General features: G+C 67.2%; 205 protein-coding genes, 1 tRNA gene and 3 pseudogenes (2 of these 209 only partly in view). 94 read left to right on the top strand and 115 right to left on the bottom strand.

What is annotated here, in order from left to right; all coding sequences use genetic code 11:
• Both SB771_RS16900 and SB771_RS16895 read left to right on the top strand, forming a co-directional pair.
• Positions 1-207, top strand: partial view of a lysozyme inhibitor LprI family protein gene (locus tag SB771_RS16900; protein WP_105830375.1) — the 3' portion only. It extends 183 nt beyond the left edge of the window; only the last 207 of its 390 coding nucleotides appear in the window; its start codon lies off the left edge, out of view; its stop codon occupies positions 205-207.
• 78 nt (positions 208-285) lie between these two features.
• A complete protein-coding gene (locus tag SB771_RS16895; RefSeq protein WP_175658916.1) occupies positions 286-810 on the top strand; it encodes a GNAT family N-acetyltransferase in 525 nt (174 codons plus the stop codon).
• 341 nt (positions 811-1,151) lie between these two features.
• Here SB771_RS16895 and SB771_RS16890 read toward each other — a convergent pair whose 3' ends face one another.
• The 3 genes from SB771_RS16890 to SB771_RS16880 form a co-directional block, all read right to left on the bottom strand.
• Positions 1,152-2,498 (bottom strand): glutamine synthetase family protein, encoded by a 1,347-nt coding sequence (locus tag SB771_RS16890; protein ID WP_175705320.1) that lies wholly within the window; start codon positions 2,496-2,498, stop codon positions 1,152-1,154.
• Positions 2,499-2,645: 147 nt separating this feature from the next.
• Positions 2,646-3,203 carry a helix-turn-helix domain-containing protein gene (locus SB771_RS16885; protein WP_175658914.1) on the bottom strand — a complete coding sequence of 186 codons (558 nt, stop codon included), beginning with the start codon at positions 3,201-3,203 and terminating at the stop codon, positions 2,646-2,648.
• A 26-nt stretch (positions 3,204-3,229) separates the two neighbouring features.
• Positions 3,230-4,519: an NAD(P)/FAD-dependent oxidoreductase gene (locus SB771_RS16880; RefSeq protein WP_175658913.1), complete on the bottom strand. Its 1,290-nt coding sequence runs from the start codon at positions 4,517-4,519 to the stop codon at positions 3,230-3,232.
• A gap of 433 nt (positions 4,520-4,952) precedes the next feature.
• On the opposite strand from SB771_RS16880, the gene SB771_RS16875 reads away from it, so the two are divergent.
• The 5 genes from SB771_RS16875 to SB771_RS16855 all read left to right on the top strand — a co-directional run bounded on the left by SB771_RS16875 (position 4,953) and on the right by SB771_RS16855 (position 8,771).
• Entirely contained in the window at positions 4,953-6,026 is a 1,074-nt protein-coding gene (locus tag SB771_RS16875; protein ID WP_011659319.1) for a TIGR03118 family protein, read from the top strand.
• 75 nt (positions 6,027-6,101) lie between these two features.
• Entirely contained in the window at positions 6,102-6,518 is a 417-nt protein-coding gene (locus SB771_RS16870) for a hypothetical protein (protein WP_175658912.1), read from the top strand.
• 494 nt (positions 6,519-7,012) lie between these two features.
• Complete coding sequence (locus SB771_RS16865) at positions 7,013-7,240, top strand: DUF2945 domain-containing protein (RefSeq protein ID WP_175658911.1); 228 nt, start codon at positions 7,013-7,015, stop codon at positions 7,238-7,240.
• The gene (locus SB771_RS16860) at positions 7,237-7,815 is read left to right on the top strand and encodes a DUF488 family protein (protein ID WP_175658910.1); all 579 of its coding nucleotides are present in this window, start codon (positions 7,237-7,239) and stop codon (positions 7,813-7,815) included. Before SB771_RS16865 ends, SB771_RS16860 begins: the two co-directional genes overlap by 4 nt.
• Before the next feature lie 218 nt (positions 7,816-8,033).
• The gene (locus SB771_RS16855) at positions 8,034-8,771 is read left to right on the top strand and encodes a sulfite exporter TauE/SafE family protein (RefSeq protein ID WP_105830341.1); all 738 of its coding nucleotides are present in this window, start codon (positions 8,034-8,036) and stop codon (positions 8,769-8,771) included.
• A gap of 126 nt (positions 8,772-8,897) precedes the next feature.
• Here the strand turns inward: SB771_RS16855 and SB771_RS16850 are convergent, their stop codons facing one another.
• The 5 genes from SB771_RS16850 to SB771_RS16830 form a co-directional block, all read right to left on the bottom strand.
• Positions 8,898-9,476 carry an NnrU family protein gene (locus SB771_RS16850; RefSeq protein WP_105830340.1) on the bottom strand — a complete coding sequence of 193 codons (579 nt, stop codon included), beginning with the start codon at positions 9,474-9,476 and terminating at the stop codon, positions 8,898-8,900.
• 238 nt (positions 9,477-9,714) lie between these two features.
• A complete protein-coding gene (locus SB771_RS16845; RefSeq protein WP_175658909.1) occupies positions 9,715-10,140 on the bottom strand; it encodes a TfoX/Sxy family protein in 426 nt (141 codons plus the stop codon).
• Complete coding sequence (locus tag SB771_RS16840) at positions 10,137-11,246, bottom strand: malate/lactate/ureidoglycolate dehydrogenase (protein ID WP_175658908.1); 1,110 nt, start codon at positions 11,244-11,246, stop codon at positions 10,137-10,139. The genes SB771_RS16845 and SB771_RS16840 overlap by 4 nt, the downstream gene beginning before the upstream one ends.
• Before the next feature lie 75 nt (positions 11,247-11,321).
• Positions 11,322-12,776: a M20 family metallopeptidase gene (locus SB771_RS16835; protein WP_011659327.1), complete on the bottom strand. Its 1,455-nt coding sequence runs from the start codon at positions 12,774-12,776 to the stop codon at positions 11,322-11,324.
• A 162-nt stretch (positions 12,777-12,938) separates the two neighbouring features.
• Positions 12,939-14,009, bottom strand: a complete 1,071-nt coding sequence (locus SB771_RS16830; protein WP_175658907.1) for an NAD(P)H-dependent flavin oxidoreductase — start codon at positions 14,007-14,009, stop codon at positions 12,939-12,941.
• A gap of 439 nt (positions 14,010-14,448) precedes the next feature.
• Between SB771_RS16830 and adiC the strand changes: the two genes are divergently transcribed.
• Both adiC and SB771_RS16820 read left to right on the top strand, forming a co-directional pair.
• Entirely contained in the window at positions 14,449-15,975 is a 1,527-nt protein-coding gene (gene adiC, locus SB771_RS16825; protein ID WP_175658906.1) for an arginine/agmatine antiporter, read from the top strand.
• A gap of 2 nt (positions 15,976-15,977) precedes the next feature.
• Entirely contained in the window at positions 15,978-18,317 is a 2,340-nt protein-coding gene (locus tag SB771_RS16820) for an Orn/Lys/Arg decarboxylase N-terminal domain-containing protein (RefSeq protein ID WP_175658905.1), read from the top strand.
• A 69-nt stretch (positions 18,318-18,386) separates the two neighbouring features.
• Here SB771_RS16820 and SB771_RS16815 read toward each other — a convergent pair whose 3' ends face one another.
• Both SB771_RS16815 and ftrA read right to left on the bottom strand, forming a co-directional pair.
• A complete protein-coding gene (locus tag SB771_RS16815; RefSeq protein WP_175658904.1) occupies positions 18,387-19,115 on the bottom strand; it encodes a hypothetical protein in 729 nt (242 codons plus the stop codon).
• Positions 19,116-19,281: 166 nt separating this feature from the next.
• The gene (ftrA, locus tag SB771_RS16810) at positions 19,282-20,256 is read right to left on the bottom strand and encodes a transcriptional regulator FtrA (RefSeq protein ID WP_175658903.1); all 975 of its coding nucleotides are present in this window, start codon (positions 20,254-20,256) and stop codon (positions 19,282-19,284) included.
• A gap of 111 nt (positions 20,257-20,367) precedes the next feature.
• On the opposite strand from ftrA, the gene SB771_RS16805 reads away from it, so the two are divergent.
• The gene (locus SB771_RS16805) at positions 20,368-20,787 is read left to right on the top strand and encodes a rhodanese-like domain-containing protein (protein WP_175658902.1); all 420 of its coding nucleotides are present in this window, start codon (positions 20,368-20,370) and stop codon (positions 20,785-20,787) included.
• 90 nt (positions 20,788-20,877) lie between these two features.
• Positions 20,878-21,204 (top strand): superinfection immunity protein, encoded by a 327-nt coding sequence (locus SB771_RS16800; RefSeq protein ID WP_011659335.1) that lies wholly within the window; start codon positions 20,878-20,880, stop codon positions 21,202-21,204.
• Between the two features lie 15 nt (positions 21,205-21,219).
• Here the strand turns inward: SB771_RS16800 and SB771_RS16795 are convergent, their stop codons facing one another.
• The 6 genes and pseudogenes from SB771_RS16795 to SB771_RS16770 all read right to left on the bottom strand — a co-directional run bounded on the left by SB771_RS16795 (position 21,220) and on the right by SB771_RS16770 (position 25,630).
• The gene (locus SB771_RS16795; RefSeq protein WP_175658901.1) at positions 21,220-22,401 is read right to left on the bottom strand and encodes a cytochrome P450; all 1,182 of its coding nucleotides are present in this window, start codon (positions 22,399-22,401) and stop codon (positions 21,220-21,222) included.
• A gap of 166 nt (positions 22,402-22,567) precedes the next feature.
• Positions 22,568-22,831, bottom strand: a complete 264-nt coding sequence (locus SB771_RS16790; protein WP_011659337.1) for a YodC family protein — start codon at positions 22,829-22,831, stop codon at positions 22,568-22,570.
• 332 nt (positions 22,832-23,163) lie between these two features.
• On the bottom strand, positions 23,164-24,024 hold the full coding sequence (locus SB771_RS16785; protein WP_175658900.1) for an oxaloacetate decarboxylase: 861 nt from the start codon (positions 24,022-24,024) through the stop codon (positions 23,164-23,166).
• A 239-nt stretch (positions 24,025-24,263) separates the two neighbouring features.
• A pseudogene (locus SB771_RS16780) lies at positions 24,264-24,353 on the bottom strand (GNAT family N-acetyltransferase); the annotation flags it as partial.
• Positions 24,354-24,360: 7 nt separating this feature from the next.
• Complete coding sequence (locus tag SB771_RS16775; protein WP_175658899.1) at positions 24,361-25,221, bottom strand: MurR/RpiR family transcriptional regulator; 861 nt, start codon at positions 25,219-25,221, stop codon at positions 24,361-24,363.
• Positions 25,222-25,276: 55 nt separating this feature from the next.
• Positions 25,277-25,630 (bottom strand): YgiW/YdeI family stress tolerance OB fold protein, encoded by a 354-nt coding sequence (locus tag SB771_RS16770; protein ID WP_165753534.1) that lies wholly within the window; start codon positions 25,628-25,630, stop codon positions 25,277-25,279.
• Positions 25,631-25,855: 225 nt separating this feature from the next.
• On the opposite strand from SB771_RS16770, the gene SB771_RS16765 reads away from it, so the two are divergent.
• From SB771_RS16765 to SB771_RS16750, 4 genes are all read left to right on the top strand, one after another.
• Positions 25,856-26,518, top strand: a complete 663-nt coding sequence (locus SB771_RS16765; RefSeq protein WP_175658898.1) for a response regulator — start codon at positions 25,856-25,858, stop codon at positions 26,516-26,518.
• Entirely contained in the window at positions 26,515-27,891 is a 1,377-nt protein-coding gene (locus SB771_RS16760) for an ATP-binding protein (RefSeq protein WP_175658897.1), read from the top strand. The genes SB771_RS16765 and SB771_RS16760 overlap by 4 nt, the downstream gene beginning before the upstream one ends.
• 211 nt (positions 27,892-28,102) lie before the next feature.
• Positions 28,103-28,549, top strand: coding sequence for a MarR family winged helix-turn-helix transcriptional regulator (locus SB771_RS16755; protein ID WP_126225852.1), 447 nt, complete (start codon positions 28,103-28,105; stop codon positions 28,547-28,549).
• A gap of 38 nt (positions 28,550-28,587) precedes the next feature.
• The gene (locus SB771_RS16750) at positions 28,588-28,956 is read left to right on the top strand and encodes an antibiotic biosynthesis monooxygenase family protein (RefSeq protein WP_175658896.1); all 369 of its coding nucleotides are present in this window, start codon (positions 28,588-28,590) and stop codon (positions 28,954-28,956) included.
• A 757-nt stretch (positions 28,957-29,713) separates the two neighbouring features.
• Here SB771_RS16750 and blaPEN-bcc read toward each other — a convergent pair.
• Positions 29,714-30,607: a PEN family class A beta-lactamase, Bcc-type gene (gene blaPEN-bcc, locus SB771_RS16745; protein WP_175658895.1), complete on the bottom strand. Its 894-nt coding sequence runs from the start codon at positions 30,605-30,607 to the stop codon at positions 29,714-29,716.
• Positions 30,608-30,724: 117 nt separating this feature from the next.
• On the opposite strand from blaPEN-bcc, the gene penR reads away from it, so the two are divergent.
• Positions 30,725-31,615: a beta-lactamase transcriptional regulator PenR gene (penR, locus tag SB771_RS16740; protein ID WP_006758175.1), complete on the top strand. Its 891-nt coding sequence runs from the start codon at positions 30,725-30,727 to the stop codon at positions 31,613-31,615.
• Between the two features lie 496 nt (positions 31,616-32,111).
• Here penR and SB771_RS16735 read toward each other — a convergent pair whose 3' ends face one another.
• From SB771_RS16735 to SB771_RS16725, 3 genes are all read right to left on the bottom strand, one after another.
• Positions 32,112-32,363 carry a hypothetical protein gene (locus SB771_RS16735; RefSeq protein ID WP_011659343.1) on the bottom strand — a complete coding sequence of 84 codons (252 nt, stop codon included), beginning with the start codon at positions 32,361-32,363 and terminating at the stop codon, positions 32,112-32,114.
• A gap of 98 nt (positions 32,364-32,461) precedes the next feature.
• On the bottom strand, positions 32,462-34,687 hold the full coding sequence (locus SB771_RS16730) for an amylo-alpha-1,6-glucosidase (protein ID WP_165753538.1): 2,226 nt from the start codon (positions 34,685-34,687) through the stop codon (positions 32,462-32,464).
• 156 nt (positions 34,688-34,843) lie between these two features.
• Positions 34,844-41,947: an autotransporter-associated beta strand repeat-containing protein gene (locus tag SB771_RS16725; protein ID WP_175812310.1), complete on the bottom strand. Its 7,104-nt coding sequence runs from the start codon at positions 41,945-41,947 to the stop codon at positions 34,844-34,846.
• A 433-nt stretch (positions 41,948-42,380) separates the two neighbouring features.
• Between SB771_RS16725 and SB771_RS16720 the strand changes: the two genes are divergently transcribed.
• Positions 42,381-42,512, top strand: a complete 132-nt coding sequence (locus tag SB771_RS16720; RefSeq protein WP_279607312.1) for a hypothetical protein — start codon at positions 42,381-42,383, stop codon at positions 42,510-42,512.
• A gap of 182 nt (positions 42,513-42,694) precedes the next feature.
• Here SB771_RS16720 and SB771_RS16715 read toward each other — a convergent pair whose 3' ends face one another.
• Both SB771_RS16715 and SB771_RS16710 read right to left on the bottom strand, forming a co-directional pair.
• The gene (locus SB771_RS16715) at positions 42,695-43,354 is read right to left on the bottom strand and encodes a YdcF family protein (RefSeq protein ID WP_244096770.1); all 660 of its coding nucleotides are present in this window, start codon (positions 43,352-43,354) and stop codon (positions 42,695-42,697) included.
• Between the two features lie 205 nt (positions 43,355-43,559).
• Positions 43,560-44,594 carry a rod shape-determining protein gene (locus tag SB771_RS16710; RefSeq protein WP_011659347.1) on the bottom strand — a complete coding sequence of 345 codons (1,035 nt, stop codon included), beginning with the start codon at positions 44,592-44,594 and terminating at the stop codon, positions 43,560-43,562.
• A gap of 256 nt (positions 44,595-44,850) precedes the next feature.
• Here SB771_RS16710 and SB771_RS16705 point away from each other — a divergent pair, with 256 nt between their 5' ends.
• Positions 44,851-47,253 (top strand): patatin-like phospholipase family protein, encoded by a 2,403-nt coding sequence (locus SB771_RS16705; protein ID WP_175658893.1) that lies wholly within the window; start codon positions 44,851-44,853, stop codon positions 47,251-47,253.
• Positions 47,254-47,328: 75 nt separating this feature from the next.
• Here the strand turns inward: SB771_RS16705 and SB771_RS16700 are convergent, their stop codons facing one another.
• Both SB771_RS16700 and SB771_RS16695 read right to left on the bottom strand, forming a co-directional pair.
• Positions 47,329-48,459 carry an ATP-binding protein gene (locus SB771_RS16700; RefSeq protein WP_165753543.1) on the bottom strand — a complete coding sequence of 377 codons (1,131 nt, stop codon included), beginning with the start codon at positions 48,457-48,459 and terminating at the stop codon, positions 47,329-47,331.
• 64 nt (positions 48,460-48,523) lie between these two features.
• Positions 48,524-49,234: a response regulator gene (locus SB771_RS16695; RefSeq protein ID WP_006752985.1), complete on the bottom strand. Its 711-nt coding sequence runs from the start codon at positions 49,232-49,234 to the stop codon at positions 48,524-48,526.
• 220 nt (positions 49,235-49,454) lie between these two features.
• On the opposite strand from SB771_RS16695, the gene SB771_RS16690 reads away from it, so the two are divergent.
• The 3 genes from SB771_RS16690 to SB771_RS16680 all read left to right on the top strand — a co-directional run bounded on the left by SB771_RS16690 (position 49,455) and on the right by SB771_RS16680 (position 52,223).
• Positions 49,455-50,369: a glutaminase gene (locus SB771_RS16690; protein WP_175658892.1), complete on the top strand. Its 915-nt coding sequence runs from the start codon at positions 49,455-49,457 to the stop codon at positions 50,367-50,369.
• 167 nt (positions 50,370-50,536) lie between these two features.
• A complete protein-coding gene (locus SB771_RS16685) occupies positions 50,537-51,457 on the top strand; it encodes a LysR family transcriptional regulator (protein WP_175658891.1) in 921 nt (306 codons plus the stop codon).
• Positions 51,458-51,587: 130 nt separating this feature from the next.
• A complete protein-coding gene (locus SB771_RS16680) occupies positions 51,588-52,223 on the top strand; it encodes an isochorismatase family cysteine hydrolase (protein ID WP_175658890.1) in 636 nt (211 codons plus the stop codon).
• Between the two features lie 68 nt (positions 52,224-52,291).
• On the opposite strand, the gene SB771_RS16675 is transcribed toward SB771_RS16680, so the two are convergent.
• Both SB771_RS16675 and SB771_RS16670 read right to left on the bottom strand, forming a co-directional pair.
• Positions 52,292-53,023 (bottom strand): ribonuclease T2, encoded by a 732-nt coding sequence (locus SB771_RS16675; RefSeq protein WP_175658889.1) that lies wholly within the window; start codon positions 53,021-53,023, stop codon positions 52,292-52,294.
• Between the two features lie 181 nt (positions 53,024-53,204).
• Complete coding sequence (locus SB771_RS16670) at positions 53,205-54,608, bottom strand: HdeD family acid-resistance protein (RefSeq protein WP_175658888.1); 1,404 nt, start codon at positions 54,606-54,608, stop codon at positions 53,205-53,207.
• A 362-nt stretch (positions 54,609-54,970) separates the two neighbouring features.
• Between SB771_RS16670 and SB771_RS16665 the strand changes: the two genes are divergently transcribed.
• The 5 genes from SB771_RS16665 to SB771_RS16645 all read left to right on the top strand — a co-directional run bounded on the left by SB771_RS16665 (position 54,971) and on the right by SB771_RS16645 (position 58,767).
• Positions 54,971-55,618 carry a hypothetical protein gene (locus SB771_RS16665; RefSeq protein WP_175658887.1) on the top strand — a complete coding sequence of 216 codons (648 nt, stop codon included), beginning with the start codon at positions 54,971-54,973 and terminating at the stop codon, positions 55,616-55,618.
• Positions 55,619-55,690: 72 nt separating this feature from the next.
• Positions 55,691-56,248 carry a helix-turn-helix domain-containing protein gene (locus tag SB771_RS16660; RefSeq protein ID WP_006761407.1) on the top strand — a complete coding sequence of 186 codons (558 nt, stop codon included), beginning with the start codon at positions 55,691-55,693 and terminating at the stop codon, positions 56,246-56,248.
• Positions 56,249-56,356: 108 nt separating this feature from the next.
• Complete coding sequence (locus SB771_RS16655) at positions 56,357-56,938, top strand: HD domain-containing protein (protein ID WP_011659358.1); 582 nt, start codon at positions 56,357-56,359, stop codon at positions 56,936-56,938.
• Positions 56,939-56,993: 55 nt separating this feature from the next.
• Positions 56,994-57,722, top strand: coding sequence for a class I SAM-dependent methyltransferase (locus SB771_RS16650; RefSeq protein ID WP_175658886.1), 729 nt, complete (start codon positions 56,994-56,996; stop codon positions 57,720-57,722).
• Positions 57,723-58,014: 292 nt separating this feature from the next.
• Positions 58,015-58,767, top strand: a complete 753-nt coding sequence (locus SB771_RS16645) for a DUF3658 domain-containing protein (RefSeq protein ID WP_175658885.1) — start codon at positions 58,015-58,017, stop codon at positions 58,765-58,767.
• A 43-nt stretch (positions 58,768-58,810) separates the two neighbouring features.
• Here the strand turns inward: SB771_RS16645 and SB771_RS16640 are convergent, their stop codons facing one another.
• Positions 58,811-60,349: an MFS transporter gene (locus SB771_RS16640; RefSeq protein WP_175658884.1), complete on the bottom strand. Its 1,539-nt coding sequence runs from the start codon at positions 60,347-60,349 to the stop codon at positions 58,811-58,813.
• A gap of 177 nt (positions 60,350-60,526) precedes the next feature.
• Here SB771_RS16640 and SB771_RS16635 point away from each other — a divergent pair, with 177 nt between their 5' ends.
• Entirely contained in the window at positions 60,527-61,432 is a 906-nt protein-coding gene (locus tag SB771_RS16635) for a LysR family transcriptional regulator (RefSeq protein WP_175658883.1), read from the top strand.
• A 61-nt stretch (positions 61,433-61,493) separates the two neighbouring features.
• On the opposite strand, the gene SB771_RS16630 is transcribed toward SB771_RS16635, so the two are convergent.
• From SB771_RS16630 to SB771_RS16605, 6 genes are all read right to left on the bottom strand, one after another.
• Positions 61,494-62,633, bottom strand: a complete 1,140-nt coding sequence (locus SB771_RS16630; protein WP_175658882.1) for an enoyl-CoA hydratase/isomerase family protein — start codon at positions 62,631-62,633, stop codon at positions 61,494-61,496.
• Positions 62,630-63,421 (bottom strand): enoyl-CoA hydratase, encoded by a 792-nt coding sequence (locus SB771_RS16625; RefSeq protein WP_011659362.1) that lies wholly within the window; start codon positions 63,419-63,421, stop codon positions 62,630-62,632. Before SB771_RS16625 ends, SB771_RS16630 begins: the two co-directional genes overlap by 4 nt.
• A complete protein-coding gene (gene mmsB, locus SB771_RS16620; protein ID WP_006761413.1) occupies positions 63,418-64,320 on the bottom strand; it encodes a 3-hydroxyisobutyrate dehydrogenase in 903 nt (300 codons plus the stop codon). The genes SB771_RS16625 and mmsB overlap by 4 nt, the downstream gene beginning before the upstream one ends.
• 18 nt (positions 64,321-64,338) lie before the next feature.
• The gene (locus SB771_RS16615) at positions 64,339-65,868 is read right to left on the bottom strand and encodes a CoA-acylating methylmalonate-semialdehyde dehydrogenase (protein ID WP_011659364.1); all 1,530 of its coding nucleotides are present in this window, start codon (positions 65,866-65,868) and stop codon (positions 64,339-64,341) included.
• 107 nt (positions 65,869-65,975) lie between these two features.
• Complete coding sequence (locus SB771_RS16610; RefSeq protein WP_175658881.1) at positions 65,976-67,682, bottom strand: AMP-binding protein; 1,707 nt, start codon at positions 67,680-67,682, stop codon at positions 65,976-65,978.
• Between the two features lie 184 nt (positions 67,683-67,866).
• Positions 67,867-69,000 carry an acyl-CoA dehydrogenase family protein gene (locus SB771_RS16605; protein WP_006753001.1) on the bottom strand — a complete coding sequence of 378 codons (1,134 nt, stop codon included), beginning with the start codon at positions 68,998-69,000 and terminating at the stop codon, positions 67,867-67,869.
• Positions 69,001-69,137: 137 nt separating this feature from the next.
• Between SB771_RS16605 and SB771_RS16600 the strand changes: the two genes are divergently transcribed.
• The 3 genes from SB771_RS16600 (at position 69,138) to SB771_RS16590 (ending at position 72,705) form a co-directional block, all read left to right on the top strand.
• The gene (locus SB771_RS16600) at positions 69,138-70,172 is read left to right on the top strand and encodes an AraC family transcriptional regulator (RefSeq protein ID WP_012366634.1); all 1,035 of its coding nucleotides are present in this window, start codon (positions 69,138-69,140) and stop codon (positions 70,170-70,172) included.
• A 122-nt stretch (positions 70,173-70,294) separates the two neighbouring features.
• Positions 70,295-71,935 carry an NfeD family protein gene (locus SB771_RS16595; protein WP_175658880.1) on the top strand — a complete coding sequence of 547 codons (1,641 nt, stop codon included), beginning with the start codon at positions 70,295-70,297 and terminating at the stop codon, positions 71,933-71,935.
• Positions 71,932-72,705, top strand: a complete 774-nt coding sequence (locus SB771_RS16590; RefSeq protein ID WP_011659369.1) for a slipin family protein — start codon at positions 71,932-71,934, stop codon at positions 72,703-72,705. Before SB771_RS16595 ends, SB771_RS16590 begins: the two co-directional genes overlap by 4 nt.
• An 81-nt stretch (positions 72,706-72,786) precedes the next feature.
• On the opposite strand, the gene SB771_RS16585 is transcribed toward SB771_RS16590, so the two are convergent.
• Positions 72,787-74,064 carry a haloacid dehalogenase-like hydrolase gene (locus SB771_RS16585; RefSeq protein WP_175658879.1) on the bottom strand — a complete coding sequence of 426 codons (1,278 nt, stop codon included), beginning with the start codon at positions 74,062-74,064 and terminating at the stop codon, positions 72,787-72,789.
• Between the two features lie 507 nt (positions 74,065-74,571).
• Here SB771_RS16585 and SB771_RS16580 point away from each other — a divergent pair.
• The 5 genes from SB771_RS16580 to SB771_RS16560 all read left to right on the top strand — a co-directional run bounded on the left by SB771_RS16580 (position 74,572) and on the right by SB771_RS16560 (position 79,305).
• Positions 74,572-75,471 carry a M24 family metallopeptidase gene (locus SB771_RS16580; RefSeq protein WP_175705318.1) on the top strand — a complete coding sequence of 300 codons (900 nt, stop codon included), beginning with the start codon at positions 74,572-74,574 and terminating at the stop codon, positions 75,469-75,471.
• 81 nt (positions 75,472-75,552) lie between these two features.
• Positions 75,553-77,340 carry an SDR family oxidoreductase gene (locus tag SB771_RS16575; protein WP_175658877.1) on the top strand — a complete coding sequence of 596 codons (1,788 nt, stop codon included), beginning with the start codon at positions 75,553-75,555 and terminating at the stop codon, positions 77,338-77,340.
• Positions 77,341-77,374: 34 nt separating this feature from the next.
• Positions 77,375-78,280 (top strand): metal-dependent hydrolase, encoded by a 906-nt coding sequence (locus SB771_RS16570; RefSeq protein ID WP_175658876.1) that lies wholly within the window; start codon positions 77,375-77,377, stop codon positions 78,278-78,280.
• A gap of 102 nt (positions 78,281-78,382) precedes the next feature.
• Positions 78,383-78,670 (top strand): hypothetical protein, encoded by a 288-nt coding sequence (locus SB771_RS16565; RefSeq protein WP_006749455.1) that lies wholly within the window; start codon positions 78,383-78,385, stop codon positions 78,668-78,670.
• Between the two features lie 251 nt (positions 78,671-78,921).
• Positions 78,922-79,305 carry a DUF2917 domain-containing protein gene (locus SB771_RS16560; protein WP_175658875.1) on the top strand — a complete coding sequence of 128 codons (384 nt, stop codon included), beginning with the start codon at positions 78,922-78,924 and terminating at the stop codon, positions 79,303-79,305.
• Positions 79,306-79,486: 181 nt separating this feature from the next.
• Here SB771_RS16560 and SB771_RS16555 read toward each other — a convergent pair whose 3' ends face one another.
• On the bottom strand, positions 79,487-79,765 hold the full coding sequence (locus SB771_RS16555) for a hypothetical protein (RefSeq protein ID WP_175658874.1): 279 nt from the start codon (positions 79,763-79,765) through the stop codon (positions 79,487-79,489).
• Between the two features lie 755 nt (positions 79,766-80,520).
• On the opposite strand from SB771_RS16555, the gene SB771_RS16550 reads away from it, so the two are divergent.
• Positions 80,521-81,822: an NCS2 family permease gene (locus SB771_RS16550; RefSeq protein WP_011659376.1), complete on the top strand. Its 1,302-nt coding sequence runs from the start codon at positions 80,521-80,523 to the stop codon at positions 81,820-81,822.
• A gap of 72 nt (positions 81,823-81,894) precedes the next feature.
• Here SB771_RS16550 and SB771_RS16545 read toward each other — a convergent pair whose 3' ends face one another.
• Positions 81,895-82,746, bottom strand: coding sequence for a LysR substrate-binding domain-containing protein (locus tag SB771_RS16545; RefSeq protein WP_175659731.1), 852 nt, complete (start codon positions 82,744-82,746; stop codon positions 81,895-81,897).
• A gap of 200 nt (positions 82,747-82,946) precedes the next feature.
• Here SB771_RS16545 and SB771_RS16540 point away from each other — a divergent pair, with 200 nt between their 5' ends.
• From SB771_RS16540 to SB771_RS16530, 3 genes are read left to right on the top strand one after another with little or no spacing between them, the layout of a single operon-like run.
• A complete protein-coding gene (locus SB771_RS16540) occupies positions 82,947-83,477 on the top strand; it encodes a sugar ABC transporter (protein WP_175658873.1) in 531 nt (176 codons plus the stop codon).
• A 13-nt stretch (positions 83,478-83,490) separates the two neighbouring features.
• Positions 83,491-83,817 (top strand): hypothetical protein, encoded by a 327-nt coding sequence (locus tag SB771_RS16535; protein WP_175658872.1) that lies wholly within the window; start codon positions 83,491-83,493, stop codon positions 83,815-83,817.
• Positions 83,818-83,820: 3 nt separating this feature from the next.
• Positions 83,821-84,684: an MBL fold metallo-hydrolase gene (locus SB771_RS16530; RefSeq protein ID WP_175658871.1), complete on the top strand. Its 864-nt coding sequence runs from the start codon at positions 83,821-83,823 to the stop codon at positions 84,682-84,684.
• Positions 84,685-84,836: 152 nt separating this feature from the next.
• On the opposite strand, the gene SB771_RS16525 is transcribed toward SB771_RS16530, so the two are convergent.
• Positions 84,837-85,124, bottom strand: a complete 288-nt coding sequence (locus SB771_RS16525) for a DUF1488 domain-containing protein (protein ID WP_011659381.1) — start codon at positions 85,122-85,124, stop codon at positions 84,837-84,839.
• A gap of 244 nt (positions 85,125-85,368) precedes the next feature.
• Complete coding sequence (locus SB771_RS16520; RefSeq protein WP_041491684.1) at positions 85,369-85,560, bottom strand: DUF2964 family protein; 192 nt, start codon at positions 85,558-85,560, stop codon at positions 85,369-85,371.
• Between the two features lie 427 nt (positions 85,561-85,987).
• Between SB771_RS16520 and SB771_RS16515 the strand changes: the two genes are divergently transcribed.
• The 7 genes from SB771_RS16515 (at position 85,988) to SB771_RS16485 (ending at position 90,584) form a co-directional block, all read left to right on the top strand.
• Positions 85,988-87,874 (top strand): sigma-54-dependent Fis family transcriptional regulator, encoded by a 1,887-nt coding sequence (locus SB771_RS16515; RefSeq protein WP_175658870.1) that lies wholly within the window; start codon positions 85,988-85,990, stop codon positions 87,872-87,874.
• Between the two features lie 87 nt (positions 87,875-87,961).
• Positions 87,962-88,264, top strand: a complete 303-nt coding sequence (locus tag SB771_RS16510) for a 2Fe-2S iron-sulfur cluster-binding protein (protein ID WP_011659384.1) — start codon at positions 87,962-87,964, stop codon at positions 88,262-88,264.
• A gap of 56 nt (positions 88,265-88,320) precedes the next feature.
• The gene (locus SB771_RS16505; protein ID WP_175658869.1) at positions 88,321-88,815 is read left to right on the top strand and encodes an SRPBCC family protein; all 495 of its coding nucleotides are present in this window, start codon (positions 88,321-88,323) and stop codon (positions 88,813-88,815) included.
• Positions 88,816-88,916: 101 nt separating this feature from the next.
• Entirely contained in the window at positions 88,917-89,294 is a 378-nt protein-coding gene (locus tag SB771_RS16500; protein ID WP_175658868.1) for a DUF2946 domain-containing protein, read from the top strand.
• 224 nt (positions 89,295-89,518) lie between these two features.
• Positions 89,519-89,884, top strand: coding sequence for a copper homeostasis periplasmic binding protein CopC (gene copC, locus SB771_RS16495; RefSeq protein ID WP_175658867.1), 366 nt, complete (start codon positions 89,519-89,521; stop codon positions 89,882-89,884).
• Positions 89,885-89,927: 43 nt separating this feature from the next.
• Positions 89,928-90,374, top strand: a complete 447-nt coding sequence (locus tag SB771_RS16490; protein ID WP_175658866.1) for a copper chaperone PCu(A)C — start codon at positions 89,928-89,930, stop codon at positions 90,372-90,374.
• A 33-nt stretch (positions 90,375-90,407) separates the two neighbouring features.
• On the top strand, positions 90,408-90,584 hold the full coding sequence (locus tag SB771_RS16485; RefSeq protein ID WP_175658865.1) for a hypothetical protein: 177 nt from the start codon (positions 90,408-90,410) through the stop codon (positions 90,582-90,584).
• Positions 90,585-90,609: 25 nt separating this feature from the next.
• Here SB771_RS16485 and SB771_RS16480 read toward each other — a convergent pair whose 3' ends face one another.
• The gene (locus SB771_RS16480; RefSeq protein WP_175658864.1) at positions 90,610-91,935 is read right to left on the bottom strand and encodes a leucine-rich repeat-containing protein kinase family protein; all 1,326 of its coding nucleotides are present in this window, start codon (positions 91,933-91,935) and stop codon (positions 90,610-90,612) included.
• 144 nt (positions 91,936-92,079) lie between these two features.
• Between SB771_RS16480 and SB771_RS16475 the strand changes: the two genes are divergently transcribed.
• A tRNA-Leu gene (locus SB771_RS16475) sits at positions 92,080-92,164 on the top strand.
• 92 nt (positions 92,165-92,256) lie between these two features.
• Here SB771_RS16475 and SB771_RS16470 read toward each other — a convergent pair.
• The 5 genes from SB771_RS16470 to SB771_RS16450 all read right to left on the bottom strand — a co-directional run bounded on the left by SB771_RS16470 (position 92,257) and on the right by SB771_RS16450 (position 97,346).
• Positions 92,257-93,255 (bottom strand): transketolase family protein, encoded by a 999-nt coding sequence (locus SB771_RS16470; RefSeq protein ID WP_175658863.1) that lies wholly within the window; start codon positions 93,253-93,255, stop codon positions 92,257-92,259.
• Entirely contained in the window at positions 93,252-94,097 is an 846-nt protein-coding gene (locus SB771_RS16465; RefSeq protein ID WP_175658862.1) for a transketolase, read from the bottom strand. Before SB771_RS16465 ends, SB771_RS16470 begins: the two co-directional genes overlap by 4 nt.
• Positions 94,098-94,134: 37 nt before the next feature.
• Positions 94,135-95,460, bottom strand: a complete 1,326-nt coding sequence (locus SB771_RS16460) for an MFS transporter (RefSeq protein ID WP_175658861.1) — start codon at positions 95,458-95,460, stop codon at positions 94,135-94,137.
• 74 nt (positions 95,461-95,534) lie between these two features.
• Positions 95,535-96,284 (bottom strand): SDR family NAD(P)-dependent oxidoreductase, encoded by a 750-nt coding sequence (locus SB771_RS16455; RefSeq protein WP_175658860.1) that lies wholly within the window; start codon positions 96,282-96,284, stop codon positions 95,535-95,537.
• Positions 96,285-96,446: 162 nt separating this feature from the next.
• The gene (locus SB771_RS16450; RefSeq protein ID WP_175659730.1) at positions 96,447-97,346 is read right to left on the bottom strand and encodes a LysR substrate-binding domain-containing protein; all 900 of its coding nucleotides are present in this window, start codon (positions 97,344-97,346) and stop codon (positions 96,447-96,449) included.
• 249 nt (positions 97,347-97,595) lie between these two features.
• Here SB771_RS16450 and SB771_RS16445 point away from each other — a divergent pair, with 249 nt between their 5' ends.
• The gene (locus tag SB771_RS16445; RefSeq protein ID WP_175658859.1) at positions 97,596-98,018 is read left to right on the top strand and encodes a VOC family protein; all 423 of its coding nucleotides are present in this window, start codon (positions 97,596-97,598) and stop codon (positions 98,016-98,018) included.
• Between the two features lie 37 nt (positions 98,019-98,055).
• Here SB771_RS16445 and SB771_RS16440 read toward each other — a convergent pair whose 3' ends face one another.
• Entirely contained in the window at positions 98,056-98,940 is an 885-nt protein-coding gene (locus tag SB771_RS16440) for a LysR family transcriptional regulator (RefSeq protein WP_175658858.1), read from the bottom strand.
• A 76-nt stretch (positions 98,941-99,016) separates the two neighbouring features.
• Between SB771_RS16440 and SB771_RS16435 the strand changes: the two genes are divergently transcribed.
• On the top strand, positions 99,017-100,318 hold the full coding sequence (locus tag SB771_RS16435) for an aspartate aminotransferase family protein (RefSeq protein ID WP_175658857.1): 1,302 nt from the start codon (positions 99,017-99,019) through the stop codon (positions 100,316-100,318).
• 74 nt (positions 100,319-100,392) lie between these two features.
• On the opposite strand, the gene SB771_RS16430 is transcribed toward SB771_RS16435, so the two are convergent.
• A complete protein-coding gene (locus tag SB771_RS16430; protein ID WP_175658856.1) occupies positions 100,393-101,142 on the bottom strand; it encodes an SDR family oxidoreductase in 750 nt (249 codons plus the stop codon).
• Between the two features lie 45 nt (positions 101,143-101,187).
• Here SB771_RS16430 and SB771_RS16425 point away from each other — a divergent pair, with 45 nt between their 5' ends.
• From SB771_RS16425 to SB771_RS16410, 4 genes and pseudogenes are all read left to right on the top strand, one after another.
• Positions 101,188-102,165 carry an AraC family transcriptional regulator gene (locus SB771_RS16425; RefSeq protein WP_175658855.1) on the top strand — a complete coding sequence of 326 codons (978 nt, stop codon included), beginning with the start codon at positions 101,188-101,190 and terminating at the stop codon, positions 102,163-102,165.
• 73 nt (positions 102,166-102,238) lie between these two features.
• Positions 102,239-103,099 (top strand): AraC family transcriptional regulator, encoded by an 861-nt coding sequence (locus SB771_RS16420; protein ID WP_175658854.1) that lies wholly within the window; start codon positions 102,239-102,241, stop codon positions 103,097-103,099.
• Between the two features lie 44 nt (positions 103,100-103,143).
• On the top strand, positions 103,144-103,551 hold the full coding sequence (locus tag SB771_RS16415) for a DUF2000 domain-containing protein (RefSeq protein ID WP_175658853.1): 408 nt from the start codon (positions 103,144-103,146) through the stop codon (positions 103,549-103,551).
• Between the two features lie 180 nt (positions 103,552-103,731).
• A pseudogene (locus tag SB771_RS16410) lies at positions 103,732-103,893 on the top strand (LysR family transcriptional regulator); the annotation flags it as partial.
• Between the two features lie 91 nt (positions 103,894-103,984).
• On the opposite strand, the gene SB771_RS16405 reads toward SB771_RS16410, so the two are convergent.
• From SB771_RS16405 to SB771_RS16385, 5 genes are all read right to left on the bottom strand, one after another.
• On the bottom strand, positions 103,985-104,686 hold the full coding sequence (locus SB771_RS16405) for an ABC transporter ATP-binding protein (RefSeq protein WP_011659407.1): 702 nt from the start codon (positions 104,684-104,686) through the stop codon (positions 103,985-103,987).
• Positions 104,686-105,459 carry a high-affinity branched-chain amino acid ABC transporter ATP-binding protein LivG gene (gene livG / locus SB771_RS16400; RefSeq protein ID WP_105831781.1) on the bottom strand — a complete coding sequence of 258 codons (774 nt, stop codon included), beginning with the start codon at positions 105,457-105,459 and terminating at the stop codon, positions 104,686-104,688. The genes SB771_RS16405 and livG overlap by 1 nt, the downstream gene beginning before the upstream one ends.
• Complete coding sequence (locus SB771_RS16395; RefSeq protein WP_011659409.1) at positions 105,456-106,727, bottom strand: high-affinity branched-chain amino acid ABC transporter permease LivM; 1,272 nt, start codon at positions 106,725-106,727, stop codon at positions 105,456-105,458. Before SB771_RS16395 ends, livG begins: the two co-directional genes overlap by 4 nt.
• An 11-nt stretch (positions 106,728-106,738) precedes the next feature.
• Complete coding sequence (gene livH, locus SB771_RS16390; RefSeq protein WP_006749488.1) at positions 106,739-107,665, bottom strand: high-affinity branched-chain amino acid ABC transporter permease LivH; 927 nt, start codon at positions 107,663-107,665, stop codon at positions 106,739-106,741.
• Positions 107,666-107,836: 171 nt separating this feature from the next.
• Complete coding sequence (locus SB771_RS16385) at positions 107,837-108,955, bottom strand: branched-chain amino acid ABC transporter substrate-binding protein (protein WP_105831872.1); 1,119 nt, start codon at positions 108,953-108,955, stop codon at positions 107,837-107,839.
• Positions 108,956-110,368: 1,413 nt separating this feature from the next.
• On the opposite strand from SB771_RS16385, the gene SB771_RS16380 reads away from it, so the two are divergent.
• The 4 genes from SB771_RS16380 to SB771_RS16365 all read left to right on the top strand — a co-directional run bounded on the left by SB771_RS16380 (position 110,369) and on the right by SB771_RS16365 (position 112,704).
• Positions 110,369-110,818 (top strand): DUF2515 family protein, encoded by a 450-nt coding sequence (locus tag SB771_RS16380; RefSeq protein WP_175705317.1) that lies wholly within the window; start codon positions 110,369-110,371, stop codon positions 110,816-110,818.
• A gap of 107 nt (positions 110,819-110,925) precedes the next feature.
• A complete protein-coding gene (locus SB771_RS16375) occupies positions 110,926-111,342 on the top strand; it encodes a DUF2515 family protein (RefSeq protein ID WP_175658851.1) in 417 nt (138 codons plus the stop codon).
• A gap of 162 nt (positions 111,343-111,504) precedes the next feature.
• On the top strand, positions 111,505-112,404 hold the full coding sequence (locus SB771_RS16370; protein ID WP_175658850.1) for a hypothetical protein: 900 nt from the start codon (positions 111,505-111,507) through the stop codon (positions 112,402-112,404).
• A gap of 153 nt (positions 112,405-112,557) precedes the next feature.
• Complete coding sequence (locus tag SB771_RS16365) at positions 112,558-112,704, top strand: hypothetical protein (protein WP_244096772.1); 147 nt, start codon at positions 112,558-112,560, stop codon at positions 112,702-112,704.
• An 81-nt stretch (positions 112,705-112,785) separates the two neighbouring features.
• On the opposite strand, the gene SB771_RS16360 is transcribed toward SB771_RS16365, so the two are convergent.
• The 4 genes from SB771_RS16360 to SB771_RS16345 all read right to left on the bottom strand — a co-directional run bounded on the left by SB771_RS16360 (position 112,786) and on the right by SB771_RS16345 (position 116,268).
• Complete coding sequence (locus tag SB771_RS16360; RefSeq protein WP_175658849.1) at positions 112,786-113,298, bottom strand: OmpA family protein; 513 nt, start codon at positions 113,296-113,298, stop codon at positions 112,786-112,788.
• Positions 113,299-113,382: 84 nt separating this feature from the next.
• Complete coding sequence (locus SB771_RS16355) at positions 113,383-114,651, bottom strand: diguanylate cyclase domain-containing protein (protein WP_175658848.1); 1,269 nt, start codon at positions 114,649-114,651, stop codon at positions 113,383-113,385.
• Positions 114,648-115,355: a YfiR family protein gene (locus SB771_RS16350; protein ID WP_175658847.1), complete on the bottom strand. Its 708-nt coding sequence runs from the start codon at positions 115,353-115,355 to the stop codon at positions 114,648-114,650. Before SB771_RS16350 ends, SB771_RS16355 begins: the two co-directional genes overlap by 4 nt.
• A 187-nt stretch (positions 115,356-115,542) precedes the next feature.
• On the bottom strand, positions 115,543-116,268 hold the full coding sequence (locus SB771_RS16345) for an SMI1/KNR4 family protein (protein WP_175658846.1): 726 nt from the start codon (positions 116,266-116,268) through the stop codon (positions 115,543-115,545).
• 214 nt (positions 116,269-116,482) lie between these two features.
• On the opposite strand from SB771_RS16345, the gene SB771_RS16340 reads away from it, so the two are divergent.
• Complete coding sequence (locus tag SB771_RS16340) at positions 116,483-117,724, top strand: NAD(P)/FAD-dependent oxidoreductase (RefSeq protein WP_175658845.1); 1,242 nt, start codon at positions 116,483-116,485, stop codon at positions 117,722-117,724.
• A gap of 8 nt (positions 117,725-117,732) precedes the next feature.
• On the opposite strand, the gene SB771_RS16335 is transcribed toward SB771_RS16340, so the two are convergent.
• The 9 genes from SB771_RS16335 to SB771_RS16295 form a co-directional block, all read right to left on the bottom strand.
• The gene (locus tag SB771_RS16335; protein ID WP_175658844.1) at positions 117,733-118,494 is read right to left on the bottom strand and encodes a FadR/GntR family transcriptional regulator; all 762 of its coding nucleotides are present in this window, start codon (positions 118,492-118,494) and stop codon (positions 117,733-117,735) included.
• Positions 118,495-118,565: 71 nt separating this feature from the next.
• On the bottom strand, positions 118,566-119,456 hold the full coding sequence (locus SB771_RS16330; RefSeq protein WP_175658843.1) for an amidohydrolase family protein: 891 nt from the start codon (positions 119,454-119,456) through the stop codon (positions 118,566-118,568).
• Between the two features lie 43 nt (positions 119,457-119,499).
• Positions 119,500-120,441, bottom strand: coding sequence for an ABC transporter substrate-binding protein (locus tag SB771_RS16325; protein ID WP_175658842.1), 942 nt, complete (start codon positions 120,439-120,441; stop codon positions 119,500-119,502).
• Between the two features lie 78 nt (positions 120,442-120,519).
• Positions 120,520-121,557 (bottom strand): ABC transporter permease, encoded by a 1,038-nt coding sequence (locus tag SB771_RS16320; RefSeq protein WP_011659424.1) that lies wholly within the window; start codon positions 121,555-121,557, stop codon positions 120,520-120,522.
• Between the two features lie 19 nt (positions 121,558-121,576).
• Positions 121,577-123,118, bottom strand: a complete 1,542-nt coding sequence (locus tag SB771_RS16315) for a sugar ABC transporter ATP-binding protein (RefSeq protein ID WP_175658841.1) — start codon at positions 123,116-123,118, stop codon at positions 121,577-121,579.
• Positions 123,119-123,130: 12 nt separating this feature from the next.
• Positions 123,131-123,907, bottom strand: a complete 777-nt coding sequence (locus SB771_RS16310; protein ID WP_175658840.1) for an SDR family oxidoreductase — start codon at positions 123,905-123,907, stop codon at positions 123,131-123,133.
• Between the two features lie 53 nt (positions 123,908-123,960).
• Positions 123,961-125,238 (bottom strand): L-fuconate dehydratase, encoded by a 1,278-nt coding sequence (locus tag SB771_RS16305; RefSeq protein ID WP_175658839.1) that lies wholly within the window; start codon positions 125,236-125,238, stop codon positions 123,961-123,963.
• A 23-nt stretch (positions 125,239-125,261) separates the two neighbouring features.
• Positions 125,262-126,104: an ureidoglycolate lyase gene (locus SB771_RS16300; protein ID WP_175658838.1), complete on the bottom strand. Its 843-nt coding sequence runs from the start codon at positions 126,102-126,104 to the stop codon at positions 125,262-125,264.
• 94 nt (positions 126,105-126,198) lie between these two features.
• Positions 126,199-126,963: an SDR family oxidoreductase gene (locus SB771_RS16295; RefSeq protein WP_175658837.1), complete on the bottom strand. Its 765-nt coding sequence runs from the start codon at positions 126,961-126,963 to the stop codon at positions 126,199-126,201.
• Between the two features lie 674 nt (positions 126,964-127,637).
• On the opposite strand from SB771_RS16295, the gene SB771_RS16290 reads away from it, so the two are divergent.
• The 3 genes from SB771_RS16290 (at position 127,638) to SB771_RS16280 (ending at position 129,597) form a co-directional block, all read left to right on the top strand.
• Entirely contained in the window at positions 127,638-127,928 is a 291-nt protein-coding gene (locus SB771_RS16290; protein ID WP_011659430.1) for a DUF3331 domain-containing protein, read from the top strand.
• 167 nt (positions 127,929-128,095) lie between these two features.
• Positions 128,096-129,082, top strand: a complete 987-nt coding sequence (locus SB771_RS16285; protein WP_175658836.1) for an oxidoreductase — start codon at positions 128,096-128,098, stop codon at positions 129,080-129,082.
• A 212-nt stretch (positions 129,083-129,294) separates the two neighbouring features.
• Complete coding sequence (locus SB771_RS16280) at positions 129,295-129,597, top strand: DUF4148 domain-containing protein (protein WP_105831797.1); 303 nt, start codon at positions 129,295-129,297, stop codon at positions 129,595-129,597.
• A 193-nt stretch (positions 129,598-129,790) separates the two neighbouring features.
• Here SB771_RS16280 and SB771_RS16275 read toward each other — a convergent pair whose 3' ends face one another.
• The 7 genes from SB771_RS16275 to SB771_RS16245 all read right to left on the bottom strand — a co-directional run bounded on the left by SB771_RS16275 (position 129,791) and on the right by SB771_RS16245 (position 136,807).
• Positions 129,791-130,987, bottom strand: coding sequence for a TauD/TfdA family dioxygenase (locus tag SB771_RS16275; RefSeq protein ID WP_175658835.1), 1,197 nt, complete (start codon positions 130,985-130,987; stop codon positions 129,791-129,793).
• A gap of 22 nt (positions 130,988-131,009) precedes the next feature.
• Positions 131,010-131,966, bottom strand: a complete 957-nt coding sequence (locus tag SB771_RS16270; protein ID WP_175658834.1) for an alpha/beta hydrolase — start codon at positions 131,964-131,966, stop codon at positions 131,010-131,012.
• 25 nt (positions 131,967-131,991) lie between these two features.
• A complete protein-coding gene (locus SB771_RS16265) occupies positions 131,992-132,480 on the bottom strand; it encodes a thioesterase family protein (RefSeq protein ID WP_175658833.1) in 489 nt (162 codons plus the stop codon).
• Between the two features lie 6 nt (positions 132,481-132,486).
• The gene (locus SB771_RS16260) at positions 132,487-133,452 is read right to left on the bottom strand and encodes an L-carnitine dehydrogenase (RefSeq protein WP_105831800.1); all 966 of its coding nucleotides are present in this window, start codon (positions 133,450-133,452) and stop codon (positions 132,487-132,489) included.
• Positions 133,453-133,541: 89 nt separating this feature from the next.
• Positions 133,542-134,471, bottom strand: coding sequence for a 3-keto-5-aminohexanoate cleavage protein (locus SB771_RS16255; RefSeq protein ID WP_006749513.1), 930 nt, complete (start codon positions 134,469-134,471; stop codon positions 133,542-133,544).
• 103 nt (positions 134,472-134,574) lie between these two features.
• Positions 134,575-135,528: a choline ABC transporter substrate-binding protein gene (locus SB771_RS16250; protein ID WP_126225927.1), complete on the bottom strand. Its 954-nt coding sequence runs from the start codon at positions 135,526-135,528 to the stop codon at positions 134,575-134,577.
• 307 nt (positions 135,529-135,835) lie between these two features.
• Positions 135,836-136,807: a LysR substrate-binding domain-containing protein gene (locus SB771_RS16245; protein ID WP_166721821.1), complete on the bottom strand. Its 972-nt coding sequence runs from the start codon at positions 136,805-136,807 to the stop codon at positions 135,836-135,838.
• A gap of 134 nt (positions 136,808-136,941) precedes the next feature.
• Between SB771_RS16245 and SB771_RS16240 the strand changes: the two genes are divergently transcribed.
• Positions 136,942-139,242: an NADP-dependent malic enzyme gene (locus SB771_RS16240; RefSeq protein WP_175658832.1), complete on the top strand. Its 2,301-nt coding sequence runs from the start codon at positions 136,942-136,944 to the stop codon at positions 139,240-139,242.
• A 122-nt stretch (positions 139,243-139,364) separates the two neighbouring features.
• Here the strand turns inward: SB771_RS16240 and SB771_RS16235 are convergent, their stop codons facing one another.
• Positions 139,365-140,492 carry an aminotransferase class V-fold PLP-dependent enzyme gene (locus tag SB771_RS16235; RefSeq protein ID WP_175658831.1) on the bottom strand — a complete coding sequence of 376 codons (1,128 nt, stop codon included), beginning with the start codon at positions 140,490-140,492 and terminating at the stop codon, positions 139,365-139,367.
• Between the two features lie 326 nt (positions 140,493-140,818).
• On the opposite strand from SB771_RS16235, the gene SB771_RS16230 reads away from it, so the two are divergent.
• Complete coding sequence (locus SB771_RS16230) at positions 140,819-142,597, top strand: SulP family inorganic anion transporter (RefSeq protein WP_175659729.1); 1,779 nt, start codon at positions 140,819-140,821, stop codon at positions 142,595-142,597.
• Between the two features lie 165 nt (positions 142,598-142,762).
• The gene (locus SB771_RS16225; protein ID WP_175658830.1) at positions 142,763-144,289 is read left to right on the top strand and encodes a CYTH and CHAD domain-containing protein; all 1,527 of its coding nucleotides are present in this window, start codon (positions 142,763-142,765) and stop codon (positions 144,287-144,289) included.
• Between the two features lie 28 nt (positions 144,290-144,317).
• Here the strand turns inward: SB771_RS16225 and SB771_RS16220 are convergent, their stop codons facing one another.
• The 6 genes from SB771_RS16220 to SB771_RS16195 are packed head-to-tail and all read right to left on the bottom strand — an operon-like array spanning position 144,318 to position 148,278.
• Complete coding sequence (locus SB771_RS16220; protein ID WP_175658829.1) at positions 144,318-144,806, bottom strand: c-type cytochrome; 489 nt, start codon at positions 144,804-144,806, stop codon at positions 144,318-144,320.
• A gap of 41 nt (positions 144,807-144,847) precedes the next feature.
• Positions 144,848-145,348 (bottom strand): c-type cytochrome, encoded by a 501-nt coding sequence (locus SB771_RS16215; RefSeq protein WP_175654335.1) that lies wholly within the window; start codon positions 145,346-145,348, stop codon positions 144,848-144,850.
• Complete coding sequence (locus SB771_RS16210) at positions 145,345-145,890, bottom strand: methylamine dehydrogenase light chain (RefSeq protein WP_175654334.1); 546 nt, start codon at positions 145,888-145,890, stop codon at positions 145,345-145,347. Before SB771_RS16210 ends, SB771_RS16215 begins: the two co-directional genes overlap by 4 nt.
• Positions 145,891-145,929: 39 nt before the next feature.
• The gene (gene mauD / locus SB771_RS16205) at positions 145,930-146,562 is read right to left on the bottom strand and encodes a methylamine dehydrogenase accessory protein MauD (protein ID WP_175658828.1); all 633 of its coding nucleotides are present in this window, start codon (positions 146,560-146,562) and stop codon (positions 145,930-145,932) included.
• The gene (locus tag SB771_RS16200) at positions 146,559-147,113 is read right to left on the bottom strand and encodes a MauE/DoxX family redox-associated membrane protein (protein ID WP_175658827.1); all 555 of its coding nucleotides are present in this window, start codon (positions 147,111-147,113) and stop codon (positions 146,559-146,561) included. The genes mauD and SB771_RS16200 overlap by 4 nt, the downstream gene beginning before the upstream one ends.
• A 7-nt stretch (positions 147,114-147,120) precedes the next feature.
• A complete protein-coding gene (locus tag SB771_RS16195) occupies positions 147,121-148,278 on the bottom strand; it encodes an amine dehydrogenase large subunit (RefSeq protein ID WP_175658826.1) in 1,158 nt (385 codons plus the stop codon).
• Between the two features lie 242 nt (positions 148,279-148,520).
• On the opposite strand from SB771_RS16195, the gene SB771_RS16190 reads away from it, so the two are divergent.
• The 5 genes from SB771_RS16190 (at position 148,521) to SB771_RS16170 (ending at position 154,566) form a co-directional block, all read left to right on the top strand.
• On the top strand, positions 148,521-149,483 hold the full coding sequence (locus SB771_RS16190; RefSeq protein WP_175658825.1) for a helix-turn-helix domain-containing protein: 963 nt from the start codon (positions 148,521-148,523) through the stop codon (positions 149,481-149,483).
• A 133-nt stretch (positions 149,484-149,616) separates the two neighbouring features.
• Positions 149,617-150,561 carry a GlxA family transcriptional regulator gene (locus SB771_RS16185; RefSeq protein WP_011659450.1) on the top strand — a complete coding sequence of 315 codons (945 nt, stop codon included), beginning with the start codon at positions 149,617-149,619 and terminating at the stop codon, positions 150,559-150,561.
• Between the two features lie 478 nt (positions 150,562-151,039).
• Complete coding sequence (locus tag SB771_RS16180; protein ID WP_175658824.1) at positions 151,040-152,758, top strand: M36 family metallopeptidase; 1,719 nt, start codon at positions 151,040-151,042, stop codon at positions 152,756-152,758.
• 76 nt (positions 152,759-152,834) lie between these two features.
• Entirely contained in the window at positions 152,835-154,088 is a 1,254-nt protein-coding gene (locus SB771_RS16175; RefSeq protein ID WP_175658823.1) for a M20/M25/M40 family metallo-hydrolase, read from the top strand.
• Positions 154,089-154,197: 109 nt separating this feature from the next.
• On the top strand, positions 154,198-154,566 hold the full coding sequence (locus tag SB771_RS16170) for a YbjQ family protein (RefSeq protein WP_011659453.1): 369 nt from the start codon (positions 154,198-154,200) through the stop codon (positions 154,564-154,566).
• Positions 154,567-154,598: 32 nt separating this feature from the next.
• Here SB771_RS16170 and SB771_RS16165 read toward each other — a convergent pair whose 3' ends face one another.
• From SB771_RS16165 to betC, 7 genes are all read right to left on the bottom strand, one after another.
• Positions 154,599-155,318, bottom strand: coding sequence for a PepSY-associated TM helix domain-containing protein (locus SB771_RS16165; protein WP_175658822.1), 720 nt, complete (start codon positions 155,316-155,318; stop codon positions 154,599-154,601).
• Positions 155,315-155,998: a Fe2+-dependent dioxygenase gene (locus tag SB771_RS16160; RefSeq protein WP_175658821.1), complete on the bottom strand. Its 684-nt coding sequence runs from the start codon at positions 155,996-155,998 to the stop codon at positions 155,315-155,317. The genes SB771_RS16165 and SB771_RS16160 overlap by 4 nt, the downstream gene beginning before the upstream one ends.
• A gap of 44 nt (positions 155,999-156,042) precedes the next feature.
• Entirely contained in the window at positions 156,043-158,247 is a 2,205-nt protein-coding gene (locus SB771_RS16155; protein ID WP_175658820.1) for a TonB-dependent receptor, read from the bottom strand.
• Between the two features lie 500 nt (positions 158,248-158,747).
• The gene (locus SB771_RS16150) at positions 158,748-159,998 is read right to left on the bottom strand and encodes an MFS transporter (protein ID WP_175658819.1); all 1,251 of its coding nucleotides are present in this window, start codon (positions 159,996-159,998) and stop codon (positions 158,748-158,750) included.
• Positions 159,999-160,212: 214 nt separating this feature from the next.
• Entirely contained in the window at positions 160,213-161,352 is a 1,140-nt protein-coding gene (locus SB771_RS16145; RefSeq protein WP_006749535.1) for a porin, read from the bottom strand.
• A 256-nt stretch (positions 161,353-161,608) separates the two neighbouring features.
• Positions 161,609-162,577 carry a choline ABC transporter substrate-binding protein gene (gene choX, locus SB771_RS16140; protein WP_175658818.1) on the bottom strand — a complete coding sequence of 323 codons (969 nt, stop codon included), beginning with the start codon at positions 162,575-162,577 and terminating at the stop codon, positions 161,609-161,611.
• Between the two features lie 44 nt (positions 162,578-162,621).
• Positions 162,622-164,172, bottom strand: coding sequence for a choline-sulfatase (gene betC, locus SB771_RS16135; protein ID WP_175658817.1), 1,551 nt, complete (start codon positions 164,170-164,172; stop codon positions 162,622-162,624).
• A gap of 201 nt (positions 164,173-164,373) precedes the next feature.
• On the opposite strand from betC, the gene SB771_RS16130 reads away from it, so the two are divergent.
• Positions 164,374-165,300, top strand: coding sequence for a choline sulfate utilization transcriptional regulator (locus SB771_RS16130; RefSeq protein WP_011659459.1), 927 nt, complete (start codon positions 164,374-164,376; stop codon positions 165,298-165,300).
• 193 nt (positions 165,301-165,493) lie between these two features.
• A complete protein-coding gene (gene purU, locus SB771_RS16125) occupies positions 165,494-166,378 on the top strand; it encodes a formyltetrahydrofolate deformylase (protein WP_006749539.1) in 885 nt (294 codons plus the stop codon).
• A 120-nt stretch (positions 166,379-166,498) separates the two neighbouring features.
• On the opposite strand, the gene SB771_RS16120 is transcribed toward purU, so the two are convergent.
• The 11 genes from SB771_RS16120 to SB771_RS16070 all read right to left on the bottom strand — a co-directional run bounded on the left by SB771_RS16120 (position 166,499) and on the right by SB771_RS16070 (position 180,863).
• Positions 166,499-168,154 (bottom strand): APC family permease, encoded by a 1,656-nt coding sequence (locus SB771_RS16120; RefSeq protein ID WP_175658816.1) that lies wholly within the window; start codon positions 168,152-168,154, stop codon positions 166,499-166,501.
• 178 nt (positions 168,155-168,332) lie between these two features.
• Complete coding sequence (locus SB771_RS16115) at positions 168,333-169,196, bottom strand: glycine betaine ABC transporter substrate-binding protein (protein WP_006749541.1); 864 nt, start codon at positions 169,194-169,196, stop codon at positions 168,333-168,335.
• A 133-nt stretch (positions 169,197-169,329) separates the two neighbouring features.
• On the bottom strand, positions 169,330-170,478 hold the full coding sequence (locus SB771_RS16110) for a hybrid-cluster NAD(P)-dependent oxidoreductase (RefSeq protein ID WP_105831824.1): 1,149 nt from the start codon (positions 170,476-170,478) through the stop codon (positions 169,330-169,332).
• Between the two features lie 112 nt (positions 170,479-170,590).
• On the bottom strand, positions 170,591-171,832 hold the full coding sequence (locus SB771_RS16105) for an aromatic ring-hydroxylating oxygenase subunit alpha (protein ID WP_011659463.1): 1,242 nt from the start codon (positions 171,830-171,832) through the stop codon (positions 170,591-170,593).
• A gap of 53 nt (positions 171,833-171,885) precedes the next feature.
• Entirely contained in the window at positions 171,886-172,671 is a 786-nt protein-coding gene (locus SB771_RS16100; protein WP_011659464.1) for an electron transfer flavoprotein subunit beta/FixA family protein, read from the bottom strand.
• Positions 172,668-173,837 (bottom strand): electron transfer flavoprotein subunit alpha/FixB family protein, encoded by a 1,170-nt coding sequence (locus SB771_RS16095; RefSeq protein ID WP_105831825.1) that lies wholly within the window; start codon positions 173,835-173,837, stop codon positions 172,668-172,670. Before SB771_RS16095 ends, SB771_RS16100 begins: the two co-directional genes overlap by 4 nt.
• Before the next feature lie 4 nt (positions 173,838-173,841).
• Positions 173,842-175,767: a (Fe-S)-binding protein gene (locus SB771_RS16090; RefSeq protein WP_175658815.1), complete on the bottom strand. Its 1,926-nt coding sequence runs from the start codon at positions 175,765-175,767 to the stop codon at positions 173,842-173,844.
• Between the two features lie 2 nt (positions 175,768-175,769).
• Complete coding sequence (locus SB771_RS16085; protein ID WP_175658814.1) at positions 175,770-177,833, bottom strand: NADH:flavin oxidoreductase; 2,064 nt, start codon at positions 177,831-177,833, stop codon at positions 175,770-175,772.
• A gap of 74 nt (positions 177,834-177,907) precedes the next feature.
• On the bottom strand, positions 177,908-178,441 hold the full coding sequence (locus tag SB771_RS16080; protein WP_011659468.1) for a DUF5943 domain-containing protein: 534 nt from the start codon (positions 178,439-178,441) through the stop codon (positions 177,908-177,910).
• A gap of 133 nt (positions 178,442-178,574) precedes the next feature.
• The gene (locus tag SB771_RS16075; RefSeq protein WP_006749549.1) at positions 178,575-179,546 is read right to left on the bottom strand and encodes a dipeptidase; all 972 of its coding nucleotides are present in this window, start codon (positions 179,544-179,546) and stop codon (positions 178,575-178,577) included.
• A gap of 42 nt (positions 179,547-179,588) precedes the next feature.
• Complete coding sequence (locus SB771_RS16070; protein ID WP_105831828.1) at positions 179,589-180,863, bottom strand: serine hydroxymethyltransferase; 1,275 nt, start codon at positions 180,861-180,863, stop codon at positions 179,589-179,591.
• Between the two features lie 447 nt (positions 180,864-181,310).
• Between SB771_RS16070 and SB771_RS16065 the strand changes: the two genes are divergently transcribed.
• On the top strand, positions 181,311-182,336 hold the full coding sequence (locus tag SB771_RS16065; RefSeq protein ID WP_165753639.1) for a GlxA family transcriptional regulator: 1,026 nt from the start codon (positions 181,311-181,313) through the stop codon (positions 182,334-182,336).
• Positions 182,337-182,393: 57 nt separating this feature from the next.
• On the opposite strand, the gene SB771_RS16060 is transcribed toward SB771_RS16065, so the two are convergent.
• The gene (locus tag SB771_RS16060; RefSeq protein WP_175658813.1) at positions 182,394-183,806 is read right to left on the bottom strand and encodes a discoidin domain-containing protein; all 1,413 of its coding nucleotides are present in this window, start codon (positions 183,804-183,806) and stop codon (positions 182,394-182,396) included.
• 285 nt (positions 183,807-184,091) lie between these two features.
• On the opposite strand from SB771_RS16060, the pseudogene SB771_RS16055 reads away from it, so the two are divergent.
• Together SB771_RS16055 and SB771_RS16050 are read left to right on the top strand one after the other, a co-directional pair.
• Positions 184,092-185,509: pseudogene (locus tag SB771_RS16055) on the top strand (PLP-dependent aminotransferase family protein).
• Positions 185,510-185,516: 7 nt separating this feature from the next.
• Positions 185,517-186,356: an ATP-dependent serine protease gene (locus SB771_RS16050; RefSeq protein WP_175658811.1), complete on the top strand. Its 840-nt coding sequence runs from the start codon at positions 185,517-185,519 to the stop codon at positions 186,354-186,356.
• A gap of 78 nt (positions 186,357-186,434) precedes the next feature.
• Here SB771_RS16050 and fdhA read toward each other — a convergent pair whose 3' ends face one another.
• The 8 genes from fdhA to SB771_RS16010 form a co-directional block, all read right to left on the bottom strand.
• A complete protein-coding gene (gene fdhA, locus SB771_RS16045) occupies positions 186,435-187,631 on the bottom strand; it encodes a formaldehyde dehydrogenase, glutathione-independent (protein ID WP_006755768.1) in 1,197 nt (398 codons plus the stop codon).
• 274 nt (positions 187,632-187,905) lie between these two features.
• Entirely contained in the window at positions 187,906-189,096 is a 1,191-nt protein-coding gene (locus tag SB771_RS16040; protein WP_175658810.1) for an efflux RND transporter periplasmic adaptor subunit, read from the bottom strand.
• On the bottom strand, positions 189,096-190,919 hold the full coding sequence (locus SB771_RS16035; RefSeq protein WP_175705316.1) for an efflux transporter outer membrane subunit: 1,824 nt from the start codon (positions 190,917-190,919) through the stop codon (positions 189,096-189,098). Before SB771_RS16035 ends, SB771_RS16040 begins: the two co-directional genes overlap by 1 nt.
• 8 nt (positions 190,920-190,927) lie before the next feature.
• Positions 190,928-191,866, bottom strand: coding sequence for a glycosyltransferase family 2 protein (locus SB771_RS16030; protein ID WP_175658808.1), 939 nt, complete (start codon positions 191,864-191,866; stop codon positions 190,928-190,930).
• A gap of 10 nt (positions 191,867-191,876) precedes the next feature.
• On the bottom strand, positions 191,877-193,469 hold the full coding sequence (locus SB771_RS16025; protein WP_175658807.1) for a DHA2 family efflux MFS transporter permease subunit: 1,593 nt from the start codon (positions 193,467-193,469) through the stop codon (positions 191,877-191,879).
• Complete coding sequence (locus SB771_RS16020; RefSeq protein WP_175658806.1) at positions 193,466-194,749, bottom strand: glycosyltransferase; 1,284 nt, start codon at positions 194,747-194,749, stop codon at positions 193,466-193,468. The genes SB771_RS16025 and SB771_RS16020 overlap by 4 nt, the downstream gene beginning before the upstream one ends.
• A gap of 19 nt (positions 194,750-194,768) precedes the next feature.
• Positions 194,769-195,338 carry a methyltransferase family protein gene (locus SB771_RS16015; RefSeq protein WP_175658805.1) on the bottom strand — a complete coding sequence of 190 codons (570 nt, stop codon included), beginning with the start codon at positions 195,336-195,338 and terminating at the stop codon, positions 194,769-194,771.
• 67 nt (positions 195,339-195,405) lie between these two features.
• The gene (locus SB771_RS16010; RefSeq protein ID WP_175658804.1) at positions 195,406-196,308 is read right to left on the bottom strand and encodes an alpha/beta fold hydrolase; all 903 of its coding nucleotides are present in this window, start codon (positions 196,306-196,308) and stop codon (positions 195,406-195,408) included.
• A 723-nt stretch (positions 196,309-197,031) separates the two neighbouring features.
• On the opposite strand from SB771_RS16010, the gene betI reads away from it, so the two are divergent.
• The 3 genes from betI to betA are packed head-to-tail and all read left to right on the top strand — an operon-like array spanning position 197,032 to position 200,840.
• On the top strand, positions 197,032-197,616 hold the full coding sequence (gene betI / locus SB771_RS16005) for a transcriptional regulator BetI (protein ID WP_011659481.1): 585 nt from the start codon (positions 197,032-197,034) through the stop codon (positions 197,614-197,616).
• Between the two features lie 31 nt (positions 197,617-197,647).
• Complete coding sequence (betB, locus tag SB771_RS16000) at positions 197,648-199,117, top strand: betaine-aldehyde dehydrogenase (RefSeq protein ID WP_175658803.1); 1,470 nt, start codon at positions 197,648-197,650, stop codon at positions 199,115-199,117.
• A 22-nt stretch (positions 199,118-199,139) separates the two neighbouring features.
• Complete coding sequence (gene betA, locus SB771_RS15995; protein ID WP_175658802.1) at positions 199,140-200,840, top strand: choline dehydrogenase; 1,701 nt, start codon at positions 199,140-199,142, stop codon at positions 200,838-200,840.
• A gap of 85 nt (positions 200,841-200,925) precedes the next feature.
• On the opposite strand, the gene SB771_RS15990 is transcribed toward betA, so the two are convergent.
• From SB771_RS15990 to SB771_RS15970, 5 genes are all read right to left on the bottom strand, one after another.
• Entirely contained in the window at positions 200,926-202,053 is a 1,128-nt protein-coding gene (locus SB771_RS15990; protein ID WP_175658801.1) for a hypothetical protein, read from the bottom strand.
• 230 nt (positions 202,054-202,283) lie between these two features.
• Positions 202,284-202,787: a hypothetical protein gene (locus SB771_RS15985; RefSeq protein ID WP_011659485.1), complete on the bottom strand. Its 504-nt coding sequence runs from the start codon at positions 202,785-202,787 to the stop codon at positions 202,284-202,286.
• A gap of 123 nt (positions 202,788-202,910) precedes the next feature.
• Entirely contained in the window at positions 202,911-203,735 is an 825-nt protein-coding gene (locus SB771_RS15980) for an OmpW/AlkL family protein (RefSeq protein ID WP_011659486.1), read from the bottom strand.
• Between the two features lie 74 nt (positions 203,736-203,809).
• Positions 203,810-205,063, bottom strand: coding sequence for a DUF2957 domain-containing protein (locus SB771_RS15975; protein ID WP_175658800.1), 1,254 nt, complete (start codon positions 205,061-205,063; stop codon positions 203,810-203,812).
• Positions 205,064-205,134: 71 nt separating this feature from the next.
• Positions 205,135-206,733 carry a DUF2957 domain-containing protein gene (locus SB771_RS15970; protein ID WP_175658799.1) on the bottom strand — a complete coding sequence of 533 codons (1,599 nt, stop codon included), beginning with the start codon at positions 206,731-206,733 and terminating at the stop codon, positions 205,135-205,137.
• Between SB771_RS15970 and SB771_RS15965 the strand changes: the two genes are divergently transcribed.
• The 4 genes from SB771_RS15965 to SB771_RS15950 all read left to right on the top strand — a co-directional run bounded on the left by SB771_RS15965 (position 206,723) and on the right by SB771_RS15950 (position 210,194).
• On the top strand, positions 206,723-206,989 hold the full coding sequence (locus SB771_RS15965; protein ID WP_175658798.1) for a hypothetical protein: 267 nt from the start codon (positions 206,723-206,725) through the stop codon (positions 206,987-206,989). The two genes, SB771_RS15970 and SB771_RS15965, sit on opposite strands and share 11 nt — an antisense overlap.
• A gap of 609 nt (positions 206,990-207,598) precedes the next feature.
• Complete coding sequence (locus SB771_RS15960) at positions 207,599-208,543, top strand: ABC transporter ATP-binding protein (RefSeq protein ID WP_011659491.1); 945 nt, start codon at positions 207,599-207,601, stop codon at positions 208,541-208,543.
• Positions 208,544-208,548: 5 nt separating this feature from the next.
• Positions 208,549-209,319: an ABC transporter permease gene (locus SB771_RS15955; RefSeq protein WP_006752704.1), complete on the top strand. Its 771-nt coding sequence runs from the start codon at positions 208,549-208,551 to the stop codon at positions 209,317-209,319.
• Between the two features lie 170 nt (positions 209,320-209,489).
• Complete coding sequence (locus SB771_RS15950; protein WP_011659492.1) at positions 209,490-210,194, top strand: MBL fold metallo-hydrolase; 705 nt, start codon at positions 209,490-209,492, stop codon at positions 210,192-210,194.
• Positions 210,195-210,227: 33 nt separating this feature from the next.
• On the opposite strand, the gene SB771_RS15945 is transcribed toward SB771_RS15950, so the two are convergent.
• On the bottom strand, positions 210,228-210,458 hold the full coding sequence (locus tag SB771_RS15945) for a hypothetical protein (RefSeq protein WP_006752702.1): 231 nt from the start codon (positions 210,456-210,458) through the stop codon (positions 210,228-210,230).
• Positions 210,459-210,611: 153 nt separating this feature from the next.
• Between SB771_RS15945 and SB771_RS15940 the strand changes: the two genes are divergently transcribed.
• From SB771_RS15940 to SB771_RS15910, 7 genes are all read left to right on the top strand, one after another.
• The gene (locus SB771_RS15940) at positions 210,612-212,381 is read left to right on the top strand and encodes an ATP-binding protein (RefSeq protein ID WP_175658797.1); all 1,770 of its coding nucleotides are present in this window, start codon (positions 210,612-210,614) and stop codon (positions 212,379-212,381) included.
• A 266-nt stretch (positions 212,382-212,647) separates the two neighbouring features.
• Positions 212,648-213,079, top strand: a complete 432-nt coding sequence (locus SB771_RS15935) for a YciI family protein (RefSeq protein ID WP_011659494.1) — start codon at positions 212,648-212,650, stop codon at positions 213,077-213,079.
• 130 nt (positions 213,080-213,209) lie between these two features.
• Positions 213,210-214,016 (top strand): DinB family protein, encoded by an 807-nt coding sequence (locus tag SB771_RS15930; protein ID WP_175658796.1) that lies wholly within the window; start codon positions 213,210-213,212, stop codon positions 214,014-214,016.
• Positions 214,013-214,744 (top strand): alpha/beta fold hydrolase, encoded by a 732-nt coding sequence (locus SB771_RS15925; RefSeq protein ID WP_175658795.1) that lies wholly within the window; start codon positions 214,013-214,015, stop codon positions 214,742-214,744. The genes SB771_RS15930 and SB771_RS15925 overlap by 4 nt, the downstream gene beginning before the upstream one ends.
• A gap of 126 nt (positions 214,745-214,870) precedes the next feature.
• Positions 214,871-215,719 (top strand): alpha/beta hydrolase, encoded by an 849-nt coding sequence (locus SB771_RS15920; protein WP_175658794.1) that lies wholly within the window; start codon positions 214,871-214,873, stop codon positions 215,717-215,719.
• 154 nt (positions 215,720-215,873) lie between these two features.
• Positions 215,874-216,773 carry a LysR family transcriptional regulator gene (locus SB771_RS15915; RefSeq protein WP_012366758.1) on the top strand — a complete coding sequence of 300 codons (900 nt, stop codon included), beginning with the start codon at positions 215,874-215,876 and terminating at the stop codon, positions 216,771-216,773.
• A 111-nt stretch (positions 216,774-216,884) separates the two neighbouring features.
• On the top strand, positions 216,885-217,892 hold the full coding sequence (locus tag SB771_RS15910) for an aldo/keto reductase (protein ID WP_175658793.1): 1,008 nt from the start codon (positions 216,885-216,887) through the stop codon (positions 217,890-217,892).
• Positions 217,893-217,996: 104 nt separating this feature from the next.
• On the opposite strand, the gene SB771_RS15905 is transcribed toward SB771_RS15910, so the two are convergent.
• The gene (locus SB771_RS15905) at positions 217,997-218,227 is read right to left on the bottom strand and encodes a hypothetical protein (RefSeq protein WP_175658792.1); all 231 of its coding nucleotides are present in this window, start codon (positions 218,225-218,227) and stop codon (positions 217,997-217,999) included.
• 277 nt (positions 218,228-218,504) lie between these two features.
• Positions 218,505-219,407 (bottom strand): hypothetical protein, encoded by a 903-nt coding sequence (locus SB771_RS15900; protein ID WP_175658791.1) that lies wholly within the window; start codon positions 219,405-219,407, stop codon positions 218,505-218,507.
• Positions 219,408-219,485: 78 nt separating this feature from the next.
• On the opposite strand from SB771_RS15900, the gene SB771_RS15895 reads away from it, so the two are divergent.
• Together SB771_RS15895 and SB771_RS15890 are read left to right on the top strand one after the other, a co-directional pair.
• Positions 219,486-219,824 (top strand): helix-turn-helix domain-containing protein, encoded by a 339-nt coding sequence (locus tag SB771_RS15895; protein WP_041491522.1) that lies wholly within the window; start codon positions 219,486-219,488, stop codon positions 219,822-219,824.
• A gap of 603 nt (positions 219,825-220,427) precedes the next feature.
• The gene (locus tag SB771_RS15890; protein ID WP_175658790.1) at positions 220,428-222,383 is read left to right on the top strand and encodes a Xaa-Pro dipeptidyl-peptidase; all 1,956 of its coding nucleotides are present in this window, start codon (positions 220,428-220,430) and stop codon (positions 222,381-222,383) included.
• Between the two features lie 59 nt (positions 222,384-222,442).
• Here the strand turns inward: SB771_RS15890 and SB771_RS15885 are convergent, their stop codons facing one another.
• Positions 222,443-222,667: a hypothetical protein gene (locus SB771_RS15885; RefSeq protein ID WP_175658789.1), complete on the bottom strand. Its 225-nt coding sequence runs from the start codon at positions 222,665-222,667 to the stop codon at positions 222,443-222,445.
• A 63-nt stretch (positions 222,668-222,730) separates the two neighbouring features.
• Positions 222,731-223,663, bottom strand: a complete 933-nt coding sequence (locus SB771_RS15880) for a 2-hydroxyacid dehydrogenase (RefSeq protein WP_175659728.1) — start codon at positions 223,661-223,663, stop codon at positions 222,731-222,733.
• A gap of 166 nt (positions 223,664-223,829) precedes the next feature.
• Here SB771_RS15880 and SB771_RS15875 point away from each other — a divergent pair, with 166 nt between their 5' ends.
• The 4 genes in view from SB771_RS15875 to SB771_RS15860 are tightly spaced (each overlapping or abutting the next) and all read left to right on the top strand, a layout consistent with a single transcriptional unit that may run on beyond the window.
• Positions 223,830-224,753, top strand: coding sequence for an ABC transporter substrate-binding protein (locus SB771_RS15875; RefSeq protein WP_175658788.1), 924 nt, complete (start codon positions 223,830-223,832; stop codon positions 224,751-224,753).
• Complete coding sequence (locus SB771_RS15870) at positions 224,750-225,928, top strand: ABC transporter permease (protein ID WP_165753737.1); 1,179 nt, start codon at positions 224,750-224,752, stop codon at positions 225,926-225,928. Before SB771_RS15875 ends, SB771_RS15870 begins: the two co-directional genes overlap by 4 nt.
• Positions 225,925-226,863: an ABC transporter ATP-binding protein gene (locus SB771_RS15865; RefSeq protein ID WP_175658787.1), complete on the top strand. Its 939-nt coding sequence runs from the start codon at positions 225,925-225,927 to the stop codon at positions 226,861-226,863. Before SB771_RS15870 ends, SB771_RS15865 begins: the two co-directional genes overlap by 4 nt.
• Positions 226,860-227,515: the 5' portion of an ABC transporter permease gene (locus tag SB771_RS15860; protein ID WP_175658786.1), read on the top strand. 112 nt of this gene lie beyond the right edge of the window; 656 of the gene's 768 nt are visible here — the first part of the coding sequence; the start codon lies at positions 226,860-226,862; the stop codon falls past the right edge of the window. The genes SB771_RS15865 and SB771_RS15860 overlap by 4 nt, the downstream gene beginning before the upstream one ends.

The following is a 227,515-nucleotide window of genomic DNA, read 5'->3' as shown; positions in this document are numbered from 1 at the left end:
AGCGGCGACCAGCAGGCGAAGCTGAAGACGAGCCAGCTCGCGTGGATGAAGCAGCGCGACGACCGCTGCAGCGAAACGCGCGACGACGGCTACCTCGTGAACCTCCAGTGCGCGATCGACGCGACGCAATCGCGCCTGTCGTTCCTGCGCGAACGCGAGCGCGAATGCTCGAGCACCGGGTGCGTGACGGCGAAGCTCGGGGAGTAAGCGCTGCACGGGTGTCGTGCCGCGAATCGCTTCGCGGCGCGGCACCCGCTTTCGCGCCATATTCGTTGCGGAGTGCGCATGGCACCGAATACGACGATCGATATCCGCGCCGCCACGTCCGCCGACGCGCCGATCATCGCCGACATCCACGTCGCATCGTGGCAAGCGACCTACCCGGGCATCATGCCCGCGCCGTTCCTCGCCGCGCTGTCGGTCGAACAGCGCACCGCCGCCTGGCGCAATGCGCTCGATGCGGGGCGGCCGCGTGTCGCACTCGCCTTCACGCAAGACACGCCATCGGGCTGGATCGCCTATGGCCCGACACGCGACGCCGACAAGGACGCGACCTGGGGCGAGATCGAAGCGATCTACCTGCATCCCACGCATTGCGGACAGGGAATCGGCGCCGCGCTGATCGCTCACGCATGCCGATCGCTGCATGACGCCGGCCATGAATGGGTGTCGCTGTGGGTGCTGGTCGAAAATCGTCGCGCGAAGGCGTTTTACGAACGCGAGGGCTTCGTCGCCGAGCGCGACATCAAGACGTTCGAGATCGACGGCGTGCCGATCGAAGAGGTCCGCTATTGGCGTGCGCTACCGTAGCCGGGCCATTCATCCCGTGCCGCCCTCCCCGTAACACCCCACATCCCTTCGCTCCATTTCTCCCCGCGTTCGACGCCAATATCGTGCTCGTGTCCACTCCCATCGCGGACACATCCAGACCGATCGATATCGAACCGGAGGCACATCATGCAATACGCATATCGTGGTGAAGACAGTCGGTACGCCCGACCGAACTGCTGATCATGACGCCGGTCCCAACGGCGGCCATCGACGTGCAAGACGACAATCGCTGGATCCCGCTGTCCGAGTATTGAGCACATTCGATCGCGACGACCCATGCCGATCGCGCGTGACCCGCAGCGGGGTCACGCGTCATGCGCTCACAGAAACCACCGATACTCGCGCGCACCGATCTCGTTGCGAAAATCCAGTTCCTCCTGCCGCTTGTTCTCGCAATACACCATCACGAACTCGCTGCCGAGCCCGTCGCACACGGCCGCGTGATCCTGCATCGCCGCGACGGCCGACAGCATCTCCTTCGGAAAATCGATCCCGCTGCCGCGATCGTCGTTGAGCGGCGCGATCGGCTCGAGCCGCGCATCGAGCCCGTGCTCCATCCCGGCCAGGATCGCCGCGAGCACCAGATACGGATTCGCGTCCGCGCTCGCGAGCCGATGCTCGATGCGCAGATTGCGCGCATCCGAATCCGGAATCCTGATGCACGCGTCGCGATCCTCGAAGCCCCAGCTTGCACGGCTCGCCGCGTTCACCATCGATCCGTAGCGGCGGAACGCATTGTGATTCGGCGCGAACACCGGCATGCAATGCGGCAGCAGCGCGAGGCAGCCGGCCACCGCATGCCGCAGCGGCCGCTGCCCGTCCGCGGCGAGCAGATTGCGGCCCGCATCGTCGTACAGGCTCACGTGCACATGCATCCCGCTGCCCGGCGCATGCAGGTACGGCTTGCCCATGAAGCTCGCGCGATAGCCGTGCTGCAACGCGACGCCGCGCGTGCTGCGGCAGAACAGCGCCGACCAGTCGGCCGCGCGCAACGCATCGTCGGTATGGCCGAAGTTGATCTCGAACTGGCCGGGCCCGAGCTCGGCCGTGATCACCGTCGCGTCCACACCTTGCTCGCGCGCAGCCTCGACCATCTCGTGCAGCACGTCGGAAAACCGCGACAGGCGTTCGATGTGCATGTTCGGCTGATCGTCGCGGTCATCACTCAGGCGGTCGCGCGGATACTGCGGCATCCCGTCCGCGAGCTGCGCGGCAAACAGATAGAACTCGAGTTCGAACGCGACGACTGGCCGGATGCCGCGCGCCGCGAACCGCCGCAGCACGCGCGCAAGTACCTCGCGCGGCTCGAACTCGATCGGCGCATCGGTGCCGTCGGAGCTGATCAGCATCTGCGCGAGCGGCTGCCGCTCCCAGCGCACCGGCTTCAGCGTGCCGGGGATCAGGCGACGCGGCGCGTCGGGGTCGCCGTCGTTGAAGCAGTAATCGCCGATCTTGTAGAGGCCGCCCTGCGTGCCGAGCAGCACGCAGTTCTGCGGCAGCTTCAGCAGCGCACCGGATGCGACCTTCTCGAGCGCATCGATCGGATAGCGCTTGCCGTAGAAGTGGCCCGGCAGGTCGAGACAGATCAGGTCGACATAACGGATCTCGGGATGCGCCTGCCGGAATGCGCGGACTTCATCGACCAGCACGGGAACGACGTCAGCCATGTCTCATCCTTTCCATGTCTTGTATGGCGGTGCCGCATCGCGGCGACCGGACCCATCGGCATGCGGCACGCCACATGCCCGATTATCGATCAGTACTGCAAACCGGCGGCACGGCGTGACGGCGCATCACGCCGCCGCGCCAATGACTCAGGTGAACACCCAGATCACGCGCGTCGGCGTGTCGCCCAGGTTCGCGTAACGAAACCGCTGGTGCGCGGGCAACTGGAACGCATCGTTCGGGCCGAGCGTGACGGGCGTGTCGTCACCGTCGATCCAGATCGTCAGCTCGCCTTCGAGCACGAAGCCGCCCTGCTCGTCGCTGTCGTCGACGGAGCGCTCGCCGCTGCTCGCGCCGGGCGCGAGATGGCTCTCGAGGATCGAGAAGCGCGAACGCATGTTCGGCGACACGAGGATGTCCGTGATGCCGGCCGCGTAATACACGGTGCGCCGCTCGTCGGGCCGCGTGACCCACGGCACGCTGCGCGGCTTGCTCAGGCTGTAGAAGTACGTGGTCGGCACGCCGAGCGCCTCGCCGATCTCGGTGAGATCGGCCACCGTCGGGCGCGACAGCCCGCGCTCGACTTGCGACAGAAAGCCGACCGAGCGGCCGATCCGTTCCGCGAGATCGTTGAGCGTGACCTTGCGATGCTTGCGCAGGTCGCGGATCAGGATCGCCAGACTTTCTATCTCTTCCTGTTCGTTCATGTTGGCTTCCGATGCGTCAGACGGTGTCAAACGGTATCGCGCAGACGGTACCAAACCTTGCCGAGCGCTTCCAGCGGCGCGGCGAGGCGGTCGCCGCCGGGGAAGCGCGGGTTGCGGATGCGCTGGTACTGCGCGAGCAGGCGATCGTCGCCGAGCACCGCATCGGCGACCGCGCGGGCACCGGCGAGTGTCGGCAGCACGCCGTGTCCCGAGAAGCCCTGCAGCCAGAAGCGCTGGCCGCGGCGGCCGATGTCCGGCGTGCGTCGCATGCTGATGTCGATGTGGCCGCCCCACGCGTAGTCGAGCGGCACGCCGCTCAGTTGCGGAAACACGCGTTCGAGGTGCGGGCGGGTCGCCGCCGCGATGTCGGCAGGTATGCCGCCGAGATACGTGCAGCCGCCGCCGAACAGCAGGCGGTTGTCGGGGCTCAGACGGAAGTAGTCGGGCACGAACTGGTTGTCGATCACGCAACTGTTACGCGGCAGCAGCGAACGTGCGACGTCCGGTGCGAGCGGCGCGGTCGCGACCTGGTAGGTGCCGACCGGCAGCAGCCGGCGCGACAGTTCCGGATCGAGCCGGTCGACGTACGCGTTGCACGCGAGCACGAGCACGTCCGCGCGCACTTCGCCGTGCGCGGTGCGGGCGACGTGGCCGCCGGCCGTCTCGCGATAATCGAGCACGCGGCTTTGCTCGAAGATGCGGCCGCCGGCCCGCTCGATCGTCTGCGCGAGACCGAGCGCGAGCTTCAGCGGATTCAGATGGCCGGCCTCGGGATCGTAGAGCGCGGCGAGATAGCGCGCGCTGCCGATCCACTCGCGCATCTCGTCCTGCCCGATCACGCGCAGCCGGTCGTAGCCCCAGCGCTGCGCCGCTTCGTCGCGGGCCTGCGCGAGCATCGCGACGCGTCGCGGGCGCACCGCGGCCCACAGGCTGCCGGGCCGGTAGTCGATATCGAAGCCGTGACGCGCGGGCAGTTCGCGCACTTCGGCAGCGGCCCAGCGCATGCTGTCCCACAGCAGGCGCGCGCCGTCGCGGCCGAGCGAATCCTCGAGCGGCTGCATGTCGCACGACCAGCCCAGCAACGCCTGACCGCCGTTGCGGCCCGATGCGGCCCACGCGACGCGGCTCGCCTCGAGCACGACCACGCGCTTGCCCGCGAGCGCGAGCCGCAACGCCGTGTGCAGCCCGCTGAAGCCCGCGCCGATCACCAGCACGTCGGCGTCGATGCGTTCGTCCAGTTCGGAACGCAGCGGGATCGGCGCCGGGTAGGTGCCGGCGTAGTAGCTTGCGACGTGACGGTCGGACTGCACGAACATACGGGCTTCCGTGAAATTTTCGCCGGTTAATTTCATGAAAAATTAGCACGGCAATTTCACGGAGGCAAGGGGGATTGCGCGGCGGGTCGTCTCGTTTCGGCTGCGAGCGATGAGGCAACAACGCTGCAAGTCGCTAGCGTGAAAAGCGAAGCCACACGGCCCGGACTCTTGAAATAGACATGGCACCGATGCACGTACAACCCTCTGCCGGGAATCTGTTCCGCGTCGGTCTCAACCATAGAAGCCGACGTAGCGTCAGGTGCACGAAACGCTCCGTTGTCTCGAGCCCCGCATGCCCGAGATTCTCTGGCTCGGCCTGCGCCAGCATCAGCGGCGATGGCGGGTTCTGGTGTTTGAAGTCAAACGAAACGAACGGAATAAACGCATCGGCCGCTCCGTTTACTAACGTCCCAATCGTGTTCGGAGCCCAGTCATGAAACAGGTCCATACAACGCTCGGCGCTGCGATGATCGCATTCGTGCTGACCAGCGTCGTAGCATGCGGCAATTCATCCCACGTCAGTCAGTACAAGGTCGATGTACTGGTTTCCGACGGTGCCCTGCCCGCTGCTCACGTGGATACAAACCTGAAGAATCCGTGGGGCATTGCATTCAATCCCAGGGGTTTTGTGTGGGTCGCGGATAACGGGACGCAGCACGCAACGCTCTATGACGGCAATGGCGTCCCGCAATCGCTCGTCGTGACGATCCCCGCCGGCTCGCAAGGCGACGCCTCCCCCACAGGCATCGTATTCAATGGCACGTCGGACTTCGTGGTGAGCCAAGGCACAAAATCGGGGCCGGCATCCTTCATTTTCGTCGGCGAGGGCGGAACGATCACCGCGTGGTCGCCAGCCGTCAATCCGACCTCGGCCGTCACCGTGTTCGACAGCGGCGGCAGCGCCGTCTACAAAGGGCTCGCCATGGCCAGCAACAACGGCGCGAATTTCCTGTACGCAACGGACTTCCACAACAACAGGATCGATGTTTTCGACAGGACCTTCACAAAGGTGACGACGACCGGTGCATTTCAAGATCCCGCTTTGCCGGCCGGGTTTGCGCCGTTTGGAATTCAGGCGATCAACTCGAAACTTTACGTTGCTTATGCAAAGCAGGATGCGGCAGCACACGACGACGTCGCTGGTGCAGGATTGGGTTTGATCGACGTGTTCAGCCCATCGGGACAATTCATTCAACGCTTCGCCTCCGGCGAACCGTTGAATGCGCCGTGGGGCATGGCGCCTGCACCCGCGAATTTCGGCCGCTTCAGCAACACCGTTCTGATCGGCAACTTCGGTGACGGCATGATCCACGCGTTCGATGCGACGTCAGGCATGCTGCGCGGGACCCTGCAGCAACCCGACGGCAAGGCGATCGTCGAGCCGGGGCTGTGGGGCATCGCATTCGGCAACGGCCTCAACAACCAACCTGTCAATACGCTGTTTTTTGCTGCCGGCCCCAATGACGAAGCCGACGGTGTCTATGGCCGCATCGACGTCGGCCCGTGAGCGTTCTCGCCGGGATTACTTGCGGCAATCGCTCGACGCCGGATAGGCGCGTTGTTTCGATGCAAAGGAGGCCCCATGGACGCCACTTACAGAATCGCCGTCGTCGCCAGTGTGACTGCCCTCGGCATGACATCGCCTCCCGGCTGGGCGGAGCAAACCGTCAACGCGACGTTGCGTTCGAATTCGATCCAGCTCGATACACACAACATGAAAGCGGGTCGCGTCACGTTCGATGTCAAAAATTCCGTGGACAACAACATGGAGCACGAACTCGTCTTGCTCAGGACCAATCTCTCGGATGATGCACTTCCCGTCCGCAAAGGGCAGGTGCTGGAGCACAGGTTGAGAAAGATCGGCGAAGTCGAAGACATCGCCCCGGGAACGAGCAAGCGCGCGTCATTCAAGCTCACGCCCTGCCACTACGTGCTGATCTGCAACAAGCCGGGACATTATGTTGCGGGCATGCACACGGCGCTTGTCGTGACGCCGTAAGTCACTTCGGCGGCCCAGAAAGACAGCCCGGAAGGGCCGCCGTGCGATCGGAACAGGAGACTTCGCCGCGCGGCGCGGCTCGGCATGTGCGCCGCCGACCTCGGCTCCTGTTCAGTTCGTCCGTCGCGCAGCACCGCTCGGCGTCACGCCAACGGATGCCCTTGTGCTGCTGCCCCCCACCCCTTTTCAACGTGTCGTTTGAGCCGCCGGTCTATTGGCACGCTCGGCCGCGGTACTCATCGCTTCCTTCGCGCCCATACCGGAACTTCTCAAGGAGTCGTAGATGGAATTGAGCAGCATCGGCGACACTTGATACGCTGGCTTTCCCAGCATTCCAAAAGAGCGCAACTTTAGTTCGTCGGCCTGCGGACGCGTCGCTTTTCCCCCATCCGGTCCCGACGGATAATGAACGCCTACATGCGTTGCCGTCGCCGCCGGGTTGCCCGCGCCACACCGGCAAGCGCACGCGCCATCGACGCAAGGAGGCTTCCCGCGTGACGCATCCATTCAAACCGGGCGACCACGTCCGCTGGAATTCCGAAGCCGGTTACGTGACGGGCACGATCATTGCGGTCCACACGCAGGATTTCGACTACAAGGGGCATCGCCATCGCGCGTCGCCCGACGATCCGCAATACGAGATCAAGAGCGACCGGACCGACCACATCGCCGCGCATCGCGGCCGCGTGCTCGAACGCATAGCCGGCAAGGACGACGCATGACGCTCCCGTTCTACACGATCGGCCATTCGAACCGCACGCTCGACGAGTTCGTCGAGATGCTCGACGCGGTCGATATCGCGTTGCTTGCCGATATCCGGAAGATGACGCGCTCGCGCACGAATCCGCAGTTCAACGAAGCGACGCTGCCCGACGCGTTGGCCGCCGTCGATATTGCGTACGAGCACATCGCCGAACTCGGCGGCCTGCGCGGCAAGTCGCGCGACGTGCCCGACGAGGTCAACGACTTCTGGACCAATCGCAGCTTCCATCGCTACGCCGACTACGCGCTGTCGCCCGAGTTTCGAGCCGGCCTCGACCAGTTGATCGCACAAGGGCATCGGCAACGCTGCGCGATCATGTGTTCGGAAGCCGTGTGGTGGCGGTGTCACCGGCGCATCGTGTCCGACTACCTGATCGCGCGCGGCGAAACGGTGCTGCACATCATGGGCCGCAATCGCGTCGAGCCCGCGCGTCTCACGGCCGGCGCGGTGATCCGGGACGACGGCACGATCGTCTATCCGGACGTCGACAGCGATGCGGCTGACGACGGCAGCGCCGGGCAGTCGAACGAGTAACGCGGCGCGAGTCGTGCTCGTGCGCGCAGCGGCGATGGCCCGACGCGCGGCGCAACGGCAGCGCTCCAAGTCGGCCGGCCGCCGCCCCCTGCGCACCCGCCACACCGCGCGCTCGCAGCAGTTTGCGTCGCCGCGATCCTGCATTACCATCGGGCGATCATCGCGCGCGCGCCTGCTTCCGGCCCGCGCGCCCCCGCCACCTCCGCACTCCCTCATCGATGCTCGCTCTCATCATCATCGCCGGCCTGTGGGCCGGCCTGCAGAATGCCCTCGCGGGCGGCGGCTCGTTCGTCACGCTGCCCGCGCTGATCCTGTCGGGCATGTCGCCGCTCGCGGCGAACATCACGTCGACGGTCGCGCTGTTCCCCGGTCAGGTCACGACGGGCTGGGCGAGCCGAAACATGGTGCGCGGCGCGGGCAAGCTGCCGTTTCGCGCGCTGTTCGCGATCAGCGTGGTCGGCGGCGCACTCGGCGGGCTGCTGCTGCTGAAAACTCCGTCATCGATCTTCTCGCACCTCGTGCCGTGGCTCGTGCTGTTCGCGACGGTCGTGTTCGCGTGGGGCAGCTTCTTCCGCAAGCCGGGCGTGGACACGCAGCATCTCGGCCCCGTCACGGCCGCGATCGCGCAATTCCTGATCGCGATCTACGGCGGCTACTTCGGCGGCGGCATCGGCTTCCTGATGATGGCCGCGCTGACGATGGCCGGCCTGTCGCCGCGTCACGCGATGTCGACCAAGAACGCGCTCGCGGGCGTGATGAACGCATCGGCGGTCGTGCTGTTCCTGACGTCGCCGCATCTGCACTGGCAGGCGGCGATCGCGCTCGGCGGCGGCGCGATCGTCGGCGGCCTGCTCGGCGCGTGGGCACTGCACCGCGTGAACGAGCGCGTGCTGCGGATCGCGATCGTGTGCATCGGCGTCGCGCTGACCATCGGGCTGTTCGTCAAGCCGATCTGACGCACGCTCGGGCGGGCATCCGTACGTTGAGGGAAGGCGGGTAGCGGGGAATGCGCCCGCGTCGATGTCGCGGGCGCCCGGGGCGGCTCGTGCGCCCCGCTCGTCAATCGTTGCAGGCGGGCACGTTCAACCGAACGGCCGCACGCCGATCAGCGGCCCGTGCAGGAACAGCGCGAAGACGGCCCATACGACGAGCCCGGCCGCGATCGTCACGGCATCGCCCGACAGCCTGCCGGCCGGATAGCGGACGCCGTCGCGGCGGTCGCGCGCGCGCCACACGACGAAATCGACCAGCGACCACACGAAAAATGCGCCGAACAGCACGACCGCATGCAGCGTGCCGTTCGCGAGCAGATGCGCGACCGCCCACACCATCACGCCGGCCACCATCGGATGGCCGACGAGCGTCTTGATGCGGTTGCGCGGCACGTAGGCCGCGGCGATCAGCACGAATGCGATCGCGGTCAGCATGCCGGTGAGGTGGCGCACGCCGACGGGTGACACCCACAGCAGCGTCCCGTTCTGGCGGGCGATCCCGTAACCCCAGACGATCAGCACGAAGCCGACGATCGACGCGATCGCATAGGGGCCCTTCCAGCGTTTCTCGCCGATCCGCTCGATGGTGACGGAGCGCCAGCCATCCGCGACGATCCGGATCGAATGCACACCGAGGAAGATCGCTAAACCGAGAATCAGGACGAGCATCGGCTATCTCCGTCTGGAACGATGAGTGGGGGAAACGTTCGCGCGGCTTTCGATGCGCCGTTCGCGAGGCCGGCGGCGACACCGGCTCGGGTTGCGCCGGGCACGGACGCAATCGCGCCGATCATAAACGCCGGGGCCGCCGTTGTGAAGCCGGCGAACCATGCGGTGCGTCAAGCCCGGCGCTTGCGCGCACCCGCCGTGGCTCGAAAGAAAGGACAAGAAAGGAAAAAGCGCCGTCTTACGGCCGACGCTGCGTGCGCTTGCGCGCCGCCTCCGGCTTCGGTTTAGGCGCCGGCTTCGGCTTCGGCCGTGCGTTGCGCTTCGGCGCCCCCGCCAGCAGCGCCGCGCGATATGCGCCGCGACACCAGTCGAACAGCGCGCCCGCATCCTCGAGCACGTCGGCCGGCGTTTCGTAATAGCCTTCGAGCGCAACGGTGCGCGTGGGCCGCTCGTACGAGAACGGCCCCATCCCCGCCGCCACGAACGCCGGACGGTTCACGTCGTCGACGCGCAGGAACAGCGACCCGCGCGACATGAAGCCGAACATCACGCCGTCGAGCCGCATCGCAGCGCCGCTGAAGAACCGCACGACCTCCACCTTGCCGAGCGGCGCGAGCTGGTAGGCGATCTCCTCGCCGTGCGCCTTCTCCGCCTGCCAGCTCATGCGAGCTCCGTGCAGCGCCGCGTCCACCCGTCGAGTTCGGCGTCGTCGAAGCCGACGACCGCCGCGCTCTCGCGGATCTGCCGCCACGTCGCACGATCGACCGGAATGCCGTCCGCGCCGCGCGCCACGCGGCTCGCCTCCTCCGGCTCGCCGGGCATCCGCACCGGCGCATCGCCCGCCTGCGGCGACGCCTTCGCCCACGCGACGAACGCATCGGCTTCACGTTCCGCATCGGCCGCATCGAACGCATTCGGATCGATCAGCACCGACAGCATCCCGTTGACGATCGCGCTCGTCTTCTGCAGCGTGTCGCCGTAGGTCGTATGCCCGCCGACCAGCGCGCCGCCGAAGATCTCGCACATCGCGGCCAGCGCATAGCCCTTGTGCAGCCCGAACGGCAGCAACGCGCCGAACGGCTGCTCGTGCATGACGGCCGGATCGTCGGTCGGCTGGCCGCGATGATCGATCAGCGACCCGGCCGGCACGCGCTTGCCCTGGTTGTACGCCACCCGCGTCTTGCCGTATGCGATCGCGCTCGTCGCGAAATCGAGCAGCAGCGGCGGGCGGCCCGCGCGCGGATACGCGGCGCAGAACGGATTCGTGCCGAAGCGCGGATCGGTGCCGTTGAGCGGCGCGACGAGCAGGTCGCCCGGCACGTTGACGAAATGGAACGACACGAGGCCCGAGCGCGCGCACTGCTCGGCCCAATGCCCGATGCGGCCGAGATGATGGACGTCGCGCAGCCCGATCGCGCAGATGCCCATGCGCCGGGCCCGCTCGATCCCTTCGACCATCGCCTCGAACGCGATCACCTGGCCGAAGCCGCGCCCGCCGTCGATCGTCAGCACCGCGCCGCCGTCGCGGACGATCGACGCGTGCCCGTTCAGCTGCAACTGCCCTTCCCGCCACGATGCGACGTAGTTCGGGATCATCCCGATCCCGTGCGAATCGTGCCCGGCCAGATTCGCGCCGACCAGGTGATCGGCGACGAGCCGCGCCTCGCGCTCGCTGCTGCCGGCCCGCTGCCAGAGTGCCGCGACGAATGCGTGCAGCGGTTCGGCGCGCATGCGCAGCGGGTCGGTGGCGGGTGTCGGCAGCGCGGTCATCGGCAAGGCTCCGTCAGGTCAGGCGGGATCCGGTCGGGTCGGGTTGGTTCAGGTCGTGACAGGCAGCGCGAATGCTCAGCGCGCGGTCGCGATCACGTCCGCGACCGCCGCGGTCAGCTTCTTCGCGTACGGCACGTGCAGGAACTCGTTCGGGCCGTGCGCGTTCGACTTCGGGCCGAGCACGCCGCACACCATGAACTGCGCGGACGGGAAACCTTCCTGCAGCACGTTCATCAACGGGATCGTGCCGCCGAGGCCCATGTACGCGCAGTCCGCGCCGAAGTGGCGGCGCGACGCGGCGTCGAGCGACGACGCGAGCCACGGCGCGAGATCCGGCGCGCTCCAGCCGGTCGCGGCGCCCGCGTCGGGCTTGAACGTGACCTTCGCGTTGTACGGCGGATCGAGTTCGAGCAGTTCCTTCAGCTGCTGCACGGCCTGCGCGGCGTCGACGAGCGGCGGCAGGCGCAGCGACAGCTTGAACGCGGTGCGCGGACGCAGCACGTTGCCCGCGTCGGAAAGCGCCGGCAGGCCGGCCGCGCCCGTCACCGACAGCGACGGACGCCACGTCGAATTCAGCAGCGCCTCGCGCGGATCGGTGGTGGTCGGCAGCACCGGTTTGCCGTCCATCCCGCACGCCCACGGCAGCCCCTTCCACACGGTGTCGCCGAGAATCGCGGCGGCCGCGTCGGCTTCGCGCACGCGGCTGTCGGGAATCTCGCAATGGAACACGCCCGGCAGCAGGTTGCCGTTCTTCGCATCTTCCAGGCGCTCGAACAGCTGACGCATCACGCGGAAGCTCGACGGCGCGATGCCGCCGAAGACGCCCGAGTGAACGCCTTCCTCGAGCACCTCGACCTGCAGGTCGCCGGACACCAGCCCGCGCAGCGAAGTCGTGAGCCACATCTGGTCGTAATTGCCGGCGCCCGAATCGAGGCACACGACGAGCGACACCTGGCCGAGCCGGTCGCGCAGCGCGTCGACGTACGGCAGCAGATCGTAGCTGCCCGACTCCTCGCAGGTTTCGATCAGGCCGACGCAGCGCGGCCGTTCGACGCCCTGCTCGTCGAGCGCGCCGAGCGCCGCGAGGCTCGCGTAGATCGCGTAGCCGTCGTCCGCGCCGCCGCGGCCGTACAGCTTGCCGTTCTCGAACTTCGGCGTCCACGGGCCGAGGTCCGCGCGCCAGCCGTCGAATTCGGGCTGCTTGTCGAGGTGGCCGTACAGCAGGATCGTATCGGTGCTGCCCGCGCGCGTCGCGGGGGTTTCGAAGAAGATCACCGGCGTGCGGCCGGGCAGGCGCACGATTTCGAGCTTCAGGCCTTTCACCGGCTGGCGTTCGGCCCACTGCGCGGCATCGGTGACGACGCGTTCGAGATACCCGCGCTGCGCCCAGTCGGGGTCGAATGCGGGACTCTTCGCGGGGATCGCGATGTAGTCGGTCAGTGCATGGAGGATTTCATCGTTCCATTTGCGCTCGACGAAGGTAACGAGCTTGTCATGGTCGAGGACGGGGGTAGTGTCGACGGAGGTCATGATGGGTGCCTGGATCGGGCTGATGAAAAAACGGATGATACGCCGATGGACCTTCGGCCGGGGCGTTTCGGCGGCGCTTTCCGCCGCCGGCTTCGGGCTCGCCTTCGGCCCCCTTCCGGCGTCCGCTTCCGCATCCGTTTCCGCATCCGTTTCCGCGCCCGTTCAGTCGCCCGGCGGGAACGTGTCGCGCAGCCCCGCCGCGCACGCCAGCGCGTCGTCCCACAGGCGTCGCGTCAGCACCCCGGCGTCCTCTTCGCGCGCGAGCGCCGCGGCCTCGCCCGACCACAGCAGCGAGAAATCGTCGCGGCCCTGCCGTTCGAATGCACCGCGCAGCGGATCGACCGCGGCCGTCGCGAGCGGGAACGCGGGCGCGAGCGCGCTCATCGGCCCCTGCTCGCGCATGAAGCGCGTCAGCAGGCCGCGCGCCGGCCGGCCCGTGTACAGGTTGGTCATGCGGGTGCCGTCATCGCGCGCCGCCCGCACCGCCGCGCGGTGTTGCGCGGAGCGGCCGGCCTGCGGCGTGAGCAGGTAGCCGGTGCCGATCTGCACCGCACGCGCGCCGAGCGCGAAAGCGGCCGCGATGCCGCGGCCGTCGGCGATCGCGCCCGCCGCGATCACGGGCGTGCGCACCGCGTCGACGATCTGCGGCAACAGTGCGAACAGCCCCGGCTGCGCGTGAATGTCGTCGGTCAGGAACATCCCGCGGTGCCCGCCGGCCTCCGCGCCCTGCGCGACGATCGCGTCGACGTCGCGCGCATCGAGCCAGCGCGCCTCCTCGACGGTCGTCGCGGACGACACGATCAGCGCGCCGGTCCGACGCACGCGCGCCAGCAACGCGTCGTCCGGCAATCCGAAATGAAAGCTCACGACGGCCGGCCGCATTTCCTCGACCACCGCGCACATCGCGTCGTCGAACGGTGCGCGGCCGGCGCCGCCCTTCACGCCGACCGGATCGAGCCCGGCTTCCGCGTAGTAGCCGGCCAGTGCCGCGCGCCAGCGCGCGTCGACCTCGGCGTCCGGCGCCGGGGGCGTATGGCAGAAGAAGTTCACGTTGAACGGGGCCTGCGTGCGTGCGCGGATCGCCGCGATCTCGTCGCGCAGTTGCTGCGGGCCGAGCGCCGCGCACGCGAGCGAACCGAGCCCGCCCGCTTCGCAGACTGCGATTGCAAGCGCGCTCAGCGAACCGACCATCGGGGCCTGAATCAGCGGCAAACGGGAAGGCAGCATCGGCATCATCCTTCGAGAGGAAAAATCGTCATGCGCACCGGCGGCGCGCTTGCATGGCTCATATATTCAACGCACCAGATAATAGCCGACAAAATCGCGCCCGAAAGACCGAAGTATTTACGTCGCGAAATGTTCAATCCAATTCGGCAAAAAAACCGAATTGCCCATCGCTGCCGACCCGCCCGAACTCAACTTTCCCCGCCCACTACCGCCGAATCCTGCGAAATCTGCCGTATCGCGCCCCGCCCCGTGCCCCAACGCCAGCCGACGCATTTCAATGACATCGATCAACATTTAACTCATTAAATGTCGGCGTTTACCATTAAAAAATCGATGAGCGATATACCATGACGTCGTTTAATAAAACGGCGATCCATTCCGGAATCGTCAACTGGCGCCGGGCCGCGCCACCTCAACCGCATCACGTCCATTCAAGGAGCCCCGCATGTCCGATGCCAGCTCGTCCTCCTCCCGCTCCGCCGCCGCGCCGGCCGCGATTTCCGCGCCGAAAATCGGCGTCGTCCCCGCCACGCTGATGGTCGCGGGCAACATGATGGGCTCCGGCGTCTTCATGCTGCCCGCGAACCTCGCCGCCACCGGCGGCATCGCGATCTTCGGCTGGCTGATCACCGTGGTCGGCGCCGTGTCGCTCGCGCTGGTGTTCGCGAAGCTCGCGGCGATCGACCCGGCCGCCGGCGGCCCGTATGCGTATGCGCGCAAATCGTTCGGCCCGTACATCGGCTACCAGACCAACCTGATCTACTGGCTCGCGAACGTGCTCGGCAACGTCGGCCTCGCGGTCGCCGGCCTCGGTTACCTGACGCACTTCTTCCCCGTGCTACGCGACCCGCTCGTGTTCGCGCTCGCACAGATCTTCGTGATCTGGCTGTTCACCTACGCGAACATCCTCGGGCCGAACATCGTCGGCCGCGTGCAGTCGATCACGACGATCTTCGCGCTCGTGCCGATCCTCGGGATGGCCGTGTTCGGCTGGTTCTGGTTCAGCAAGGACGTGTATTTCGCCGGCTGGAACGTGTCGGGCGCGAGCAGCTTCAGCGCGATCGGCGCGACGCTGAACTTCACGCTGTGGGCGTTCATCGGCGTCGAGAGCGCGTCGGTGTCGGCCGGCGTCGTCGAGAACCCGTCGCGCAACGTGCCGATCGCGACCGTCGGCGGCGTCGTGCTCGCGGCCGTGTGCTACGTGCTCAGCTCGACCGTGATCATGGGGATGATCCCGAACAAGGCGCTGCTTGCGTCGAGCGCGCCGTTCGCAGATGCCGCGCGCCTCGCGCTCGGCGACACCGCCGCGAACGCAGTCGCGATCTGCGCGGCGCTCGGCTGCCTCGGCTCGCTCGCGGGCTGGACGCTGCTGGTCGGCCAGACCGCGAAGGCCGCGGCCGACGACGGCCTGTTCGCCGGCGTGTTCGCACGCGTCAACTCGAAGAACGTGCCGTCGGCCGGCCTCGCGATCGTCGCGGCGATCATGTCCGTGCAGGTGCTCGCGACGATGTCGCCGAGCGCGAGCGAGCAGTTCGGCAAGATCGCGTCGATCGCCGTGATCATGACGCTGTTGCCGTACATCTACTCGTGCATCGCGATCAAGGTGCTCGGCTACGGCAAGATGCCGTCGCACCAGTTCACCTTCTACACGATCGTCGGCCTGATCGGCGCCGTCTACGCGCTGTGGGCGATGGTCGGCTCCGACGGCCAGCAGACGCGCTGGTCGCTGATCTTCGTGATCGCGACGATCGTCTTCTACGAGCTGTCGATCAACCGCCAGCGCGAAATCGAGGAAACCCATGTCCATCCGGGCGGCCGTTCGCCGCGCTGGGTGCGCTACCTCGCGCTCGGCGTCACCATCGTCGCGCTCGTCGCCACCTTCTGGATCTCGGTGGGCCGCCACGAGGCCGACATTCTTCACGCCCGCTCGCCGGCCGCGGGCGTCCAGGCAACCCAGCAAACGGGGGAATAACCATGACCGCTACCTTGACCCAACCGGCGTTTCGCCGCCTCGGCATGAAGGCGCTGCTCGTGCAGCACGACATCGACGAACGCACGGCCACCGGCCGCGCAGCCACCGCCCTCGCCGAAGAATTGCGCGCCCGGCTCGTCGACGTCGTGATCGCGACGTCCGCCGAAGACGCGCGCGCGGTGGTGGACGCCGATCCCGCGATCCAGTGCCTGCTGCTCAACTGGGAGCTCGGCAACGATTCCGAGCATGCGCCCGCGCGGGCCGTGCTGGACGCGATGCGCGCGCGCAATGCGACGGTGCCGGTGTTCCTGCTCGCGAGCCGCGCGAGCGCGGCCGCGATTCCCGTCGACGCGATGCGCAAGGCCGACGACTTCATCTGGATGCTGGAGGACACCACCGCGTTCATCGGCGGGCGGATCGTCGCCGCGATCGAACGCTATCGCGAGACCGTGCTGCCGCCGATGTTCCGCGCACTCGCGCAGTTCTCGCGCGTGTACGAATACTCGTGGCACACGCCGGGCCACACAGGCGGCACCGCGTTCCTGAAATCGCCGGTCGGCCGCGCGTACTTCGAATTCTTCGGCGAAGCGCTGTTCCGCTCGGACCTGTCGATCTCGGTCGGCGAACTCGGCTCGCTGCTCGACCACTCGGGCCCCATCGGCGAAAGCGAACGCTACGCCGCGCGCGTGTTCGGCGCGCACCGCACGTATCACGTGACGAACGGCTCGTCGATGTCGAACCGCGTGATCCTGATGGCGAGCGTCACGCGCAATCAGGTCGCGCTGTGCGACCGCAACTGCCACAAGTCGGCCGAGCATGCGATGACGATGTCCGGCGCGATTCCGACCTACCTGATCCCGTCGCGCAACCATTACGGGATCATCGGGCCGATCATGCCGGAACGGCTCACGGCCGCCGCCGTGCGGCTCGCGGTCGACGCGAATCCGCTCGTGCGCGGCCGCGACGGCATCGATCCGACGCCCGTGCATGCGCTGATCACGAACTCGACCTACGACGGCCTCTGCTACAACGTCGCGCGCGTCGAGGAACTGCTCGGCCAGAGCGTCGACCGGCTGCATTTCGACGAAGCCTGGTACGGCTATGCGCGCTTCAACCCGATCTACCGCGACCGTCACGCGATGCACGGCGATCCGTCGCAGCACGACGCGAGCAAGCCGACCGTGTTCGCGACGCAATCGACGCACAAGCTGCTCGCCGCGCTGTCGCAGGCATCGTTCATCCATGTCCGCGACGGCCGCAACCCGATCGAGCACGCGCGCTTCAACGAGGCGTACATGATGCACGCGTCGACGTCGCCGAACTACGCGATCATCGCGTCGAACGACGTGAGCGCCGCGATGATGGACGGCCCCGGCGGCGAGGCGCTGACGACCGACGCGATCCGCGAGGCCGTGTCGTTTCGCCGGATGCTCGCGCGGCTGCACGCGGAATGCGAGGAGAACAACGACTGGTTCTTCAACGGTTGGCAGCCGGACACCGTGGTCGACCGCAAGACGGGCCGCCGCGTGCGCTTCCATGAAGCGGACGAAACGCTGCTCGCCACCGATCCGTCGTGCTGGGTGCTGCATCCGGGCGACACGTGGCACGGCTTCGGCGAGATCGAGGACGACTACTGCATGCTCGACCCGATCAAGGTATCGATCGTGACGCCGGGCGTCGCGCCGCACGGCGGCCTGATGCCGGTCGGCATTCCGGCGTCGGTCGTCACCGCGTATCTGGACCGGCACGGGATCGTCGTCGAGAAAACGACCGACTTCACGATCCTGTTCCTGTTCTCGCTCGGCGTGACGAAGGGCAAGTGGGGCACGCTCGTCAACACGCTGCTCGACTTCAAGCGCGACTACGACGCGAACGCGCCGCTCGAACAGGCGTTGCCGGACCTCGTCGCGCGTTATCCGGACCGCTACGGCAAGCTCGGGCTGCGCGAGCTGTGCGACCTGATGTTCAGCGCAATGAGCGACCTGAAGACGACCGAGATGATGTCGCGCGGCTTCTCGACGCTGCCGCAGCCCGACTTCAGCCCGGCCGAGGCGTTCGAGCATCTCGTGCACAACGACATTGAGATGCTGGAGCTGTCGGAGATGGCGGGCCGCACCGTCGCGACGGGCGTCGTGCCCTATCCGCCCGGCATTCCGCTGCTGATGCCCGGCGAGAACGCGGGGCCGGCCGACGGGCCGCTGCTCGGCTACCTGCGGGCGCTCGAGCAATTCGACCTGCGCTTCCCCGGCTTCACGCACGATACGCACGGCGTCGAAGTCGAGGACGGCGTGTACCGGATCGCCTGCATCCGGCAAGTCGATCGCAAGACCAATACGCGCTGAGGAGCGTGTGCGTCGCGACGCCGTGCCGGCAACCCGCGGCCGGCGTCGCGACGCAGGGTGAGCCGCCGGTTATGCCGGCAACCGCCCGACCCATGCGGCAAGCTGCGCTTCGCCGTCTTCATCGAGCTTGCCCTTCAGTTCGCCGTACCACGGCGCGATCGCGTCGGCCGGCTGCGTGGCCTTCAGGATCTCGAAACTGTTCTCGAGGAATGAAGAAAAGAACGGAATGCCGCGCAGGTGGAGGAAGGTCGAGTCGGTGATGTGCACGTGGCCGTACACGTCGCGCACCCATGCGAGATGCGGCAGCGCCTCGTGCAGGCGGCCGCTTTGCATCAGCGCGGAGATGAAGTTCACGCGCGCGGCGACATCCGACTGCTCGTGCGTGTCGTGATTGACCTCGGCGGCCTTCTGTAGCCACGCTTCGCCGCGCTCCACTTCGTCGCACATCACGGATGTCGTCGCGAGCTGCACCGCGTTGTGCGCGCTCGGCTCGTGGTCGAACAGCGCGAGCCAGTACGGAAACGCTTCCGGGTAACGCTTCATCGCCGAGTACGACAGCGCGCACAGGCGCGCCGCATCGGCGAGCCGCTCCGCATGCGGCGCGGCGGCCGCGATCGCGGCTTCGTGCCGGCCGGCCTGGAATGCCTTCAGCGCGGGCGCGAGTTCCGGTGCGATGTCGGGGGCGTCCTGCCCGGCCGCGTCGGGTGCTTCCGGCGCGTCCGGCGCTTGCGCCGAAGGCGCGGGCGATGCCGCTTCGTCACGCGGTTTCTTTCCGAACAGCTTTCCCAGCAGGCCCATGGTGTTGTCCTTGTCGTTGTGAGGGGGCGATGGCGGCTTCCTGCAGCGGCGCGCAATGCGCGGCATGCGTGGATCGCCGCACGGCGACCGCCATCTTACGCGCGCTCGGAGCCGGCAAGAAGCGCCCGATGGCCGGGCACCGCTGTTGCGGGAGCAGACGCGACGCTCACGCGTCCGCGGGCCTGACGCCGCGATCCATCCCGCGCCGGTACGCGGCGGGGCTCGTCGCCGCGACGCGCCGGAAATGCCGGCGCAGCGACTCCTCGGAACCGAAGCCCGAGCGCGCGGCAATCTGCGCGAGCGACAGCGCGGGATGCGTTTCGAGCATGTCTTTCGCGAGATTCACCCGCTCGCGGATCAGCCACATGAGCGGCGACATCCCCGTCGCATCCGCGAACTGGCGCTGCAGCGTGCGCGTGCTCATCGCGGCCTGCGCGGCCAGCGAAGCGAGCGTGTGCGGTTCGGCCGCATGCGCGCGCATCCAGTCGATCAGCTTCGCGAGCCGGTCGCTGCCGCCCGGCGCGACCGGGCGCGGCACGAACTGCGCCTGGCCGCCATCGCGATGCGGCGGCAGCACGAGGCGCTGCGCGACGCGGTTCGCGATCGCACCGCCATGATCGCGGCGCACGAGATGCAGCAGCATGTCGAGCCCCGCGGCCGAGCCGGCCGACGTGACAATCTGCCCTTCGTCGACGTACAGCGCGTCGGGATTCACGCGCAGCGCCGGATAGCGCGCCTGCAGGCGCTCGGCGTAACGCCAGTGCGTCGTCACGGTCAGCCCGTCGAGCACGCCGGCCGCCGCGAGCACGAACACGCCCGAGCAGATCGAACAGAGCCGCGCGCCGCGGCGATGCGCGGCACGCAGCTTCTTCAGCAACGGTTCCGGCGGCAGTTCGTCCGGATCGCGCCAGCCGGGAATCACGATGGTGTCCGCGCGATCGAGCGTCGCAAGCCGGTACGGCGCGGCGACCGTGATGCCGCCCGCCGCGCGCACCGGCCCCGGCTCGCTCGCGCACACCGCGAAGCGATACCAGTCGACGCCGAGTTCCGGGCGCTCGAGCGCGAACAATTCGACCACACAGCCGAATTCGAAGGTGCAGAGGCGATCGTAGGCGAGCGCGACGACGAGATGATTTTGCATGGCGCGATGTTACCGGAACTTGTCGATCGCGCCACTGCCGGAAAAGCCGGCGAACCGCGATACTGCCCTTCATTCCGGCGCATTCCGCGCCGTCCTGATGGAGCGCCTTTCATGTCATACGTAACCGACGTACCCGCCGCCGACAGCGCCGCCGCCCTTGCGCACTTCGAAGCGTCGTTGGGCTTCGAGACCGATTGCTGGGACGTGCACGACGCGCTCGCGTCCGGCGCGCCCGATTTCGTGCTGCTCGACGTGCGGAGTCCGGAACTGTTTTCCGCCAGCCACGTGCCGGGCGCACGCAACCTGCCGCACCGCAAGATCGTCGCCGGCAAGCTCGCCGAGCATCCGGCCGACACGCTGTTCGTCGTCTACTGCGCGGGCCCGCACTGCAACGGCGCCGCGCGTGCGGCGATCCGGCTCGCGCGCCTCGGCCGCCCCGTGAAGCTGATGATCGGCGGCGTCACCGGCTGGCTGGATGAAGGTTTCGCACTGAGCAACGATGCGGAACCGAAGGAGCTCGCCGCGCGCTGATCGTCACTAAAAACGCAACAATCAATTGCCAGCACACAACCGGAAAAAGCGCGACAATCAGCTTCATTGCAGTTCGGATGGAGCAGCAACATGCAACACGCAGTCCTCATTCAGGTGGCCGGTTCGGTCGCAGCGATCGCGCTCTATTTTCTCCCGGCCGTCATTGCCGACCGGCGCGGCCGGCACGACAAGCTGATGATCGCGATGTTCAACGCCCTGTTCGCGTGGACGGGCATCGGTTGGCTGATGACGCTGTACTGGGCCTGCCAGCCGAACCCGCAGACCGACGTCGCGCAAACCATCCTCGCGAAGCGCCGCGGCGTCAGCATGCGGACCTTCTCGACCGGTCTGGTCGAACGCGTGCAGCGCCGCGTCGCCGCCCAGGAGCAATGGGCCGAAAAGCAAGGTTGCCGTTAAGTCCCGCTATTCCGCTTACCTCGCCGTACCGAACTTCGGCATCCTGACGTTGGTCGAGCCCCGGTAGTCCCACACCAGCCTGTCGCGCGGCGCCTCCCCGCCCGCGCGCAACCATGCCCCGAATGCCCCGGCCGTAACCGCCCGCGCGATCCGCTCGCCCGGGCAGCCGTGCGGCCCCGTGCCGAATCCGAAGTTCGGCCCCGGCGCGCGGCCCGGCAGCAGCCGATGCGGCTCGCGATGCATAGCCGGATCGCGGTTCGCGGCCGCCAGCACGACGAGGATCGCTGCGCCGGCATCGACGGTCACTCCCTCGATCGTCGTGCGCGACGCGACGAAGCGGCGCGTGTTCTGCACCGGCGCATCGAATCGGCCAACCTCGGCGACGAATGCTTCGAGCGCGGCGGTGTCCGGCATCGCGCGTTCGCCCTCGGCCGCATCATCCGTCGTACCGTCCCACGCAACCAGCACATTGCCGAGCCATGCGGCCGTGGCCTCGCACGTCTGCGACAGCAGCCCGACGAGATTCGCGACGAGCGCACCACTCGCGTGCCAGCCCGCGGCACCGGCCGCCTGCTGAATCGCCGCGACCCATGAGCCGTCCTGCGCACGGGTGCGCGCGACGCGCTCCGTCATCCGGTCGAGCAGTTGCCGCGCGGCGTCGCTTGCGCGGGCCAGCGCCGCGGCGTCGGACAGCGGCGACAGCGCGGCGACGAAGTCGACCACCAGCGCGGCGATGTCGTCGAGCTGCATCTCGTCGAAACCGAGCAGATCGGCGACCGCGCAAACGGGCACCGACAGACACCACGCGTTCAATGCATCCGCGTCATCCGGCGCGCGCAGCCGGCTGCCGGCCAGCTGGGCGGCACGCTCGCGCAACGCGCCTGCGTCGTTCGGCGCGCACGCCGCGCGCAGCGCCTGCTTCGGCACGTCGTGCCGCAGTGCGCCGTCGTTCATGCGCACCAGCTCGCCGAACAGCGCGCCCGCCGTCGTGCCGCGCAACGCGGGCGGCACTGGCGCATCGAGGGGCCTGACGCGGCATGCCGGATGGCCGAGCACGGCCGTCACGCTCGCCGCCCGGCTCGCGACCCACAGGCCGAGCGTGGCGTCGAACGCGAGCGGCGGGCCGTCGACGAGCGTCGCGTAATAGGGATAGGGATCGCGGTGCGTCACCGCGGCAATCGGATCGGTCGGGTTCATGCGTGAAGTATCGGCGCGCGGGGCCGCCGCATGTTTCCGGATGACGTGAAATGTCGAGGTTGCCGCGGGAGGCTGGGAGCACGGCCGCCGCTGCACGGCGACAGGCGGGCGGCGCCGCGCCGTAGCGGATGCGGCGGGATGTGGCGGAATACGGCTGGCTACGGCGTCAGGCCGCCGACCGGTAGCGGTACGCCTGCATCCGCAGACGGACGCGCCCGGCCGAAATCGCGCGCGGCTCGGCCACCACCGTGTCGTGGTGAAACATTTCCTGCCGGAAGTGGCCGGTCTCGTCGAACCACTGGCAGATCAGCCACTCGGCATCGTCGAACACGACCGGCCCGGCATAGGTGACGGTCATGCGTGGGCCGCCGGTTTTCAGCGTCACGACATCGCCAACGCGAAAGCCGCGGTGATTTTCTCGGATTGTCATCGCTCTCTCGATTTTTTATATATTCATTTTCCAGCGGCCTGCCGACCGCCGCCTCGGATATGCCGCAGATTACCAACGCTAAAAATAACCGGCAACTCCCTAAACCAAAAAAATTATCGGTCGGAAAATCGCAACAATACCGGGCATCGGTACATCTGACAGGCATCTGGCACCCATAACCGGCGCGGCTTGCGCGCCTTCGGTCCACCAGTCGAATGCGGAGAATAAACGATGTATTTCTCGACGTCATCGCGACTTTAAATCAGTCGCGATTTCGGTTGATTACAGTCAATCGATTTTCAGCTGGAAACGTTCCCAGGTTTTATCGGCGTTCATAGTGGAAATTGAACATGTGCATTATCGGGCGCCGAAAACCAGCGATCGATGTCTCGCCCCGACACCGCCGCGCGCGCGAACGTAAATGTGCCGTCGCGCGCCATTTCCGTCGCGGCGCGCAGGAACGCGCCGAGCGCAGCCCGCGCCAGTGCGCCGCCGACGCTGACACGCTTCACGCCAAGCGCCGCGAGCGCATCGAGGCTCAGCAACTCGCCCTGCAACCCCATCACGACATTGACCGGTGCACCGACCGCGCGCGTGACCGCCGCGATGTCGTCGGCGTCGTTCAGGCCCGGCGCGTACAGCACGTCGGCGCCCGCGTCGCGGTACGCGACCAGCCGCGCGATCGTATCGGCGAGGTCGCGCCGGCCGTGCAGGTAGTTCTCGCAGCGCGCGGTCAGCGTGAACGGAAACGGCAGCGCGCGCGCCGCGTCGACCGCCGCCGCGATGCGCTCGACCGCCGCGTCGTGCGGGTAGATCGGTGCGTCGGGGCGGCCGGTCGCATCCTCGATCGAGCCGCCCACCGCGCCGGCACCGGCCGCGAGGCGGATCGTCTCGGCGACCGTCTCAGGCGCGTCGCCGAAGCCGTTCTCGAGATCGGCGCTGACCGGCAGGCCGCCCGCGGCGACGATCTCGGCGATGTGGCCGAGCATTTCGTCACGGCCGATCGCGTTGTCGGGCCGTCCTCTCGAATAGGCGAAACCGGCGCTCGTGGTGGCGAGCGCGTCGAAGCCGGCCATCGCGAGCAGCCGGGCCGAACCGGCATCCCACGGGTTCGGGATGATGAAGGCGCCGGGGCGCGCATGCAGCGCGCGGAAGGCTTCGGCGTGGTGGAACTGCACGTTGGAATCGGACATCGCTGTCTCCTTGGAATGGGAGATACCAGCATAGGCGCGCGCGGGACAGCGACGGTTCGCGCCGCGGTGAAATGTCGATGTGGATGTCAGAAGCTCACGTGTGCGGTGCGCCGCCGGTCACGCCACGCCACCGCTCAGGAACAGCGTTTCTTCGTCAGGAAAATGCGCGACTGCGCGGCCGGACAGTCAGGCAGTCAGGCAGTCAGGCAGTTCGGCAGTCCGACAGTCCGCCAGTCCGGCTATTCGCCGAAGCGGACATAACCGCGCGTCTCGTAGAACGGCCGCGCCCGAACGTCGAATGTATCGAGCCGCGCGCCGTGACAGCCGCGCGTGCGGCTACACGACATACGCGCCCTTCGCATGCAGTTCCGCTTCGGTGCGCTCGAGCGCCGCGATCGCATCACTGCCTTCGAGCGCGAGCAACTGCGCGACCAGCGCTTCGGTCATCGCGTGCGCGGCGACCAGCGACGGAAAGAACGACGGGCTGTCGTGCGTGAAGATCAATTGCGCGTCGGCATGCAGCGCGATCGGCGACACCGCGCTGTCGGTGATCGCGACGATCTTGCTGCCCTGCGCCTTCGCCGCCTGCGCCACGCGCGTCGCTTCCGCCGAATACGGCGCGAAACTGACGATCACGGTCACGCTCTGCTTCGCGATCGTGCGCAACTCCATCTCGAGCGAGCCGGCCACGCCATTGAGCAGCGACACGGTCGGCCGGAACAGCCGGTAGCCGTACACGAAACCGAACGCGACCGGATAGCACGACCGGAAGCCGGCGACGTGCACGTGCGATGCCTTGCGGATCAGCTTCGCCGCGTCGGCGAGCGCGTGCTCGTTCTGCGCGGCGGTGGCGGCGAGATTGTGTTGCTGGGCAGCGAGCAGGTCATGCGCGAGCGACGCCTTCGCGTCGGGCCGCACGAGCGAACGCGCACGCTGCGTGAGCGGCTCGGGGCGCGTGCGCACGCGCGCGACGCACAGGTCGCGCAGCTCGTTCCAGCCGGGGAAACCGAATTGCTGCGCGAGCCGCACGAGCGACGCCGGTTGAACCTGCGCGCGCTGCGCGACCTTGCGCATCGACGAGGTGGCGACCTCGTCGGGATGATCGAGCAGAAATGCAGCGCCCGCCTGGAATTGCGGGCTCAGTTCGGAAAATTGCGCCCGGATACGGGACGCGAGTTCATCGAAATTGGCAGCCATCTGGGTGAGAACGGGAACCGGATGCCCATGGTATCACCGGCCCCGCGCGCACCGGTCAGCGCAGCACTTCGACGTGGTCGGCATCGACCTTCACACGGCCCGACCATTTGCGCTCGAACTCGCCGGTCACCTTCACTTCGTTCTTGTCGCTGACGGGCTGGCCGGCCGTCCACAGCTTCTGGTCGATCTCGACGCGGATCGTGCCCGTCGCGTCGGCGAATTCGTAATCCTCACCGCCGACGTGCTTGACGATGCGCCCTTGCAGCTGCACGTGCTGATCGTCCTTGCCGTTCGCGAGGAGTTCCTTCACGGTGGTCGTCGTCAGCGCGGACGGCCCCGTGTATTGCGCATAGGCGGCAGCCGGCAGCACCGCGAGCGCGACCGCCAGGATACTGGTCAGATGTTTCATGTTTGCGATCCTCTTGCTTGATGGAACGCCGCGCCCCGTTGAACGCGACGAGCCAAGATTACGGACCGTAAGATTAAGCGAGCCTGAAGGCCGTGCCGACGCGACACGGCGCCGCATAGGACGCGTACGAAAGCGCAACCGCCACCGCCGTTTAAGCTCGGCCTAAGACACCTGCGCTTATGATGGACACCCCGGGCGCCCGTGCCCGCCAACAGACACGAATCCATGCGCGTACTGCTCGTCGAGGACGATCCGCTGATCGGCAGCGGGCTCGAACAGGGCCTCAAACAGGAAGGCTTCGCGGTCGACTGGGTCAAGGACGGCGACGCCGCGTCGCTCGCGCTGCGCTCGACCGCGTATGGCCTCCTGCTGCTCGACCTCGGGCTGCCGAACCGCGACGGCCTGTCGGTGCTCGCGTCGCTGCGCCGTCGCGACGAAACCCTGCCCGCGATCATCATCACCGCGCGCGACGGCGTGCCGGACCGCATCGCCGGCCTCGACAGCGGCGCCGACGACTACCTCGTCAAGCCGTTCGTGCTCGAGGAGCTGCTCGCCCGCATCCGCGCGGTCAACCGCCGCCATGCGGGGCGCGCGCAAACGACGCTCGCGATCGGCCCGCTGCGGCTCGATCCGGTCAAGCACCAGGTCTGGCTCAACGACGACGAAGTCACGCTGTCGCCGAAGGAATTCGTGCTGCTGCACGAACTGATGCGCGACCCCGGCGCGGTGATCTCGCGCGAACAGTTCGAGGAACGGCTGTACAGCTGGGGCGAGGAAATCGAGAGCAACGCGGTGCAGGTGCACATCCACAACCTGCGCAAGAAACTCGGCCACGACATGATCCGCACGGTGCGCGGCGTCGGCTACCGGATCGGTGACGGCGCATGACGCGCGTACGACACGCAATCGAGCGCTGGCGCAGCGCGTCGCTGCGGCGGCGCCTGTTGATGTGGCTGCTGCCCGCCGCCTGCGTGATCGGACTGGTCGCAAGCGCGGGCACCTACTGGGGTGCGCTGCGCGAGCTCGACGATCTCCTCGACGACCAGATGCGCAGCATGTCGAAGCAGATCGTCGTCGGCCCGAACGGCGAGCTGTCGTTTCGCGACCATGGCGACGGCAAGCACGACTTCGAAGCCAGCGATCCCGACGCCGTGCTGCTGCAGGTCTGGCGCAACGGCACACTGGTCTACTCGACCGATCGCGAGTCCGCGCTGCCGCCGCCCGCGCAGACGGGCGTCGGCAGCGTCGACGTCGGCGGCCAGCCGTGGCGCACCTATGTGACCCAACGCGGCGGCACGACGATCCGGCTCGCGCAGGCGCGTCATGCGCGCTGGGAAGCGATCGCGGGCATCGCGGTGCATTTGCTGTGGCCGGTGTTCTCGATGCTGCCGGTGCTCGCGATCGGGCTGTGGTTCGGCATCGGCGCGGGGCTGCGGCCGCTGCGCACGATCGCATCGGGCCTGAAGCGCAGGAATGCGAACAATCTGGAACCGGTCGACGTCGCGTCGATGCCGAACGAGGTCCGGCCGCTCGCCGAAGCGATCAACGACCTGCTCGCGCGGCTCGACCGCTCGTTCACGCTGCAGCGCCACTTCATCGCCGATGCCGCGCACGAGCTGCGCACGCCGATCATGGGGCTGTCGATCCAGTCGCAACTGCTGCGGCGCGCGGCGAGCGCCGACGAACGCGAGCAGATCCTCGCGCAGATTCATGCGGGCACGACACGCCTCGGCCACCTCGCCGAGCAGCTGTTGACGCTCGCGCGCCTCGAACCCGATGCGCAGGCGAGCGCGTCGGCGTCCACGCCCGTCGACCTCGCCGCGCTGTGCCGCTCGGTGGTCACCGACCGCACGCGCGTCGCCGATGCGCACCGGATCGACCTCGGCGCGATCGTGTCGTCGCCGGTGATGGCCGCCGGCAATATCGATACGTTGCGCGTACTGCTGAACAACCTCGTCGACAACGCGATCCGCTACGCGGGTGATGGTGCGCGCGTCGACGTGTCCGCGCGCGTCGACGGCGCCACGCCCGTGCTCGAAGTCGCCGACGACGGCCCCGGCATCCCGGAAGCCGAGCGCACGGAAGTGTGGGAGCGCTTCTATCGCGGCGAAGGCGCGCAGGCCGTCACGGCGTCGGGCAGCGGCCTCGGGCTGTCGATCGTCAAGCGGATCGCCGAACAGCATCGCGCGACGGTCGCGCTCGGCACGACTCCAGGCGGGCGCGGGCTGACCGTGACGGTGCGCTTTCCCGTGCCGATCTGACGCACGGCCCGATCCGCAGCTTGTCCACAGATTGTGTTGGCAAGCTTGTGGACAACCTGCCGCTAACGGCAGCAAGCCATTGATCCGAAAGAACTTGGCGGTCGTGCGCAGCGAATGCGCCACTCGGGGCGAACTTGCAGCCTAATTTGACAACCAGTTGTCCATTACGTAAAGTAGTTGTCAATTCATCGCGCCATCGCGCACCCCGACCATGACGAAACCCGCCAAGTTGACCGCCGTCGCGCTGTCCGTCTTCCGCCTGAACGGCCTGCTGATCGAATGGGGCAATACCTTTGCCGCGCCGCACGGCCTGACCAGCGCGCGCTGGCAAGTGCTGGGCGCCATCTCGATGGCGCCGGACGCCCCGAACATCCCGCAGATCGCCGACGCGATGGGCATCACGCGGCAGGCCGTCCTGAAGCAGGTCAACGTGCTGACCGAAGAAGGACTCGTGCAACCGCTGCCGAACCCGACGCACAAGCGCTCGCCGTTGTATGCGCTGACGCCGCGCGGTGCCGCGGCCTATCAGGCGGTGGTCGAACACTGGCAACAGCATGTCCGCGGCCTCGCCGGCCAGTTCAGTTCGACGGATCTCGATGCGGCGATTCGCGTTCTGTCGACGATGTCCGCCGCTCACGCGCCCGATGGGCATGCGTGATCGCACCGTTGGCCCATTACCTACAGGAAGGCGTGCCCATGTCACATTTCAAACCGATGGATCCGAGCTTTCCGATCCAGCAACAGCTCGGCATCGACGCCGAACCCGTCGTCCTCCTCAACGTCTTCACGCTGGATCCGGCCGATGAAGCCGACTTCCTGGCCGTGTGGAAGGACGACGCCGCGTTCATGAAACGGCAGCCGGGATTCATTTCGACGCAGCTGCATCGCGCGCTCGGCGACAGCCCGACCTACTTCAACCAGGCGGTCTGGGAGTCGACCGCCGCGTTCCGCGCGGCCTTCACGCATCCCGAGTTCGTCGCGAAGCTGTCGGCCTATCCGTCGTCCGCCGTCGCGAGCCCGCATTTGTTTCAGAAGGTCGCCGTGGCGGGCATTTGCACTGCGTGAACCGGCGCGCCGACTACGGTTGGCACGCTGTGCGGTGCGCCCCGATCGCGATCGCGAAGTTCTCCACAGAAAATGTTGGCAAGCTTGTGGATATCCTGCGCACCACAACGCTAAGCCCTTGATCCGACGGACTTTGGCACGCGTGATGCAGACGCGGCACGCAATGGGCCGTCAGATGCGCCGGTTCGCCGCACATCGCATCACGATGCCACGCCGGCGCCCGGCGACGCACGACGCCCGACGCGTGTCGTCCGCCACTTACCCACAGATTTTGTTGGCAAGCATGTGGATAGCCTGCGCATAGCGCGATCAAGCGCTTGATCCGAAACGCTTTGTCCGCGCCGCTTCGAATGCGGCACACGGCGGGCGATGGGGCCACTGGCGACCTGCAAAGCACCGCTCGCGCATCGTCACGCCGCTTGTCCACAGATTTTGTTGGCAAGCGTGTGGATAGCCTGCGCATACCATGCACAAGCGCTTGATCCGAAAGGTTTTGTCCGCGCCGCTTCGAACCGTGCAGGCGGGCCTGCACAACGCCTGCCGCACGCGATCACCGCCGTCGCCGCGCGATGAACGCGAGCGGTGGCGCGCTTGTCCACAATTTTTGTTGGCAAGCATGTGGATATCCTGAGCATGCGTGACCTAAGTCGTTGATCGCGCAACGTTTCGCCATGCCGATCACGACTGCGGCACGGCGCGCGCCTCCGTCGCGTCATTCATTCATCCATCGGTCGATCACGCACGCCGCGCCGCCCGCTCAAGCGAGCGTCGCGACCGCGATGCGTGCGGCCACCGCGATCACGTCGTCCTTCGGCTTCGCATCGGCACGCGCCTGCGTGTAGTACACGGCGAGCACGATCGGCGCGCGCGACGGCAGCCAGATCACGCCCGCATCGTTCGTCGTCCCGTAGTCGCCGGTGCCGGTCTTGTCGCCCACCTGCGACCCGGCCGGCACGCCCGCGCGAATCCGCTTGTCGCCGACCTTGTTGCCGCGCAGCCATGCAACGAACTGCGCACGCTGCGCGGGTGGCAGCGCGTCGCCCAACGTGAGCACGCGCATGCTCGCGGCCATCGCGGCCGGCGTCGTCGTGTCACGCGGGTCGCCCGGCAACGCCGTGTTCAGTTCGGTCTCCCAGCGATCGAGCCGGAACGCGTCGTCGCCGATCGAGCGCGCATACGCGGTCACCGCCGACGGTCCGCCGATCAGCTTCATCGCGAGGTTCGCGGCCGAGTTGTCGCTGTACTGGATCGCCGCCTCGCACAACTCGGCGACGGTCATCCCCGTGCCGACATGCTTGCCCGACACCGGCGAGTAGTTCACGAGATCGGACGGCCCGTAGGTCACGCGCTGCTGCAGCAACCCTGGACGGTCGACGCTGTGCGCGAGCACCGCCGCGCCCAGCATCGCCTTGAACGTGCTGCAGAACGGGAAGCGCTCGTCCGCGCGATGCTGCGCGCGCCGGCCGCTCGCGGTGTCGATCGCGCACACGCCGAGACGGCCGCCGGCCGCGTGCTCGAGCGCGGCGAACGACGTCGCGGACGAAACGTCCTGCCCCGCGGCCGGCGACGATGCGCACGCGCTGACGGTCAGGACGAGCGGCGCCGTCGCGGCGGCCAGCAACAGGGTTCGACGTTGCGATGAGTAGGTCATGTCAGGTCTCTCGTGGTGGAATGGATGCAAAAACGGCCGGCCGGCGAGACAGCACTATCGTGACTTTACGGTTGCCTGACAAGCAACGATAATTGAGCGCTGCCACAAGAAATTCTTATGACTAAGCTCCGCCCTCACCTTCCACTGAATGCCTTGCGCGCGTTCGAATCGTCGGCGCGCCACCTGAATTTCACGCGCGCCGGCCTCGAGCTGAGCGTGACGCAGGCGGCCGTGAGCCAGCAGGTGCGCTCGCTCGAGGAACGGCTCGGCTGCGCGCTGTTCACCCGGCTGCCGCGTGGTCTCGGGCTCACCGACGAAGGTCGCGCGCTGCTGCCGGTGCTCAGCGACGCCTTCAGCCGGATCGAAACCGTGCTCAAGCAGTTCGACGGCGGGCGCTTCCACGAGGTGCTCACGCTCGGCGCGGTCGGCACCTTTGCCATAGGCTGGCTAATGCCACGGTTGAAGCGCTTCGGCGACACGCACCCGTTCGTCGAGCTGCGGCTGCGGACCAACAACAACGTCGTCGACCTCGCGGCCGAGGGCCTCGATTTCGCGATCCGCTTCGGTGAAGGCAACTGGCCGGCGACGCGCAACGAGCGGCTGCTCGACGCGCCGCTCACCGCGTTGTGCGCGCCGGAGATCGCACGCCGCCTTGCGGCGCCGGCCGATCTCGCGAACGAAACGCTGCTGCGCTCGTACCGCACCGACGAATGGCTCGGCTGGTTCGACGCCGCGCAGCTCGAACCGTGGTCGGTCAACGGGCCGGTTTTCGATTCGTCGCGGCTGATGGTCGAAGCGGCGATGCAAGGCGCGGGCATCGCGCTCGCGCCGGCCTGCATGTTCGCGCGCGAACTACAGCTGGGCCTGCTCGCGCGGCCGCTCGACATCGACGTGCGCGCGGGCGGCTACTGGCTCACGTCGCTGAAGTCGAAGCCGCTCACGCCGGCGATGACGCTGTTTCGCGACTGGATCGTCGCGGAAGCGGCCGGCGCGGCCCCGGTCGAATGACGGGCCCGGCTTGTCCACAGATTTTGTTGGCAAGGATGTGGATATCCTGGGTACCCGGGGCCTAACTCGTTGATCGCGCACGATTTACGGCGACGATGCGCACATCGGGCAGCCCGTGCGCACGGGGTTCGGCGCACCGGCCGCCGCCGGCGGGATCGTCAACCATCAGGAAGCAATCAGGTGAGACTTATCCACAGATTTTGTTGGCAAGCCTGTGGATATTCCACCGATGTGACACGTAACATCCTGATACAAAAGGGGATTCAGTAGATCGGGCCCGGCAGGTCAACGACGCGGCATCGTTTGCGATCTCGCCGCGTGTGCCGGGCGTCCGAATCGGGAGTGGCCGGGTTCTCCACAGATTGTGTTGGCAAGCTTGTGGATATCCTGCGCACCAGATGGCTAACTCATTGAGCGCACGGGGTTTTGTGCGCGCCGCGCAGGATTGGGCAGCACCGGCGCTGGCCGGGCGGCCGGCGCCGGTGCTGCCGGTTCGTCAATGCCGGTCGAGGCCGCTGCGCAATTCGCTCGCCTTGTCGCGCAGCGCCTCGTAGCCCGAGCGCGCATGTTCGGGCAGGTCGGGATCGCCGATCAGCGCGCCGAGCGTTTCGATCAGGCTGAACAGGATGCCCTTCGCCGCCCCCGCCGCGATGCTCTGCGACTCGATCGACTTGTGCAGGTGGTCGACCGCCGCTTCCAGATTCTCGAGCTTCTGCTCGCCGTCGTCGGGCCGATTGTCGGTCGTCATCGTCATTGCCTCCGCCATCGTTCAAGGGTCATGTCACGATTCTATGCCGCTGCGCGCGAACGTGGCGCGACATCGCGCAACCTTCGCGCACGCCTGCGCTACAGCAGCGCGACCACCTTCACGCGACCCGGCCGTGCCGCCGCCGCGACCACCTGGCCGTCGACGCGACGGAACGTCAGCGAGACGGTTTCGTCGCCGACGCGCAGGTCGTCGATGCGCAGCCAGTCGACGCCTTCAGGCAGCGTCGGGCGCTCGACCCGCACCTCGTGGCGCGCCGCGTCGACGCTCACGCCCAGACACGCCTGCAGCATCATGAACGGCGCACCGGCCGCCCACGCCTGCGGCAGGCACGCGACCGGATAGGCCGTCGGCGGTTCGCCGCGCCGGCGCGGGAACCCGCAGAACAGCTCCGGCAGCCGCATCTCGAAGCTGACGGCCGCCTCGAACAACGCGCGCAGCAGGTTCACCGCGGCCGTCTTGTCGCCGTAGCGCGCGAGCCCGCGCGCGATCAGCGCATTGTCGTGCGGCCACACCGACCCGTTGTGATAGGCCATCGGGTTGAAGCGCGGCTGGCCGGCCGCGAGCGTGCGGATGCCCCAGCCCGTCTGGAACAGCGTCGAGCCGAGCACGCTCGCGACCGCCGCGCCGCGCTGCGCGTCGGGCAGCCCGAACGCGAGCAGCTGGCCCGCGTTCGACGCGAGCACGCGGCACAGATCGCCGTGACCGTCGAGCGCGATCCCGTAGAACTGGGCGTCCGGCATCCAGAACAGCGCGTCGACCTGGTCGCGCAGCGCCTTCGCGCGCAGCGCATAGCGCGTCGCATCGGCCGCGTGCCCGCGCCGGCGCGAGCACATCGACATCGCGTCGAGCGCCGCGCACGCATACGCCTGCACTTCGACGAGCGCGATCGGGCCGTCCGGGAAGCGGCCGTCCGCGTGGAACACCGAGTCGTGACTGTCCTTCCAGCCCTGGTTCGCGAGGCCGCGCTCCGACGTGCGCTGGTAGTCGAGCAGCCCGTACGGATTGCGGTCGCACTTGTCGATCACCCATTGCGCGGCACGCTCGAGCGCGGGCCACAGCTCGTCGATCAGCGCATCGTCGCCGGTATGCTCGACGTACGCGCCCGCGAGCACGATGAACAGCGGGGTCGTGTCGACGCCGCCGTAATACAGCGCGAACGGCACCTCGCCCGTCGCGGCCATCTCGCTGCGGCGGAACTCGTGCATGATCTTGCCGGGCTCGGCGTCGCGGAACGCGGAAGTCTCGCGCGCCTGATGCGCGGCGAGAAAGCGCAGCACGCCGCGCGCGAGCGACGGTTGCAGCCACAGCATCTGCAGCGACGTGATCACCGCGTCGCGGCCGAACGGGGTCGAGAACCACGGAATGCCCGCATACGGATACGGCCCGGTGTCGAGCTGCGTCGTGAGCAGCCCGAGATCCGCGAGCGACCGGTCGAGCCACGCGTCGAACAGCGGATTGCCGGTGTGCACGCGCGCCATCGACTCGCGTCGCGAACGCATCTCGCGATGCACGCCGACGAGCGCGGTGCGCAGCGCGACACGCCCGCATCCCGGGTCCGCGGCGTGGTGCGCCGAATCGAGCGTCGCGTCGACGGTCAGGTAGATCGACACGCATGCCTGCGCGGCGATCGTCAGCGTGTAGTCGGCACGATCGACCGACAGCGCGTCCGGCGCCGGCGAGAAATGCACGGTCACGTTGCGCTCGACTTTGTCGAGGCCTTCGTAGCGCAGCCGCACCGCGCCTGCGTCGACGCGCGGCGCGCCCACCGTGCCGCGCTTCGGGCGCAGCGTGCCGCGCACTTCGAACATGTCCTTGAAATCCGCCGCGAACGACAGCGACAGCGGCACTTCGGCCTCGCTCGCGCCGTAGTTCGTCAGCGTCAGCGCTTCGTACAGCACGTCGCCCGCGAGCACGCGCGTGCGTTCGATGTGGATCACGCCCTCGGGCGTCTCCTTGCCGCCGAGCGGCGGCAGCGGGCGGTTCGTCAGGTGCGCGGTAAACGACGCGTTGTCCGCGCTGGTCGCGCCCGACAGCAGCGACGGCGCGCGGCCGCCGAAGGTCAGGCGCCAGGTCGACAGCACGCGCATGTCGTCGACGTACAGGCCGTCGTCGCGCCCGCTGATGTCGCCGAGCGCGTCGCCGACCACGAACGCGTCGCCGGATTTGAGCACGTACTGGTTGTTGCGCGCGAGCGCCTGCGGATCGGCTTCGGGCGCGATGAATGCGGGGCCGGACGCTTGGGTCGGAGGAAGCGGCGCGACTTGCGGCGCCTGCGTCGTGGTGGCTTCGGCGTGATTCGGCATCGATGCTCCTGTGTCGAGGCGCAACGCGCAGCGCGCGTCGCGTGTTTCGCACAGGATAGGCCAGAACGGGGAAAGCGCGCAGCGACGAAAAAGACGCGGCGCCATGCGACGTTACCGTCGCCGCATGGCGTCGCGCACAGGCATGTCACGCGCCGGTCAGAACTTCCACAGGATGTTGCCGAGCACTGCGTTGGCGCGCACGCCGCTGCCGTACTGGCCGCTGAACGTGAGGCCGAGCGTCAGGCGCTTCGTGATGTTCGCGTCGATGCCGGCCTCGAGCACCGCGCTGTCGCGAGCAATCGGCACGCCCGATACCTGGAACGACGTGCCGCCGTTCGCGAACGTGAACGCCGACGACGGCCGCACGTTGCCGAACGCATGCCGCCAGCCGACCGTGCCGCGCGCGGTGAACGTGCCGCTCGCGATCGAGCCGAGCTGCGACGCGGCGCGCAGGCCGAGCGTCGAGAACCCGATGTGGGTCGTCTGGCCGCCTGCCTGCAGCGCCGCTGCACCACCGCTTTCGGTATAGCCGTCGGTATGCAGGTTCACGTAGGCCAGACCCGCGAACGGTTCGAGCGCGACCGGCCCGAGCGGCAGCGCGTAGCCGACTTCGCCGAACACCTGCGCCGAATGCGCGTTGTAGCCGGCCGAATTGTGGTCCGAGAAGCCCGCGAAACCCGGATAGCGGTCGGTGTTGATCCGGTACCACGTGTACGACGCGCCGCCGCGCACGCCGAGCGCGCCGTACTGCGCACCGCCGTACAGCGACAGGTAGTAGCTGTTGACCGCCGCCGACGAACTCTGGTCGTTGTCGAGCGAGCTGTGCGTGACGCCCGCGGCCAGACCGGCACGCCACTTATCGTTGAGCGCCATGTCGGCACCCGCGATGAAGCCGGTCATGCTGCGGTTGATCGTCGACGCGTTGCCGTCGCCCGCGAGCCGGCTGCGGCCGCCGAACGCCTGCCCCCAGACCACCGGCTGGTAAGGCGTGCCGCCGTAGCAGCCCTCGCGCGAGCCGATCCGGCGCTCCGGCGCGAGCGTCGGGTCGGTCACGCCGGCCGTGTTGTCGCCGCACAGCGCGGCCCCGCCCGACGACAGCGCCGCGAGCGGCCCCGATCCGGGCGCGAGACCCTGGCGCACGCGATCGGTCACGGCATCGCGCACATAGCGGCTGTCAAGCAGCAGCATGCTCTTCAGGCTCGCCTGCAGTTCGCCGTCGAGCACCGAGTACGCCTGGCGCGCGGTGGCCGCATCGGTCGTCAGCACCTTGTCGTACAGCGTGTTGCCCGCGCCGAGCGCACCGATCGCGGTGGCGACCGAGCGCTGGTTCGGCGTCGTCGCGACGTCGGGCAGTGCCGTGCCGTTCGTCACGAGCCGCAGGTACACGTGGTTCGGATCGTAGCTGAGCGTCGGCATCAGGAACGCGTAGTTCGAATTCACCTGGCTGAACGCGCCCTGCACGCCCGACGATGCGCTGAGGATCGTGTACGTCGTGCTCGGCTGGAAGCTGGCCTGGTTCGCGAGCACCTGCACGGTGCCGCCGTTCAGCGTCGCCGTGCCACTCGCGGCAATGCTGCCGCTTTGCTGCGGCGTGACCGCGACCTGCAGCGTCGAGCCCGGCTGGAACGTGACGTTGCCGGCGACGTTCAGCGCCGCGCCCGGTTGCGACGCGGCCGCGATACCGCCGCTCTGGACCACGACGCCGCCGACCGTGCCGGTGCCCGTCAGCGTCGCGCCGTTCTGCACGGTCACGGCCGACTGGGCGAGCGAGCCGGCGACGTCGAGCGTGCCCGCGGCGACGGTCGTCGGGCCGCTCAGCGTATTGGTGCCCGTCAGCGTCAGGGCGCCGCTGCCGGCCTGGGTCAGCGAACCGGTGCCGGACAGCACGTTCGCGAGCGTCACGCTGCCGGACTGGTCGACGATCAGTGCGCCGTTGTCGACGACATTGCCGACCACGCTGCCCGACGTGCCGCCGTTGCCGAGCTGCAGCGTGCCGCCCGACGCGATCGTCGTGCCGCCCGTGTACGTGTTGCTGCCGGTCAGCGTCTGAACGCCGGTGCCCGCGACCGTCACGCCGCCGGTGCCGCCGATGACGCCGTCGAACGTGCCGTTGGCGCTGCCATTCAACGCCAGCGCGTTCGCGCCGAGGTTCACGGTGCTGCCGGCCGCGCCGGACAGCGTGCCGATCGTCTGCGTGCCCGCTGCGCCGCTCACGTCGAACGTCGCGCCGGTGCCGGCGAGGTTCACCGCGCCCGTCGACGCGAGGCTGCCGCCCGAACCGAGCGCGAGCGTGCTGCCGCCGTTGATCGTCGTGCCGCCGGTGTACGTGTTCGCGCCCGTCAGCGTCTGCGTGCCGGTGCCCGCGACCGTCACGGCGCCGGTGCCGCCGATCGTCCCGCCGAACGTACTGGCGCCGCTGCCGTTCAGCGTCAGCGCGTTCGCGCCGAGGTTCACGGTCGTGCCCGCCACGCCCGACAGCGCGCCGATCGTCTCGGCGCCCGCCGCACCGCTCACGTCGAACGTCGCGCCCGAGCCGGCGAGATTCACCGTGCCCGTCGACGCGAGGCTCCCGCCCGAGCCGAGCGCAAGCGTGCTGCCGCCGTTGATCGTCGTGCCGCCGGTGTACGTGTTCGCGCCTGTCAGCGTCTGCGTGCCGGTGCCCGCGAGCGTCAGGCCGCCGGTGCCGCCGATCGCGCCGCCGAACGTGCCGTTGCCGCTGCCGTTCAGCGTCAGCGCGTTCGCGCCGAGGTTCACGTTCGAGCCGGTCGTGCCGGTCAGCGTGCCGAGCGTCTGCGTGCCCGACGCGCCGCTCAGGTCGAACGTCGCGCCGGTGCCCGCGAGGTTCACCGTGCTGCCCGATGCGAGGCTGCCGCCCGAACCAAGCGCGAGCGTGCTGCCGCCGTTGATCGTCGTGCCGCCGGTGTACGTGTTCGCGCCCGTGAGCGTCTGCGTGCCGGTGCCCGCGACCGTCACGGCACCGGTGCCGCCAATCGTCCCGCCGAACGTACTGGGGCCGCTGCCGTTCAGCGTCAGCGCATTCGCGCCGAGGTTCACGGTTGTGCCGCCCACGCCCGACAGCGCGCCGATCGTCTCGGCGCCCGCTGCGCCGCTCACGTCGAATGTCGCGCCCGTGCCGGCCAGGCTCACCGTGCCGGTCGATGCGAGGCTGCCGCCCGAAACGAGCGCAAGCGTGCTGCCGCCGTTGATCGTCGTGCCGCCGGTATAGGTGTTCGCGCCCGTCAGCGTCTGCGTGCCGGCACCGGCCAGCGTCAGAGTGCCGGTGCCGCCGATCGCGCCGCCGAACGTGTTGTTGCCGCTGCCGCTGAGCGTCAGCGCATTCGCGCCGAGGTTCACGGTCGAGCCGGTCGCGCCGGTCAGCGCGCCGATCGTCTGCGCGCCCGACGCACCGCCAAGGTCGAACGTCGCGCCCGCGCCGGCCAGATTCACCGTGCCCGTCGACGCGAGACTGCCGCCCGCGCCGAGCGCAAGCGTGCTGCCGCCGTTGATCGTCGTGCCGCCCGTGTAGGTGTTCGCGCCGGACAGCGTTTGCGTACCGGTGCCCGCGAGCGTCAGGCTGCCGGTGCCGCCGATCGTGCCGCCGAACGTGCCGCTCGCGGTGCCGCCCAGCGTCAGCGCATTCGCGCCGAGGCTCACGTTGGTGCCGGCCACGCCCGACAGCGCACCGAGCGTCTGCCCGCCCGATGCGCCGCTCAGGTCGAGCGTCGCGCCTGCGCCCGCGAGATTCATCGTGCCGGTCGATGCGAAGCTGCCGCCCGCGCCGACCGCCAGCGTGCCGGCGTTGATCGTGGTGCCGCCGGTATATGTATTCGTCCCCGTCAGCGTGGTCGTCGCCGCGCCGTCCTTCACGAGCGCGCCTGCGCCGGAGATCGCGCCGCTCAGCCCGAGTGCGTTTGTGCCGCCGAGCGTCAGCGTCGCGCCCGTGCCGAGATCGATCGCGTTGGTGACCGACAGGTTCGTGTTCGTATCGAGCGTCGCCGCGCCGCCGACATTCAATGCGCCGGAGCCCAGCGCCGCGTTGTTGCCGAGCACGAGGCTGCCGCTGTTCAGGTTCGTGCCGCCTGTATAGGTATTCACGCCGTTCAGCGTCTGCGTGCCGGTGCCCTCCAGCGTCAGGCTGCCGGTGCCGCCGATCGTGCCGCCGAACGTGCCGCTCGCGGTCCCGCCCAGCGTCAGCGCGTTGCCGCCCAGATCGATGTTCGTCCCCGCGACGCCGGACAGCGCGCCGAGCGACTGCGCACCCGACGCGCCGCTCAGGTCGAGCGTCGCGCCCGCGCTCGCGAGATTCATCGTGCCGGTCGATGCGAAGCTGCCGCCCGCGCCGACCGCCAGCGTGCCGGCGTTGATCGTCGTGCCGCCCGTGTAGGTATTCGTCCCCGTCAGCGTGGTCGTCGCCGCGCCGTCCTTCACGAGCGCACCTGCCCCGGAAATCGCGCCGCCCAGCCCGAGCGCGTTACTGCCGCCGAGCGTCAGCGTCGCGCCCGTGCCGATATCGATCGCGTTGGTGACCGACAGGTTCGTGTTCGTATCGAGCGTCGCCGCGCCGCCGACATTCAACGCGCCACTGCCGAGCGCCGCGTTGTTGCCGAGCACGAGGCTGCCGCTGTTCAGGTTCGTGCCGCCTGTATAGGTATTCACGCCGTTCAGCGTCTGCGTGCCGGTGCCGTTCAGCGTCAGGCTGCCCGTGCCGCCGATCGTGCCGCCGAACGTGCCGCTCGCGCTCCCGCCCAGCGTCAGCGCGTTTGCGCCCAGGTTCACGCTCGTGCCGGCCGCGCCCGACAGCGCGCCGATCGACTGTGCGCCGCCCGCGGCGATGTCGAATGCGGCGCCCGCATTGGCCAGGTTCACCGTCCCCGTGGACGACAGGCTGCCGCCCGCGCCGATCGCCAGTGTGCCGGCGTTGATCGTCGTGCCGCCCGTGTAGGTGTTCGTGCCCGTCAGCGTCGCGGTCGCCGCGCCGTCCTTCACGAGCGCGCCCGCGCCTGTGATCGCGCCGCTCAGCCCGAGTGCGTTGCTGCCGCCGAGCGTCAGCGTCGCGGTGGTGCCGATATCGATCGCGTTGGCGACCGACAGGCTCGTGGTCGTATCGAGCGTCGCCGCGCCGCCGACGCTCAGCACGCCGGTGCCCAGCGCCGCGTCATTGCCGAGCACGAGGCCGCCGGCGTTCAGCGTCGTGCCGCCCGTGTAACTGTTCGCGCCCGTCAGCGTCAGCGCCGCCGCACCGTTCTTCACCAGCCCGCCCGCGCCGGCGATCGTGCCGCTCAGCCCGAGATCGGTGCTGCCGCCGACCGTGAGCGTCGTGCCGGTGGCGAGGTTGACGCCGTTCGTCAGCGACACGTTGGTGGTCGCATCGAGCGTCGACGAGCCGTTGACGTTGATCGCGCCGAAGCCCAGCGCCGTATTGCTGCCGACGACGACGTTGCCGCCGTTCAGGTTCGTGTCGCCCGTGTAGACGTTCGCGCCGGTCAGCGCCTGCGTGCCGGTGCCCGACAGCGTCAAGCCGCCCGTGCCGGCGATCGTGCCGGCGTAGGTCGTATTCGCGCTGCCGTCGAGCGTCAGCGAATTGCCGCCGAGGTTCACGTTCGTGCCGGCCGCCCCGGCGAGCGAACCGATCGTCTGCGTGCCCGTCGCGCCGGCCAGGTCGAACGTCGCCCCCGCGCCGGTGAGGTTGACCGTGCCCGTGGACGCGAGGCTGCCGCCCGCGCCGAGCGCCAGCGTGCCGCTGTTGATCGTCGTGTCGCCGGTGTACGTGTTCGTACCGGTCAGCGTTGCGATGGCCGTGCCGTTCTTCACGAGCCCGCCGGCGCCGCCGATCGTGCCGGCCAGGCCGAGATCGTTGCTGCCGCCCAGCGCCAGCGTCGCGCCCGTCGCGAGATTGACCGCGTTGCCGAGCGTCACGTTCGTGCTCGTGTCGAGCGACGCCGACGCGTTGACGTTCAGCGCACCGGTGCCGAGCGCGTCGTTGTTGCCGACCACGAGGCCGCCGGCGTTCAGGTTCGTGCCGCCCGTGTAGCTGTTCGCGCCCGACAGCGTCAGGATGCCGCCGTCGTTCTTCGTCAGCGCGCCCGCGCCCGTCACCGTGCCCGACAGCGAGAGGCCTGTGGCGCCCTGCACCGTCAGCCCGCCCGCGCCGAGATTCACGTTGTTGCTGACGTCGAGCCCGGCGGCGCCTGCCTGCAGCGCACCGCCGGTGGCCGTGATCGTGCCCGTGCCGAGCGACGCGTTGTCGCCGATGATCGCGACGCCGCCCGCGAGCGTCGCGTCCTGCGCGGTCGACGCGCCGTTGATCGTCCAGTTGCCGCTCGTGACGTCGAAATGATTGAAGTTGATGTAGTTGTTGGCCGCGATGGTGCCGTTGGCCGACACGCCTTGCTGCAGCACCAGCGTGTTGTTGCCGCCGGCGCCGCCGTCGACGGTGCCGGTCGCCGCGACGCCGAGCGTGACCGGCCCGACCGTGATGTTGAACGCGCCGCCCGTGCCGCCCGCCGTGTTGACCGACGAGCCCGTCACGGCAGTGAACGTGTTGGCGCTGTTCGCGCCCATCGACACGCTGCCGTTGATCGTGCCCGAGTTGGTAAAGGTATTGCCCTGCCCGGGCGTGCCGTTCGATCCGAGCGATACGCGGCCGGTGATCGTCCCGCTGTTCGTCATGTTGACCGTGCCGCCGCCGTATGCGGCGACCACGGGCGCATCCGCGCCGATGAGCGTCGCGCCGGCCAGCGCGGTCGTGCCCATCGTGCCGGTGTTGGTGATCGTCGACGTGCCGCCCGTGCCGTTCTGCACCGACAGCGCCATGCCCGTCACGCCGCTGATCGCGACACCGGTCGAGCCGTTCATCGTGCCGTTGTTGGTCACGACGGTCGTCGTGCTCGCCGCCGCATTGCCGACCACCGCGCCGCTCGACAGCACGCCCAGGCCCGAGCCGAGCACGGACGGATCGATCGTGCCGTTGTTGGTCAGCGTGTTGTTGCTGCCGGTCAGCGACATCGCGGTGCCGCCCACGCCGAGCAGCACGCCGACGCTCGCGCCGGGGTTCACCGTGACGTTCAGGTTGTTCGCGCTATTCGAATAGCTCGGCGCCAGCGGATTCGCGACACCCGAACAGGTCACCGTCGTGCCCGCCGTCGAGCAGGTCGCATAGGCGGAAACGATGCCCGCACCCGACAAGGCGAGGAAAACGCCGGTCGGTAACAGGAACCTCGGAAACGACTCGCCGCTCTTCTTCGAATGCGCAATATTCATGCTTCCCCTCGGCATCGGCTTGACCGCTGAATGGACCGGCGACGGCGGAATATTCGGGACGAAAGCGTCCCTTCCGGCGGTCGCGGAACGACGTCGGTTTATTCGTGGATGAACTGCTGGTTAATCGATTCTCGTTTGCGAATGCAAAACTAGCCGAATGACATGACCCGTGCCCCCTGTTTTTATGCAGCGACTTTCTGGTTGATTTGATTACCGCCCCGCTTTTGTCAGACAAGGCTATATCAAACAAAAAGGGTTTTCCAGTCGATGTTTTACTATTTGATCAAGATCAATCGAATATGTACTTTTTACTGGCGCTGGCGAGCCGAGAATAGACCTACTGAAGCGTTCCGGTAATTCCGCGCAAGGCGCGGCAAGGCGTTCCGGGCCGCGCACTCAGTGGAAACACTGATACGCGCATCGGAAATTTGGAATGGAATTTGCGCACGGGATATATCTGCGCTCACGCCGACAGGCCGGAAAAATCGCCGAGCACGTTGATCCACCGAACCAAAAGCGAATTTTCAACATCCTGCAAATCGCTTTCGAATCCGGCATCGTTTGAATTCCGCGACTCGATCGCCATTAATCACCGGGTGACGGCGGTACCGATTCCATCAATGGGATGGCGCACCGGATTCGGCGTGAATCGGCGGTGTGATTAGCGTGAAAATCGGAAACGAAAAAGGCGACCGTGCTGAAAATCGAAACGCGGCACACGCGCGGCAGACACCGCGCGGGGCCGTGTTACGAAAACAGGCTCATCAGATAAAGCATCGGCCGGAACGATACGGGCCGTGCATCGGGATTGAGCCACAGACGCAGCACATAGACCGCATACGCCGGCACTTCCCGCCAGCTCGAATAGATATCGCGCAACTGGAAGTGGTGCGGATACGCGGCGGAGATGTTCGCGCCGGCGATGCCGACCCGCTCGAACGCAAGGCGCGCCCGCGCGAGGTGGTAGTACTGACTGATGATCAGCACGCGCGACATCCGGTGCGCCTGCAGGTACGCGCGGGTGTGCTGGGCGGTTGCGAGCGTGTTGTCGCCCTGGTCGTCGACGGCGATCCGGTCGGCCGGCACGCCGCGCGCGACCAGATAGTCACGCATCGCGGTCGCCTCGTTCAGCCCCGGGCCGTCGATCGCGCCGCTGACGAGGAACGCCGGACACTGCCCTTCGCGATAGCAGCGCACGCCGACGTCGAGCCGCGCGGCCAGCACGGGTTTCGGCGCGCCGTGGTCATCCAGTGCATTGCCGAAGATCACCGCGACATCGGCCGGCTCGCTCGGCATCCGCATCCCCGCGCCGACGAGCACGACCGCCGCGACGATCCACAGGCACGCGAACGCTGCCAGCACACGGCCGATCCGGGCCATGTAGCCCCGCTTGAAACGCTGCTTCAATGGTGTCGAACTCCTGGAGAAACGCGCCGCCGGCTTGTCCGGCACGCGGCCCGGCATACTGCCACGCCGCGCTCGCGCATGTCCAGATCACGCGGCCGGCATGACGTGTCGAACGTATCCGGAGAAACCGGACGACGTTCGGCATGCTGGCGCTTCGGGGTTCGAAAGACTTTCAGGAAACGTCAACGAGTGTGCGCGGCCCGCTTCAATCCACCGGGCACATCGCAAGCCGCCCCATCGCCTCGCCGGCGCCACGCACCGCGCAGGTGGCCGGATCGTCGGCGATCCGGGCGACCAGGCCGGTCTCGTCGCGCAGCAGGCGCTCGAGATCCGCGAGCAGCGCGCCGCCGCCCGTCAGCACCACGCCGCGATGTGCGATGTCGGTCACGAGTTCGGCCGGCGCGTTTTCCAGCACCGACTTCACCGCGCCGATCACCTGCTTGAGCGGCGCGGCCAGCGCGTCCGCCACGTCGTGGTTGGACAGCTCGATCGAGCGCGGCAGGCCGTCCTCGATGCCGCGCCCGATCGCGCGGGTCGACGCGCGCGGCACGGCGCGGGTGGCCGAGCCGATCGTGTTCTTCACGCGCTCGGCCGTCTGCTCGCCGAGCAGCACGCCGTACACGTTGCGCACGTAGTTGATGATCGCCGCGTCGAACTGGTTGCCGCCGACGCGGATCGACTCGCGGTAGACGATGCCGCCGAGCGCGATCACCGCGACTTCGGTCGTCCCGGCGCCGATGTCGATGACCATCGAGCCGACCGGCTCGGTCACCGGCAGCCCCGCGCCGAGCCCGGCCGCGAGCGCTTCCTCGATCAGTTCGACCTCCGACACACCGGCCGCGAACGCGGCCTCGCGGATCGCGCGTCGCTCGACCGCCGTCGCATCCGACGGCACGCACAGCGTGACCTCGACACGGCGGCTGAAGCGCGAACGCGTGCGCGACATGTCGATGAAGCGGCGGATCATCTGCACGGCGGCGTGCGCATCGGCGATCACGCCGTGCCGCATCGGCCGCACGGCCTCCAGATGCCCTGGCTCGCGGCCGAGCAGCGCCTTCGCGAGCTCGCCGACGGCCTCGAGGGTCGGCCGCGCGTCGGACGCCCCGCCCTTGCGGAAGCAGACGACCGACGGCTGGTTCAGCACCACGCCGCGCTCATGCGTATAAATCCGCGTACTCGCCGTTCCAGGGTCGATCGCAACGGGTTGCGCAAACAACTTTCCGAACAGCGGTGTCGACATATCAAGCCTTTATTGAACAAACCAGCCGCATCCGTGCGGCGCGCCTTTACCGCCCCATCCCGGACTTAGCGGCAAATCGTTCCGATACTTTAGACACTTCCGATGATTATTTCGCGACGAAATTGCCGAAAACGCGTTCCGGCAGGCCGGCGCCTACGCATCGGCCGCTCGCGTTGCGCTTGTGAAACACGGTAATCTCTCGGTCTTGCCTGCTCCCGGCAGGCGTTTCACGCCCGATCACGCCAGGTATTCCACCATGACAGCGACCGCTACTCTCCGCTGGCTCGGGGTGCGCCGGATCGGCGCAACGCTCGTTGCGCTCTGGTGCTGCACCGTTGCCGCGCAGCCCTTGCCGGCCGCCCACACCGCCACCCGCACCGCGCCGGTGGCCGCTGCCGCCGCACCGAACGCCGCACCCAACGCGACGCCCGCGCCGACCTGCAACGCCGACGGCGGCCCGGCAGGCCGCGCGCCGGTCGGCCTCGTGCTGTCCGGCGGCGGCGCGCGCGGCTACGCGCACCTCGGCGTGCTGAAGGTGCTCGAGGAGAACCGCATCCCGATCGACTGCATCGCCGGCACCAGCATGGGCGCCGTGGTCGGCGGCCTGTATGCGAGCGGCATGGCCGCCGACGAGATGCAACAGCGGCTGTCCGAGGTGAACCTGGCCGACATCGCCTTCGACGTGACCGACCGCGCGGACCTGCCGCAAACCAGCCGCGAGGACGAGCGCCTGTACATCAACAGCCTGACGCTCGGCTTCGGCAAGAAAGGCGTGAAGGCGCCGGTCGGCCTCGTCCAGGGCAACCGGCTGCAGGCGCTGCTCGCGAACTGGACGGCCGCCGTGCCGACCAACCAGCCGTTCGACCAGTTGCCGATCCCGTATCGCGCGGTCGCGACCGACCTGCAGACGGGCCAGATGGTGGTGCTGGACCACGGCTCGCTGCCGCTCGCGATCCGCGCGAGCATGGCGATGCCCGGCCTGTTCGCGCCGGCCGAGATCAACGGCCGCGCGCTCGTCGACGGCGGGCTCGTCAGCAACCTGCCGGTCGACACCGCGAGGCGCATGGGGGCGAAGGTCGTGATCGCGGTCGACATCGGCTCGCCGCTGCGTCCGCTCGACGCGCTCGCGTCGCCGGCCGACGTGATGCAGCAGATGGTCGGCATCCTGATCCGCCAGAACGTGACGTCGCAGCGCCAGCAGCTCGCCGCGCAGGACGTGCTGCTCACGCCCGACCTCGGCGCGCTCGCGTTCACCGATTTCCAGAACGCGAAGCAGGCGATCGCCGCCGGCGCGGCCGCCGCGACCGCGGCGCTGCCGCGGCTCAAGCGCTTCGCGCTCACGCCGGAACAGTACGCGGCCTACCGGTCCGCCCATGCGCAGCCGCTGCCGCCGCCGATCCGCATCACGCGCATCGAGATCAAGACGAGCGGCGGCATCCCCAAGCGGGTCGTCAGCGACGCGCTGCACGTGAAACCGGGCGACACCTACGATCCGGCGACCGTCAGCCAGGACCTGCTCGGGCTGACGACCGGCGGCAATTTCGAGAGCGTGACGCAGCAGATCGTGAGCCACGGCGACGAGAACGTGCTCGTGGTCGATGCGCGCGAGAAATACTGGGGGCCGAATTTCCTGCTGTTCGGCGTCGGGATGTCGAGCAGTTCGACCGACGAAGGCGGCTTCCGCCTGCACGTCGGCTACCGGCGGCCGTGGCTCACCGAATCGGGGCTCGAGTTCCGCGCGGATACGACGATCGGCAGCGATCTGCTGTCCGCGCGCGTCGAATTGCGCCAGCCGTTGCCGGCCGCGTACGGTTTCTACATTTCGCCCTATGCGGAATATCAGCGTCGCTACGTGAACCTGTACGACGACAGCGGCGAGGTGAAACTGAACCAGTATCTGATGCAGACGGCACGCACCGGGATCGACTTCGGGCTGCCGATCGGCCGGCTCGGCGACCTCCGGATGGGCATCGGCTACGCGACCGGGCACGGCTCGCCGAACTACAACCTGCCGTTCTCGTTCGATGACGGCAGCTCGACGCTGATCTGGCCGAGCTTCACGTCCCAGGCGCTGACCGCGCGCGCGCGGCTCGTCATCGATCAGCTCGACGATCCGATGTTCCCGCGCAGGGGCTACTACAGCGAATTCCGCGTCGAACGCTCGCTGTGGTCGCACAACAGCCAGTCCGCGGCGAACCTCGCCGATACGTCGAACACGCCTTACACCGAGATCTACGGCAAGGCGATGATCGCGCAGCAGTTCGGCCGGCACAGTGTCAGCGCCACGATCGAGGGCGGCAAGAGCATCGGCGGGACCAACCTGATCAACGCGTTCAACTTCACGCTCGGCGGCTTCCAGCATCTGGCCGCGTATGCGGCCGACCAGTTGACCGGCAACGAACTCGCGTACGCGAACGTGACTTACATGAACCAGCTGGCGACGTTCAACGCGTCGCCGATCAAGGCGCTGTCGGTGGGCGCCAGCGCGGAAGTCGGCAACGTGTGGTCGAGCGGCGTGCAGGTGGGCGGTGGCGCGCTCAAGCAGAGCTATACGTTCTTCACGAGCCTGTCGACCGCGTTCGGTCCGCTGTACATGGGTGTCGCGCTCGCGCCGGGCGGGCGGCGCAACATCTACCTGCAGCTCGGCCGCACGTATTGACCGGCACGTGCGGCGGTCGCCGGGGCGGCATTCGCGGCGCGGCGACCCCGTTGGCCGGCCGCCGCGGCCGGGCCGTCAGATCGGCCAGCTGATCTCGAAGCGCGCGCCGCCGAGTTCGACCGGGTCGACCACCGCGATCCGGCCGTTGTGCGCGTGCAGCACCTGCCGCGTGATCGCGAGGCCGAGCCCGTAGCCGCCGGTGCGGCGGTCGAGCCGCACGAACGCGTCGAAGATCCGCTCGCGTTCGTCTTCCGGCACGCCCGGGCCGTCGTCCTCGACGAAGATCGCGATGTTGCCGTGCTCGATCGAGATGCCGACCACGATCTGCGCGTTCGCATACTTGCTCGCATTGCGCAGCAGGTTGCGCATCGCATACGACATCAGCCGCCGGTCCATCTTCACGCGCAGGTCCGACGCGATCGCGATGCGCGACTCGATCGCGCGCTCCGGATACAGCAGCTGTGCATCGCTGACCTGGTGCTCGAACCACGCGACCGGCGCGGTCAGCTCGATATTCGACTGCAGTGAGCTGTATTCGAGCCGCGCATACGTAAGGCTCATGTCGATCAGCTCCTCGAGCTCGGTCACGTCCTGCGCGATGCTCTCCAGCGCACCGTGATATTCGGCGGCGGAGCCCGGTTCGCGCAGCATCTCGAGCGCGAAGCGCACGCGCGCGAGCGGCGTGCGCAGCTCGTGCGAGATCCCGTTCGTCAGGTCGCGCTGCGCGGCGATCAGACGTTCCATGCGCATCGCAAGCGCATTCAGCGTGCGCGCGAGCGGGCCGATGATCACGCTGTGCGATTCCCGCGCGCGCGTGTTGAAGCGCCCGCCGGTGAAGTCGATCGCACGCTCGCGCACCATCACGAGATCCGACCAGACCGGCCGCATCCACCGGTACGCGGCGAGCGCGGGCGCGGCGAATATGAACGCGAGCACGATCCAGATGTCGCCCGGCAGCGCGTCGAATGCGTGCCACACGACTTCCGGCGACAACACGACGCCCAGCGCGAGCGCCGGCACGAGCGCGGTCAGCAGCACGAGGCCCAGCAGATGCAGGTAGGTGCGCACGTACAGGCGCGACCAGCTCGGAATGCGGTCGGCGCGCGTGTCGGTCCACGCGCGGCGGAAGTGCAGCCAGCGCCATTTGACATAGCGCAGCGTCGAGAGCGGCGGTGCGTCGGGGTGCGAAGGCGTGCGTCGGATCATCGCGGCTTCCGGCTATCGTGCGAGGTGGGGATACTGCGGCCGGCGGCGTCGCGCCGGGGCGGCGTCATTCCCACGCATGCTTGCTGAACTGGTAACCCTTGCTGCGGATCGTCTTGATCCGCTGCGGATTGCCCGCATCGTCGTGCAGCTTGCGGCGCAGCTTCGAGATGCGCCCGTCGATCGTGCGGTCGAGGCCGTCGAACTCGACGCCGCGCAGCTGCAGCATCAGGTCGTCGCGGCTGACGACCTCTCCCGCGTGGCACACCAGCACCCACAGCAGGTCGAACTCGGCCGACGTGAGATCGGGCGAGCCGCCGCCGGGCAGCACGACCGAGCGGTCGGTGCGGTCGATCGAGAACTGGCCGAACGTGTAGCGCTCCGGCTGCGCCGCGGGGCCCTCGGCCGCGCGCGCGGGGGCGCGGCGCAACTGCGCCTTGATCCGCGCGAGCAGGATGCGCGGCTCGACCGGCTTGTGCACGTAGTCGTCGGCGCCGAATTCGAGGCCGAGCAGTTCGTCGAACGGCTCGTCGCGCGCCGTCACCATGATGATCACGCCGTCGTACTCCTTGCGCGCTTCGCGGCAGATCTCGAAGCCGTCCTTGCCCGGCAGGTTCACGTCGAGAATGACGAGATCCGGGCGCATGGACAGGATCGCCGGCACGGCGGCGTCACCATGCAGCACAGTGTCGACTTCGTAGTCGTTCTTGCGCAGGTAGCCGGCGATCAGCGTGGACAGGCGGGTGTCGTCTTCGACGAGCAGGATGCGAAAAGACATGGGCAACGGTCGGATCATACGGGGGGACCGCCGCGGCGACAGGCTTGCGCGCTGCCGGCCAGCGGCCGAAACGTACCGCATGATACTGCGCCCGCCGCTTGCCCGTTTGGAGATCTGACAAATAAGGGCGCGATGGCTGCCGCGCTTGACGAACCGGCGCCGAAACGGTTCCATACGGGCTCCCTGGAAACCGGGCCCCGCGCCCGCCCTGCCTCACGTGATGAACTACCAGCCGATCCTCCAACGCATCCATACCGAACTCGCCCCCTGGATCGGGCAAGGGCGCGTCGCCGACTACATTCCCGAGCTCGCGAAGGTGCCGGCCGACAAGTTCGGGATGGCCGTTGTGACGCTCGACGGAAACGTTTACACCATCGGCGACGCGCACGAGCGCTTCTCGATCCAGAGCATCTCGAAGCTGTTCGCGTGCACGCTCGCGTTCCAGCTGCTCGGCGACGCGCTGTGGGAACGGGTCGGCCGCGAGCCATCCGGCACCGCGTTCAACTCGCTCGTCCAACTCGAGAGTGAACGCGGCAAGCCGCGCAATCCGTTCATCAATGCCGGCGCGCTGGTCGTAACCGACGTACTGTCCCGCCGCTTCGTGCGCGCCGAGACGGCGCTCGTTGAATTCGTCCGACGGCTGATCGGCCACAACGATGTCGATTACGATTCGCGCGTCGCGCTGTCGGAGTTACAACACGCAGAACGCAACCGCGCGATGGCGCATTTCATGTCGAGCTTCGGGAATATGCAGATGCCGCCGGAAACGGTGGTCGACGCGTACTGCCGCCAGTGCGCGATCACGATGAACTGCGTCGAGCTCGCGCAGGCCGCGCTGTTTCTCGCGAACGGCGGCGTCGCGCCCGTCACCGGCGAGCGGATCCTCGACGCGAGTTCGGCGAAGCGGCTGTCGGCGCTGATGCTGACCTGCGGCACCTACGACGCGGCGGGCGACTTCGTCTATCGCGTGGGCCTGCCCGCGAAAAGCGGCGTGGGCGGCGGGATCGTCGCGGTGCTGCCGGGCGAAATGGCCGTGTGCGTGTGGGCGCCGGGGCTCGACGCGAACGGGAACTCGTTGGCGGGAACGCTGGCGCTGGAGTGGTTGACGACGTATTCGGGGCGGTCGATTTTTTGAGGTGGCGGAGTTAGGCGCAATTCGGAACAGCGTCGTCGCGGCTGCATAATGGCGCCCCCTCGCGGCCACTGATCCACGCGCCCGGGCATGGTCGCGACCCTGACTTCTTCCGATTTGCGCCCCGCCCCAGCGTCGAAAATCAGCGGCCCATCTAAAAGGTAATCGTTTTGAAGTTGTCGTTTGAAGTTCTGGAGGCGCTCGATGCCATAGACCGCGCGGGCACGTTCGCGGAAGCAGCCGTGCTGATTCATCGCGTACCGTCTGCACTGTCCTACCTCGTGCAAAAGGCAGAGAGCGATCTCGGGGTCATCCTGTTCGATCGCAGCGGGCGGCGTGCGCAGTTGACCGAGGCGGGACGGCTGCTCGTAGAGGATGGTCGTCGTCTGCTCCAGGCGGGGCGGGAGCTGGAAAACAAAGTCCGGGGTGTCCACGCGGGTTGGGAGGCCGAACTCAGACTGTGCCTCGACGAGATTCTGCCGCTCCCGTCGTTGTGGCCGCACGTGCGCGCCTTCTATGACATGAAGCTGACCACGCGGCTTCGTCTATCGACCGAAGTGCTCGGCGGCGTATGGGACGCGCTCGTCACGGGGCGCGCGGATATCGCGATCGGTGCCGCTGGGGAGCCGCCGCACGCGCCGAACATCGCGGCAAGGCCGATCGGCCTGTTGCGCCATGTTTTCGTCGTGGCGCCGCATCACCCGCTCGCCGCCGTCGAACAACCACTCGACAGCGACACCATTTCAAGCCATCGCGGCGTCGTCATCAGCGACACGTCGCGCGCCCTCGAGCCCCGATCGGTGGCGATTCATGACGGACAACCGGTCATCATCGTGCCGACCCTGGCCGCCAAACTCGACCTCCTTTGCGAAGGCATGGCCGTCGGCATGCTGCCCGCGCCCGTCGTCGAGGAGGCGATCCGTCAGGGAAAGCTCGTCGAGCGGCGCGTAATCGGCGTGCGGGACCATACAACCTGCTACCTCGGCTGGCGTGAGGACAAGACCGGACGCGCATCGAAATGGTGGATCAATCGACTGGATCAGATCGATCTGATCTCCACGCTGTTCAGCACGCGCGGCGTCGCGACCTGACGCACATGTCCGTACCCGGGACGCCATGCGACGAACCCGTTTCTTGCCGGCCCACTAGAATGGTCGACGACATCCACGCAGCGGTCGTTTTTCCGAATCCACCGAAGTGACTTTTGGGAGAGCATCAGTCATGCAACCGGAACACGCTTCAGATCGCGCAGCCACCGACCACGCAGGCACGGATACCCACACGCACGCGTCAATTCCACCGATCGTGCCGGCGCAAACCGCGCTGGTCGTCATGCATTACCAGACCGACATCCTCGGGCTCTTTCCGTCGGTCGCGCCCACCCTGCTCGCCAAGACGCGCAAGCTCTGCGATGCGGCGCGGGCCGGCGGCGTCCACGTTTGCTTCGCCAATCTCCGCTTCAACCCCGGCTATCCGGAAGTCAGTCCGCGCAACAAGAACGGCCAGGGGATCAAGCAGCTCGGCCTGTTCGTGGACGACGGCCCGTGCCCGGGGCTCGGCCGGCTGGACAGCGAGCCGCTGATCGCCGCGCATCGCGCAAGCGTGTTCTTCGGCACCGACCTGCAGGCGCGGCTCGTCGCGCAGGGTATCGATACGCTGATCCTGGTCGGGATTGCGTCGACCGGCGTCGTGCTGTCGTCGGTTGCGCACGCAAGCGATGCGGATTTCCGGCTGTATACGGTGAAGGACTGCTGCTACGACCCGGATCAGGTCGTGCACGAGCATCTGTTCGCGACGGCGTTCGAGACGCGCACGACGGTGCTGTCGCTCGACGATGCGTTGCACTTGCTCGCGTAGACGCGCAACGCATGCGCCGCGCCGGCCGGAACGGTTCCCGGCCGGCGCCTCCTGCGTGACTTCGCGCGTTACTTCGCGATATACACGCCCGACGTCGGGCACGTGCCCTGCGTATTGCCGTCCGTCACGAGCGACGCTGCGCTCGGAAACTGCGAGGTCGCGGTCGTCTTCACCGCGATCCACGCTTCCGTGAAATAGCTGACGCCGTTGGTCTTCGTGCACTTCAGCGACACCGCGCTGCGCGTATTGCTGCCGAACGCGCCCTCGAACGCGGACAGCAACTGGTTGCGCGTCACCACCTTGCCCGCGTTCGCCTGCAGGAACGTGTTGAACGACGTGTTGCCGAGCCGGCTGATCATGCCGGTCGCCTCGTTCCAGTAAGTGTCCGGCGTGGCCGAATTCGAGCAGGTGCCGTGCTTGAACCATTCGTGCTTGTCGAGGCACGACGCCACGCCCGGCATGTAGGTCGACAGCGTGTTGCGGGTCGCGGTGCTCACCGGATACGCGTCCATGCTGCACCACTGGTGCGCGTTGTCGAGATCGATGTCGCTCTGCGGCACGCCGCAGTAGAACGGCTGGTTGCCGTCATACCGGTTCGGCCACAGGCCATGCAGCGACAGGCTCGTCGCCGCATACGTGCCGGCGAGGTTCGTACACTCCGGCGTATCGTGCGACGCGCAGAAGCCGGGCTCCCACGAAGCCGCGAGCAACAGGTAGTCGTAGCTGGTCTGCGCGGTGGCGTGCAGCGAGGCGAATGCGACGGCGAGTGCGGCCGCGGCGCGGGCGAGCGTCTTGAGCATGGCGTTTCCTCGGAAAAGGCTTGCGGTCGCTGGATGCGCCGCAAGATTGTCGAATGTCTGCCCGCGATTGTTGCCGACGCAACATGGCATCAATATGAAGGTGGCCCCAGGAATTCGTGACGCGGCGCAACGCCGATGAATGCCGGCCTGCTGATCGAAGCCTCGGTGCGGCGCCACGCGATCATTTCGCCGACGCGGCTTCCGATCCACCCGGCGACAGCGCCGCGCTGTCCTGCTCGCGCCACGCCCGGCGCGACGCGATGATCGCCGTCACGGCCGAGCGCGCGACCTTCCACCACGCGAACGGCCGCGGATCGGCGAGCATGCTGAGCGCTCGCGCATAGTCGAGCGTGAGCCCGGGCGTCCAGGCCATCGTCACCGCGCGCTTGCGGATCTGCGCGGCGACCCACAGCTCGGGCGTGAGCAACAGCCGGACGAACGCGCCCCACCCTGCCCGCTCGCCCTTGAGCCGCCACACCGCGCCGTCGAGTGCCGCCTCGAGCGCGTTCGACACGGTGCTCGAGCAGTTGCGGTGCGTGAGGTTGTACGTCACGGTCTGCCGGTACGACGACCAGAAGGCGTCCAGCTTCGCCGGATCATAGTTGCGGATCCGCACGCGCACGGTCGACGGACACCATGCCTTCGATTCCGTCGCATAGTCGGGCTGGAACAACCCCGGCACGTCGTTCTCGCGCGTCGCGCGCAGCAGCCGCGTGAATTCGTCCGGAGAACGATCGATCTCGACGGCCGGATACAGGCTGATGTAGATGCCCTCGGGCGACTCCAGCGCCGCATGGCCGGTCGAGATCACGCCGTTGACGTCCACCGCCGCGATGTAGCGGTCGATCACCGGGTAGCGCTGCGCTTCGGCCTTCGACGTGCCGGTCGGCGTCCACACGTGCACGGTGAGCGCGCGCTCGTGGTCGGCCGGCGGGCCGTCCCATTCGGATTGCGTGAAGCGCGGGACGTCGGGCGCCGCGTCGATGTCGGGCACGATCGCGGGCGCCGGCGACGTCACGAACGCCGGGTTGCGCGTGAGCCGCCGCACGCGCGCGGCGAGGCTCAGCATGTGCATTCCGCCGAACATCAGCAGCAGGCCGAGGCAGTACGGCACGGTGCCCGCATAGTGGGTCGGGTACGGCTGGTAGAAGAAGATCGCGAGCAAGATTTCGACGACGCCCCATGCGAACGCGACGTTCCAGCGCCGGTAACGCACCATCCATGCGGACGTGCACTGCAGCAGCCCGTCGACGAGGAACAGCGTGCCGAAGATCATCGACAGCAGGAAGTGGCCGTGATGATGGCCCGCGAACACGAGCCCGGCGGCCACCACGACCGCGATGCCCTTCACGTAGCGCAGGATGCGCTGCCCGCCGACGCCGCTGCCGGCCACCGCGAGCGTCGCGAGCCCCTCGATCAGGAACAGCCACGCGAACAGTTCGATCGGAAAATGCAGCGCGCCGTCGAGCGCGTCGATGAAGATGCCGACGCCCGCGACGACCCACAGCCAGCCCAGCACGGTCAGCCCGCGCCAGCGCGTTCGCAGATATTCGATGCCCAGCAGCAGCAAGACCAGTCGTACCATTGCGCCCTCGTATCATTTTTTCGGAATACGCGCTGGCCACGCGTCTCCGGTCGTGCCGACCGCGCGCCGTTCGATGCGCAAGCCGGAAGGCGGGGAATGCTGGCCGGCGCGTCATGCGTCGACATGACCGATGGCGGCCGGCGCGCGCCGCTCTGGCCGAATAATAAGATATGACGAGGCCGGTTGAAAGCCTGCCGAAAACGTGTCCGGCTGCTTCGGACGCCACGGCATGCTGCAAGACACGGCACGATCGGCAGCGTTGCCGCAACAGATTTCCCGTTCGACAACGCGCGCCGGATACGCGAGAATCGCCGCTCCGAGGGCGAAAGCCACCTTAAACCGCAAAGACGGAACTACAAGAAATGCGCATTTCGATCACGCGCCGGCGCCTGCTGGCCGCCGGCATGGCTGCGGCCAGCCTCCCGCTGTCCGGCTGCTTCACGCCGAAGCTGTACAAGGAGAGCGCGTACCACGAACAAGTGTCCGCGTTCATGATCACCGAAGACGGCAAGAAACTCGTCGTCCTCGGCCGGGATTACCATTACATCTTCGATCTGCCTGCCTCCCTGCGGCCCGTGCTGCAGTCCGGCTACCGGAAGTCGCTGCGCACCGAGTTCACCGACTTTCGTGGGAACGGCAGCGGCGTGACCGGCCACTACCGGATTCTGTTGCCGAAGAACGCATCGGCGGACGATCAACAGGCCGCGACCGCCGACGGCTTCACCGCCGCGCAGGCCGGGCTCGTGCTCGAAGGCGACATCGGCGGCAAGCGCTACTCGACCGAAGGTTTCGCCGACAAGGCCAAGGACAAGGACAACGCGGCACAAGCGTTCAACCACCCGTACACCGTGTACGTCAGGGAATCGCCGTCCGTGGTCGGCATGGGCTTGCGGATCCTCGCGACGCCGGTCACGGTCGCCGCCGACGGCGTGCTCGTGCTGGGCGGCATCGTGCTCTTGCCGATCGCGGTCATCGCGATCGAGGCGAACGGCGGCCTGCGGATCATGTAACGGCCACGGCCGGCGGTGACGCTCGCCTGCCATGCACGCGCTCGCACCACGAACGCAAACCGGAGCATCGACATGACGACCTCGCCGCTTCACACCCCGCCGCTCGGCCCGCAACTCAAGCGCTGGCGCACGCTGCGCCGCGTGAAGCAGAGCCATGCGGCTGAGCTGTTCGGCGTCGCGCAATCGACGATCTCGCGCTGGGAAGCCGGCATCCAGCAGATGTCGCCCGACGAGCGCGCGACGGCCGAGCGGCTGCTTGCCGCGCGTCTCGATTCGGCCGGCGACCACGCGCTCGCACGGCTGATCGCGAGCAGCACGGCCCGCATGCATCTCGTGTGCGACCTCACGCATCGGCTGCTCGCCTGCTCGCCGTCGCGCGCGGCCGAGTTCTCGCGGCCGCTGCCGATGTTGCTCGGTACCTCGCTGTGGCGCTATGCGTCGCCGGAAATCGTCCGCATGGAAGCCGCGCTCGACCCGCTCGGCTGGCACGATCGCGCGGGGCCGCCGAGCGTCGAATTCGCGACCGGGACCAATGCGTCGCGCGTCGTGCCGATTCGCGGCAGCACCTGCCGGTGGACGCGCATGACGCTGTCGGATGGCTCCGCCGCGCGGCTCGTCGAAACGCTATAGCACGTGCGCCAGTCGCCGGGCCCCGGCGCGCCACGCATATTTCATGCGTGGACGCGGGGCGTCCGCTCGGCGTACGCTTGACGGCTCCATTCACGCATTGCGCCGACGATGAACCTCGACACGATCCACGCGCGGCTCGATTTCCTGCGCGAAGCCGAACGCCTGAAAGACGTGCTGCGCAGCGGCCACACGTCGACGGGCCGTCGCGAAAGCACCGCGGAGCACAGCTGGCGACTGTGCCTGATGGCGCTCGTGTTCGCCGATGCGCTGCCCGACGTCGACACGACGAAACTGCTGAAATTGTGCGTCGTCCACGATCTCGGCGAAGCGCTGCACGGCGACATCCCCGCGATCGAGCAGGCCGCGCATCCGGACAAGAGCACGCACGAACGCGACGACCTGCTGACGCTCACGGCCGGGCTCGATCGCGCGCTGCGCGACGAGATCGTCGCGCTGTGGGATGAATACGAGGCGGCCGAATCACCGGAAGCGCGCGCCGCAAAGGCGCTCGACAAGCTCGAGACGATCCTGCAGCACAACCAGGGCAGCAATCCGCCCGACTTCGACTACGCGTTCAATCTCGGCTACGGGCGGCGCTACACCGACGCGACGCCGCTGTTCGGCGCGATCCGCGCGATCGTCGACGCGGACACGCAACGCCGGATCGACGCACGCGGCGACGGCGCGTAAGCTCGCGGAATCGGCCGCATGGCACCGTGCGCCGCATTTGCGCGAGGCTCGCCGCATGACGCAGAACATCTATGACGATCCCGCCTTCTTCGAAGGCTACAGCCGCCTGAACCGCTCGGTGCATGGGCTCGCCGGTGCGCCCGAATGGCCCGCGCTGCGCGCGCTGCTGCCGGCGCTGCGCGGCGCCAACGTGCTCGACCTCGGCTGCGGCTATGGCTGGTTCAGCCGCTGGGCGGCCGAACAGGGCGCGGCGAGCGTGCTGGGTATCGACGTGTCCGAACGCATGCTCGAACGCGCGGCGTCGACGGCCGCGCACCCGGCGATCACGTACCGCCGCGCCGACCTCGAAACGCTCGCGCTGCCGGATGCCGCGTTCGATCTCGCGTACAGCTCGCTCGCGTTCCACTACATCGCGCATCTCGACGCGCTGCTGCGCACGATCCACCGCGCGCTCGTGCCGGGTGGCCGGCTCGTGTTCTCGATCGAGCATCCGATCTACACGGCGCCGCGCCGGCCCGGCTTCGTCGTCGATGCGCAGGGCGAGCGCTCGTGGCCGCTCGACGGTTATCAGCGCGAAGGCGAACGCGTGACCGACTGGCTCGCGCCGGGCGTCGTCAAGCAGCATCGCACGCTCGGCACGCTCGTGAACCTGCTGATCGGCAGCGGCTTCACGCTCACGCACCTGAACGAATGGGGGCCGACGCCGGAACAGGTCGATGCAATGCCCGCGCTCGACGAGGAACGAGACCGGCCGATGATGGTGATCGTGGCTGCGCAGCGGTAGCGGACACGGGACGGTGGCCATAACTGCCATCGCCTGTTCGGTCGATCTCTAGCCGCTATGCGGCGCGCGGAATCCGACGCACGAATATCCTCAATTTAATTTAACAATATTGACAATATGACAGTCAGCAACAATTATCCCCTTTCACAAAAATAGATACTTGAAAAATCACCCGTCGAAAATCTACCCTGCTCTTTACACAATACGCATCGAACGGTAGGGCGGCAGGCCGGACAGCCCTACCGGCATGACGCGATGCGGGGATTGCTTGAACTGAAATCGGGGAGCTCGAATGATTCAAAATAAGAATTATCAACATGTCGTTCACGCGACATTCTCGAAGCGCTTCTTCGATGCCGTTTCAACTGCAATTTCAAATGGAAGCTTGACGGGGTCGTGCGTACTTATCGGCGGAGACTGGCATCTCGGCCCGCTCAAGAAGCGCAACACCAAAACGCTTTCGGCATGGTTCTCCGAGAATTTCGGGTACGTTCCGGAAAATGTATCGACAAACATCTCTGCTCTCAGTGAGGGAGCCAAAATTTTCGCATGGGTGAACCCATTGGCGTCAGATGAATATGCGAACTTCATACATTGGGTGAGTTTCCAACCCGTGCAAGAATTTTCCTTGATCCCGGTTCCCGAGAGCGCGCCCGACTCCGCCGCAGGGAATTTTCACGATATCGCGATTTTTCTCGACGATGCAGTTGAGAAAAAGACGAGCGACATCAGCCCTTACATCCGGGAATGGGATGTCATAACCGACGAAAATGCAGATTTTAGGCTAATCGGCCGCACCGGAAAAATCCAGTCGCTCCCATCATCGCACTTCGACCAATACATCATCGACGCCATAACCGAGCAATGGGAGCCATCTCCAATAGTCGCATTGCGCATAATGGAAAAACTTGCTTCAGAGAAGCAAGCATTCCCGGGAGACATTTTTCTTTATCATCGATTCGAGAAACTTTGCTCGAGCGGCATCATTGAAAAGCAAGCTGACGTCAGCATCGCCCAAACCCTGATACGGGCAACGCCCCTTTAACGCTTGTCATGCGCCAGCCCCATCGGCCCGGCTACGCACGACCTCATTCACATACCGCCCCCCTCCGCCCCACCGGCGCGAACGCCACCGCGCTCGCGGTCGCGAGCACGGCCACGCCGGCCGCGCCATACACCATCACCCAACCGAACCCGTGCACGAGCGCCGCGTGCAGCGCGGTGCCGTTCGGGTCGGCCTGCGCGAGCGCGGGCGCAATCGCCTGCAACCCGTCGGTGCGGCCCGACGCGATCTGCTGCGCCAGCGTGCGCAACACCCCCGCATCGACCGCCCCCGCAACCCCCGCCTTCAGGCTCGCGACGATCCCCGCGACCAGCACGAAGCCCATCGTCGCGATATTCAGCGCGAGCGAGATCATCCGCGCGCTCATGTCGATGCCCGACGCCATCCCGGCCCGCGAACCCGGCACCGCGCCCGTCGTCGTGTTCGTGACCGGCGTGTTGGTGAGCCCGAGCCCGATGCCGGCGATCACGCAGCCGGGCAGCATCGTGAGCCAGCTCGCGTGGTCGACGCCGCTGCCGATCCGCATCAGCGCGAAACCGGCCGCAATCGTGAACAGGCCGCCCGGAATGACGACGCCGGGCCCGTAGCGCAGCGCGAGCCGCTCGCCGAACGGCGGCGCGACCAGCGTCGGCAGCGTGTACGCGAGCAGCGCGAGGCCGGCCGTCACGCTGTCATACCCGAGCGCGACCTGGAACCAGATCGGCAGGTAGATCATGAACGGCCAGAAACTGAAGTTCATCCCCATCGAGCCGAAGATCGCGCCGGTGAACGCGCGAATCCGGAACACGGAGAAGTCGAACATCGGCCGCGCGCTCACACGCTCCGCGACGACGAAGCCCGCCAGCGCAAGCACGGTCGCGCCGAGCACGCCGAGGCCGGCCGCGCTCGTGAGCCCCAGCTCCGCACTTTGGGTGATATAGAACGCGATGCCGAGCACGGCGAGCGACAGCGTAACGATACCCGCGACGTCGAGCGTGCCCGCATGCGGATCGCGCGACTCCCGCACCGCGCCGCCGATCAGCACGAGCGCGACGGCCGCGAGCGGCGCGTGGACGAGAAACACCCACGGCCAGCTCGCCAGCGCGACGATCGCGCCGCCGACGATCGGCCCGAAGCCGAGGCCGATCCCGAACACGATGCCCCAGATCCCGAACGCGCGGCCGCGCTCGCGCCCTTCGCGGAACTGGTGCGACAGCACCGCGATCTGGCAGATCAGCATCGCGCCGCCGCTCGCGCCCTGCAGCAACCGGCCGGCGACGAGCACCGGCACGTTCGGCGCGAGCCCGCACAGCAACGACGTCGCGCCGAACAGCACGGTGCCGATCACGTACACGCGCTTGCGGCCGAAGCGGTCGGCGAGCGTGCCGGCCGCCATCAGCACCGTGGTGCACGCGATCGTGTACGCGTTCATGATCCACTGCATGCCGTTGAAGTCGCCGTGCAGCACGTGTTCGAGCGTCGGCAGGATCACCGGCACGCTCGAGATCTCGAGGCCGAACATCAACGACGTGAGACAGACGGCCGCGAGCGCGACCGCATTCCTGCGGGTGTCGGATAGCGTCATGCGTATTGCGCGACGACCCGCAACGGGCCGCGCGCCTCCAGGTGAGAAGGATTCGCCGCGTGCGGCCGGCAACGCACGCTGGACGGGAATCGGTACTATAGTGAGAATCCCCCTCCCCATTGACGCGTCCTTTTCTCCAGACTGGGGAACTACAGGACTCAATCACCGCAACCCGCCATGACCGACAGACTCGACGGCGTCACGACCTTCGTCCAGGTAGTGGAATCCGGCAGCTTCGCGCTTGCCGCGGAACGGCTAGACATGACGCGCTCGGCGGTCGGCAAGGCGATCGCGCGGCTCGAGAAGCGGCTCGGCGCGCGACTGCTGCAGCGCACGACCCGCAGCCAGAGCCTGACCGACGACGGCCAGGCGTATTACGACCGCTGCGTGCGCGCGCTGTCGGAACTCGAAGCGGCGGAAGCCGATCTCGATTGCGGCCGCAACGAAGCGCGCGGCAAGCTGCGGCTGAGCGTGCCGCTCGCGTTCGGGCATCACTGCGTGACGCCGATCGTCCTCGATCTCGCACGCACGTATCCGCACGTGCGGATCGACGTGTCGATCACCGACCGTTTCGTCGATCTGGTCGAGGAAGGAATCGATCTCGCGGTGCGCATCGGCACGCTGGCGGATAGCACGAGCCTCGCGGTGCGGCGGCTCGGCACGCAGTACGGCAGCCTCGGCGCAGCGCCGTCGTATCTCGCGCGCTACGGGATGCCGCAATCGCTCGACGACCTGCGGAATCACCGGACGATCGCGTATTCACGCTCGGGCGTCGCGCAGCCGTGGGACCTGCGCGCGCCGGACGGCTCGATCGTGCGCGTCGACATGCAGCACCAGCTCAGCTTCGACGACGTGCAGGCGATCGCGGCGGCCGGTGCGGCGGGGTTCGGGATCGCGTGGCTGCCGAGCTGGCTGCTCGATCATTACGTGAAGCGCGGCGAGATGGTCGTCGTGCTCGACCGCTGCTTCGTATGCGAAGGCGACATCCACGCGATCTGGCCGAAAACGCGCTATCTGCCGCGCAAGACGCGCTGCGTGATCGACGCGCTCGTGCAGGCGGTGCCGCCGATGATCGAGCGCTGAACGCAGGCGACAAGAATGGAAATGCGTTGCAGCCGACGCGCCGCGCGGGCGCGTCGGGACGTCACGCCGCGCCGAGATCGGCGAGCGGATGCGCGAACAGCTTCCACGGCGAGGTCAGGAAATGCCGCACGCGCTCGGCGCGCAGCTCGACGAGCGACGCCGGCGCCCAACGCGGCTTGCGATCCTTGTCGATGAGATGCGCGCGCACGCCTTCGCAGAAGTCGCCCTCCTCGATCGCGCGCGCGACGATGCCGAGCTCCATCCGGAACGACTCGGCCAGCGTCATCTGGCGGCCGCGCAGCAGCGCTTCGCGCGTCACGCACAGCATCGTCGGCGAATGGCCGGCGAGCGCATCGAGCGTCGCCTGCAGCCATTGACGATGCTCGCGCGACAGCTCGTCGCGCGCGAGATCCTGCTTCAGCGTCGCGACGATCCGCTCGACGGTCGAGCGCTTGTCGAAGTGCCGGACGATCCACGCCATCTGCGTGTCGAGCACGGCATGCGGCACGACGTTGCACGGCGGCTCGAACACCTTGCGCAGCGCTGGCAGCACGTCGCCGTCCCACTTGACGCTCTCGATGCGCGTCTCGAACGTATCGAGCCACGACGACGGCACGCACAGGTCCGCGAGCTTCGCGCTCAGCGCGTCGGCACCCGACAGCATCGCGCCCGTCAGCCCCACGTACAGTTCGAGCTCGACCGGCATGCACGACAGGAAATGCGTCGCGCCGACGTCGGGCACGAGGCCGATGCGCGTCTCCGGCATCGCGATCTTGCTGCGCTCGGTCGCGACACGCAGCGCCGCGCCTTGCGCGAGCCCCATCCCGCCGCCCATCGTCACGCCGTCCATCAGCGCGACCACCGGCTTCGGGAACGTGTGGATCGCATGGTCGAGCCGGTATTCGTCGACGAAGAACGGCAGCCAGGTCTCGCGCTGCGCGACCATCCGGTACAGCGCACGCACGTCGCCACCCGCGCAGAAGCCCTTCTCGCCCGCGCCGCGCAGCACGACCGCGACGATCTGGTCGTCGGTGCGGCAACGCTCGAGCAGCGCGGCGAGCTCGCCGATCATCGGATAGGACAACGCATTGAGCGCGGCCGGCCGGTTCAGCGTGATCAGCGCCACGCGGTTCACCACGCGGAACAGCACCTCCGGCGCGGGTTGCACGACGCGCTCGTGAGTCGTGACCGGCGTGCTCATGGTTGCGCCTCCCCATCGGTGTGCCATTGCGGCGCGCGCTTGCCGAGAAACGCGGCCACGCCTTCGCGCGGATCGTTCGTGTCGAACAGGTCGACGAAGCGCTCGCGCTCGACCGCGAGCGCCGCGCTGCGCGGCACGCCGCGGCGTGCGAGGCCGATCAGCTCCTTGCTGTATGCCACCGCATGCGGGCTCTGCCGCGCGACGTTGCGCGCGAGCGCCAGCGCCGCATCGCGTGCCGCGCCGCTCTCGACCACGTCCTCGACGAGGCCGATCCGGAGCGCCGTCGCCGCGTCGACCCGCGTGCCGGCCAGGATGATCTTCTTCGCCCAGCCTTCGCCGACGAGCCAGGGCAGCGTCTGCGTGCCGAGCCCGCACGGCAGCAGGCCGACCGACGGTTCGGGAAGCGCCATCTGCGCGTGCGTCTCGGCGATCCGCAAATCGCACGCGAGCGCGCATTCGAGGCCGCCGCCCATCGCATAGCCGTTGATCGCCGCGATCGTCACGACCCGCGCGTCATGCAGCGCCTCGAACGCCGCGCCGAAGCGCGCGGCCATCGCGCGCGCGACCGCGCGGTCGCCGTCGGCGAACGTGTTCAGGTCGGCGCCCGCGCTGAAGAACTTCGGGCCGTCGCCGGTGATCACCAGCGCGCGCACGCGCGGGTTCGCGTTCAGCTCGGCGACGGTGTCCTGCAGCTGCCGCAGCCCGTCGGCGGTAAAGGCGTTCGCGGGCGGACGCTTGAGCGTCGCGCACGCGATCGCGCCGTCGTCGACGTAGTCCAGTTCGATCATGAGGCGTCCTTCTTCGTGGCCGGTTGGTACAGGCGGATCACCGCCGAGAAATCGAGTTGCCCGTCGCCGCGGCTGCTCATCGCCTGGTACAGCTGCTGCGCGAGCGCGCCGAGATAGACGGGCTGGCGCGCCTGCTTCGCGGCGTCGTTCGCGAGGCCGAGATCCTTCAGCATCAGGTCGGTGCCGAAGCCGCCGCTGTAGCCGCGCGACGACGGCGCGGTGGCGATCACGCCCGGATACGGGTTGTAGGTGTCCGAGCTCCAGCAGCGGCCCGTCGACGTGTTGACGATGCCGGCCAGCACCTTCGGGTCGATGCCGAGCGCGACGCCGAGCGACATCGCCTCCGATACGGCCGCCATCGAGATGCCGAGCACGAGGTTGTTGCAGACCTTCGCGACCTGCCCCATCCCGGTCGCGCCGCAGTGGACGATGTTCTTGCCCATGCCGGCGAGCACGGGCTTCACGCGCTCGAAATCGGCGTCGCTGCCGCCGACCATGAAGGTCAGCGTGCCGGCCGCCGCACCGCCGGTGCCGCCCGATACCGGTGCATCGACGAACGCGCCGCCGTGCTCGCGCACGAGCGCGCCGAATGCCTGCGCGCTCGCCGGGTCGATCGTGCTCGAGTCGATCACGGTCGCGCCGGCGTCGAGGCCGGCCAGCACGCCGTTTTCACCGGCGAGCACCGAGCGCACGTGCGGCGCGGCCGGCAGCATCGTGATCACGAACGTCGCGCCCGAGGCCGCATCGCGCGGCGACGCGGCCGCCTGCGCGCCGGCGTCCTGCAGCGCGCGCAATGCATCGGCGCTCAGGTCGAACGCATGCACTTCATGGCCAGCCTTGAGCAGGTTCAGCGCCATCGGCGCACCCATGTGGCCCAGTCCGATAAAACCGATCTTCATGTTCGTCTCCTCCGCCGCTCAGTGCAGCCGGATCGTCGTGTTCACCGGGCCGGCCGTCGTGTCGTCGTCGAACCAGCGCGCGGTGACCGTCTTCGTCTGCGTGTAGAACTGCACGACCTGCTTGCCGTAAGGGCCGAGATCGCCGAGCTTCGAGCCGCGCGAGCCGGTGAAGCTGAAGAACGGCACCGGCACCGGAATCGGGATGTTGATGCCGACCTGGCCGACGTCGATCTCGCTCTGGAACTTGCGCGCGGCCGCGCCGCTCTGCGTGAAGATGCCCACGCCGTTGCCCATCGGGTTCGCGTTGACGAGCGCGATCGCTTCGTCGAGCGTGTCGACTTCCATCACGACCAGCACCGGCCCGAAGATTTCATGGGTGTAGACCGTCATCTCGGGCTTCACGCCCGAAAAGATCGTCGGCCCGATGAAGTTGCCTTCCTCGAAGCCGGCGACCTTCACGTCGCGACCGTCGAGCTCGAGCTTCGCGCCTTCCTTGATGCCCGCGTCGATCAACGACAGGATGCGCGCCTTTGCGCCGCGCGACACGACCGGCCCGACGTCCGTGCCCGCTTGCGAGCCCGCGTTGACCTTCAGCGTCTGCGCCTTCGCGACGATGTCAGGCAGCCAGTCGCGCGCGCGGCCGACCAGCACCGCGACGGAGGTCGCCATGCAGCGCTGGCCGGCCGCGCCGAAGCCCGCGCCGACCAGCGCATTGATCGCCTGCTCGCGGTTCGCGTCGGGCAGCAGGATCGCGTGGTTCTTCGCGCCCATCATCGCCTGCACGCGCTTGCCATGCTGGCTGCCGAGGTTGTACACGTGCGTGCCGACGGCCGTCGAGCCGACGAACGAGATCGCCTTCACGAGCGGATGCGTGCAGATCGCATCGACGACTTCCTTGCCGCCGTGCACGACGTTCAGCACGCCTTTCGGCACGCCGGCTTCGATCGCGAGCTCGACGAGCTCCATCGTCGACATCGGGTCCTGCTCCGACGGCTTCAGCACGAATGTATTGCCGCACACGATCGCCATCGGGAACATCCACAGCGGAATCATCGCGGGGAAATTGAACGGCGTGATGCCCGCGCATACGCCGAGCGGCTGGCGCAGCGTGTAGGTGTCGACGCCGCCCGCGACGTTTTCGGCGAACTCACCGAGTTGCAGCGTGCCGATCGAGCACGCGTGCTCGACCACCTCGAGGCCGCGGAAGATGTCGCCTTCGGCGTCGGGCAGCGTCTTGCCCTGCTCGGCGGTCAGCGTCTTCGCGATGCGCTGCAGGTTCGCGCGCACGAGATCCTGGAACTTCAGCATGATGCGCATGCGCGCGGCGATCGGCGTGTTCTTCCATGTCGCATACGCCTCCTGCGCGGCCTGCACGGCCGCGTCGACTTCCGCGACGGTCGCGAACGGCACGCGCGCGAGCACCTGCTGGGTCGCCGGGTTGACGATGTCGCGCCACTCGCTCGTGGTGGACTCGAGGAAAGCGCCGTCGATCAGCAGCTTGACCGTCGGCACGTCTTGCCCCGTGCGGGGCGTCGGATTCGCGTTCATCGATGCAATCTCCTTGCTGTGGACCACGCAGCGCTGATGCCGCGCGGCCGGTTCAATCCAGTTGCGGGCGGCCGCCGCGGGATGCGGCGCGCGCGGCCCGCGGCCGGTCATTTCAGTTCGGCGGCGAAATCTTCTTCCCAGTATTCGCCGGGCATGCGCGTCGTCGCATCGTCGCCGCGCTCGATCTCGCGGCGGCGCAGCTCGACGCGGCGGATCTTCCCCGAGATGGTCTTCGGCAACTCGGCGAACTGCAGGCGGCGGATGCGCTTGTACGGCGCGAGCTTCTCGCGCGAGAAGCGGAAGATCTCCAGCGCGAGCGCCGGGCTTTCCTCGTAGCCCTGGCGCAGCGTGATGTAGGTCTTCGGCACCGACAGCCGCAGCGGGTCCGGGCTCGGCACGACGGCCGCTTCCGCGATCGCCGGATGCTCGATCAGCACGCTTTCCAGTTCGAACGGGCTCAGCCGGTAGTCGGACGACTTGAACACGTCGTCCGCGCGGCCGATGTACACGTAGTAGCCGTCGTCGCCGCGCATCGCGATGTCCGACGTGCGGTAATGGCCGTCGCGCATCGCATGGGCCGTCGCGTCGGGATTGTTCGCGTAGCCGTTCATCAGCCCGACCGGGCGCGACGCGCCGGCGCCGATCGGCAGCGCGACCTCGCCTTCGCTGACGGGCGCGCCGTCCGGGTCGAGCAGCGCGATCCGGTAGCCCGGCAGCGGCCGCCCCATCGAGCCGGCGACCACCGGCTGGCCCGGCGTGTTGCCGATCAGGCAGGTCGTCTCGGTCTGGCCGTAGCCGTCGCGGATCGTGATGCCCCACGCCTTCTTCACGCGCTCGATGATCTCGGGATTGAGCGGCTCGCCCGCGCCGACGATCTCGCGCAGCTTCACGTCGAACGACGCGAGCGGCTGCTGCACGAGCATCCGCCACACGGTCGGCGGCGCGCACAGCGTGGTCACCCGGTATTTGACGAGCGCGTCGAGCACGACTTTCGGCTCGAAGCGCGCGTAGTTGAACGCGAACACGCACGCCTGCGCATTCCACGGCGCGAAGAAGCAGCTCCACGCGTGCTTCGCCCAGCCCGGCGAGCTGATGTTCCAGTGGATGTCGCCCGGCTGCAGGCCGACCCAGTACATCGTCGACAGGTGCCCGACCGGATAGGTGCGGTGCGTATGCTCGACGAGCTTCGGCTTCGACGTCGTGCCCGACGTGAAGTACAGCAGCATCGTTTCGTTCGACTGCGTGACGGCGTCGGGGGTGAACACGTCGCTCGCCGCGTAGCCGTCGTTCATCGCAAGCCAGCCGTCGCGCGGCGCGCCGGCGACGATCTTGTGCCTCAGGCCGAGATCGGCCTGTTCGAACTTCGCGGTTTCGTTCTCGTCGATGATCGCGTATGTGGCGCCGCCGATCTGCACGCGGTCGCGCACGTCGTCGGCCGATAGCTGGGTGGTCGCGGGCAGCACGATCGCGCCGAGCTTCATCGCGGCGAGCATCGCGTCCCACAGCTCGACACGGTTCGGCAGCATCAGCAGGATCCGGTCGCCGCGCACGACGCCGATGCCGCGCAGCCAGTTCGCGATCCGCGACGAGCGCTCGGACATCTGCGCGAACGAATACGGGTCGCCCGTCCCGGTTGCCGCGTCGACGATCCACAGCGCGGGCTGGTCGTTGCCGCGCGCCATCGGGTCGAAGTAGTCGAGCGCCCAGTTGAACGCATCGAGCACCGGCCATTCGAAATCGCGGTAGGCGGTTTCGTAGTCGGTGCGATGGCGCAGCAGAAAGTCGCGTGCGTCCAGGAATGCCTGTACTGTCATCGTGTCGTCTCCAGTCTCCATGCCCAGCGGTCGACCGGCGCAGGCGCTGCAGCGCCCGTCCGGTTCCCAGTTGCGCCGCGCACGGTCACGTCGTTGCGTGCCGCGTTTGCCGCGCTGCCCTCGTGCCCTGCCTGTTTACCTGCTTGTCGGTTCGCGTGGTGTTCGATGGAGCGAGCGCCGCGACTCAAAGCTGTCGCGCAATCACCATCCGCTGCACTTCGCTGGTGCCTTCGTAGATCTGCGTGATGCGCGCGTCGCGATAATGACGCTCGACTTCGTAATCGGCGAGGTAGCCGTAGCCACCGTGGATCTGGATCGCGTCGGAACACACGCGCTCGGCCATCTCGGACGCGAACAGCTTCGCCTGCGACGCCTCCGACAGACACGGCAGCCCGGCCGTACGCAGCTTCGCCGCGTGATGCACGAGCAGGCGCGCCGCGTTGATCTGGGTGGCCATGTCGGCGAGCTTCTGCTGAATCGCCTGGTGCTCGGCGATGGGCTTGCCGAACTGCACGCGCTCGCCCGCATAGCGGCGCGCCTTGTCGAACGCGGCGCGCGCGATGCCGAGCGCCTGCGCGGCGATGCCGATCCGACCGCCCTCGAGGTTCGACAGCGCGATCTTCAGCCCTTCGCCGCGATTGCCGAGCAGGTTTTCTTCCGGAATCGCGCAGTTCTCGAACGTGATCGCGCACGTGTCGGACGCGCGGATGCCCATCTTCTTCTCGGGTTTGCCGACGATGAAGCCCGGCGTGTCGGTCGGCACCAGGAACGCGGAAATGCCGCGCTTGCCGGCTTCCGGGTCGGTCATGGCAAAAACGATCGCGACGCCGGCGCGCTGGCCATTGGTCACGAACTGCTTCGCGCCGTTCAGCACCCACTTGCCGTCGCGCAGTTCCGCCCGCGTGCGCAGGTTGTGCGCCTCGGAGCCGGCCTGCGGCTCGGTCAGGCAGAACGCGCCGATGATGCGGCCCGCCGCCATCTCGGCCAGCCAGCGATCCTTCTGCGCCGGCGTGCCGAAGCCGAGGATCGGCCCGCAGCCGACCGAGTTGTGCACGCTCATCATCGTCGCGCACGCGGCGTCGCCGGCGGCGATCTCCTCCATCGCCAGCGCGTAGGCGACGTAATCCGTATACGCGCCGCCCAGTTCCTGCGGCACGATCATCCCGAGCAGGCCGAGTTCGCCGAGCTGCGCGACGACGGCGTCGGGCAGGTGCGCGTCGTGGTCCCACTGCGCGGCGTTCGGGGCCAGCACCTCGGTGGCAAAAGCGCGCGCGGCGTCGCGGATCATCCGCTGGTCTTCGGTGTAAAGCTCGTCCATGGCGCTGCTGTCTCCCGCGGCCGCGTGCGGCGACCGACCTTCCGTTTCGATGCAACAAGTGTAGGCAAGCACGCGCGACTGTTCGATGCTCGCGCCGCTCATTTACACTGAGCGTTTTTGCCATACCGGCGGCTTCGATGAAGCAGGAAGACAAGGGCACCGTCGCGATCAGCCTCGTCGCTTACAGCGTCGCGCTCGCCACCCGGCGCGGCGTCGCGGCCGAGCCGCTGCTCGCGCAGGCCGGCATCGCGCCCGCGCTGCTCGACCAGCCGCGCGCGCGGGTGTCCGCGCAGCAATACGGCGCGTTGTGGAACGCGATCGCGCGCGCACTCGACGACGAGTTTTTCGGGCAGGACCGCCACCCGATGCGCAGCGGCAGCTTCATCGCGATGAGCCAGGCCGCGCTGTCCGCGCAAGACGGACTGCACGCGATGGCGCGCGCGGTGAATTTCCTGCACTGCGTGCTCGACGACCTGCACGCGGAGCTCGACGCCAATCCGCAGCGCGTGCGGCTGCGCTTCGTGCACCGCAACAGCGCCGCGGCGCCCGCGATGTTCACGTATGCGACCTATTTCATCATCGTGTACGGCCTCACCTGCTGGCTGATCGGGCGGCGCATCCCGGTGCTGCACGCGAGCTTCCGCTGCGACACGCCGCCGGCCGACCACGAATACCCGTCGATGCTGTGCGACGACATGCGGTTCAACCAGCCCGATTCGTATGTCGATTTCGATCCCGAATTCGCGACGCTGCCGGTCGTGCAGAACGCGAAGACGCTGAAGACGTTCCTGCGCAACGCGCCGGCCAGCTTCATCGTCAAGTACCGCAACCCGAACGCGCTCGCGCAGCGCGTGCGCACGGTGCTGCGCGGAATGCCGCCCGCCGCGTGGCCCGGCGCGGGCGGGATGGCCGCGCGGCTGCACGTGGCCGAGGCGACGCTGCGCCGCAAGCTGCACCAGGAAGGCCACGCGTACCAGTCGATCAAGGACACGCTGCGGCGCGATCTCGCGTTCGAGGCGCTGGCCGACCCGTCGCGGACCATCGCCGACGTCGCGGCCGCCACCGGTTTCGCGGAACCGAGCGCGTTCTACCGCGCGTTTCGCAAATGGAGCGGGCGCAGCCCGGCCGAGTACCGGGAAGAAGCGCTCGCGCGCGGCAACGGCGCCGGCTGAAGGCGCGGCCGGCGGCCCCGCCTTCGCGCTTTGCCCCGAAACCGCCTAATCTTCAAATATCGGGCCAACGCCCTTTTCCGCGAGCCGGACGGCGTGCGGCCGCGCGCCGCCCGGACGCCCCGATGCCCATTCATCGTCATGGGCCGCCGTCATCGGCATCGCCCGACGGCCGCCCCCGTCACCCGCTGGTCGCGCGGGTCGCGCGCGCCGCGCTGTTCGCGGCGCTGCTCGTCGTATGCGCGGCGGTTGCCGCTCCGCCCCCCGCCAGCTCGCCCGCCGCACCCGCCGCCGCGACTCCGGTCATCGTGATTCCGGTCAACGGCGCGATCGGGCCGGCCAGCGCCGACTTCATCGTCCGCTCGCTCGAGCGCGCGGCGCACGACCACGCGCCGCTCGCGATCCTGCAGCTCGATACGCCCGGCGGGCTCGACACGTCGATGCGGCAGATCATCAAGGCGATCCTCGGCTCGCCGGTGCCGGTGGCCGCGTTCGTCGCGCCCGGCGGCGCCCGGGCCGCGAGCGCGGGCACCTATATCGTCTACGCGAGCCACATCGCCGCAATGGCGCCCGGCACCAATCTCGGCGCGGCCTCGCCGGTGCAGTTCGGCATCGGCGGCGGCGCGCCGGGTACGCCGGGTACGCCGGGTACGCCGGGTACGCCGGGTACGCCGGGTACACCCGGTACACCCGGTACGCCGGGAACACCGGGCACGCCGCGGCCGTCGCCGGCCGGGACATCGGGTGCGGGCGGCGCCTCCAGCGCCTCGTCCACGCCCGTCGCGCTGCCGAACGACACGCAGTCGACCGAGATCCGCAAGGCGACCCAGGACGCCGCCGCGTACATCCGCGGCCTCGCGCAGCTGCGCGGACGCAATGCCGAATGGGCCGAGCGCGCGGTGCGCGAGGCCGTGAGCCTGTCGGCGAACGAGGCGCGCGCGCAGCATGTCGTCGACCTGATCGCGCAGGATCCGGCCGACCTCGCGCGCCAGCTCGACGGCCGCACCGTGACGACCAGCGCCGGCACGCTGCACCTCGCGACCGCGCATGCGCCGCTCGTCGTGCTCGCGCCCGACTGGCGCAGCCGCTTCCTGTCGATCATCGCCGATCCGAACGTCGCGCTGATCCTGCTGACGATCGGCATCTACGGGCTGTTCTTCGAATTCGCGAACCCCGGCTTCGTGCTGCCGGGCCTCGCCGGCACCATCTGCCTACTGGTCGGGCTGTTCGCGATGCAATTGCTGCCGGTCAGCTATGCGGGCCTGGGGCTCGTGCTGCTCGGTCTCGGCTGCCTCGTCGCCGAGGCGTTCCTGCCGACTTTCGGCGTGCTCGGTTTCGGCGGGATCGTGGCGTTTACGATCGGCGCGCTGATGCTGATCGACACCGACGTGCCCGGCTACGGGATTCCGTGGCCCGTGATCGCGAGCCTGGCGCTCGGCGGCGCGCTGTTCGTCGCCGTCGTATCGAGCGTCGCGCTGCGCGCGCGGCGGCGCCCGGTCGTGACGGGCGCCGAGGCGATGCTCGGCAGCATCGGCGAAGTGCTCGACGACGGCCTGCACCCGGATCAACCGATGGCCGCGAGCGGCGTCGCGCCGTCGGCCGCCGGCTGGGCGCGCGTGCACGGCGAGCGCTGGCGGGTCGCGAGCAGCGTGCCGCTCGCCGCCGGCTGCCGCGTGCGCGTGACCGGCCGCCAGGGGCTGACGCTGACCGTCACGCCGCTCTACGACGTGCCCGGGCAGGCACAACCCCAAGGAGAACCTTCATGATCGGTTACACGTTCGGCTTCAGCAGCGTCCTGATCGTCTTCGTCGTGGTGCTCGTCGCGTCGTCGATCCGCATCTTCCGCGAGTACGAGCGCGGCGTCGTGTTCATGCTCGGCCGGTTCTGGAAAGTGAAGGGGCCGGGGCTCGTGCTGATCATCCCGATCGTCCAGCAGGTCGTGCGGATCGACCTGCGCACCGTCGTGTTCGACGTGCCGCCGCAGGACGTGATCACGCGCGACAACGTGTCGGTGAAGGTCAATGCGGTCGTATATTTCCGCGTGGTCGATCCGGAGAAGGCGGTGATCCAGGTCGCGCACTTCTTCGACGCGACCAGCCAGCTCTCGCAGACGACGCTGCGTTCGGTGCTCGGCAAGCACGAGCTCGACGCGCTGCTCGCCGAGCGCGAGCAGCTGAACGCCGACATCCAGAAGACGCTCGACGCGCAGACCGATGCGTGGGGGATCAAGGTATCGACGGTCGAGATCAAGCACGTCGACCTGAACGAGACGATGGTGCGCGCGATCGCGCGGCAGGCCGAGGCCGAGCGCGAGCGGCGCGCGAAGGTGATTCATGCGGAAGGCGAACTGCAGGCATCGGAGAAGCTGCTGCAGGCCGCGCAGCGGCTCGCGCTGCAGCCGCAGGCGATGCAGCTGCGCTACCTGCAGACGCTGACGACGATCGCGGCCGACAAGAATTCGACGATCGTGTTTCCGCTGCCGATCGATCTGCTCGGGTCGCTGCTGGAGCGGCTGGGGGTGAAGCGGGAGCCTTGAGATGCGCGTGTGCCGGCTCGCACGAGGCCGCGGCCGATGCGGATGGACGCGGGGCCGCGGCGGCCCGGCGCCCGGCCCGCGTCAGGCCAGCAGCTTGCGCTCGGTCTTGCCGTACTTGAGCGACTTCTCGTCCGGGATCATCAGGCCCGTGTGCTCGTCGCGGCCCTGCAGCAGGAAGCGCGCGTCCGGCTTGCCGATCTGTTCGGCCGCGAGTTTGCTGTCCGCCCCGATCTCGCCCTTCTTCATCCGGTTGACGATCACGCCGGCCGCGGTGTCCTTGAAATCGCGCAGCATCCACGCATCGCCGTCGCTGTCGCCGAACACCAGCAGCGGGCCGTAACCCTTCTTCGACGCGAGGACGTTGCGGATGCCCACCGTCTTGCCGGGCCCCCAGTTGAAATGCCAGCCAGCCGGATAGGTGCTCGTGTACCTGCCGTCCTGCATGTCGAGACGCAGGCCGATCACGTTCTCGGGCGCCACGCCGTAGCCATAGTTCGGATTGCCGGCGAACACGCGCACGACGTCGTCGAGCGACGCGGTGCTCACGTACACGTCGATGCCGTTCGCACGCAGCGTATGCATCACCGCGCGGATTTCCTCGTGAATGCGGATGCCGTGGAAATGGGTATCGGCCACCACGCCGGCCTTGCCCGGCAGCGCCTTCGGGCTTTCGTAGCGAACCTTGCGCAGCGCGTCGCCGATACCGTAGTTGTTCGACGCTTCCGCCATCGCCTGCAGCTCGGCGGTCGTCATGTTCTTGTAGAAATAGATGATCCACTTGTAGCCGACTTCGAGCGGATGCGTGTCGCAGATCGCGTCGTACATGAAGTACAGCTTCGCGCGAAAATCCTTGAACTGGTCGGTCTCGCGAATCTCGTCGAGGCTCTTGTCGCCGCCGAAGCCCTTGTAGTTCGCATGGAGCCAGCGGTAGTCGGACTCGACGTCGGCGGCGAGATCCTCCATCGTCACCGGCTTGCCGTCGACGGTCGTGTAGTCCTTCATGAACGCGCCCTTCGGCACGTCCTTCCACATCACGGCGACGAACTCGTCCGGCGTCAGCTTGTACTGCAGATGGTTGATCTGGTACATCAGCAACGCCTCTTCGCAGTCGTTCATGATGCACGTGTTGTCCCAGTCGAACACCGCATACGGGCGGCGCTTTCCATCGTAGCGCGCGCTCGCGACGCCATGCTGGTCGAGCACCGCCTGCAGGCGCGCGGCATTGAACGGCGACCAGCGGCCCGGGTCCAGCGTGTCCGGCGCGATTGCGCTCTTCGCGCCGGCGATGCCGGCCTTGAGCATGAGCGGCGTCGCGGCGGTCGCCGCGGCAAGGGTGTTCATGAACCGGCGGCGTTGCATGGTCTCTCTCTCCGTTGAAATGCCGAATCGGCTTCGGTCGCTGCCCCGCGCGACGCGCGGCACACCGGCCCGGCGAAGCCGCAAAGGCTTCGAATAGGGGCGGATGATGTGACGAAATTATTTCGGCAATTTGACAGCGTCGCGCCGCGACGCGACGGAGAGTTGATCCGGCGCGACATGCCGGGCCGCGCCGGAACCTCGCGTGGTGCTCCCGGCCGCCTCCCCCGCTCGGGACGCGTGCGCAGCAGCGGGCCAGCCGGCCCGACCGCCGGAACCTAGAACTTCTCCTCCATTTCGGCTCTTCATTAGGAGAAGTCCTCATCTCCGGGGGCTGGCACATGCCGTCGAACCGGCTATGATCGTTACATTAATTAATGGCACATTAAATGCTGACTGAATAATTCGCCCAAGTTCACCGGCGGATGCGTTCCGGATCAGCGCACAAGCCTTGCACAGGACTCGCGTCGCGCCGACACGCAAACGCGGGCCGACACATGGAGACGCATCATGACCGCTGACCACCCGCTGCCGGAAGTCCACCTGGACGAGCTGCCGCAATTCCGCGCGGTCCAGCAGCTTGCGTACCGCTGCGTCGAGACCGTCGGCGCGATGCTCTATCCCGGCATCACCGAGAAGGAAGCCGCACGCCTGCTGACCGAATGGCTGCAGGACCACGGCGTGCACGACTGGCTGCACAAGCCGTTCGCGTGGTTCGGCGAGCGCACCGCGTTCGAGGGCTTCTCCGGCCTCAAGCACATGGGCGGCTTCAACCTCGCGTTCTTCCCGAGCCACCGCCAGCTCGAGACCGACATGCCGGTGATCCTCGACGTCGCGCCCGTGCTCGACGGGGTCGTCGCGGACGTCGGCTACGCGCACTGCCTCGGCCGCAACCCGATCCTCGAACAGCTGCAGGACGACCTGATGGACCATCGCGACATGATCGTGCGGCTCGTGAAGGCGCGCCGCCCGATGGCCGAGGTCGCGCAGGCGGTCGACGCGCTGTGCCGCCGCCAGGGCGTCGAGCCGCGCCACAAGGCCTATCCGTTCAAGGTGCTCGCGCATCGCGTCGCGAAGATCCACAAGCCGTCGAAACCGCGCTTCGTCGCGCGCTTCGGGCTGAACGCGACGCGCAACCTGCTGCTCGACCAGGGCCGCGCGGCGAAGCAGCAGGGCTGGTCGCCGCTATGGTCAATCGACCGCCGCTCCGAACATGCGCCCGTGCCGGGCCTGTGGGCCGTCGAGCCGCATCTCGGCTTCGCCGGCGTCGGCGCGAAATTCGAGGAACTGCTGGTGATCACCGACGACGACGCGTACTGGCTCGACGACGACCTGCCGCACGTGCGCCGCCGGCAGCGCCGCCAGGCCGAACGCGCGCGGGCCGTCGCGACGGTGGCGGCTGCTGCGTGACGCGTCCGCGTCACCTCTTCCTTCCGAAGCTCCGAAGCCCCGAATCCCTGAATCCCTGAATCCCTGAACGACGGACTCACGATGCAGCCTCTTTCCGACGAAGCACCGCTGGCCCTGTTCGAACTGCTTCACAGCGAGACGGCCGTCGCCTCCGGCGACCTGACGCTCGCGGTCAGGACCTGGGGCGACCCGGCCCGCTCGCCGGTCGTGCTCGTGCACGGCTACCCCGACGACAGCAGCGTCTGGCAGCACGTCGCGCCGCTGCTCGCGCGCAAGCACTACGTGATCGCCTACGACGTGCGCGGCGCGGGCCTGTCCGGCGTGCCGACGCGCACGGCCGACTACCACCTCGCGAAGCTGACCGACGACTTCATCGCGGTGATCGACACGCTCTGCCCCGGCCGCGCGGTGCACCTGATCGCGCACGACTGGGGCTCGATCCAGGGCTGGGAATTCGTCACGGATCCGCGGCTCGCCGGCCGCATCGCGTCATACACGTCGTGCTCGGGGCCGTGCCTCGACCACGTCGGCTTCTGGCTGCGCGAACGCGTGCTGCGGCCGACGCCCGCGTCGTTGGCCAAGCTCGGCGGCCAGCTCGCGCGCTCGTGGTACGTGGTCTTATTCCACCTGCCGTTCATCCCCGAGCTGAGCTGGCGGCTGTGGCTCGGCCGTGCATGGCCGGGCCTGCTGCGCCGGCTCGAGAAAACGCCGATCGCCCCGAGCGCGACACAGGCCGACGACGGCGCGCGCGGCGTGCGCCTCTATCGCGCGAACTTCATCCGCTGCCTGTTCGCACCGCGCGAGCGCTACGCGCACGCTCCCGTGCAGACGATCGTGCCGCTCGGCGACAAGTACGTGAGCCCGGCGCTGTCGGAGAACCTGTCGCGCTGGGTGCCGCGGTACTACCGCCGCGAAGTCGCGGCCGGCCACTGGCTGCCGCTCGCCGATCCCGCGCGCTTCGCGGGGCTCGCCGAGCAGCTGATCGACGCGGTCGAATCGGGCGACGAGCCGCCCGCGCTCGCGAACGCACGCCGGCGCGCGACCAGCGGCCGCTTCAGCGGCAAGGTCGTGGTCGTCACCGGCGCGGGCAGCGGCATCGGCCGCTGCGCGGCGCTCGCGTTCGCCCGCGAAGGCGCGACCGTCGTCGCGGGCGATATCGAACTCGCGAGCGCCGAGCGCACCGCGCTGCTGCTCGGGCTGATCGGCGCGCAGGCACACGCGAAATGCGTGGACGTCGGGTCCGCCGACGAGATGGAAGCGCTCGCGACGTGGGTCGGCAGCGAACTCGGCGGCGCGGACGTCGTGATCAACAACGCGGGCATCGGCATGGCCGGCGGCATTCTGGACACGACCGCCCACCACTGGGAGCGCATCCTGCACGTGAACCTGTGGGGCGTGATCCACGGCTCGCGACTGTTCGCCCAGCAGATGGCCGCGCGCGGCACCGGCGGCCACATCGTCAACACCGCGTCGGCCGCCGCGTTCGGGCCGTCGCGCGACCTGCCCGCCTACGCGACGACGAAAGCCGCCGTGCTGATGCTCAGCGAATGCATGCGTGCGGAACTCGCGGAGAAAGGCATCGGCGTGACGGCCGTGTGCCCGGGCTTCGCGGAAACCGGAATCATGGCGTCGACGCAATACGCGGGCGCCAACGCTCAGGACGAGGCACGGCTGCGCAAACGCGCGACGAAGCTGTACCAGATGCGCGGCCTGAAGCCAGAGACCGTCGCACAGGCGATGGTTGACGGCGTGCTGCGCAACCGGCCGGTCGTGGCGGTGGGCGCCGAGGCGCATGCGCTGCGCGTCGTCGGCCGCTTCATGCCGTGGCTCGGCCGGATGCTCGCCCGCATCGGCATGGCATCGCATTGACGGCGCAGGCTACCGCACAGGAACGGAGACACAGATGACCGCTACCGCCGACTATCACAAGATCAAGGCCCGGCACGTGAAGTTCGACTTCAGCGACACGCCGATCACGTGGGTGCCGAACGACCCGTGCAGCACGCACATCATCAACACGTTGAACCTGCTGTTCCCGGAAGGCGAGCTGTGGTTCTGCCGCGTGTACAACAAGGCGCTGCCGCACATCACCGATGCACGCCTGCGCGACGAAGCCGAAGGCTTCCTGCGCCAGGAAGCCGTGCATTCGCGCTCGCACGGCGGCGTGCTCAAGCACTACTACGACCGGCACGGGATCGACACGAAGCCGTTCACGCAGAAGCTGAACTGGCTGTTCACGCGCGTGCTCGGCGAAGCGCCGTTCGGGCTGAAGATCGGCCACACGCGCTTCTGGCTGCGGCAACAACTCGCGGTGATCGCATCGCTCGAACATTTCTTCGGCTATCTCGGCAACTGGGTGCTCAACGCGCACGGGCTCGACGAAGGCCACGCCGACCCGACGATGGTCGACCTGTTGCGCTGGCACGGCGCGGAGGAAGTCGAGCACCGCACCGTCGCGTTCGACATCTACAACCACGTGGGCGGCAACTACCCGGAGCGCTGCCTGCACATGGCGTTCGTGATCGTGCTGCTGCTCTACTTCATCACGAGCGGCGCAAGATTCATGTACCGGCGCGACCCGGCCGCGGGCCGCTATCCGGGTTTCGTGCTGTCGTGGTGGAAAGGTTCGCGGCGCGGCCACCTGCCGTCGTTCTGGAAAGTGATCGGCGCGGCGCTGCGCTATTTCAAGCCGGGCTATACGCCGCACCATGAAGGCTCGACCGAGCAGGCGCTCGCATATCTGGCCCGCTCGCCCGCCGCGCAGGCGGCCGCGCACGGCGGCAACTGGGGCACGACGAAGGGCGCGTGAACGGCTGCCCGAGCGAGGTCGGCAGCGGCTTTGTCACGGCCTCCGCGGGCGGCGCCCGCCGAAGTGCGTACAATCGCGGCTTCATTTCCCGGAGGTGCCGCGATGGCCATGAAGAAAACCGATCTAGAAAAGAACAAGGCGCTCAAGCTGACGCAAGCGATGAAGCAGTCGAACGCCGCACGCTTCGGCAAGGGCGCCGAGGAAGCGCCGAAGCTCGATCGCCGTGCGCAGCGCAAGCTCGACCAGGAACAGGGCCTCGTGCCGTTCGCGTGCAAGCTCAACGCCGATCTCGTCGAACAGCTGAAGGCGCGCGCCGCCACGCACCCGGAAGGGATGACGGGCCTGCTGTCCGAACTGCTCGTGAACGGCCTCGCCCAGCGCGACGCGTGATCGCCACGCATCTCGAAAATAGTCGTTGACAACGCAGGACGACATCGACAAACTCGTTCGCATGCCTACGTTCAAGCACATCGCCATCGCGAATCATTGCTCGATGAACATTCGAAAGAATGGATCACGGGAGGCGCTTGTGCGTTAGCATCCGAGCAGTACCGCATGTCACACAAGGCCTCACCGGAAACGGATGAGGCCTTTTTGTTCTGGTGCGCGTCATCCGTCCGGCTCAACGAATGGAGCAGACGATGGACCAGGCAAGCCCGTTGTTCGACCGTCCCGACCGTCCCGATACGCGCCGCAGTGGCGCGATCACGTTACCGACCGTCGTGATCCGTTTCGCGGTCGCGCCGCGCACGACCCTGACCTGGCGCGCGCCGAGCGATGCGGAAATTCGTGCGCACGGCGCGCCGCTGTGGATCACGCGGCCGCCGAGCGTCGACGATTTCTGGGTGCAACCCGGCGACGTGCTGCGCATCGCGCGCGGCGATCGCATCTGGCTCGGCACCGATGACGACCGGGCGGCCGAAGCGTCGATCACGACGGCGTACGTGCGGCGCGGCGAACGGCTGAGACGCACGCTCGCGCAAGTGCAACGTTTGCTCGTCGGACGATGGCGAAGAAGGGATTGACGATGCGTGCTGACGCGCGCAACGAGGCACCGGCGCGCGCGAAATTACCGCATCCGGAAACGGACGCACCGGCGGCGCACTGCGTCGCCGGTGCGCATCGAATCACGCGGCACGCCCATGCGTGCCGCGCGCGATCGCGCGCCGTGCGCAACAACCGTCACCTGCATTGCATGCATCAGCTTCAGGTGCTGGCGGCGAGACGCGGGCCCGTGCCACGGGGAGCGGAATCAAGATCGGGGCGTTGCGCGGCATGCGAGGTCACCCACGGGTCGATGCCTTGTTTTTGCACCTCCTCGAGGAATGACACGCGTGTACGCCAGTAATCCGCTTGTAATTTCGCATCGATGACGCGCTGTTCGGCTGTGAACAGTTCCATGCGCGCCGTCACGAGCATCGACGCAGCGGTTTTTTCCGGCGTGGGGGCGTGCCGCATCGCCCAACGGCTGATCCAGTTCAACATGCTGACCTCCGTGAATACGGACGAACCCGCATCGGGCAATCGCAATCGGTCGCGCCTGCCCGAATGCGCGGCGACCGTCACCACACTTCACCGCCTGGCCTGCACGGACTGCGACTCCCCCGCGTCGGCAATAACCGGCCGGCGTGTGTGCGCGGTGTATCTATCCTAGAAAGACTTGCCGGTTTACGCGATGACCTCTTGCAATCTTTTACACAGAAACCACAGTCGCGCCGGCATCGAGAAATGACAGTTGCGGACGGGACGGCTTCGGAGCAGGATAGCCCGATATCTGCACCCGCCCGGACCGACGAACGGCCGCCGCACGCCGCTGCGCACCCGCGCCGGCCACGCGCGCGTTCGCGCAGGCGGTGCGCCGGCCCCGCGTTCGTCCAGCATGCGGGCGCTCCATGGCAGTCGCATGTCATCGTGCGGCGTCCGCGCGTGCTTCATGCCGTTGCGCCCGCATCGGCCGACACGGCCCGCCCGCCGTCGAATCGTTTCCATCCTTTCTACCTGCCCGCTCCGTCCAAACCGGTAAAATGCGCGCCTTCCTCGCGCGGCCGGCCTGTCCGACCGTTCGTGCGAACGCAGCCGATCGTGCCCCGCAACTATATCGTCCGCGCTATCCGCGCTATTACAATCCGCCGATAGCGCGGCAATAGTGGCTGGTTACAGTACGCCGGCCGCGCGCTGCCGTTACAACAATTCGGCACAAACAACAAGCAACACGACAACCCGACCGGAGAAACGCCTTCATGGAATCCATCAAGCGGTATTTCGGCTTCGCTGAAGCCGGCACCGACTTCCGCACCGAAATACTCGCGGGCGTCACCACGTTCCTGACGATGGCTTACATCATCTTCGTCAACCCGGCGATCCTCGGCGACGCCGGCATGCCGAAGGAATCCGTGTTCGTCGCGACCTGCCTCGTCGCGGCGCTGGCGTCGCTCATCATGGGGCTGTACGCGAACTATCCGATCGCCTGCGCGCCGGGCATGGGCCTGAACGCGTATTTCGCGTACACGGTCGTCAAGGGGATGGGTTTCACGTGGCAGGCCGCGCTCGGCGCGGTGTTCATCTCCGGGTGCCTGTTTTTGCTCGTCACGCTGTTCCGCGTGCGCGAGGCGATCGTCAACGGCATTCCGAAATCGCTGCGCATCTCGATCACCGCCGGCATCGGCCTGTTCCTCGGCATCATCTCGCTGAAGACCTCCGGCGTGATCGTCGGCAGCCCGGCCACGCTCGTCACGCTCGGCGACCTGCACAAGCACGACACGATCCTCGCGATCATCGGCTTCTTCACGATCGTCACGCTCGACCATCTGCGCGTGCGCGGCGCGATCCTGATCGGCATCATCGGCGTGACGATCCTGTCGTTCTTCTTCGGCGGCAACCAGTTCCACGGCGTGTTCTCCGCGCCGCCGTCGATCGACGCGACGCTGTTCAAGCTCGACATCGGCGCCGCACTGTCGACCGGCATCATCAACGTGATCCTCGTGTTCTTCCTCGTCGAGCTGTTCGACGCGACCGGCACGCTGATGGGCGTCGCGAACCGCGCGGGCCTGCTCGTCGAAGGCAAGATGAACCGCCTGAACAAGGCGCTGCTCGCCGACAGCACCGCGATCGTCGCGGGCTCGGTGCTCGGCACGTCGTCGACCACCGCGTATATCGAAAGCGCATCGGGCGTGCAGGCCGGCGGCCGCACGGGCGTGACGGCGATCACCGTCGCGGTGCTGTTCCTCGCGTGCCTGTTCATCGCGCCGCTCGCCGGCGTCGTGCCGGCCTACGCGACCGCGCCCGCGCTGCTGTACGTGTCGTGCCTGATGCTGCGCGAGATGGTCGACGTGCCGTGGGACGATGCGACCGAAGCCGTGCCGGCCGCGCTCACCGCGCTGCTGATGCCGTTCACGTACTCGATCGCGAACGGCGTCGCGTTCGGCTTCATCTCGTATGGCGGCCTGAAGCTGCTGACGGGCCAGGCCCGCACGGTCAAGCCGGTCGTGTGGATCATCGCGGCCGTGTTCCTGTTCCGCTTCTTCTATCTCGGCAGCGAGTGACGCACGCGCATCGGTGCGATGCGCGATGAAACCGCGCCACCTTCGGGTGGCGTTTTTGTGGGGGTACGCGCATCACGCGTCCGCCTGCCGCAGTACCCAGTGCGCGAAGGTCTGCAGCGGACCGTCGCCCAGTTCCAGCGCGTCGGGCAAGACGAGACAGAAGCGCTTGACCACGCCTCGACCGTCGGGCCAGGGCGCCGCGAGCAATCCTTGCGCGATCTCGGCGTCGACATAGAGCCGCGGCACCAGCGCGACGCCGAGCCCGGCCAGCGCCGCCGCGATCAGCATCGAGTACAGATCGTAGCGCGCGCCGGCGGCCGGATTGTTCACCGGCAACCCCGTCTCCTGCACGTACGCCGACCATGCATCCGGCGTCTGGCGCTTGTGCAGGCGCGGCAGCGTGCCCAGCAACGCATCCGGATCCTCGCCCGCGAGCAGCGACGGATGGCAGACCGGCACCAGCACTTCCTCGCACAACCGGTACGTATGCATGCCGGCCCATGCCGGATGCTCGAAATGAATCGCCGCATCGAATCCGCTGCCGGCCAGTACGAACGGCTCGGCGCGATCGGCGAAATGCACGGTGATGTTCGGATGCCGCGTCTGGAAATCCTTGAGCCGTGGAATCAGCCAGCGCGTCGCAAACGTCGGCGTCACGGCGATATCCACGCTGCCGCCGTCGCCGGGCTGCCCCATCATGTACTGGCTGTCGCGCTCGAGCCGATCCAGCACTTCGCGAACCTGCGCCGCGTAGCGCGCGCCGTTCGGCGCGACCCGAACGCGGTTGCCGACCCGCTCGAACAGCGACACGCCCAGAAACATCTCCAGCCGGCCGATCTGCCTGCTGATCGCGCCTTCGGTCAGCGCCAACTCGTCGGCGGCACGCGCGAAGCTCCCGTGCCGCGCCGCGGCCTCGAATGCCATCAATGCCGAATTGCTCGGAATCCTGCGTCGCGTCACGATTGCTCCCGGTTCGACTCGCGTCGGTCATAGCTTGATCAAATGTCATTGAACGGTGATGAATCATCGTTTTTCGCCCGCTCACGGGCTAATTATCATGACAAAAACTCAACCAGTCGAGCGGCGACCCATCCCGAAGGCCGCTTGCTACCCGTGGAGGTGTGATGATCTATGCCGTTGAATGCAGCATCGCCGAGCCCGCCGTCGAAGCCGAGTGGAACGACTTCTACAGCCGCGTCAAACTGCCGGCGCTGATTTCCGTGCCCGGCTTTTGCACGTCGCAACGCTTTCGTGCCGTCGATGGCGACGGCCCCGTCTACCTTGCGCTGCACACGATCGAGAGCGCCGACGTGCTGACCTCGGCCGAGTACCGCGACAAAGGCGGCGGCAATTTCGCGCGCTGGCAGCCGCACATCGTCGAGTGGCGCCGCAACGTGTACGACAGCGCCGCACCGGCGCCGGCCGTCTCCGGCAATCAATGGCTGGCCGTTTGCGACAACGCTGCCCCGTTCGCACAAGCGGGAATCGCTGCCACAGCCCTGCATGCGATCGCGCTGGATTGCCTGCCGCCCGCTCGCTGGCTGGCCGTGCTGGATCAGGATCAGGCGCGGCTCGCGTCCGGCGCCGCGATCCGGCTTTATGCGCCGATCGGCGATCGGCTCGTCAGCGCGCCGGCGTCGACAACGGCACACTGACGGGAGGCCCGCCATGCCCAGCGTCACGATTTTCATCCCCGAGGCGAACATGCCGGCGAACGCGGCGCTCGACGGACTGTCGTCGGCCTGCGAGACGATCTGCACCGACGTGCTGAGCGCCGCGCCCGGCACGATTCACGTCGCCTATGTGCCGATCCGGCACGGCCGCGGACATCCGGTCAGCGCGGAGATTCGCTTTCGCATCGCATCGTTTCGCACCACTGAATTGATGGATCGGTTCATGGCCGAACTGGATCGCGAGATTCTCGGCCACACCGGATGCGTCGCACGCATCCGCTGCTTCGGCTACGACACCGCCCACCTTCACGCGCGACATTGACCCATGAGCACACTCATTCCCCGCCTGTCGTTTCCGCGTCGTCAGGTCGGCGATTTCTCGGTGACCGCGATCAGCGACGGCACGCTGACGGCCGGCCTCGACCTGCTGTCGAACATCGACGTGGACGAGGCGGCCGGCATCATGCATCGCGCGGGCATCCTCGCGCCGTCGGAGGTCAACATCAACTGCTATGTGATACGAGGGAAAGGCCGCACCGTGCTCGTCGACACCGGTGCCGGCGGCATCCGGAACTGGGGCGGCCGGTTGCGTGCGTCGCTGACGCACGCCGGTATCGATGCACGCGACATCGACACGGTCGTGCTGACGCACGCGCATCCCGACCACATCGGCGGTCTGCTCGACGCGGACGGACAGCCGGCCTTTGCGCAAGCGGCGGTACTCATTCATGAACGGGAACGCGCGTTCTGGCTGGACGACGACGCGTACGAACGGGCAAGTGAACGCTCACGCGTTAATTTCCAGATCGCACGGCGTGCCTTCGACGCTTATCACGCGCAACTCCGGACGATCGAGGCAGGCGACGTACTGCCCGGCATCGTCGCGGTGCCGCTACCGGGGCACACGCCGGGCCACACCGGCTATCGCGTTGAATCGCGCGGCGAGCGCCTGCTGATCTGGGGTGATCTCGTGCATTTCGCGCCGATCCAGGTCGCCCGGCCCGACGTGTCGATCGCGTTCGACCAGGATCCGTCGCAGGCTTTCGCGACGCGCGCGGCCACGCTCGCCGAAGTCGCTTCGGACACCATGTTGATTGCGGGCATGCACCTCGCCGACACGGGCTTCGCACGTATCGCGCGCACGAATGGTGCAACCGATGGCGCGTATGCGCTCATCGGGGCCGATTGACGGAAACGGAACGCAGGCACGCCATCGCGCCGCACGATGCTCGAATCGTGCCGCGCATCATCCCGCCCAAGCGGGACACGGGGCCCGCATGCGCCGATACGACACGGGCGCCGGTGTTCGGCGCCCGCTCCGTCGCTGCCCGGTCGTCCGGTTCAGCGCCAGTTCGCCTCGTAGAAGCGCACGTAGCCGCTGCGCAGCGTCAGGCATTGCGCGCGCGTCTCGGACAGCAGCCGCCGCGCGGCCGCCTCGATACGCTCGCGATGCTGATCGTACGCACCGACCATGTCCTCGAAGCGCGGCGACGCCGCACCGAAATGATCCTCCAGCGCCTCGGCGGTGATCTGACATTGGACGCGCTCGCCATTGACCAACGCCGTGAATCCAAGCATCAGGTCGCGCCCCGAATATTCGGGCTTCTCATTCGTGAAATGAATTTGCATGGGAGCCGCCTATCGGCCGGTAGAAAGCAAATGACCGCGTCCGTCGTCCGCTACCGGCCGGACGAAAAATGTACGCGGGCTCGCCGGCGGAGGCACCATCCGCGGAGGGTATGGCGCGGACAATGCATGCCGGTTGCATTCCACTTTAGACGGTTTCGCGCAGGAGGCAACATTTACGACACGCGTCGTTTCGACGCGCATTTCTCTGACCAGCGCAACATCCGACACCGTTTTCCGAATGGCGTCAGTGAGGGTCGGTGGGCCAGATATTCAGCGAGATCGCGGCGGTCGTGGCGCCTACCGCAATGGCGGCGGCCCCGTATTGCACCGCATCGGCCAAGTCGAACAGCAAACCATGGATCGCCACGGCAATGCCGCCCAGCATGATGAAGGTGGCGATGGCCGCCAGCACGACTCTCAGTTCCGTCCGAACCATGATGCGTCTCCCGAACGGATGCATGTCACGTCGCATGCATGTTGCGATGCGGAACACGGCGCGTGCGTGCTCCGCTTTCATCATTGCAGGCGGGTGCTTAAAAGCAAGGGGTTTTTATACTCAGTCGCACAACACGCGCCGCGCTTGTATGATGAGGCGATATCGATGGCGGCGGCCCGGGTGACGGATGGTGCGGTGCAAGGCGTCAAGGTGGGTCGATTGCGATGCAGGGGCCCAGACAAGCGCTGAAGTGCCGGGCTGGGTCGACTGCGAAGCGCGAGGCCCAAGTGAGCGCTGAAGCGCCAACTTTGGCCGACCGCGAAGCATGAGACCAGCGTAAGCGCTAAAGCGCTAACTCTGGCCGACCGCGAAGCATGGGGCCCAAGTAAGCGCTAAAGCGCTAACTCTGGCCGACAGGAGACAAGACATGCCTCAACCTTTCGTGCTGCCCGCCACCGCGGGCCGCAACGACCTGCTCGCGCAGGCGCATGCCCGTTCGACCGCGGTCGGCCTGCGCGCCAACGAGCGCCCCGATTTCTCGCCGCTGTCGCGCGTCGCGCTGCGCGAACTGCTCGACACGAACCACGCGCTGTTCGCGCACGCGCGCCCCGTGATGGAGAACCTGCACGCGCAGATCGCCGACACGCAAAGCCTCGTGCTGCTCACCGATGCCGACGGCGTGATCCTGCACAGCATCGGCGACGCGGACTTCATCGAGAAAGCCAACCGCGTCGCGCTGTGCACCGGCGTGTCGTGGGCCGAAGGCGCACGCGGCACCAATGCGATCGGCACCGCGCTCGCGTCGGGCCAGGCGCTCGCCGTGCATGGGTCCGAACACTTCCTGCGCGCGAACCATATCCTCACCTGCTCGTGCGCGCCGATCATCGACCCGTTCGGTCGCACGCTCGGCACGCTCGACGTGAGCGGCGACCCGCGCGGCTTCAGCCCCCATACGCTCGCGCTCGTGCGGATGTCCGCGCAACTGATCGAGAACCACCTGTTCGCGAACCAGTGCGCGGAAGCGCTGCGGCTGCGCTTCCATGCACACGAGGATTGCGTCGACTCGCTGTTCGCCGGGCTCGTCGCGTTCGGCCCCGACGGCGGGCTGATCGCCGCGAATCGCAGCGCGCAATTCCAGCTCGGCGCCACGTTCGATGCGTTGCAGCATCACGGCTGCGACGCACTGTTCGGGATGCACTTTGGCGAACTCGCGCAGCAGGCGGCCCGCGCCGCCGGCGCCCCGTTCCGCCTCACGCTGTCGACCGGCGTGCGCGTGCTCGCGCGCTGCGAATTCGCGGAAGCGCACAAGACGGCCATCGCCGTCTCGCCGCCCGCCCCCGCCGTGCGCATGCGCGCGCCGGACCCCGACGCCATCACGTTCGCGACGCTCGACACCGGCGATGCGCAGATGGCCGCCGTGCTCGAACGCGTCGCGAAGATCCGCGGACGCGACCTGCCGCTGCTGATCCTCGGCCAGACCGGCACCGGCAAGGAATGGCTCGCGCGTGCGCTGCATCAGGCGTCGCCGCGCGCGGACGGCCCGTTCGTCGCGGTCAACTGCGCGGCGCTGCCGGATTCGCTGATCGAGGCCGAACTGTTCGGCTACGAGGACGGCGCATTCACCGGCGCGCGCAAGCGCGGCAGCCCCGGCAAGATCGCGCAGGCCGACGGCGGCACGCTGTTTCTCGACGAAATCGGCGACATGCCGCTCGCGCAGCAGGTCAGGCTGATGCGCGTGCTGCAGGAGCGCGCGGTGATGCCGCTCGGCGGCGCCCGCGCGGTGCCGGTCGACGTGCGCGTGGTCTGCGCGACCCACCGCGACCTGCGCGCGATGATCGCGGAAGGCACGTTCCGCGAAGACTTGTTCTACCGGATCAACGGACTCGCGGTCACGCTGCCGGCGCTCGCCGCACGCACCGACCTGCCCGCGCTGGTCGAGCGGATCCTCGCGCGGCTCGCGCGCAGCGAACCGATGCCGGGCCGCGTCGCGGCCGACGTGCTCGACGCGTTCATGCGGCACCGCTGGCCCGGCAACCTGCGGCAAATGACCAACGTGCTGCGTACGGCCGGCATGCTCGCCGAGGACGAACCCGAAATCACGCTCGCGCACTTGCCCGACGATTTCTGGCTCGACTGCGACGACTCGCCCGCAGCGAAAGCACCGGCCGACACGCGCGCAGCGACGACGCTGCAGAGCCACCAGGCCGCGGTGATCGACGCGGTGCTCGCGCGGCATGGCGGCAACGTATCGGCCGCCGCGCGTGAGCTCGGGCTCGCGCGCAACACCGTGTACCGCTACCTGCGGCGACACTGACGTCGGGGCCGGCCGCTGACGGCTTCCGGTATGCTTGGCGCTTGCCTTGCCTTACCTTGTTGCCGCCCGCGCCGCCCGCTTCGACCCATGACCGATCCCGACCACCCGCCTCTCGTGCGCATCGAGCCGCTCGGCGCGACGTTCGACGCCCCAGATTCGCTGACGCTGCTCGAGGCCGCCGCATTCGCGCACGTCAGGCTGCCGCGTTCGTGCCGCAACGGCACGTGTCGAAGCTGCCTGTGCAGGATCGTCAGCGGAAGCGTACGCTACACGATCGAATGGCCGGGGCTGAGCCGCGAAGAAAAGGCCGACGGCTATACGCTGCCGTGCGTGGCCGTCGCAACCTCCGATGTCGTGCTCGACGTGCCCGATGCGGAGATGATCGACTGAATGCGGCGCGCGGCCGCGCGCCGTCCTGCAACGATGATGCCTGCCTGGAGAACGTGATGACCCAGCCAACCGATCGCATCGAGAAACAAACCCTGCTTGCCGCGCCGCTGGCGCGCGTGTGGGAAGCCGTCAGCAATGCCGGGGAATTCGGCACCTGGTTCGGCGTGACGTTCGACGGGCCGTTCGTGGCCGGCCAGTCGATGTTCGGCCGCATCACGCCCACGCTCGTCGACGACGACGTCGCCAAGGCACAGGAGCCGTACGCGGGCACGGTATTCGAAATCGTCGTCGATCGCGTCGAGCCGAAGCAACTGTTCTCCTTTCGTTGGCATCCGTTCGCGATCGATCCGAACTTCGACTACGCATCCGAGCCGATGACGCTCGTCAGCTTCACGCTCGCGGAAGCCAACGGCGGCACGCTGCTGACGGTCACCGAAACGGGTTTCGATCAACTGATCGAAGCGCGCCGTGCGAAGGCGCGCGAGATGAACGATCAGGGCTGGGCCGCCCAGATGATGCTGATCACGAAATACCTGGCGAAGCACGCCTAGCGCGGATAGCGCGCCACCACGCCGCATGCCCCGGCCGACATGTGCATCGACGTGCGTGGCATAATCCGCTCCATCGTCGCCCTTACGCCGCCGCGCACCGCATGCTGAGTCGTCGACTCCGGAAGATCGTCAGTCTGATCGGGATGCTCGCCATCCTGATGACCGAGCTCGCGCCGACGATCTCGCAGGCGCTGACCACACACGATCGCGTCGACGCGCTGCTTGCCGGTTACTGCACGGCCGGGCCGGCTGGCGGCGACCACGCCGGCGATGCGTCGTCGAAGAGTCTGCAGGCCCATCTGCAGGCTTGCGGCTACTGCAACCTGCTTGCCCATACGCCTGCGCTGCCCGCGCCCGAACTCACGTTCGCGGCCCACGTTCACCTCCTCCAGCATCGCGCGGCCACCCGCTTCGAAAGCCTGCGCCGCGCACTGCCGCTCACGGCTGCGCAACCGCGCGCCCCACCGTTCGCATCCTGATTCGTCGTCACCGCGCGTGATGCCGTAGCGCATCGCGCCGTCCGCACGCGCGCTGCGCGTGCATGCCGTGTCACGTTTCGAAGGACGCTCATGTTCGACCCTATTGCTCGCGGCGTCGTGCCGTGCATGCGCTCGCCCGCTTCCGGCGGTCACGCTTGCGCGACCACGCGGCCGCGCGTCGAATGCATCGTTCTCCTTGTCATTTCCAACAGGATCATCCCGTCATGAAAACCACTGCATTCCTGCGCGGCGCACTCGTCGCACTCGGCTTCGTCATCGCACAGGCCGCGCATGCGCACGCGCACCCGAAAACCATGGAACCGGCCGCCGACGCCACGTTGTCGAGCGCGCCGCAAGCGGTCGCGATCGACTTCAGCGAAACGCTCGAGCCCGCATTCAGCTCGATCGCGGTCACCGACAGCCACGGCCAGTCGGTCGCCGACGGGAAATCCGCGGTCGACGCCGGCAACCGGAAGCGAATGCATGTTGCGCTGACCGATCTTTCGGCCGGCACGTATACGGTCGCGTGGATCGCGGTGGCAAGCGACGGCCATCGCACGCAGGGCCGCTATACGTTCACGCTGAAGTAACGCATACGCGACCCGCTTCCCTACCCGATCAGGAACACACTCGATGAAACGCTCGATTCCGACCAGCCTGCTGTTTGCACTGCTCGCGCTCCAGGCACCCGCCACGTTCGCCGCGTCGCCCGTACAGGCCGACGCGTGCTGGATCCGCACGATGCCGGCGACGGTGCCGTCGTCCGGCTACTTCACGCTGAAGAACGATGGCGACAAGCCCGCCACACTCACGAGCATCGATACGCCCGCGTTCGGGATGGCGATGATCCACGAAACGCAGACGGCCGGCAGTACCGCGAAGATGGTTCACGTCGACGCGGTCGACGTGCCCGCGCACGGCACGGTGACATTCAAGCCGAAGAGCTATCACGTGATGCTGGAGGAACCGCGCCAGCCGGTCGCGCCCGGCGCGAAGGTGCCGTTCCGGCTGCATTTCGCCGACGGCTCGACGGTGTCCGTGACCTGCGACGCGAAGGCGCCGTCCTACGCGGGCCAGTAACGCCGCATACGCAACGATCGAGGAGAAACGCACATGAGGAAAGAACGCTTGCCGCTGGCTGACCTGATCGTCCGCTACCGGACGCCGCTGAATGTCGCCGTGTTGATCGTCTGCGGGTTATGGGCGGCGTGGATCGCATGGATCACGCGGCCGGCGGCGATCGATACGCCGTCGTCGATCGCTGCGTACTGCGTGCGCGGCGGGAGCTGATCGCCGGCACCGCCACGCAACCCCGTCAGGCCGTCGACGCAGCCAATACGGCCGACACCTCGCCGAACGAAGGCCGCGCGTCGATATCCTCGTTCAGACAGGCGGCCGCCAACGCGTCGAGTGCATGCGAACCTTCCCATGCACGCGGCTCGCACCGCGCCAACAACTCGCCGAGCAGATAACCGAACGCCCTGACTTCCAGCCGTTCGAGCCGCGCCGCGCGCACGCGGTCGTTCACGTCGTACACCGACGCCGCGCCGAAATCGCCGAGCAGCGCGCCGCCCTTGCCGTCGTGCAGGATGTTGTGCGCGTACAGGTCGCCGTGCATGATGCCGCGTGCGTGCAGATGCGCGGCGACCGACGCGATGCCGAGCGCGATCCGCGCTGCCGCGGCCGGCTCGAATCGCGCGTCGGCCGCATACACGTCGCGCGTACAGGACGCGAAGCTCGGTGGCCCGGCAAGGTTCGTCAGCGCCGGATCGACCAGTTCCATCACGAGCCCGTGCGTGCCGTCCGGATGACCGCGTACCTTGCCGATCACCGGAATCATGTTCGGGTGGCGGCCGGCGTGCAGGCAGGCGGCCATTTCGCAGTCGGGCAGCCCGTCGCTCGTCACCGCGCCCTTGAACAGCTTGACCGCGACCGCTCGCGGCGCGTGGCCGTCCGGGCGCCACTGCGCGCGGTAGATGACGCCCGATGCGCCTTCGCCGAGCTTCTGGTCGCAGGCGAGCGACGTCCAGTCGATGTCCGCGACGCCCGGCTCGGCCGACGCGGCTGCCTCCGGCGCGGCACCGAACGGGTTGCCCGCGGACGCGAGCCATGCGAGGCGCGGCAGACGCAGCAGCCACTCCGGCAGCGCGTCGAGCCGGTTCGCCGACAACCGGACCAGTTCGAGCGAACGACAGGCGGCCATTTCGGCGGGCAACGCACGGAGCCGGTTGCCCGCGAGCATCAGCTTCTGCAAGCGTGAACAATCGCCGATATCGGCCGGCAGTTCGTCGATTGCGTTGTCGGTCAGGATCAGCCAGCGCAGCGCGCGCGGCAGCGAACCGCGCGGCACCGTGCGGATCAGGTTCGCCTTGAAGCCGATCATGTCGAGCTGCGCACACGTGCCGAGGACTTCGGGAAATTCGGTGAAGTCGTTGCCGGACGCGAACAGGATGCGCAGGCGATGCAGCCGCGACAGGTCGTCCGGCAGCGCGGACAGCGCATTGCCGGACAGGTCGAGCACTTCGAGCGTGTCCGCCAGATCGAAGATCTCGCGCGGAAATTCGGTCAGCCCGCACGCGAGCTTGAGTTGCCGGGCGCCCGCCAGCTGGCCGGTCTGCAGTTGTTCGAGGGTTTGGGTCACGGGAGAAAACGGGTGGCGGTAGTTGCGAGGATTATCGGCGTCGATCGGACGAATTCTACCGGGATCGATCGCGCGCCCGGACACGACTTTGTCATGCCCCCTTCACAAACGCGCAATGTGACGCTAGAATTGCGCCCCTGCAGTGCCGACGTGGTGAAATTGGTAGACACGCTATCTTGAGGGGGTAGTGGCGAAAGCTGTGCGAGTTCGAGTCTCGCCGTCGGCACCAAACACGGTTTCTCCGTGTTTCGGGCATGTGCAAAAAACCGCGACAGCGCAACGCTTCGCGGTTTTTTTGTTTCCAGGACGTTGCCCGGGCCGTTATCCGACCCACGACCTGATATTCGCGCGCATCGCGCCGACCGAGATCCCGTAGCGCTCGTGCAGCGTCGGCAACGCGCCCGCGGCGAGATACGCATCCGGCAGCGCGATCTGGCGGAACGGTACGGCAATGCCGGCTCCAAGCAATGCAGTCGCCACCGCTTCGCCGAGTCCGCCGATCACCGTATGGTTCTCCGCGACGATCACCATGCGTTCCTTGCGCGATGCCTCGCGAACGATGGTCGCCGTATCGAGCGGCTTGATCGTCGGCACGTGCAGCACGGCCACATCGACGCGATCCGCTTCAAGCGCCTTCGCGACCTCGAGCGCGCGCATCGTCATGATCCCGGACGAGATCAGCAGTACGTCGTTGCCGTCGCGCAGCAGCTTGGCCTTGCCGAGTTCGAAACGGTAATCGTATTCGTCGAGCACGACCGGCACGTTTCCACGCAGCAGGCGCGCATAGACCGGCCCCTTGTGCGCGGCAATCGCCGGCACCATCTGCTCGATGTCGAGCGCGTCGCACGGATCGATCACCGTCATGTTCGGCATCGCACGCATCAGCGCAAGGTCCTCTGCCGCCTGATGGCTCGGCCCGTAGCCGGTCGTGAGTCCCGGCAACGCACACACCAGCTTCACGTCGAGATTGTCCTCGGCGATCGCCTGGTGAATGAAGTCGTATGCCCGGCGTGTCGCGAACACCGCATAGGTCGTGACGAACGGCTGCGCACCTTCGTGCGCGAACCCGGCGGCGGCACCCATCAGCAATTGCTCCGCCATGCCCATCTGGTAGTAACGCTCCGGAAATTCCTTCGCGAAAATGTGCAGGTCGGTGTACTTGCCAAGATCGGCCGTCATGCCGATCACGTTGCCGTTCGCGCGTGCAAGACTCGCCAGCGCATGGCCGAACGGGGCGGAGCGCGTCGCCTGCCCCTCGGCCGCGATCGACGCGATCATCGCGGAAGTCTTCAGGCGCGGCTTGTTGTCGACGGTACTCATGCGTGTCTCCCTGCTTCGAGTGCGTCGAGCGCGAGCTTCCACTCGTGTGCGTCGACGCGAATGAAATGGCTCTTCTCGCGTGCTTCGAGGAACGGCACGCCGCACCCCATCTTCGTGTCGCAGACGATGATGCGCGGCTGCGGCTTGGCATGCCGGCGCGCATTGTCGAACGCGCGCTTCACCGCATCGATGTCGTTGCCGTCGACGCGTTGCGTGTACCAGCCGAACGCCTCGAGCTTGTCGACCAGCGGCTCGAACGCCATGACTTGCGTCGACGGGCCATCGGCCTGCTGGTTGTTCACATCGACGATCGCGATCAAATTGTCGAGCTTCCAGTGCTCGGCCGACATGAGCCCCTCCCAGATCGCGCCTTCGTCGAGTTCGCCGTCCGAAAACAGCGTATAGACGAACGCATCCGAGCCCTTGCGCTTGAGACCGAGGCAACGGCCGACCGCGATCGTCAGGCCCTGCCCGAGCGAACCGCCGGACATCTCCATCCCGGGCGTGTAGCTCGCCATTCCGGACATCGGCAAGCGACTGTCGTCGCTGCCGTAGGTTTCGAGTTCGTCTGCTGGCAGGATGCCGGCTTCGAACAGCGCCGCATACAGCGCGATCGCATAGTGGCCGTTCGACAGCAGGAAGCGGTCGCGCCCTTCCCACTCGGGATCGTCGGGGCGATAACGCATCGCGCCGAAATACGCGACGGCCAGCACGTCGGCGATGTCGAGCGCCTGGCCGACATAGCCCTGGCCCTGCACTTCGCCCATCAGCACGGCGTTTCTTCGGATGCGGTATGCGCGCTCGGCGAGCGTGACCGCTTCATGGACGGTTTCGGTATCCATCGATAGCTCCAGTTTGGGATCACAAGGAATCGGGCGATCAGCGGTTGACGGATCGGGGCACCAGGAACACCAGCAGTGCGCCGACCGTGATCGCGGCGGAGATGAAGAGCAGCCCCGCGGTCGACTTGCCGGTCAGGTCGTTCAGCCAGCCGACGATCGCCGGGGAAAAGAAGCCCGCCAGGTTCGCGAAGCAGTTGACCGCGGCGATCCCGGCGGCTGCCGACATCCCGCCCAGCAGCGCCGTCGGCAGCGACCAGAACTGCGACGACGACGCGAGGATGCCGGCGGACGCAATGCTCAGGCACACGATCGACGCACCGACGCTGCCGAGCAGCGGCAACGTCGCGAAGCCCGCCGCGGCGATCAGCATCGGCGCCGCCAGATGGAAGCGGCGCTCACGGCGGCGATCCGCACTGATGCCGATCAGCGGCAGCGCGACGATTGCACACGCATACGGAACCGCGGTGAACAGGCCGACCCACAGCGGATCGGCGACACCTGCCTTGCGAATGATCGTGGGCAGCCAGAACGTGAGCCCGTACTGCCCGAGCACGACGCAGAAATAGATCGCGGCCATCAGCCACAGGCGGCGGTCGGCGACGAATGCACGAATCGACAGATGGGCGGTCGTGTGCTCGGCATCCGCCGACACGTTGCGCGTCAGCAAGGCTTTTTCGGCGTCGGTCAGCCATTTCGCGCCGGCGATGCCGTCGTCGAGATACAGCAGGATCGCGAAGCCGAGCACCAACGAAGGCAGCGCCTCGAGCAGGAACAGCCACTTCCAGCCCGCCATCGACATCGCGCCGTGCAGCGAGTGCATGATCGCGCCCGACAGCGGGCCGCCGATGATCCCGGCGAGCGGAATCGCCATGAAGAACATCGACAGCGCCTTCGCGCGACGCGCCGACGGAAACCAGTACGTGAGGTACAGGATCACGCCCGGCGCAAAACCCGCCTCGGCGACGCCGAGCAAAAACCGCAGCGCATAGAATGCGGCGGGCGACTTGACGAACACGAAGCTGGCCGAAATCACGGCCCACGTCAGCATGATGCGCGCGAGCCAGCGGCGCGCGCCGACGCGATGCAGGATCAGGTTGCTCGGGACTTCGAACAGAAAGTAGCCGAGAAAGAAAATGCCTGCGCCCATCCCGTATACCGTCTCGCTGAAGCGCAGATCGTTGAGCATCTGCAGTTTCGCGAATCCGACGTTGACGCGGTCGAGATACGCGCCCAGGTAGCACAACATCAGGAACGGGATCAGCCGGCGCGCGACCTTCGCATAAGTGGCCGCTTCGAACGTCCGTGCATCGTCCCGTTGCAGCATGTCGCCCTGAACCGGCGATGCGGGGTACTTTGCTCTCATCTTTGTCTCCTGCCATGGCCCCGGGTTGTCCCGGGTGCATGATGGTCGGCGCCGCGCGCTTCGCGGCGCCGTTCTCAGTGAATCAGCATCCCGCCATTGACGTCGAGCGTGATGCCCGTCAGGTAGCTCGACAGGTCGCTCAGCAGGAACAGGCATGCATTGGCGACATCGGCGGCATCGCCGAGGCGGCCGAGCGGAATGCCCTTGATGATCTCCTCGCGCATTTCCGGCGTCAGCTTGTCCCCGGTGATGTCGGTCTGGATCAGGCCCGGCGTGATCGAATTGATGCGGATATGGTCGGCGCCGAATTCACGTGCCATCGCCTTCGCGAGGCCGAGCACGCCGGCCTTGGCGGCGCTGTAGTGCGGCCCGCCGAAGATGCCGCCGCCGCGCTGCGCGGACACCGACGACATGCAGACGATGCTGCCGCCACGCTGCTCCTTCATCGCGGGCAGCACCGCTTGCGACATGTACAGCGTGCCGCGCAGGTTCACGTCGACGATCGCATCGAAGTCGCGCCCGGAGATGTCCAGCGTGCGCACGGGCTGCGTGATGCCGGCGTTGTTCACGAGGCCGTCGATACGCCCATAGCGCTCCAGCGTCGCGCGGGCCGCGGCCACGCACGCATCGCGATCGGTCACGTCGCAAGCCAGCCCGAGATGGCCCGTCCCGAGTTCGGCGGCAGCCGCCTCGGCGTCTTCGCGACGAAGGTCGAGAATCGCAATGCGCGCGCCGTGGGCAGCGAGCGCGCGGGCGGTGGCCTTGCCGATGCCGCGCGGCGACGCCGCGCCGGTCACGATGATGGTCTTGTTGTCGAGCAACATCGTTCGTCTCCTGTGTTGATGTGTGTCCAGAGTGTCGGCTCGCCCGACACCCGCATCAACGCGGAAACGCTCAGCCATAGTTGAGAAAATTTCAGATGACGCCGCGCGGTCCGTCGCGGCGTGCTGCAACGCAATATTGCGTACGGACCAGAGGCGCTTCGCTCAGCTCGCCCGCCCGTGGCCCGCGACCTCCCGCTCGATCCACGCGAGGAAGCGCTTCACGCGCGGCAGTTCGGCGTTCTGCCGCGGGCAAACGAGATGATGCGCGCCGACTTCGACCGCATGGGTTGCGTCGAACACCGGCACCAGCAACCCTTCGCGAATCTTCACCGACGCAAGCATCAGGCTTTCGAGCGCGATGCCGAGGCCCAGTGCCGCGGTTTCGAGCGACATGTACGAGCGGTCGAATGAAAAATCGAAGGTCTTCTGAGCGGCGAGCGGTACGCCGGCCCGGCCGAACCACTGCTTCCACTGCACCAGCGGCGTTTCGGAATAGATCAGCCGATGCGCGAGCAGGTCTTCCGGCGCCTTCACCGGGTGCCGCTCGAGGTAGTGCGGCGACGCGAGCGGCGCAATGAACTCGCCGCGCACCGTTCGGACCTCGAGGTTGTCCCAGTTGCCGTAGCCGTGCCGGACGTCGATATCGTAAAAGCCGTTCGAGAACGATACGTTTTCGTAAGAGCACGCCAGATTCAGCTGGATATCGCCGTTCGCCTCCTGAAACGACGACAGCCGCGGCAGCAGCCACATCAACCCGAAGCTCGGGCTCGAATGCACGCGCAGGATGTCCACTTCCGTGCGGCTGGACGCACGCTCGGTTGCGCGGCTCAAGTCGGCGAGCGACCCGGTGACGTCCGTCAGGTAGCGCTCGCCGGTCGGCGTGAGGACGAGGCCGCGCCCCGAGCGCTGGAACAACGGCTGACCGATCTGCGATTCGAGGTTGCTGAGCTGGTGGCTCACGGCGGACGCGGTCAGGCCGAGCTCTTCCGCCGCGCGATTGACGCTTTTGGTCCGGGCGACACTTTCGAACGCGATGATGGCCTTGAGCGGCGGGATGCGCATGTTGGAATCCGTTGAAGAGAGCAGTTCGCCCGACGGGCCGGTGTCGGCGTCGCGGCATCGGGCGGGTAAAGGCGATTCGGTCGTTCGCGCGTCAATTCTAGAACGCCGGTCGCGAAGTGGTCGTTCCTCGCGTGCTTCCCCGCCGGCGAAAAGTGCCGGCCACGGACAGGCGGCTTTCACGTGCGTTCGATCGCGGATACCCTTTCATCTTCGCATTCGCATCGCCACTCATCCGGTAGAGGCTCCCCCATGAAACCCCGAATCAGTGTGCTGACCCTCGGCGTCGACGATCTCGACGCCGCCGTGACGTTCTATCGCGACGGGCTGGGTTTGCCGACGCAAGGCATCATCGGCACCGAGTTCGAACACGGCGCAGTCGCCTTTTTCGACTTCCAGAACGGACTGAAGCTCGCGCTGTTCGAGCGCGGCAACATCGCGCACGACGCCGGGCTGCCGGTGACGGCGCGCAGCGCGACCGAGTTCACGATCGGGCACAACGTCGCGAGCGAGCACGAAGTCGATGACGTGATGCGGCAAGCGCTTGCCGCCGGCGCCCGGTTGGTCAAGCCGGCCGGAAAGACTTTCTGGGGCGGTTATGCAGGGTACTTCCAGGATCCGGACGGGCATCTGTGGGAAATCGTCTTCAATCCGGAGTTGATGCCGGGCGATTGACGGCCGCCGCCGCATTGTCCCGAGCGAATACTGCCCGTCACAGCAACGGCAACACCGCCCGAATATGCTCCGCAAACGCCGCCGTCAAATGCGACGGCCGCTTCCGGTCGAAGCGCAGCGTAATGCCCACCGCCGGCAGCGGCGGCAGCCCGCGATCGCCGGCGAGGATCGCCAGATCGGCCGGCACCGCCGTCTGCGTCATCACCGCGAACGCCTGCCCCGAACGCACCAGGGCGATCAGCCCGGCAAGGCTGCTGCTCGCATACGCGACGCGATAGTCGCGGCCGGCGCGGTTCAGCGTGTCGCAGGCTGCGATGTGATCGAGCGTATCGGGATCGGAAAGCGCGAGCGGCAACGGATCGAACTGCGCGGCATCGAGGCCCGGATAACCGATCCAGACCAGTTGCTCGCGACGGATGACGTCGTCGGTCGATCCGTCGTCCGGCAATGAAATCATCGCGAGATCGACCGCACGCTTGTCGAGCTGTTCGAGCAACCGCGGCGTCGGCCCGCACACGACCTCGACGATCGCCTGCGGATGCTGGCTCGAAAACTGCCGCAACAGCGACGGCAGCCACACTTGCGCGTAATCGTCTGGACACCCGAACCGGATGCTGCCCGACAACCCCGTGCCGCACAGGTCGGCCATCGCCTCGTCATGCTGCCGCAGGATGCGCTGCGCATGCACGAGCAGCCGCTCGCCCGGGTGCGTCAGCACCACGCCGCGCCCGGTGCGCTGGAACAGCGGCTGGTCGACGCTTTCCTCGAGCCGGCGCATCTGCTGGCTGAGCGCCGACTGCGTGCGGCCGACCCGCGCCGCCGCGCGGCTGAGCGAGCGCACCTCGGCGATGACGACGAACGAGCGCAGCAGGTCGATTTCGAGCGAGCGTCCCAAGGTATTAGCTCCCTTTCTACCTTGCATAAGAAGTATTCGTTTCCATAAAACCAGACCGGCGCCTAGACTGCAACCGATCCTTGGCCCTGTCCGGAGAAGCCCGATGTCCCTGAACGACGACGCAACCTTCTGGCACAACGCCAGGCAGCATCTGATCCGCTACGGCGGCACGTTCGAGCCGATGATCATCGAGCGCGCGCAAGGCAGCTTCGTCTACGACGCCGACGGCCGCGCGATCCTCGATTTCACGTCGGGCCAGATGAGCGCGGTGCTCGGCCACTGCCATCCGGAGATCGTCTCCGTCATCAGCGAATACGCGGGCAAGCTCGATCACCTGTTCAGCGGGATGCTGTCGCGCCCGGTCGTCGACCTTGCGACGCGCCTCGCCGACATCACGCCGCCCGGGCTCGATCGCGCGCTGCTGCTGAGCACCGGCGCGGAATCGAACGAAGCGGCGATCCGGATGGCGAAGCTCGTCACTGGCAAGTACGAGATCGTCGGCTTCGCGCAGTCGTGGCACGGGATGACGGGCGCGGCGGCGTCCGCCACGTACAGCGCCGGCCGCAGGGGTGTCGGCCCGGCGGCCGTCGGCTCGTTCGCGATTCCGGCGCCGTTCACGTACCGGCCGCGCTTCGAGCGCGGCGGCACGTACGACTATCTCGCCGAACTCGACTACGCATTCGACCTGATCGACCGTCAGTCGAGCGGCAACCTCGCTGCGTTCATCGCGGAGCCGATCCTCAGCTCCGGCGGCATCATCGAATTGCCGGAAGGCTACATGGCGGCGCTCAAGCGCAAGTGCGAGGCGCGCGGGATGCTGCTGATTCTCGACGAAGCGCAAACCGGCGTCGGGCGCACCGGCACGATGTTCGCGTGCCAGCGCGACGGCGTGACACCCGACATCCTCACGCTGTCGAAGACGCTCGGCGCGGGGCTGCCGCTCGCGGCCGTCGTCACGTCCGCGCAAATCGAGGAGCGCGCGCACGAACTGGGCTACCTGTTCTATACGACGCACGTGTCGGATCCGCTGCCGGCCGCGGTCGGCCTGCGCGTGCTCGACGTGGTGCAGCGCGACGGCCTCGTCCAGCGCGCGAACGTGATGGGCGACCGGCTGCGGCGCGGGCTGCTCGACCTGATGGAGCGCTTCGACTGCATCGGCGACGTGCGCGGACGCGGGCTGCTGCTCGGCGTCGAGATCGTCAAGGATCGCTGGACGAAGGAGCCGGCGGACGGGCTCGGCGCGAAGATCACGCGCGAATGCATGAAGCTCGGGCTCAGCATGAACATCGTGCAGTTGCCCGGCATGGGCGGCGTGTTCCGGATCGCGCCGCCGCTGACCGTCAGCGACGAAGAGATCGATCTCGGCCTGTCGCTGCTGGAGCAGGCGATCGCGCGCGCGCTGTAACGCCCCGCCCTACCGCGCACGCGCCGCCGCGCCGGTTCGAATGGCCGGCGCGACGGCTCGTGGTGTCCGGTCGATCAATGCGCTTCGGCCGCCCACGCTTCGGCATCGGCGCCGGCCGGAATGCGCATCGGGCACGCCGGATCGGTGGCCGCACGCCACACGGCTTCGGCAACGTCCCGCGCATGGGTAATCGGCGCGGATTCGTCGACCATGCGCTTGAAGGCCCCCGCCGCAAACTCCGCATAAGCCTCGTGCTCGAAGCCGTGCATGTGCACGCGCGCGTTGTCGGCGAAACGGGTGTCCGGTGCACGGCCCGGTAGCACGAGACGCGCGCGCACGCCGAACGGTTCGAGCTCGAGCGCCATCGATTCGGTGTACGCATTAACTGCCGCCTTGCTGGCGCGATAGGCGGCGACCAGCGGCAGCACCTTCAGCGTGACGCTCGACGTGACGTTCACGACGACGCCGGCCCCGCGCCGGCGCAACTGCGGCAGCACGGCTTCCGTCACCGCGATCGTGCCGATCGTGTTGGTCTCGAACAGCGCGCGCACGGTGTCGAGCGGCATCAGTTCGGCCGGCGCGGCCGCGCCGAAACCCGCATTGTTGACGAGTACGTCGATCGGGCCGGCGGCGTCGATCGCCGCGCGGATGCTGTCGGGGTTCGTGACATCGAGCGCCAGCACGCGCAGGTGCTCCGAAGGCGGCAGGACGTCGTCGCGCGGCGTGCGCATCGTCGCGACGACCTGCCAGTCGCGGGCCAGGAAATGACGGGCGATCTCGAGGCCGAAGCCGGAGGAACAGCCGGTGATCAATACGGTCTTCATGCGAACTCACTCCTGTGACGTGTTGGGCATGTGTCCGTACGATAGATGGCGGCATCCGTATTCGCTACAATCGAAAATCCGATTTTCTTTTGCGAGAGTCCGGCGATGATCGATCCGCTAGCCGAGGTCGTGACGCTGCTGCAGCCGAGCACGCGGTATTCCAAACTCGTTCACGGCGCGAGCCCCTGGCGCATCAGCCGGACGGTCGCTGGCGAGCCGTTCTATTGCGTGGTCCTGGAAGGCGGATGCCGGGTCGCGATCGACGGGCATCCGCCGATCGAGCTGCTGCCCGGCGATTTCGTGCTGATTCCGGCGGCCCACGGCGTCGCGATATCCAGTCTCGAACTGCCGCCGCCGGGCGTCGAAACGGCCGCGCCGGTCGTGCTCGACAACGGCGAATACCGGATCGGCGACGCGGGCCGCCCAGTCGACACGCGCCTGATGGCCGGCCACTGCAGCTTCAGTTCGCCCGATGCGGCACTGCTGGTGTCGCTGCTGCCGCAATACGTGCACGTGCGCGGTGAACCGCGCCTCACCACGCTCGTGCAACTGGTGCGCGACGAATCGCGGGCGCAGCGGCCGGCGCGCGAACTCGTGCTGTCGCGCCTCGTGGAAGTGCTGCTGATCGAGGCATTGCGGTTTTCCGCAGACACGGGCGCATCGCCCGGCCTCGTGCGCGGTCTCGCCGACAGCCGCCTCGCCGCCGCGATCCGCGGAATGCACGAACGCCCCGCGCACCCGTGGACGGTCGTCGAGCTCGCGAAGGAAGCGGCGCTGTCGCGTTCGACCTTCTTCGAACGCTTCAGCCGCGCGGTCGGCGTCGCGCCGATGGAATACCTGCTCACCTGGCGCATGGCGCTCGCCAAAAACCTGCTGCGCCGCGACGAGGGGCGCATCGCGGAGATCGCCGGGCGCGTCGGCTACAGTTCCGCGAGCACCTTCAGCGTCGCGTTCACGCGGCACGTGGGCCGGCCGCCCGCGCAATATGCGCGCGACGAACGCGCGGCGGCGAGCGACGCATGACCGGCACCCGCAACCGCCATCCCGCGACCTGCGTACACTACCGGTCACGCAACGACGACGCGCGAGGCACGCGATGACGACAGCGGCAAACAATCCCGACACGCGCGACCACTGGCTCGTCGCGCGACGCGATGCGGAAACCGGCATCGAAAGCCTGCACGCGCATTTCAACGGCCATGCGTACGATGCGCACGATCACGACGACATGCTGGTCGGCTTCACCGAACAGGGCGTGCAGCGTTTCCAGTGCCACCGTTCGCTGCATACGAGCGTGCCGGGCCGCGCGATCCTGATCGAACCCGGCGCGATGCACGACGGCCATGCGCCCGAAGCGGGCGGCTTCACCTACGGGATGCTGTACCTGCCGCAAGCATGGGTCGAACGCGCGGCGCGCCGGCTGGACCTGCCGGGCCTCGGCAGCGTCGAAGCCGCGTTCGGCCATACGCTCGTCGACGATCGCGGCCTCGTCGATGCGATCCGGCACGCGTTTGTCGCGATCCACGGCAACGAAGGCCGGCTCGCGCGCGACCAGACGCTCGACCGCTTGCTGACGCGGCTCGGCGGCGAACTGCGGCGCGCCCCGCTCGCGCTGGAAAGCAGCGTCGTGCCGCCGGCGATCGCGCGCGTGCGCGATCTGCTGCATGCACACATGGATGGCAATCTCGGCCTCGACGAGCTGGCCGGCGCCGCGGGGATCGACCGGTTCCGCTTGACGCGGTTGTTCCAGCGCGCATACGGCACGTCGCCGCACGCGTACCTGGTGCGCTTGCGGCTGCGCGCCGCGCGCCGGCTGCTGGCGGCCGGCCGCACGCCCGCCGAGGCGGCCGCGGACGTCGGCTTCGCCGACCAGAGCCACCTGGGCCGCTGGTTCCGCCGCGCGTACCGGATCACGCCGGCCGCGTACCGGCAACTGTGCACAAACGTTCCAGACTGAGCGCGCGCGACATCCGATCATCGAGGCTCCAACCAGGAGCAAGCATGTTCGATACGAAAGTAGCGCTGATCGTGCGCGACGATCTCGCGGCGTGGCAGAAACTCAATGTGGTCGCGTTTCTCGCGACGGGCGTCGCGGCCGAAGCGCCGGACGCGCTCGGCGAGCCTTACGAGGATGCGGCGGGCCGCCGCTACGGACGCATGCTGGGCCAGCCGATGCTGGTGTTCGCGTCCGACTTGAACGGACTGCAGGCCGCACACCGGCAGGCGCTGTCGCGCGAGCTGACGATCGTGCCGTACGTGCATGCGATGTTTTCGACCGGGCACGACGCAGCCAACCGCGAAGTGTTTCGCGCCGGGGATGCGGACAATCTGGATCTGGTCGGGCTGGCGCTGCACGGACCGAAGAAGGCCGTGGACAAGGCCGTGAAGGGGCTGGCGTTGCACGCGTGACGCACCATCGTTTCGAGCCGACGATTCCACACTGTAACGGCTACTGCGCGCCCACCAACTCCGGCTTGTTCCCGTCCAACCACGCCTTTACATCAATCAGGAGCGCTTGCGCGCAGATGTAGCCTATTTGACTACGATCGGCGCTGATTTAACTACACATTAACTGCGATCGGCATGTGCCTCGTCGAGCGCGATCGCGTGTCCGGCAACCTGACGAGCCACGTCGCCGGGGTCGTGCTGCCCGATCTGCCGCCGCACCTGATCACCGTCCTGACGGACGACAGCAATCGCGCCGCGCTGCATCTGCGCGACGTACTGAAAAGCACGTTCAGGATTGGATAGGAAAGACAAGGCCGGGGACCGGCCTTGCATGCGAAAGCAATAAGTCAGGCAACAACGCCGCCGCCCCATTGCAGGCCGGCGGCATTCCTCATCACCCGCCGAGATACGCCTGCTTGATCCGGTCGTTCGCGAGCAGGTTCGCGCCCGTGTCGGCCAGCACCACACGCCCGGTTTCGAGCACGTAGCCGCGATCGGCCACACCCAGCGCCTTGTTCGCGTTCTGCTCGACCAGGAACACCGTGACACCTTCGTCGCGGATCGTCCGGATGATGTCGAAGATCTGCGCGATCACGAGCGGCGCGAGGCCGAGCGTCGGCTCGTCGAGCAGCAGCAGACGCGGCTTGCTCATCAGCGCGCGGCCGATCGCCAGCATCTGCTGCTCGCCGCCCGACATCGTGCCGGCCCGCTGCGTCGCGCGCTCCTTCAGGCGCGGAAACAGCTTGAACACGTGCTCGATGCCATCGTCGATCTCGTGACGGCTCGCGAAGAAGCCGCCCATCTTCAGGTTTTCGAGCACCGTCAGGCTCGGGAACACGCGCCGCCCTTCCGGCGAGATCGCCATCCCCTGCCGCATGATCTGGTGCGTCGACATCGCGGTGATGTCGTTGCCCTCGAACAGCACGCGGCCCGACGATGCGCGCGGCGTGCCGCACACGGTCATCATCAGCGTCGTCTTGCCGGCGCCGTTGCTGCCGATCAGCGTGACGATCTCGCCCTTCTTCACCTCGATCGACACGCCCGCGAGCGCCTCGACCGCGCCGTAGTGCGTATGGACCTGTTCCAGCTTCAGCATCACTCTTCCCCCAGATACGCCTTGATCACGCGCGGGTCGTTGCGCACCGCTTCCGGCGTGCCGATCACGATCGGCCGGCCGTGCTCCATCACGAGGATGCGATCCGACACGCCCATCACGAGGCTCATGTCGTGTTCGATCAGCAGCACCGACACGCCGAACTCGTGGCGCAGCTTGTCGATCAGATGCTGCAGCTCGATCTTTTCCTGCGGGTTGAGGCCGGCCGCGGGCTCGTCGAGCATCAGCAGACGCGGCTCGGTGATCATGCAGCGCGCGATCTCGAGACGCCGCTGGTGCCCGTACGACAGCGTGCCGGCCGGCCGGTTGGCGACCGACCTCAGCCCCATCCGGTCGAGCCACACGGCCGCGCGTTCGAGCGCGTCCTTCTCGGCGCGACGATACGCGGGCGTCGAGAACAGGCCCGGCAGCAGCCCGGCCTTCACCTTGCGATGCTGCGCGACGAGCAGGTTCTCGACGACCGTCAGCGACTTGAACAGGCGGATGTTCTGGAACGTGCGCACCAGGCCCTTCAACGCGATCTTGTGGCTCGGCAGCCCGCCGATCGCGTGGCCGTCGAGCACGACGTCGCCGCCGGTCGGCTTGTAGAAGCCGCCGACGCAGTTGAACACCGTGGTCTTGCCTGCACCATTCGGCCCGATGATCGCGAACACCTCGTTGCGGCGCACGTCGAAATCGATGCCGTCCACCGCGAGCAACCCGCCGAAGCGCATCTGCAGCCCGGCGACCTTCAACAGCTCTGCATTCGCGCTCATTGCGGCAGCTCCACGTGGGGACGGCTCGCGGGCAGCAGGCCCTGCGGACGCCACATCATCATCAACACCATCACCAGACCGAAGATCAGCATCCGGTACTCGGCGAAGCCGCGCGCGACTTCCGGCAGCACGGTCAGCAGGATCGCCGCGAGAATCACGCCGAGCTGCGAGCCCATCCCGCCGAGCACCACGATCGCGAGGATCAGCGCCGATTCGATGAAGGTGAACGATTCAGGATTCACGAGGCCCTGACGCGCGGCGAAGAACGCGCCGCCGATGCCCGCGAACGCCGCGCCGAGCGTGAACGCCGACAGCTTGATGCGCGTCGGGTTCAGACCGAGCGAACGGCACGCGATCTCGTCGTCGCGCAGCGCTTCCCACGCGCGGCCCATCGGCATGCGGATCAGGCGGCTCGTCACGAACAGCGTGAAACCGACCAGCACCAGCGCGATCAGGTACAGGAAGATCACCATGTGCTCGCCGCTGTATTCGAGCCCGATCAGCTCATGGAAGGTCTTCGCGCCTTCGACGCTCGCCGAGCGCGCCATCTCGAAGCCGAACACCGTCGGCTTCGGAATGCTCGAGATGCCGTCCGGGCCGCCGGTGAGGCTCGTCAGGTTGTTCGCGAGCAGGCGGATGATTTCGCCGAAGCCGAGCGTGACGATCGCGAGATAGTCGCCGCGCAGGCGCAGCACCGGGAAGCCGAGCAGGAAGCCGAACGTCGCCGCGGCGACTGCCGCGATCGGCAGACACTCCCAGAACGACAGCCCGAAATACTGGTTCAGCATCGCGTACGTATAGCCGCCGACCGCGTAGAACCCGACATAGCCGAGGTCCAGCAGGCCCGCGAAGCCGACCACGATGTTCAGCCCGAGGCCGAGGATCACGTAGATCAGCGCGAGCGTCGCGACGTCCACCGCGCCGCGCGAGCCGAAGAACGGCCACACGAGCCCGACCGCGAGCAGCACCCAGATGACCACCCGCTGCTGCTGCGCGCCCATCGCGGGCAGCGCCGGCAGCTTCACCGCCGATTTCGCGCGCACGAGCCACGGCTTGAACAGCTGGAACAGGAACACGGCCGCGACCGCGATCCACACCGGGCGCCAGTGCGGCGTCAGCACCACCTGATAGCCGTCGAGCTTCAACTGCAGCCCGAGCACCGGAATCGTGAGGATCGCCGTCAGGAACGCGGCGGCCACGGCATTCTTCAGCGCCTGGCTGACCGACGCGTCGGCGGCCGGACGGCGAACGGAAATGACTTGACTCATCTGCGTCTCCCTTAGACCTTTTCGATGTCCGACTTGCCGAGCAGGCCAGTCGGGCGGAAGAGCAGGATCAGCACGAGCAGGCCGAACGCCACCACGTCCTTGTACTCGGCCGGCATGTAGCCTGCTGCGAAGGTTTCAGCGAGGCCGAGCAGCACGCCGCCGAGCATCGCGCCCGGGATGCTGCCGATCCCGCCGAGCACCGCGGCGGTGAACGCCTTGATGCCCGCGACGAAGCCAATGTACGGATTCAGCTTGCCGATCGTCAGCCCGATCAGCACGCCGCCGACGGCCGCCAGCATCGCGCCGAGCACGAACGTGAACGAGATCACGCGGTTCGTGTCGATGCCGAGCAGGTTCGCCATCTTCATGTCCTCGGCGCACGCGCGGCACGCACGGCCCATCCGCGAATGCGAGATGAACAGCGTGAGCGCGATCATCAGCACGAGCGTCACGCAGACGATCAACAGACGCGCATACGGAATCGTCACGTCGAAGTCGCCGCCGAGATGGATCTCGAACGCGCCGGAGATCAGCACCGGCACGGACACGTCGCGCGCCCCCTGGCCGATCTGCACGTAGTTCTGCAGGAAGATCGACATGCCGATCGCGGAGATCAGCGGCACGAGGCGCGGGCCGCCGCGCAGCGGGCGATACGCGACGCGCTCGACCGCGAAGCCGTACAGGCCCGTGACGATCACCGACACGATCAGTGCGGCGCCGAGCACCAGCGGCAACGGATAGCCGGCGGAGATGCCGATCGCGGTGAGGGTCACGAGGCCCACGTACGCGCCGATCATGTAGATCTCGCCGTGGGCGAAGTTGATCATGCCGATGATGCCGTAGACCATCGAATAGCCGATGGCGATCAGCGCATAGATCGCACCCAGCGTCAGGCCGTTGACCAGTTGCTGGGCGAATTGAGGAAAGAAGTCAGTCATGTGCGGGAAGCTCCCGTTGGCGCTGGGTCGCATGCCGTCGCCGGATCACGGCGTTCGGCCGCGCGCAACGCACGGTGTCGTCTCGGGCCGCCCCTTGGCCGCGCAACGGCCAAATGCGCACCGCCCTGCCCGGGTGACGGGCAGAGCGGTGCGCGGGGCGGGTACTCCGTATTACCGGGCGGCGGTCTTCGTCGCGTCCTTGTGCCACGTATAGACGACGAACTTGAACGACTTCAGGTCGCCCTGCGCGTCATACGCGACCTTGCCGATCGGCGTGTCGAACGTCGTCTTGTGCATGTACGCGGCGACCTTCGTCGGGTCCGTCGTCTTCGCTCCCGCGATCGAGTCGGCGATGATCTTCACCGCTGCGTACGACGGCATCTGGAACGGGCCGTTCGCGTCGCGCTTCTTGTCCGCGAAGGCCTTCACGAGACCTGCGTTGGACGGGTCGGCCGAGAAGTCGGCCGGCAGCGTGACCAGCATGCCTTCCGACGCCGGGCCGGCGATCGCCGTCACGTCCTTGTTGCCCACGCCTTCGGGGCCCATGAACGTTGCCTTCACGCCCTGCTCGCGCGCCTGGCGCATCAGCAGGCCCATTTCCGGGTGGTAGCCGCCGAAGTAGACGAAGTCGACGCCTTGCGACTTCAGCTTCGTGATGATCGCCGAGTAGTCCGAATCGCCGGCGTTGACGCCTTCGAACAGGACGACCGGGATCTTCGCGCCTTCGAGGTCCTTCTTCACCGACGACGCGATGCCCTGGCCGTACGACTGCTTGTCGTGCAGGATCGCGACCTTCTTCGGCTTCACGTTGTTGATGATGTAGTGCGCGGCGGCCGGGCCTTGCTGGTCGTCGCGGCCAATCGTGCGGAAGATGAAGTGGCGCTTCTTGCCTTCCGTCAGCTGCGGCGCGGTGGCCGACGGCGTGACCATCACGATGCCTTCGTTTTCGTAGATGTCGGATGCGGGGATCGTCGAACCCGAGCACACGTGGCCGATCACGTACTTGATCTTCTGGCTGACGATCTTGTTGGCGACGGCGACGGCCTGCTTCGGTTCGCAAGCGTCGTCCATCATCACCACTTCAAACTTGTTGCCGCCCGCACCGCCTGCCGCGTTGATCTGTTCGATCGCGGTCAGCGCGCCGGCCTTCACCATGTCGCCGTATTGGGCGACCGAACCGCTCATCGGACCAGCGATGGCGATCTTCACGGTTTCCGCGTGCGCGGCGGCGGCGCCGGCGGCGAACAGCACGGCGGCGGCGGAAATGGACGTAAGACGGGACAGCGTCATCAGGAGCTCCTCGATGTTGTTAGTCATACGGGCAAAGGCGGCATGACTTGCGCAATCGAACAGCACCCGGGGCGAGGACATGGGACACGCCCGAGACACATGAAGACGGACCTGCGGATGAATGATGCGTAGCGGGGCCCGGCTCTTGCAGTCCCCGAAGGGGACGTCTGGTTCGGAAAGACATCGTGATGCGTCTTGCATTGCGCAAGCGTTTCGCCTGCCCCGCTTGCCAAAGTGCTCGTTCGGAGGGATGGTCCGACAGCCATTGGCAAGGCAGCCGAAATTATATGGGCGTTTTTAAATCGTCTGTCAAAAATGCCGGTGTTATGAGGGAAAACACGGAGAAACTTGCCGGGTGGTGGGTGGCGATGGGGGCGCAACTTGGTGGGAGTGGTAACGTTTGCGGTGGGTGCAATTGGGTTGCGATTTTGGGTGGGGTGGCGGGTGGGAGGCTTGCTGGGTGGGCTTCGCTGTGAGGTTCGGGGCGCCGCGTACGATTTTTTGGCTTTACAGGGTCGTAGCGTTTTAAATCAATTGACTGAGGATTGGGTTGGCGTGCACCGATGCGGGGCGTTGGGGCGGGGCGGTCAATCCTTCTTTTTGCTGACGATTTAGTCTCACGCGAAAGCCGATTGTTAATTTTGTGAAATAATGCGAACTCGCCTCTGCAATCCAGCCAGCCTTCCTGCGTGTCGCGTCCGCCGCGCCCCGTAGTCGCTTCAGGGCCGCTTCGACACCCTTCCGTCGCCCAGCCGCCAGCCAGTGATCTGCCGTTTTTTTGTCCTTGCATATCACCTGGTTCGGATCGCCAATGAATCATCCTCTCCGTTTTTCTTCCGCTGCCGCGCTTGCGTGTGCGCTTTCTGTTTCTATTGCCGACGCTTCAGGTCGCGATTCGCTGGTCGATCGGTCGGGCGGCGCCAATGTGTTTCGTTCGGAACGTCGAGTTGTGAGCCGGGATGATGGGCCTGTGCCGCGGACGACGCGGCAAGTCGAGTATGCGGCGCCAGTCGGACGTAGTCCGTTCGATACGCCGGATACGCGGCCGGTGCGGGTTTCGGGCGATGCGCTTGCGCCTCAGTCTTCGGATGAACACGGATCTGGCGATTCGGTATTGCCTTCGAATCGCGTCGCGCTCGGTGCGGGTGGGAGCGATAGCTTCGGGCGCGCGTTGCCCGGGCACGAGCAGCGTGAACTGAACTGGAATGAATATCTGCGGGCCAGTGGGTCATACGCTCCGGGCGGCGGAAACTCGTATGCGCCGACGCGATCTTTCGATGCCGCGCGCGGTCCGCACGGTGCGCCAAATCCGTACGATCCGTCAGTACCGCAACCGGAGACGCGGACGTTCTATGACAACGGCGCGGGTTCGCATTGCACAGCTACGGGCGGTGCGGGGACGGCGCGGTCGTCTTGCAATATCGCTTGGTGATGGTTGGGGGTGGCCGGTGGTGGCCGCCCTACTGGCTTGAAGTGCAGCTATGCGGAACGCCCGACTATCGATTCAGCTCGCACACTATTTCCGAAACCAAGATCGAGCCCGGCGATGCGTCGTTTGTCGGGAAGAATTATGGAGCGCGAGCCCGCCGAGTAGCCTCGAGCTACGCGCGTATGTTCCTCGAAGATTTTCACCTGGGGGAAAAGGGCAAGGTTGGCCGGTTCTATTGGACCGGGCTGGGGGCGTTCGCCGCCAAACAGGTTTCGGCTAACCTGGAAAGCTGGCAGATGGACAAGGTGCCCGGCATGGGTATCGTCCACGAGGGACTCGGCAAAGAATCTGTGGATTTACAACGACCTACTGACCTGGTGCTACCGATATGCGGCGGACCCGGCTGCGTTCCAGGCGTGTGCCAAGCAGCGTGATAGCCGGCAGTACCATCCCACGGTGCAGAAGAACTTGATGCGCCAGCAGTGGGCAAGCGACGTCGTTCCCAAGTGCCCGGTGATCAATGAAGCCAGCGCATCAATGGATGACGCAGGATCCGGAAAATTCCTTGGTCCCGACGCCGAGAATCCGTGCTACTTCAAATGGAACTCCGCGCGTGTCCATGGGGTTCGATCTTGTCAAGCAATGGGAAGAGACCGCAAATGAAAAGAAGAAAGCTGCCTTTGCGTTCAACCATCTGTGGGTCATGGCACAGCATGAACAGGGCGAAGTGTTGCAAGGGTTGATCCATAACGACAAGGCCTTTATCAGCAAGCTCAAATTCCAAAGAACCATGGACGACGCAACCAGTTCGGATAAGTGGTGGGCCGCGCCAGCACGTGCATTTCACGCTCTGATTCCACCTCTGCAGCTAAGCTTCACGGCGCAGGATGAAACGTCCGACATGCAATATCGCTCGAACGCGCCGAAGGAGTTGATTCTCGAGGATTATGCTCAGTGAATGGCATGGATCAAAGACACCGGAAATTTGTTCCACTTTCTAATGCAGAAGCAGCGTACCTACATGCAGATTGAACTCAAGACCATTGCCGCCATGGGCGGCCTGACATGATTGACTTTTCACATAAAGGCGACTATGCCGATATTGGTTAAACGCAAATTAATGAGAATCTGGTGGTGGACTTTGGCAGCAATTTCTTTGTGCACTGCAATTTACGCATCAACAACCGCCCAAGACAAAAAGGACAAAGCAATGCCGTCTCAAGTTGTCACCATTAAATTCGGAGTAGACGGAAAATCGGATGCCGTAGCCCAAGGATTTTATACAATGAATCACCCTTCTGGCGTTTATGCGTATCAGATGCACTGGGACGACCCAAAGAAGCTTGGACTAGTGAAATATAGCCAAGGACAGCACTCGTTCGACCTCGACAATGTCACGATCGTGACAGGTCTGGGGGACAAAGACAGTCCAGAAAGCGGAGTTGAAAATTGGGATGTCCATTTCAAGATCTCGCCTTCGGGCACAACCTCGTATGAAGAGGCTCGCGACAAGATCGCAGCCCTGCTAGCAAAATTGAGAGCCGCGGGATGGAAGAGGTATATTGAAACCTCCGATCCGCGGCTCGTCGGTAAAGAGGCAACGGCCTATGCCTTGTCAAAACCAGGCGCTCTTTATTCGATCGACTCGACCTACATGCCGACCGGAGAGGAATGGAGAAACTTAATTGTGTCCGAGCCAAGATGGCTTTTTTATACTGACGGCGTATTTTTGACACTATCTCTGTCGTATCAATCCTCGTCGACTCCCGACATGGGGTATTACTTGACCGACATTCAGGTGAGCACTGCATCTGACAATTACACACCGTATTTTACTGATAGTATCGAACGCCGGAGGCAGTGGAAGCAATACCTGTCTGACGAATTGACGCCGGCCAGGACAGAACGAGCGAAACATGAAACGGAATTGAAGGCTCAGGGCTACACAATCGATACGACATATCTGCCGCCGCCGTATGAGGCCCCCGACTTTTCGGCCAAAGCTGGCGACACTCATTGATCTTGGAGAGCTAGGCGATGCAACGAGCGAACTTGCACGGACGAGCGCAGATCGTGGTCGGCGATACGACAAGCCACGGCGGCAAGGTGATTTCGGGCAGCCCATCCTCCACTTGGAGCCAGGCCAAGGTTCCCATCGCACGAAGGCGATCAGGTGACGTGCCCGCTTTGCGCGCCACATCTCTTTGAAATCGCTGAGGGGCTCGAGGGATGCGAAGATTTCGGGCAGCCGATGGCTTTGGAGGGACATAAAACGACGTATGGAGCTATTCTCATTGCGCAGCCTGCTCCCGACGATTGATTGTCCATGTTCGTTTTTAGGACTGCGCTCTCCTGAGGCGGTCCGAGTATCCACTGCCATCATCGCGCCCTGACCGCCCCCTCACCGCGGCGAAACCACAATCGCCGCCCGCCGATTCTGCGCCCGCCCGGTTGGCGTCCGGTTATCGCCCACCGGATCGCTCTTCCCCTTCCCTACAACCGCAATCCGCTTCCCGTCCAGTCCTACATCAATCAGCTCGATCGCCACCACCTCCGCCCGCCGCCGCGACAGCTCCCGATCGTAAGCCACCGTCCCCTCGTCATCGGAGTACCCATAAACCCGCACCCCATTGATGCCGGCCGACCTCAACGTCCTCCCGATCCGCTCGACGATCCGCCTCACATCCGGCTTCAGGTTATACCGGTCGAAATCGAACAAAATCGGCCCGCTCGACCCGAACTCGAACCCTTGCCCCGTCTCCTGAAACCCGGCCGACTTCAGCGCCGTGACCTGCGTCTGCGTGAGCCCCCGATGCAGCGTCGGCGGCGTCTTGCACCCGCCAAGCAACAGACACAGCAGCACCGCGCTTCCGACGCACAGCCTCCCAATGCTCACCGGCAACGAGCTTTTCATCATCGTCCCCTTCGTATGCGCCCGCGCCGCGTGCGCTTCTTATCCCGCCGCCGCGGCCTCGCCCGCGGCGCGAAACGATAGACATCACACCCGCCCGGCAACGCCTTCCGCCCACTGCCACGTCCCCGGCCGCGTGCGCTTGGCGCGGTACATCGCGGCATCCGCCGCCCGCAGCAAGCCGTTCGCGTCCGACGCGTGATCGGGATACAGCGCCACGCCGGCACTCATCATGGTGGCCACCATGCGTCCGTCGGGCAGCTCGATCGACGGCACCATGCCGGACAAAATCTCGTCGGCGATCCGGCACACGCTTTCCACGTCGCGCACAGTGCCCAGCATCACCGCAAATTCGTCGCCGCCCAGGCGCGCGACCAGATCCGTCTCGCGCACCTGCGTGCGCAGCCGCGCCGCGACACCGACCAGCACCGCATCGCCGGCATCGTGGCCCAGGCAGTCGTTGATCTCCTTGAAGCGGTCGCAGTCGAGATACAGGATGGCGACCCGCTGACCGGTCACCACGGCATCGCAAAGCGCCACCGACAGACGCGACTCGAACTGCGCGCGGTTAGGCAGCCCGGTGAGCGCATCGTGCGTCGCCTTGTGTTCGAGCGATGCGTTTTCGTCGCGCAGCGTGTTCTGCCAGTCTTCCAATTCGTCGAGCAGCGCGTTGAAGTCGTCGCCGAGCTGGTTGAGTTCGGCGATCGTCGCGGGCTCGACGCGCCGCCCGAACGCACGCTCGCGCCGCACGGCATGCGCGACGCCGGCGAGCGCGCGCAGCGGCGCAACGATGCTGCGCAGCAGTCGCTTCGAGCTGACATACGCGCCGAGCACACTGACAGCAAGGCAGCCGAGAATGCCACCGATGCCACCCAGCAGGAATCCGAAGAATTGGTGTCCGCGCCCACGCACGATGACCTGACCGACGACGATGCCGTCGTGCATCACCGGAATGGTCACGGGCCCGGGCAGCGCGAGATTGGCGACACCGCGCTCGAGTCGGGCGATCCGGCCTTCGGCGGGCAGCTTCCAGGTGGCGAACAACTGTCCCCTGGCATTGGTGACGACCACCTGCGCGACGTCCTCGTCGTTGGCAATGGTTGCAATTGCCTCGTTTGCCGCGACGCGATCGCCGAACACGAGCGCCGCCTCGACCGTATAGCCGAGCGAGCGGGCCAGCAGGTTCAGGTTGTTGCCGGCATACGCGCGCAACGCGATCACGGCGACGACGATCAGCGACACGGCGGCCATCGCAACCGCGACGAAGGCGAGGCGCAAATGCGCGCGACGCAGCACGCTTTGCAGCGTCGGGCGCGGCACGCGTGAAGACGAAATGGGGGGCGCGGAACGTGTCATGGCGTCAGCGGCCGTCGCGCGAGATTGAGCACGTTCGGATGCACGCGCACGCCACTGCGCGCGACGGCGTCGAGATTGATGTCGAACGTCACGCGTTCGCCATCGACGGCGAGGCAGAACATGGCACCCGCGGTGCAGGACTCGTCGTGTTCGGCGATCGTCAGCACCGGGCGGCCCGCCAGCGCGGCTCTCACCCGTGCTCGCTGATCGTCGCCCAGGGTGCCGAGATAGACGACGTCGCATGCGAGGCCGAGCGCGGGATCGTCGAAGCGCACGCGCTGCACGTCGAGCACGGTCGAGCCGGCCTGCAACGTGTCGGTGAGGCCGGCCGCGTAGTCGGGGCGACCGGTCACGCACAAATGCAGACGAACGGGTGTCGACGGCCAGCGCGTGAAACTGACGATGCCGAGCACGACCTGGCGCACGGTGGAGTCGTGTGAGGAAATCGCGGGATTGGCAGGAGTGACGGCCGGCCCGGGGGCGGCGATGCGCACGGTTTCGCCCGGCTCGTCCGGATCGGCAGACGCCCCGGCGAGGACGGCCGGCGCACCGCTCAGAACGCAAACGATTGCGACGAACGCGCGGCGTAACGTGGCGACTCGGCCCGGTCGGCCGGACGCCGTATGCGCAGCGATTGCCGCCGCGCGCACTGGCGTCGATACGGCTGCATGACTCGCAGCCGCCGCGCACACACTCGCATCCATGATGGAAACATCTGCTGCAGTCGTTCCCGGCGCTACCGCTTACCTGCATGCGCATGCAAGCACCGTCTCACGCGCACGAATGCTTCCATCTTAGGTAAAAATTCGTATCCCAAACCAGTGGGATACACCCGCAAGTAACGTCATACGGTACGCAGAAACGACGCGGCACGTCCGCCCGCATATCAAGTCACCGCTTGTCGGCTTCCTCGACGAAGATCTCGAACCACGCGTTCATGACGGCCCAGAAATCGACCGGCTCGAGTTCGGCCGGATTCTCGTGCCACCAGAGTCGTCCAGCCGCGCTGCCATCGCCGACACTGTCGCGAAGATCCACGCACAGATAGTCGCCGCTGCCGTTCTGAAATATCGTCCAGACGAGATCCGGATTCACGCCGAGCTTGCGTGTCTCGTCGCTCGTCAGGTGGAGCTTGTCGGTCAGCGCGGTCTGGTCGCCGATCGGCATCGGTCCCATCGAATTGGCGGGAAAGAAGGTCCACCCATCGTGCACGTTCTCGTAGAAAAATCGCAAATCATCCGGCAGCGCGGACCAGAACGATTCGCCGACCGGCGCCCGCTCGCCGAGCGGCATACGACCGATGAAGAAATTCAGATCGCCGGACTCGACCATGTACGGATACAGCAGCATGACGTCGCCATCACCGCTGCGAAACACAGCCGGCCGCGCGAGCTTGTCGCGAAAGAATTGCGCAACCGCCGGCAATCGATCGATGACGCCCGCCCACATCTGCACGAGCTCGTCGGCAACCCGATCATCTGAAGCACTCAGCAACGCGAGCCAAGTCGGCGGCACCTCGACGCCAGCCGGAATCTCATGCGCCGAGAGCCACACGCTGCCGGTAGCGCGGAAGCGCTTCAACTCCGCTGCGTATGCGTATGCGGACAACTCGATCATCGCGCGTCACCGTTGAATGTCGAAACCCGCGCATTCTACTGTCCCGCATGACGGCGACGATCGCGAATCACCACGCGCGGGCCACGCGCACCGAGTCGGCGACGCGCCCCCCTTGGTGCCCCGCCCCACCGCGAGTATCCTTGCGGTTCGAGCCACTCCAACCAGGGCGCACACCGCACCGCGGCCATGCGCCCCCGCTAACGGCCAATACACGATGGACTTCGACGTAATCGTTCTGGGCGCAGGCATCGTCGGCGTCTCCGCCGCGTTGCACCTGCAGGATCGCGGCCGCAAGGTCGCCCTCGTCGACCGCGGCGCGCCCGGCGAAGGCACGAGCTTCGGCAACGCAGGGCTGATCGAGCGCTCGTCGATCGAACCGTATCCGTTTCCGCGCAGCCCGTTCACGCTGATGCGCTACGCGCTGAACCGCTCCACCGATCTCTACTGGCACAGCACGTCGCTGCCCGCGTTCGCGCCGTGGCTCGCGCGTTTCTGGTGGGAATCGGCACCGATGCGTCACGCAGCCGCGTCGCGCGACATGCTGCCGCTAATCGAGCGCTGCATCGTCGAGCACGACGCGCTGATCGCGCGTGCCGGCGCAGGGGAACTGGTGCGTGCCAGCGGCTGGATGGAAGCGTTCCGCACGCCGGCTGCATTCGAACGCGCGGTCGCCGATGCGGGGCTCACCGCGCGCCGCCACGGGCTCGGCATCACGCCGCTCGATGCCGCGGCACTGCGTGATCAGGAACCGAGCCTCGCGCCCGGCTTCTGCGGTGCGCTGCACTGGCTCGATCCGAAAAGCGTCGTCGATCCGTCCGCGCTCGTCAAAACCTACGCGCAACTCTTCGTGCAAGGCGGCGGCACGCTGCTCACGGGCGATGCCGCGAGCCTCGACGCGTTGTCGCCGGGCTGGCAGGTCACGACGGAACACGGCAGGATCGCCGCGCCGGCCGTGGTCGTCGCGCTCGGCCCATGGTCCGACACGGTGTTCGGCAAGTTCGGCTACAAGATTCCGCTGCGCGAGAAGCGCGGCTATCACATGCACTACGCGCCGTCCGAACGCGGCGCGCCGTCGGCGCCGATCGTCGATCGCGAATACGGCTACGTGATCGCGCCGATGCGGCGCGGATTGCGGCTGACCACCGGCGTCGAGATCGCGCGGCGCGGCCTGCCGCCGACCGGCGTGCAGCTCGATCGCGCGGAGCGCGTCGCACGCCCGGTGTTCGGCTTCGGCGAACGGCTCGACCCGCAGCCGTGGCTCGGCTTCCGGCCGTGCACGCCGGACATGCGGCCGGTGATCGGCCCCGCGCCCGCGCATCGCGGGCTGTGGTTCTCGTTCGGGCACAACCATCACGGGCTCACGCTCGGTCCCGTCTCCGGCCGCCTGCTGGCCGAGATGATGACGGGCGAAGCACCGTTCACCGATCCGACGCCCTACCGCGCCGATCGCTTTTAAGCGCGCGCTCAGTCGAGCGCGCGCCCGAAGATCCGGATCACCTCGTCGAGATGCTCGGCCATCGCGCGGCGCGCTGCCTCGGGGTCGCGTGCGCGGATCGCGTCGAGGATCGCGCGGTGTTCCAGCTCCGACCGGTGCGGCATATCGTTGGGCATGTACAGCGACTGCAGGCGCTGGAACATCAGGTCGTACTTGTGCGCGAGCAACTGCTTGATCATCAGCGCATAAGCCGGGTTGTCGCTCGCCTCCGCGATACGGATATGGAACAGCCGGTCGCCCGGATGCGTGAGCGAGCCGCTGCGGTTGTCTTCCTGGTTGCGCAGGAACGCGTCGTGAATCCCTTCGATCTGCTCGTCCGAGCCGTGTTTCGCCGCGAGCGATGCGGCTTCCGGCTCGATCAGCCGGCGTGCCTGCAACAGCGCAAACGGCGGGATTTCGGTATCGAGGTCGAGCGCGATGCCGAGCTCCGGATCGATCTCGACGATCGAAAACGGCGCAACCTTCGTCTCGTGCCGCGGCTGCGGTGCGGCAGCCGCCTCGGGTTGGCGCACCTTCACGCCGTCGCCGACACGCACGCTGACGAGCCCGCTCACTTCAAGCGCGATCAGCGCCTCGCGCACCGACGTGCGCGACACGCCGAACTGCTCGGCCAGTTCGCGCTCGGGCGGCAGATAGCTGCCCGGCGGAAAATCGCCGGACCCGATCATCGCGCTGAGCTTGTCGGCGATCTGCTGGTAGAGGCGGCGGTTCTGAATCGGCTGGATGGACATACGTTGAGACAGGTAAGCGGTTGCGTTGCGGACGGCCCGACGAATGACGCATCGGGCCGCTCGCGCCTATTTTATATGCCGGCCTTCGGGTCGCCCGGCACCGCATAGCAACGTGCGGCCGTGCCGCCCCACAACGCGTTGCGCTCGGCCGCCGACAATCGCGCTTCGGCCCAGCGCTCGATCAGCGACGCCACTTCGTCATACGACGCCGCGAGCAGGCACACAGGCCAGTCCGACCCGAACATCAGCCGCTGCGGGCCGAACGCGTCGAGCGCCGCATCGAGACATTGCTCGATGTGCCGGATGTCCTGCCCGCGCAGGCCGCGCCGCCAGTCCGTCTCGGTCACGAGACCCGACAGCTTGCACACGACATGCGGCAGCGCGCCCAGCTCGCGCAACGCGGCGCGCCAGCGTGCGAGCGCAGTGTCGTCGCGGTCGAACTCGGCGAGCGCGGGCTTGCCCGCATGATCGAGCACGAGCCAGTGCGCGTCGTGCCGTGCGCAGAACGCGCGCACGTCGGGCAACTGGCGTTCGAACACGAGCACGTCGTACACGTAACCGTTCGCCTGCAGCCACGCGACGCCGCGATTGAACGCGGGATCCGCGACGAACGCGCCGACGTCGGCTTCGTCCTGCATCTGATGCCGAAAGCCGCGCAGCTTCGGGCTGCGCCATTCGGCCACGCGCTCGGCGAGCGCCGGCGCACCGAGATCCTCCCAGCCGACGACCGCCGCGATGCGCGCGTCGTCGCGGGCGAGATCGAGCAGGAACGCCGTCTCGTCGCGTCCGGAGCGCGCCTGCACCGCGATCGACGCGCCGAGCGCCTGCGCATGCATCTGCGGCCACAGCGCGTCGGGCAGGTAATCGCGGGCGAGCACGCCCATGCCGGGGCCGATCCACGGATAGTCGGCCGCGCGGTAACGCCAGAAGTGCTGATGGGAATCGATACGCACTGCGCCCATGGTGTCCTCGTGGTTCGCGCTCGAACGCGGCATCACGTCACGCTCAGTCGTACAACACCGCCGAGATCTTCGGGTCGTCGATATTGGTCTTGTCATACCAGTAGAAACCGGTATCGATGACCTTCGGCAGCTTCTCGCCCTTGATCGCCTTCACGGCCGCCTCGACGGTCTTGTAGCCGATCCCGATCGGATTCTGCGTGATCGCGCCGGCCATCAGCCCGCTGCGGATCGCGTCCTTCTGCTGCTTGCCCGAATCGTAGCCGACGATCACGACCTTGCGCTTCATCTCGCGCACGCCGTTCACCACGCCGATCGCCGAGCCTTCGTTGGTGCCGAACAGGCCCTTGAGCTTCGGATACGCCTGCAGGATCGACTTCGTCACCTCGGTCGACTTCAGCTGGTCGCCTTCGCCGTACTGCACGGTCACGACCCGCACCTTCGGGTGCGCCGACTTCATCCGTTCGAGAAAGCCGTCGCGGCGGTCGATGCCGGTGCGGCTCGTCTGGTCATGCGCGACCACGGCGACCTCGCCTTCGTCGCCGATCAGCGCGGCGAGCTTGTCGGCGGCGAGCGAGGCGGCGGCCTTGTTGTTGGTCGCGGCCGTCGTCACCGGGATGTCGCTGTCGACGCCCGAGTCGAACGCTATCACGGGGATCTTCTCGGCCTGCGCCTTCTTCAGGAGCGGCAGCGCGGCCTTGCTGTCGAGCGCCGCGAAACCGAGCGCGGCCGGCTTCTTCGCGATCGCGGCGGACAGCATGTCGATCTGCTTGTCGACCATCGCCTCGGTTTCGGGGCCTTCGAACGTCACCTTCACCTTGTAGTCCTTCGCGGCCTGCATCGCGCCCGCCTTCACGGCCTGCCAGAACTGATGCTGGAAGCCCTTCGAGATCAGCGGGATATAGGCTTCCTGCGCCTGCGCGCCGGCCGTCACGCCGACGGCGAACGTCAGCCCGACGATCGCGTTCAACATCTTGCTCCTGATCACTTCGCGTCTCCTTGGTTGGTATCGACTGAAACGCCGGCCCGGCCGGCGGTGAAGCAGATGCGCATACAACTACGTAGGTCAGCGGCGGCGCCGGCGCAGGATGTCGACGTAGACGGCGAGGATGATGATCACGCCCGTCACGACCGTCTGCCATTCCTGCGCGACCGACATGATGCGCAGGCCGTTGGTCAGCACGCTCATGATGAACGCGCCGATGATGGTGCCGACGATGCTGCCCGCGCCGCCCGACAGCGACGTGCCGCCGATCACGACGGCCGCGATCGCATCGAGTTCGTAGCCCTGCCCGAGCGCCGGCTGCGCGGAATTCAGCCGCGATGCGATCAGGAGCCCCGCGATCCCGCACACCGCGCCGCTGAACGTGTAGACGGCGATCTTCCACGCATCGACGTTCACGCCGGACAGCCGCAGCGCTTCCTCGTTGCTGCCGAGCGCGAACGTGTAGCGGCCGAAGATCGTGCGGTTCAGCACGATCGATGCACCGATCGCGACGAGGAACAGGATCAGCACCGCGTTCGGAATCGGCAGTGCGGGAATCAGGCTGCCGATCAGCGAATCCTGCGCGATCGACGTGAAGCCCGGCGTGTCGTTGAAGTAGATCGGCCGCGTGCCCGAGATCACGAGCGACAGCCCCTTCAACAGCATCATCATGCCGAGCGTCGCGATGAACGGAGGCACCTTCATCTTCGCGATCACGAAGCCCGACACGCTGCCCGACAGCGCGCCAAAGCCCAGCGCGGCCAGGATCCCGAGCGGCAGCGGCATCCCCCACTTCGTCAGCACGACGCCGGCCATCACCGCGCAGAACGTCATCAGCGTGCCGACCGACAGGTCGATGCCCGACGTGATGATCACGTAGGTGCACGCAACCGCCAGCACGCCGTTTACCGCGGTGGCCTGCAGGATCGACACGAGGTTGTCGACGTCGAGGAAGTTCGGCGATGCGAAGCTGAAGAATGCGATCAGCAGCACGAGGCTCGCGAACGCGAGCAGCTTCTGCCGCGCGGCCGGATTGAAGAAGCGGGCCTTCAGGCCGGCTGCGCCGGCCGGCGTGTCGCCGGTGGCCAGAGGCGGAACGGGATGCGTATCGTTGGGCATGATCGGGTAAGCGTCTGATTCAGGACAATACGGTCGACTCGCGCTGCGTCGCGAGCTGCATGATCTTTTCCTGCGTGGCGTCGGCCGCGCGCAACTCGCCGGTCACGCGCCCTTCGCACATCACGAGAATCCGGTGGCTCATGCGCAGCACCTCGGGCAACTCCGACGAGATCATCACGATCGCCTTGCCGTCGGCGGCGAGCGCGTCGAGCAGCTTGTAGATCTCGCTTTTCGCGCCGACGTCGATGCCGCGCGTCGGCTCGTCGAAGAACAGGATGTCGCAATCGCGCAGCAGCCACTTCGCGATCACGATCTTCTGCTGGTTGCCGCCCGACAGCAGCCGCGCGGGCTGCGCGACCGACGGCGTGCGGATCGCGAGCTGCCGCACGTACGACTGCGCGGTGTCGCGCATCTGGCGCGCATCGAGGAACAGGCCGCGCCGCACGAAGCGGCGCATGCTCGACAGCGCGATGTTGTTCTGCACGTCCATCCCGACCGCGAGCCCGAAGTGCTTGCGGTCTTCCGACAGATAACCGATCCCGTGCGCGACCGCGTCGGCCGGCGTGCGGATCGTCACGGTCTTGCCGTGCACGCGGATCTCGCCGGCGTCGACCGGGTCCGCGCCGAACACCGCGCGCGCGACCTCGGTGCGGCCCGCGCCCATCAGCCCCGCGAAGCCGAGGATCTCGCCGCGCCGCAGCGTGAAGCCGACGTCGCGGATCGCGCGCCCGCGCGACAGCCCGCGCACTTCGAGCGCGACGTCGTTGGCGGACGTATCGGGCGGCGTGCGGAATTCGGTATCGAGCTGGCGGCCGACCATCATCGCGATGATCGCGTCCATCGACGTGCCGGCCATCGGCACGGTCGCGACATACTTGCCGTCGCGCATCACCGTCACGCGATCGGCGATCTGGCGCAGTTCGTCCATCTTGTGCGAGATATAGACGATGCCGACACCGTGTGCGCGCAGCTCGCCGATGATGCGGAACAGCTCGGCGATCTCCGCGTTGTTCAGCGCGGCGGTCGGCTCGTCCATGATGAGCACGCGCGAGTCGAACGACAGCGCCTTCGCGATCTCGACCATCTGCTGCTTCGCGACCGTCAGCCGGCCGACCGGCGTGCGCGGGTCGAGATCGAGCCGCATCCGCGCGAAGATCGCGGCCGCGTCGCGGTTGAGTTTCTCCTCGTCGACGAACACGCCGAAGCGGCCGCGCGGCTCGCGCCCGATGAAGATATTCTGCGCGACGCTCAGGTGGTTCATCAGGTTCAGTTCCTGATGGATGATGCCGATCCCCAGCGCCTGCGCGGCGCGCGGATCGTCGATCTCCACCGCGCGGCCGTCCATCCGGATTTCACCGCCGTCCTTCTGATACACGCCGGCGAGGATCTTCATCAGCGTCGACTTGCCGGCGCCGTTCTCGCCCATCAGGGCATGCACTTCGCCGGCGCGCAGGTCGAACCGGCAATCGTCGAGCGCCTGCACGCCCGGAAAGCGCTTGCTGACGCCGGTCAGCTCGATCAGCGCGGCAGGTGCGGCGGCGGGGTTCGAATCAGGTTGCATGGCTCGCCGTCCTCAGCCGATCGCGCGATCGAGATGCGTATAGCCGCCGTCGACGAACAGCCACTGCCCCGTCGTGTGCGATGCGCGTTCCGACAGCAGGAACACGGCCGTGTCGGCAATCTCGTCGGCGGTCGTGAAGCGCTTGCCGAGCGGCACCTTGCCGGCGATCTCCGCCAGCTTCGCATCCGGGTCGTCGAAGCCGGCGATCCAGTTCTGGTAGAGAGGCGTCATCACCTCCGCCGGGATCACCGCGTTCACGCGCACGCCGTCGTTGCGCAATGCGACCGCCCATTCGCGCGTGAGCGCGAGCTGCGCGCCCTTCGATGCGCAATAGCCGCTCGTGTTGCCCTGCCCGGTGACGGCCGTCTTCGACGAAATATTGACGATCGCGCCGCGCGTGGCCTTCAGATGCGGCACGCAGTGATGCGCCATCACGTAGTAGTGGATCAGGTTGCGTTCGAGCGATGCGACGAACGCGTCGCGCCCCGCATCGAGGCCGATGCTGTCGTTGATGCCCGCGTTGTTGACGAGGCCGTCGATGCGGCCAAAACGCGCGATGGTCTGCGCGACGCCGTCGCGGCACTGCGCGTCGTCCTGCAGTTCGACGGACACGCGCGCGGCGCGCGGCTGCGTCTGCGTGAGTTCGCGCCAGAAGCCGTCGTCCGGCGCGTGGCGGGCGAACACGACCGGAATCGCGCCTTCGCCGGCGAGCCGCATCGAGATCGCTGCGCCGATGCCCGACGCGCCGCCGGTCACGATCACGACCTTGTCTTGCAGATTCAAATCCACTTCGCGTCTCCGTCGTTCATGTTGTAGCCGCGCGCGACGCGCGGCGTCGTGCTTCAGCCGCGGAACCGATACTGCTCCAACGATTCCGGCTTCATCTCGATCGAGAAGCCGGGCGCCGTCGGCGGCATGTACGCCGCGCCGCGCACGACGCACGGCTCGACGAAATGTTCGTGCAGGTGATCGACGTATTCGGTCACGCGCCCTTCCTTCGTGCCGGAAATGCACACGTAGTCGATCATCGACAAATGCTGCACGTATTCGCACAGCCCGACGCCGCCCGCATGCGGACACACCGGCAGCCCGTACTTCGCGGCCAGCAGCATCACCGCGAGAATCTCGTTCACGCCGCCGAGCCGGCACGCGTCGATCTGCACGACGTCGATCGCGCCGCGCGCGATGAACTGCTTGAACAGCACGCGGTTCTGGCACATCTCGCCGGTCGCGACCTGCACGGGCGCGATCGCCTCGCGGATCTTGCGATGCCCTTCGACGTCGTCGGGACTCGTCGGCTCCTCGATGAACCACGGTTTCGCGAACGCCAGCTCGCGCACCCAGTCGATCGCCTCGCCGACTTCCCACACCTGGTTCGCATCGATCATCAGCTTGCGCTCGGGGCCGATCACCTCGCGCGCGATGGTCACGCGGCGGATGTCGTCCTCCAGGTTCGCGCCGACCTTCAGCTTCACGTAGTCGAAACCGGCGTCCACCGCCTCGCGGCACAGCCGGCGCAGCTTGTCGTCGCTGTAGCCGAGCCAGCCCGCCGACGTCGTGTAGCACGGGTAGCCGTCGCGCTCGAGCGTCGCGATCCGCGCGGCCTTGCCGGGTGCCTGGCGGCGCAGCAGCGCGAGCGCCTCGTCCGGCGTCAGGCAGTCGGTCAGGTAGCGGAAGTCGATCGCGCGCACGATTTCCTCGGGGCTCATGTCGGCGACGAGCCGCCACAGCGGCTTGCCCGCGGCCTTCGCCCACAGATCCCACACCGCATTGACGACGGCGCCCGTCGCCAGGTGGATCGCGCCCTTGTCGGGGCCGATCCAGCGCAACTGGCTGTCCGACGTCACGTGCCGCCAGAAGCGGCCCATGTCCTCGCGGATCCAGTCGAGGTCGAGGCCGACGACGAGGTGACGCATCGCGTCGATCGCCGCGCAGCAGATTTCGTTGCCGCGCCCGATGGTGAACGTGAGCCCGTGGCCTTCGAGCCCGTCGTGGTCGGTTTCGAGCACGACGTACGCAGCCGAATAATCGGGGTCCGGATTCATCGCATCGGAGCCGTCGAGCTGGCGCGAGGTCGGGAAGCGCACGTCGAGGACGCGCATCGATCGAATGATAGGCATGGCGAACGGTCCGTTAAAGGAAATCAGGCCTGCACGGTGCGCTGGCGCTGCTCGCCGAGCCCGTCGATGCCGAGCGTGATCACCTGGCCGGCGCGCAGATAGACGGGCGGCTTCTGGCCGAGCCCGACGCCCGGTGGCGTGCCGGTCGAGATCACGTCGCCCGGCTGCAGGCTCATGAAGCGGCTCAGGTAGCTGATCAGATGCGGCACGCGGAACACCATCGTCGCGGTCGTGCCGTTCTGGTAGCGGTGGCCGTCCACCTCCAGCCACAGCCGCAGCGCGTGCGGATCGGGCACTTCGTCGGCCGTCACGAGCCACGGGCCGAGCGGGCCGAACGTGTCGTTGCCCTTGCCCTTGTCCCACGTGCCGCCGCGCTCGAGCTGGTATTCGCGCTCGGACACGTCGTTCACCACGCAGTAGCCGGCGACGTGCGACAGCGCGTCGGCTTCGTCGATATAGCGGCCGCCCTTGCCGATCACGACACCGAGCTCGACTTCCCAGTCGGTCTTCTCCGAGCCGCGCGGAATCTCGACGTCGTCGTTCGGCCCCGAAATCGCGCTCGTCCATTTGCCGAACACGACCGGCTCCTTCGGGACGTCCATGCCCGATTCGGCCGCGTGGTCGGAATAATTGAGCCCGATGCAGATGAACTTGCCGACGCGGCCGACGCATGCGCCGAGCCGCGGCGTGCCTTCGACGCGCGGCAACGACGACGGGTCGATGTCGCGCAGCCGTGCGAGCGACGCGGGCGTCAGCGCGTCGCCGGCGATATCGTCGATCACGCCCGACAGGTCGCGGATCGTTCCCTGCGCGTCGAGCAGGCCCGGTTTCTCATGGTGTTTGTCGCCAAATCTCAGCAGTTTCATGTCGTCTGAATGGAATAGGAAAGGGAATGGGGGAGCGCGGTCAGTTCGAGAGTCAGTTCGACACGGTCAGTTCGACACGGTCAGTTCGACACGGTCAGTTTGACCAGCCGCCGTCGATCAGGTGAATCGCGCCGGTGGTGAACGACGCTTCGTCGGACGCCAGATACAGCGCGAGCGCGGCGACTTCATCCGCGGTGCCGATACGACCCATCGGCTGCCGCGCGACGAACGCCTGGCGCACCGTGTCGGTCGACACCTGGCGCGTGCGCGCCTGTTCGGCGATCCGCTGTTCCAGCGACGGCGACTCGATCGTGCCCGGGCAGATCGCGTTGCAGCGAATGCGCTGTTCGACGAAATCGGCGGCAACCGACTTGGTCAGGCCGATCACGGCCGCCTTGGTCGTGCCGTAGACGAAGCGGTTCGGCACGCCCTTCACGCTCGACGCGGCCGACGCCATGTTGATGATCGACGCGCCGCCCGCTTCCAGCATCGCCGGCAACAGCGCGCGGATCAGCCGGTACATCGACGTGACGTTCAGGTTCAGCGAAAACGCCCAGGCGGCATCGTCGCAGTCGAGGATCGAACCGTGGTGCACGTAGCCGGCGCAGTTGAACAGCACGTCGAACGCGCGCTCCTGCGCGGCGAGTGCCGCGACCTCGCCCGCGTCGGTCACGTCGAGCCGCCGCGTCGTCAGGCGGCCGCCCGCGCGTTCGGCGTCGGCCGCGAGTTGCGCGAGCGCGGCTTCGTTAATGTCGGTCGCCAGCACGTCGGCGCCCTCGCTTGCGAACCGCAGCGCGGTCGCGCGGCCGATACCCTGCCCGGCCGCCGTCACCAGCGCGCGCTTGCCCTGCAATCTCATGAGCACTTCTCCTGTGGAAGTCGGCCGAGCCGATCGATTGGCACAAAGGACTAAAGGTCCAACCAATCATAGGAACAGTTTCGAGATTTGTCACGAACGCGCGATTCAGTATTTTCCCGAGCGGGAGAATCGGGGCGAACGGAGTAAAGCCGGCGGTGCAACGGCTCTTTCGAGGCTGCCAGCGATCGGCTGCTCGTCGCGCGAAGCCAATACCGGCGGGGGTTTGCGGCGAGTGTCGAGGCCCGCACCACGCGCCGGCCGGCCGAAACTGACAAGAAAGTCATGTTCGCGTCAGGGTTCTAACCGGGTGCGCGCGCGATCATGGTGTTGCCGGACCGCGCTTCCCGGTACACCGCCCCCGCCCGTCGCAGATCCCTGACGGGCACCTCCGTCCTCCGCGGTGTCCACGTGACTGAGCGAGCAGCCACGGTGGCGCGGCCCGATTTTTCGCCCCGGACGTTCGCGTCCGGGGCGCTTTTGTCGCTGCTTTTTCAAGAAAATGCGCGGCGATTGTTTCTGATTCGGCAAAAGGTAATTTGAGCCAGACAGGATGTTTTTTCCGGTCACAGACGCTTACATTTACCGCACCACTCATGGAAACCGCTACGGATGCGCCCGCGGGTAGTGACATCCACTGCCACGGCCGAACCGCACGAGTTTTAGGAAACGGCAAAATGAAGGCCTCGAAATCCCTGCCTGCGCTCGATCCCGCCGACGTCCACGTCGAAATTCTCGAACGTTCCGATACGCTGCTCGTCGTCCGCTGGGTCGAACCCGGCCGCTGTCATTACGGCGAACAGCGCTGGCGGCGCCGCTTCGCGCAGCGCACCGGCACCTGCGCACTGTCGCGCCAGGTCATCCAGCGCGGCGACGAAGTATTCCGCCCGGCCGAGCGCCCGGCTCCCGCGAATGCGGCCGCGATGATCTCCGCCGCGGAAGTACTGGCGCTGGCGGGCACACTCTGAGGTCCGCCCGCCGCGTGCGAGGGCTGGCTGCGTGATGCGCAGGCCCGCCCTAGAAGCGCCGGTCTAATCACCCGCTTGTCTGCCCCGCCTGCGCGGACTATCGTTACAGCACTCAATGTAACGATTACGGGCGTCGTGGCGCATCGGCCGCGCCGATGGAGACAGACATGCATGCATGGAGCGCGCGCCACGTCCCGGCGCAAGGCGGCAAGGTCGCAGTCGTGACCGGCGCCAATAGCGGCCTCGGCTGGCAGATCGCGGAAACGCTGGCCGCCAAGGGCGCGACCGTCGTGATGGGCTGCCGCGATGCCGCGCGCGCCGCACAAGCCGCGGACGCAATCCGCCGGCTTCATCCTGCCGCCCGGGTCGAAGTCGATCCGCTCGACCTCGCCGATCTCGCATCGATCCGGCGCTTCGCCGCCGACATCTCCGCGCGCCACGGCCGCGTCGACATCCTCTGCAACAACGCCGGCGTGATGTTCCTGCCGCTGCGGCACACGCACGACGGCTTCGAGATGCAGTTCGGCACCAATCACCTCGGCCATTTCGCGCTGACCGGCCATCTGCTGCCCGCGCTGTCCGCCGCACCGCGGCCGCGGGTCGTGACGATGTCGAGCGGGTTCAACCGCGGCGGCCGGATCCGCGTCGACGACCTGCGAGCCGAGCACCGGTACAACCGTTATCTCGCGTACTGCGACAGCAAGCTCGCGAACCTCGTGTTCGCGATCGAGCTGCAGCGCCGCTTCCAGCGCGCGGCGTTCGCGGGAATCAGCGTCGCCGCGCATCCCGGCTACGCGGCGACCAACCTGCAGTTCGCCGGCCCCGCGATGGACGGTTCGCCCCTCCGCGCCGCGCTGATGCGCGCGGCACACCGTTATCTCGCGCAACCGGCCGATCAGGGCGCGTTGCCCGCGATCCACGCGGCAACGTCACCCGAGCTCACCGGTGGCGCGTACATCGGGCCGTCAGGCTGGTTCGAGTCGCGCGGCCTGCCGGCGCGCGCGAGCGTGCCGCGCGCGGCACGCGACGTGGCCGTGGCGGCACTGCTGTGGGAAGCGTCGGAGGCCGCGACGGGTGTGCGTTTCCTGAGCGCGGGCGCGCCTGCCGGCCGGCTGCCCGGCACGCCGTTCGATACGACGGCCGAAGTGCGCTGACTCGCGCATTTCCTGTCGCTATTCTTCATACTTATTGCACTTACAGAAACGAAAGGCCGATGAAAGCCTGATTCGACGCCTCACTGTTACCAGCCAGGAAACAATTTATCGTCAAAATCAGCGTTTACCCTGAACGACCCGGTGACTAAGATTTAGTCAATCGCTGAAGACATGGTGTCGACGGCGAACCCAATAAAACACCGGAGGTCATCATGAAATCGCTCGTTTCCGCAGTTGTTGCCGCTGTCGCCCTGTCCGCTTCGTTCAGCGCTTTCGCACAAAGCACCGTGACGCGCGCACAAGTGCGCAACGAACTCGTCCAGCTCGAACAAGCCGGCTACAAGCCGGGCGTGTCGAGCCCGTACTACCCGAACGACATCCAGTCGGCGGAAGCGCGTGTTCATGGTGCCGATCCCAGCGGCTACGGCGCGCAACCGGCTCCGGTCGTCCACTCGGGCGTCCCGGCTGCCGCAGCGTCGTCGAACGCTCGCGACTCGGTCTTCTTCGGCCAGTAAGCCGACGCGCCCCCGGCGGGCGCACCGCGCATCGCGCGATGAAGCTGGATCCGGACGAGCCCGTCATGCGGGCTCGTCTTTTTTTCTCAAACGCATACCTCCGCCGCCCGGCAGCGGGTGGCTTCGCCCGGGCGCGTTGCGTCCGGGCGCTTTTTCCCCGGCGAGGTAAGCGTAACGAAGCGGTATGCGCCGGTCAGCGCGCCGCGGCTGCCGCAGGCACCCTGCGCGACAGCACGCGCCACCGCGACAGCAGTTCGTCGCGATCGACGTAACATCCCTGCAGATGGCGGCGGCCCGTCGACGGATCGAACTCGGTGCGCGCATGCAGCACGCGCCGGTTGTCGAACGCCCACATGTCGCCGGCCCGCAGCCGGCGCTGCACGCGAAAGCGCGGCTCGCGCGCGAGCGCAAGAAAACGCCGGTAGGCACGATAGACGGCCGCCACCGCATCGGCCGGCGCATCGAGCGGCCCGCGCAGGAAGTTCGCGACGCGCACCTCGGTCACGTTGCCGCGCGCATCGAGCCCGATCACCGGCGCCGAACAGCGGTAGTCACTGTCCGCACTCTTGTTCCAGAACTCGAACGGTGTCGACGCAAGGTGCCCGAAATCGGTCGGATATTCGCGCCGCAGCGCATCCGCGAGCGCGAAGCCGTCGAGGAAGACGCTGTCTCCGCCCGTTGCATCGTTCGTGAGGCAATGCAGGAACTGCACGCCCGGCTGCAATTCACGCGTCGGCAGGTCGGTGTGCGGCGGCAGGTTGAGCGACGTATAGGCGTTGCTGTCCGGGCGCGGCTTCGATTCGACGTCGAACAGCACGCCGAAATTGCTTTCGCGAATCAGGCCGATACGACGCGCGATCTGGTCGACCCGGCCGCGTTCGGCCGGCACACCCTCGACGAGCGTCAGCCCCGTGCGCTGCAACGCGGCGAGCCACGCGAGCAACGTGCCGTCGTCCTCCATCACGTCACGCCATGCGAACACGCCGATCGCCGTCGCGTCGTCGCCGGTCCATACGTGCCGCCCATGCGCGGCCTGACGCTCGGCGCGCGACGCATCGTCGTATGCATGCGCGCGCAACCATCCCGGCGACCAGGTACTGCGATGCCCGTCGTTCCACTCGACGTGCAGCGCGCCGTCGGTGTCGACATGCACGACGCGCGCCGACAGATCCTCGCGCGCGTCGGCGATCTCGAACACCTGTTCGCGCGTGACCGCATGCACGCACGCGGAACACGTGCAGTTGTCGCGCAACCAGTCGAAGTGAAACGGCGATCGTCGCGTGTCGCTCCACTCGACGTCCACCGCGCCATCGCCGATCGTCGCCGCCGCGATGGCCGCTTCGACGGAAAAAGTCCGCCAGTCCTCGATACGGTGTTGCGCTGCCTGCATCGTTGCCTCCCGGAAACGCCCGCTACGCATGTGGTGCGAGCAGAAACTCGCCGACCATCCGGTGCATCCGCGCCGCCTGCGGGCTCGTTCCGAGCGCGCGCCAGCAGCCATGCACCAGCCCCTTCCCCATCCAGTAACGCGCGGCGCCCCCGGCCGCGCGAATCCGTTCGACGTACACACGCGCATCGTCGCGCAGCGGATCGTGTTCCGCGCCGATCGCGAGCACGGGCGGCAGCCCGTCGAAACGCGATGCCGCGAGCGGCACCGATGCACGCAGCAGCGGATCGTCATCGGCCGGTGCAACGTGTTGTGCATCGCCCCAGTACAACGCGCGATAGCGATAGACGTCATCGAGCGTCAGCATCGGCGCGTGCGCTTGCGTTTCGCGCGCCGGCGATTGCGGTTCGATGCCGAGCATCGGATACACGAGTGCGATTCCGTCGATGCCGCCTTCGCCTGCATCGCGCAGCGCGGTTGCGACGGCCGCCGCGAGATTGCCGCCCGCGCTGTCGCCCGCGAGCGTCAGCGGTCGTGCGCACGAGCCGAACGACCAGCATGCATCGCGCGCGGCTCGCGAGACGGCCAGGCAATCCGCGAGCGCGGCCGGCGCGCGATGCTCGGGCGCGAGCCGGTAATCGACCGCGATCACGGCCAGCCCCGTGTCGGCCGCCAGTTGCGCGGTGATCAGCGCGTGACTGTCGAGCGAGCCGACGACGAACCCGCCGCCATGAAAGAACAGCACGGTGCCGCGCGGCTCGCCGTGAGCCGGCGCGTAGCGCCGCAGCGCGATCGCGTGTTCGTGCGGTGCATGCCACACCGCATCGTGCTGCACGATGCCGGCCGGCAGTTCGCCGGGCGTCCATGCGGCCGCGAAACGATCGTAGAGGCGGCGTTGCTCGTCGGGCGAGCACGCCGCCGCGCCGGCCGGATACGCCGCGTCGACAGCCGACACGAACGCCGCGATTTCCGGTTCGAGCATCGTGCGCGCCCCGTCGTCGCCGGTGCTAGCGGCGCGGCGGCAGGCCGATCACGCGGCCCGCATACGCGGGCGCCGCGCAATCGCGCTGCAACGCATGCAGTTCGGCAACGCGCGCGGCGACGTCGTCGTCGAACGGCGCCGATTTCGCGCCGCCGCGCGTGTCGACGTGCAGCAGCATCTGCTCGCTCGCCGACACCGCACCGTCGTAGCCGTCGGCAAACAGTTCGAGATACAGGTGCAGCCGCTTCGCGTCGTGCGCGAACACCCGCGCATCGACGCGCACGCGCGTGCCTTCCTTGATCTCCTGCAGATAGTTAACGTGCGCTTCGAGCGTATAGACCGAGCGGCCCCGCTCGCGACGCGCGGCGTCGTCGAGACCGATGCGCTCCAGCAGCGCATCGGTCGCGAAACTGAAGATCAGCAGATAGAACGCGTCGCGCAGATGGCCGTTGTAGTCGACCCACTCGGGCCGCACGACGTCGCGGTATATCGTCAGCGGGGTATCGCCGGTCATGTTCGTTCAGTCCTCGAATCGCATTCCGTGCCGCGCCTTCACAGTGGCGATCGCCTTCAGCACCTCGGTAATGCACTCGTCGCGATAGCGTTCGAGCTCCTTGATGCTGCGCGTGCCCTGCTGCTCGCTCGTGCCTGCGACGACGCTGTCGATCAGTTCGTCGGTCAGCGTCGGCGCGACCAGCTTCGTCCACGGCAGTTCGAGCGCGGGGCCGAACTGCTGCATGAAGTGTCGCATGCCCGCGTCGCCGCCGGCCAGCGTATAGGTCAGGAACGTGCCCATGAACGACCAGCGGATGCCCGCGCCGAAGCGGATCGCATCGTCGATCTCGCCGGTCGTCGCGACGCCTTCGTTGACGAGATGCAGCGCCTCGCGCCACAACGCCTCGAGCAGCCGGTCCGCGATGAAGCCCGGCACCTCCTTGCGCACGTGCAGCGGCCGCATGCCGAGCTTGCGATAGATCTCCATTGCCGCGTCGACCGCTTCCGGCGACGTGCGCGCGCCGCCGAGCACCTCGACGAGCGGCAGCAGGTAGACCGGATTGAACGGATGGCCGACCACGCAGCGCTCCGGATGCGTCGCACGTGCGTAGAAGTCGGTCGGCAGCAGCCCCGACGTCGACGATGCGATGATCGCGTCGGGCTTCGCCGCGCGGCTGATTTGTTCGTGCAGTTCGAGTTTCAGCGCCTCGCGCTCGGGCGCGCTTTCCTGGATGAAATCCGCGTCGGCAACGCAGGCTTCGATCGTCTCCGCAAAGCGCAGCCGCGCGGGATCCGCGCCCGGCGCGAGGCCGACGCGTTCGAGCGCGGGCCATGCATTCGCGACGGTCGCGCGCAGCCGCTCCTGCGCGCCCGGCGCCGGGTCCCACACGACTACGTCGAGACCGTGCGCGAGCGCACGGCAAATCCATCCGCCGCCGATCACGCCGGTGCCGATCGCGGCGAACGTCTTGATGTCGGTCTTCACAGCCATGTCCACGCATCCTTCAAATCGAGGGGAATCGGACGGCGGCCGCCCTCGTGCGTGCCGCCGCAATGCATCACTGAATCAGCCGTCGACGCTCACGCGAATTCGGTCGCCGCGCGGCGTTCGAGCAGGCGCTCGCCGCGCGCCGGCAGGCCGAGCTTGCGACGCCCTTCGGCCGGCGTCAGCACGCGGGCGCCGAGCCGCTCGATGATTTCCCGCGCGCGCTCGACGAGCGTGCCGTTGGTCGCATGCACGCCGCGGTCGAGCCAGATGTTGTCTTCGAGGCCGACGCGCACGTGGCCGCCAAGCAGCATCGCCTGCGCGACCATCGGCATCTGCATGCGGCCGATCCCGAAGCCGGCCCAGTGCGCGCCCGGCGGCAGGTTGTCGACCATCGCCTTCATCGTGCCGGTGTCCGCCGGTGCGCCCCACGGAATGCCGAGGCACAGCTGGAACAGCGGCGGATCGTCGAGCAGCCCTTCCTTCAGCAATTGCTTCGCGAACCACAGATGGCCGGTATCGAAGATTTCCAGCTCCGGCTTCACGCCGAGTTCCTGGATGCGCTTGGCACCCGCGCGCAGTTGCGCGGGCGTCGACACGTAGATGTAATCGCCGTCGCCGAAATTCAGCGTGCCGCAATCCAGCGTGCAGATCTCGGGCAGCAGTTCCTCGACGTGCGCGAGGCGCGTGAGGCCGCCGACGAGGTCGGTGCCCTTGCCGAAGCGCATCGGGTCCTCGCCCGGGCCGATTTCCAGATCGCCGCCCATGCCGGCCGTCAGGTTGATGATCACGTCGACGTCGGCCGAGCGGATCCGGTCGACCACTTCGCGGTACAGGTTCGGATCGCGGCTGCCGCGGCCCGTCTGCGGATCGCGGACATGACAGTGCGCCACCGTCGCGCCGGCCTTCGCGGCTTCGATCGCGGCGGACGCGATTTCCTTCGGCGTGACCGGAATCGCCGGATGCTTGCCGACCGTATCGCCCGCGCCGGTGACCGCGCAGGTGATGATGACTTCGTGGTTCATGTTGACTACCCTCGCTTGATTCGAATTGTGTCGCTCGATTTTGTGTCGTACGTACTGCAGATGATTCGTCGCCACGCGCCGCATGCATCGGGCGCGCAGGCCGTTACAGGCCGAGATAGGCCTTCACGGCAGGCAGGCCGTCCTTGCCGTCGAACGTCTTGACGCCGGCGAGCCACGCGTCCAGCACCTGCGGATTCTTCTTCAGGTACGCCTTCGCGGCGTCGGCCGGCTTCGTCTTGTTCATCACCGACTGCATCAGCTGGTTCTCGAGCTGCGTCGAGAAGCGCAGGTTCTCGACGAGCTTGCCCGCGTTCGGGCAGCGCGAGATGAAGTCGGGCGCCGTCAGCGTGTACACGCGCGCTTCGCCATAGTTCGGGCCGAACGACGCATCGCCGCCGGACAGGTAGTTCATGCTGATCTGGATGTTCATCGGATGCGGTTCCCATCCCAGGAAGACCACCCACTTCTTGTCGCGAATCGCGCGCTCGACCGTGACGAGCATCCCCGCCTCGCTCGATTCGACCAGCTTGAAGCCGCCGAGGCCGTACTGGTTCGTGTCGATCATCTTCTGGATCGTCGCGTTCGCGCTGCTGCCGGGCTCGATCCCGTAGATCTTGCCGTCGAGCTCGGCGCGGTGTTTCGCGATGTCGTCGAAGGTCTTCAGGCCGGCCTGGTATGCATAGCTCGGCACCGCGAGCGTCGCCTTCGCGCCCGACAGGTTCGGCGGCTCGACCACGTTGATCGACTTGTTGTCGAGGAACGGCTGGAGCTGCTTTTGCTGCACCGGCCACCAGTAGCCGAGCGACACGTCGAGCTGCTTGCTCTTCAGGCCGGCGAACGAGATCGGCACCGACGCAATCGTCGTCGTCGGCTTGTAGCCGAGCCCCTCGAACACCGTCGACGCGAGCGCCGTCGTGGACGTGATGTCGGTCCAGCCGATATCCGCGAAGCGTACGGTGCGGCAGGTCGCGGCATCCGTTTCGGCCTGCGCCGCAGTCGCGAACGCGCCGGTCGCCAGCATGGCCGCGACGAACGCGGCGATCTTTGTCGACTTCATGGTTTCTCTCTCCCGATTGGACCGATGTCCGACGGGTTCGCGGTGTGCGTCCCGGCCTGCATCGTGGGAGTAAAAGTAACGAGCCATATTGGTCGCGGGAAGACCGGCGGCGACCTGTTCTTGACTGTTTGCGACTATGAGTGGAAACCACTAGGCGCGGGCAGGCGCTTGTACTGCGGGGGTTTCGGGCGAATCCCAGCGAACGGGGGTTTGTCCGGATGCGGCGTGGAGACGTGCGTTGGCGGCGGCGCTCGGGCGGCGTGACGCGATTTCCTCCCCTGCGAGCAGGACCCGCCTCCACCAAGCGCTATCGCGGCACTTCGACGTAGGTTTCCCGGCAGATCTCGCGCAATGCCTGAACCAGCAGATCCCGCGTCGGCGCATGCGATTCGCCGGCGCGGGTGAACAGCGCGATGGGCGGCAGCGTCCAGACCAGCGAGTAAGGCACGATCGCGACGCCGGCGATGCGCACCATTTCCTCCGCGATATCGGCCGGCACGATCGACACCGCGTCGTCGCTCGACGCGATCATCTCGCCGATCAGCTTCGACGAATAGCTTTCGACGATCGGCACGGGCGGCGCAATGCCTGCCGACAGGAACAAGTCGGTTACCTGCTCGCGCATCGGCGTATGCGGCGCGCCGAGGATCCAGTCCAGCGCGTGCAGCTTCTGCCAGTCGAGCTTCGTGCGGGCCAGTTTCGCGGCAAGACGCCGGCTCGCGATCATCCGCGGCTGCTGCTGATACAGCACTTCAAAGGACACCTGCCCCAGATCGATCGCCGACGATGCGCGCCCGATCACGAGGTCGACGCTGTGGTCCTTGAGCTGCAGCAGCAGCTGGTCGCTGGTGCCTTCGTGGATCGTCACGGTCAAGCGCCGTTCCATCCGGGATTGCAGACGCTTGAGCGCGGCCGACAGCATCTGTCCCGAAATAAACGGAATCACGCCGATATGCAGGTGCGCCGCATGGCCGGCCGCGACCGCCTCCATCTCACGGGCGAGATGGTCGAGATCCTTCAGCATCGCCGTGGCCCGCTCGAGCACGACCGAACCGAGCGCGGTCGGGCGCATCCCGCGTGACGTGCGCTCGAACAGCGGCGTGCCGAACATGCTTTCCAGCTCGGACAACGCGTTGGTCACGGCCGGCTGGCTGCTGGCCATGTGCTCGGCGACGCGCGTCAGCGACCCGTGCTGCTGGATCTGCAGCAACAGCATCAGGTGCCGCATCTTCAGGCGCGCGCCCAGCCGCCTGACCACGTCGTTCGCGTCGAATGTCATCGCCGGCCACGCACCCATCATGAAAAAGTGATGGACCGATATTAAAACAGAATCATCTCCTTATGGCCGATCCCTAGAATCGTCCCTGGATCGCGTCGGGACTGGCCTGGCGCGCACGCCCGGACCCAAAAAACATGAAACAGACAGAGACCCAGCAGCAGGCCGCGTACGACTATCACGAGTTTCCGACCCCGGGGAAGATCTCGGTCGTCGCCAGCAAGCCGCTCGTGACGCAGCGCGATCTCGCGCTGGCCTACACGCCCGGCGTCGCCAGCGTGTGCGAGGCGATCGCCGCGGATCCGCTGCAGGCGCGCCGCTTCACGAGCCGCGGGAATCTGGTGGGCGTGATCACCAACGGCACCGCCGTGCTGGGTCTGGGCAACATCGGCGCGCTCGCGTCGAAGCCGGTCATGGAAGGCAAGGCCGTGCTGTTCAAGAAGTTCGCGGGCATCGACGTGTTCGACATCGAGATCAACGAGACCGATCCGGACAAGCTCGTCGACATCATCGCGGGCCTGGAACCCACGTTCGGCGGGATCAACCTCGAGGACATCAAGGCGCCGGAGTGCTTCACGGTCGAGCGCAAGCTGCGCGAGCGCATGAAGATTCCCGTCTTCCACGATGACCAGCATGGCACCGCCATCACCGTCGCCGCCGCGTTCATCAACGGGCTGAAGGTGGTCGGGAAGTCGATTTCGGAGGTGAAGGTCGTGACGTCGGGCGCCGGCGCCGCGGCGCTGGCCTGCCTGGACCTGCTCGTCGACCTCGGGCTGCCGGTCGAGAACATCTGGGCGACGGATATCGAAGGCGTCGTCTATCGCGGCCGCACCACGCTGATGGATCCGGCCAAGGAACGCTTCGCGCAGGCAACCGACGCGCGCACGCTGGCGGAAGTGATCGGCGGCGCCGACGTGTTCCTCGGGCTGTCGGTCGGCGGCATCCTGAGCGCGGACATGCTGAAGGCGATGGCCGTGCGTCCGCTGATTCTCGCGCTCGCCAATCCGACGCCGGAAATCTTCCCGGAACTGGCGCACGCCACGCGCGACGACGTCGTGATCGCGACGGGCCGCTCGGATTTCCCGAACCAGGTCAACAACGTCCTGTGCTTCCCGTATATTTTCCGCGGCGCACTGGATGTGGGCGCAACGACCATCACCCGCGAAATGGAAATTGCCGCGGTTCACGCGATTGCCGGCCTCGCGGAAGAAGAGCAGAACGACGTCGTCGCGGCGGCCTATGGTGGCGACGAAGTGTCGTTCGGGCCGCAATACCTGATTCCGAAGCCGTTCGATCCGCGCCTGATCGTGCGTATCGCACCGGCCGTGGCCAAGGCGGCGATCGAAGGTGGCGTGGCGACGCGCCCGCTCGAGGATCTCGACGCGTATGTCGAGCAGCTGCAGCAGTTCGTCTATCACTCGGGCGCGTTCATGAAGCCGCTGTTCGCGGCCGCGCGCCAACTCGTGCGTGACGGCGGCAAGGCGCGCATCGTGTTCACCGAAGGCGAGGACGAGCGCGTGCTGCGCGCGGTGCAGGTCATCGTCGACGAGAAGCTCGCGCGTCCGATCCTGGTCGGCCGTCCTGAGGTGCTGCTGGCGCGTATCGAGCGGTTCGGCCTGCGCCTGCGACTCGGTCAGGATGTCGAAGTGACCAATCCGGAATATGACGAGCGCTTCCCGCAATACTGGACGACGTACTGGGAACTGCGCTGCCGCGACGGCATTTCGAAGGAGATGGCGCGCGTCGAAATGCGGCGTCGGCTGACGCTGATCGGCGCGATGATGGTGCGGCTCGGCGATGCGGACGGGATGATCTGCGGGACGGTCGGTGAATATCACAATCACCTGAGGTTCGTGGACGAAGTGATCGGCAGGAAGCCCGAAGCGTCGACCTACGCGGCGATGAATATCCTGCTGCTCAATCAGCGGACGGTCGCGCTGGTGGATACGCACGTCAACGACAACCCCGATGCGGAGCAGATCGCGGAATTCACGATCGCCGCGGCGCGGCAGATGGAGTGGCTGAATCTGACGCCGAAGGTGGCGCTGCTGTCGCGGTCGAACTTCGGCTCGGGCAGCGCGGCTTCGGGCGTGAAGATGCGGCAGGCGCTGGAGATCATTCGCGCGCAGGCGCCGGATATCGAGGCCGATGGCGAGATGCATGGCGACTGCGCGCTCGATGAAGGGCTGCGGGCGCGGCTGCTGCCGATGTCGCCGCTGAAGGGCGCGGCGAACCTGCTCGTGTGTCCGAACGTCGATGCGGGGAATATTGCCTATAACCTGCTCAAGACCGAAGCCGGCAGCAACGTTGCCGTGGGGCCGTTCCTGCTCGGCGTCAATGCACCGGTGAACATTCTTACTTCGAGTGCGACGGTGCGGCGGATCGTGAACATGACGGCGTTGACGGTGATCGAGGCGAATCGGAACGTGGCTGCTTGATTGCGGTTGATGTAATTGCTTGACGGGGGTCGGCTGTGGCCGGCCCCCGTCGGGCGGCGCGGGTGGCGGGCGGGAATCATCACCGGATACGACCCGCAAGCCAACGCGATTGAAGCGGCACGCTACACAACCCGCTCCAACGCACTGGCAAACCTCGCAACCGCGGCATCGACATCATGCAGCTTGTCGAGCCCAAACAAGCCGATACGGAAGGTCTTGAAGTCCGCCGGCTCGTCGCATTGAAGCGGCACGCCGGCCGCGATCTGCACACCGACATCGGCGAATTTCTTGCCGGAGCGGATGTCGTCATCGTCCGTGTAACTGACCACTACACCCGGCGCCTCGAAGCCTTCGGCAGCCACGCTCCTGAACCCCTTCTCGGCCAGCAATGCACGAATCCGCGTGCCGAGTTCGAGCTGCTCCGCCCTCACCTTGTCGAAACCATATGCTTCGGTTTCCTTGATGACGTCGCGCAGCGTCGCGAGGCTGTCCGTGGGCATCGTCGCGTGGTACGCGAAGCCGCCGTTCTCGTAGGCTTCCATGATCTGCAGCCACTTGCGCAGATCGCACGCGAAACTGGTGCTGGTCGTCGCATCGATGCGCTCGCGAGCGAGCGGCCCGAGCATGACCAGCGCGCAACCCGGCGACGCGCTCCAGCCCTTTTGCGGCGCGCTGATCAGCACGTCGACGCCGCTCTTCTCCATGTCGACCCAGATCGTGCCGGACGCGATGCAATCCAGTACGAACATGCCGCCGACCGCATGCACGGCGTCGGCCACCGCGCGCAAATAGGCGTCGGGCAACATCATCCCCGATGCGGTCTCGACGTGCGCGGCGAACACCAGATCCGGCTTGTGCTCGCGAATCGCGGCGACGACTTCGTCGATCGGAGCCGGTGCAAAGGCGGCTTGCCTGCCCGCTTCGACCGGGCGCGCTTTCAACACGATCTCTTCGGACGGAATGCCGCCCATGTCGAAAATCTGCGACCAGCGGTAACTGAACCAGCCGTTGCGGATGACCACGCACTTCTTGTTCGTCGCGAACTGCCGTGCCACGGCTTCCATGCCGAACGTCCCGCTGCCCGGGACGATGACGGCCGCCTTCGCGTTGTAGACTTTCTTCAGCGCGGCGGAAATATCGCGCATGACGCCCTGGAAGCGCTGCGACATGTGATTGATCGACCGGTCGGTGTACACCACCGAATATTCAAGAAGCCCGTCGCGGTCGACATCGGGAAGTAATCCTGGCACGTTCGCCTCCGGTAAAGGATGAGCCATGTAGTGAGAGCGAGCGGTATTGGTGACGCGATGCCTCCACGCCTGTGCAAATCCGCGTTTTTGATTCGACGACGACCGATTCTAACGAAAGCCGTCTGAGGCTTGGGATTTTGGTGTGTTGTGGTGCGTCATGAGCACGGCACGCGATTGACCGCCGATCGGCGTGCTCACGTAAAGCCCGCGCGTCGAAACGCAACATCGTGAAACCGCGCTTGCTCTCCGACGACACCGGAACCTAATCTTCAATGGCACAGGCGGAGGTGGCGAACGATTCCGCCCGGGTTTCCTGACACGCCGCGATAAACATGAAAAGCCGTGCCCGCCCACATTCGGTTCAATCGACTCGCCAGCCCGCTGCCGGCCCGCTGCGGTGGATCACCGGCCTCGCCGCGGTGCGCGGCTATCAATGGTCGTGGCTGCCGCACGATCTGCTTGCCGGTGTCACGCTCAGCGCCGTGCTCGTGCCTGCCGGCATGGCGTACGCAAACGCAGCGGGCCTGCCCGCCGTCAGCGGCCTCTATGCATCGTTCGCCGCGATGCTCGCGTATGCGCTCTTCGGCCCGAGCCGCATCCTCGTTCTCGGCCCCGACTCCGCGCTGGTCGCATTGATCGCCGCAAGCATCGTGCCGCTTGCTCATGGCGATGCCACGCGCGGGCTGGCCCTCGCCGGGGCGCTTGCGATACTCGCGGGCGCGATCTGCATCGCGGTCGGGGCGCTCAGGCTCGGATTCGTCACCGAGCTGCTGTCGCTGCCCATCCGGCACGGTTTCCTGAACGGCATCATGCTGACGATCAGCATCGGACAGCTACCCAAGCTGCTGGGATACCAAGGCCACGGCGAATCGTTCGTCGAGAAAGTGCGCGACGTGATCGAAGGCATCGCGGCATCGCGGGTGAACGCGACATCGTTCGCGCTCGGCGTCGCCGCGCTCGTGCTGATACTCGTCTGCAAACGGCTCTGGCCGAAAGTGCCGGGCGTGCTGCTCGCCGTGGCGGGCGCGACGGTGGTGGTGATGTGGTTCGATCTGTCCCGGCACGCGGGCGTGGCGACCGTCGGCGCGGTCCCGCCAGGCCTGCCCGTGCCGCGCATCCCGAACGTGACGCTCGACGACTGGCTGCATCTCGCGGGTAGCGCGGCGGCGATCGCGCTCGTTTCGTTCACGGATATCAGCGTGCTGTCACGTACCTACGAATTGCGCAACGACACCAGCGTGGACCGGAATCACGAATGCGTCGCGCTCGGGTTGTCGAACATCGCCGCTGGGCTGGTGCAGGGGTTCGCGGTGAGCGCGAGCGGCTCGCGCACGCCGGTCGCGGAGGCGGCGGGCGCAAAGACGCAGGCGACGGGCGTGGTGGCGGCCGCCGTCGTCGCCGCGCTGCTCCTGTTCGCGCCACGCGCGCTGTCGCACACGCCGCAATCCGCGCTGGCTGCCGTCGTGATTGCCGCATGCGTGAACATGATCGAAGTGCGGGGCGTCATGCGGCTTTATCGTCTGCGCAAGAGCGAGTTCGTGCTGGCATTGGTGTGCTTCGTCGGCGTTGCGGTCCTGGGTGTCGTGAACGGCATCGCCCTGGCGCTGCTGCTCACCGTGCTGTCGTTCCTATGGCGTGCTTGGCGGCCTTACGACGCCGTGCTCGGGCGCGTCGATGGCATGAAGGGCTATCACGACGTGTCGCGCCATCCGGAAGCGCGGCGCGTGCCGGGGCTCGTGCTGCTGCGCTGGGATGCGCCGCTTTTTTTCGCGAACGGAGAGATCTTTCGTGAGCGCGTACTGCGCGCCGTCGACGAATCGCCGCAGCCCGCGCGCTGGATCGTCATCGCGGCGGAGCCCGTGACCGATATCGACCTGACCGCCGCCGATGTGCTCGAACGGCTGCATGGCGAACTGGCGGCGCGGCAGGTCAAGCTGGTCTTCGCGGAGCTGAAAGGCCCCGTGAAAGACAGCCTCAAGCATTACGGGATGTTTGGCATGTTCGGCGAAAGCAACTTCTTTCCAACGGTTGGGGAGGCGGTCAGCGGCTATCTGAAAACGCATCGGGTGGAGTGGCACGACTGGGAAGACGAAGCATCGGGTTGAAAACGGATCGCCCGGATCAATGCATGCGTGGTGATGGCCGGAGCGCCGTATCCGGGCCTCCGCCAGTGACAGCAAACGCTTAAAACGCAAAAGGGACGATTCGGCTTGGGAACTCGCGTGCGCTGCGGTGTAGTCTGATAGTCAGGTGCCACATCGGAGGGCGATATGGAACGGGAGTTGAAGCTACGGGTTTCCGTCAAGGATCTCGACAAGTTGCGCCGCGCGCCGTTGCTCGCGCAATCCAGCGGCGCCCACGCGCCTCAGCTGCTGAAGAGCACGTACTTCGATACGTCAGCGTTGTCATTTCACGGGTGCGGGGCGTCTCTGCGGATACGCGCGGTCGGCAACAAGCGAATTCAGACGTTGAAGCTGGAAGGATCGGTGCAGGCCGGCTTGTTCGACCGCGATGAGTTTGAGATGCCCGTCGATGGCGACCTCCCCGATCTGGCGCGGCTGCGGGATCGACTGCCCGCTGACAGCGACTGCGGCAGGCTGATTCGCGACGTGGCCACGGCGGCCCGGCTCGAGCCCGTATTCGTCACGCGAATCAGGCGTTCGGCTTTACCGCTGCGCTTGCCGTCCGGCGACGAAGTCGAGGTGGCGCTCGACAAGGGGACCGTGGAGGCAGAGTCGAATTCGGTGCCGATCGCCGCTGTCGAACTGGAGCTGAAACGGGGCCGGCCTGAAAGCCTGTACGGCGTCGCACAGGAATTGCTGGAGATCGTGCCGTTGCGCATCGATCGCGAGAGCAAGGCCGATCTCGGCTACGGACTGCTGGTGGCCGAGCACCGTCCAGCCGTCAAGGCGCAACCGTTACAACTGAAGAAAAGCGATTCGATCGAAGACGCCTTCTGCCAGATCGCGCGCAACTGTCTGGATCAGGTCCACGCCAACGAGCGTGGCGTCGAGTCCGGCCACGATCCGTCGTGCGTCCATCAGATGCGTGTGGGGCTTCGCCGTTTGCGCTCGGCGCTCGACCTGTTCGCGAACGTGATTCCCGCGTATCCCGGCCTCGACGACGAGCTGCGCTGGATCGCCGCCGAGCTCGGCGCCGCGCGTGACTGGGAGGTGCTGGCGGGAACGACGCTCGACCATGCCGGTACGAACGGCAATCCGGACGAGATGCATTCGGTGCGCGAAGCGTGCGAGCACATTGCCGTCGAGAACCGGCAGCGCGCGGCGGCGGCAGTCGGGTCGGTTCGCTACACGCGGCTCGCGTTGCAGCTCGCGTCATGGTTGAGCCGAAAGGGCTGGCGACAGGAGATGTCCGACGAACAGCGCGCCGCGATCATGCAGCCCGCGAAGCCGTTTGCCGCTGATGTTCTGCGTCGTCGGCACCGGAAACTGATCAAGCGTGGCAAGCGGCTGGCCGATCTGGACGATCATCGTCGCCACCGTGCGCGCATCGCGGCAAAGAAGGTTCGATACGCGACCGAATTCTTCGCGTCGCTGTGCCGCAAGCGGGCCGTCCGCTCGTATGTCGATGCGTTGACCGCGCTTCAGGACGATCTGGGCTGGCGTAACGATGCCGTTGTCGCGGACAAGCTTCTGAAGGCGCTGCCCGATACGTCGCCTGACGCCGCGCCGGGCGCGGGCTTCGCGCGAGGCTTTCTGGCGGCGCGCGCCGCGGCCGATCATCAGACCTTGAAGAAGCTGTGGAGCCGCTTCAAACGTCTGCCGCCACCGCACTGAATCGGCACGACGCCATCACCACGCACAATCAGTACCGTTCGGACACACCGTCGATCCCGCGCGCCTGCAGCGCGCGAACCAGCCCGGCACGCACCGTCGCGACGTCGGAAAACGCCGGCCGTCGATGCGCGGCGACTTCGGCGGCCGTATAAGGCTTGAAATCGCGCGGCAGCGCGTCGCGGTTCATTGTCGTGAGCACCCAGTTGAGCACGTCGGCGAGATCCTGGTCCGAGAGCGCCGAATTCGACGCACCCGGCACGCGCATCACGTACTCGCGCCCAGCCGGCAGATGCGTGAAATAACCGAGCGAGTTCGCAAGCGGCGGCACCTTGCCCGGAATGCCGCCGCCTGTCGCCGTGTGGCAGCCCATGCAGTTGAGCACCCAGTGCTGTCGCGCGAGCGTCGCGTCGGCCGCACCGTCGGCATGGGCGGGGATGGCGATCGCACACGCGGTGGCCGCGACCGCCGCCGGCAACGAAAGCAGGCGGCGTGCGATGAACGCCCCGATCGGCCACACCGCCGCACGCCGGCCGCCACGGCACCGAATGCACCGGGCATTCACAGCCCGAGCCCCTTCGTCACGACCGCACGTTGCGCGTGAACGGCCGTGCCGTCCATCTCCTTCGCGCGCGCCGCGCGAATGTCGGCCGCCGTGAACGGCTTCGCGTCACCGTGCTTGTCGTTGAGATCGAACACGACGTAGTTCAGCACGTTCGCGATGTCGTCATCGCTCGCGCTCGCGAACGATGGCATCTTGAAGTTGTAACGCTTGTCGTGCACCGTGATCTCGCCGAACATCCCGTGCAACAGCGTCGCGACGAGTTGCGCGCGGCCCGCGTCGGCCGTCGCGTACTTGCCCGGATACTCTGTCAGCGGCGGCGCGAGGCCATCCTGTCCCTTGCCGCCGGCCTGGTGGCACACCGCGCACTGCGCGTCGAACAGGCTCTTGCCCGCCGGGTAATGGACGGCCTGCTGCGCACCGGCAAAACCGGGCAGCGCAACACCCGCAACAGCCGCCACGCACGCGACAACGATCTTTCCCGCTTGCATTACTTTCATTGTTTTGCCGCCCCCAGCAGGACCGAAACCGAACAGTGGTAATTCGAATTGCCGTTCGCCATGCACCAGTTGATGTCGTTGTTCAGCGACAGCTTGTACAGCGGCTTCTCGCGCTCGTTGCGGTTGCAGAAGCACTTGCCGCACGACGTCTTGCCACAGCAGTCGTTGTACGACACGATGTAGTCCGAACCGTCGTGCGGATTGCGGCACGTGCCGATCCACGTGATCGGCGACGGCGTCGTGCCCGGCGGGCAGCTGCTCGACGTTCCGCCGCAGCAGCTGCACAGCCAGCCGTCGATCGCGCAGTACTTCCAGTAATCGCAGCTCGTCGGATCGTCGCTCGCACCCGACGCGGCGGCACCGGAAGCCGCCGACGCGCCCGACGCGGCGTCGGCCGCATACGCGGTGCGATCGACCGGCAGCAGCGGCAGCATCGCCGAGCCCACCAGCACCTTGCCGAGCCTCGCCATCGCGCTGCGCCGCGAACTATGCTGCGCGACGCCGCGCGCCGACCGTTCGAACCATGAATCAAACAGGCCCATGGGGTTGTTCTCCGTTGACGTTGAAAGAGGGTCGGCCGATCACGCGTGCTGCGCGTGTTCTTCGTGGCCGTGGTCGTGATCGCCATGGACGAACTGCTGCAGCGATGCGACGCCCCGCTCCTTCGCTTCGAACAGGCTCTCGAGATGCTCGCGCGTGTTGACGAGCCCCTTCGCGCGCACGGTGCCGGTGTCGTCGAGAAGCACCGCGTACGGCAGCTTGCCGATCTGATACGCGAGTCCGAGCTCCTGCGACAACACGTACGGGAAGCGCGCGAGGTCGTGCTTCTGCGCGAAGCGCGTGTGTTCGTCGCGCTCGCCGTCGCTCGCGAGCACGATGTTCACCGGCGTCGATTCGCTCGCCTGCAGCGACGGCAACAGCGGCAGCAGCTTCTTGCAGACCGGGCACGTCGGCGACAGGAAGAACAGCAGCGTCGCCTTGCCCGCCCCGTCGATGCCGCCGACCTTGATCCGCGAACCGCGAATGTCGGTCAGCTCGAACGTCGGCGCGATCGCGCCGACCGCCGGGCCCTTGTCGATCATCAATGCGCCGGCCGGCATGATGCGTTCGTACAGGATGCCGATCTGCCGCACGAGCGCGAGGCAGATCGCGCCGAGCGCGAGGACGGCGATCCACAGCAACGCGGTGGAAACGGTGAGAGCGGTTTGCATCATGAATTCCTCAGGTGAGAAAGGCGCGGGATGTTGGCGAGCAGCACGTCGACGGTGAGCAGCGCGCAGACGATCAGCAGCACGGAAGAGAACAGCGTCAGGTAATCGAACCACACGACCGCGCGGCCGCCCGGCTCGACGAGCGCGGTCGCGGCCAGCGCGACGAGCAGCAACACGCGCGCGACATGCAGCCAGCCGATGCCGCGTGGTGCATCCGCGCGCGCGGCGGCAAAGCCGGAACACCCGCAGTCGATGTCGGTGTGGCCGCGCAGGATGTTGATCGTCATGCCGGCCGCGAACACGAGCAGCAACGCGATCAGGCCGAGCGCGCCGGTCATGCGCGTATCGGGAAACAGCAGCGCCGCGGCGCAGGCGGCTTCCGCGAGCGGAATCGCGAATGCCGCGGGCGCGGTGAGCGCATCGGGCAGCAGGCGATAGCCGGCGAGCGCTTGCCGGAACGCCGCGGGCCGGCGCATCTTCGCGAAGGCGCCCAGCAGCACGACGACGGCCGCGCCGGCTTGCGCACTGGTGGCGAGTACGGGATCGAGCGTCATCGCGGCCTCACGGGTTCACGAGCAGCGTCGACGTACTGCCGATCTGCTTCTCGACGTGCTGCCGCTTGCCGGTGCGCGCGTCCATCACGACGAGGTCGGACGTGCCCGTCAGCCCGTAGAACAGCGGCTTGTCGTCCTCGCTGACCTGGATCGACACGAGCGGATCGACCTTCTGCTGCGCGAGATCCCAGCGCGCGACCCGCTGTTTCGTCTTCAAGTCGTAGACCCACACCTGCGTGCCCGGATCCTTGTGCGTGCCGTCGCCGCCCTTGTGCATCAGCACGTAGTAGCGGTGCTGCTTCACCTGCACGGCCGTCTGCTGCATGCCGCCCGGGCGCCAGCCTTCGGCGCGCTCGGCGTCGGTCAGCAGCGACCACGGCTTGCCGAACGCCGGCTTGTCGCCGCTGAAATCGGCGCTGCGCACGTTGCCGTGATACGTCGTGAACAGATAGCCGCCGTTGTAGCGCGACGCGTTGATGAAGGCCGGATCGTTGTCGACGTCGATGAACGCGTCGGACATCGTGCGCTTCACCTCCTTGCCGTTCGCGTCGAGCGTGACGGTCAGCGCCTTGCCGCTTTCGCACAGCGCGGTGAAGCGGTCGTTCCCCGACGGATACGCGAGCACGCATGCCGCGGTGTCGATCTCCGACAGCACCTTCTTCGACACGGCGTCGATCACCGTCACCGACGCGGCCGGCGTGATGTTCGCGACGTACAGCCGCTTGCCGTCCGCGCTGAACGCGGTGTTGTACGGCGACGGCACGTGCTGCCCGTGCTTCGCCGGAATCACGATCTCGCCGCTGTGATCGAGCGTCGCGTTGTCGGTCATCTCGACGACGTCGGTGCGCGTGCCGTGCGAGCCGCGCGAGAAATAGGTCGTCGCGATAAAGCTCGTCTTGTGGTCGGGCGAGATCGCGAGGCCGGGCGCGAAGCCGCCGTCGATCTGGCCGAGCAGCTTCTTCGCGTCGGCGTCGTACACGTAGATGCGCCCGTCGGTCATCGTCGGCATCGCGATGTCGACGACGTACACCTCGTGCGGATGCCACGGCGGCATCTTCTGCACGACGAGTTCCTCGGGCTTTTCCGTCGCGTTCGCGCTGCCGGCCCACGCCGCCGCGAACGCCAGCGTCGCCGCGCAAACCGCGGTGCGTCGCCTTGCTCTCATGTCGCCTCCAGTTGGGGATTCACGTTATGTGGGGCGACTGTAGTTCGACAATAAACCGGTTCAGCACCCGGACCGGCAATGCGTGCGTGCCGATTCGGGACATTGGAAAACCGCCTGAAAGGCGCCACTGCCCGACACCTTCCGGCCCCTCAAAAACCCTCGCCCGAATAGCGCTCGCCCGTATTGCGCCGACCATTTGGCCGGTTTAATCTTGCGCGGTCCGAACGACCACCGGAGGCGCCGTGCGCGTGTTTCATCAAATGTTCGACGACGCAGACCGGCATGCCGAGGCGCTGCGCGGCTGGGATCAGCGTTACGACCAGATCGGCTCCGGTTCCTATCGCAGTGCGGTCAAGCACGCGGTGCTCGACGGCGTGCAGCTGTTCCAGGAAACGGCGAACGTGCGCATCATCCAGCGCGGGCGCCTGCCGCCCGGTCACACGGTGTTCGGGATGCCGCTCACCGGCTCGGGCAACTTTGCATTCGGCGATGCGCGCATGGAGCGCGGCACGATCGTGATGGCGCGCGGCGGCGCGCCTTTCGAACTGCATTCACCGGACGACATGTCGCTGATCGGCGTGGTCGTCGATGCCACGCTGATGCAGCAGATCGAGGATGCGGCCGATGTCCGGCTCGACGAGCGCGCGCTGCGGTGCGGCGTCGTCGACGTGCCGGTCACCGCGCGAGAACGCGCGAGCGTCCAGCTCGCGACGCTGCTCGAGCGCGTGCTGTCGGCACCCGATACGTTCGACGCGGCGCGTGCGCAGTCCGAATTGCGCGGCGAAGTCGGCAACGTGCTCGTCGATCTCCTCACGTATCGAATGCCCGGGCCGCCGAACCGTCTCACGCATGCGTGCCACGCCGACATCGTGCGCCGCGTGCACGACTACGTGATCGAGCATCCGGAGGCGCCCGTCGACATCCTGAGCCTGTGCACGCAACTGCGCGTGAGCCGGCGCACGATGCAGAACAGCTTCCAGTCGGTCGTGCAAACCGGCCCGCTGAACTACACACGCTCGCTGCGCCTCGCGCAGGTGCGCCGCCTGCTGCTCGACACGCGGCAGTCCGACCTGCCGATCAGCGAAGCGGCCGCGCGCTGGGGGTTCATCCACCTCGGGCACTTTGCGAACGCCTACAAGGCCCAGTTCGGCGAACTGCCTTCGACGACGGCGCGCCGGACGGTGCGCGGCGCAAAAACGCGCTGACAGCCCGCAAAACCCGCGATAATCCCGTGTTGAACGTTCGGCTCCCGCGAGCCGGGCGCGGCGCGCAGCCCCGCCGCCCGCCGCACCGTGCCGCGGCGTGCGCGACGCCCACCCGATTCCACCCCACGCCCCGATGCCAGAGGATTTCCACTTCCTGTTGCTGCCCGGCTTCTCCGCGCTCGGCTTCATGTCCGCGGTCGAACCATTGCGCGTCGCGAACCGGTTCCGCACCGAGCTGTACCGCTGGCACGTGATCAGCGCGGACGGCGCGCCCGTCGCCGCGAGCAACGGCATTCCGGTCGCGGCCGAAGCCGCGTGCGCGGACGTCGCGCAGGTCGACACGGTGTTCGTGGTCGCGGGCTTCGATCCGCTCGTGTGCTACGACCGCGCGCTCGCCGACTGGCTGCGCCGCCAGAATCGCCATGGCGCGACGCTCGGCGGCATCGACACCGGCAGCTTCGTGCTCGCGGAAGCCGGGCTGTTCGACGCATCACAAACGCTCACGCTGCACTGGGAAGCGCTTGCCGCATTCCGCGAACGCTACCCCGGCCTGAACGTGACGCAGGAGCTGTTCGAGATCGGCGAGCGGCGCATCACCTGCGCGGGCGGCACCGCGTCGATCGACATGATGCTCGACCTGATCGGCCGACGGCATGGCGCCGAACTCGCGGCGGCGATCTCCGAGCAGTTCGTCGTCAGCCGCATCCGGCAGCGTTCGGACAGCCAGCGGCTCGAGATCGCCGCGCGCTATGGCGTGCACAACCGCAAGCTGATCCAGGTGATCGGCACGATGCAGCGGCACATGGAAAACCCGCTCGGCTCCGACGCACTCGCGCAGGAGATATCGGTCACGCGGCGTCAGCTCGAACGGCTGTTCAGCGCGACGCTGAACGACACGCCGACGCACTTCTACCTGAACCTGCGCCTCGATCGTGCGCGCGAGTTGCTGCAGCAGACCGACATGAGTATCACGTCGGTGTGCGTCGCGTGCGGCTTCGAATCGCCGTCGCATTTCTCGCGCACGTACCGCTCGCGTTTCGGCGTGAGCCCGCGCAGCGACCGCCGCGCGACGCGCTGAACGGCGCTGCTTTTGCGTACAATCCGGCGCGCTATTGCGCGCGTCGGCTGCGTTTGCCGCCATTCGCTGAACAATGCCGGCGAATGATCGACGGACCGAAGCAGGCTTCGAAAATAATTTGCAATGTCGCCGAAAATGTTCTGTAACATACCTCGCAATTAGATAGGCAGCCCTAAGGAGATGAGAGCCCGGGGCCGCGCACATCGCGCCACGCAGGCTGCCAAACCGATCTCAATGCCGATCCGAGGGGTATGACATGACGATGCTCGCTTCGCCGTCGCCGCACCTGCCTTCCGTTCGCTTCCCCGCCGCCGCTCCTTCCCGATTCGTTTCGACCTGACGCTTAGTCATCCTTAGTCAGTCGACGCTCCCAGCACCGCTTCGCCGCACCGGTTCCATCGAGCCGGCGCGCGGGCCGTGTCGTGCCTGCTCGCCACGAGCGCGCGGGCGTGTCCAACCGTTGAGATGAGGATCACGTATGCAGACATCACGCAAAGCATTGCCGATCGCCCTGGGTCTCGCGCTCGGTTTCGGCATCGTCGGCGGCAGCGCGGCCGATTCCAAGGTCGGGAACCCGCAGGCGTCGAGCCTGCGAGAAAGCCTGACACGCGGCGTCGCGTCGGCGCCGGCCGCGGCCAGAACCGATACGGCCGCCGGGCAGTTCCGCGCCGACGGCGTCGCCGTCACGCTGTACAACCCCGCGTATCACGCGAAGAAGGCGGCCGCCACGCCCGCCGCCACCGCGCGCGATTTCGTCGCGTCGCAGGCGACGCAGCTCGGGCTCGACGCGGCCGCGCTGGCGAGCCTCGTGGTGACGTCGGAGCGCAACGACGCCGACTTCACCGTCGTGCGCTTCCAGCAGCAGGCGGCCGGGCTGCCCGTGTACGGCAGCGAGATCGCGGTGACCGTCGCGAAGGACGGCCGCATCCTGTACGTCGCGAGCAACACGATCAGCGGCGTGATCGCCACCGCGCGCAAGGCGCAGGCGGTCGACCAGCAGCAGGCGCTTGACCGTGCCCGCGCGTATCTCGGCGTAAGCGGCTTCACGCACCTCGACGCGCAACTCGTCGCGTTCGTCGACAAGGCCGGCACGCATACCGCGTGGAAGGTGCGCGGCCGCCCGCAGGACGGCCCGAAGGGCGACTGGGAACTGCTGATCGACGCGGACAGCGGCGAAGTGCTGCGCGCCGAGGACAAGGCGTTCTATGCGACCGATGGCACCGGTTTCGTGTTCCGGCCGGATCCGCTGTCTTCGACGAAAAGCAGCTACGGCAGCACGGGCTACAAGGACAGCAACGATGTCGATTCCACGCAGCTCACGGCCGCGCGCGTGCGTGTGACGCTGAAGGATCTCGCGCTGTCGGGCTCGCGCTACACGCTGTCGGGACCGTATGCGTCGTGCGTCGATTACGACGCGCCGCGCGACAACGCGTGCCCGGCACAGGCGACGCCGGCGTTCGAATTCACGCGCGGCAACCTGTATTTCGAAGCGGTGAACGTGTACTACCACATCGACACGTTCCTGCGCTACGTGAACCAGACGCTCGGCATCAAGGCGCTGCCGTACCAGTACACGGGCGGCGTGCAGTACGACCCGCACGGCGAATCGGGCGACGACAACTCGTCGTACTCGTCGAGCAGCGGCCGGCTGACCTTCGGTCAGGGCGGCGTCGACGACGCGGAAGATGCGGACGTCGTGATCCACGAGCTCGGCCACGGCATCCACGACTGGGTGACCAACGGCGGCCTGTCGCAACAGGAAGGCCTGTCGGAAGGCACGGGCGATTATCTCGCCGCCGCATATAGCCGCGACTTCAATCAGTGGAGCCCGTCGGACACGCAGTATCAGTGGGTCTACAACTGGGACGGCCACAACGAATACTGGGGCGGCCGCGTGACGAACTGGAACGTCGGGCGCACCTACGCACAGGCGCGCGGCGCGGAGATCCATACGGCCGGCCAGTACTGGGCGTCGTGCAACCTCGTCGCGCGCGACGCGATCGGCGCGCAGGCGATGGACAAGGCATTCCTGAAGGGGCTGTCGATGACCAACAGCTCGACGAACCAGAAGGCCGCCGCGCAGGCGGTGCTGACGGCCGCGGCCGCGCTCGGCTACAGCAGCGCGCAGCTCACGGCGATCGGCGACGCGTACAACAAGAGCTGCACGTACGGCGTGACCGTGCCGCAGAAGTCGTAATTCCGCAGCAGGCGGGGGCGCTGCACGACCTGCGGCGCGCCCTTTCCTCGACATCGCTACCCTCACGAGATCGAACATGCCTACTCTGACATTGACCCGCCTGAGCGCCACGCTGGGCGGCATGCTGCTGACCGCCGCCGCGCAGGCCGCGCCCGTGTGGATCACGCTCGGCGACACCGCGTTCCGGCAGCTTCAACGCATCGATGCAAGCGCAACCGCGCAATACAGCACGGCGCTCGACGCTGGCCATGCGGCCGACGGCGCCGTGCGCCGCGAAACCGTGCATATCGTCGAGATCGACGATGCCCGGCTCGGCGAGCTGGCCCACGCGGTACACCATGCACGTGGCCACGGGCCGGGCTACATCGTGCACGACTCGTTCGACGACGCGCGCCAGGCGTTGCAGCCGACGCCCGCGGCAGTCGCGAAGCAGGCCGCCCTGCCCGCCTACACGGTATCGAACGCACCGCGGATCGGGACCTGGATCCAGCAACTTCAGGCCAGCAACATCGTCGGCACGATCACGTCGCTGTCCGGCTTCACGAACCGCTATTACACGACGTCGCATGGTGTCGCCGCGTCGGACTGGCTCGCGCTGCAGTGGAAGCAACTGGCGGGCTCACGCGCCGACATCACCGTCGAACAGTTCACGCATACGAGCTTCCCGCAAAAATCGGTGATCCTGACGATCCGCGGCAGCGATCCGGCCGCGGGCACGGTCGTGCTGGGCGGCCACCTCGATTCGACGGTCGGCCGCACGACGGAAAACACGCGCTCGCCCGGCGCGGACGACGACGCGTCCGGCATCGCAAGCCTGACCGAAGCGCTGCGCGTGTTGCTCGAGAACGACTACCGGCCGAAGCGGACGATCAAGTTCGTCGGCTACGCGGCCGAGGAAGCCGGCCTGCTCGGCTCGAAGGCGATCGCGAAGCAGTTCCGCGCGCAGAATGCGAACGTAGTCGGCGTGCTGCAGCTCGACATGACGAACTACAAGGGCGATCCGAAAGACATCTACCTGATCACCGACTACACGAACGCCGCGCAGAACACCTACCTGACGAACCTCGCGAAGACCTACCTGCCGGAACTCGCGATCGGCACGTCGCAGTGCGGGTATGCATGCTCGGATCACGCGTCGTGGAATGCGCAGGGCTATCCGGCGTCGTTCCCGTTCGAAGCCAACCAAAACGATAGTCCCTACATCCATACCGTGAACGACACGCTGGAGAATTCGGATCGGCAGGCGAACCACGCGCTGAAGTTCGGCAAGCTGGCGCTCGCGTATGCGGTCGATCTCGGCGGCGACGGCAGCACGGCCGTCAAACCCTGATCGCGCGTCGGGCCACACCGGGCGCGCGCGGCATGCGCGCCCGTTCGAGCGCGTTTCCGGTTCCGGATAGAATCGTCGTTCGATCACTTCCGCGCCACCGTGCACCGCCATGAACGATTTCTCCCGCTCCATCAGCGATCTCACGCCCGAGCGCGTCACGACCGCGTTCGACCTGGCCGGCCATACGACGGCGCGCTCGCTCGGCGTCGCACAGGGCATCGTCGTGCGTTCGCGCTCGATCGTCGGCTCGTTCGGCGCGGGGCTGCAGACCCTCTTCGGCGGCAACATCACGCTCTATACGTCGCTGTGCGAGAAGGCGCGCCAGCAGGCATTCGACAAGATGCTCGCCGATGCGCGCAAGCTCGGCGCGAATGCGGTCGTCGCGATGCGCTACGATTCGACCGAGATCGGATCGGGCATCACGGAAGTCATCTGCTACGGCACGGCCGTGCAGGTCACGCGCGACGCCGGCGCCTGAGCGTCAACCGGGCGTCACCCGCGCGTCATCCGTTACGCGCCGGCAGCCCACACGATCGCGACGATCGAGCCGACCACCAGCACCGCGCCGATCATCTTGCGCTTGTTCAGTTCGGTCCACAACAGCACGCCCGTCAGCGACAGCAGGATCAACGCGCCCGCGAGCGTGTCGACGAGCAGCACCCAGCCGATGCTCGTCCCGACGCCCTTGTGCAGGTTCGTCAGCCACGCGAGCGTGGTGTTGTCGGTGCGCTTGAGCGTCATCGTGTCGCTGCCGACCCAGTAGTCGATGGCGACGCTTTCACGCGGCGACGCGAACACGAGCTGCCAGTGCTCGGGCTGCACGGTCTCGCGGTCGCCCCATGCGACCGGATGCTCGGGTTCCTTCTGCACGCGCCCCATCCGTTCCGGCAAATGCAGATCCGGTTGCCCGCGCAACCATTGTGCGAGCGCGAGCGGCGAAGCGGGTTCCGGGTCGGGCACGTCGAGCCGCAACGTCTCCACATGCGGCGCACCGGTCTGGATCCGCAGCGGCGGCGCGCGGTGATTCAGCAGGAACCCCGTCGCGCCGAACAGCAGGCCGAGCGCGGCGCCCCACAGGCCGACCCAGCCGTGCACCTTGCGCAGCCACTTGATGAACGTCCCGCGGCGCGATCGCGTGCGGCCGGCGCCGGCCGGACGCGCGCCTGGCGCAATGCGTGACGCGGGCGACACGGGCGCCGTATCGATTTCGATGGGATCGGCAACGCTCACGTTTCGCTCCAGATTCGCAAAAGATTGTGATAACAACCAACCAGGCTGCGGCATGCGTCGGTATCGGCGCCGCTCGCGTTGAGCCGCTGGATCGCAGTGTCCATGTCGAACAGCAGCGCGCGCTGCGCATCGCTGCGCACGAGGCTCTGCACCCAGAAGAAGCTCGCGACGCGCACGCCGCGCGTAACCGGCGTGACCTGGTGCAGGCTCGTCGCCGGATAGACGATCATGTCGCCCGCCGGCAGCTTGACCTGCTGCACGCCGTACGCGTCCTCGATCACGAGCTCGCCGCCATCGTATTCGTCGGGCGCGGACAGGAACAACGTGACGGACACGTCGGTGCGCAGCTTCACGCCGTTCGGCAGCACGCGCACCGCGCCGTCGACGTGACTGCCGAATGTCATCCCGCCTTCGTAGCGGTTGAACAGCGGCGGATAGACCTGGTTCGGCAGCGCCGCGCTGATGAACAGCGGATTGCGCTCGAGCGCGGCGAGAATCACGTCGCCGAGTTCGCGCGCGACCGGCGAATGCTCGGCGATCTGCTGGTTGCGCTTGACCGGCGCGCCCGTATAGCCGGCCGTCGCACGGCCGTCGACCCACGCGTCGCCCGCGCGGTCGAGCCGGTCGCGCAGCATGCTCACTTGCTCGGGCGTCAGCACGTTCGGGATGTGTACAAGCATCGTTTCCCCTCTTTCATCGAATGGCGCGGCGGCGCGCGTGTCGCTCAGAACCGGTAGTCGAGCGTCGCGAGGAACGTGCGCCCGACGCCCGGCACCGCACGGCCGCCGTCCGACTGGATCAGCGCATCGTAATAGAACTTGTTGGTCAGGTTCAGCAGGTTCAGGCGCAGGTCCCACTGCTTCGCGTGATACGCGGCCGTCGCATCCCAGCGCGTGTAGCCGCCCACCTGCACGTAGTCCGTGTTCGCCGCGTAGCGTCCCGACATGTACGTCGGGCCGCCGCCGATCTCCCAGTGCGGCGTGAACGCATACGTGGTCCACAGCGTGAACGTGTTGCGCGGCGTGTTCGCGAGCGTCTTGCCCTGCGTGCCGTCGCGCGCGCTCAGGATCACGCCGTTCATGTACGTGTAGCTGCCGAACACCTGCCACTTCGGCGTGATGTGGCCCGTCACGCTCGCCTGGAAGCCACGCACGCGAACGTCGCCTTCGAGCAGGTATTCACCCGTCGACGTCTGCGTGCGCGCGTTGCTCTTCTCCTGCTGGAACAGCGCCGACGTGACCGACAGGTTGTCGTTGAGCAGATCCCACTTGCCGCCGACCTCGTACGACTTCGTGTGCTCGGGCGACAGGTTCTGCGTGTTGTTGGTGACCGTCAGCGACTCGAGCGACGGGTTGAACGACGTGCCGTACGAGAAGTAGTACGACTGCGATTCGGTCGGCTGGTAGATCACGCCGGCCCGCACGCTCGTGAAATAGTTCGTCTGCGACGTATAGCCGGGTGCGCTCACCGTGTTCGCGAGATGCGCCTGGAAGCGATCCCAGCGCAGCCCGCCGACGAATTTCCAGTCGCGGCCGATCGACACCGTGTCGTTCAGGTACGCCGCGAGCGTGGTCGCGCCCGACTCGGCGTGGTTGGCCGGCGTCTGCGTCGCGTTGGTTGGCGTCGACGCCAGGTAGGCCGGGTTGATCAGCGACAGGATCGGCAGACCGCTGCGCGTGTACGCCTGGTTCGTGTAGCTGTCGTGGCCGACCTCGACACCGGCGATCAGGTCGTGCTTCACGAAGCCCGTGTCGAACTTGAAATGCGCCATCGTGTCGTTGTCGACCGAATGGTTTTCGATCACGCGGTCGTGGCTCGCGAGCCTCACGTACAGCGCGGACATCGGCAACGACGTGTAGTTGCCGTTCGTCAGCGCGGTGCTCGACGACAGCGGCCCGGTCAGCACCGCGTTCGCGGCCGTCTCGCGCGCATCGGTCATCGAGTGCGAGAACGACGTGCGGTTGCTGATCGTCAGCGCATCGTTGACCCGATGATCGATGCGCGCGGACACGGTCTGCACGTCCTGGATCGTGCGATCGTCGGTGAGGCCATAGAAGGTGTTCTTCGGCACTGGCGCCGGATGGCCGTTGACCGCGAGCACGCCGTAGTCGGGCATGTCGTAGTTGTGCTGGATCAGCGCGGACAGCGTCACCTCGGTCGGCGTGCCGATCCCGAAGCGCAGCTCCGGTGCGATCCCGTAGTCCTTGTTCTTCATCACGTCGCGCGTCGAGCCGAGCGACTGGCCGAACGCGTTGATGCGGAACGCCGAGGTCGCGCCCAGCGGCCGGTTCAGGTCGACGCTCGTGCGGTAGCGGTCGTTGGTGCCGATCGTCGTCGACACCTCGGCCGACGGCTTCAGGTTCGCCTTCTTCGACACCTGGTTGATCACGCCGCCCGTCGAACCGCGCCCGAACAGCATCGACGACGGGCCGTACAGCACCTCGACGGAATCGAGGTCGAACGTGTCGCGGTAGTACTGGTTGCGGTCGCGAAAGCCGTCGAGATAGATGTCGTTCTGCGCGGTGAAGCCGCGCAGGTTGATGTTGTTGCCGATCTGCCCGCCTTCCGCGCCGCCGATCGTGATGCCCGGCGCATTGCGCAGCGCGTCCTGGAACGACGTGAGCCCTTGCGATTCCATCAGCGCCTTGTTGATCACCGTGACCGACTGCGGAATGTCGCGCAACGCGGTCGGGGTTTTCGCGCCGACGCTCGAGCGCTCGGCCTGGAAGTCCTGTTGCACGGCCTGACCCGACACGCTGATCGTCGGCAGCGTATCGCGCGTGGCGGTGGCGGCCGGCGGCGCATCGCCCGGTTTCGCGGCGGCGGCCGGCGACGGTTCGGCGTTCGTGCTCTGAGCGAGTGCGGGCGAAGCGATAGGCAAAGCAAAGGCCAGCGCGAGCGCGCTCGCGAACGGGGTCCTGTTCAGCATGGAAATCCAGTCGGAGTGAAACCGCCCCGCGTGGACACGCGCCGAGGCGCGCGCACGAGGCACGGATGCGATGGCTTGCGGGCCACCGGCAATCAGGCCGACGGCACTAGCTGGCTAGGGTTGACGAGTCACCGGCGGCAGTCGCCGCACCGGTCACGGAAATGAGAATCGGTATCATTCCATGTATTTCTTTTTGTTTCAATTGATAACCGATTCGTCATACGAAAGCACGATGTTTCAGAAAATTACGGAAAGTTATATGTAATTTTTAGAATGGTTTTCCGTAATTTAAATCCGCTATTTCATCGGACGAATGCCGCCTGAGGCCTTGTGCGGCAAGGCATTGACGAAAGAGCCCCTTTTTTCGTTTTCCGGCCTCGTCGAACTGGCTGACGCTTCAGTCCAATCGAAAACGACGGTGGGCCGACGAATTAATCAGACGATTATCCCAGCCGAATTCCGTTTGGCATTTTGAAATGAATTGCAGTGAACGCGGCCGCTCAATGATCGCGCTCCAGCGACTTCATGTTCCGCAACATCGGAAACAGGCGCATCCACGTGAGCGCAACGGCGATCGTCGCCGCGCCGCCGACCACGATCGCCCCCGGCGCGCCCCACCATGCGGCCGTCACGCCCGATTCGAATTCGCCGAGCTGGTTCGACGTGCCGATGAACAACGAGTTGACCGCGCTCACGCGCCCGAGCATGTCGTCGGGCGTACGCAGTTGCACGAGCGACAGGCGCACGACGACGCTCACCACGTCCGACGCGCCCAACGCCGCCAGCGCGATCAGCGACACCGCGAAATGCGTCGACAGCCCGAACACGATCGTCGCGATACCGAATGCGATCACGCCGCCGAACATCGCGCGGCCCGGCCGCCCCTTCAGCGGAAAACGCGTGAGCCACAGCGTCCCCGCGAGCGCACCGACCGCCGGCGCCGCGCGCAACGCGCCGAGCCCCCACGGTCCGACCTGCAGGATGTCGCGTGCGTAGATCGGCAGCAGCGCGGTCGCGCCGCCGAACAGCACCGCGAACAGGTCGAGCGACAGCGCGCCGAGGATCGCCGGCTCGCGCCGGATGAACGCGATGCCCGAGAACACCGAACGCAGCGTGACCGGCTCGCGTGCCGGCGGCGCGCTGCGCAGCGGAATCGTGCCGCTCAGCACCGCTGCGATCGCGAACGCGACCACGCTCGTGCCGAACGCGGCGGGCGCACCGATGCCATACAGCAGCCCGCCGAACGCGGGCCCGAGAATCTGCGCGGCCTGGTTCGCGGACGTCGACAGCGCGGTCGCGCGCGGCAGGTCGCTGCGCGGCACGACGGCCGGCAGCAACGACGACACCGACGGCGATTCGAACGCACGCGCGGTGCCGACGAGCGCCGCGAGCGCATACACGGCCGGTTCGGTGAGGCCGCCTTTCGCCGCGCCGAACAGGAACACGCCGGCGGCCAGCGCCTCGACGCTCTGGCAGATCGTCGCGATGCGCCGGCGATCGTAGCGGTCGGCCACCTGCCCGACGACGAGCGTCAGCGCGAACATCGGCACGAACTGCGCGAGCCCGACGAGACCGAGCGCGAACGCGCTGTGCGTGAGCGAATACACATACCAGCCGATCGCGACCGACAGGATCTGGAACGCCAGCGACGACATCACGCGCGTGCCCCAGAAGCGCTGGAACGGTGCGTGGCGGAACAGGTTGGCGGGTAACGCGGATGGAGTGCTGGAGTCGGGTAACGGGGTGGTCATCGAGGAGGCGTCATCGGAGGGGAGCGGGCGATCGGCGATGCGCGATGCGCGATGCGGCCAAACCGCGATGATATCGCCAACCGCCCCGCGCCGCCCCTGCCGCGCGCGCGCCCCGCGCCGGCGACGCCGCCGCCCGACAAAAAAAAAGCGCGAACCGTGGTTCGCGCCAAAGAGAGACCTCGCTGAAGACGTCGAAAGATCTACCTCATCCCACTCAGAAAGAATGCCGCATCCCGATCCGCACGTCGGCCTGCGTCTGCGTGGTCGACGGCGTGAAGCTGTAGCCGACCACCGCATCGACACCGTGCGACGCGCGCAGGTAATCGCCGGAGATGTACACGTCGGTGCGCTTCGACAGCAGGTAATGCAGGCCGGCCGTGCCCTGGTTCCAGTGGTGGCCTTCGAAGCGCGTGTGCTGGTAGCCCGCGATGAAGCTCAGCGCCGGCGTGAACTGATACAGGCCGCCACCTTCGTACACCTGCATGTGCGACGACTGGCCGAAGCCCTTGATCGTCGTGTACGAGTAGTTCGCGTCGAGCGTCAGCTTGCCGATCGTGTAGCTCGTGCCGACGCCGAACGTGCCCTGGCTGTCGACGTCCATCGCGGTATTCGCGAACAGGTCGGTGCGCGCGCCGGTCGCCGGATCGACGGTGACGGTCTGCTGGCCGAGGAACGTGTGCGTGCCAATCATCGCGTACGGGTCGAACGCATAGATGCCGTTCGGGTTGTTCAGGCGCGTGTATGCGGCGCCGATCGAGAAGTCGCCCTTCGTGTAGCTCGCGCCCGCGCTCCATGCGCTGTTGCGGTGGAAGTTGCCGGCGACGTTGCCGAACGAGTACATCGCGCCGAACTTGAAGCCGCTCAGGTCGTTCGACAGGAATTTGACCGAGTTCGGCAGGCGGTCGCCGTTGAAGCGGTCGAAGTCGCCCTGGTGGATCGCATAGCCGCTGCCCCACGCGGAGATGTTGTAGATCGATACGAGCTCGTTGGTGATGTCGAGCTGGTTGCCGAACGACAGCGTGCCCCAGTCGTTCTGCAGACCGACATAAGCCTGCCGACCGAACTCCGACCCGCCGAAGCCGAGCTGCCCGTTGCCGAGGTGGAAACCGCTCTCGAGCACGAACACGGCCTTCAGGCCGCCGCCGAGATCTTCCGTGCCTTTCAGGCCGAAACGGTTCCCGTATGCGACGCCGTCGTCGAACTTGACCACGTGTGACCCGCCCGTGTTGTTCACATAGGTGATGCCCGCGTCGAGAATCCCGTACAGCGTCACGCTGCTCTGCGCGTGGCCGATGGCGGGAATACAGGCCGCGCATGCAAGCGCGGCGGCTACGGCAACTTTCTTTTGCTTCATTGTCGACCACCCTCCCTGAACCGTTCGATGGAACGAACCGTGGCCTGGCGCGCGCCGCAATACGCCGGCTGATTCGAATTCGGTACGTCTGCTAGCTTCGGTATTTCGTTTTCCGCAATAACGTAGCCATTGGCGAAAAATACAAACCCATATTTCGGGCCACCCGTCTGAAGGCGACACCAAATGGTCTCGATGCGACTGGTCGGGAAAACACGGAGACGGGCGGCGCGGCAAAAACCGGCCGCCCGGAGGCCGGTCAGCGGGCGTCGAGCGCCGCGCGCACGGCCGGCAGCGCCGGCGTGCCGGATGCGGTCGTCACGCCGTCCAGCCAGCCCTCGACGAGCGCCGGGTCGGCCTTCAGCACGTGTTGCGCCGCGAGCGCGGGCGAGGTCTTGTGGTCGAGCATGTCGGCGATGATCCGGTTCTCGACGTCGACGGAGAACGTCATCTGCCGGAACAGGCGCGCGAGGTTCGCGCACTGGCCGGCAAAGCCCGGACGCGTGACCGTGTTGACCGTCGCGCCGCCGTAGTTCGGACCGAAATACGCGTCGCCGCCCGACAGGTAGGTCAGGTGGAACTTGGTGTTCATCAGATGCGGCTCCCACGCGAGAAACACGATCCAGCGCTTGTCGCGCACCGCACGCTCGACCTGCGTGAGCATGCCCGTCTCGCTCGATTCGACGAGCGACCAGTTCGCCGGGCCGAGCGCATGGTCGGACAGCATCCGCTTGATGTTCTGGTTCGCGGGCGCGCCGGGCTCGATCCCGTAGATCTTGTCACCGAAGCGGTCGGCATAGCGCGCGAGATCGGCGAACGTGTGCACGCCCGCGGCCGCGACGTAATCCGGCACGGCCAGCGTGAACTTCGCACCGCTCAGGTTCGCGTGCAGCACGTCGATCGACTTCTCGTCGACGAACGGCTTCACGAGCGGCGCCTGCGCGGGCATCCAGTTGCCGAGGAACACGTCCACCTGCCCTTTCTTCAAGCCCTGGTACGTGATCGGCACCGACAGGTTCGCGACGTCCTGCCGGTAGCCGAGCGCCTTCAGCACGACGCCGGCCATCGCGTTGGTCGCGTCGATGTCCGTCCAGCCGGGCGCCGCCATCTTCACGTCGCGACACGTCTGCGGATCGGCCGCGTGCGCGGGCTGCGTCGCCAGCACGCATGCGGCCACGGCGAGCGCCGTGCCGAGCTTGCGGATTACTGCATGGGATTGCCGTTTCATGGTGCGTCTCCTTCGTCGTTCGTCAATGATCGTGTGCGGATCGTTCAGCGCCCGACGCGCGGAAAGCGCGCCATCGCTTCGAGCGTATCGAGTTCGATGTGATTGCGCATGTAGCGCTGGCTCGCATCGGTGAACGGCTGCCAGTCCCACGCCTGGATGCGGCCCTGCGTCGTCGCCGCGTAATGGAAGCGGCGCCGCCGCTGGCTCGCGCGCACCTGCGCGTCGAGTTCCGGCAGGTTCCAGCGCTGCGCTGCCTCCGCGCGGAACGCGGCGAGCACGTCGGCGGCTTCGGGCAGGCCGGCCAGGTTCGTGCGCTCGCGCGGATCGTCGGCGAGGTGGTAGAGCTGGTCGGGGTCGGCCGGGCAATGCACGTACTTCCAGTCGCCGCGGCGGATCATCACGACCGGCGCGACCGCCCCTTCCGCGAGGTATTCGCCCAGTGCGACGTCGTGCGCGGGCGCACCTTGCAGATGCGGCACGAGGCTCGCGCCGTCGACCGGGTCCGGCCATCCGGGGTCCGGCCAGCCGCCGGCGGGCGCCGCACCGGTCAGGTCGACGAGCGTCGGCAGCAGGTCGAGGTGCGACACGGGCCCGCGCACGCGCGCGGCGTCGAAGCGGCCCGGCGCGTGGACGATCAGCGGCACGCGGCAGCCGCCTTCGAAGAACGTCATCTTGTACCAGAGCCCGCGCTCGCCGAGCATATCGCCGTGGTCGGACGTGACGATCACGATCGTATCGTCGGCGAACCCGCATTGCTCGAGCGCGGCCAGCACGCTGCCGAACTGCGCGTCGACGTACGACGTCGCGCCGTAGTATGCGCGGCGCGCGGCGCGGATCTGCGCGTCGGTCGGCGGCGTGCGATCGTTTTCGCAGACGAAGCGCAGCCGCTGCGAATGCGGATCGCTCTGCTCCGCATCGAGCCGCACGGCCGGCATGTCGATCTCGTCGTCGCTGTACAGATCCCAGTATTCGCGCGTGATCGCGTACGGATCGTGCGGATGGGTCAGCGACACGACCATGCAGAATGGCCGCGCGTCGTGCCCGGCCGCGCGCTCGCGCGCGACGTCGTACAGCTTCTGCTTGGCCGCGAACGTGACCTCGTCGTCGAAGTCGAGCTGGTTGGTGCGCACGCACGGGCCGGCCTCGAGCACCGAGCTCATGTTGTGATACCAGCTCGGCCGCTCGGTCGGGTGATCCCAGTCGGGTACCCAGCCGAAGTCGGCCGGATAGATGTCGGTCGTGAGCCGCTCCTCGAAACCGTGCAGCTGGTCGGGTCCGCAGAAATGCATCTTGCCGGACAGCATCGTGCGGTAGCCGCCCGCGCGCAGGTAGTGCGCGAACGTCAGCGTTTGCGCCGGCAATTCGGCGGCGTTATCGTAGGCGCCGATACCCGACGGCAGCTTGCCGGTCAGCAGCGAGAAGCGCGACGGCGCGCACAGCGGGCTCGCGCAATACGCGGCGTCGAACACCACGCCTTGCGCGGCGAGACGGTCGAGCGTCGGCGTGCGCGCGACGCGGTTGCCATAGGCCGGCAGCGCGAACGGCGTCAGCTGGTCGGCCATCAGGATCAGGATGTTGGGAGTCGGGTTCGTCATCGCGGTCGTGGGGAAATCGGTGTTCGAACGGAACGGCGCGACGCTCGTGCGGCGACGCAGCCGGCATGACGGACGCGGCTTGCAGAAAGTCCCGCGCGCACCGGCCGCGACTGGCTAGAATCGCGGAAGGGCCGGCGCGGCGCCGTGCCGTCCAAAGCACTATCCCCCGCCCGAATTCGGGCGGGAAGGTGGCCGGCCCTTATGGGGCCATTAGAGAGACTTATGTCGAAATCCGAAGCGTTACCGTCGATGCAGGCGCTGCGCGCGTTCGAATCGGCCGCCCGTCTCCAGAGCTTCACGGCCGCCGCGCGCGAGCTCGGCTCGACGCAGCCGGCCGTGAGCCAGCAGGTATTTCAGCTCGAGGCGGAGCTCGGCGTGCCGCTGTTCGAGCGCAGCCCGCGCGGCGTCACGCTGACGAGCGACGGCCAGTGCCTGTACGAAGCCGTACGGGTAAGTCTCGACACGCTGCGCGGCGCCACCGCGACGCTGCGCGCGCGCCGCGAGCACGGCGCGCTCACGATCGTCACGGATTTCGGCTTCGCGACCTACTGGCTGATGCCGCGCCTCGCGGGCCTGAAGCACGTGATGCCGGACGTCGACGTGCGGGTCGTCACGTCACAGGATTACGACGCGCAGCGCGACCACGCCGACATCGCGATCCTGTTCGGCGACGGTCACTGGCCGTCGTGCACGGCCGCCCGGCTCTTTCCCGAATCCGTCACGCCCGTCTGCTCGCCCGCGTTCCGCGCCGCGCACCCGGACGTCGCGCGGCCCGACCACCTGCACGCGCTGCCGCTGCTGCACGTGCAGCCGACGCGCCCCGAGCGCTGGCTGTCGTGGGCCGGCTGGTTCGATGCGCACGGCCTCGACGCGCCGGCCGCCGCGCGTGGCGTGACCTTCAACAGCTACGCGCTGGTGATCCATGCGGCGCTCCTCGGCGAGGGCGTCGCGCTCGGCTGGTCGCCGCTCGTCGACGAGCTCGTCGCGTCCGGGCAGCTCGTGAAGCTCGTCGACGCGCCCGTCGTGACGTCGCGCGGCTATTTTCTCGTGCGGCCGCCGCAGCGGCCCGAGACGGACGCGACCCACGTGTTCCGGCGCTGGCTGCTCGACGCGTGCGCGTGCGCGTGACGGGCTGCTGCCTGACCACCCATCCACCCACCGCCCCACCCGGCCACGCTGGCGTGCCGATACCAGCCACACGGCGGGTTGGTTCTATCCGCGCCCAAATCGTCCTGATTTACTTGAGTCTCCCGCTACCCGCTAGCGTGGCGCCCGGTGCGCCGCCGCACGGATTTGCGCCCCAAGACATCCGAGGAACCTCATGACCGCCGACTCACGCCCCGATCAATTCGTCCTGACGCTGTCGTGCCCGAGCGCGGCCGGCCAGGTCGCCGCCGTCGTCGGCTTTCTCGAGCGCCATCGCTGCTATGTCGATGCGTTGAACGTGTTCGACGACGATCTCAGCAACCACTTCTTCGTGCGCTGCGTGTTTCATCCGACGGATGAGACGCTGCAGATCGACGCGCTGCGCCAGGAGTTCGGGCCGATCGCGGCCGAGCTCGGCGGCCGCGATGGCGACACGCAGTGGGCGATCCACGACGTGAACGCGCGCCCGAAGGTGCTGATCATGGTGTCGAAGCTCGAGCACTGCCTCGCGGACCTGCTGTTCCGCTGGCGGATGGGCGAGCTGAAGATGGACATCGTCGGCATCGTGTCGAACCATCCCGACTTCGAGCCGCTCGCCGCGCAGCACGGCCTGCCGTTCCGCCATTTTCCGATCACGCCCGACACGAAGGCGCAGCAGGAGGCGCAGTGGCTCGACTTCCTCGAGTCGAGCGGCGCCGAACTGGTGATCCTCGCGCGTTACATGCAGGTGCTGTCGCAGGAAACGAGCGCGAAGCTCGCGAACCGCGCGATCAACATCCACCACTCGTTCCTGCCCGGCTTCAAGGGCGCGAAACCGTATCACCAGGCGCATGCGCGCGGCGTGAAGCTGATCGGCGCGACCGCGCACTTCGTGACCGACGATCTCGACGAAGGCCCGATCATCGAGCAGGTGGTCGAACGTGTCGATCACGCGCTGCGCCCGGAGCAACTGCTGGCGGTCGGTCGCGACGTCGAATCCATCACGCTCGCGCGCGCGGTGAAGGCGTTCATCGAGCGCCGCGTGTTCCTGAACGGCGATCGGACGGTGGTGTTTCCGTAAGCGCGTCGCGGGCCTGGCGCCGTGTTCGTCGGGCGGCGAGCAAATAAAAAAACGACCGGCACCTGCCGGTCGTTTTTTTATCGCCTGGCGTTCGACGCGTCGCGCGGGCGCGTCAGCCCCTTACTTCACCCACGCAAAGTGATACGACAGCCAGATCGTGAGCCCCGCGCCGAGCAACGCCGCATACGGCATCAGGCTCAGCCACATCGCGCGCTTCGGCACTTCGAGTTCCATGTCGCGCTGCATCTGCGCGGGGAAGCGGCCGCGATCCTGCCAGTAGTGGCGGAACAGGAACACCGGCACGATCAGCAGCATCGCGATCAGCCCGTTGCGCAGCGTGCCTTCGCCCTGCAGGTTCGCGCCCGCGCCGACATAGACGAGGTTCGCGTAGCCGCAAATCGAACCGGCGACGAGCAGCCAGGTCGGGCAGCGGAACGGCCGATCCCAGTTGGCGCGATCCATCCGGTGGATCCAGCCCGACTGAAGGTTCAGGAATACGAACAGCATGTAGCAGACGTTCGAGATCGACAGCACCGTCATGTAGTCCGACATCATCAGCAACACGAGGTTGAAGCCGAGATCGGTCCACATCGCGCGCGTGGGCGATCCGTGCTCGTTCACGTGCGACAGGTACTTCGGCAGCCAGCCGTCGACCGATGCCTGATACAGCGTGCGCGACGAGCCCATCATCGACGTCATCACGATCAGCAGGATCGACAGCATCAGCATCACGACGACCGCATTCGCGACCCACGCGCCGCCGCCGACGATCCGCGCCATCGCGGCCGCGACACCGGTGCCGTCGCCGATCGCGGGATCGAGCATCGCCTGCGTGCCGAGCGCGCCCTGGAACGCCATCGGCACGAGCGTCATCACGACGAGACACAGCGCGCCCGACCAGAAGATCGCCTTCGCGGTGTCGCGACGCGGATCGCGGAATTCGCGCGTGTAGCAGACGGCCGTCTCGAAGCCGTACGACGCCCAGCCGGCCATGAACATCGCGCCGAGCGCCATCGTCACGCCCTGCCCGTTCCACGAGCCGAACGTCGCGGTCGTGAGGTTGCCGTGCGCGTCGTGACCGAGCGGCAGCAGTGGGAGCAGGTTCGACATCGGCACGTCGCCGGTGACGAACGGCACGATGCCGACGATCAGCAGCGGCGTGAGCGATGCAATGCCGAGAATGCGCTGCGTGCGCGCAGCCTTCGACGCGCCGCTGTGCTGAAGCTTGAACGTGATGAGAAGCAGGATCGTCGCGATGATGAACGTCGCGTTGATTCGCAGGGAAAGACCCGGCTTGATGAAACCGAGATCCGCGATCCTGAGTTGCCAGTGCAACACCGCCGCGTCGGCGGGAAAGAGACTCGTGAGCGCATAGCTTGCTGCGAGGCCGCAGCCGAGCGCGAGCATCGGCGACCACGCGAGCCAGTTGCACCACACGGACACCGGGGCAATCAGCTTGCTGTAACGGACCCAGCCGATCGCGCCATACACGGACGCGCCGCCCGATTTATGGGGAAATAGCCCGGATATTTCCGCATAAGTCGCGCTTTGAATCAGCCCCATCGTGATCGCGGCGATCCAGATCGCCCACGCGGGCTGGCCGATCGTCGCGCATACGCCGCCGATCGTGAACAGCACGCCTGCCGGCACGCCGCTCGTTACCCAGAATGCGTCTTTCCAAGTCAGGCCACGATGCAGCGTGTGGCCCGTCGAATCATGTGAGATGGTTGCCTCAACGTCACTGGTGCGATTAGCACGCAGTCCTGCCTGACTCATCCATTGCCTCCTGAGATGACTCCGCACAAGGGCCGTAGTGTAACAACTTACGCCGTTTCTTGCAGAATCAGTAAAAGAATTCCGGGATATGGCCGCGAGGAATCACGATTGTTTCGGATTCCTGCATGCCATTCCCGGCGTATTTTTTATAGTGATGCGCGCAATGAAGCGTCGCGTGTTACTGGGTGCCTTCGGTCCACGAATTCACGCGGTCCGCATGGGCTGCGATCCACGCATCGGCGGCCGCTTCCGGCTTCGAGCCGTTCTGGATCGCAAGCATTACGCTGTCGATCTCGCCCGGTTTCCACTGGAATTTCTTCAGGAACGCGACGACCGGCTTGGCCTTCGTTTCGAGCTGCGGATTCACGACGCTGTCGACGTGCTCCGCGCCGCCGAATACCTTCTTCGGATCCTCGAGGAAGCGCAGCTTCCACTTCGCGAACATCCAGTGCGGCGCCCAGCCGGTCACGATCACCGGCTTGTTCGCACTGACGGAGCGCGACAGCTCGGCCGTCATCGCGCTGCCCGAACTCGGCATCAGCGTGTAGCTCAGCCCGTAGTTCTTGATCGCTTCGTCGGTCTTGCGCATCACGCCCGCACCGGCATCGATGCCGACGATGCGGCCGCCGAAGCTGCTCTTCTCGGCGTTCAGATCCTCGATGCTCTTCGCCTTCACGTAATCCGGGACAATCAGGCCGATCTTCGCGTCGGGAAAGTTCGCGCCGACGTCGACGACCTTGCTCTTGTATTCGCTCCAGTACGAGCCGTGCGTGACCGGCAGCCAGGCCGACAGCGTCGCGTCGAGATCGCCGCGCGCGACGCCCTGCCACATGATCCCGGCAGCGACCGGCACGAGCTTCACCTCGTAGCCGAGCTTCTTCTCGATCACGCGGGCCGCGACATTCGACGTCGCCACACTGTCGTCCCAGCCTTCGACGTAGCCGATTTTCAGTGTCGGCTTCGTATCCGCAAGTGCTGACGCGCTCAGCGCCACCATGGCCGACACCGCGCCCGTCCACAACAGTTTTCCGAACAGCTTCATGGTCGATCTCCTTGATATGCGCTCACCGCGCGTTGCCTCTCTAGGTTCTTCAACCACAAATCCGCGGTATCGTTCTTTTCCGACGGATGCTTGTCCGGACGCGACGCGCCCGGACAGCCAATGGCTTGTTTGCTTATTTGTCGATCACGAGATCCGACAGCGGCTTGCTGCAGCACAGCAGCACCATCCCCTGGTCGATCTCGCGCTGGCGGATGCCGCCGTTGTGCTTCATCTCCACCTGCCCCGACACGAGCTTCACCTTGCAGGTGCCGCACATGCCCTGCGTGCACGACGCCGGAAGCCGCACGCCCGACTGGCGTGCCGCGTCGAGCACGTGCTGCCCGGAGCCGCACGAGATTTCGCGGTTGCTCTTCGCGAAGCTGACCGTGTACTGCTTCGTCGCGACGTCGGCGCCGTCGGCCAACGGCACGAGTTCGGCGAGCACCTCGTCGCTCGCGGTCTGCGCGAGCGTTTCGAACGAGAAGCTTTCCTCGTGATACTGCTTGCGGTCGAAGCCGGCTTCGTCGAGCAGGTCGCGCACGGCCTTCATGTACGGCGCGGGGCCGCACGTGAAGATCTCGCGCTCCATGAAGTCCGGTGCGATCAGCTTCAGCAGCGGCAACGTCAGGAAGCCCGTGACGCCCGGCCAGTTGGTACGTGCCCCGACGCGCTCGACGACGAACGACGTGCGGAAGTTCGTATGGTTCGACGCGATCAGGTCGAGCTCGCGCGCGAAGATGATGTCGTCCGGCGTGCGTGCGCTGTGCACGAACAGGATGTCGCGATCCTCGGCGAGATCATGGTGCGCGCGGCTCATCGACATCAGCGGCGTGACGCCCGAGCCGGCCGACAGGAAAAGATACTTGCGCGCCGGATGCCGTGCGCACGTGAATTCGCCGGCCGGGCCGAGCACGCGAACCGACGCGCCCGGGCGCAGGTTGTCGTGCAGCCAGTTCGACACCTTGCCGCCCGGCACACGCTTGACCGTGATCGAGATCGTATGCGGACGCGCCGGCGACGACGAGATCGTATAGCAGCGGTTGATCGTCTCGCCTTCGATATCGAGCTCGAGCGTGATGAACTGCCCCGGCTCGAACGAAAACGCACGGCCTTGCGGCGAACGGAAGAAGAAGCTCTTCACGTCATGGGTTTCCTGCCGAACCTGGCAGCACACCAGCGTTTCCTCGACGTCGCTCGTCCAGCGCTCCGGCAGCGCGGTCCAGAATGCCGGGTGCGTCACCCGGCTTTCCGCCGGCTCGAAATTGGCTGCATCTCGCATCATGCCAACCTCCGCCGGGCCGCCCCAAGGAGGTTGACCGCCCCCTCGGGGGGCAGCGAGCAAAGTGAGCGTTGGGGTTGTTTCATCATTGACTCCGCTTGCTGTCCGCTGACTACTACGCGCCGGTTTTTTCGGCGAGCCGGCCGATGTACCAGGCCGAGAATTTTTCGACGAGACCTTCCGTGAACGGCGAATACGGGCCCGGCTCGTACGCGCTGCTGGTCGCGCCACGCTGCGAGAATTCGACGAGCGCGCGATCCTGGTCGTTGGTCGCGTTCCACACGGCCGTCAGGTTCTTCACGTCGTAGTCGATGCCTTCCTTCGCGTCCTTGTGCACGAGCCACTTGGTGCGCACGAGCGTCTTGCCGGCCGACAGCGGAATCACCGAGAACGTCACGATGTGATCGCTCATGAAGTGGTGCCACGAGTTCGGCTGCGTCCAGAACGACAGGCCGCCGAGGTCGGCCTGGTCGAACTTGCCGAGCAGCTTCTTCGACGCAACCTTCGCGTCGAGCGTCTGCGATTCGCCGTGGCGGTCGAGCGGCAGGCGCTGCGTGCGGAAGCCCGTCACGTCGCTCAGCTTTTCGATTTCGGCGGACGGCAGGCCCATCTCGGCCCACTCCTTGCCGCGGCGCACGCAGGTTTCAGCGAACGCGTCCATGCCTTCGGCGTTCGCGTCGGAGCGCTGGTAGCCGAAGCCGTATTCGTACAGCGAGATCGTCAGCTCCGGATGGTTCGCGACGCAGTGATAGCACTCGCGGTTGTTCTCCATCGTGAGCTTCCAGTTGCCTTCCTCGATGATGTCGACCTGAGCGGCGATCTTCGTGTTCGGCAGATCGTGCGGCAGCAGGTACGGCTCCATCTCGGCGCGCAGCTGCGCGAAATCGACCGGCGGCTCCTCAGCGAGGCAGACGAAGATCAGCCCCGCGAGGTTCTGCACGTGCACCGACTTCAGGCTGTGCTTGCAGCGGTCGAACTTCTCGCCCATGTGCTCGGCGAACATCAGCTGGCCGGTCAGGTTGTAGGTCCAGCTGTGGTACGGGCACACGATGTTGCCGACCGAGCCTTTGTCTTCGTTGCACAGGCGCGCGCCGCGGTGACGGCACACGTTGTGGAACGCACGAATTTCCATGTCGTCGTCGCGCACGATCAGGATCGAGTCGCTGCCCAGTTCCACGGTCACGTAGTCGCCCGGCTCCGGAATGTCCGGTTCGACCGCTACCTGGATCCAGTGCTGGCGGAAAATCGCCTCCATGTCGAGGGCGAAGATTTCCTCGCTCGTATAGAACGGCGCCTCGAGGCTGTGGCCTTCCTTGCGTCGCGCGATCAGTGCACGAATGTCTGCCGATACTTTCATCGTTTGCTCCGGATTCCTTGCATCCCTGGGGTTCTTGCCGACAGGCACCAAATTCAGTAGTCGATGAGCTGATGCTCGCGCAAATACGCGAGTATCACTTGTGCTTTTTCGACTGAACTCCCTTCATTTACGACGTTGCCGCCGCGGCTTTCGGTCGTCGTCGCGGACAGCATCCGCGCATGCCCGGAGCGCTTCTCGGCGGCGACCAGTTTTACGGGTTTACGCTCGATCGCGCCGACCTTCCAAGCGGCCGCATCGGCGTCCGCGCCGGTCGCCGTGAGCAGCGGGCGGATCGCGCCGGCCCGCAGCCGCGCATACGCGTAGCGCGGCTCCACGTTGGCGAGCGGATGCACCGCGACGACGGCCGGCAGCGCCGCGTCGACGCGCCGCCGCAGCCCCTTCGGCAAGAATTGCCGGACCGCCGCGCGGCCGCCGTCGACCGTCACGTCGACGGCCGAGCCGACGAGCGGATAGCCGAGCGTCGCGGCGACGCGATACGGCAGCATGCCGGTGTCGTACGCGCCTTCCGCACGGGTGCCGGTCAGCACGAGGTCGTACCCTTCGACGCGGGCGGCGAGCGCATGCGCGGCATCGTCGCCGTCGCGGCAGGCGAGCACCTCGACCTGCCGCGCGCCGAGCGCAAGGTATTCGGCAAGCGCTTCATTGGCGGGGTCGCCCGCATGGATCACGTCGAGCTGGGCCCGATGTTTCTCCGCGAGCTGGCGGCCAACCTCGAGCGCGGCCGCGTCGTTGCGGCTGTAGCGCGCGGTGCCGCTGACCGGGTGCCGGCCCACGGACACGAGCACCGCGATGCGTTGCAACTGGCGAGGGGCGTTCATGCTGCGACTCCTTCGGATTCACGGGCGCCGACCGCGGTCGGCGATTGTCCGCGCGACGCACGCGCGGCCTGCACCTCTTCGATCAGCGCGGCGATGGTCGCCTGCGCGTCGCCCACCACCGTGAGGTTCGCGCGCTTGGCGATCGGCGCACTGCCGTCGAGGTTGACCGCGATCACGTGACGGCAGTCCTTGATCCCTTGCAAGTGCTGCACCGCGCCCGAGATGCCGAACGCGATGTACACGCTGGCCTCGACCGTCTTGCCGGTCGCGCCCACCTGCTTGTCGCGCGTGAAGTGGCCGTTGTCGACCGCGACGCGGCTCGCGCCGATCGCCGCGCCGAACGCGCCGGCGAGCCGCTCGAACGCGCCGATGTCGGACACGCCGTTACCGGCCGACACGATGAAGTCGGCTTCCTCCAGCGCGACCTGCGCGGCGTCGATTTCCTCGAGGCCGAGATCGCGGTACGGCTGCGCCGTGTCGCCGGCCGGGCGGATGAAGTCGGCGGCCAGGCGATCGCCCGCGCCGACGAACGGCAGCTTCGCTTCGACCGCGTTCTGCGCGAGCAGAATCACGTCGGGCAAGCCGCGCGTCGCGAACGCACGGCCGGCCTGCGCATACGCGCCGACATGCTTCGCGTCGATCTCGACCACGTGGGTCGCGACGCTCGCGCCGGCGGCCGCCGCGTAACGCCGGCCGAGATCGCCGTCGCCGGTCGCGTTGTCGGGCACGAACACGTGCTTCGGCGCGAGCGCCGCGGCGCAGGCCTGCAATGCTTGCAATTCGCTTTCGGGCGCGAATGCGCGGCGGTCGAAGTCGGGCAGCTCGATCAGCTTGTCGACACCGAGTTCCGCGGCGTCATCCTTCAGTTCGCCGAACGCCAGCAGCGCGACTTCCGTTTGCGCGTCGGCCAGCACCGCGGCGGCGGCGATCGCCTGGCGCGAATGGTCGTCGAGCGCGCCGCGCTCGGTGTGCGCCACCACCAGCATCACGTGCTTCGGGTCCTGCACCGCGCGGCGCGGCTTCGCGGCCGCGGCGCCGTGACCGTGCGCGGACCACTGCGCGGCGCTCGCATCGGCGCTGCCTTCCTGGCCGAGCGTGATGCGCTTCAGGCCCGCGGCCGTGATGATGAACGGCCGGCGCGGATCGATTCGTTTGATCGTGTTCATCGATTCACTCCAGCGAGGCGGCAACGAGTTCGGCCACGTCGAGCACGTCGGGGCGCGGGCCCACGACGCCTTCGAGCATCGCCGTGCAGTTCGGGCAACCGACCGCGACCACGTCCGCGCCGATGGCGCGCGCGTCGGCGATGCGGATGTCCGGAATACGCTGCTTGCCGGGGATGTCGGTCAGCGGCGCACCGCCGCCACCGCCGCAGCAGCGACCGCGCATGCCGTTGCGCTCCATCTCGACGACCTGGATGCCGATCGTCTTCAACAGCTTGCGCGGCGATTCCGTCTCGCCGTTGTAGCGGCCGAGGTAGCACGGATCGTGATACGTGGTGCGCTTCTCGCGCAGCGCCTCGACGGCCTTCGGCGCGATCTTGCCGCTCTCGGCCAGCTCTGCGAGGTAGGTCGTGTGATGCTTGACCGTCACGCGCAGCCCGAGCGCGCGGTATTCGTTGCGCAGGCTGTGCATCACGTGCGGGTCGGCCGTCACGATCTGCTTGTACGACAGCGTGCCGAGCGTGCCGATCAGGCGCTTCGCCATCTGCTGGAACGTCGCTTCGTCGCCGAGGCGCCGTGCGACGTCGCCGGTATCGGTCTCGGTCCCGCCGAGCACCGCGTAGTCGACGCCAGCCTTGTTCAGCACCTTCACGAACGCGCGCAGCGTACGCTGGTAACGCATGTCGAACGCGCCTTCACCCGCGACGAACAGCACGTCGACCGGCTTGCCCGGTTGCGCGACGGGTGCGCTCAGGTCGACCGACCAGTCGTAGCGCGCGGCTGCGTCGTAACCGCCCATCGTGCCGGTCTCGCGCAGGTTCGCGAGCACTTCCTGGCCCTTGCCCGGCACCGTGCCGTGCACCAGCGTGCGGTTACGGCGCATGTCGACGATCGCGTCGACGTGCTCGATCAGCATCGGGCATTCCTGCACGCATGCGCGGCAGGTCGTGCACGACCACAGCGTCTGCTCCTCGATCAGGCCGGACACGATCGGGCCGTTCGGCTCGCCGCGATGCTGGCCGACCGCGAGGCCCGGCGTCGGGCTGCCCGCGTAGGCCGCATCGGTGCCGCCCGCCATCCCGACGACGAGATCCTGGATCAGCTTCTTCGGGTTCAACGGCTGGCCCGCGGCGAACGCAGGGCACGCAGCTTCGCACTTGCCGCACTGCACGCATGCGTCGAAGCTCAGCAGCTGGTTCCAGCGGAATTCGACCGGCTTCGCGACGCCGTATTCCTCGTGCTCGATGTCCGGCAGCTTCAGCGCGGTCGGCGGCGTTGCCGTGCCGTTGCCCGTGAACGAGTCGCGGGTAGCCGCGAAACGCTCCTGGCGCGGGTGGAACGCGAGGTGCAGCAGGCCGGCGATCGCATGCTTCATCGGGCCGCCCTTCGCGGCGCCGATGGTCATCGTGAATGCGCCGGCGCCGATCAGCAGCGCGCAGAGCACCGCGAACGCCCCCGACATCGCGCCGGTCGGCACGACCATGAACAGCACGAGGCCGAGCGCGAACGAGCCGAGCAGCCAGGGCAGCGCGTTCCACGGGCCGCGCGACAGGCGGGCCGGCACGTTCTTCGCCGCGCGGCGGCGCCAGACGAACACCACGCCGACGAGCATCGCGAGCGCCGCGAGGAAGATCAGCTTGTCGAGCCACGGCGAGTAGATCGCGAGGCCGTAGTTGACGAACACCAGCGCGAGCGCACCGATCGCGCCGCCGGCGGTCGCGACGTGGGTCTTCGCGATGTACGGGTCGCGGGCGACCACGTGGTGCAGGTCGACGAAGTAGCGCTTCGGGATCGCGAACAGGTTCGCGACGCCGAACGAGCCGGGCGCCGTGGCCCGGCCGAGACGCCAGTAGGACGAGCGCTTCGCGACCGCGAACGCGAGCCCCGCCACCGACAGCCACAACAGTGCGGTAATGAGGAAGGACGGATTCATTTTCAGAAATCCTTCACGAGACGCAGCGAGTCATAGATCGCGCCGTGGACGTTGTGCATCGAGATGCAGTCGCCGACACGGAACAGCAGGAAGCGGCCGTTGCCGAGTTCTTCCGACAGGCACGGCTGCGGCTCGGCCGCGAACAGCGTGTGCGGATCGATCTGGCCGCGGTTCACCGACTCCGGCTTGAGCTTCCAGTACAGCTCGTCGTTCGGCGACGAACCGTTCTCGATCACCACCTGGTCGACCGCGCGCTCTTCCAGTTCCTCGGTGTACTCGTTGCGCAGCACGGCGATCTTCTTGCCGTCCTCCTCGTACACGCGATCGAGCATGGTGTTCGGCGTCGGGATCACGCCGAGCGCATACAGGCGGCGATAGAAGATCGGGAACGTCGTGCCGCCGCAATCGTCGGCCACCTTCACGTCAGGGGTGACGACCTCGACCTTCGAGCCGCGGCTCGCCATGAAGTCGGCGACGCCCGCGCCCGCATGGGTGCTCACGCCGTCGAACAGCAGCACGTTCTCCTTCGGCTCGACCTTGCCGGTCAGGATGTCCCACGAGCTGACGGCCAGGCCTTCGGCCACGCCCCACGCCGGCACCTGCCACGTGAAGCTCGAACCGCCCGTGGCGAGCACGACGATGTCCGGCTTCTCGGCCATGATCATCTTCTCGTCGGCGGCGACGCCGAGGCGGCGATCGACGCCCAGGCGCTTGGTTTCCATGTCGAACCAGCGGATGATCCCCGACATCTGTTCGCGCTGCGGCGCCTTCGCGGCGATCATCACCTGGCCGCCCACTTCGGCGTTCTTCTCGAACAGCACCACGTCGTGGCCGCGCAGCTTCGCGACACGTGCGGCCTCGAGCCCCGCGGGGCCCGCGCCGACCACCACCACCTTGCGCTTCGGGCCGCGCGACTTCTCGATGACGTGCGGCATCGTCGCTTCGCGCGACGTCGCGGCGTTCTGGATGCACAGCACGTCGAGGCCGTTGTACTGGCGGTCGATGCAGTAGTTCGCGCCGACGCACTGCTTGATTTCGTCTTCGCGGCCATCGCGGATCTTGATCACCATGTGCGGATCGGCGATCTGCGCGCGCGTCATGCCGACCAGGTCGATCATGCCGTTGGCGAGCAGGCGTTCGGCCTGGCCCGCGTCGCGGATGCTCTGCGCGTGCATCACGGGGATCTTCACCACCGACTTGATGCCGGCCGCGAGGTGCACGAACGGCTCCGGCGGCAGCGCCATCGGCGGCATGCAGTTGGCGATCGTGTTGTGCGTATCGCCGCCCGAGCCGACCACGCTCAGGTAGTCGATCAGGCCCGTCTCCGACATCGCCTGCGCGATTTCCTTCAGCGCTTCGTGATCGAGGCCGTCCTCGTGGAATTCGTCGCCGCACATCCGCAGGCCGACGCAGAAGTCCTTGCCCACCGCTTCGCGCACGGCCGTCAGCACTTCGATGCCGAAGCGCAGGCGGTTCTCGAGGCTGCCGCCCCATTCATCGGTGCGATGGTTCGAACGCTGGCTCCAGAACTGGTCGATCAGGTGCTGGTGCGCGGCGGAGATTTCGATGCCGTCCATGCCGGCCGCCTTCACGCGCTTTGCCGCCGCCGCGAAGTCGCCGATGATGCGGCGGATTTCCTCGATCTCGATGATCTTCGCGTTGCCGCGGTGCACCGGCTCGCGCACGCCCGACGGCGACATCAGGTGCGGCCAGTGCTCGCCGTGGAACGACGAGCGGCGGCCCATGTGCGTCGCCTGGATCATGATCTTCGCACCATGCTTGTGCATGGTGTCGGCCAGGCGCGTGAGCGGGTCGATGATCTTGTCGTTCGACAGGTTCACCGACTTCCACCAGCCCTGCGGGCTGTCGATCGACACGGGGCTCGAGCCGCCGCAGATCGCGAGGCCGACGCCACCCTTCGCCTTCTCTTCGTAGTAACGGATGTAGCGGTCGCCCGGCAGGCCGCCCGGCTCGGCATACACCTCCGCGTGGGCGGTGCTGACGATCCGGTTGCGCAGCGTCAACTGGTTCAGCTGCATGGGTTTGAACAGGTGGGGATAACGCATCGCAGGCGACCTCTGGCGTTCGAATGTCTCGTGTTGCGGGTGTTGTTGTGTTGCTGTGTCGGATCGTCAGCGCGTCAGTGCGCGAGCGGCGACACTTCGAAGACGCAGTGGTCGTGATGCTCGGCCGCACACTGCACTTCCTTCGACTGCGCACGCGGCGCGCCCTTGCCTTCCGGCGTCGTGTCGTTGACCCAGTCCATCGCGCCGGCGAACCAGCCCGCGAACATGTAGCAGAGCTTGCCTTCCTTGCCCGGCTGCTGGAGCACGAACGACGAGTGGCGCAGCTCGATCTTCGCGCGCGCGCTGGCCGGATCCGCCTCGATGATCGAGAACAGGCCCCAGCCGCGTTGCGACAGGCGCTTCAGGTAGTGCTCGAACACGGCCATGCCGGTCAGCCCGTGCAGCTTCGCTTCCTTGTCGCACCAGTGGTATGCGGACTTGTAGCCGGCCTTGTAGAGGATCTCGGCATACGCGTCGACGCCGAGCGCTTCCTCGACGGCGACGTGATTGTTCGTGAAGAAGTGGCGCGGCACGTACAGCATCGGCAGCGCGTCGGTGGTCCAGACGCCGGTATCGGGATCGACGTTGATCGGCAGTTGCGGTTGCATCGTGGTGACTCCGTGAGGAAAATTGGCCGCGCGGCTCAGGCGCGACATCGTCCGCGTGCCCGCGCGAATTGCACGGGCACGTCCCGATTTTTCTTGTGTTGAATCGCGGGTGGCGGTTCGGGCGGGCGGACGCTTACGCGCCCCACACGTCCTTGAACACGCGTACCCAGTTCTCGCCCATGATCTTGCGGATGCGCGACTCCTTCCAGCCGTGGCGTTCCATCGCCGCGGTCAGGTTCGGGAATTCGCCGATCGTGCGGATGCCGTCCGGGTTGATCACCTTGCCGAAGTTCGTCAGCTGGCGATAGCGGCCCTTGTCATGCGTCAGCATGTCGAAGAATTCCTTCGCGAAATCCTGCGTGAAGTCCGTGCCGATGCCGACCGCGTCTTCGCCGATCAGGTTCACGACGTAGTCGATCGCCTCGATGTAGTCGTCGATGTTCGCCTCGATCCCGCGCTTCAGGAACGGCGCGAACATCGTCACGCCGACAAAGCCGCCGGCGTCGGCGATTTCCTTCAGCTGCGCGTCGCTCTTGTTGCGCGGATGTTCCTTCAGGCCCGACGGCAGGCAGTGCGAGTAGCACACCGGCTTCTTCGAGAACGCGATCGCTTCCGACGACGTGTTGCCGCCCACATGCGACAGGTCGACCATGATGCCGACGCGGTTCATCTCGGTGATCACTTCGCGGCCGAAGTCCGACAGGCCGCCGTCACGCTCGTAGCAGCCGGTGCCGACCAGGTTCTGCGTGTTGTAGCAAAGCTGCACGACGCGCACGCCCATGTCGGCGAACGCCTCGATGTAGCCGAGGTTGTCCTCGAACGCGTGCGCGTTCTGGAAGCCGAGAATGATCCCGGTCTTGCCTTCCTTCTTCGCGCGGAAGATGTCGTCCGTGGTACGCACGAGCGTCAGCAGCTCGCTGTTCTCGCGGATCTTCTGCTTCATCACGCCGATGTTGTCGACGGTCTTGGTGAAGTTCTCCCACACCGATACCGTGCAGTTCGCGGCCGTGATGCCGCCACGGCGCATGTCTTCGAACACCGGCTTCTCGAACTTCGAGATGTTCAGTCCGTCGATGATGATGCTGTCCTGATGCAGCGTGCTCATATCTGCCTCTCGCTCCAGTCTTGCTTTTGTGGGGGTCGTCGATCAGTAAATCGGGAAGCGCTCGCAGAGCGCGAAAATCTCGCGGCGCACGCGCTGTTCGGTCGCGGCGTCGCCTTCCGGGTTCGCGCGCAGCGCGTCGAACACTTCCAGAATCAGGCGGCCGACCTCGCGGAACTCCGCGACGCCGAAGCCGCGCGTCGTGCCGGCCGGCGTGCCGAGGCGGATGCCCGACGTGACGGTCGGCTTCTCGGTGTCGAACGGAATGCCGTTCTTGTTGCAGGTGATGCCCGCGCGCTCCAGCGCCTGCTCGACCGGCGCGCCCTTCAGGCCCTTCGGGCGCAGGTCGACCAGCAGCAGGTGGTTGTCGGTGCCGCCGGTGACGAGATCCACGCCGCCCGCCTTCAGCACTTCGCCGAGCGCCTGCGCGTTCGCGAGCACGTTGTCGATGTAGGTCTTGAAGTCCGCGTGCAGCACTTCGCCGAACGCGACGGCCTTGCCGGCGATCACGTGCATCAGCGGGCCGCCCTGCAGGCCGGGGAACACGGCCGAGTTGATCTTCTTGGCGATGTCTTCGTCGTTGGTCAGCACGAAGCCGCCGCGCGGGCCGCGCAGCGTCTTGTGCGTGGTCGACGTGACGACGTGCGCGTGCTCGACCGGGTTCGCATGGCGGCCGGCGGCGATCACGCCCGCGATGTGCGCCATGTCGACCATCAGCTTCGCGCCGACGCTGTCGGCGATCGCGCGAAAGCGTGCGAAGTCCAGTGCGCGCGGATACGCCGAGAAACCGGCGATGATGAGGTTAGGCTTGTGCTGGTGCGCGAGTTCTTCAACCTGGTCGTAGTCGATCCGCATCGTGTCGCGGTTCACGCCGTACTGCACCGCGTTGAACCACTTGCCCGACAGCGCCGGCTTCGCGCCGTGCGTCAGGTGGCCGCCGGCGTCCAGCGACATGCCGAGCACCGTGTCGCCCGGCTTCGCCAGCGCGAGCATCACCGAGCCGTTCGCCTGCGCGCCGGAGTGCGGCTGCACGTTCGCGTAGCCGGCGTTGAAGATCTGCTTCACGCGCTCGATCGCCAGCGCCTCGACTTCGTCCGCGAATTCGCAGCCGCCGTAGTAGCGCTTGCCCGGATAGCCTTCCGCATACTTGTTGGTCAGCACCGAACCCTGCGCCTCCAGCACCGCACGCGACACGATGTTTTCCGACGCGATGAGCTCGACCTGCGACTGCTGGCGCTCGAGCTCCTTCAGGATGGCGCTGCGCACCGGCGCGTCGCGCTCGGCAAGGGGCTGCGAGAAGAAAGGCTGGGTGTTCGACATAGTGCGTCCGTGACGAAGAATAAAGGGCGTGAAACCGAAGCTCGAGGCCCGCCAAACCTGGGGTTCCAGCGCATCCAGTGCAAGGCTGCCGACGGCTCTATTCTTGTCGTTCGGATTTTCGGCGGATTGATGAATTTAGACGCGTTCTTGGCCTTTTCCGCCATGCGCGTCCGTTTTGTACAAGTGACCGGTCGTGCTTTTCTGCATGGGCGATCGCGCCGCCGTTTGCCGTTCGCTTTGCACAAGCACTTCGGCGGTGCCTGCGCTGTGCATCCGGGGTGCAGCGCGGCCCGCTTACGGTGCAGTGCAGCATGGACGTCAAGCCCATACAACGTATGGAGCTAGGGTTTAGCCGTATGGCACGCTTGTTGCGCTCGCTCACACAATACGGCAGCCCGATCCGTGCCCTTCGGGCGAAAAGCTATTAGAGATTCTAGGAACGCCCCCATGTCCCCCGACCGCACAGCGTCGCTGTCCCACTTCGCGTTCATGCCTTTGCCGAATTTCACGATGATCGCGTTCACCAATGCGATCGAGGTGCTTCGGATGGCGAACTACCTGAGCGGACAACCGCTCTACCGCTGGTCGGTGATCAGCCCCGAAGGCGGCCCGGTCACGGCGAGCAACGGACTCACGGTCGACACGGGGCCGGCCGAGTGCGTGGGGCAGCCGGACATCGTCTTCGTGTGCGGCGGCGTGGACGTGCAGCGCGCGACGACGCCCGCCCATCTGTCGACGCTGCGCCGCTTCGCGCGCATGGGGCTACCGCTCGGCAGCCTGTGCACGGGCACCTATGCACTCGCGAAGTCGGGGCTGCTCGCGGGCTACGCGTGCGCGATCCATTGGGAAAACATGTCGGCGCTGAAGGAAGAGTTTCCGGACACGCGCTTCCTGAAGGAACTGTTCGTGGTGGACCGCGACCGCATCACGTGCACGGGCGGCGTCGCGCCGCTCGACATGATGCTGAACCTGATCGCCGCGCGCGTGGGCACCGCGCGCGTCACGCAGATCGCCGAACAGTTCATCGTCGAACACGTGCGCGACACGAGCGCGCAACAGCGGATGCCGCTCGTCGCGCGGCTCGGCTCGGCGAACAAGTCGCTGTTCGAAGTGATCTCGCTGATGGAGAACAACATCGAGGAGCCGCTGTCGCGCGAGGAGCTCGCGCGGCTTGCGAACATGTCGCAGCGTCAGCTGCAGCGGCTGTTCCGCGAGCACCTCGGGATGACGCCCACGCACTATTACCTGACGCTGCGGCTGCGCCGCGCGCGCGAGCTACTGCTGCAGACCGACATGTCGATCATGCACATCACGATGGCGTGCGGCTTCCAGTCGGCGTGCCACTTCAGCAAGAGCTATCGCGACGCGTTCGGCGTCGCGCCGACGCGTGAACGCCGCAAGCAGGTCGCGCCGCTCGCGCAGGGTGTGACGGGCGGGGTGGCGGCGTTTCCGGCGCATCTGGTTCATATGTGAAGCAGGCGTGGCGCGAATAAAAAAAAAGCGGCCTTCAAGGCCGCTTTTCATTTGCGCTTACGATCCCCAAACCTGCATCTCATCGAGCGAATAACCCCACTGCGTCGCCCGCTTCGTACCAATCATCCGCACGTAGCGCCCCTGCGCGTTGAGGTTCGGCAGCGTAACGTGACCGTACGACACGCCGTTGTTCGTCGAATAAACCGTCGTCCAGTTCGCGTTGTCGTTCGACGTCTGGATCTGGTAGACGAGCGCACCCGCATCCCAGTAGAGATCGACGCTGCTGACCTTCTTCACCGCGCCGAGATCGACGGAGATCCATTCCGTGCCGACGCCCGCGCCTTCCGGCGAATCCCAGCGCGTGCTCGTCGTGTTGCCGTCGAATGCCTTGTCCGGCGTCAGCGACGCGTTGTAGCTCGCCGATGCGGCGGCCGGACGTCCTTGCGACAGCAGCGTCGGTTGCGCGGCCGCCGGGCCGCCGTAGTAGCTCGCGCCGAGCTTCGCCTTCGTCGTATCCGCGTTCACGCCGAATTGCGACAGGCTCCAGCGCTGGCCGGTCGTCACGTCACCCACGTAGAGCTGGTAGCCGCCCGCCGTCGTCGACGAGAAGAACACGTAGTTCGTGCCGCTCACCGGTGCCGGGTCCGAGTTGTTGCTCATGCAATCGTTGATCGGCAGCGCGTTCGGTGTCGACGCCGGATCCGCGGTCTTCGCGTAGATCTGGTCCGCGCCGCCGCTGTCCTTCCAGCGCGCATAGAACACCATGCCATCGCGCCGCACGATGGGATAGTAGGTCTGCAGCCCGGCCGGATGATCGAATACCGCCGTGGCGCCGGTCGCGATCGTGCGCTTCATCAGCCCCATGTTCGAGCCGGTGCCCGTCGCGTAGTACACGGCGCTCGCGTCCGGCGCGAGGAACGGCATCGAGTATTCGCTGCCGGCCGGCGCGTTCGTCAGGCTCACGACCGACGTGAACACCGGGCCCGCGCTCGTGTACGACAGCGTGCCCTGCTTCACGTCGCCGTTCTGCTTGAACACGAGCGTCTTGCCGTCGGCTGCGAACTTCGGATCCTCGTTGCGCGTCGCGCCGCTGCTGTTCGTCAGGTTGACGGGCGGCGTGCCGGCGCCAAGCTGCAGCATGAACACGTTCCACGCGCCGTTGCTGATCCCCATGAACGCGAGCCACTTGCCGTCGGGGCTGAACACGCCATTCATCGGATCGGTGATGCCCCAGCTGCTCTTGCTCAGTTGCGTGAGCGTGCGGGCGGAAAAGTCGTACAAAAACAGTTGGCTCGTGCCGTCGCCGTACTTGACATAGCTGTGATAGACGAGCTTGCCGGTCAGTGCACCGGGGAACGACGCGTTGGACTGAGCCGGCGGATTGTTGACGCAGGCGGCGACTGCGGCGCCGCTGAACAGGTCGAGGGCGATGCCGGCCACGAGGCCCGCGACGAGGAACTTCGATTTCACGCTGAATGCTTCCGGGATAAGGGTGAGGACGCCGTAGACAAGGTCCCGCTCGCGGTGCGCGGGGGTCGCGGATTCGCCCTGCGGGCAGTGAACTCCGTATCGACCAGGCTTCGGGAACAAAGATTGCGCAGAATGCCTGCTCACAGATCTGAAGAAAAGGATCAGAGTCGGTCGAAAACGTGCGGATCAGCAATATGCGGATCGACGAGTGGGGCGGGATTGAACGCGGCGGATGGCGTGCTACTCTTTTTTTCATCGACGGCCGCGGTCGGCCGGAGGGCGGGCATGAAGCGATATGCGGCGCTCGCGCAGACGATTGCGGACTCGATCAGGCGTGGCGACCTCGCGGCCGGCGCGCGGATCCCGACCGTGCGCTCGGCGTGCCGCGCCTATCGTGTGAGTCCTTCCACCGTGTTTCGCGCGTACTACACGCTCGAAAGCGAGGGCCTCATCGTCGCGCGCGCGCGTTCCGGGTATTTCGTCGCGGATCTCGACGACAAGCGCGTGCGTACCAGCCAGGACACGCCACGCAAGCCGGGCGCGTCGCCGACTGGCGACGACACCATGTTCCGCTTGATGGACTCGCTCAAGCGCGACGACATCGTCCCGCTGGGTTCGGCATTCGCCAGCTATTCACTGTTTCCGATGAGCAGCCTGTGGCGCTACGCGGCGACGGCGGCCCGCAACATGGACCGCGCGCAACTGCTGGCGGGACTGCGCCGGGCCACGAAGCGCTGCGCCGCCAGATCGCCATGCGCTACCTGAACGCGGGCGCCGCATTGCCGATGGAAGAGATCGTCATCACGACCGGCGCGGCCGAAGCGCTGACGCTGAGCCTGCAGGCACTCACACGCCCCGGCGACATCGTCGCGATCGAACGCCCGGCCTTCCCCGCCGTGTTGCAGGCCGTGCAGCGGCTGCATCTGAAGACCGTCGAGATCCCGGTCGACCCGCGCGCCGGCCTCGATCTCGACGCACTCGCGGATGCGCTGGACACGCATCCGGTGCGCGCGTGCTGGTTCATGACCTCGCTTCACAACCCGACCGGCGCGACGCTGTCCGACGAGCGCAAGCGCGCGCTGATCGACCTGCTCGCGTCGCACGAGGTGCCGCTGATCGAGGACGACGTGTTCGGCGAACTGCATTTCGGGCCATTGCCCACGCGCCCCGCGAAACTGTACGACGATAGCGGGCTGGTGCTGCATTGTGGGTCGTTCTCGAAGTGCCTCGCTCCCGGTTTCCGGGTCGGCTGGGTCGCGGCCGGACGCTACGTGGAACAGATCAGCCACGTGAAGAACGAAAGCGCGCCGGCCGCCGACGTGCCCGCGCAGATGGCCGTCTCGAGCTACCTGCGCGACGGCGCGTACGACCGCTTCCTGCGCCGGCTCCGGCGCAACCTGGCCGCGCACCAGGCGCAGATGCTGGCCGCCGTTCGCGCGTACTTTCCGCCCGACACGGAGGTGTACGCACCGCGCGGCGGGTATTTCCTGTGGATCGAATTGCCGCCGCACGTGGACGCGATGCAGTTGTTCGACGACGCGATGGACAACGGCGTCAGCCTCGCGCCCGGGCCGATCTTTTCCGTGACGGGCGCATTTCACCGTTATGTCCGGCTGAACTACGGCCGGCCCTGGACCCCTGCCGTCGAAGACGCGATGCGGACCATCGGGACGCTCGCCGGGCGGCAACGACAGACGAGGTAGCAACACCATGCAAGTCCTGCTCAACCGGAATGTGCGGACCCGCGACACGCTGCGCGGCGCACTGAACCTGCGTGCCGAGCCGCACGGCGCCGTCAGCCAGCGCTGCCGCGAATGCGGCTTCCTGGCGTTTCGCGCCAGCGAGCAGTGCCCCGTCTGCGGTGTGGGAGACTGGCCGTTCACGCCGCTGCGCGACCGGCGCGGCGACGCACATGCCGAGCAGGCCACGCCCCCGCACGACACGCAGCGGCCTGTGCCGGCGTGGTCGTCGCGCGTCGCGGCCGCGGTGCGCAGCGCCGCGATCCGGCGGCCGCGCCCGTCCAGTGCGCCGCTGCTGAGCATCCTGACCGTCGTGCTGATGGTCGGCGGCTATGTGACGTTCGACCGGACATGCCGGGCGGACCCCGCCTGCCGCGGCCCGGCTACGCCCGGTGCGACGACGATCGATGCAGGCGTGCACGGCGCCGATGCGCCGACGCTGCCGGTCGTGCCCGTGCCCGTCTATGCGTTTCATCGTGCAGACGATAAGCCGGCCGCCGCACACGAGACGCCGGTCGCGGCCGACGACACGCAGATCGCGGCCGAGCAGCCGCGCGTGGCCGCACGCGTGGCCGATACGAGCCGGCGCGCAACCTCACGCTCGACCGCACGCGCGACCACGACACTCGCGCGACATGCGCCACCGGTTCGCGAGCCGCAACACGCGCGCAACGGCGTCCGCGTCGCCGACTGGAAAGGCGCCCCGGCCCGGCGCACGCATGCGCTCCATCGCGTGAGTGCGCATACACGCCACGGGCACCGCGCCGCGGCGACCGACATCCAATTGGCCGGGGTCTATCGCGGACACTGAGCGCGCCGCACGCCCACAGCGACAACGGGCGGCACCGTCTCCGGTGCCGCCCGCTTCATGCGCTCCCTGCTTCGTGCGTCAGGCCGCCAGCAAACCGTGCGGATCGATCACGAATTTGCGCGGCGCGCCGCCGTCGAACTTCTTGTAGCCTTCCGGCGCCTGATCGAGCGAGATCACCTCGACGTTGACGATCTTCGCGATCGGCAGACGGTCGAACAGGATTGCCTGCATCAGGTTGCGGTTGTACTTCAGCACCGGCGTCTGGCCCGTGAAGAACGAGTGCGACTTCGCCCAGCCGAGGCCGAAGCGGATGCTCAGGCTGCCGTGCTGCGCGGCCTTGTCCTTCGCACCCGGATCGTCCGTCACGTACAGGCCCGGGATGCCGATCGCGCCGGCCGGACGCGTGATTTCCATCAGCGAGTTCAGCACCGTCGCGGGCGCTTCCTCGGAATGGCCCGACGAACCGTGGCCGTGCGCCTCGAAGCCGACGCAGTCGACCGCACAGTCGATTTCCGGCACGCCGAGAATCTGCTCGATCTGCTCGCCGAGCGACGCGTCTTTCGACAGGTCGACCGTCTCGAAGCCCATTGCCCGCGCGTGCGCGAGGCGTTCCTCGTTCATGTCGCCGACGATGGTCACCGCCGCGCCCAGCAGGCGCGCCGACGCGGCCGCCGCCATCCCGACCGGGCCCGCGCCCGCGATATAGACCGTCGAGCCCGGCTTCACGCCCGCGCTCACCGCGCCGTGATAACCGGTCGGCAGAATGTCGGACAGGCAGGTCAGGTCGCGAATCTTCGCCATTGCCTGATCGCGGTCGGGGAATTTCAGCAGGTTGAAGTCCGCGTACGGCACGAGCACGTACTCGGCCTGGCCGCCGATCCAGCCGCCCATGTCGACGTAGCCGTATGCGCCGCCGGCACGCGACGGGTTCACGTTCAGGCACACGCCCGTATGCGTGTCCTTGCACATCGCGCAGCGGCCGCACGCGACGTTGAACGGCACCGACACGAGATCGCCGAGCTTCAGCGTCTCGACGTCGCGGCCCACCTCGACCACTTCGCCGGTGATCTCGTGACCGAGCACGAGGCCGACCGGAGCGGTCGTGCGGCCGCGCACCATGTGCTGGTCGGAACCGCAGATGTTCGTGCTCACCACTTTCAGGATGACACCGTGGCCGATCGCGCGGCCGGTCGGGTCGACCATTTTCGGATAATCGATCTTCTGTACTTCGACCTTGCCCGGGCCAAGATAGACGACACCTCGATTGCTGCTCATCGTATTGTCTCCATGTCTCGTTGGATGGCGCTGCGGCACGCCGGCGGGTGCGGCGCTTACGCAACGTGCTGTTCGAGAGTAGTCCCGGAGGCGGGGGCGCCGATGTCTCAAACCCGACATGCGTTTGATCGGTGCCGACATCGATGGCGCAAACGCGAAAGTCGGGCCGGAAAGCGGCCAGAAGGCAGTACCAAGGAAGACGCGGAGCGCGCGGGCCGCAAAGGCCGGCCGGTTCAAGCGATCGGGTCGGCCCGCCCCACCGGCCGGGCGAGCGTTATCCGCCCTGGTTCTCGCGGATGATCGCGGCGGCAGCCGCTTGCGCGTCGCTCGCGACGCCGTCGTGCATGCGCGTGCTGACGGCCGGCGTCGGCGGCTCGCTGTCGAGCGCGTGGCCGTCGCGGTTGCGCGTATCGACGGTCGCGCGCATCGACAACCCGACCCTGAGCGGATGCGCGGCCAGGTCGCGGGGATCGATCGCGATCACGACCGGCACCCGCTGCACGACCTTGATCCAGTTGCCGGCCGCGTTCTGCGACGGCAGCATCGAGAACGCGCTGCCGGTGCCGGCCGAGAAGCCCTGCACGCGGCCGCGATAGACGACGCGCGATCCGTACAGGTCCGACACCACGTCGACCGGCTGGCCGATGCGCATGTGGCGGATCTGCCCTTCCTTGAAGTTCGCTTCAATCCACAGCCGGTTCAGCTGCACGATCGACATCAGCGGCACGCCGGGCCCGACCTGCTGGCCGACCTGCACCGAACGCTGGCCGACCGTGCCGTCGACCGGCGCGACGATCGTCGTGCGCTTCAGGTTCCGGTACGCGAGCCTGAACTGCGCGGCCGCCTGCACGACGGCGGGGCTTTCGTCGACCGGCAGCTTGCTGCCGAGCGCCCGCGCCGCTTCGAGCTGCGCCTGCGCGGCCGCGAGGTTCGCCTGCGCGCCGGCGACCGCCGCGCGGGCGCGCGCCAGCTCCTCCGGCGCGACGATCTCGACCGATGCGCCCGAACGCGCGGCGAGCGCGCGCTGCGCGAGCGACAGGTCGGCCTGGCGCGCGTTCACGGCTTCCACGTACATCGTGTTCGAGATCTTCGCGTTCGCGACCTGCCGCACGGCCTGCACGAGCTGCGCCTTCGCCTGCGCGAAGGCGACGGACGCTTCGGTGTCGTCGAGCCGCACGAGCGGCTGCCCGGCGCGCACGGCCTGCGTATCGGCGACCAGCACGTCGGTCACCGCGCCCGGGATCTGCGCGGCGACCTGCACGATGCTGCCCGCGACGTATGCGTCGTCGGTGTCCTCGACATAGCGGTCGTGCAGCAGCCAGAACGCGATCCACACGAGCGCGGCCAGCAGCACGACCGCGAAGAACCACGTGAAGCGCTTGCGGCGGGTCGCCCGGCGCGCGTCGAGTGCCGGATCGTTCAGTGCGGCCGGCTCCGCGGCGGTATGAAGGTTGTCGTGGTGCATCAGTCGCTTTGCGTAACGATCAGGCGGTCATGCTGGAACAGGGGGATCGCGCTCACGCGCGGGTCGGCCGAGACGATGGGTACCGCGCTGCGCGTGCCGGTGCTCACGCTCGCGCTGTCGGCCGCCGCGCTGCGCGGCGTCGCGATCGCCGCCGGTGGGTCGATCGGCGCGGCGCCATTGACGGACGTGGCCGCGCGACGTGCTTCCGTGCCGGCGTTCGTCGCATTGAGAGCCGCCGCGCTCGCCATCGCGCCGCGCTTCGGCCGCGCGCCTTGCGCGGTACGTGTCGCGACCGGCGATGCCGATGCCGACGCCATCGCCGCGCTCGCATCGAACCCGCCGCCGAGCGCGCCGACCAGCCCGACGCGCAGCGTCCGCTGCCGGCCGAGCAACGCAATCAGCTGCGCGCGCTCGTCGATCAGCGTGAGGTCCGCGACATCGACGTCCTTCTGCATCAGCACGCCGCGCCGATGGCGGTCGGCCGCGATCTGCACAATCTTCTGCGCGGCGGCGACGGCGTCCTGCTGCTGTGCGACGAGCGTCTGCGCGGTTTGCAACGACGTGACGATCTGCGCGACCTGCCCGAGCGCGTCGTCCACCGTCTTGTTGTACAGCCCGATCGCGACGTCGGCCTGCGCGACGTCCGCACCGAGCTTCGCCTTCAACCGGCCGCGATCGAACACCGGCAGCGAGATCGCGGGGCCGACGGAGCCGGCGATCGCGTCGCGCGAGAACAGCGACGCGGGCGTCAGCGCGAACACGCCGCCGAGCGCGACGAGGTTCACGTCCGGATAGAACTGCGCGCGCGTGGAATCGGCATTCGCGAACGCGGCTTCGACACGCAGGCGCGCGGCGACGATATCGGGCCGGCGGCCGAGCAGGTCGGCCGGCAGCCGCGCGGGCAGCGCGCCGCCGGGGAACGCGCCGACGCGCGGCCGCTGCAGCGAGAGCCCACGCTCGGGCCCGCGACCGGACAGCACGCCGAGCTGCAATTGCGCGAGCTTGATCTGCTCGTCGTTCAGCGCCATCTGTTCGAGCAGGCGGGTGCGCTTGATCGACGCGTCGCTCGCGTCGTACGCGTTGTCGAGGCCGCGCGCGGTGCGCTCGCGCAGCACGGCCGTCACGCGCTGGCTGATCTTCAGTTTCTGCTGCAACAGGTCGCGCACCGCGTACGCCTGGTCGAGCTGGCAATACACGGTGACGATCGCGACCGCGAGCGTGAGCCGAACCTGCTCGGCCTCGACGCCGGTCGCGTCGCGCAGCGACATCAGGCTCTTCGTCGCCGCGCGGTTCTTGCCCCACAGGTCGAGCTGGTAGTTCAGCCCGACGAATATCGACGACGGCGACACGACCGGATCGCCGAAGATCTCGACCGGCACACGATAGCCGCCGACGGACACGTCGGCGACGTCGCCCGGCTTCGGCATCCGCGCGCGGCTGACCGTCGCGCCGGCCGTGCCGGTCAGCCCCGTCAGCGAATCGAATTGCCGAAGCTGCGCCTGCGCGATCCGCAGCCGCGCCTGCGCGACCTGCAGGTCGGGATTGTTCCGCGACGCCTCCGCCACCAGTTCGTCGAGCTGCGGATCCTGCAGTTGCTTCACCCAGTCGGGTGCGGGCCACGCGCCGTGCACACCGGGGCCCGCGGTGTGCGCCAGCGCGTCGCCGGCCGGTGCGCGCAGCGACAGCGACGGCAGGAACCCCGACGGCACGCAACCGCCCAGCGCCAGCAGCGCGGCCGCCGCGAGCATCGTCCAGCCGCCCTGCCCGCCGCGCGCCGGTCGCGCCGGTCGCGCCGGTCGCGCCGCTTTCATGATGCGTTCCATCGCTTCCCTCAACCCTGCTGGACGCGCTGCGCGCGTGCGGCCAAGCGCGGCCGCGCACGCTCGAGCGGACCGAGCCGGCCGAGCAGGCCGTCCGCGATGCCGTACAGGATGCCGGCGAGCTTGGCGCGCTTGTCGCGCTCGACGAGCGCGATCTGCACGACCTGCCACACGGTCAGCAGGTTCGGCACCATCGCCACCGGAAAGCGCAGCCCGTACTGCATCCCGAGCTGCACCGCATTGCGCGCGCTGTAGTAGCGCCGTTGCCACGAGTGATTCATCGACGTCATTTCGAAAGGACCGAATGCATGCCGCTGCTTCGCGCCGATCCGGTGCTTCAGCACCAGCGACGGCACGACATAGAGCGGCACGTTGCGCGCGAGCGCGCGGAAGCTGTACTCGGTGTCGACGTGATCGATGAACAGCGTCTCGTCGAAGCGGCCGAGCACGTCGAACGCGCCGCGCGACACGACGCAGCCCGACGAGATCAGGAACGCGCAGCGCTGCGGCGGCGCGTCGGGCGCGACGCGCAGCCGGCGCAGCGAGATCCCGTTCGTCGCGAGTTCGGGCAGGAAGCTGCGCGCGTTCTCGTCGAAGATGCGCGGGCCGGCGAGGAAGGCGCGCCCCGCGAGCCCCGCGCACACGTCGCGCATCGTCGCGAAGTAACCGGCCGGCACCGACGAATCCTGGTCGAACAGCGCAACGGCATCGACGTCCCGCCGAAACAGCGCCGCGAGCCCCGCGTTGTACGCGCCGGCGACGCCGCCGCGGTTGCCGTGATGCAGCAGCGCGATGCCGTCGCGCGCGCACAGCGCGCGGGCTCGCACATCGGGCTGCGGCGTATTGTCGACGACCAGCAGCGCGTCGCACGCGTGCCGCCACGCGCCGAGCGCCGCGAGCTGCGCGTCGGTCGGGTGATACAGGATCACGAGTGCGCCGAGTGTCGTCATGCCCCTCTCCTCAATGTCCGAGCGAAACCGCGGCGCCGCGCTTCGGCCGCGTCAGCCACATCATCGCGGCGAGCACGACGCAGGTCATGCTCGCCATCCAGAACATGTCGCCCGTCGCCATCATGTACGCCTGCTGCATCACGACCTGGTGCAGCGTCGACAGCTCGCGCACGCCATCCACGCCCATCGCGTTCAGCGTATGCACGAAGCGCTGCGTGTTCGTCGATGCGTGCGTGACCGATTGCGACACGACGTCGTAGTGATAGGTCGCGCGGTTGTCCCACAGCGTCACGCTCATCGCGGTGCCGAACGCGGCGGACAGCGTGCGCAGGAAGTTCGACAGGCTCGACGCGGCCGCGAGCCGGTCGTCCGGAATGCGCGACAGCGTCGCGGCCGTCAGCGGAATGAAGAAGCACGGCAGTCCGATCCCCTGGATCAGCCCGGGCGCGGCGATCTGCGCGAACGTCATCTTCAGCGTGAAATGCGCGTCCCACGCGAGCACGGCCGCGAACACGAGGAAGCCGAACGTCGCGAGCACGCGTGCATCGAAGCGGTGCGCATGCAGGCCGACGAGAATCGAGAACACGAGCGCGAGCACGCCGAGCGATGCGGTGGCGAGGCCCGCGTGAAACGCGTTGTAGCCCATCACCGCCTGCATCCACAGCGGAAACACGACGCCCACCACCGAGAAGCTCATCATCCCGAGCGAGATGATCAGCACGCAGAACGAAAACGTGCGGTCGCGAAACAGGCTGAGGTCGACGACCGGATGCGCTTCGCCCGCCTCCCAGATCAGCAGCGACACGATCGCGAGCCCGGCGACCACCGCGAGCGTGACGATCAGCGGCGAATCGAACCAGCCCTTGTCGTGACCGAGATCGAGCATCGCCTGCAGCGAGCCGACGCCGATCACGAGCAGCACGATGCCCGGCACGTCGATCGGGCCGGCCGCGCCGCGCTGCGCGTCGGGGCGCAGCATCGCGGTGCACACCGCGAACGAGAACAGCCCGATCGGCAGATTGATCAGGAAGATCCACGGCCACGAGAAGCTGTCGACGATCCAGCCGCCGACCACCGGCCCGAAGATCGGCGCGAGCAGCACCGTCATCGCCCACAGCGCGAGCGCGACGGTGCGCTTGTCCGGCGGGAACGTGCGCAGCAGGATCGTCTGCGACAGCGGCACCATCGGCCCCGAGCACAGCCCCTGCAATGCGCGGCAGACCACCAGCACGTGCAGGTCGCGTGCGAGCCCGCACAGCAGCGACGTCAGCGTGAACAGCAGCACCGCGCCGACGAACAGCCGCCGCTCGCCGACGCGGCGCGCGAGCCAGCCGGTCAGCGGCACCGCGATCGCGGCCGCGACCGAATACGAGCTGATCACCCATGTGCCCTGGCTGTTCGACACGCCGAGACTGCCGGAGATCGCCGGCACCGCGACGTTCGTCACGGTCGAGTCGAGCACTTCGATGAAGGTCGCGAGCGACAGCGCGAACGTCAGGAGCGCGAGCCGTGCGCCGCGGACCGGTGCCGCGGCAGGCGCCGCCGAGACCGCGTCGAAAGCGGCGGGCGCGGCTGCGTCCTGAAGCGGCGATGCCGTGCTCATGCGCCCGCCATCGCATCCGCGGCCGGCGAGATCGCGCGTCCACGTTTCGGTGCAAGGCGCTCGATGAAATCGGCGGCCGTCTCGCATCCATTCGGCGCGGCGTTGATCAGCGTCCGCGCGCGCTCCGCATACACCGCGAATTCGGGCTCGTTCAGTACGCGCATGAGCGCCGCACCGAGCCGCGCGCCGTCGACCGGCGCGTCGATGCGTATGCCGGCACCGCTCGTCGCGACGCGCTGCGCATTGTCGAACTGGTCGTGCGCGAACGGCGTCACGACCTGCGGGATGCCGGCTTCAAACGCGAGCGCCGCGGTGCCGATCCCGCCGTGATGCACGAGTGCGCGGCAACGCGGCAGCAGCGTACGCATCGGCACGAAGCGGCGCACCAGCAGCCGGTCGCCGTCCGGTGCTGCATCGTGCGGGCTCAGCAGGATGCCGCGCGTGCCGGTCGCGCGCATCGCGTCGGCGACCGCACGCGCATACACGGCGTGATCGACGCGCGTCGACCCGGCCGTGAACACCACGGGCGGCTCGCCGGCCGCGAGAAACGCGTCGAGCGCGGGATCGTCGTCGGGCGTCGCGACATCGTTGAACAGCGGAAAGCCGCTTTGCAGAAGACGCGCCGGCCAGTCGCGCTGCGCCGGCGCGAACCAGTCGGGAAACAGGCACAGCACACCATCGGTCGAATGCAGCCAACGGCCCAGCACGCGCCGCGCGGGCGCGAGCCCGAGGTCGCAGCGCACCGCATTGAGCGCCGGCCCGCACACGCGGTCGAGCACCTGCCGCTCGATCAGCGTCATCAGCGCCGCCTTCACCGGCAGCGGCCAGCGCGCGGGAATCGTCAGGCGCGGATGCGTCGGCGGCACATGCGCGGACAGCAGCGTCGACGGCGACACCTGCACCGATACGTACGGCGTGCCGTGCCGCTCCTGCATGAAGCGCGCGGAAAACGCCCACAGCGTGCCGACCAGCACGGTGTCGCGATCGGTCAGTGCGCACAGCGCGTCGTAGTGCGGGCGCAGCACGGGGGCGATCACCTGCCACAGCGTGCGAAACGACGTGCGCGGATCCCACAGCGCCGGGTTCGCCATCGCGGCCTCGTACTCGGCCGCGGTGCCGACCGGCACGAACGCGAACCCGCAGCGGCGCACGGTCGCCTCGAACGGCGGATGCGTGCAGAACACGACCTCGTGGCCGCGCATCGTGAGCGCGCGCGCGACGCCGAGCAGCGGATGCACGTCGCCCGCCGAGCCGATCGCGGTCACGATCATCTTCGCCATCGCGCGCCTCGCGGAAAGATCAGTAGAAACCGGGGATCAGCGCCGCGACTTCGCGACGGTACTGCGCGTACGCCGGCCCGAAATGACCGGTCAGCCAGCTCTCCTCGACGCGCACCTTGTACGCGAGCGACGCGAACACCAGCGCGACGCCGAATGCACCGCGCCACTCGCCGCCGATCAGCGCGGCGCCCACCAACGCGATCAGGCAGCCGGTGTAGATCGGATGACGCACGAGGCCATACGGGCCGGTGCGCACGAGCTCGTGGTTCTCCTTCAGCGTGACGGACACGCTCCAGTTCGTGCCGAGATGCAGCCGCGCCCACACCGAGAACAGCAGGCCCGCGATCAGCACCGCGAGCCCGCACTGGGCCTGCAGGCCGAAGCGCTGCCAGTCCGGCACCCACGCGCGCAGGGTCAGGTCGGGCAGGATGATCAGCGCGCCGCCGACGATCAGCGGAATCGACTGCAGCGTGCGCGAGCGCGACGCCTCCTTGCGCACGGTCGTCTTCACGGCCTGCGACGTCATGATCCAGTAGGCGAGCCACGCGGCCCACGGAACGACGATGGCGATGGTCTGAACGATATTCACGGCTGGCCTGCCTCGTGTGGATGAGAATTCGGATGCGCGCGGCGTGCGCGGTGCGCGACGTGCCGCGTCACGACGACATGGCCGGCATCGGCGCGGACACGCACGCGTGTGCGGCGCCGAGCCCGACGCCCGCGGCAACGGGCGGCGCGTCGCAGAAGAAGCCGAGCAGCGCGGCACGCGTGGCCTCGCGCTGCGCGCGGCCTTCGATGTCGAGAAAATGGCCCGCGTCGGGAATCGTCGCGAAGCGTGCACGCGGCACGTGCGCGGCGAGCTGGCGGACGTCGGCCGGCGTCGTGTATTCATCGCGCTCGCCGTTCACGAACAGCAGCTCGGCGCCGATGTTCGAGAACTCGCTCAGATAGCGCTCCGGCTGCAACGACAGGATCTGGTCGACGTGGAACGCGACCTGATCCTGCTCGTCGCGCGGCAGGCGCGTCAGGTAGCGGTAGTTGTACAGCTTCATGATGCGCGGCAGGTAGCGGCCGACCGTGTCGTTCAGCAGTTGCGCCGCCTTCAGGTTCTCGCCGGCCGCGATGTGGTCGCGGGCACGCGTCACGTAGTCGACCATCGCGTCGTTCAGGAACGGCGAGAACGAACAGATCGCCGCGCGCCGCACGCTCGGGCAGCCGCGCGCGAGCGCGAACAGCGACGCGACGCCGCCCCACGACACCGACACGAGGAACGCGGGCGCGAAGTGCTCGACCAGATGCTGGAGGATCGCGGCCTCGTCGTCCTTCGTCAGGATGAAGCTGCCGGGGTTGTGCTGGCGCGACTGCCCGGCATACGGCAGGTCGAAGCAGATCGTGTTCATCCGCTCGCCGAGATACTGGACGGTCTGGCCGAACGACGCGGTCGTCGCGAGCGCGCCGTTGACGAGCATCGCCGTGTCGAATGACGGATCGAACACGTTCCGTTCGACGTAGACCTTCAGACCATTCGGCAGCGGGACCACGTGTTTTTCGGTCGGCATCGTCGTTCTCCGGTGGATGCGGCGTCTCGGCGTCGCGGCATGCTGCAGGTGCGCAATGGCTGGCGCCGACCGTGTTCCGGCCGTTGACCGCGCCCATTGCCGACGCACCGCGGAAAATACCCGCGGCGCCGATTCATTCCTTGTGATGCGGCGCCATCCTAATACGGGAAATATTGCTTACTCAAGTCACCCCAACGATTCCCTCTACTCCACCCGGGAATACAAGCGATTCAAATTTTTTCAGCATTTTTTATGGTAGGAGGAATCGGACGAAAAGAGGTCGCAATCGTTTGCGAGTGCATCATGAGATGCGCCGCGCGACGAACATTATCCTTTAAATTCAACCACATAAATCGTTTAAATCGCCTGATTTAAACGAATTTCCGGAAAATGTTGGCCTCGTCCTCGGCAATTCAAATTTCCGAATCCAAAACCATTCTCACATAGCTCGACATTCTTTCGACATGTAATAAATCGGATTCGGAAACAGCCGAAACTATTGCATCGGCTTTTTCCGATCCGTTTTAAACAAACTTAAAATTATTTAACTGTCTTTCAATCCGTTTTTCCGCATCCGCACAATCGCGGCGACGCCGTCGGTTTCCGGCCTCCGACACCAGATCCACCGTCAGACCCCGGTTTTTTATTGATTGAACGATCAATAAAAAACCGCTAAGCTCTCGACTTCCAGGAACGGGCCCGTCCGGGCGAAAGGAGTGCGCGATGCCGAAAGTCGGAATGCGGGAGATTCGCCGCGCACAGTTGATCGACGCCACGCTGCGCTCGATCGACGAAGCCGGCCTGCCCGGCACGACGCTCGCCTCGGTCGCGCAGCGCGCGAACATCTCGACGGGCATCGTCAGCCACTACTTCGGCGACAAGGACGGCCTGCTCGAAGCGACGATGCGGCACGTGCTGCGCGATCTGTGGGCGGCCACCACGCAACGTCGCGTCGCCGCGCGCAAGGATCCGCGTTCGCGGTTGCGCGCGATCGTCGCCGCGAACTTCGACGACACGCAGGTCAGCGCGCCCGTGATGAAGACCTGGCTCGCGTTCTGGTCGCAGAGCATGCACGACGCGATGCTCAAGCGCCTGCAGCACGTCAACACGCGGCGCCTCCATTCGAACCTGTGCGCGGAATTCGCGAAGGCGTTGCCGCGCGCGAAAGCACGGCAAGCCGCCAGCGGCCTCGCCGCGCTGATCGACGGCCTGTGGCTGCGCGGCGCCCTCGCCGGCGGCCCGATCGACACCCGGGCTGCATTGAAGCTCGCCCACGATTACATCGACCTGCTGCTCGCGTCCGACTGACGCGCAGGCAGTCGCCCTCAAGGAGATCCTCATGTCCGTATACGGTTTGCAGCGCCTCTACATCGGCGGCGGTTACGTCGACGCCACCAGCGGCAAGACTTTCGACACCTTCGATCCCGCCACCGGCGAACTGCTCGCGCAGGTGCAGCAGGCGAGCGCGGCCGACGTCGATCGCGCGGTCGCGTCGGCCCGGGAAGGCCAGCGCGAATGGGCCGCGATGACCGCGATGCAGCGCTCGCGCATCCTGCGCCGCGCGGTCGACCTGCTGCGCGAACGCAACGACGAGCTCGCGGCCATCGAGACGCGCGACACCGGCAAGCCGATCGGCGAGACGCTCGCGGTCGACATCGTCACCGGCGCGGACGTGATCGAGTACTACGCGGGCCTCGCGACCGCGATCGAAGGGCTGCAGGTGCCGCTGCGCGCCGAGTCGTTCGTCTATACGCGCCGCGAGCCGCTCGGCGTGTGCGCGGGCATCGGCGCATGGAACTACCCGATCCAGATCGCATGCTGGAAGACGGCGCCCGCGCTCGCGGCCGGCAATGCGATGGTGTTCAAGCCTAGCGAGGTCACGCCGCTCACCGCGCTGAAGCTCGCGGAAATCTATACGGAAGCCGGCGTGCCGGCCGGCGTGTTCAACGTCGTGCAGGGCGACGGCTCGGTCGGCGCGCTGCTCACCGGTCACCCGGACATCGCGAAGGTGTCGTTCACCGGTGGCGTCGAGACCGGCAAGAAGGTGATGTCGCTGGCCGGCGCGTCGTCGCTGAAGGAAGTGACGATGGAGCTCGGCGGCAAGTCGCCGCTGATCGTGTTCGAGGATGCCGATCTCGACCGCGCGGCCGACATCGCAGTGACCGCCAACTTCTTCAGCTCGGGCCAGGTCTGCACCAACGGCACGCGCGTGTTCGTGCACCGCTCGGTCAAGGACGCGTTCACGCAGCGCGTGCTCGAACGCGTGAAGCGGATTCGCGTCGGCAAGCCGACCGATGCCGACACCAACTTCGGCCCGCTCGTGTCGGCCGCGCAGCTCGACAAGGTGCTCGGCTTCATCGACAGCGGCAAGGCCGAAGGCGCGAAGCTGCTCGCGGGCGGCACGCGCCTGACCGACGGTCACTTTGCCAGCGGCCAGTACGTCGCGCCGACCGTGTTCGGCGATTGCCGCGACGACATGAAGATCGTCCGCGAAGAGATTTTCGGGCCGGTGATGAGCATCCTCGATTTCGAATCGGAGGACGAAGTAATCGCCCGCGCGAACGACACGCACTATGGCCTCGCGGCCGGCGTCGTGACCGAGAACCTGTCGCGCGCGCACCGCACGATCCATCGCCTCGAAGCCGGCATCTGCTGGATCAACACGTGGGGCGAATCGCCGGCCGAGATGCCGGTTGGCGGATACAAGCAATCCGGTGTCGGACGCGAGAACGGCATCACGACGCTCGAACACTACACTCGAATCAAGTCGGTACAGGTCGAGCTCGGCCGCTACAACCCGGTGTTTTGAGAACGATAGGAGATACCCCGTCATGACGACACGCGAATACGACTACATCATCTGCGGCGCCGGTTCCGCGGGCAACGTGCTCGCGACGCGCCTGACGGAAGATCCGAACGTCACGGTGCTGCTGCTCGAAGCGGGCGGCCCCGACTACCGCTTCGACTTCCGCACGCAGATGCCGGCGGCGCTCGCCTATCCGCTGCAGGGCCGTCGCTACAACTGGGCCTACGAGACCGACCCCGAGCCGCACATGGACAACCGCCGGATGGAATGCGGCCGCGGCAAGGGGCTCGGCGGCTCGTCGCTGATCAACGGGATGTGCTACATCCGCGGCAACGCGCTCGACTACGACAACTGGTCGACACACAAGGGGCTCGAGAACTGGACGTATCTCGACTGCCTGCCGTACTTCAAGAAGGCCGAGACGCGCGACGTCGGCCCGAACGACTATCACGGCGGCGACGGCCCCGTGTCGGTCACGACCAGCAAGCCGGGCGTGAACCCGTTGTTCGAGGCGATGGTCGATGCGGGCGTGCAGGCCGGCTATCCGCGCACCGACGACCTGAACGGCTATCAGCAGGAAGGCTTCGGCCCGATGGACCGCACCGTCACGCCGAAGGGCCGCCGCGCCAGCACCGCGCGCGGCTACCTCGACCAGGCGAAGGGGCGGCCGAACCTCGAGATCGTCACGCACGCGCTCGCCGACCGCATCCTGTTCGACGGCAAGCGCGCATCGGGCGTCACGTATCTGCGCGGCAGCGAACGCGCGAGCGCGCATGCGCGCCGCGAGGTACTCGTGTGCAGCGGCGCGATCGCGTCGCCGCAGCTGCTGCAACGCTCGGGCGTCGGCCCCGGCGCATGGCTGAAGGAACTCGACATCCCGATCGTGCTCGACCTGCCCGGCGTCGGCCAGAACCTGCAGGATCACCTGGAGATGTACATCCAGTACGAGTGCAAGGAGCCGGTGTCGCTGTATCCGGCGCTCAAGTGGTGGAACCAGCCGAAGATCGGCCTCGAATGGATGCTGAACGGCACGGGCCTCGGCGCGAGCAACCACTTCGAGGCAGGCGGCTTCATCCGCACGCGCGACGACGATCCGTGGCCGAACATCCAGTATCACTTCCTGCCCGTTGCGATCAACTACAACGGCTCGAACGCGATCGAGATGCACGGCTTCCAGGCGCACGTCGGGTCGATGCGTTCGCCGAGCCGCGGCCGCGTGAAGCTGCGCTCGCGCGATCCGAACGCGCACCCGAGCATCCTGTTCAACTACATGGCCGAAGCGCTCGACTGGCGCGAGTTCCGCGATGCGATCCGCGCGACGCGCGAGATCATGCGGCAGCCCGCGCTCGACCGCTATCGCGGCCGCGAGCTGAACCCGGGCGCCGACTGCAAGTCGGACAAGGAGCTCGACACGTTCGTGCGGTCCCGCGCGGAAACCGCGTTCCATCCGTCGTGCTCGTGCAAGATGGGCTACGACGACATGGCCGTGGTCGACGAAGAAGGTCGCGTGCACGGGCTGGAAGGGCTGCGCGTCGTCGATGCGTCGATCATGCCGATCATCACCACCGGCAACCTGAACGCGCCGACGATCATGATCGCGGAGAAGATCGCCGACAAGATCCGCGGCCGCCAGCCGCTCGCGCGTGTCGACGTGCCTTACTTCGTCGCGAACGGCGCGATGGCGCGGAATATCGCGAAGGCGGTGCGGCAGCCGGAGACGGTGTAATCGCATCAGCGCCTCCGCCCTGCGCACAGCGGCGGTGGCGGCAGCAACATGCACGGCTCGCGGCGTTTTCGTCGCGAGCCGTTTTTCATTCGGCGCGCCCGGCGCCAGTACGGAACCGCGTGATGGCCGCCCGCCTCGGCCGCACGCGTTTCGCGCGCACGATCGGATTCGCGCGCGACGTCAGGCTCATCGCGCCGCGCAAATGCTCGAACGCGACCTCCTCCTTCCGCCCGAAGCGGCCGACCGCCGGCCACGCCAGCGTTTCATCGAGCCACGTCTGCCACGCGTCGCCGTGGAAGCGGCGCGCGAATGCGCGCACCATGTCAGGCGCCGCGATCACGATGCCCGCCAGCAGGTAGTACGCCCAGAAGCTGCCCGCGCCGACGAGCCGATCGAGCCGGCACGCGGACACCGCCGCGAGCAGACCGTCCACCGACGCAAGATCGCCGCGGCGTTCGCGAATCGCGCGCGCGACGAGATTGTGCTGACCGCCGTATGCGGCAAAGGAAATCCCTTTGCCGGCGGCCAGCTCCGCGCAGAACAGCGCGAGCGCGGCCATCTCGTCGATGCGCGCGGCATCGTCGCGCGGCCCGCACACGCGCAGCACGATCGCATCGATGACGTCCCCCGGCCGGGCCGACGGCTCCACGCACGCCGCCGCGACGGCCGCGCGTCGTTCTCTCAGGTTCTTCGCGGGCGACGCTTCGCCGTTCGCGAGTCGGGCTCGTGCGTCCTGCTCGTCGGCATCGTCGCTGCGTCGCGCGACGCCACGAGCAATCCGCTCGAGCGCGCCCCAGCCGTCGTCGGGATCGTCGAAGGTCCACGCGTCGACGAAGCCATGCGCGGCTTCGAATACCGCTCGCGATCCCGGGCAGCATCGCTCCGCGTACGCGAGCTGCCGCGCGTCGGGCACGTGCATGCATGCGCCGGGCGGATCGCTCGCATCGCATGCGCAACCGCCGCCGTCCGTTGCCATCCACGGCGCGAGCGCATGCAGGACGGCGATCGCTTCGTGCGACAGGTTCAAGCCCGCTCGGCCGCGTGCCGGGGGCGACGATGGCGGCACGTCAGTCGCGCCGTCGTCGGCGGCGGCCGCCGCCACGCAAGCCGCTTCGGACAGGTGTTCGATCAGATACTGCAGCCACGCGGCCGTGCGCAGCCGGTCAGGCGTCGCACCGCGGGCAGCGCCATACTTCGCTGTGTCGGTGAGCATGTGGCGAATCGGAATGGTTGTGTTGTTTTGGGTGCGGTCGAAGCAGGCGGCACGGTGCGTCGCACCGGCCCCTGGTATGGCCGCCCGCGTCGGATCGCGACGCAGGCGGCCAGCCGGTCGCCGCGCCGATACGCGCGACGACACGAATGCAGCTCGAAACCGGAACGCCCGCCGCGCATCCTTGCACGGCCCTCGTCGATGGCGGGCGCCCGGCCTCGATCACGCGACGCTTACTGCACGTGGAACTTCGGCGACGTGACGACCGTGCCGCCGACCGTACAGTCCGGTGTCAGCACGGCATTGTTGAACGTCAACGACGAGTTCGGATCGTTCCACGTCGTCACGACCTTGCTCGGCCCGCACGTGCCGAGCAGCGTGACGTTCACCTTCACGTTGTTGATCGACAGCTGCGTCGTACTGTCGGCCTGCCCGGTCCACGGCGACGCGCTGGTCGCGCTGCCGCTGATCAGGCCGCACGTCGCGCCGCCCGTGAAGGTCGTCGACGTGATGTTGACGATGCCCGTCGACGAGATCGTGCCGTTGAACGTCGCGTTGCAGGTCGCGTTGATCGACCCCTTGGCCAGGGCCGTAAGGCCCGTCGCGGAGAACGGCTCCCCGTTGGGGTTCATGGCCTGACCGTCGGCGCGCGACACGGTGACGGCGAAAGCAGGCGCGGCCGAAACCGCGGTGAATGCCACTGCAGCAACAAGCGATACGATTTTGCGAATGCTCATTTGAACTGCCCCCTCTCTCTTCACAAATGGCGGCATGCCGCCAGGAACGCGACGTCCCGGCCGGATCGCTCCGGCCGCTCGGTCGCAGGAAGCCGCCGGCACGCGTGACGCGTGCCGCACGGCTCAGAACTTGTAGGAAATGCCGACGAACGTGATCAGCGGATCGGCCTTCAGCCGCGTGCGCGTGGTCGCGAGCGTCGATCCGTCGGCCGCCTTGATCACGAGCGACGAGTAGGTCTTCAGCGGCATGTAGGTCAGCGTCGCCGTGAGACCCCAGTGCTTGTCGATCGCATAGCTCGCGCCGACGTTGTAGACCGGCGTGAACGACGACGACGCCTTGCCCTCCACCGACGTCGGCCCCGGCTTGCCGGCGCCGGCCGCGAGCACGCTGCCGAGGTTCTCGTTGATGTCCTTCGCGAAGTTGCCGTTCAGTTCGATGTTGCTGAACCAGCTGTAGGCCACGCCGATCCCGACGAACGGACGGAACTTCGCGGTCGGCGCATTGAAGTAGTACTGAAGAATGATCGTCGGGCTCCACTGCCGCGCATTCTTCACGGCCGGCTGGTTCGACGTCTTGTCCATGTCGACGCTGCCGAGCGAGCCGGCCGGGCCGGGCGGCCGGATCACGCCGTGCCCGGTCAGCGTGAACTCGGGCGGCACGCCGAGCACCGACGTCACCGCGATGTGGTCGGTGAAGAAGTGCGTGAGCGTGAGGCCGACCGTATCGGCGTTGTTGACCGTCAGGCTCGTGCCCGGCGACGTGAACGAACCGGGCAGCCGCAGCGGCCCGTTGATCGGCATGTTCGCGAGATTCGTCGTCAGCCCGTTGGTCGAATCCTGCGGCATGATGTGCAGCCAGCCCAGCGTCGCGACGTTGTCGCCCGCCTGCTGGGCCGATGCGAGCGTCGACACGCCTGCGACGACACCCGCGACAATCAGCTTCTTCATGAAACCTTCCCCCTCGTTCTGTCCGGGCGCCGCGCATCCGCGCGCGGCGCCGCCGTGTCTCCATCCGCGCGTGGTCACTGCACGAACGCGCCGACCGTGAAGTACGGATTGCTCGTATCGGCCATGTCGAGGAACCCGAACACGCCGCCGGAGAACACGAACTTGCCGGTCGCCGGCCCCGACGCCGCATCCGCATGCACGGTCGTCACGACGCCCGGCACCTTCTGCGCGTAGTCGAGGTTCAGCGCACGCGTGAGCGCCGCCTGCGACGCGTTGAACGGATCGAGCAGCGTCGCCTGCGCGCCGACGAGCGCAGTCGCGCGGTAGTTGAACGCACTGTCGACGCCCGTGTACTCGCCGTTCTGCGAGCCCGGCGCGACCGCCGCCTGCGGGCTCAGGAACGAGATGCCCGATTCGTCGTCCGCGCTCGGCGGGCCCTGCGTGAGGTCCGCGTTCGCGGCGCCGGTGCGGATGAAGACCGGCACGAGCTGGTTGCGCAGCTTGCCGACGATCAGGATCCCCTTGCCGGCCTTCGCCGGATCGAGCGCGGCGAGCGTCGGCGGCACCTGCGGCTGGTAGTTCAGCGACTGGAATGCCGGCGCGTCCGGGCGCAGCGTGAACGGCTGGTTCACGGTCGCGCTCGACGCGAGCGGCTGCCCGCCGTTCTTCTTGCCGAAGTTGTCCGTTTCGACGTAGCTGCCGTCCGCGTTGATCGTCACCTGCTGGTCGAGCGCCACCGGCTGGAAGTTCTGCGACGGCACCTGGTGGTAGCCGAGCTGGTTGTACGCGCCGGCGATCTTCGACAGATCGGTTTCGAGCGACGAGAAGCTGATGAACGGGTAGTACGGGAACGTCGTTTTCGTGATCTTGCCGACGCCGATCACGCCGTCGAACTGGATCGTCGCGCCGGGAATCGCGCCGCCCAGCACGCCCTCGCCGAGGAACAGGCGTGCCGGCCGGCTCGGGTCGAGGCTCGCGTTCTGCATCCGGAACGTGCACTGGTTCAGCTTCACGGTCGGCAGGCCGGTCTCGTCGGCCAGCGTGCCGTCGACGACGTTGGCCGGCGCCGTGTCGCGCGTCGGCTGCACGGTGCCGGTGGTGGTCGGCACGGGCGATGCGAGGTAGGTCATCCGGTACGTCATCTTCGTGGTGTCGAGCTGCACCTTCACGAGCTCGCCCGAACCCGACCCGCCAATGAACACCGTGTTGTAGTCGATGGATTGCGGGCACAGCCGCACCACCGGCGCGGGCGGCGGGTCGCCGTCGCCGCCGCAGGCGGCCAGCACGGGCGCGAGCGATGCCGCGGCCATCCAATGCTTCACATTCATAGGAATCCTCTTGAATTTCGATTCGCCGGCGGCGACGCATGCGCCGCCGGTGTTCCGTGTTCGTTACGCCGTTACTGGACGAACGCGCCGACCGTGAAGAACGGGTTGATCTTGTTGTTGTTGACGACCATCGCGTAGACGTTCCCGGCCGTCACCAGCCAGCCCGTGTCGCCCTTGCTGAAGATCGCCACGTTGCCGTTCGCACCCTTCGCGTTGAAGTCCTGCGACGCCGTGACCTTGATCTTGCCGGGCGTGGCCTGCGTGTAGTCGAGCGCGAACTGCGAACTCAGGGACGACGTCTGCGGGTCGATGAATGCAGCGGTATTGCCCTGAAACAGCGTGGACGTGTAGTTGGCGGCGAGCGTCGATACAGCGCTGCCGTCCGTGCAGTTGCCGGCCTCGGGCATGAAGAACGTGCCGTTGAACGTGCCGGGCAGGTCCGGATGCGGCACGAGGCTGTCGAAGCTCGGTCCCGAAATCCCCGGTGCCCCATACACGCCGTTCGACGTCACGACGCCGCACGCGGACGCGCTCGTCGCCCCGATGAAACCGCCCTTCAGCACATTGGCCGCGACGGCCTGCGCGGGCGACAGCATCGAGATGCCGACTTCCGCGTCGGCGACCGACGCCAGCAGGTTGCTTGCATCGGCGTGCGAGTAGCCGACGCGAATCACGATCGGTATCAGCGCGCCGTTCAGCTTGCCGACGATCATCACGCCATGCGCCTGGGTCGGCGACAGCAGCACGAGCGGCTGCTCCTGGCCGGCCGACGGATACGGCAAGCCCGGTTTCGCGCTGCTGACGAACACGTTGTCGGCACTGCCGTCCGCGTTCTTGCGCAGCGTCCACGGCGTACCGGTCGTCTGGCACGAGTAGTCGCTGCCCGGCGTGATCGTGCACGTGCCGTCCGCGCCGAGCGTCTGGTTCCAGTTCACGACATCCGGCTGCCAGCCTTGCGGGGTGGCGGTCTGGTAGCTGCTGCCCGTCGGCGACAGATGAATGCCGACTTCGTTGTACACGCCGGCCACCTTGGTGAAATCCGTCTCGGTGTCGGTAAAGCCGATGAACGGATAGAAATCGAACGTGCGCGACGGCACGGTGCCGATATAGAGACCCGGCGCGAGCGGAATGCCGTCGAATTGAATCGTCGCGCCCGGAATCCCGCCGCCGACCACGCCGTTCCCGACGAACAGCATCGGCGGATCGGTGCGCTTGATCGTCACCGAATACGCGCCGTCGCTCGTCGCGCCGCTGTCGAGCACGAACGCGCAGCGGTTCTGCTCGGCCGTCGGCAGGTTGGTCGGATGATGGAACACGCCGTTGATCGTCAGCCCCGCGCGCGTGTCGTTGACCTGCCCGGCCGACGTCGGCACCGACGATTCGATGAACTGCATCTGATAGGTGAGCCGGGCCGTGTCGAACTTCACCTTCACGTATTCGCCGCTGCCGGCGCCGCCCGTGTAGGTCGTCGTGTAGTCGAGCGAATCCGGACACAGCTTCGTCACGACGGGCGGCGTCGTTTCGGCGCCGCTCGGCCCGCATGCGCTGCCCGAGCACTGCGGCACGTTGATCGGGCCCGGATCGTCGCCGCCGCCGCAACCGGCGACGAACGGCAGCGCCAGCACGGCGCACGACAGGATCGCCTTCCGCCATTCAGGAATGCAAAGCATCAACCCCTCCTTTTCAGATACGACAGGTCTCGTGCGGACGGGCTGCATGGCCCGCCGGTTGGTATTGCGCCGCCGCGAGCGATGCGCGGCGCATGACGATGCGCGCCATGCGCGCCGCGCGGCTGGATCGGCGAATGCGATCAGGACCGCCGCGGCAGGCAAGCGCTATCCGGCGGCGCCGTCATGCGGCACGGCGCCGGCGGGACAATCGAAACGGAATGTGGTGCGTCGCTACAGCGGCAACGCGATGCGATGACGCGGGCACGCGACTCGCGTCGTGCCCGCATCCAGCGAAAAGCGCGGACATGGCAGTCCGGCCGGGCCCTCGGATAGGCGTCTCATGTATTGGTCTCCGTACGTACGCTTGATTCGTTATCGTGATGCGTCGTTGGACGAGACTATGATCGGACGATCCGCACAAGTAAATGGATGCAGAGTTCCAAACGTGTCCGAACCGCGCAATCCTAGTGTGTTCAAGGTGCTTGACAGTTTTTCAAACGGCCTTCAATTTATTTGCTCAGACAAATACCGACGCGGTGTAACGCGCAGGGGAACGATGGCGGTCGACTCGCGCACCGGTCGGGCAAAAACGACGCGTATTGTTCGCTCGATTCAAATAAAGCATCCCTTTATTGAATGACGCATGTGCAATTCCCGCAAATCCCGCGCCGGCATCGCATGCCTTTTCCATCGAAATGCATTTCCATCTGCCGATTGCTAATATGGCGGTCCTGCGATCCCGCACCCCAACGCCGTTCGACATGACGCCCGTTCGCCATGCCGCCCCCGACCCCGCCCGCTTCGCGGCGGCGCCGGGCACGTGCGGCGCGCGGCGTCGGACCGACCGGCCGTGCCATCCGTGAGCATGCAACCGATCCTTTCCGTCTCCGACCTTTCCAAGACCTACGCGTCCGGCTTCCAGGCGCTGAAGCACGTGACCCTCGACATCCGCCCGGGCGAGATCTTCGCGCTGCTCGGGCCGAACGGCGCGGGCAAGACCACGCTGATCGGCTCGATCTGCGGCATCGTCACGCCAACCGAGGGCCGCGTGACGGTCGGCGGCCACGACATCCGCGACGCGTATCGCGCGGCGCGCGAAATGATCGGCCTCGTGCCGCAGGAGCTGACCACCGACGCGTTCGAAACCGTGTGGGCGACCGTGTCGTTCAGCCGCGGCCTGTTCGGCAAGGCACCCGATCCCGCGCACATCGAGAAGACACTGAAGGCGCTGTCGCTGTGGGACAAGCGCGACAACAAGCTGATGACGCTGTCGGGCGGCATGAAGCGCCGCGTGATGATCGCGAAGGCGCTCGCGCACGAGCCGCGCATCCTGTTCCTCGACGAGCCGACGGCCGGTGTCGACGTCGAGCTGCGCCGCGACATGTGGAAGCTCGTCGATTCGCTGCGCGACAGCGGCGTGACGATCCTGCTGACCACGCACTACATCGAGGAAGCCGAGGAAATGGCCGACCGGATCGGCATCATCCTCGGCGGCGAACTCGTGCTCGTCGAAGAGAAGCGCGAGCTGATGCGCAAGCTCGGCAAGAAGCAGCTGACCGTGCAGCTCGAACACCCGCTTACGACCGTGCCGGCCGAACTCGCCACGTTCGGGCTCGAACGCGCGGACGACGGCGCCGCGCTCGTCTATACGTACGACTCGCAGCGCGACGACGCGAGCATCGCGAAGCTGATCAACGCGCTCGGCTCGGCCGGCATCGGCTTTCGCGACCTGCATACGACGCAGAGCTCGCTCGAGGATATTTTCGTCAGCCTGATCGACAACCGCCGCAACGGCGCACAAGGGGCGTAACGCACATGGCGAACTGGAATTTCCACGGCATCCGCGCGATCTATCGCGCCGAAATGGCCCGCACGCGCCGCACGCTGATGCAGAGCATCATCGCGCCGGTGATCTCGACGTCGCTGTACTTCGTCGTGTTCGGTTCGGCGATCGGCTCGCGCATCAGCGACGTGAACGGGATCGGCTACGGGTCGTTCATCGTGCCGGGCCTCGTGATGTTGTCGCTGCTGTCGCAGAGCATCTCGAACGCGTCGTTCGGCATCTACTTCCCGCGCTTCACCGGCACGATCTACGAGATATTGTCCGCGCCCGTGTCGTACTGGGAGATCGTGATCGCGTATGTGGGCGCGGCCGCGTCGAAGTCGCTGCTGCTCGGGGTGATCATCCTCGCGACGGCCGGGCTGTTCGTGCCGCTGCACATCCTGCATCCGTTCTGGATGGTGCTGTTCCTCGTGCTGACGTCGATCACCTTCAGCCTGTTCGGCTTCGTGATCGGCATCTGGGCCGACAGCTTCGAGAAGCTGCAGCTCGTGCCGCTGCTCATCATCACGCCGCTCACGTTCCTCGGCGGCAGCTTCTATTCGGTCGACATGCTGCCGCCCGCATGGCGCATCGTCACGCTGTTCAACCCGATCGTCTACCTGATCAGCGGCTTCCGCTGGTCGTTCTACGGGCTGGCCGACGTGCACGTGGGGATCAGCCTCGCGGCGACCACGCTGTTCCTCGCGATCCTGCTCGCGATCGTCGCGTGGATGTTCCGCACCGGCTACAAGCTGAAGAACTGACGCAGCGCGTGCTGCCGTGCACCCGGCACGGCCGCTGCGATCGCCGGTTCGCGCATCGGGAGCGGCGCTGCTAGACTGGATCGGAAGATCGACCGCTGCCGCCTGCCGCACCGCAACGAGCGGGGCACGGGCGGCGCGGCTACCGCCCCCTTCCCTGCGCGAGGACCCCGATGAGCGCCTCCCGAATCGACGCCGTCCGCGACGGCCTGTTTCGCGCGACGACCTACGTCGACACGCTGAACCTGTGCTTCAGCCAGTTCTTCGTACGATCGCCGCACGGCGACGTGCTGTGCGTCGAAACGGGCACCCGGTCCAATTTCACGCAGCTGAGCGCGGCGCTCGACGGCGTCGGCATCGCGCCGTCGATGGTCAGCAGCGTGATCGTCCCGCACTTCGAGGCGGACGAAATGGGCGCGCTGCCCGATTTCCTCGCGGCCAACCCGGCGCTCGTCGCGTACGGACATCCGATGTGTACATGGGGGCTCGCCGACGTGTTCGGCGTGCGCGCGATTCCGCTGAAGGATGGGGAGCCGACGACGCTGTCGGGCACCGGGGTCGTGCCGGTCTTCACGACGCACGTGCATCAGTGGGATGCGCTCGTCGTGTATCTGCCGGCGTACAAGGCGCTGCTGTCGTCGGACATTTTGATGCGCTTCGGCCGGGAGGACGCCGACGATCCTCTGCCCGAGATCCTCGATGCAATCACGCGCTCCGACTACCTGCCGTCGCTCGCGCACCTGGCGCGCGCGCTGCGCCGCATCCAGGCGCTCGATCTCGACATCATCCTGCCGATGCACGGCCCGGCGATCACGCACGACATTCCGCGCGTGATCGCCGGTGTCATCGCCCACTGCGAGGCGGCCGCGGCGGCGTAGCGCGCGCGGCGCCGTGCGGCCGGCCCTGGCTGGTCAGGCGCCGGTCACGACGAATTCAGCGGCCGCCTTGCTCTGGACCGCGGCCATCACCGCGAGCTCACGTTTGCTGTGCGGCTCGCCGGACGCGACGCCCGTCGCATGCCGGGCCTTCGCGCCGACCGGAAAGAACACGAACGACGCGCCGGCCGGCGCATCGGGCTCGGCCCGCAGGCGTTTGTTCAGGATCTTGAGGTATTTTTTCTTCGAGACTTCCTTCGTTGCCATGGCGCCCTCCACATGAACGTGATGCTGGTCAGCATACCAGTTTTGACAGGCGATTCCGGAGCCCCGCCGCGCGATCGATCTGCACTAGAATGAATCGGCTCACGCGACTCGCCGCGCAGGCCGCGGCCGTCATGTCATTAACGGAGCGTTTCCATGCATGCCGAATTATTCGCGCAGCATCATGATTGCCCGGGCTGGGAAGGCGAAATGGCCCGGCGCGTCGCTGCCTTCGACTGGTCGTCCACCGGTCTCGGCCCGCTCGACGGCTGGTCGGCGAGCCTCGTCGCCGCCGTGCGCACCGTGCTCGCGTCGCCGCTGCCGCTGGTGATGCTGTGGGGCCGGCCCGGCTACATGATCTACAACGACGCGTATGCCGGGTTCGCCGGCGGCCGCCATCCCTATCTGCTCGGCCAGCCGGTCGAGCTCGGCTGGCCCGAGGTCGCCGAGTTCAACCGCAACGTGATGAACACCTGCCTCGCGGGCGGCACGCTGTCGTATCGCGACAAGGAGCTCGTGCTGCTGCGCAGCGGGCGCCCCGAAGACGTATGGATGGATCTGCACTACAGCCCGCTGCCCGACGACGATGGCGCACCGGGCGGGGTGCTCGCCGTCGTGATCGAGACGACCGAACGCGTGCTCGCCACGCGTCATCGCGAACAGGCGGAAGCGGCGCTGCAGTCGTCCAACGATGCGCTGCGCCGCCTGACCGAAACGCTCGAGCAACGCGTGGCCGATGCGATCGCCGAGCGCGCGGCGGTCGAGGAGCAGTTGCGCCACTCGCAGAAGATGGAAGCGATCGGCAGCCTGACCGGCGGCATCGCGCACGACTTCAACAACGTGCTGCAGGTGATCAGCGGCAACCTGCAGATTCTGGCCGTCGAGCTCGGCGAGCGCGCGAGCGCGCAGCCGCGAATCGAAAGCGCGAACAACGCGGTGCGGCGCGGCGCGCAGCTGGCGTCGCACCTGCTGGCTTTCGCGCGCCGCCAGCCGTTGTCGGCGACGGTGCTCAATCCGCATCAGCTGATCCACGGGATGAGCGAGATGCTGCACCGCGCGCTCGGCGAAACCGTGCGGATCGTCACCGCGCTGGCGCCCGACGTCGGCAACGTGCTCGCCGATCGACACCAGCTCGAGAACGCGCTGCTCAATCTTGCGATCAATGCGCGCGACGCGATGAGCGGCGACGGCACGCTGACGATCGCCGCGTACAACGACGCGCATCCCACGCAGGCCGGCGGCGCACGGCGCTCGCCATTGCCGGCCGGCGAATACGTGACGTTCGAGATCAGCGATACGGGGGCCGGCATGACGGCCGACGTGCTCGAGCGCGTGTTCGAACCATTCTTCACGACCAAGCCGGACGGCGAAGGCACCGGGCTCGGGCTCAGCATGGTGTTCGGTTTCGTCAAGCAAAGCGGTGGCCATACGTCGATCGAAAGCACGCCGGGCCAGGGCACGACCGTGCGGCTCACATTTCCGCGCTGTCACGATGACTGCGCGGAAGAGCCTGCCCGCGTGCCGCAGCACGATGCCGCGCGCGGCCGCGAAACCATCCTGGTCGTCGAGGACGACGCGGAGGTCCGGCTGACCGTGGTCGACATGCTTACGCAGCTCGGCTACAAGGTGCTGACCGCGTCCGACGGCGAAGCCGCGCTGCAGATACTCGACTGCGACACCGCGATCGACCTGCTGTTTACCGACGTGATCATGCCGGGCCGCATCAAGGGCGGCGAACTCGCGCGGCGCGCCGCGCAGCGCACGCCGCCGTTGCCGGTGCTGTTCACGTCCGGCTATACGCGCGACGAGATTTTCCACTCCGGGCGACTCGACCCCGGCGTCATGCTGCTCGGCAAACCGTACCGCCGCGACGAACTCGCGGCCCGGATCCGCGACATGCTCGACGCGCATCCCAAGGCGGCGTGAGTGGGTGACTTGCCGGCGTGCGTGCGCCGGTGCGGGCCACGGAGTCGGTCGTCGAGCGCGAAGCTTTGAGGCCCCCTGCCGCACGGACGATATCGGATACGCCGCGGCGCCTCGCCAGTCGCCAGTCAGCGGTCACCGGAATTTTTTTGTCCGCGATGTCGATTCGCGCGAGCGTCGCGCGTCGTAGTGTCGTAACCGATCGATTTGCCGGCCCCCACGGCCGGCTGATAGCGGATTCTCCCTTTCACGTTCAAGGAGCAACGACAATGCGCGTCATGGTGATCGTCAAGGCAACGGCCTCTTCCGAAGCGGGCGCGATGCCCGATACCGAACTGCTGGCCGCGATGGGCAAGTACAACGAGGAACTCGTGAAGGCCGGCGTGATGCTTGCCGGCGAAGGCCTCCATCCGAGTTCGCGCGGCAAGCGCGTGCATTTCTCCGGCAAGGACCGGACCGTCATCGACGGCCCATTCGCCGAGACCAAGGAACTGATCGCCGGCTACTGGCTGTGGCAGGTGAATTCGATGGAAGAAGCCGTCGAATGGGTCAAGCGCTGCCCGAATCCGATGCCGACCGAGTCGGACATCGAGATCCGGCCGATCTTCTCGCCCGAGGATTTCGGCGAAGCATTCACGCCGGAGCTTCAGGAACAGGAAGCGCGGCTGCGCGCGGAGATGGATCGCAAGCACGACGCGTGAGCGGGCCGGGCTGCAGCAGGGGCCCGGGTGTGCCAGCCGGATTCTTCGAACAAACGCATCGACGGCGATTGACGACACCTCACCTAGTAACGTATCGTTTTGTCACGTTACTAGGCGAGGCTTTATCGTCATGCATTCCCGTTTCGACCGTTTTCGCGCGACGCCGCTGGGCGCGCAGCTCGAAGCGCTGATCGCGCAGCCCGAGCGCTATGTCGAATTCGCGGCGCTGTCGCGTGTCGGCGTCGCCGCGATCGGCGCGATTCAACACGAGATCGCGCGCAAATTCCCCGAAATCGAGGCCGACACGACGGCCCGGCAGTTTTGCGGCGCGATGGTCGCCGACGTGATGCGCCGCCGCGGGCACGACGTCGTACAGCCGCGCGGCCGGCTCGGCGGCGCGCTGTTCAGCTACGGCGCGGTATTCAGCGCGGATCCGCAGGTGCGCCCGTTCGCCGACGTCATCGCCGCGCTGGCCGCGATGCCTGCCCGAGTCGCCGCGTATGCCGCGCACGTTCCCGCCGCGCTCGTCACGCGCCGCCCGGCCGGCACGGGCTTCTCGCTCGTCGAACATGCGTGCCACCTGCGCGACCTCGACGCGGTGTTCGCCGAACGCATCGATGCCGTGCGCACGCATGAGCTGCCGGTAATCGCGTCTGTCGACGGCACCGCGCTCGCCGCGCAGCGCGACTACCTCGCCCAGCCGCTCGACGACGCGCTCGCCGCGTTCCGCACCGGACGCGCCGCGCTGTGCGCGACGGCGGCCGCATTGCACCCGGCGGAACTCGCCCGCTGCGGGCTGCGCGACGGCATGCGCCGAATGTCGCTCGACGAACTCGTACGCGAACTGCTCGACCACGACCTCACGCACGTGCTCGAACTCGACGAACTGCTCGCCGAACTCGAATTGCCACCCCTTACCTCCTCGGCCGCCGAATGAGCGCCCCTACCCCGCCCGTCGTGTTCGTCCACGGTTTCATCGGTACGTTCGACGTGCCCGAATGGCCCGGCCCGCATCTCGCCCCCGACCTGCTCGGCTACGGTATCCACCGCGCCGCGCCGTTCGACGCGATCACGCTCGCTGCTCAGGTCGAGCACCTGCGGCAGGCCGTCGACTCGCACTACGGCGCGCAGCCGGTCGACCTCGTCGGTCACTCGGTGGGCGGCGCGATCGCAATGCTGTTCGCGCATGCGCATCCGGCACGCGTGCGCCGGATCGCCAACGTCGAAGGCAACTTCACGCTCGACGATGCGTTCTGGTCGGCGTCGGTCGGCCGCATGTCGCCCGCGCAAGCCGACGCGATGCTCGATGCACTGCGCGGCGACCCGCTCGGCTGGCTGCGCGGCGCGATCGATGATCCGTCGCCGCGCCAGCTCGACGACGCGCGCCGCTGGCTTGCGCATCAGCCTGCAGCGACGCTGCGCGCGATGGGCCGCTCGGTCGTCGCGACGACCGGCGAATCCGGTTATCTGCAGGCGCTCGCAGAAGTGTTCGAGCGCCATCCGGTGTGGCTCGTCGCCGGCGAACGCTCGCGTGCGGGCTGGCATGTGCCGGACTGGGCGCTCGCACGCTGTGCCGGCTTCGAAACGATCGCCAACTGCGGGCACCTGATACCGGCCGAGCGGCCCGCCGCATTGCGGGAGACGCTCGCGCGCTGTTTCGGCTGACGCGCGGGGCCGCCCGGCCGGCCGGCTGCACACCAGCCACCTGACAACCCGTAGGTTTCGCCGAAATATGGTTGAAAGGCGCGGTTGCTAGAGTCGCCGGACAGGGTTTTCCCGAGGCGAGGATCAATGAACCTGATACGCGCGTTGTGGCTAGTGCTGCTGCTCGCCGTCGCGAGCCCGGCCATCGCCTTCCAGGCGCGGGTCGTCGCGATTCCGAGTGCCGCGATGAACGAGACGCTGAAGGCGACCGTCGTGCTGCCCGACGACTACGCACGCCTGCGCCACGGCCCGGAACGCGGCGTCGAACGCTTTCCGGTCGTCTATCTGCTGCACGGCTCCGGCGGCGACCACACCGACTGGACCGCGAACACCCGCATCGCCGCGCTGGCCGATCGCTATCGCGTGATCCTCGTGATGCCCGACGGCGGCCACGAAAGCTGGTACATCGACAGCCCGTTCGACTCGGGCAGCCGCTACGAAACCTTCGTCGGCGACGAAGTCGTGTCCTATGTCGACATGCACTTCCGGACGATCGCGACCAAGCGCGCGCGCGCGATCACCGGCCTCAGCATGGGCGGCTTCGGCGCGCTGCGCATCGCGCTCGACCGGCCCGACACGTTCGGCGCGGTCGGCAGCATCAGCGGCGCGGTCGATCCGCGCTGCTGCGAGGACGAACCCGGCATCGATCACGTATTCGGCGACCCCGGCCGCCATGCATCGTTCTGGAACCGCAACGCGATCGTCGAAAGCGCGCGCGCGTTCGTCCGCGCGCATCTGGACCTGACGATCGACTGCGGCCGCGACGACGCATTGGTCAGCTCGAACCGCACGCTGCACGAACGGCTCGTCGCGCTCGGCGTGCCGCACGACTATGCGGAGCGTCCGGGCGGCCATACGTGGGACTACTGGGCGCATGCGATCGGCTACCAGATGCGGTTCTTCGCGACGTCGTTCCAGCACGGCGGCTATGCGTAGGATCCGCACACCCGCATCGCGAGCCATCCGGCGCGCATGACGCACGCCGGCTGACGCACGCGGCAGCGTTGCCGCGTTGCCGAGCCCTCGCGCCGGCGCATCGCGCGGCAGCCCGATGGTAGGATGCGCAGGCATCGACCATCCGACTTGCTCCATGCCGCGCGACAACTTTGCCGACCTGCTCGCCTTCATCGCCGTCGCGCGCGAGCGCAGCTTCACGCGCGCCGCCGCCCGGCTTGGCGTGTCGCAATCCGCACTCAGCCATACGATCCGCGCGCTCGAGACGCGTCTCGGCGTGCGGCTGCTCACGCGCACGACACGCAGCGTGGCGCCGACCGAGGCCGGCGAGCGCCTGCTGCAGAATCTCGCGCCGCGCTTCGACGAAATCGAGGACGAACTGTCGGCGCTCGCCGAGCTGCGCGACAAGCCGGCCGGCACCGTGCGCATCAACGCGACCGACTACGTGATCCGCACGCTGCTGTGGCCTCGGCTGTCGCCGATCCTGCGCGACTACCGCGACCTGAAGGTCGAGTTCGTGACCGACTACGGGCTGTCCGACATCGTCGCGCAACGCTTCGACATCGGCGTGCGGCTCGGCGACCAGGTCGCAAAGGACATGATCGCGGTACGCATCTCGCCCGACCTCAAGATGGCGATCGTCGGTGCGCCCGCGTATTTCGCGGAACGCGAGCCGCCGGCGACGCCGCAGGATCTCGTCGCGCACGACTGCATCAACCTGCGCCTGCCGACGCACGGCGCGCTGTACGCGTGGGAACTCGCGCGCGGCGACGACACGCTGCAGGTGCGCGTCGACGGCCAGGTCACGTTCAACGGCACCTATGAAATGCTCGACGCGGCGCTCGCCGGCTACGGCCTCGCCTACGTGCCGGCCGAACTCGCCGCGCCGCACGTCGAAGCCGGCAGGCTCGTCAGCGTGCTCGACGACTGGTGTCCGACGTTTCCGGGCCATCACCTGTACTACGCGAGCCGGCGGCAATCGTCCCGCGCATTCGCGCTGATCGTCGATGCGCTGCGCCATCCCGGCCATTCATGAAGCGGCTCGATAACTGCATGCGCATTCCCGGGGATTATCGATAAGCACGTCGGTGGCTACCATCGTCGATGTCTAACCAACGCGGGCGCTCGCCCGCATGGAGCCTCTTGCATGGATTACCGCTATCTCGGGCGCAGCGCGCTGAAGGTGTCGCCGCTGTGTCTCGGCACGATGTTGTTCGGCGGCGAAACCGATGAAGCCACATCGGCGCGCATCATCGACAAGGCGTTCGACCAGGGCGTCAACTTCATCGACACGGCCGACGTCTATCACGCCGGACGCTCGGAAGAAATCGTCGGGCGTGCGATCGCGCGGCATCGCGACAGCTGGGTCGTCGCGACGAAGTTCGGCTATCCGGCCGGACCGGATGCCGGGCCGAACCGTCAGGGCCAGTCGCGCAAATGGATCTACGAATCGGTCGACGCGAGCCTGAAGCGGCTCGGCACCGATTACATCGACATCCTGTATTTCCATCGCATGCTGACCGATGCGCCGCTCGAAGAAGGGATGCGCGCGGTGGCCGACCTGATCCGTCAAGGCAAGGTGCGCTACGTCGGGCTGTCGAATTTCAAGGGCTGGCGCATCGCCGAAATCGTACGCATCGCCGACCAGCTCGGCATCGATCGTCCGGTGGCGAGCGAACCGCTGTACAACCTGGTCGATCGCACGGCCGAAGTCGAACAGTTGCCGGCGGCCGCGCATTACGGCATCGGCGTCGTTCCGTACAGCCCGCTCGCGCGCGGCGTGCTGACCGGCAAATACGCGCCGGACACGCAACCGCCAGCCGATTCGCGTGCAGGCCGCGGCGACCGGCGCATCCAGCAGACGGAATGGCGGCCCGAGTCGCTGCACATCGCGCAGCAGGTGGCCGCGCATGCAGCGGCGCGCGGCACGACGTCCGTCGCGTTCGCGCTCGCGTGGGTGATGAAGAATCGGATCGTCAGCTCGACGATCGCCGGGCCGCGCACCGAGGCGCACTGGGACAGCTACATCGATGCGCTGACGCTCGAGCTGGGCCCCGACGACGAACGCTTCGTCGATTCGCTGGTGCCGCCGGGACATGCGTCGACGCACGGTTATACGGATCCCGGCTATCCGGTCGAAGGGCGAAAGGTGTGAGGTGCGTCTGCTGACGCGGTGGCGCGGTGGCGCGCCGGGCGTAGCGCGACGCGGCAAAAAAAGAAAATGAAAAACGGAAAACGACGGCGGCAAAAACCGCGAATTCAGTTGCCGTGCGCCGCTTCGGCGTTCACCACGCGATCGAAGAATTCCTGCGCACGCGCCAGTTCGTCCAGCGCGCGATCGAGACGCGACATCGCGCGTGCATATTCGCCGGACGAGATGTCGTCGTCGCTTTCGCCGCGCACCGCGCGAAACGCCTGATCGACGTTGCGCGTCGCTTCGACGAAGCGTTGGGCGGCCCGTGCTTCCCGCGAACAGATGTGGGTCGACATCGACACTTCTCCCTCAGGTTGCTGTGTGAAGCAAGCCGACGCTCAGTGTGCGTGTGGCGCATGTCGGCGGCGTGAACGACGGCAGGCAGCCTGCCGACGCACACCCACCGTGCGGCGTGCTTCCGTGGCGATTGTCGCGCGACGCTCGCCGATCCGCTACGGCGAGATTGCAACAAATTCTTGCGCGCGCCGAAATGGCGGCGACACCGGCACTTGTCGTTGCGCGCGCATCAGCTTTCCTGCCCGCATCCCGCGCCGCCCATGAGCGGCGCCAACATCACGCGCGCCCGATGCGCGGATGCGCGATACCGCCGAACGCGGCCGCTTCAGACGACAGATCGAACAGATCGCCGGTGAGCTCGCGCGGATGCTCGACCGCCGGCCGGCTGCGCAGCCGGCCGGCATGCGTGGGCGCGACGTAGGCGGCCGCCGTTTCGATCGGCGGCGCGTCGAACAGGTCGCGCGTGACGCCGCGCACGGCATCCGTCGGCGATCGGCCGCGCAAGCGCGCGACCAGTTCGACGAAGCGATCGAAATCGCCGGCCCGCGTCGCCTTGTTCACGTCGGCGAGATCGCGCGCCTTCAGCACGCACGGCTGCGCGAGCCGCACGAAATATGGCGCTTCGAGTTCGACCGACAGCGCGAGCGGATAGCTCTTGCCGGTTTGTTCCTTCGCGCGCCCGACGCAGTCGACCACGGCCGCGCCCTGCGCGACGCCGAGCGGCTTGCCCGTGCTCACGCTGCGCAGGTGATCGGGGAACACGCGCAATTGCGTGCCGACCGTCAGCGCGGTGGACGATACGCAGACGAGCGCGTAGTGCTGTTCGCGGCGGCGACCCGACGGCAGCGTCGAGCGGCTCGCGATGAACGTGTGCGGCGGCAGGGGCCGCACCTGGCCGCTCGCATCGACCCATGCATTCCACAGCAGCGCGTCCTCGCGCCTGCGCTCGCCTGACCGCGTGCGCGCCGCGACCGGCGAAAACAGCGCGAGCAGCGAGCCCGTGCGATGCGCGGCGACTTGCGCGCTGCTGCCGAGCGGCTGGTTGATGCCCCACAGAAAACGCCCGCCCCCGAGCCGGCGCTCCCATTCCTTGCGGAGCACGACGGTCGGCAGTTCCTCGCCGGACTCGGTACCGATCTTCGTCCAGCAGAACGTAGGAGGGAGATGTTTCAGTGTCATCGACTTTCTCGGGATACAGCCTCGCTGGTGACAGCAAGCCCATTCAACAACCGTAACTGTATAGGTATAATGCATCGCATGGAAGCCCCGGACCACGATTTTCCTGTACAAGACCTGTTACGCCGTCTGATGGCGGACACGCGCTCGTCCAGCGAAATCGCGCGACTTTCCGGGGTCAGTCAGCCGACCGTCTCGCGCCTGCGGCTGTCGAACGGGCATCGGCTGCGGCGCAGCGGGCCATTCAACAAGCTATGCAGTTTCTACGGCGTCGATACTGGGCCGGCGCGCCGCCGTTACAACGATCTGCTGCGCGACGCGATCGTCGACGCGTGGGACGGCTCCGACGAGCACGGGCGCGCGCTGCTGGTCGTGATTCAGGGATTGAAGGATCTGCAGGCGAAGGCCGACGACAGGTGACGACGCGCATGCGTTCATGACGGCGTGACTTGAAGGAAGGCTGACGGCAAGTAACCGGCGGGCGGTGACGAATACGATTCGTCATCGCCCGTTTTGCTTCGGGCGATGCGACACGGAGCAACCGCCAGCACGTCACCGCACATGCGCATCGCAATCGCGCCACACGCCCCCCATCGGCAACGCGCTGAAACTTTATTTACCGGCGGTTAAAAAAGTTTGACACGACGATTTCACTGAGATAAGTTTTGCGCAAGCTTCCGGAAAGCAAACGCGAACCGGCAAGCCATCACGATGCGCGGCGCGGCCGAAACCGCCGATCCGTTTCATTCCGTCGCCGCACGCGCGTCGCGTCGTGTTTCCGCAGCGCAGCACCGCAGCTCGCAACATCCCCGTTTCATCGAATGATGTCGTTCCGTTTCAGCTGGAAGGACGCGCGGCATGCACCGTGCATTTGATTCGCAGTCCTGCGTGATGCGCATGCGTGGCGCTGCCGCTTTCCCGATGGTGCAGTTTCCTCTTCGTTGCAGGCAGTAATCCGCCCGGCCCGCAGGGGGTGTATCGCGGACTGGTCGTCCACACACAATCACAAGAACGAGGTCGGCAATGCAATTTCATTTCAGAGGATCGCGTCGCGCATGGCTCCCCGCGCTCGTCGCAGCGGCGACGCTCGCCGCGTGCGGCGGTGACGACGGCGGCAGCGTGGCGGGCGTATCCGCACTCGCGCAAGGTCAAGGTCAGAACCAACAGGGCGACAGCGCCGCATCGGTGGACAACGCATCGGGACGCGTGTCGCCTTCCGGCGTCCCGTATGCGAATCCGGCCAGCGGCGGACGCTACCGGCCGGTGATCAGCAACGGCCAGGTACAACCGTCGCTGTCCGGCGGCACGATCGAGGAGAACGCGTGGGTCGACACGCCGGTCGATTCCGACGGCGACGGTACGCGCGACCGCATTCACGTCCGCATCGTGCGTCCGTCCGAAACGGCCAACGGCGCGCGCACGCCGGTCATCGTGCTCGCGAGCCCGTACTACGCCGGGCTCGCCGACAGCCCCAACCACGACGTCGACGTCGAGCTCGACGGCACGCCACATCCCGCCGCGGCGGCAGCCGCGCCCGGCGGCGCGTCCGCGCGGATCATGGCCGCCGCGCCGCAAGTCCGTATGCTGCAGCAGCTCGAAGCGGCTGCGGCCGGCCGTTCATGGATCGAAGGTTATTTCGTGCAGCGCGGCTTCACGATCGTCTATGCCGATTCGCTCGGCACCGCCGGTTCCGACGGTTGCCCGACGATCCTCACGCGCGACGAATCCGTCGCGATGGCGTCGGTGATCCGCTGGCTCGGCCGCGATGCGACCGCGAAGGATGCGAACGGCAAGCCGGTCGTCGCGAACTGGTCGACGGGCCACGTCGGCATGTACGGCGTGTCGTACGACGGCACGCTGCCGAAGATGGTCGCGAGCCTGCGCACACGCGGGCTCGACGCGATCGTGCCGGTCGCCGGGCTGTCGAACATGTACGGCTATTACCGCTCGGGCGGGCTCGTGCGCGCGCCGGAGGGCTATCAGGGCGAGGACGTCGACGTCTATATCAAGGCGCTGCTGACGAATGCGCATCCGGAGCGCTGCACGCACCTGGTCGACGAGGCGCTGCAGCAGGAAGACCGCAAGACCGGCAACTACTCGCCGTTCTGGGCCGCGCGCGACATTCCGACCGCGTACGCGGTCGCGCCGGCACTCGTCGCGCAAGGGCTGACCGACGACAACGTGCGCACCGACCAGTCGACGTCGTGGTATCTCGCGATGCGGCGTCAGGGCGTGCCGACGCAGCTGTGGCTGCATCGGCTGAAGCATACCGACCCGACCCGCGTGCCGGCGATGGCCGAAGCGTGGACCGCGGAGGTGAACCGCTGGTTCACGCGCTACCTGATCGGCGTCGACAATGGCGTCGATCGCGATCCGCGCGCGGTGGTCGAGCAGGCCGACGGCACGCTGCTGAAAGAAGCGGACTGGGCCGCGCGGCACGCCACGCCGGTCGCGTATTTCGCGGGCGGCGACGGCGCCGGCACCGGCACGCTGCTGCGGATGCCAAGCGGCGGCCCGCTCGCGCGCTTCACCGACGATGCGTCGATCCCCGCGCTCACGCTGGCGAACGCCACGACCGGCGAGCATCGCGGCCGCTTCGAGACGGCCCCGTTCACAGCCACGACGCGCCTGTCCGGCACCGCGACCGCACGCGTGCGGCTGACCTTCACCGGCGTCGCGAACGTGACGGCGCTGCTGGTCGACCGCGCGCCGGACGGCACGGCGACGATCGTCACGCGGGCATGGACCGATCCGCGCAACCGCTTGTCGGACTGGTTCTCGGAGCCCGTGCTGCCGGGGATGCCGTATGACCTGAAGCTGACGTTCATGCCGCGCGACTACAAGCTCGAAGCGGGTCACAAGCTCGGCCTCGTCGTGCTGTCGAGTGACAACGAGGCGACGCTGCGGCCGACACCGGGCACGGGTCTCGCGCTCGATCCGGCAGGCACGTCGGTCACGGTGCCGCTGGTGTCGTCCTGACGCTGGAATGTGGCCGCGCACCCCGTGCTTCGCTTGCGCGTTGCACGGTGGTGCGCGGTTCATCGGTTCAGCCGAGCAACGCGTCTTTGCTCCGTCGCCGTGACGGCGTGCTGTTCCAGATTCTCATTGCACTGAACCTGCGCGGTGATGTCGAAATGCCGGCCACGCACGAGCGGCTGCGCGACGAACCTGCTGCCGTGGTGGTCGAGATCCGCAAACTCGCGCCCGAGCCGGTAGTGCTCGTCCGAATACGCGACGCCGATGCGCGTCGCCAGCGGATTCACATGGCCGCTTGCCGCCGTTCTGCACAGCTCCGATCAACCGAGGCTGACCGGAGAACGACACGCTCACAACGGTGTCAGCACCGCCTGCCCGGCAAAATGCCGGGCAGCGTTGTCGAGAAACTGCTGGACCGACCGGTCGAGCGCCTCGGGTGACCAACCGCCCATATGCGGCGTCAGCACGACGTTGTCGAGGCCGATCAACGCACGCGGCGGCTCCGGCTCGCCTTCGTACACGTCGAGCCCCGCGCCCGCGATGCGTTTTTCGCGCAGCGCGTCCGCCAAAGCAGCGGTATCGACAACACTGCCGCGCGACACGTTGACGAGAAAGCCACCCGGGCCAAGCGCGTCGAGCACCGCGCGATCGACCAGATGCCGGGTGCCCGCGCCGCCCGGCGTCGCGACGATCAGGAAATCGGCCCACCGCGCGAGTGCGTCGAGCCGGTCGAAATAGCGGTATGGCGCGGCGTCCTTCCGCGAACGGCTGTGATAGCCGACCTCGATGTCGAAGCCGGCCGCACGGCGCGCGCACTTCTCGCCGATCTTCCCGAGCCCGACGATGCCAAGCTTCTTGCCCGATACGTTCGGCGGCATCGGCAGCCCTTCACGCCACACGCCCGCGCGGGTTTTCGCATCGAGCCTCACGACATCGCGCACCGTCGCGAGCAACAGCGCGAACGCGTGGTCGGCGACGCAATCGTCGTTGGTGCCGGCGCCCGTGACGACCGTGATGCCGCGCGCCTTCGCGTGCGCGACGTCGATATGCTCGTAACCGGCGCCAAGCGCGCTGACGAACGTGAGCTGCGGAAGCCGGTCGATGTCGGCAGCCGCGAGGCCCGTGCTGCCGTTGGTCAGTACCGCGCGAATCGTGCCGCCGTGTTCGGCGATCGCGCGTTCGCGTTCTTCGGCGGTCGGGGCATGGCGCACGTCGAACGACGCGGCGATCTCGCGATGCGCTTCGCCGCGCAATGCGATGAGGACCAGCAGTTCTGGCTTCATGTCAGCAAGTGTCCGCAGGCGGGAACGGATTTCAGTGTAACAAGAGCGCATGACGGATGCGGGTAATCCCCACACGGGCTGTGGGCACGCCGCCGCACGCGGTTTGCCAAAGCCGGCCCAGTCAAGTAACTTTCGGCGTACGCCCCCGTCCTGGAGATTGGCCTCGATGAAACTCGCCCTGCCCGCCCGGATCCTGGGCCTCACGCTCGCCGCCGCCGTCGTCGCGCCTGGCGCGCATGCCGACACGCCCGTCGTGGTGTCGTCGAAGATCGATACCGAAGGCAACCTGCTCGGCAATGTCATCGCGCAGGTGCTGAAGGCCCACGGCATCCCCGTCACCGAAAAGATCGCACTCGGCACGACGCCGATCGTACGCAAGGCGCTGACGAGCGGCGAGATCGACATCTACCCCGAATACACGGGCAACGCCGCGTTCTTCTTCAACAAGGCCGACGATCCCGCGTGGAAGAACGCAAGCCAGGGTTACGACACCGCGAAGAAGCTCGACTACGCGGCGAACCATCTCGTCTGGCTCACACCGGCGCCCGCGAACAATACGTGGGGCGTCGCCGTGCTCGCGCCCGTCGCGCAATCGCAGCACCTGAAGACCCTCTCCGATTTCGGCAAGTGGACCGTGGGCGGCGGCAAGGTGAAGCTTGCCGCGTCGGCGGAATTCGTGAACAGCCCATCCGCGCTGCCGTCGTTCGAGAAGGCGTACGGCTTCAAGCTGAAACCCGACCAGCTCGTCGTGCTGTCCGGCGGCGACACCGCCGCGACGATCAAGGCCGCAGCGAACCAGACCGACGGCGTGAACGCCGCGATGGTGTACGGCACCGATGGCGGCATCGCCTCGAGCGGCCTCGTCGTGCTCGACGACGACAAGCACGTGCAGCCCGTCTATGCGCCGGCGCCGGTGATTCGCGAAGCCGCGCTGAAGGCGCATCCGCAGATCGCCGACTACCTGAAGCCCGTGTTCGCGAGCCTCGACCTGAAGACGCTGCAAGCACTGAACGCACGCATCCAGATCAATGGCGAACCGGCGGCCGGCGTGGCCAAGAGCTATCTGAAGTCGAAGGGCTTCGTCAAGTGACGGACCGCGCCGTGGCGTCCGCGCGGCGCATCACGCTCGACAAGGTCGGCATTCTGATCGGTGTCCTGACGATCGTCGCGGTGGTCGGCATGCCGTTCATGGTACTGCGACCGAACCGTATCGCGGCCGGCACGGGGCTGTCGGTGTTCGCCGCGCTGCCGGCCGCGCAGGGTGCCGCGCTCGCTGCACTATGGATCGTCGGCGCGCTATGGGCGATGACGGCGAGCCGGCCCGCATGGCGGCTCGCGGCCGGCTCCACGTGGCTCGCGACGCTCGCGTATGCGGTCGGCGCGGCCGCGGCGCACGTCGTCGCGCCCGACGACATGCTCGCGCGCGTGTCGCCCGCGGCAGGTGTCTGGCTGCTGCTGTTCGCGTGGGCCGTGCTCGTCGCGGATGCGCTCGCGCGGCTCGCCTTCGGCCCGTGGCGGCGCCTCGTCGCGCTCGCCGTCGTGATCGCGGCGATATCGGTGCCGCTCGCGAGCGGCTGGTGGGACGGCCTTTCCGTGATGCGCGAATACGCGGTGCGCACCGACGACTTCTGGCGCGAGGCCATCCGGCACGTATCGCTTGCGGGCGGCTCGGTCGCGGCCGCGCTCGTCGCGGGTGTGCCGCTCGGCATCGCGTGCGCGCGGATCGCACCGGTACGCACCGTCGTGATGCCGGTGCTCAATATCGTGCAGACGATCCCGAGCATCGCGATGTACGGGCTGATGATGGCGCCGCTCGGCCTGCTCGCCGCGCACGTGCCGCTCGCGGCCGCGCTCGGGATCCGCGGGATCGGCGTCGCGCCGGCCGTGCTCGCGCTGTTTCTCTACTCGTTGCTGCCGATCGCATCGAGCGTCGTGGTCGGGCTCGAGCAGGTGCCGCCGCATGTGACCGAAGCGGCACGCGCGATGGGCATGACGCGCGTGCAGCGGCTGCTCGGTGTCGACCTCGTACTCGCGCTGCCGGTGATCCTGAGCGGCGTGCGCATCGTGCTCGTGCAGAACATCGGCCTGACTGCGGTCGCCGCGCTGATCGGCGGCGGCGGCTTCGGCACCTTCATCTTCCAGGGGATCGGGCAATCGGCCGCCGATCTCGTGCTGCTCGGCGCGATCCCGACGATCGCACTCGCGCTGGCAGCCGCCGTCGTGTTCGAAGCCGCGACCACGCTCGCGAAGGGACGTACTGCATGATCGAGATCGAACGCCTCGGCAAACGCTTTGGCGACATCACCGCCGTCGACGACGTGTCGCTGACGATGAAGCAAGGCACGATCACCGCGCTCGTCGGCGCATCGGGCAGCGGCAAGTCGACGCTGCTGCGGATGATCAACCGGCTGATCGCGCCGACCAGCGGCACGATCCGCATCGACGGCATCGACACCGCGAGCGTTCCGCCCGAGCAGCTGCGGCGGCGCATCGGCTACGTGATCCAGGGGCACGGGCTGTTCCCGCACTGGAGCGTCGCGCGCAATATCGCGACCGTGCCGCGCCTGCTCGGCTGGCCGGCCGCGCGCATCGACGCGCGCGTGCGCGAACTGCTCGAACTGTTTCACCTCGCGCCGTCCGAATTCGCGGACAAGCTGCCGCACGAACTGTCGGGCGGCCAGCAGCAGCGTGTCGGCGTCGCGCGCGCGCTCGCGGCCGAGCCCGCGATGCTGCTGATGGACGAGCCGTTCGGCGCGCTCGATCCGATCATCCGCAACAAGGCGCAGGACGACCTGTACGCGCTACAGCGCCGCCTCGGCATCACGGTCGTGATCGTCACGCACGATATCGAGGAAGCGCTGAAGCTCGGCGACACGATCGCGGTGATGGACGGCGGCCGGCTGCTGCAGGTCGCGTCGCCGGCGGAGATTCTCGGCAAACCGGCGGCGGGCGTGGTCGAACAGCTCGTCGCGGGCGTCGATCGGCCGCTGCGCCTGCTCGCGCTGACGCCGATCGATGCGGTGGCCGAATCCGGTCACGCCGACGGCGAACCGATCGCCGCGACGCGCACGCTGCGCGACGCGGTGTCCGAGCTGCTGTGGCGCGGCGTCGACGCATTGCCGGTCGACGACGGCAACGGGCGCGACGCACGCCGCATCACGCTCGGCGCGATCCGCGCGCACGCGAGGAAGCCCGCATGACGACGCGGCCCGCGCGTTCACCCGTGCCGCGGCGGCTGCCCGCGTATGTCGCGCGCGCGGCCGCGCTCGCGCTGTTGCTCGTGCTGCTGTTGCGTCCCGCGTGGCTGCAGGGCGTGTTCGCGCCGTTCGCGGACAACGGCGCGCCGGTCATCTACGATCGCGCGAGCCTGCTCGATCTCACGCTCGCGCACCTCGGCACCGTCGCGCTGTCGAGCCTGATCGGCATGCTGATCGCGATCGCGGCCGGCATCGCGGTCACGCGGCCTGCCGGCGCGGATTTTCTGCCGGTCGCGCGCAGCGTCGTCGACATCGGCCAGACCTTTCCGCCGGTCGCCGTGCTCGCGCTCGCGGTGCCGGCCGTCGGCTTCGGGTTGAAACCCGTGCTGATCGCGCTCGTTCTGTACGGGCTCCTGCCGATTTTCGAGAGCACGATCGCGGGGCTCGAGGACGTGCCGCGCGACGTCGTCGACGCCGCGCGCGGGATGGGGATGAGCGGCTGGCAACAACTGGTGTCGGTCGAGCTGCCGCTCGCGTTTCCGGTGATCGTGAACGGCATCCGGCTCGCGGTCGTGATCAATCTCGGGACCGCGACGATCGGGTCGACGGTGGCCGCGCGCGGGCTCGGCGATGTCATCATCGCGGGCCTGCAGAC

Source organism: Burkholderia sp. SIMBA_051 (genome assembly GCF_046534915.1).
In the GTDB taxonomy this organism is placed as follows: domain Bacteria; phylum Pseudomonadota; class Gammaproteobacteria; order Burkholderiales; family Burkholderiaceae; genus Burkholderia; species Burkholderia ambifaria.
Note: the sequence above shows the minus strand (reverse complement) of the source record. Positions and strands in the feature narration are given on the sequence as shown.

Bases quoted from the DNA above. Each gene is read 5' to 3' on its own strand.
- SB771_RS16595 (WP_175658880.1), top strand. From the start codon at position 70,295: ATGCCCATTCATCGTCATGGGCCGCCGTCATCGGCATCGCCCGACGGC.
- SB771_RS15925 (WP_175658795.1), top strand. From the start codon at position 214,013: ATGAGCGCCCCTACCCCGCCCGTCGTGTTCGTCCACGGTTTCATCGGT.
- SB771_RS16845 (WP_175658909.1), bottom strand. From the start codon at position 10,140: ATGAGCTGGCAGGCGGAGAAGGCGCACGGCGAGGAGATCGCCTACCAG.
- SB771_RS16835 (WP_011659327.1), bottom strand. From the start codon at position 12,776: ATGACCTCCGTCGACACTACCCCCGTCCTCGACCATGACAAGCTCGTT.
- SB771_RS16855 (WP_105830341.1), top strand. From the start codon at position 8,034: ATGCTCGCTCTCATCATCATCGCCGGCCTGTGGGCCGGCCTGCAGAAT.
- SB771_RS15910 (WP_175658793.1), top strand. From the start codon at position 216,885: ATGGATTACCGCTATCTCGGGCGCAGCGCGCTGAAGGTGTCGCCGCTG.
- SB771_RS16330 (WP_175658843.1), bottom strand. From the start codon at position 119,456: ATGGGCGCAGTGCGTATCGATTCCCATCAGCACTTCTGGCGTTACCGC.
- SB771_RS16830 (WP_175658907.1), bottom strand. From the start codon at position 14,009: ATGCCGATGCTGCCTTCCCGTTTGCCGCTGATTCAGGCCCCGATGGTC.
- SB771_RS16110 (WP_105831824.1), bottom strand. From the start codon at position 170,478: ATGATGCGAGATGCAGCCAATTTCGAGCCGGCGGAAAGCCGGGTGACG.
- SB771_RS16085 (WP_175658814.1), bottom strand. From the start codon at position 177,833: ATGCGTTATCCCCACCTGTTCAAACCCATGCAGCTGAACCAGTTGACG.
- SB771_RS16545 (WP_175659731.1), bottom strand. From the start codon at position 82,746: ATGGCATTCGAGGCCGCGGCGCGGCACGGGAGCTTCGCGCGTGCCGCC.
- SB771_RS15905 (WP_175658792.1), bottom strand. From the start codon at position 218,227: ATGTCGACCCACATCTGTTCGCGGGAAGCACGGGCCGCCCAACGCTTC.
- SB771_RS16195 (WP_175658826.1), bottom strand. From the start codon at position 148,278: ATGAGAGCAAGGCGACGCACCGCGGTTTGCGCGGCGACGCTGGCGTTC.
- SB771_RS16375 (WP_175658851.1), top strand. From the start codon at position 110,926: ATGACGCAGGATCCGGAAAATTCCTTGGTCCCGACGCCGAGAATCCGT.
- SB771_RS16710 (WP_011659347.1), bottom strand. From the start codon at position 44,594: ATGTCGACACCGCTGTTCGGAAAGTTGTTTGCGCAACCCGTTGCGATC.
- SB771_RS16555 (WP_175658874.1), bottom strand. From the start codon at position 79,765: ATGTTGAACTGGATCAGCCGTTGGGCGATGCGGCACGCCCCCACGCCG.
- SB771_RS16160 (WP_175658821.1), bottom strand. From the start codon at position 155,998: ATGCTTGTACACATCCCGAACGTGCTGACGCCCGAGCAAGTGAGCATG.
- SB771_RS15935 (WP_011659494.1), top strand. From the start codon at position 212,648: ATGCGCGTCATGGTGATCGTCAAGGCAACGGCCTCTTCCGAAGCGGGC.
- SB771_RS16150 (WP_175658819.1), bottom strand. From the start codon at position 159,998: ATGACCACCCCGTTACCCGACTCCAGCACTCCATCCGCGTTACCCGCC.
- SB771_RS16610 (WP_175658881.1), bottom strand. From the start codon at position 67,682: ATGACAGTACAGGCATTCCTGGACGCACGCGACTTTCTGCTGCGCCAT.
- SB771_RS16520 (WP_041491684.1), bottom strand. From the start codon at position 85,560: ATGGTTCGGACGGAACTGAGAGTCGTGCTGGCGGCCATCGCCACCTTC.
- SB771_RS16485 (WP_175658865.1), top strand. From the start codon at position 90,408: ATGAGGAAAGAACGCTTGCCGCTGGCTGACCTGATCGTCCGCTACCGG.
- SB771_RS16735 (WP_011659343.1), bottom strand. From the start codon at position 32,363: ATGACGACCGACAATCGGCCCGACGACGGCGAGCAGAAGCTCGAGAAT.
- SB771_RS16035 (WP_175705316.1), bottom strand. From the start codon at position 190,919: ATGGAACGCATCATGAAAGCGGCGCGACCGGCGCGACCGGCGCGACCG.
- SB771_RS16590 (WP_011659369.1), top strand. From the start codon at position 71,932: ATGATCGGTTACACGTTCGGCTTCAGCAGCGTCCTGATCGTCTTCGTC.
- SB771_RS16665 (WP_175658887.1), top strand. From the start codon at position 54,971: ATGCGCATTTCGATCACGCGCCGGCGCCTGCTGGCCGCCGGCATGGCT.
- SB771_RS16050 (WP_175658811.1), top strand. From the start codon at position 185,517: ATGCAAGTCCTGCTCAACCGGAATGTGCGGACCCGCGACACGCTGCGC.
- SB771_RS16755 (WP_126225852.1), top strand. From the start codon at position 28,103: ATGACGAAACCCGCCAAGTTGACCGCCGTCGCGCTGTCCGTCTTCCGC.
- SB771_RS16895 (WP_175658916.1), top strand. From the start codon at position 286: ATGGCACCGAATACGACGATCGATATCCGCGCCGCCACGTCCGCCGAC.
- mauD (WP_175658828.1), bottom strand. From the start codon at position 146,562: ATGATGCAAACCGCTCTCACCGTTTCCACCGCGTTGCTGTGGATCGCC.
- SB771_RS16145 (WP_006749535.1), bottom strand. From the start codon at position 161,352: ATGAAGCAAAAGAAAGTTGCCGTAGCCGCCGCGCTTGCATGCGCGGCC.
- SB771_RS15915 (WP_012366758.1), top strand. From the start codon at position 215,874: ATGCCGCGCGACAACTTTGCCGACCTGCTCGCCTTCATCGCCGTCGCG.
- SB771_RS16880 (WP_175658913.1), bottom strand. From the start codon at position 4,519: ATGTTCGTGCAGTCCGACCGTCACGTCGCAAGCTACTACGCCGGCACC.
- SB771_RS16295 (WP_175658837.1), bottom strand. From the start codon at position 126,963: ATGAGATTGCAGGGCAAGCGCGCGCTGGTGACGGCGGCCGGGCAGGGT.
- SB771_RS16840 (WP_175658908.1), bottom strand. From the start codon at position 11,246: ATGACCGCGCTGCCGACACCCGCCACCGACCCGCTGCGCATGCGCGCC.
- ftrA (WP_175658903.1), bottom strand. From the start codon at position 20,256: ATGCAAAATCATCTCGTCGTCGCGCTCGCCTACGATCGCCTCTGCACC.
- SB771_RS16420 (WP_175658854.1), top strand. From the start codon at position 102,239: ATGACGACAGCGGCAAACAATCCCGACACGCGCGACCACTGGCTCGTC.
- SB771_RS16760 (WP_175658897.1), top strand. From the start codon at position 26,515: ATGACGCGCGTACGACACGCAATCGAGCGCTGGCGCAGCGCGTCGCTG.
- SB771_RS16405 (WP_011659407.1), bottom strand. From the start codon at position 104,686: ATGCTGAAGCTGGAACAGGTCCATACGCACTACGGCGCGGTCGAGGCG.
- SB771_RS15930 (WP_175658796.1), top strand. From the start codon at position 213,210: ATGCATTCCCGTTTCGACCGTTTTCGCGCGACGCCGCTGGGCGCGCAG.
- SB771_RS15965 (WP_175658798.1), top strand. From the start codon at position 206,723: ATGCAAAGCATCAACCCCTCCTTTTCAGATACGACAGGTCTCGTGCGG.
- SB771_RS16370 (WP_175658850.1), top strand. From the start codon at position 111,505: ATGAGAATCTGGTGGTGGACTTTGGCAGCAATTTCTTTGTGCACTGCA.
- SB771_RS16675 (WP_175658889.1), bottom strand. From the start codon at position 53,023: ATGCTCAAGACGCTCGCCCGCGCCGCGGCCGCACTCGCCGTCGCATTC.
- livG (WP_105831781.1), bottom strand. From the start codon at position 105,459: ATGAGCGCGAATGCAGAGCTGTTGAAGGTCGCCGGGCTGCAGATGCGC.
- SB771_RS15950 (WP_011659492.1), top strand. From the start codon at position 209,490: ATGAGCGCCTCCCGAATCGACGCCGTCCGCGACGGCCTGTTTCGCGCG.
- SB771_RS16255 (WP_006749513.1), bottom strand. From the start codon at position 134,471: ATGAACCACGAAGTCATCATCACCTGCGCGGTCACCGGCGCGGGCGAT.
- SB771_RS16550 (WP_011659376.1), top strand. From the start codon at position 80,521: ATGGAATCCATCAAGCGGTATTTCGGCTTCGCTGAAGCCGGCACCGAC.
- SB771_RS16225 (WP_175658830.1), top strand. From the start codon at position 142,763: ATGGAACGGGAGTTGAAGCTACGGGTTTCCGTCAAGGATCTCGACAAG.
- SB771_RS16335 (WP_175658844.1), bottom strand. From the start codon at position 118,494: ATGTCCATCCAGCCGATTCAGAACCGCCGCCTCTACCAGCAGATCGCC.
- SB771_RS16625 (WP_011659362.1), bottom strand. From the start codon at position 63,421: ATGATCGAACTGGACTACGTCGACGACGGCGCGATCGCGTGCGCGACG.
- SB771_RS16240 (WP_175658832.1), top strand. From the start codon at position 136,942: ATGAAACAGACAGAGACCCAGCAGCAGGCCGCGTACGACTATCACGAG.
- SB771_RS16725 (WP_175812310.1), bottom strand. From the start codon at position 41,947: ATGAATATTGCGCATTCGAAGAAGAGCGGCGAGTCGTTTCCGAGGTTC.
- SB771_RS16465 (WP_175658862.1), bottom strand. From the start codon at position 94,097: ATGGATACCGAAACCGTCCATGAAGCGGTCACGCTCGCCGAGCGCGCA.
- SB771_RS16115 (WP_006749541.1), bottom strand. From the start codon at position 169,196: ATGAAGCTGTTCGGAAAACTGTTGTGGACGGGCGCGGTGTCGGCCATG.
- blaPEN-bcc (WP_175658895.1), bottom strand. From the start codon at position 30,607: ATGACCTACTCATCGCAACGTCGAACCCTGTTGCTGGCCGCCGCGACG.
- SB771_RS16385 (WP_105831872.1), bottom strand. From the start codon at position 108,955: ATGACGCTGTCCCGTCTTACGTCCATTTCCGCCGCCGCCGTGCTGTTC.
- SB771_RS16440 (WP_175658858.1), bottom strand. From the start codon at position 98,940: ATGCAAGGTAGAAAGGGAGCTAATACCTTGGGACGCTCGCTCGAAATC.
- betC (WP_175658817.1), bottom strand. From the start codon at position 164,172: ATGACGAACCCGACTCCCAACATCCTGATCCTGATGGCCGACCAGCTG.
- SB771_RS15970 (WP_175658799.1), bottom strand. From the start codon at position 206,733: ATGCTTTGCATTCCTGAATGGCGGAAGGCGATCCTGTCGTGCGCCGTG.
- SB771_RS16490 (WP_175658866.1), top strand. From the start codon at position 89,928: ATGAAACGCTCGATTCCGACCAGCCTGCTGTTTGCACTGCTCGCGCTC.
- SB771_RS16650 (WP_175658886.1), top strand. From the start codon at position 56,994: ATGACGCAGAACATCTATGACGATCCCGCCTTCTTCGAAGGCTACAGC.
- SB771_RS16075 (WP_006749549.1), bottom strand. From the start codon at position 179,546: ATGAGCACGCTGCATCAGGACAGCATCATCATCGACGGACTGAACATC.
- SB771_RS16090 (WP_175658815.1), bottom strand. From the start codon at position 175,767: ATGAATCCGTCCTTCCTCATTACCGCACTGTTGTGGCTGTCGGTGGCG.
- SB771_RS16750 (WP_175658896.1), top strand. From the start codon at position 28,588: ATGTCACATTTCAAACCGATGGATCCGAGCTTTCCGATCCAGCAACAG.
- SB771_RS16805 (WP_175658902.1), top strand. From the start codon at position 20,368: ATGTCATACGTAACCGACGTACCCGCCGCCGACAGCGCCGCCGCCCTT.
- SB771_RS16765 (WP_175658898.1), top strand. From the start codon at position 25,856: ATGCGCGTACTGCTCGTCGAGGACGATCCGCTGATCGGCAGCGGGCTC.
- SB771_RS16120 (WP_175658816.1), bottom strand. From the start codon at position 168,154: ATGAGTCAGGCAGGACTGCGTGCTAATCGCACCAGTGACGTTGAGGCA.
- SB771_RS16630 (WP_175658882.1), bottom strand. From the start codon at position 62,633: ATGAGCACGCCGGTCACGACTCACGAGCGCGTCGTGCAACCCGCGCCG.
- SB771_RS16305 (WP_175658839.1), bottom strand. From the start codon at position 125,238: ATGCCTATCATTCGATCGATGCGCGTCCTCGACGTGCGCTTCCCGACC.
- SB771_RS16515 (WP_175658870.1), top strand. From the start codon at position 85,988: ATGCCTCAACCTTTCGTGCTGCCCGCCACCGCGGGCCGCAACGACCTG.
- SB771_RS16785 (WP_175658900.1), bottom strand. From the start codon at position 24,024: ATGTCCGATTCCAACGTGCAGTTCCACCACGCCGAAGCCTTCCGCGCG.
- SB771_RS15985 (WP_011659485.1), bottom strand. From the start codon at position 202,787: ATGAGCATTCGCAAAATCGTATCGCTTGTTGCTGCAGTGGCATTCACC.
- SB771_RS16720 (WP_279607312.1), top strand. From the start codon at position 42,381: ATGGAATTTGCGCACGGGATATATCTGCGCTCACGCCGACAGGCCGGA.
- SB771_RS16705 (WP_175658893.1), top strand. From the start codon at position 44,851: ATGACAGCGACCGCTACTCTCCGCTGGCTCGGGGTGCGCCGGATCGGC.
- SB771_RS16170 (WP_011659453.1), top strand. From the start codon at position 154,198: ATGAACGATTTCTCCCGCTCCATCAGCGATCTCACGCCCGAGCGCGTC.
- SB771_RS16455 (WP_175658860.1), bottom strand. From the start codon at position 96,284: ATGTTGCTCGACAACAAGACCATCATCGTGACCGGCGCGGCGTCGCCG.
- SB771_RS16315 (WP_175658841.1), bottom strand. From the start codon at position 123,118: ATGCAACCTGATTCGAACCCCGCCGCCGCACCTGCCGCGCTGATCGAG.
- SB771_RS15895 (WP_041491522.1), top strand. From the start codon at position 219,486: ATGGAAGCCCCGGACCACGATTTTCCTGTACAAGACCTGTTACGCCGT.
- SB771_RS16820 (WP_175658905.1), top strand. From the start codon at position 15,978: ATGACCGCTACCTTGACCCAACCGGCGTTTCGCCGCCTCGGCATGAAG.
- SB771_RS16645 (WP_175658885.1), top strand. From the start codon at position 58,015: ATGATTCAAAATAAGAATTATCAACATGTCGTTCACGCGACATTCTCG.
- SB771_RS16580 (WP_175705318.1), top strand. From the start codon at position 74,572: ATGACCGCTGACCACCCGCTGCCGGAAGTCCACCTGGACGAGCTGCCG.
- betA (WP_175658802.1), top strand. From the start codon at position 199,140: ATGACGACACGCGAATACGACTACATCATCTGCGGCGCCGGTTCCGCG.
- betB (WP_175658803.1), top strand. From the start codon at position 197,648: ATGTCCGTATACGGTTTGCAGCGCCTCTACATCGGCGGCGGTTACGTC.
- SB771_RS16070 (WP_105831828.1), bottom strand. From the start codon at position 180,863: ATGTCGAACACCCAGCCTTTCTTCTCGCAGCCCCTTGCCGAGCGCGAC.
- SB771_RS15990 (WP_175658801.1), bottom strand. From the start codon at position 202,053: ATGCTCACCGACACAGCGAAGTATGGCGCTGCCCGCGGTGCGACGCCT.
- SB771_RS16355 (WP_175658848.1), bottom strand. From the start codon at position 114,651: ATGACACGTTCCGCGCCCCCCATTTCGTCTTCACGCGTGCCGCGCCCG.
- SB771_RS16105 (WP_011659463.1), bottom strand. From the start codon at position 171,832: ATGAAAGTATCGGCAGACATTCGTGCACTGATCGCGCGACGCAAGGAA.
- SB771_RS16615 (WP_011659364.1), bottom strand. From the start codon at position 65,868: ATGAACGCGAATCCGACGCCCCGCACGGGGCAAGACGTGCCGACGGTC.
- SB771_RS16890 (WP_175705320.1), bottom strand. From the start codon at position 2,498: ATGGCTGACGTCGTTCCCGTGCTGGTCGATGAAGTCCGCGCATTCCGG.
- SB771_RS16730 (WP_165753538.1), bottom strand. From the start codon at position 34,687: ATGCCGAATCACGCCGAAGCCACCACGACGCAGGCGCCGCAAGTCGCG.
- SB771_RS16875 (WP_011659319.1), top strand. From the start codon at position 4,953: ATGAAACAGGTCCATACAACGCTCGGCGCTGCGATGATCGCATTCGTG.
- SB771_RS16040 (WP_175658810.1), bottom strand. From the start codon at position 189,096: ATGCACCACGACAACCTTCATACCGCCGCGGAGCCGGCCGCACTGAAC.
- SB771_RS15890 (WP_175658790.1), top strand. From the start codon at position 220,428: ATGCAATTTCATTTCAGAGGATCGCGTCGCGCATGGCTCCCCGCGCTC.
- penR (WP_006758175.1), top strand. From the start codon at position 30,725: ATGACTAAGCTCCGCCCTCACCTTCCACTGAATGCCTTGCGCGCGTTC.
- SB771_RS16200 (WP_175658827.1), bottom strand. From the start codon at position 147,113: ATGACGCTCGATCCCGTACTCGCCACCAGTGCGCAAGCCGGCGCGGCC.
- SB771_RS16800 (WP_011659335.1), top strand. From the start codon at position 20,878: ATGCAACACGCAGTCCTCATTCAGGTGGCCGGTTCGGTCGCAGCGATC.
- SB771_RS16775 (WP_175658899.1), bottom strand. From the start codon at position 25,221: ATGGCTGCCAATTTCGATGAACTCGCGTCCCGTATCCGGGCGCAATTT.
- SB771_RS16280 (WP_105831797.1), top strand. From the start codon at position 129,295: ATGAAATCGCTCGTTTCCGCAGTTGTTGCCGCTGTCGCCCTGTCCGCT.
- SB771_RS16885 (WP_175658914.1), bottom strand. From the start codon at position 3,203: ATGAACGAACAGGAAGAGATAGAAAGTCTGGCGATCCTGATCCGCGAC.
- SB771_RS15955 (WP_006752704.1), top strand. From the start codon at position 208,549: ATGGCGAACTGGAATTTCCACGGCATCCGCGCGATCTATCGCGCCGAA.
- mmsB (WP_006761413.1), bottom strand. From the start codon at position 64,320: ATGAAGATCGGTTTTATCGGACTGGGCCACATGGGTGCGCCGATGGCG.
- fdhA (WP_006755768.1), bottom strand. From the start codon at position 187,631: ATGAGCAGCAATCGAGGTGTCGTCTATCTTGGCCCGGGCAAGGTCGAA.
- SB771_RS16530 (WP_175658871.1), top strand. From the start codon at position 83,821: ATGAGCACACTCATTCCCCGCCTGTCGTTTCCGCGTCGTCAGGTCGGC.
- SB771_RS16815 (WP_175658904.1), bottom strand. From the start codon at position 19,115: ATGGGCCTGCTGGGAAAGCTGTTCGGAAAGAAACCGCGTGACGAAGCG.
- SB771_RS15975 (WP_175658800.1), bottom strand. From the start codon at position 205,063: ATGAATGTGAAGCATTGGATGGCCGCGGCATCGCTCGCGCCCGTGCTG.
- SB771_RS16655 (WP_011659358.1), top strand. From the start codon at position 56,357: ATGAACCTCGACACGATCCACGCGCGGCTCGATTTCCTGCGCGAAGCC.
- SB771_RS16270 (WP_175658834.1), bottom strand. From the start codon at position 131,966: ATGCTCGAACCGGAAATCGCGGCGTTCGTGTCGGCTGTCGACGCGGCG.
- SB771_RS16600 (WP_012366634.1), top strand. From the start codon at position 69,138: ATGAAGCAGGAAGACAAGGGCACCGTCGCGATCAGCCTCGTCGCTTAC.
- SB771_RS16460 (WP_175658861.1), bottom strand. From the start codon at position 95,460: ATGAGAGCAAAGTACCCCGCATCGCCGGTTCAGGGCGACATGCTGCAA.
- SB771_RS16155 (WP_175658820.1), bottom strand. From the start codon at position 158,247: ATGCTGAACAGGACCCCGTTCGCGAGCGCGCTCGCGCTGGCCTTTGCT.
- SB771_RS16680 (WP_175658890.1), top strand. From the start codon at position 51,588: ATGCAACCGGAACACGCTTCAGATCGCGCAGCCACCGACCACGCAGGC.
- SB771_RS16290 (WP_011659430.1), top strand. From the start codon at position 127,638: ATGAAGGCCTCGAAATCCCTGCCTGCGCTCGATCCCGCCGACGTCCAC.
- SB771_RS16860 (WP_175658910.1), top strand. From the start codon at position 7,237: ATGACGCTCCCGTTCTACACGATCGGCCATTCGAACCGCACGCTCGAC.
- SB771_RS16570 (WP_175658876.1), top strand. From the start codon at position 77,375: ATGACCGCTACCGCCGACTATCACAAGATCAAGGCCCGGCACGTGAAG.
- SB771_RS15980 (WP_011659486.1), bottom strand. From the start codon at position 203,735: ATGAAGAAGCTGATTGTCGCGGGTGTCGTCGCAGGCGTGTCGACGCTC.
- SB771_RS16565 (WP_006749455.1), top strand. From the start codon at position 78,383: ATGGCCATGAAGAAAACCGATCTAGAAAAGAACAAGGCGCTCAAGCTG.
- SB771_RS16700 (WP_165753543.1), bottom strand. From the start codon at position 48,459: ATGATCCGACGCACGCCTTCGCACCCCGACGCACCGCCGCTCTCGACG.
- SB771_RS16185 (WP_011659450.1), top strand. From the start codon at position 149,617: ATGCCAGAGGATTTCCACTTCCTGTTGCTGCCCGGCTTCTCCGCGCTC.
- livH (WP_006749488.1), bottom strand. From the start codon at position 107,665: ATGACTGACTTCTTTCCTCAATTCGCCCAGCAACTGGTCAACGGCCTG.
- SB771_RS16525 (WP_011659381.1), bottom strand. From the start codon at position 85,124: ATGCAAATTCATTTCACGAATGAGAAGCCCGAATATTCGGGGCGCGAC.
- SB771_RS16180 (WP_175658824.1), top strand. From the start codon at position 151,040: ATGCAGACATCACGCAAAGCATTGCCGATCGCCCTGGGTCTCGCGCTC.
- SB771_RS16250 (WP_126225927.1), bottom strand. From the start codon at position 135,528: ATGAAGTCGACAAAGATCGCCGCGTTCGTCGCGGCCATGCTGGCGACC.
- purU (WP_006749539.1), top strand. From the start codon at position 165,494: ATGACCGCCGACTCACGCCCCGATCAATTCGTCCTGACGCTGTCGTGC.
- SB771_RS15900 (WP_175658791.1), bottom strand. From the start codon at position 219,407: ATGACACTGAAACATCTCCCTCCTACGTTCTGCTGGACGAAGATCGGT.
- SB771_RS16605 (WP_006753001.1), bottom strand. From the start codon at position 69,000: ATGGACGAGCTTTACACCGAAGACCAGCGGATGATCCGCGACGCCGCG.
- SB771_RS16500 (WP_175658868.1), top strand. From the start codon at position 88,917: ATGCTGAGTCGTCGACTCCGGAAGATCGTCAGTCTGATCGGGATGCTC.
- SB771_RS16260 (WP_105831800.1), bottom strand. From the start codon at position 133,452: ATGGCTGTGAAGACCGACATCAAGACGTTCGCCGCGATCGGCACCGGC.
- SB771_RS16215 (WP_175654335.1), bottom strand. From the start codon at position 145,348: ATGAAAGTAATGCAAGCGGGAAAGATCGTTGTCGCGTGCGTGGCGGCT.
- SB771_RS16690 (WP_175658892.1), top strand. From the start codon at position 49,455: ATGAACTACCAGCCGATCCTCCAACGCATCCATACCGAACTCGCCCCC.
- SB771_RS16285 (WP_175658836.1), top strand. From the start codon at position 128,096: ATGCATGCATGGAGCGCGCGCCACGTCCCGGCGCAAGGCGGCAAGGTC.
- SB771_RS16560 (WP_175658875.1), top strand. From the start codon at position 78,922: ATGGACCAGGCAAGCCCGTTGTTCGACCGTCCCGACCGTCCCGATACG.
- copC (WP_175658867.1), top strand. From the start codon at position 89,519: ATGAAAACCACTGCATTCCTGCGCGGCGCACTCGTCGCACTCGGCTTC.
- SB771_RS15940 (WP_175658797.1), top strand. From the start codon at position 210,612: ATGCATGCCGAATTATTCGCGCAGCATCATGATTGCCCGGGCTGGGAA.
- choX (WP_175658818.1), bottom strand. From the start codon at position 162,577: ATGAAACGGCAATCCCATGCAGTAATCCGCAAGCTCGGCACGGCGCTC.
- SB771_RS16535 (WP_175658872.1), top strand. From the start codon at position 83,491: ATGCCCAGCGTCACGATTTTCATCCCCGAGGCGAACATGCCGGCGAAC.
- SB771_RS16210 (WP_175654334.1), bottom strand. From the start codon at position 145,890: ATGGGCCTGTTTGATTCATGGTTCGAACGGTCGGCGCGCGGCGTCGCG.
- SB771_RS16340 (WP_175658845.1), top strand. From the start codon at position 116,483: ATGGACTTCGACGTAATCGTTCTGGGCGCAGGCATCGTCGGCGTCTCC.
- SB771_RS16415 (WP_175658853.1), top strand. From the start codon at position 103,144: ATGTTCGATACGAAAGTAGCGCTGATCGTGCGCGACGATCTCGCGGCG.
- SB771_RS16265 (WP_175658833.1), bottom strand. From the start codon at position 132,480: ATGACCGGCGATACCCCGCTGACGATATACCGCGACGTCGTGCGGCCC.
- SB771_RS16470 (WP_175658863.1), bottom strand. From the start codon at position 93,255: ATGAGTACCGTCGACAACAAGCCGCGCCTGAAGACTTCCGCGATGATC.
- SB771_RS16790 (WP_011659337.1), bottom strand. From the start codon at position 22,831: ATGACAATCCGAGAAAATCACCGCGGCTTTCGCGTTGGCGATGTCGTG.
- SB771_RS16175 (WP_175658823.1), top strand. From the start codon at position 152,835: ATGCCTACTCTGACATTGACCCGCCTGAGCGCCACGCTGGGCGGCATG.
- SB771_RS16795 (WP_175658901.1), bottom strand. From the start codon at position 22,401: ATGAACCCGACCGATCCGATTGCCGCGGTGACGCACCGCGATCCCTAT.
- SB771_RS16430 (WP_175658856.1), bottom strand. From the start codon at position 101,142: ATGAAGACCGTATTGATCACCGGCTGTTCCTCCGGCTTCGGCCTCGAG.
- SB771_RS16275 (WP_175658835.1), bottom strand. From the start codon at position 130,987: ATGCAGGCAGCGCAACACCGTATCGAGGACTGGCGGACTTTTTCCGTC.
- SB771_RS16320 (WP_011659424.1), bottom strand. From the start codon at position 121,557: ATGCCCAACGATACGCATCCCGTTCCGCCTCTGGCCACCGGCGACACG.
- SB771_RS16695 (WP_006752985.1), bottom strand. From the start codon at position 49,234: ATGTCTTTTCGCATCCTGCTCGTCGAAGACGACACCCGCCTGTCCACG.
- SB771_RS16510 (WP_011659384.1), top strand. From the start codon at position 87,962: ATGACCGATCCCGACCACCCGCCTCTCGTGCGCATCGAGCCGCTCGGC.
- SB771_RS16130 (WP_011659459.1), top strand. From the start codon at position 164,374: ATGGGGCCATTAGAGAGACTTATGTCGAAATCCGAAGCGTTACCGTCG.
- SB771_RS16450 (WP_175659730.1), bottom strand. From the start codon at position 97,346: ATGCGCATCCCGCCGCTCAAGGCCATCATCGCGTTCGAAAGTGTCGCC.
- SB771_RS16350 (WP_175658847.1), bottom strand. From the start codon at position 115,355: ATGGATGCGAGTGTGTGCGCGGCGGCTGCGAGTCATGCAGCCGTATCG.
- SB771_RS16585 (WP_175658879.1), bottom strand. From the start codon at position 74,064: ATGCAACGCCGCCGGTTCATGAACACCCTTGCCGCGGCGACCGCCGCG.
- SB771_RS16095 (WP_105831825.1), bottom strand. From the start codon at position 173,837: ATGAACACGATCAAACGAATCGATCCGCGCCGGCCGTTCATCATCACG.
- SB771_RS15945 (WP_006752702.1), bottom strand. From the start codon at position 210,458: ATGGCAACGAAGGAAGTCTCGAAGAAAAAATACCTCAAGATCCTGAAC.
- SB771_RS16660 (WP_006761407.1), top strand. From the start codon at position 55,691: ATGACGACCTCGCCGCTTCACACCCCGCCGCTCGGCCCGCAACTCAAG.
- SB771_RS16770 (WP_165753534.1), bottom strand. From the start codon at position 25,630: ATGAAACATCTGACCAGTATCCTGGCGGTCGCGCTCGCGGTGCTGCCG.
- SB771_RS16640 (WP_175658884.1), bottom strand. From the start codon at position 60,349: ATGACGCTATCCGACACCCGCAGGAATGCGGTCGCGCTCGCGGCCGTC.
- SB771_RS16505 (WP_175658869.1), top strand. From the start codon at position 88,321: ATGACCCAGCCAACCGATCGCATCGAGAAACAAACCCTGCTTGCCGCG.
- adiC (WP_175658906.1), top strand. From the start codon at position 14,449: ATGTCCGATGCCAGCTCGTCCTCCTCCCGCTCCGCCGCCGCGCCGGCC.
- SB771_RS16575 (WP_175658877.1), top strand. From the start codon at position 75,553: ATGCAGCCTCTTTCCGACGAAGCACCGCTGGCCCTGTTCGAACTGCTT.
- SB771_RS15960 (WP_011659491.1), top strand. From the start codon at position 207,599: ATGCAACCGATCCTTTCCGTCTCCGACCTTTCCAAGACCTACGCGTCC.
- SB771_RS16025 (WP_175658807.1), bottom strand. From the start codon at position 193,469: ATGAGCACGGCATCGCCGCTTCAGGACGCAGCCGCGCCCGCCGCTTTC.
- SB771_RS16030 (WP_175658808.1), bottom strand. From the start codon at position 191,866: ATGACGACACTCGGCGCACTCGTGATCCTGTATCACCCGACCGACGCG.
- SB771_RS16080 (WP_011659468.1), bottom strand. From the start codon at position 178,441: ATGCAACCGCAACTGCCGATCAACGTCGATCCCGATACCGGCGTCTGG.
- SB771_RS16360 (WP_175658849.1), bottom strand. From the start codon at position 113,298: ATGAAAAGCTCGTTGCCGGTGAGCATTGGGAGGCTGTGCGTCGGAAGC.
- SB771_RS16245 (WP_166721821.1), bottom strand. From the start codon at position 136,807: ATGACATTCGACGCGAACGACGTGGTCAGGCGGCTGGGCGCGCGCCTG.
- SB771_RS15920 (WP_175658794.1), top strand. From the start codon at position 214,871: ATGAACCTGATACGCGCGTTGTGGCTAGTGCTGCTGCTCGCCGTCGCG.
- SB771_RS16870 (WP_175658912.1), top strand. From the start codon at position 6,102: ATGGACGCCACTTACAGAATCGCCGTCGTCGCCAGTGTGACTGCCCTC.
- SB771_RS16100 (WP_011659464.1), bottom strand. From the start codon at position 172,671: ATGAACGCCCCTCGCCAGTTGCAACGCATCGCGGTGCTCGTGTCCGTG.
- SB771_RS16850 (WP_105830340.1), bottom strand. From the start codon at position 9,476: ATGCTCGTCCTGATTCTCGGTTTAGCGATCTTCCTCGGTGTGCATTCG.
- SB771_RS16300 (WP_175658838.1), bottom strand. From the start codon at position 126,104: ATGAAACTGCTGAGATTTGGCGACAAACACCATGAGAAACCGGGCCTG.
- SB771_RS16435 (WP_175658857.1), top strand. From the start codon at position 99,017: ATGTCCCTGAACGACGACGCAACCTTCTGGCACAACGCCAGGCAGCAT.
- SB771_RS15880 (WP_175659728.1), bottom strand. From the start codon at position 223,663: ATGAAGCCAGAACTGCTGGTCCTCATCGCATTGCGCGGCGAAGCGCAT.
- SB771_RS16540 (WP_175658873.1), top strand. From the start codon at position 82,947: ATGATCTATGCCGTTGAATGCAGCATCGCCGAGCCCGCCGTCGAAGCC.
- SB771_RS16395 (WP_011659409.1), bottom strand. From the start codon at position 106,727: ATGAGTCAAGTCATTTCCGTTCGCCGTCCGGCCGCCGACGCGTCGGTC.
- SB771_RS16345 (WP_175658846.1), bottom strand. From the start codon at position 116,268: ATGATCGAGTTGTCCGCATACGCATACGCAGCGGAGTTGAAGCGCTTC.
- SB771_RS16020 (WP_175658806.1), bottom strand. From the start codon at position 194,749: ATGGCGAAGATGATCGTGACCGCGATCGGCTCGGCGGGCGACGTGCAT.
- SB771_RS16425 (WP_175658855.1), top strand. From the start codon at position 101,188: ATGGCGGCATCCGTATTCGCTACAATCGAAAATCCGATTTTCTTTTGC.
- SB771_RS15875 (WP_175658788.1), top strand. From the start codon at position 223,830: ATGAAACTCGCCCTGCCCGCCCGGATCCTGGGCCTCACGCTCGCCGCC.
- SB771_RS16445 (WP_175658859.1), top strand. From the start codon at position 97,596: ATGAAACCCCGAATCAGTGTGCTGACCCTCGGCGTCGACGATCTCGAC.
- SB771_RS16635 (WP_175658883.1), top strand. From the start codon at position 60,527: ATGACCGACAGACTCGACGGCGTCACGACCTTCGTCCAGGTAGTGGAA.
- SB771_RS16670 (WP_175658888.1), bottom strand. From the start codon at position 54,608: ATGGTACGACTGGTCTTGCTGCTGCTGGGCATCGAATATCTGCGAACG.
- betI (WP_011659481.1), top strand. From the start codon at position 197,032: ATGCCGAAAGTCGGAATGCGGGAGATTCGCCGCGCACAGTTGATCGAC.
- SB771_RS16010 (WP_175658804.1), bottom strand. From the start codon at position 196,308: ATGCCGACCGAAAAACACGTGGTCCCGCTGCCGAATGGTCTGAAGGTC.
- SB771_RS15865 (WP_175658787.1), top strand. From the start codon at position 225,925: ATGATCGAGATCGAACGCCTCGGCAAACGCTTTGGCGACATCACCGCC.
- SB771_RS16065 (WP_165753639.1), top strand. From the start codon at position 181,311: ATGTCCCCCGACCGCACAGCGTCGCTGTCCCACTTCGCGTTCATGCCT.